Annotated in this window: 211 protein-coding genes, 1 tRNA gene and 1 riboswitch (2 of these 213 running past the window's edge); of the genes, 135 read left to right on the plus strand and 77 right to left on the minus strand. The window is 45.8% G+C overall.

Going from position 1 to position 230,686, the window contains the following annotated elements; genetic code table 11:
* Window positions 1-156: the final stretch of a hypothetical protein gene (locus ACLWBD_RS04195; protein WP_413569653.1), read on the plus strand. Its footprint begins 318 nt before the window's first position; 156 of the gene's 474 nt are visible here — the last part of the coding sequence; its start codon lies beyond the left edge, outside the window; it ends in the stop codon at window positions 154-156.
* 149 nt (window positions 157-305) lie between these two features.
* Window positions 306-1,085 carry a S1 family serine peptidase gene (locus ACLWBD_RS04200; protein WP_063209568.1) on the plus strand — a complete coding sequence of 260 codons (780 nt, stop codon included), beginning with the start codon at window positions 306-308 and terminating at the stop codon, window positions 1,083-1,085.
* Window positions 1,086-1,147: 62 nt separating this feature from the next.
* On the opposite strand, the gene ACLWBD_RS04205 is transcribed toward ACLWBD_RS04200, so the two are convergent.
* The gene (locus ACLWBD_RS04205; RefSeq protein ID WP_063208780.1) at window positions 1,148-1,516 is read right to left on the minus strand and encodes a fluoride efflux transporter FluC; all 369 of its coding nucleotides are present in this window, start codon (window positions 1,514-1,516) and stop codon (window positions 1,148-1,150) included.
* Window positions 1,517-1,958: 442 nt separating this feature from the next.
* Window positions 1,959-4,067 carry an elongation factor G gene (fusA, locus tag ACLWBD_RS04210; RefSeq protein ID WP_063208782.1) on the minus strand — a complete coding sequence of 703 codons (2,109 nt, stop codon included), beginning with the start codon at window positions 4,065-4,067 and terminating at the stop codon, window positions 1,959-1,961.
* A gap of 225 nt (window positions 4,068-4,292) precedes the next feature.
* Between fusA and ACLWBD_RS04215 the strand changes: the two genes are divergently transcribed.
* From ACLWBD_RS04215 to ACLWBD_RS04240, 6 genes are all read left to right on the plus strand, one after another.
* Complete coding sequence (locus ACLWBD_RS04215; RefSeq protein ID WP_413569655.1) at window positions 4,293-5,747, plus strand: RecQ family ATP-dependent DNA helicase; 1,455 nt, start codon at window positions 4,293-4,295, stop codon at window positions 5,745-5,747.
* 14 nt (window positions 5,748-5,761) lie between these two features.
* Complete coding sequence (locus ACLWBD_RS04220) at window positions 5,762-6,832, plus strand: PQQ-dependent sugar dehydrogenase (protein ID WP_413569656.1); 1,071 nt, start codon at window positions 5,762-5,764, stop codon at window positions 6,830-6,832.
* A gap of 6 nt (window positions 6,833-6,838) precedes the next feature.
* Window positions 6,839-7,498: a leucyl/phenylalanyl-tRNA--protein transferase gene (gene aat, locus ACLWBD_RS04225; protein WP_413569657.1), complete on the plus strand. Its 660-nt coding sequence runs from the start codon at window positions 6,839-6,841 to the stop codon at window positions 7,496-7,498.
* Window positions 7,499-7,667: 169 nt separating this feature from the next.
* Complete coding sequence (locus ACLWBD_RS04230; protein WP_413569659.1) at window positions 7,668-9,314, plus strand: hypothetical protein; 1,647 nt, start codon at window positions 7,668-7,670, stop codon at window positions 9,312-9,314.
* The gene (locus ACLWBD_RS04235) at window positions 9,314-10,174 is read left to right on the plus strand and encodes a trypsin-like serine peptidase (protein WP_413569661.1); all 861 of its coding nucleotides are present in this window, start codon (window positions 9,314-9,316) and stop codon (window positions 10,172-10,174) included. The genes ACLWBD_RS04230 and ACLWBD_RS04235 overlap by 1 nt, the downstream gene beginning before the upstream one ends.
* A gap of 15 nt (window positions 10,175-10,189) precedes the next feature.
* Window positions 10,190-12,004 (plus strand): ABC-F family ATP-binding cassette domain-containing protein, encoded by a 1,815-nt coding sequence (locus ACLWBD_RS04240; protein ID WP_063208792.1) that lies wholly within the window; start codon window positions 10,190-10,192, stop codon window positions 12,002-12,004.
* 34 nt (window positions 12,005-12,038) lie between these two features.
* On the opposite strand, the gene ACLWBD_RS04245 is transcribed toward ACLWBD_RS04240, so the two are convergent.
* The 3 genes from ACLWBD_RS04245 to ACLWBD_RS04255 are packed head-to-tail and all read right to left on the minus strand — an operon-like array spanning window position 12,039 to window position 15,172.
* A complete protein-coding gene (locus ACLWBD_RS04245) occupies window positions 12,039-12,929 on the minus strand; it encodes a hypothetical protein (protein ID WP_063208794.1) in 891 nt (296 codons plus the stop codon).
* A gap of 15 nt (window positions 12,930-12,944) precedes the next feature.
* Window positions 12,945-14,405 (minus strand): TolC family protein, encoded by a 1,461-nt coding sequence (locus ACLWBD_RS04250; RefSeq protein WP_063208795.1) that lies wholly within the window; start codon window positions 14,403-14,405, stop codon window positions 12,945-12,947.
* Window positions 14,399-15,172 carry a hypothetical protein gene (locus ACLWBD_RS04255; RefSeq protein ID WP_253696880.1) on the minus strand — a complete coding sequence of 258 codons (774 nt, stop codon included), beginning with the start codon at window positions 15,170-15,172 and terminating at the stop codon, window positions 14,399-14,401. The genes ACLWBD_RS04250 and ACLWBD_RS04255 overlap by 7 nt, the downstream gene beginning before the upstream one ends.
* Before the next feature lie 207 nt (window positions 15,173-15,379).
* On the opposite strand from ACLWBD_RS04255, the gene ACLWBD_RS04260 reads away from it, so the two are divergent.
* The gene (locus ACLWBD_RS04260; protein WP_063208797.1) at window positions 15,380-18,532 is read left to right on the plus strand and encodes an efflux RND transporter permease subunit; all 3,153 of its coding nucleotides are present in this window, start codon (window positions 15,380-15,382) and stop codon (window positions 18,530-18,532) included.
* Between the two features lie 68 nt (window positions 18,533-18,600).
* Here the strand turns inward: ACLWBD_RS04260 and ACLWBD_RS04265 are convergent, their stop codons facing one another.
* Window positions 18,601-19,200 (minus strand): YceI family protein, encoded by a 600-nt coding sequence (locus tag ACLWBD_RS04265; RefSeq protein WP_063208798.1) that lies wholly within the window; start codon window positions 19,198-19,200, stop codon window positions 18,601-18,603.
* 99 nt (window positions 19,201-19,299) lie between these two features.
* Between ACLWBD_RS04265 and ACLWBD_RS04270 the strand changes: the two genes are divergently transcribed.
* Window positions 19,300-20,202 (plus strand): LysR family transcriptional regulator, encoded by a 903-nt coding sequence (locus ACLWBD_RS04270; RefSeq protein ID WP_413569665.1) that lies wholly within the window; start codon window positions 19,300-19,302, stop codon window positions 20,200-20,202.
* On the opposite strand, the gene ACLWBD_RS04275 is transcribed toward ACLWBD_RS04270, so the two are convergent.
* Window positions 20,199-20,738 carry a PilZ domain-containing protein gene (locus ACLWBD_RS04275; protein WP_063208800.1) on the minus strand — a complete coding sequence of 180 codons (540 nt, stop codon included), beginning with the start codon at window positions 20,736-20,738 and terminating at the stop codon, window positions 20,199-20,201. The genes ACLWBD_RS04270 and ACLWBD_RS04275 overlap by 4 nt on opposite strands.
* Before the next feature lie 80 nt (window positions 20,739-20,818).
* Window positions 20,819-21,769, minus strand: a complete 951-nt coding sequence (gene thiL, locus ACLWBD_RS04280) for a thiamine-phosphate kinase (RefSeq protein WP_413569667.1) — start codon at window positions 21,767-21,769, stop codon at window positions 20,819-20,821.
* Between the two features lie 77 nt (window positions 21,770-21,846).
* On the opposite strand from thiL, the gene ppk1 reads away from it, so the two are divergent.
* Both ppk1 and sixA read left to right on the plus strand, forming a co-directional pair.
* Window positions 21,847-24,012 carry a polyphosphate kinase 1 gene (gene ppk1, locus ACLWBD_RS04285; RefSeq protein WP_413569669.1) on the plus strand — a complete coding sequence of 722 codons (2,166 nt, stop codon included), beginning with the start codon at window positions 21,847-21,849 and terminating at the stop codon, window positions 24,010-24,012.
* A gap of 1 nt (window position 24,013) precedes the next feature.
* Window positions 24,014-24,520, plus strand: coding sequence for a phosphohistidine phosphatase SixA (sixA, locus tag ACLWBD_RS04290; protein ID WP_063208803.1), 507 nt, complete (start codon window positions 24,014-24,016; stop codon window positions 24,518-24,520).
* Here the strand turns inward: sixA and ACLWBD_RS04295 are convergent.
* Window positions 24,517-25,437 carry a hypothetical protein gene (locus ACLWBD_RS04295; protein ID WP_063209575.1) on the minus strand — a complete coding sequence of 307 codons (921 nt, stop codon included), beginning with the start codon at window positions 25,435-25,437 and terminating at the stop codon, window positions 24,517-24,519. The two genes, sixA and ACLWBD_RS04295, sit on opposite strands and share 4 nt — an antisense overlap.
* A gap of 53 nt (window positions 25,438-25,490) precedes the next feature.
* On the opposite strand from ACLWBD_RS04295, the gene ACLWBD_RS04300 reads away from it, so the two are divergent.
* From ACLWBD_RS04300 to ACLWBD_RS04320, 5 genes are all read left to right on the plus strand, one after another.
* Entirely contained in the window at window positions 25,491-26,546 is a 1,056-nt protein-coding gene (locus tag ACLWBD_RS04300; protein WP_413569671.1) for a hypothetical protein, read from the plus strand.
* A 156-nt stretch (window positions 26,547-26,702) separates the two neighbouring features.
* Complete coding sequence (gene phoU, locus ACLWBD_RS04305) at window positions 26,703-27,386, plus strand: phosphate signaling complex protein PhoU (RefSeq protein WP_253696884.1); 684 nt, start codon at window positions 26,703-26,705, stop codon at window positions 27,384-27,386.
* The gene (locus ACLWBD_RS04310) at window positions 27,379-28,080 is read left to right on the plus strand and encodes a response regulator transcription factor (protein ID WP_253696886.1); all 702 of its coding nucleotides are present in this window, start codon (window positions 27,379-27,381) and stop codon (window positions 28,078-28,080) included. Before phoU ends, ACLWBD_RS04310 begins: the two co-directional genes overlap by 8 nt.
* The gene (locus ACLWBD_RS04315; RefSeq protein ID WP_063208807.1) at window positions 28,077-29,507 is read left to right on the plus strand and encodes a sensor histidine kinase; all 1,431 of its coding nucleotides are present in this window, start codon (window positions 28,077-28,079) and stop codon (window positions 29,505-29,507) included. The genes ACLWBD_RS04310 and ACLWBD_RS04315 overlap by 4 nt, the downstream gene beginning before the upstream one ends.
* 56 nt (window positions 29,508-29,563) lie before the next feature.
* On the plus strand, window positions 29,564-30,442 hold the full coding sequence (locus ACLWBD_RS04320; protein WP_413569673.1) for an RsmB/NOP family class I SAM-dependent RNA methyltransferase: 879 nt from the start codon (window positions 29,564-29,566) through the stop codon (window positions 30,440-30,442).
* Here the strand turns inward: ACLWBD_RS04320 and ACLWBD_RS04325 are convergent.
* Window positions 30,439-30,708, minus strand: a complete 270-nt coding sequence (locus ACLWBD_RS04325) for a DUF936 domain-containing protein (protein ID WP_253696888.1) — start codon at window positions 30,706-30,708, stop codon at window positions 30,439-30,441. The two genes, ACLWBD_RS04320 and ACLWBD_RS04325, sit on opposite strands and share 4 nt — an antisense overlap.
* Window positions 30,709-30,789: 81 nt before the next feature.
* Between ACLWBD_RS04325 and ACLWBD_RS04330 the strand changes: the two genes are divergently transcribed.
* The 10 genes from ACLWBD_RS04330 (at window position 30,790) to ACLWBD_RS04375 (ending at window position 41,905) form a co-directional block, all read left to right on the plus strand.
* Window positions 30,790-32,052, plus strand: coding sequence for a DUF814 domain-containing protein (locus ACLWBD_RS04330; protein ID WP_413569675.1), 1,263 nt, complete (start codon window positions 30,790-30,792; stop codon window positions 32,050-32,052).
* Between the two features lie 174 nt (window positions 32,053-32,226).
* Complete coding sequence (locus ACLWBD_RS04335; RefSeq protein WP_413569677.1) at window positions 32,227-33,168, plus strand: ABC transporter ATP-binding protein; 942 nt, start codon at window positions 32,227-32,229, stop codon at window positions 33,166-33,168.
* A complete protein-coding gene (locus tag ACLWBD_RS04340) occupies window positions 33,165-33,938 on the plus strand; it encodes an ABC transporter permease (protein WP_413569679.1) in 774 nt (257 codons plus the stop codon). The genes ACLWBD_RS04335 and ACLWBD_RS04340 overlap by 4 nt, the downstream gene beginning before the upstream one ends.
* A gap of 2 nt (window positions 33,939-33,940) precedes the next feature.
* The gene (locus tag ACLWBD_RS04345) at window positions 33,941-35,479 is read left to right on the plus strand and encodes a GldG family protein (RefSeq protein WP_413569681.1); all 1,539 of its coding nucleotides are present in this window, start codon (window positions 33,941-33,943) and stop codon (window positions 35,477-35,479) included.
* Window positions 35,479-36,471 carry a DUF4340 domain-containing protein gene (locus ACLWBD_RS04350; protein ID WP_413569683.1) on the plus strand — a complete coding sequence of 331 codons (993 nt, stop codon included), beginning with the start codon at window positions 35,479-35,481 and terminating at the stop codon, window positions 36,469-36,471. Before ACLWBD_RS04345 ends, ACLWBD_RS04350 begins: the two co-directional genes overlap by 1 nt.
* On the plus strand, window positions 36,471-37,463 hold the full coding sequence (locus ACLWBD_RS04355; protein WP_063208822.1) for a galactokinase: 993 nt from the start codon (window positions 36,471-36,473) through the stop codon (window positions 37,461-37,463). Before ACLWBD_RS04350 ends, ACLWBD_RS04355 begins: the two co-directional genes overlap by 1 nt.
* A complete protein-coding gene (locus ACLWBD_RS04360; RefSeq protein ID WP_413569685.1) occupies window positions 37,409-38,353 on the plus strand; it encodes a DUF429 domain-containing protein in 945 nt (314 codons plus the stop codon). The genes ACLWBD_RS04355 and ACLWBD_RS04360 overlap by 55 nt, the downstream gene beginning before the upstream one ends.
* Window positions 38,354-38,474: 121 nt before the next feature.
* Window positions 38,475-38,966: a DUF3015 family protein gene (locus tag ACLWBD_RS04365; protein ID WP_155722587.1), complete on the plus strand. Its 492-nt coding sequence runs from the start codon at window positions 38,475-38,477 to the stop codon at window positions 38,964-38,966.
* 153 nt (window positions 38,967-39,119) lie between these two features.
* Window positions 39,120-41,045, plus strand: coding sequence for a DUF4105 domain-containing protein (locus ACLWBD_RS04370; RefSeq protein ID WP_413569687.1), 1,926 nt, complete (start codon window positions 39,120-39,122; stop codon window positions 41,043-41,045).
* 38 nt (window positions 41,046-41,083) lie between these two features.
* Window positions 41,084-41,905 (plus strand): class I SAM-dependent methyltransferase, encoded by an 822-nt coding sequence (locus tag ACLWBD_RS04375; protein WP_063208828.1) that lies wholly within the window; start codon window positions 41,084-41,086, stop codon window positions 41,903-41,905.
* Here the strand turns inward: ACLWBD_RS04375 and ACLWBD_RS04380 are convergent.
* Window positions 41,902-42,828: a CorA family divalent cation transporter gene (locus ACLWBD_RS04380; protein WP_063208830.1), complete on the minus strand. Its 927-nt coding sequence runs from the start codon at window positions 42,826-42,828 to the stop codon at window positions 41,902-41,904. The two genes, ACLWBD_RS04375 and ACLWBD_RS04380, sit on opposite strands and share 4 nt — an antisense overlap.
* A gap of 9 nt (window positions 42,829-42,837) precedes the next feature.
* Here ACLWBD_RS04380 and ACLWBD_RS04385 point away from each other — a divergent pair, with 9 nt between their 5' ends.
* The 3 genes from ACLWBD_RS04385 to ACLWBD_RS04395 are packed head-to-tail and all read left to right on the plus strand — an operon-like array spanning window position 42,838 to window position 46,423.
* Window positions 42,838-43,695 carry an alpha/beta hydrolase gene (locus ACLWBD_RS04385; protein WP_063208832.1) on the plus strand — a complete coding sequence of 286 codons (858 nt, stop codon included), beginning with the start codon at window positions 42,838-42,840 and terminating at the stop codon, window positions 43,693-43,695.
* Window positions 43,696-43,751: 56 nt separating this feature from the next.
* Window positions 43,752-45,314 carry a penicillin-insensitive murein endopeptidase gene (locus ACLWBD_RS04390; RefSeq protein ID WP_413569689.1) on the plus strand — a complete coding sequence of 521 codons (1,563 nt, stop codon included), beginning with the start codon at window positions 43,752-43,754 and terminating at the stop codon, window positions 45,312-45,314.
* A 32-nt stretch (window positions 45,315-45,346) separates the two neighbouring features.
* Complete coding sequence (locus ACLWBD_RS04395; RefSeq protein WP_063208836.1) at window positions 45,347-46,423, plus strand: phosphatase domain-containing protein; 1,077 nt, start codon at window positions 45,347-45,349, stop codon at window positions 46,421-46,423.
* 275 nt (window positions 46,424-46,698) lie between these two features.
* On the opposite strand, the gene ACLWBD_RS04400 is transcribed toward ACLWBD_RS04395, so the two are convergent.
* Together ACLWBD_RS04400 and secG are read right to left on the minus strand one after the other, a co-directional pair.
* A complete protein-coding gene (locus ACLWBD_RS04400) occupies window positions 46,699-47,505 on the minus strand; it encodes a TonB family protein (RefSeq protein WP_063208838.1) in 807 nt (268 codons plus the stop codon).
* 41 nt (window positions 47,506-47,546) lie between these two features.
* The gene (gene secG / locus ACLWBD_RS04405) at window positions 47,547-47,942 is read right to left on the minus strand and encodes a preprotein translocase subunit SecG (protein WP_413569692.1); all 396 of its coding nucleotides are present in this window, start codon (window positions 47,940-47,942) and stop codon (window positions 47,547-47,549) included.
* A gap of 143 nt (window positions 47,943-48,085) precedes the next feature.
* On the opposite strand from secG, the gene ACLWBD_RS04410 reads away from it, so the two are divergent.
* Window positions 48,086-48,550, plus strand: coding sequence for a hypothetical protein (locus ACLWBD_RS04410; protein ID WP_063208842.1), 465 nt, complete (start codon window positions 48,086-48,088; stop codon window positions 48,548-48,550).
* On the opposite strand, the gene ACLWBD_RS04415 is transcribed toward ACLWBD_RS04410, so the two are convergent.
* From ACLWBD_RS04415 to ACLWBD_RS04425, 3 genes are all read right to left on the minus strand, one after another.
* Window positions 48,547-49,314, minus strand: a complete 768-nt coding sequence (locus tag ACLWBD_RS04415; RefSeq protein ID WP_413569694.1) for a hypothetical protein — start codon at window positions 49,312-49,314, stop codon at window positions 48,547-48,549. The genes ACLWBD_RS04410 and ACLWBD_RS04415 overlap by 4 nt on opposite strands.
* Before the next feature lie 65 nt (window positions 49,315-49,379).
* Complete coding sequence (locus ACLWBD_RS04420; RefSeq protein WP_063208846.1) at window positions 49,380-49,601, minus strand: hypothetical protein; 222 nt, start codon at window positions 49,599-49,601, stop codon at window positions 49,380-49,382.
* 97 nt (window positions 49,602-49,698) lie between these two features.
* Window positions 49,699-50,583 carry a diacylglycerol/lipid kinase family protein gene (locus tag ACLWBD_RS04425; protein WP_413569696.1) on the minus strand — a complete coding sequence of 295 codons (885 nt, stop codon included), beginning with the start codon at window positions 50,581-50,583 and terminating at the stop codon, window positions 49,699-49,701.
* Between the two features lie 9 nt (window positions 50,584-50,592).
* Between ACLWBD_RS04425 and ACLWBD_RS04430 the strand changes: the two genes are divergently transcribed.
* From ACLWBD_RS04430 to ACLWBD_RS04450, 5 genes are all read left to right on the plus strand, one after another.
* Window positions 50,593-51,384, plus strand: coding sequence for a metallophosphoesterase family protein (locus tag ACLWBD_RS04430; RefSeq protein ID WP_413569698.1), 792 nt, complete (start codon window positions 50,593-50,595; stop codon window positions 51,382-51,384).
* A gap of 123 nt (window positions 51,385-51,507) precedes the next feature.
* Window positions 51,508-52,671 (plus strand): hypothetical protein, encoded by a 1,164-nt coding sequence (locus ACLWBD_RS04435; RefSeq protein ID WP_063208852.1) that lies wholly within the window; start codon window positions 51,508-51,510, stop codon window positions 52,669-52,671.
* Between the two features lie 12 nt (window positions 52,672-52,683).
* Complete coding sequence (gene tmk / locus ACLWBD_RS04440; RefSeq protein WP_063208854.1) at window positions 52,684-53,319, plus strand: dTMP kinase; 636 nt, start codon at window positions 52,684-52,686, stop codon at window positions 53,317-53,319.
* Between the two features lie 7 nt (window positions 53,320-53,326).
* Window positions 53,327-54,271, plus strand: a complete 945-nt coding sequence (locus ACLWBD_RS04445) for an ATP-binding protein (protein ID WP_063209581.1) — start codon at window positions 53,327-53,329, stop codon at window positions 54,269-54,271.
* Window positions 54,272-54,285: 14 nt separating this feature from the next.
* Window positions 54,286-55,056: a TatD family hydrolase gene (locus tag ACLWBD_RS04450; protein WP_063208856.1), complete on the plus strand. Its 771-nt coding sequence runs from the start codon at window positions 54,286-54,288 to the stop codon at window positions 55,054-55,056.
* On the opposite strand, the gene ACLWBD_RS04455 is transcribed toward ACLWBD_RS04450, so the two are convergent.
* Window positions 55,057-55,911, minus strand: a complete 855-nt coding sequence (locus ACLWBD_RS04455; RefSeq protein ID WP_063208858.1) for a S1 family peptidase — start codon at window positions 55,909-55,911, stop codon at window positions 55,057-55,059.
* 344 nt (window positions 55,912-56,255) lie between these two features.
* On the opposite strand from ACLWBD_RS04455, the gene tpx reads away from it, so the two are divergent.
* From tpx to tpiA, 8 genes are all read left to right on the plus strand, one after another.
* Window positions 56,256-56,756, plus strand: a complete 501-nt coding sequence (gene tpx, locus ACLWBD_RS04460; RefSeq protein WP_063208860.1) for a thiol peroxidase — start codon at window positions 56,256-56,258, stop codon at window positions 56,754-56,756.
* Window positions 56,757-57,134: 378 nt separating this feature from the next.
* Complete coding sequence (locus ACLWBD_RS04465) at window positions 57,135-58,616, plus strand: beta-sandwich domain-containing protein (protein WP_413569700.1); 1,482 nt, start codon at window positions 57,135-57,137, stop codon at window positions 58,614-58,616.
* A gap of 235 nt (window positions 58,617-58,851) precedes the next feature.
* On the plus strand, window positions 58,852-60,279 hold the full coding sequence (locus ACLWBD_RS04470; RefSeq protein WP_063208864.1) for a beta-sandwich domain-containing protein: 1,428 nt from the start codon (window positions 58,852-58,854) through the stop codon (window positions 60,277-60,279).
* Between the two features lie 49 nt (window positions 60,280-60,328).
* Window positions 60,329-61,309, plus strand: a complete 981-nt coding sequence (locus ACLWBD_RS04475; protein WP_063208866.1) for a beta-sandwich domain-containing protein — start codon at window positions 60,329-60,331, stop codon at window positions 61,307-61,309.
* Between the two features lie 116 nt (window positions 61,310-61,425).
* The gene (gap, locus tag ACLWBD_RS04480) at window positions 61,426-62,433 is read left to right on the plus strand and encodes a type I glyceraldehyde-3-phosphate dehydrogenase (protein WP_063208868.1); all 1,008 of its coding nucleotides are present in this window, start codon (window positions 61,426-61,428) and stop codon (window positions 62,431-62,433) included.
* 110 nt (window positions 62,434-62,543) lie between these two features.
* Window positions 62,544-63,746, plus strand: coding sequence for a phosphoglycerate kinase (locus tag ACLWBD_RS04485; protein WP_063208870.1), 1,203 nt, complete (start codon window positions 62,544-62,546; stop codon window positions 63,744-63,746).
* Between the two features lie 2 nt (window positions 63,747-63,748).
* Complete coding sequence (locus ACLWBD_RS04490) at window positions 63,749-64,153, plus strand: MAPEG family protein (protein WP_413569702.1); 405 nt, start codon at window positions 63,749-63,751, stop codon at window positions 64,151-64,153.
* A gap of 9 nt (window positions 64,154-64,162) precedes the next feature.
* Window positions 64,163-64,888, plus strand: coding sequence for a triose-phosphate isomerase (tpiA, locus tag ACLWBD_RS04495; RefSeq protein ID WP_413569704.1), 726 nt, complete (start codon window positions 64,163-64,165; stop codon window positions 64,886-64,888).
* A gap of 2 nt (window positions 64,889-64,890) precedes the next feature.
* On the opposite strand, the gene ACLWBD_RS04500 is transcribed toward tpiA, so the two are convergent.
* The 3 genes from ACLWBD_RS04500 to asnS all read right to left on the minus strand — a co-directional run bounded on the left by ACLWBD_RS04500 (window position 64,891) and on the right by asnS (window position 67,941).
* Entirely contained in the window at window positions 64,891-65,316 is a 426-nt protein-coding gene (locus tag ACLWBD_RS04500; protein ID WP_413569706.1) for a hypothetical protein, read from the minus strand.
* Window positions 65,313-66,419, minus strand: a complete 1,107-nt coding sequence (locus ACLWBD_RS04505; protein ID WP_413569708.1) for a hypothetical protein — start codon at window positions 66,417-66,419, stop codon at window positions 65,313-65,315. The genes ACLWBD_RS04500 and ACLWBD_RS04505 overlap by 4 nt, the downstream gene beginning before the upstream one ends.
* A gap of 130 nt (window positions 66,420-66,549) precedes the next feature.
* Window positions 66,550-67,941, minus strand: coding sequence for an asparagine--tRNA ligase (asnS, locus tag ACLWBD_RS04510; RefSeq protein ID WP_413569710.1), 1,392 nt, complete (start codon window positions 67,939-67,941; stop codon window positions 66,550-66,552).
* Between the two features lie 491 nt (window positions 67,942-68,432).
* Here asnS and ilvA point away from each other — a divergent pair, with 491 nt between their 5' ends.
* Window positions 68,433-69,647, plus strand: a complete 1,215-nt coding sequence (gene ilvA, locus ACLWBD_RS04515; RefSeq protein ID WP_063208882.1) for a threonine ammonia-lyase — start codon at window positions 68,433-68,435, stop codon at window positions 69,645-69,647.
* On the opposite strand, the gene ACLWBD_RS04520 is transcribed toward ilvA, so the two are convergent.
* The 4 genes from ACLWBD_RS04520 to ACLWBD_RS04535 all read right to left on the minus strand — a co-directional run bounded on the left by ACLWBD_RS04520 (window position 69,564) and on the right by ACLWBD_RS04535 (window position 73,920).
* Window positions 69,564-70,430, minus strand: a complete 867-nt coding sequence (locus tag ACLWBD_RS04520) for a substrate-binding periplasmic protein (protein WP_413569712.1) — start codon at window positions 70,428-70,430, stop codon at window positions 69,564-69,566. The two genes, ilvA and ACLWBD_RS04520, sit on opposite strands and share 84 nt — an antisense overlap.
* A 96-nt stretch (window positions 70,431-70,526) precedes the next feature.
* Window positions 70,527-71,105, minus strand: a complete 579-nt coding sequence (msrA, locus tag ACLWBD_RS04525) for a peptide-methionine (S)-S-oxide reductase MsrA (RefSeq protein ID WP_413569714.1) — start codon at window positions 71,103-71,105, stop codon at window positions 70,527-70,529.
* 53 nt (window positions 71,106-71,158) lie between these two features.
* Window positions 71,159-72,556, minus strand: coding sequence for a hydantoinase B/oxoprolinase family protein (locus ACLWBD_RS04530; protein ID WP_063208886.1), 1,398 nt, complete (start codon window positions 72,554-72,556; stop codon window positions 71,159-71,161).
* On the minus strand, window positions 72,553-73,920 hold the full coding sequence (locus ACLWBD_RS04535; RefSeq protein ID WP_063208888.1) for a hydantoinase/oxoprolinase N-terminal domain-containing protein: 1,368 nt from the start codon (window positions 73,918-73,920) through the stop codon (window positions 72,553-72,555). The genes ACLWBD_RS04530 and ACLWBD_RS04535 overlap by 4 nt, the downstream gene beginning before the upstream one ends.
* Window positions 73,921-74,013: 93 nt before the next feature.
* On the opposite strand from ACLWBD_RS04535, the gene hisC reads away from it, so the two are divergent.
* Window positions 74,014-75,135: a histidinol-phosphate transaminase gene (gene hisC, locus ACLWBD_RS04540; RefSeq protein WP_413569716.1), complete on the plus strand. Its 1,122-nt coding sequence runs from the start codon at window positions 74,014-74,016 to the stop codon at window positions 75,133-75,135.
* Between the two features lie 24 nt (window positions 75,136-75,159).
* Window positions 75,160-75,813, plus strand: coding sequence for a (d)CMP kinase (gene cmk / locus ACLWBD_RS04545; RefSeq protein ID WP_413569717.1), 654 nt, complete (start codon window positions 75,160-75,162; stop codon window positions 75,811-75,813).
* Window positions 75,814-75,839: 26 nt separating this feature from the next.
* On the opposite strand, the gene ACLWBD_RS04550 is transcribed toward cmk, so the two are convergent.
* On the minus strand, window positions 75,840-76,211 hold the full coding sequence (locus ACLWBD_RS04550; RefSeq protein WP_413569719.1) for a hypothetical protein: 372 nt from the start codon (window positions 76,209-76,211) through the stop codon (window positions 75,840-75,842).
* Window positions 76,212-76,408: 197 nt separating this feature from the next.
* Between ACLWBD_RS04550 and ACLWBD_RS04555 the strand changes: the two genes are divergently transcribed.
* Window positions 76,409-77,095: an HAD family hydrolase gene (locus ACLWBD_RS04555; protein ID WP_413569721.1), complete on the plus strand. Its 687-nt coding sequence runs from the start codon at window positions 76,409-76,411 to the stop codon at window positions 77,093-77,095.
* Here ACLWBD_RS04555 and ACLWBD_RS04560 read toward each other — a convergent pair.
* Window positions 77,070-79,457, minus strand: a complete 2,388-nt coding sequence (locus ACLWBD_RS04560) for an MHYT domain-containing protein (protein WP_413569723.1) — start codon at window positions 79,455-79,457, stop codon at window positions 77,070-77,072. The genes ACLWBD_RS04555 and ACLWBD_RS04560 overlap by 26 nt on opposite strands.
* A gap of 188 nt (window positions 79,458-79,645) precedes the next feature.
* On the opposite strand from ACLWBD_RS04560, the gene nirK reads away from it, so the two are divergent.
* The 4 genes from nirK to ACLWBD_RS04580 all read left to right on the plus strand — a co-directional run bounded on the left by nirK (window position 79,646) and on the right by ACLWBD_RS04580 (window position 82,687).
* A complete protein-coding gene (nirK, locus tag ACLWBD_RS04565; RefSeq protein ID WP_413569724.1) occupies window positions 79,646-81,055 on the plus strand; it encodes a copper-containing nitrite reductase in 1,410 nt (469 codons plus the stop codon).
* A 7-nt stretch (window positions 81,056-81,062) separates the two neighbouring features.
* Entirely contained in the window at window positions 81,063-81,824 is a 762-nt protein-coding gene (locus tag ACLWBD_RS04570; protein WP_413569726.1) for a formylglycine-generating enzyme family protein, read from the plus strand.
* Entirely contained in the window at window positions 81,821-82,360 is a 540-nt protein-coding gene (locus ACLWBD_RS04575) for an SCO family protein (RefSeq protein ID WP_063208900.1), read from the plus strand. Before ACLWBD_RS04570 ends, ACLWBD_RS04575 begins: the two co-directional genes overlap by 4 nt.
* Before the next feature lie 66 nt (window positions 82,361-82,426).
* Entirely contained in the window at window positions 82,427-82,687 is a 261-nt protein-coding gene (locus tag ACLWBD_RS04580; RefSeq protein WP_063208902.1) for a DUF2249 domain-containing protein, read from the plus strand.
* Here the strand turns inward: ACLWBD_RS04580 and ACLWBD_RS04585 are convergent.
* Window positions 82,684-83,199: a hypothetical protein gene (locus ACLWBD_RS04585; protein WP_253696889.1), complete on the minus strand. Its 516-nt coding sequence runs from the start codon at window positions 83,197-83,199 to the stop codon at window positions 82,684-82,686. The genes ACLWBD_RS04580 and ACLWBD_RS04585 overlap by 4 nt on opposite strands.
* Window positions 83,138-83,872, minus strand: coding sequence for a Crp/Fnr family transcriptional regulator (locus tag ACLWBD_RS04590; RefSeq protein ID WP_413569729.1), 735 nt, complete (start codon window positions 83,870-83,872; stop codon window positions 83,138-83,140). Before ACLWBD_RS04590 ends, ACLWBD_RS04585 begins: the two co-directional genes overlap by 62 nt.
* Window positions 83,873-84,006: 134 nt before the next feature.
* On the opposite strand from ACLWBD_RS04590, the gene ACLWBD_RS04595 reads away from it, so the two are divergent.
* Window positions 84,007-85,158, plus strand: coding sequence for an NnrS family protein (locus ACLWBD_RS04595; protein WP_413569730.1), 1,152 nt, complete (start codon window positions 84,007-84,009; stop codon window positions 85,156-85,158).
* On the opposite strand, the gene nrdD is transcribed toward ACLWBD_RS04595, so the two are convergent.
* The 4 genes from nrdD to ACLWBD_RS04615 form a co-directional block, all read right to left on the minus strand.
* Window positions 85,070-86,908 (minus strand): anaerobic ribonucleoside-triphosphate reductase, encoded by a 1,839-nt coding sequence (gene nrdD, locus ACLWBD_RS04600; protein WP_413569732.1) that lies wholly within the window; start codon window positions 86,906-86,908, stop codon window positions 85,070-85,072. The genes ACLWBD_RS04595 and nrdD overlap by 89 nt on opposite strands.
* A gap of 16 nt (window positions 86,909-86,924) precedes the next feature.
* Entirely contained in the window at window positions 86,925-87,371 is a 447-nt protein-coding gene (gene nrdG, locus ACLWBD_RS04605) for an anaerobic ribonucleoside-triphosphate reductase activating protein (protein ID WP_063208912.1), read from the minus strand.
* 94 nt (window positions 87,372-87,465) lie between these two features.
* On the minus strand, window positions 87,466-88,101 hold the full coding sequence (locus tag ACLWBD_RS04610) for a Crp/Fnr family transcriptional regulator (protein ID WP_063208914.1): 636 nt from the start codon (window positions 88,099-88,101) through the stop codon (window positions 87,466-87,468).
* A 113-nt stretch (window positions 88,102-88,214) separates the two neighbouring features.
* On the minus strand, window positions 88,215-89,504 hold the full coding sequence (locus ACLWBD_RS04615; protein WP_413569733.1) for a prenyltransferase/squalene oxidase repeat-containing protein: 1,290 nt from the start codon (window positions 89,502-89,504) through the stop codon (window positions 88,215-88,217).
* 382 nt (window positions 89,505-89,886) lie between these two features.
* On the opposite strand from ACLWBD_RS04615, the gene ACLWBD_RS04620 reads away from it, so the two are divergent.
* From ACLWBD_RS04620 to ACLWBD_RS04640, 5 genes are all read left to right on the plus strand, one after another.
* The gene (locus tag ACLWBD_RS04620) at window positions 89,887-91,683 is read left to right on the plus strand and encodes a 30S ribosomal protein S1 (protein WP_172795317.1); all 1,797 of its coding nucleotides are present in this window, start codon (window positions 89,887-89,889) and stop codon (window positions 91,681-91,683) included.
* A 99-nt stretch (window positions 91,684-91,782) separates the two neighbouring features.
* Window positions 91,783-92,751, plus strand: a complete 969-nt coding sequence (gene sppA, locus ACLWBD_RS04625) for a signal peptide peptidase SppA (protein ID WP_413569735.1) — start codon at window positions 91,783-91,785, stop codon at window positions 92,749-92,751.
* A 3-nt stretch (window positions 92,752-92,754) separates the two neighbouring features.
* Window positions 92,755-93,354, plus strand: a complete 600-nt coding sequence (locus tag ACLWBD_RS04630; RefSeq protein WP_253696891.1) for an HIT family protein — start codon at window positions 92,755-92,757, stop codon at window positions 93,352-93,354.
* Window positions 93,347-94,093, plus strand: coding sequence for a rhomboid family intramembrane serine protease (locus ACLWBD_RS04635; RefSeq protein ID WP_253696892.1), 747 nt, complete (start codon window positions 93,347-93,349; stop codon window positions 94,091-94,093). The genes ACLWBD_RS04630 and ACLWBD_RS04635 overlap by 8 nt, the downstream gene beginning before the upstream one ends.
* Window positions 94,094-94,183: 90 nt before the next feature.
* On the plus strand, window positions 94,184-94,372 hold the full coding sequence (locus ACLWBD_RS04640) for a hypothetical protein (protein ID WP_063208920.1): 189 nt from the start codon (window positions 94,184-94,186) through the stop codon (window positions 94,370-94,372).
* A 56-nt stretch (window positions 94,373-94,428) separates the two neighbouring features.
* Here the strand turns inward: ACLWBD_RS04640 and ACLWBD_RS04645 are convergent, their stop codons facing one another.
* From ACLWBD_RS04645 to ACLWBD_RS04655, 3 genes are all read right to left on the minus strand, one after another.
* A complete protein-coding gene (locus ACLWBD_RS04645; protein WP_413569739.1) occupies window positions 94,429-95,394 on the minus strand; it encodes a hypothetical protein in 966 nt (321 codons plus the stop codon).
* A 7-nt stretch (window positions 95,395-95,401) separates the two neighbouring features.
* Window positions 95,402-96,196 (minus strand): hypothetical protein, encoded by a 795-nt coding sequence (locus ACLWBD_RS04650; protein WP_413569741.1) that lies wholly within the window; start codon window positions 96,194-96,196, stop codon window positions 95,402-95,404.
* Between the two features lie 140 nt (window positions 96,197-96,336).
* Window positions 96,337-97,338, minus strand: coding sequence for a L,D-transpeptidase family protein (locus ACLWBD_RS04655; protein WP_063243510.1), 1,002 nt, complete (start codon window positions 97,336-97,338; stop codon window positions 96,337-96,339).
* A gap of 168 nt (window positions 97,339-97,506) precedes the next feature.
* On the opposite strand from ACLWBD_RS04655, the gene fliL reads away from it, so the two are divergent.
* The 3 genes from fliL (at window position 97,507) to ACLWBD_RS04670 (ending at window position 100,961) form a co-directional block, all read left to right on the plus strand.
* Window positions 97,507-98,016 carry a flagellar basal body-associated protein FliL gene (gene fliL, locus ACLWBD_RS04660; RefSeq protein WP_413569742.1) on the plus strand — a complete coding sequence of 170 codons (510 nt, stop codon included), beginning with the start codon at window positions 97,507-97,509 and terminating at the stop codon, window positions 98,014-98,016.
* Between the two features lie 126 nt (window positions 98,017-98,142).
* Window positions 98,143-99,540, plus strand: a complete 1,398-nt coding sequence (locus ACLWBD_RS04665) for a M16 family metallopeptidase (protein WP_413569744.1) — start codon at window positions 98,143-98,145, stop codon at window positions 99,538-99,540.
* A gap of 2 nt (window positions 99,541-99,542) precedes the next feature.
* Window positions 99,543-100,961, plus strand: coding sequence for a M16 family metallopeptidase (locus ACLWBD_RS04670; protein ID WP_413569747.1), 1,419 nt, complete (start codon window positions 99,543-99,545; stop codon window positions 100,959-100,961).
* Between the two features lie 120 nt (window positions 100,962-101,081).
* Here ACLWBD_RS04670 and ACLWBD_RS04675 read toward each other — a convergent pair whose 3' ends face one another.
* Window positions 101,082-101,807, minus strand: coding sequence for a hypothetical protein (locus tag ACLWBD_RS04675; RefSeq protein ID WP_063243514.1), 726 nt, complete (start codon window positions 101,805-101,807; stop codon window positions 101,082-101,084).
* Window positions 101,808-101,883: 76 nt separating this feature from the next.
* On the opposite strand from ACLWBD_RS04675, the gene ACLWBD_RS04680 reads away from it, so the two are divergent.
* Complete coding sequence (locus ACLWBD_RS04680) at window positions 101,884-102,789, plus strand: LysR family transcriptional regulator (RefSeq protein ID WP_063209593.1); 906 nt, start codon at window positions 101,884-101,886, stop codon at window positions 102,787-102,789.
* A 109-nt stretch (window positions 102,790-102,898) separates the two neighbouring features.
* Window positions 102,899-104,785: a methyl-accepting chemotaxis protein gene (locus tag ACLWBD_RS04685; RefSeq protein WP_413569750.1), complete on the plus strand. Its 1,887-nt coding sequence runs from the start codon at window positions 102,899-102,901 to the stop codon at window positions 104,783-104,785.
* Between the two features lie 186 nt (window positions 104,786-104,971).
* On the opposite strand, the gene ACLWBD_RS04690 is transcribed toward ACLWBD_RS04685, so the two are convergent.
* Window positions 104,972-105,307, minus strand: a complete 336-nt coding sequence (locus tag ACLWBD_RS04690; protein ID WP_413569752.1) for a hypothetical protein — start codon at window positions 105,305-105,307, stop codon at window positions 104,972-104,974.
* A 288-nt stretch (window positions 105,308-105,595) separates the two neighbouring features.
* Between ACLWBD_RS04690 and ACLWBD_RS04695 the strand changes: the two genes are divergently transcribed.
* From ACLWBD_RS04695 to ACLWBD_RS04715, 5 genes are all read left to right on the plus strand, one after another.
* Window positions 105,596-106,366 (plus strand): DUF4423 domain-containing protein, encoded by a 771-nt coding sequence (locus ACLWBD_RS04695; RefSeq protein ID WP_413569754.1) that lies wholly within the window; start codon window positions 105,596-105,598, stop codon window positions 106,364-106,366.
* On the plus strand, window positions 106,359-107,039 hold the full coding sequence (locus tag ACLWBD_RS04700) for a hypothetical protein (protein ID WP_413569755.1): 681 nt from the start codon (window positions 106,359-106,361) through the stop codon (window positions 107,037-107,039). The genes ACLWBD_RS04695 and ACLWBD_RS04700 overlap by 8 nt, the downstream gene beginning before the upstream one ends.
* A 73-nt stretch (window positions 107,040-107,112) precedes the next feature.
* Window positions 107,113-107,535, plus strand: a complete 423-nt coding sequence (locus ACLWBD_RS04705) for a hypothetical protein (protein ID WP_413569756.1) — start codon at window positions 107,113-107,115, stop codon at window positions 107,533-107,535.
* A gap of 74 nt (window positions 107,536-107,609) precedes the next feature.
* Window positions 107,610-108,635, plus strand: coding sequence for a hypothetical protein (locus ACLWBD_RS04710; RefSeq protein ID WP_413569758.1), 1,026 nt, complete (start codon window positions 107,610-107,612; stop codon window positions 108,633-108,635).
* A complete protein-coding gene (locus ACLWBD_RS04715; RefSeq protein WP_413569759.1) occupies window positions 108,632-109,039 on the plus strand; it encodes a hypothetical protein in 408 nt (135 codons plus the stop codon). Before ACLWBD_RS04710 ends, ACLWBD_RS04715 begins: the two co-directional genes overlap by 4 nt.
* Here ACLWBD_RS04715 and ACLWBD_RS04720 read toward each other — a convergent pair whose 3' ends face one another.
* The 5 genes from ACLWBD_RS04720 to nrdR are packed head-to-tail and all read right to left on the minus strand — an operon-like array spanning window position 109,040 to window position 111,869.
* On the minus strand, window positions 109,040-109,888 hold the full coding sequence (locus tag ACLWBD_RS04720; protein WP_063208953.1) for a pyruvate, water dikinase regulatory protein: 849 nt from the start codon (window positions 109,886-109,888) through the stop codon (window positions 109,040-109,042).
* Window positions 109,888-110,445, minus strand: coding sequence for a GTP cyclohydrolase (locus ACLWBD_RS04725; RefSeq protein ID WP_413569761.1), 558 nt, complete (start codon window positions 110,443-110,445; stop codon window positions 109,888-109,890). The genes ACLWBD_RS04720 and ACLWBD_RS04725 overlap by 1 nt, the downstream gene beginning before the upstream one ends.
* A gap of 41 nt (window positions 110,446-110,486) precedes the next feature.
* Window positions 110,487-110,939: a hypothetical protein gene (locus ACLWBD_RS04730; RefSeq protein ID WP_413569762.1), complete on the minus strand. Its 453-nt coding sequence runs from the start codon at window positions 110,937-110,939 to the stop codon at window positions 110,487-110,489.
* Window positions 110,939-111,346: a transcription antitermination factor NusB gene (gene nusB, locus ACLWBD_RS04735; RefSeq protein ID WP_063208956.1), complete on the minus strand. Its 408-nt coding sequence runs from the start codon at window positions 111,344-111,346 to the stop codon at window positions 110,939-110,941. The genes ACLWBD_RS04730 and nusB overlap by 1 nt, the downstream gene beginning before the upstream one ends.
* Window positions 111,285-111,869, minus strand: coding sequence for a transcriptional regulator NrdR (nrdR, locus tag ACLWBD_RS04740; RefSeq protein WP_063208957.1), 585 nt, complete (start codon window positions 111,867-111,869; stop codon window positions 111,285-111,287). The genes nusB and nrdR overlap by 62 nt, the downstream gene beginning before the upstream one ends.
* Before the next feature lie 165 nt (window positions 111,870-112,034).
* Here nrdR and ACLWBD_RS04745 point away from each other — a divergent pair, with 165 nt between their 5' ends.
* From ACLWBD_RS04745 to ACLWBD_RS04760, 4 genes are all read left to right on the plus strand, one after another.
* The gene (locus ACLWBD_RS04745) at window positions 112,035-112,667 is read left to right on the plus strand and encodes a hypothetical protein (protein WP_413569763.1); all 633 of its coding nucleotides are present in this window, start codon (window positions 112,035-112,037) and stop codon (window positions 112,665-112,667) included.
* Complete coding sequence (locus ACLWBD_RS04750) at window positions 112,664-113,854, plus strand: RsmB/NOP family class I SAM-dependent RNA methyltransferase (protein WP_413569765.1); 1,191 nt, start codon at window positions 112,664-112,666, stop codon at window positions 113,852-113,854. Before ACLWBD_RS04745 ends, ACLWBD_RS04750 begins: the two co-directional genes overlap by 4 nt.
* Before the next feature lie 4 nt (window positions 113,855-113,858).
* Window positions 113,859-114,467: a porin family protein gene (locus tag ACLWBD_RS04755; RefSeq protein WP_253696899.1), complete on the plus strand. Its 609-nt coding sequence runs from the start codon at window positions 113,859-113,861 to the stop codon at window positions 114,465-114,467.
* A gap of 97 nt (window positions 114,468-114,564) precedes the next feature.
* On the plus strand, window positions 114,565-115,308 hold the full coding sequence (locus tag ACLWBD_RS04760) for a hypothetical protein (protein WP_413569768.1): 744 nt from the start codon (window positions 114,565-114,567) through the stop codon (window positions 115,306-115,308).
* 212 nt (window positions 115,309-115,520) lie between these two features.
* On the opposite strand, the gene ACLWBD_RS04765 is transcribed toward ACLWBD_RS04760, so the two are convergent.
* The gene (locus ACLWBD_RS04765; RefSeq protein WP_253696901.1) at window positions 115,521-116,276 is read right to left on the minus strand and encodes a hypothetical protein; all 756 of its coding nucleotides are present in this window, start codon (window positions 116,274-116,276) and stop codon (window positions 115,521-115,523) included.
* Between the two features lie 83 nt (window positions 116,277-116,359).
* Here ACLWBD_RS04765 and lgt point away from each other — a divergent pair, with 83 nt between their 5' ends.
* Window positions 116,360-117,418, plus strand: coding sequence for a prolipoprotein diacylglyceryl transferase (gene lgt / locus ACLWBD_RS04770; protein WP_063208963.1), 1,059 nt, complete (start codon window positions 116,360-116,362; stop codon window positions 117,416-117,418).
* Window positions 117,419-117,735: 317 nt separating this feature from the next.
* On the opposite strand, the gene ACLWBD_RS04775 is transcribed toward lgt, so the two are convergent.
* Together ACLWBD_RS04775 and hisS are read right to left on the minus strand one after the other, a co-directional pair.
* Window positions 117,736-119,595: a C1 family peptidase gene (locus ACLWBD_RS04775; RefSeq protein WP_413569770.1), complete on the minus strand. Its 1,860-nt coding sequence runs from the start codon at window positions 119,593-119,595 to the stop codon at window positions 117,736-117,738.
* Between the two features lie 241 nt (window positions 119,596-119,836).
* Window positions 119,837-121,084 carry a histidine--tRNA ligase gene (gene hisS, locus ACLWBD_RS04780; RefSeq protein WP_063208967.1) on the minus strand — a complete coding sequence of 416 codons (1,248 nt, stop codon included), beginning with the start codon at window positions 121,082-121,084 and terminating at the stop codon, window positions 119,837-119,839.
* A gap of 103 nt (window positions 121,085-121,187) precedes the next feature.
* Between hisS and ACLWBD_RS04785 the strand changes: the two genes are divergently transcribed.
* From ACLWBD_RS04785 to ACLWBD_RS04800, 4 genes are read left to right on the plus strand one after another with little or no spacing between them, the layout of a single operon-like run.
* Entirely contained in the window at window positions 121,188-121,655 is a 468-nt protein-coding gene (locus ACLWBD_RS04785) for a DUF3299 domain-containing protein (RefSeq protein ID WP_413569771.1), read from the plus strand.
* An 18-nt stretch (window positions 121,656-121,673) separates the two neighbouring features.
* On the plus strand, window positions 121,674-122,156 hold the full coding sequence (locus ACLWBD_RS04790; RefSeq protein ID WP_063208969.1) for a ZrgA family zinc uptake protein: 483 nt from the start codon (window positions 121,674-121,676) through the stop codon (window positions 122,154-122,156).
* Window positions 122,143-122,835 (plus strand): ABC transporter ATP-binding protein, encoded by a 693-nt coding sequence (locus ACLWBD_RS04795; protein WP_413569773.1) that lies wholly within the window; start codon window positions 122,143-122,145, stop codon window positions 122,833-122,835. Before ACLWBD_RS04790 ends, ACLWBD_RS04795 begins: the two co-directional genes overlap by 14 nt.
* Window positions 122,835-124,100, plus strand: a complete 1,266-nt coding sequence (locus tag ACLWBD_RS04800; protein ID WP_413569775.1) for an ABC transporter permease — start codon at window positions 122,835-122,837, stop codon at window positions 124,098-124,100. Before ACLWBD_RS04795 ends, ACLWBD_RS04800 begins: the two co-directional genes overlap by 1 nt.
* A 46-nt stretch (window positions 124,101-124,146) precedes the next feature.
* Here the strand turns inward: ACLWBD_RS04800 and ACLWBD_RS04805 are convergent, their stop codons facing one another.
* Genes ACLWBD_RS04805 through ACLWBD_RS04815 form a run of 3 tightly spaced genes read right to left on the minus strand, consistent with a single transcriptional unit; the run spans window position 124,147 to window position 129,413 of the window.
* Window positions 124,147-125,973, minus strand: a complete 1,827-nt coding sequence (locus tag ACLWBD_RS04805; RefSeq protein WP_413569777.1) for an adenylate/guanylate cyclase domain-containing protein — start codon at window positions 125,971-125,973, stop codon at window positions 124,147-124,149.
* Window positions 125,974-125,988: 15 nt separating this feature from the next.
* The gene (locus ACLWBD_RS04810; protein ID WP_413569779.1) at window positions 125,989-127,602 is read right to left on the minus strand and encodes a hypothetical protein; all 1,614 of its coding nucleotides are present in this window, start codon (window positions 127,600-127,602) and stop codon (window positions 125,989-125,991) included.
* Complete coding sequence (locus ACLWBD_RS04815; protein WP_413569782.1) at window positions 127,602-129,413, minus strand: hypothetical protein; 1,812 nt, start codon at window positions 129,411-129,413, stop codon at window positions 127,602-127,604. Before ACLWBD_RS04815 ends, ACLWBD_RS04810 begins: the two co-directional genes overlap by 1 nt.
* 92 nt (window positions 129,414-129,505) lie before the next feature.
* On the opposite strand from ACLWBD_RS04815, the gene greB reads away from it, so the two are divergent.
* The 3 genes from greB to ACLWBD_RS04830 all read left to right on the plus strand — a co-directional run bounded on the left by greB (window position 129,506) and on the right by ACLWBD_RS04830 (window position 131,606).
* Window positions 129,506-130,036, plus strand: a complete 531-nt coding sequence (greB, locus tag ACLWBD_RS04820; RefSeq protein WP_413569784.1) for a transcription elongation factor GreB — start codon at window positions 129,506-129,508, stop codon at window positions 130,034-130,036.
* A 113-nt stretch (window positions 130,037-130,149) separates the two neighbouring features.
* Window positions 130,150-130,641 carry a DUF3465 domain-containing protein gene (locus ACLWBD_RS04825; RefSeq protein WP_155722590.1) on the plus strand — a complete coding sequence of 164 codons (492 nt, stop codon included), beginning with the start codon at window positions 130,150-130,152 and terminating at the stop codon, window positions 130,639-130,641.
* Window positions 130,629-131,606 carry a YheT family hydrolase gene (locus ACLWBD_RS04830; RefSeq protein WP_413569786.1) on the plus strand — a complete coding sequence of 326 codons (978 nt, stop codon included), beginning with the start codon at window positions 130,629-130,631 and terminating at the stop codon, window positions 131,604-131,606. The genes ACLWBD_RS04825 and ACLWBD_RS04830 overlap by 13 nt, the downstream gene beginning before the upstream one ends.
* Here the strand turns inward: ACLWBD_RS04830 and ACLWBD_RS04835 are convergent.
* Window positions 131,603-132,334, minus strand: coding sequence for a glycosyltransferase (locus tag ACLWBD_RS04835; RefSeq protein WP_155722591.1), 732 nt, complete (start codon window positions 132,332-132,334; stop codon window positions 131,603-131,605). The genes ACLWBD_RS04830 and ACLWBD_RS04835 overlap by 4 nt on opposite strands.
* 17 nt (window positions 132,335-132,351) lie before the next feature.
* On the opposite strand from ACLWBD_RS04835, the gene ACLWBD_RS04840 reads away from it, so the two are divergent.
* The 3 genes from ACLWBD_RS04840 (at window position 132,352) to ACLWBD_RS04850 (ending at window position 137,728) form a co-directional block, all read left to right on the plus strand.
* Window positions 132,352-133,857 carry a flippase activity-associated protein Agl23 gene (locus ACLWBD_RS04840; protein WP_413569788.1) on the plus strand — a complete coding sequence of 502 codons (1,506 nt, stop codon included), beginning with the start codon at window positions 132,352-132,354 and terminating at the stop codon, window positions 133,855-133,857.
* 2 nt (window positions 133,858-133,859) lie between these two features.
* Window positions 133,860-136,079 (plus strand): transglycosylase SLT domain-containing protein, encoded by a 2,220-nt coding sequence (locus tag ACLWBD_RS04845; protein ID WP_413569790.1) that lies wholly within the window; start codon window positions 133,860-133,862, stop codon window positions 136,077-136,079.
* Between the two features lie 71 nt (window positions 136,080-136,150).
* Complete coding sequence (locus tag ACLWBD_RS04850) at window positions 136,151-137,728, plus strand: LysM peptidoglycan-binding domain-containing protein (RefSeq protein WP_063243539.1); 1,578 nt, start codon at window positions 136,151-136,153, stop codon at window positions 137,726-137,728.
* Between the two features lie 48 nt (window positions 137,729-137,776).
* On the opposite strand, the gene ACLWBD_RS04855 is transcribed toward ACLWBD_RS04850, so the two are convergent.
* A complete protein-coding gene (locus tag ACLWBD_RS04855; protein ID WP_413569793.1) occupies window positions 137,777-138,826 on the minus strand; it encodes a hypothetical protein in 1,050 nt (349 codons plus the stop codon).
* A gap of 251 nt (window positions 138,827-139,077) precedes the next feature.
* Here ACLWBD_RS04855 and ACLWBD_RS04860 point away from each other — a divergent pair, with 251 nt between their 5' ends.
* Window positions 139,078-139,812, plus strand: coding sequence for a DUF5020 family protein (locus tag ACLWBD_RS04860; RefSeq protein WP_413569795.1), 735 nt, complete (start codon window positions 139,078-139,080; stop codon window positions 139,810-139,812).
* Between the two features lie 156 nt (window positions 139,813-139,968).
* Window positions 139,969-140,050: riboswitch (cyclic di-GMP riboswitch) on the minus strand.
* Between the two features lie 427 nt (window positions 140,051-140,477).
* On the opposite strand, the gene ACLWBD_RS04865 is transcribed toward ACLWBD_RS04860, so the two are convergent.
* The gene (locus tag ACLWBD_RS04865) at window positions 140,478-141,272 is read right to left on the minus strand and encodes an Mrp/NBP35 family ATP-binding protein (RefSeq protein WP_063209000.1); all 795 of its coding nucleotides are present in this window, start codon (window positions 141,270-141,272) and stop codon (window positions 140,478-140,480) included.
* A 50-nt stretch (window positions 141,273-141,322) separates the two neighbouring features.
* Between ACLWBD_RS04865 and ACLWBD_RS04870 the strand changes: the two genes are divergently transcribed.
* Window positions 141,323-141,718 carry a hypothetical protein gene (locus ACLWBD_RS04870; protein ID WP_063209002.1) on the plus strand — a complete coding sequence of 132 codons (396 nt, stop codon included), beginning with the start codon at window positions 141,323-141,325 and terminating at the stop codon, window positions 141,716-141,718.
* 2 nt (window positions 141,719-141,720) lie between these two features.
* Here ACLWBD_RS04870 and ACLWBD_RS04875 read toward each other — a convergent pair whose 3' ends face one another.
* The 4 genes from ACLWBD_RS04875 to ACLWBD_RS04890 form a co-directional block, all read right to left on the minus strand.
* Window positions 141,721-142,203 carry a hypothetical protein gene (locus tag ACLWBD_RS04875; RefSeq protein WP_413569797.1) on the minus strand — a complete coding sequence of 161 codons (483 nt, stop codon included), beginning with the start codon at window positions 142,201-142,203 and terminating at the stop codon, window positions 141,721-141,723.
* A 118-nt stretch (window positions 142,204-142,321) separates the two neighbouring features.
* Entirely contained in the window at window positions 142,322-142,705 is a 384-nt protein-coding gene (locus ACLWBD_RS04880) for a YbaN family protein (RefSeq protein WP_063209006.1), read from the minus strand.
* Window positions 142,702-145,803, minus strand: coding sequence for an efflux RND transporter permease subunit (locus ACLWBD_RS04885; RefSeq protein ID WP_413569799.1), 3,102 nt, complete (start codon window positions 145,801-145,803; stop codon window positions 142,702-142,704). Before ACLWBD_RS04885 ends, ACLWBD_RS04880 begins: the two co-directional genes overlap by 4 nt.
* Window positions 145,804-145,944: 141 nt before the next feature.
* Complete coding sequence (locus ACLWBD_RS04890) at window positions 145,945-146,256, minus strand: hypothetical protein (protein ID WP_155722593.1); 312 nt, start codon at window positions 146,254-146,256, stop codon at window positions 145,945-145,947.
* Between the two features lie 161 nt (window positions 146,257-146,417).
* Between ACLWBD_RS04890 and ACLWBD_RS04895 the strand changes: the two genes are divergently transcribed.
* The 11 genes from ACLWBD_RS04895 to ACLWBD_RS04945 all read left to right on the plus strand — a co-directional run bounded on the left by ACLWBD_RS04895 (window position 146,418) and on the right by ACLWBD_RS04945 (window position 158,549).
* Entirely contained in the window at window positions 146,418-147,758 is a 1,341-nt protein-coding gene (locus tag ACLWBD_RS04895) for a glycine--tRNA ligase (RefSeq protein ID WP_063209012.1), read from the plus strand.
* 236 nt (window positions 147,759-147,994) lie between these two features.
* The gene (locus ACLWBD_RS04900) at window positions 147,995-148,699 is read left to right on the plus strand and encodes a MotA/TolQ/ExbB proton channel family protein (protein WP_063209014.1); all 705 of its coding nucleotides are present in this window, start codon (window positions 147,995-147,997) and stop codon (window positions 148,697-148,699) included.
* A gap of 14 nt (window positions 148,700-148,713) precedes the next feature.
* Window positions 148,714-149,169, plus strand: coding sequence for an ExbD/TolR family protein (locus tag ACLWBD_RS04905; protein ID WP_063209015.1), 456 nt, complete (start codon window positions 148,714-148,716; stop codon window positions 149,167-149,169).
* 10 nt (window positions 149,170-149,179) lie between these two features.
* Window positions 149,180-149,677: an ExbD/TolR family protein gene (locus ACLWBD_RS04910; protein WP_063209017.1), complete on the plus strand. Its 498-nt coding sequence runs from the start codon at window positions 149,180-149,182 to the stop codon at window positions 149,675-149,677.
* 23 nt (window positions 149,678-149,700) lie between these two features.
* Window positions 149,701-152,694 carry a tetratricopeptide repeat protein gene (locus ACLWBD_RS04915; RefSeq protein ID WP_413569801.1) on the plus strand — a complete coding sequence of 998 codons (2,994 nt, stop codon included), beginning with the start codon at window positions 149,701-149,703 and terminating at the stop codon, window positions 152,692-152,694.
* On the plus strand, window positions 152,691-152,945 hold the full coding sequence (locus tag ACLWBD_RS04920; protein ID WP_063209019.1) for a hypothetical protein: 255 nt from the start codon (window positions 152,691-152,693) through the stop codon (window positions 152,943-152,945). The genes ACLWBD_RS04915 and ACLWBD_RS04920 overlap by 4 nt, the downstream gene beginning before the upstream one ends.
* Entirely contained in the window at window positions 152,942-154,072 is a 1,131-nt protein-coding gene (locus ACLWBD_RS04925; protein ID WP_413569803.1) for an AgmX/PglI C-terminal domain-containing protein, read from the plus strand. Before ACLWBD_RS04920 ends, ACLWBD_RS04925 begins: the two co-directional genes overlap by 4 nt.
* A 3-nt stretch (window positions 154,073-154,075) precedes the next feature.
* Window positions 154,076-155,236 carry a hypothetical protein gene (locus ACLWBD_RS04930; protein WP_413569804.1) on the plus strand — a complete coding sequence of 387 codons (1,161 nt, stop codon included), beginning with the start codon at window positions 154,076-154,078 and terminating at the stop codon, window positions 155,234-155,236.
* Window positions 155,233-155,943 (plus strand): outer membrane beta-barrel domain-containing protein, encoded by a 711-nt coding sequence (locus ACLWBD_RS04935; protein WP_063209025.1) that lies wholly within the window; start codon window positions 155,233-155,235, stop codon window positions 155,941-155,943. Before ACLWBD_RS04930 ends, ACLWBD_RS04935 begins: the two co-directional genes overlap by 4 nt.
* Window positions 155,940-157,535: a tetratricopeptide repeat protein gene (locus ACLWBD_RS04940; RefSeq protein ID WP_063209027.1), complete on the plus strand. Its 1,596-nt coding sequence runs from the start codon at window positions 155,940-155,942 to the stop codon at window positions 157,533-157,535. Before ACLWBD_RS04935 ends, ACLWBD_RS04940 begins: the two co-directional genes overlap by 4 nt.
* Before the next feature lie 3 nt (window positions 157,536-157,538).
* Window positions 157,539-158,549 (plus strand): VWA domain-containing protein, encoded by a 1,011-nt coding sequence (locus ACLWBD_RS04945; RefSeq protein WP_413569807.1) that lies wholly within the window; start codon window positions 157,539-157,541, stop codon window positions 158,547-158,549.
* 65 nt (window positions 158,550-158,614) lie between these two features.
* Here ACLWBD_RS04945 and ACLWBD_RS04950 read toward each other — a convergent pair whose 3' ends face one another.
* Window positions 158,615-158,920, minus strand: coding sequence for a hypothetical protein (locus tag ACLWBD_RS04950; RefSeq protein ID WP_063209031.1), 306 nt, complete (start codon window positions 158,918-158,920; stop codon window positions 158,615-158,617).
* A 304-nt stretch (window positions 158,921-159,224) separates the two neighbouring features.
* On the opposite strand from ACLWBD_RS04950, the gene ppdK reads away from it, so the two are divergent.
* The 3 genes from ppdK (at window position 159,225) to smc (ending at window position 166,855) form a co-directional block, all read left to right on the plus strand.
* Complete coding sequence (ppdK, locus tag ACLWBD_RS04955; protein ID WP_413569808.1) at window positions 159,225-161,939, plus strand: pyruvate, phosphate dikinase; 2,715 nt, start codon at window positions 159,225-159,227, stop codon at window positions 161,937-161,939.
* A gap of 556 nt (window positions 161,940-162,495) precedes the next feature.
* Complete coding sequence (locus ACLWBD_RS04960) at window positions 162,496-163,017, plus strand: hypothetical protein (protein WP_063209035.1); 522 nt, start codon at window positions 162,496-162,498, stop codon at window positions 163,015-163,017.
* A 250-nt stretch (window positions 163,018-163,267) separates the two neighbouring features.
* Window positions 163,268-166,855 (plus strand): chromosome segregation protein SMC, encoded by a 3,588-nt coding sequence (gene smc, locus ACLWBD_RS04965; RefSeq protein WP_413569809.1) that lies wholly within the window; start codon window positions 163,268-163,270, stop codon window positions 166,853-166,855.
* Window positions 166,856-166,940: 85 nt separating this feature from the next.
* Here the strand turns inward: smc and dbpA are convergent, their stop codons facing one another.
* Entirely contained in the window at window positions 166,941-168,326 is a 1,386-nt protein-coding gene (dbpA, locus tag ACLWBD_RS04970) for an ATP-dependent RNA helicase DbpA (RefSeq protein ID WP_413569811.1), read from the minus strand.
* Between the two features lie 111 nt (window positions 168,327-168,437).
* Here dbpA and ACLWBD_RS04975 point away from each other — a divergent pair, with 111 nt between their 5' ends.
* Both ACLWBD_RS04975 and ACLWBD_RS04980 read left to right on the plus strand, forming a co-directional pair.
* Window positions 168,438-169,094 (plus strand): hypothetical protein, encoded by a 657-nt coding sequence (locus ACLWBD_RS04975; protein WP_413569813.1) that lies wholly within the window; start codon window positions 168,438-168,440, stop codon window positions 169,092-169,094.
* Window positions 169,095-169,225: 131 nt separating this feature from the next.
* Window positions 169,226-170,581, plus strand: a complete 1,356-nt coding sequence (locus ACLWBD_RS04980; protein WP_413569815.1) for a hypothetical protein — start codon at window positions 169,226-169,228, stop codon at window positions 170,579-170,581.
* 55 nt (window positions 170,582-170,636) lie between these two features.
* Here the strand turns inward: ACLWBD_RS04980 and ACLWBD_RS04985 are convergent, their stop codons facing one another.
* The 3 genes from ACLWBD_RS04985 to ACLWBD_RS04995 all read right to left on the minus strand — a co-directional run bounded on the left by ACLWBD_RS04985 (window position 170,637) and on the right by ACLWBD_RS04995 (window position 178,675).
* Window positions 170,637-173,984 carry a 6-bladed beta-propeller gene (locus ACLWBD_RS04985; RefSeq protein WP_413569817.1) on the minus strand — a complete coding sequence of 1,116 codons (3,348 nt, stop codon included), beginning with the start codon at window positions 173,982-173,984 and terminating at the stop codon, window positions 170,637-170,639.
* A gap of 116 nt (window positions 173,985-174,100) precedes the next feature.
* Entirely contained in the window at window positions 174,101-177,820 is a 3,720-nt protein-coding gene (locus ACLWBD_RS04990) for a TolB protein (protein ID WP_413569819.1), read from the minus strand.
* A gap of 213 nt (window positions 177,821-178,033) precedes the next feature.
* Window positions 178,034-178,675: an NAD(P)H-dependent oxidoreductase gene (locus ACLWBD_RS04995; protein WP_063209051.1), complete on the minus strand. Its 642-nt coding sequence runs from the start codon at window positions 178,673-178,675 to the stop codon at window positions 178,034-178,036.
* 172 nt (window positions 178,676-178,847) lie between these two features.
* Between ACLWBD_RS04995 and ACLWBD_RS05000 the strand changes: the two genes are divergently transcribed.
* The 6 genes from ACLWBD_RS05000 (at window position 178,848) to ACLWBD_RS05025 (ending at window position 185,138) form a co-directional block, all read left to right on the plus strand.
* The gene (locus tag ACLWBD_RS05000; RefSeq protein ID WP_063209053.1) at window positions 178,848-179,258 is read left to right on the plus strand and encodes an RrF2 family transcriptional regulator; all 411 of its coding nucleotides are present in this window, start codon (window positions 178,848-178,850) and stop codon (window positions 179,256-179,258) included.
* Between the two features lie 17 nt (window positions 179,259-179,275).
* Window positions 179,276-179,830, plus strand: a complete 555-nt coding sequence (locus ACLWBD_RS05005; protein ID WP_063209055.1) for a GNAT family N-acetyltransferase — start codon at window positions 179,276-179,278, stop codon at window positions 179,828-179,830.
* Complete coding sequence (locus ACLWBD_RS05010) at window positions 179,820-180,002, plus strand: DUF5522 domain-containing protein (protein WP_413569823.1); 183 nt, start codon at window positions 179,820-179,822, stop codon at window positions 180,000-180,002. The genes ACLWBD_RS05005 and ACLWBD_RS05010 overlap by 11 nt, the downstream gene beginning before the upstream one ends.
* A 252-nt stretch (window positions 180,003-180,254) precedes the next feature.
* Entirely contained in the window at window positions 180,255-181,901 is a 1,647-nt protein-coding gene (locus tag ACLWBD_RS05015; protein ID WP_063209059.1) for a microtubule-binding protein, read from the plus strand.
* Between the two features lie 9 nt (window positions 181,902-181,910).
* Complete coding sequence (locus ACLWBD_RS05020; RefSeq protein ID WP_253696905.1) at window positions 181,911-182,813, plus strand: hypothetical protein; 903 nt, start codon at window positions 181,911-181,913, stop codon at window positions 182,811-182,813.
* Between the two features lie 39 nt (window positions 182,814-182,852).
* Window positions 182,853-185,138: an FHA domain-containing protein gene (locus ACLWBD_RS05025; protein ID WP_413569826.1), complete on the plus strand. Its 2,286-nt coding sequence runs from the start codon at window positions 182,853-182,855 to the stop codon at window positions 185,136-185,138.
* On the opposite strand, the gene ACLWBD_RS05030 is transcribed toward ACLWBD_RS05025, so the two are convergent.
* On the minus strand, window positions 185,135-185,425 hold the full coding sequence (locus tag ACLWBD_RS05030; RefSeq protein ID WP_063209063.1) for a KH domain-containing protein: 291 nt from the start codon (window positions 185,423-185,425) through the stop codon (window positions 185,135-185,137). The genes ACLWBD_RS05025 and ACLWBD_RS05030 overlap by 4 nt on opposite strands.
* Window positions 185,426-185,636: 211 nt before the next feature.
* Here ACLWBD_RS05030 and ACLWBD_RS05035 point away from each other — a divergent pair, with 211 nt between their 5' ends.
* The 3 genes from ACLWBD_RS05035 (at window position 185,637) to ftsY (ending at window position 188,846) form a co-directional block, all read left to right on the plus strand.
* Window positions 185,637-185,828 (plus strand): helix-turn-helix domain-containing protein, encoded by a 192-nt coding sequence (locus ACLWBD_RS05035; RefSeq protein ID WP_063209065.1) that lies wholly within the window; start codon window positions 185,637-185,639, stop codon window positions 185,826-185,828.
* A 129-nt stretch (window positions 185,829-185,957) separates the two neighbouring features.
* On the plus strand, window positions 185,958-187,544 hold the full coding sequence (locus ACLWBD_RS05040; protein WP_413569828.1) for a methyl-accepting chemotaxis protein: 1,587 nt from the start codon (window positions 185,958-185,960) through the stop codon (window positions 187,542-187,544).
* A gap of 135 nt (window positions 187,545-187,679) precedes the next feature.
* Entirely contained in the window at window positions 187,680-188,846 is a 1,167-nt protein-coding gene (gene ftsY, locus ACLWBD_RS05045; protein WP_063209069.1) for a signal recognition particle-docking protein FtsY, read from the plus strand.
* A gap of 24 nt (window positions 188,847-188,870) precedes the next feature.
* Here the strand turns inward: ftsY and ACLWBD_RS05050 are convergent, their stop codons facing one another.
* Both ACLWBD_RS05050 and ACLWBD_RS05055 read right to left on the minus strand, forming a co-directional pair.
* Window positions 188,871-189,542, minus strand: coding sequence for an NAD(P)H-binding protein (locus ACLWBD_RS05050; RefSeq protein ID WP_413569830.1), 672 nt, complete (start codon window positions 189,540-189,542; stop codon window positions 188,871-188,873).
* A complete protein-coding gene (locus ACLWBD_RS05055) occupies window positions 189,542-191,089 on the minus strand; it encodes a L,D-transpeptidase (protein ID WP_413569832.1) in 1,548 nt (515 codons plus the stop codon). The genes ACLWBD_RS05050 and ACLWBD_RS05055 overlap by 1 nt, the downstream gene beginning before the upstream one ends.
* Before the next feature lie 162 nt (window positions 191,090-191,251).
* On the opposite strand from ACLWBD_RS05055, the gene ACLWBD_RS05060 reads away from it, so the two are divergent.
* The 11 genes from ACLWBD_RS05060 to ACLWBD_RS05110 all read left to right on the plus strand — a co-directional run bounded on the left by ACLWBD_RS05060 (window position 191,252) and on the right by ACLWBD_RS05110 (window position 201,698).
* The gene (locus tag ACLWBD_RS05060; RefSeq protein WP_413569834.1) at window positions 191,252-192,880 is read left to right on the plus strand and encodes a hypothetical protein; all 1,629 of its coding nucleotides are present in this window, start codon (window positions 191,252-191,254) and stop codon (window positions 192,878-192,880) included.
* A 136-nt stretch (window positions 192,881-193,016) separates the two neighbouring features.
* Window positions 193,017-194,705 (plus strand): L,D-transpeptidase family protein, encoded by a 1,689-nt coding sequence (locus ACLWBD_RS05065; protein WP_413569835.1) that lies wholly within the window; start codon window positions 193,017-193,019, stop codon window positions 194,703-194,705.
* A gap of 12 nt (window positions 194,706-194,717) precedes the next feature.
* On the plus strand, window positions 194,718-195,689 hold the full coding sequence (locus ACLWBD_RS05070) for a hypothetical protein (protein WP_413569838.1): 972 nt from the start codon (window positions 194,718-194,720) through the stop codon (window positions 195,687-195,689).
* A 15-nt stretch (window positions 195,690-195,704) separates the two neighbouring features.
* The gene (locus ACLWBD_RS05075; RefSeq protein ID WP_413569839.1) at window positions 195,705-196,292 is read left to right on the plus strand and encodes a hypothetical protein; all 588 of its coding nucleotides are present in this window, start codon (window positions 195,705-195,707) and stop codon (window positions 196,290-196,292) included.
* Between the two features lie 120 nt (window positions 196,293-196,412).
* Complete coding sequence (locus ACLWBD_RS05080) at window positions 196,413-196,721, plus strand: cell division protein ZapA (protein ID WP_063209078.1); 309 nt, start codon at window positions 196,413-196,415, stop codon at window positions 196,719-196,721.
* Between the two features lie 26 nt (window positions 196,722-196,747).
* Window positions 196,748-197,311 carry a 5-formyltetrahydrofolate cyclo-ligase gene (locus tag ACLWBD_RS05085; RefSeq protein ID WP_413569841.1) on the plus strand — a complete coding sequence of 188 codons (564 nt, stop codon included), beginning with the start codon at window positions 196,748-196,750 and terminating at the stop codon, window positions 197,309-197,311.
* 6 nt (window positions 197,312-197,317) lie between these two features.
* Window positions 197,318-198,883, plus strand: a complete 1,566-nt coding sequence (gene rny / locus ACLWBD_RS05090) for a ribonuclease Y (RefSeq protein WP_413569843.1) — start codon at window positions 197,318-197,320, stop codon at window positions 198,881-198,883.
* An 18-nt stretch (window positions 198,884-198,901) separates the two neighbouring features.
* Window positions 198,902-200,110, plus strand: coding sequence for a tyrosine--tRNA ligase (gene tyrS, locus ACLWBD_RS05095; RefSeq protein ID WP_063209084.1), 1,209 nt, complete (start codon window positions 198,902-198,904; stop codon window positions 200,108-200,110).
* Between the two features lie 11 nt (window positions 200,111-200,121).
* On the plus strand, window positions 200,122-200,529 hold the full coding sequence (locus ACLWBD_RS05100) for a 2Fe-2S iron-sulfur cluster-binding protein (RefSeq protein ID WP_413569844.1): 408 nt from the start codon (window positions 200,122-200,124) through the stop codon (window positions 200,527-200,529).
* Window positions 200,530-200,580: 51 nt separating this feature from the next.
* Entirely contained in the window at window positions 200,581-201,390 is an 810-nt protein-coding gene (locus ACLWBD_RS05105) for an alpha/beta fold hydrolase (RefSeq protein ID WP_063209086.1), read from the plus strand.
* 131 nt (window positions 201,391-201,521) lie between these two features.
* Window positions 201,522-201,698: a hypothetical protein gene (locus ACLWBD_RS05110; RefSeq protein ID WP_155722596.1), complete on the plus strand. Its 177-nt coding sequence runs from the start codon at window positions 201,522-201,524 to the stop codon at window positions 201,696-201,698.
* Between the two features lie 72 nt (window positions 201,699-201,770).
* Here the strand turns inward: ACLWBD_RS05110 and ACLWBD_RS05115 are convergent, their stop codons facing one another.
* From ACLWBD_RS05115 to ACLWBD_RS05125, 3 genes are all read right to left on the minus strand, one after another.
* Window positions 201,771-202,097, minus strand: coding sequence for a HesB/IscA family protein (locus tag ACLWBD_RS05115; protein ID WP_063209088.1), 327 nt, complete (start codon window positions 202,095-202,097; stop codon window positions 201,771-201,773).
* A 117-nt stretch (window positions 202,098-202,214) separates the two neighbouring features.
* Entirely contained in the window at window positions 202,215-203,405 is a 1,191-nt protein-coding gene (locus ACLWBD_RS05120) for a cysteine desulfurase family protein (protein WP_413569845.1), read from the minus strand.
* Window positions 203,406-203,436: 31 nt separating this feature from the next.
* Window positions 203,437-204,867, minus strand: coding sequence for a hypothetical protein (locus ACLWBD_RS05125; protein WP_413569846.1), 1,431 nt, complete (start codon window positions 204,865-204,867; stop codon window positions 203,437-203,439).
* A gap of 172 nt (window positions 204,868-205,039) precedes the next feature.
* Between ACLWBD_RS05125 and ACLWBD_RS05130 the strand changes: the two genes are divergently transcribed.
* The 3 genes from ACLWBD_RS05130 (at window position 205,040) to ACLWBD_RS05140 (ending at window position 209,468) form a co-directional block, all read left to right on the plus strand.
* A complete protein-coding gene (locus ACLWBD_RS05130) occupies window positions 205,040-207,334 on the plus strand; it encodes a vitamin B12-dependent ribonucleotide reductase (RefSeq protein WP_413569847.1) in 2,295 nt (764 codons plus the stop codon).
* Window positions 207,335-207,569: 235 nt separating this feature from the next.
* Window positions 207,570-208,763 carry a S1 RNA-binding domain-containing protein gene (locus ACLWBD_RS05135; RefSeq protein WP_413569849.1) on the plus strand — a complete coding sequence of 398 codons (1,194 nt, stop codon included), beginning with the start codon at window positions 207,570-207,572 and terminating at the stop codon, window positions 208,761-208,763.
* A 90-nt stretch (window positions 208,764-208,853) separates the two neighbouring features.
* Entirely contained in the window at window positions 208,854-209,468 is a 615-nt protein-coding gene (locus tag ACLWBD_RS05140) for a DUF4337 domain-containing protein (protein ID WP_253696926.1), read from the plus strand.
* On the opposite strand, the gene ACLWBD_RS05145 is transcribed toward ACLWBD_RS05140, so the two are convergent.
* Both ACLWBD_RS05145 and ACLWBD_RS05150 read right to left on the minus strand, forming a co-directional pair.
* Window positions 209,465-210,568: a competence/damage-inducible protein A gene (locus ACLWBD_RS05145; protein WP_413569850.1), complete on the minus strand. Its 1,104-nt coding sequence runs from the start codon at window positions 210,566-210,568 to the stop codon at window positions 209,465-209,467. The genes ACLWBD_RS05140 and ACLWBD_RS05145 overlap by 4 nt on opposite strands.
* 13 nt (window positions 210,569-210,581) lie before the next feature.
* Window positions 210,582-211,694 (minus strand): calcium:proton antiporter, encoded by a 1,113-nt coding sequence (locus tag ACLWBD_RS05150; protein ID WP_063209098.1) that lies wholly within the window; start codon window positions 211,692-211,694, stop codon window positions 210,582-210,584.
* A gap of 166 nt (window positions 211,695-211,860) precedes the next feature.
* On the opposite strand from ACLWBD_RS05150, the gene ACLWBD_RS05155 reads away from it, so the two are divergent.
* Window positions 211,861-213,069: an acyl-CoA dehydrogenase family protein gene (locus ACLWBD_RS05155; RefSeq protein WP_063209100.1), complete on the plus strand. Its 1,209-nt coding sequence runs from the start codon at window positions 211,861-211,863 to the stop codon at window positions 213,067-213,069.
* Between the two features lie 5 nt (window positions 213,070-213,074).
* Entirely contained in the window at window positions 213,075-213,791 is a 717-nt protein-coding gene (locus ACLWBD_RS05160; protein WP_413569852.1) for a TrmH family RNA methyltransferase, read from the plus strand.
* A gap of 32 nt (window positions 213,792-213,823) precedes the next feature.
* On the opposite strand, the gene ACLWBD_RS05165 is transcribed toward ACLWBD_RS05160, so the two are convergent.
* From ACLWBD_RS05165 to ACLWBD_RS05175, 3 genes are all read right to left on the minus strand, one after another.
* Window positions 213,824-215,653, minus strand: coding sequence for a DUF4105 domain-containing protein (locus ACLWBD_RS05165; RefSeq protein ID WP_413569853.1), 1,830 nt, complete (start codon window positions 215,651-215,653; stop codon window positions 213,824-213,826).
* A gap of 22 nt (window positions 215,654-215,675) precedes the next feature.
* Window positions 215,676-216,029: a hypothetical protein gene (locus tag ACLWBD_RS05170; RefSeq protein ID WP_413569854.1), complete on the minus strand. Its 354-nt coding sequence runs from the start codon at window positions 216,027-216,029 to the stop codon at window positions 215,676-215,678.
* A gap of 225 nt (window positions 216,030-216,254) precedes the next feature.
* Entirely contained in the window at window positions 216,255-216,875 is a 621-nt protein-coding gene (locus tag ACLWBD_RS05175) for a hypothetical protein (RefSeq protein WP_413569855.1), read from the minus strand.
* A gap of 103 nt (window positions 216,876-216,978) precedes the next feature.
* Here ACLWBD_RS05175 and ACLWBD_RS05180 point away from each other — a divergent pair, with 103 nt between their 5' ends.
* Both ACLWBD_RS05180 and ACLWBD_RS05185 read left to right on the plus strand, forming a co-directional pair.
* Window positions 216,979-217,863, plus strand: a complete 885-nt coding sequence (locus ACLWBD_RS05180; protein WP_063209106.1) for a tyrosine-protein phosphatase — start codon at window positions 216,979-216,981, stop codon at window positions 217,861-217,863.
* Entirely contained in the window at window positions 217,863-218,285 is a 423-nt protein-coding gene (locus ACLWBD_RS05185; RefSeq protein WP_063209108.1) for a hypothetical protein, read from the plus strand. The genes ACLWBD_RS05180 and ACLWBD_RS05185 overlap by 1 nt, the downstream gene beginning before the upstream one ends.
* Here ACLWBD_RS05185 and ACLWBD_RS05190 read toward each other — a convergent pair.
* Window positions 218,282-219,850 carry a class I SAM-dependent methyltransferase gene (locus tag ACLWBD_RS05190; RefSeq protein ID WP_413569856.1) on the minus strand — a complete coding sequence of 523 codons (1,569 nt, stop codon included), beginning with the start codon at window positions 219,848-219,850 and terminating at the stop codon, window positions 218,282-218,284. The genes ACLWBD_RS05185 and ACLWBD_RS05190 overlap by 4 nt on opposite strands.
* Window positions 219,851-220,037: 187 nt before the next feature.
* On the opposite strand from ACLWBD_RS05190, the gene ACLWBD_RS05195 reads away from it, so the two are divergent.
* From ACLWBD_RS05195 to ACLWBD_RS05210, 4 genes are all read left to right on the plus strand, one after another.
* Window positions 220,038-220,625, plus strand: a complete 588-nt coding sequence (locus ACLWBD_RS05195; protein ID WP_063209111.1) for a LemA family protein — start codon at window positions 220,038-220,040, stop codon at window positions 220,623-220,625.
* A gap of 3 nt (window positions 220,626-220,628) precedes the next feature.
* Entirely contained in the window at window positions 220,629-221,369 is a 741-nt protein-coding gene (locus tag ACLWBD_RS05200; RefSeq protein ID WP_063209114.1) for a TPM domain-containing protein, read from the plus strand.
* Entirely contained in the window at window positions 221,369-222,040 is a 672-nt protein-coding gene (locus tag ACLWBD_RS05205) for a TPM domain-containing protein (protein ID WP_413569858.1), read from the plus strand. Before ACLWBD_RS05200 ends, ACLWBD_RS05205 begins: the two co-directional genes overlap by 1 nt.
* A gap of 193 nt (window positions 222,041-222,233) precedes the next feature.
* Window positions 222,234-222,527, plus strand: a complete 294-nt coding sequence (locus ACLWBD_RS05210) for a hypothetical protein (RefSeq protein WP_413569859.1) — start codon at window positions 222,234-222,236, stop codon at window positions 222,525-222,527.
* A 197-nt stretch (window positions 222,528-222,724) separates the two neighbouring features.
* On the opposite strand, the gene ACLWBD_RS05215 is transcribed toward ACLWBD_RS05210, so the two are convergent.
* Window positions 222,725-223,645 carry a S1 family peptidase gene (locus tag ACLWBD_RS05215; RefSeq protein WP_413569861.1) on the minus strand — a complete coding sequence of 307 codons (921 nt, stop codon included), beginning with the start codon at window positions 223,643-223,645 and terminating at the stop codon, window positions 222,725-222,727.
* 317 nt (window positions 223,646-223,962) lie between these two features.
* Window positions 223,963-224,038 (minus strand) — tRNA-Arg (locus tag ACLWBD_RS05220).
* A gap of 113 nt (window positions 224,039-224,151) precedes the next feature.
* On the opposite strand from ACLWBD_RS05220, the gene ACLWBD_RS05225 reads away from it, so the two are divergent.
* On the plus strand, window positions 224,152-224,607 hold the full coding sequence (locus ACLWBD_RS05225; protein WP_413569862.1) for a GNAT family N-acetyltransferase: 456 nt from the start codon (window positions 224,152-224,154) through the stop codon (window positions 224,605-224,607).
* A 148-nt stretch (window positions 224,608-224,755) separates the two neighbouring features.
* Window positions 224,756-227,971, plus strand: coding sequence for a hypothetical protein (locus ACLWBD_RS05230; RefSeq protein ID WP_413569863.1), 3,216 nt, complete (start codon window positions 224,756-224,758; stop codon window positions 227,969-227,971).
* 62 nt (window positions 227,972-228,033) lie between these two features.
* Here the strand turns inward: ACLWBD_RS05230 and ACLWBD_RS05235 are convergent, their stop codons facing one another.
* Window positions 228,034-228,807, minus strand: a complete 774-nt coding sequence (locus ACLWBD_RS05235; protein ID WP_413569864.1) for a hypothetical protein — start codon at window positions 228,805-228,807, stop codon at window positions 228,034-228,036.
* Between the two features lie 116 nt (window positions 228,808-228,923).
* Between ACLWBD_RS05235 and ACLWBD_RS05240 the strand changes: the two genes are divergently transcribed.
* A complete protein-coding gene (locus ACLWBD_RS05240; protein WP_063209124.1) occupies window positions 228,924-229,508 on the plus strand; it encodes a hypothetical protein in 585 nt (194 codons plus the stop codon).
* A 4-nt stretch (window positions 229,509-229,512) separates the two neighbouring features.
* On the opposite strand, the gene ACLWBD_RS05245 is transcribed toward ACLWBD_RS05240, so the two are convergent.
* Complete coding sequence (locus tag ACLWBD_RS05245) at window positions 229,513-229,926, minus strand: hypothetical protein (protein ID WP_063209126.1); 414 nt, start codon at window positions 229,924-229,926, stop codon at window positions 229,513-229,515.
* Window positions 229,914-230,686, minus strand: the 3' portion of a protein-coding gene (locus tag ACLWBD_RS05250; protein ID WP_063209128.1) for a hypothetical protein. It continues 391 nt past the right edge of the window; only the last 773 of its 1,164 coding nucleotides appear in the window; its start codon lies beyond the right edge, outside the window; the stop codon is at window positions 229,914-229,916. Before ACLWBD_RS05250 ends, ACLWBD_RS05245 begins: the two co-directional genes overlap by 13 nt.

Genomic DNA, 230,686 nt, shown 5'->3' on the forward strand with positions numbered 1-230,686 from the left:
ACGGTAACCCAAACTAAACTTGCTTACCCGGATTGGGAAAACACAAAATGTATAGTTCATTTGCAAGAAAAGGTATCTGCGAAGATCCGCGGTTATAACTTTGTGCATTCAGCCAGCACACCACTTCAAGAACGTCATATTGACGATTGTAAATAAACATGTCGGCGGGCTTTGATAAGAAGCTCGCCAAGGCTGTGCTTTTGAACCTCTACCTAGGTCTGGTATTGCCTCAAACCTTTGTCGTAAGACAAGCAAACTGCAAAACTGAGAAAAGTCTTAATACTCATTACCAAGAGGGGAACGTAATGAAGTTTTTGAATCATCTTGTTTTAGCAGTACTTATTCTGACAACGGGCACTTCATGGGCCGTTGACGACGTTCAATCAAAAATCGTAGGCGGAGTCGAAGCCACTCCCGGTGAATTTCCATTCATCGTATCTTTGCAGGGTTCAACAGGCCACTTTTGCGGCGGATCGTTGATTCGCAAAAACTGGGTGCTGACGGCTGCTCACTGTGTAAAAGGTTCTACCGTAAGAAGTGTAGCCATCGGATTGCACGACCAAAAACAAATCTCTAAAGCCGAAGTGATTAAAACAAAGCGCGTGATTCCGCATCCACAATACGATGATAACAATGCCGACTTCGACTACGCCTTGATCGAGCTGCAAAAAGATTCTACGTATGAGCCCATCGCGATCAACACAACCGAAATCGAAGTTCCTGAAACGGCTGATGGCGAAATCGTAGCGACAGTAGCAGGGTGGGGCGCAACGAGAGAGAACTCTTACAGCTTGCCATCACGTCTGCAAAAAGTAGATGTGCCTTTAGTACCGCACGAACTTTGCAATAAGAACTACAAAAACAACATCACAAGCCGCATGCTTTGCGCAGGTTATGCACGTGGTGGAAAAGACTCATGCCAAGGCGATAGCGGAGGCCCCTTGATCGCAAGAGGCGGCATGATGGGACAAAGTGTTCTTATCGGAGTCGTCAGCTGGGGTGAAGGCTGCGCTCGAGCAAACCTTCCAGGCGTTTACGCGAAAGTCAGCGAAGCAACAACATGGATTGAGCAAACAGCTCGCTAAAAAATAAAAAGGGAAAGGATCAAACCTTTCCCTTTTTTCTTTTCAAATTAAGAAACAAAAAATCAAATCATTCGACGAGTTACAAGAACGGCCACAAAAGCCGAAAGCAATCCCAACAAGGGACTAGCAATCAAATAACTAAGACTCAAAAAAGCCTTCCCTTTAAAAAGTAAATCCAAAGACTGAACCGAATAAGCCGAAAAAGTAGTGAACCCACCACAAAAGCCAACCATCAATCCCGTCAACAAAGCTTGCGACATGATCCCACGCTCCCCCAGAGCATAAATAACACCCGCAACAAAACATCCCAGAATATTGATTGTAAAAGTGCTTAGAGGAAATCCCGCCGAAGAAGGCGCAATCAAACGATCAACTCCATAGCGACTCAAAACTCCCAGGACACCAAAAGAAATAACAAAAAGAATTTGCATGTCCCTATGAAAGCAAAACCAAAACCTTAATGTCAAAACATACAAAAAGGACATTCCTAAATAATGGAATGAATCAATCACCACACATCGCGTGTCGGTAAAAAACAGAATCTGTTCCGCTAGACAAACACAGGCTGAATTTACAGAAGTAATTCCAAAAAATTGAACTCAAAACACTCAACACCAGGGACTTTTATTTTGCCTACCCGGACTTCGTCGAGATTGGAAGAGGGTTTAAGGGTTAACACGTAGAGCGGCCTTCGGCGGGGCCTGGACGGCCCGAACCAACGGCAAAGCCGTTGGCGCCGACTGAGCCACGAAGGCGTGCCGCACGAAGTGCTAACCCTTAAACCCTCTTTCAATCTCGCAACGACAGCCCGAAAAAGGCAAAAAAAAGCCCCGTGTCTCCACGGGGCTTTGTGATTCAAAAAAGAACCAAGAATTACTTCTGCTCAGCTGCGCGCTTCGCTTGGTATTTCTTAACAAGTTCCTCTTGGATATTACGAGGTACAGCAGCGTACTTCGCGAATTCCATAGAGAACTCACCTTTACCTTTAGTCGCAGAACGAAGATCCGTAGAGTAACCGAACATTTCTGTTAGTGGTACTTCGGCTTCGATCACACAGTTACCTTCGAAAGCTGTAGTAGCTACGATAGTACCGCGGCGTTGGTTGATTTGACCAACAGCTGCACCTTGGTATTCGTCTGGAACTGTTGTCTCAAGCTTCATGATAGGCTCAAGAACAGTTGGTTTTGCTTGAGGGTACACTTCACGAAGAGCCGCCATACCAGCGATTTTGAACGCCATGTATGAAGAGTCGACGTCATGGTAGGCACCGTCATCCAAGTGAACTTCAACACCCACGATTGGGAAGCCGATAAGAGGACCTTTAACAGTTTGCTCTTTGAAACCTTCTTCAACAGCTGGGATGAATTCTTTAGGGATACGACCACCGACAACGTTGTTAACGAATTTAAACGTTGAACCGTCTTCTTGTGGTGCAAGTGGAAGGATTTTACCCACACACTTCGCGTATTGACCCGAACCACCCGTTTGTTTTTTGTGAGTGTAATCGTAAGCAGCCTCTTGAGAGATTGTCTCACGGTAAGCAACCTGTGGTTGACCCACGATCACTTCACAGTTGAACTCACGTTTCATACGTTCGATGTAGATCTCTAAGTGCAACTCACCCATACCAGAGATGATAGTCTCGTTGGATTCCTCGTCACGGTGAACGCGGAAAGTAGGGTCTTCCTTACGGAATTTTTGCAACGCTTTAGAGAAGTTATTAGCACCGGCTTTGTCTTTTGGAGCAACAGCCAAGCTGATAACTGAATCAGGAACGTGCATTGATTGCATAGAAGCTTCAATTTTGTCGTCACAGAAAGTGTCACCAGACGCACAGTCGATACCGAACAATGCAACGATGTCACCAGCGTAAGCTGTGTCGATGTCTTCCATTTTATCAGAGTGCATACGAACCAAACGAGGAATCTTAACAGATTTCTTGTTAGATTGGTTGATGATGAAATCACCTTTGCCCATTTTACCTTGGTAAATGCGCATGTAAGTCAACTGACCAAATGGAGTTTCTTGAAGTTTGAACGCCAAAGAAACCAATGGTTTTGTGCTGTCTGGGAATAGGTCAAACTTTTCTTCGTTCTTAGTAAGATCAAGAGCTTGCTCTTTTTTCTCAGCAGGAGAAGGAAGGTAGTAAGTAACCGCGTCCATCAAACGTTGAACACCTTTGTTCTTAAACGCTGAACCGCAAAGAACTGGAACGAACTTCAAGCTGATAGTTCCTTTACGGATAGCCGCACGGATTTCTTCAGTTGTTGGTTCTTCTTCCATCAAGAATTTTTCTTCGATAGCAGAGTCAACGTCAGCCAATTTACCGATCATGATTTGACGGTATTTTTTAGCTGTTTCAACTAGGTCTGCAGGGATGTCCTGAACAGAAACGGTTTCACCGTTTTCACCTTCGTTGATGTAAGCTTTCATGTCAGTCAAATCAACGTGACCACGATGTTGATCTTCCAAACCGATTGGGATTTGGATCATAACTGCGTTCAAACGCAATTTTTCGATCAAAGCATCAGTAACACGGTAAGGGTTCGCACCTTGGCGGTCCAATTTGTTAACAAAAGCCAAACGAGGTACGTTGTAACGTTTCATCTGACGGTCAACAGTGATGGATTGAGATTGAACGCCGGCAACACCGCAAAGAAGCAAGATCGCACCGTCAAGAACGCGAAGAGAACGTTCAACTTCAACTGTGAAGTCCACGTGCCCCGGTGTATCGATCAAGTTAATTGTATAATCCTTCCACTGAACCTGAGTCGCAGCAGATTGGATTGTGATACCTTTTTCTCTCTCTAGATCCATGGAGTCCATTGTTGCACCAACGCCGTCTTTTCCACGAACTTCGTGGATAGCGTGGATTCTTCCTCCATAGAACAAAATACGCTCAGAAGTCGTCGTCTTACCCGAGTCGATGTGAGCCGAGATACCGATGTTTCTGACCATATCAATATTCCACTTTTTGGACATATCTTTACCCTTCGTATTTGGTCGTTAAGTGATTTATCCAAACTCCGTTTCGGAGTCGATTTTAGCCACTGATTTTGTTAACTTTTATGAAAGTATTCGAAGTACCATCAATTACAAATAAGTGCAAAAGAAGATTCTACGCCACCCTTACGACGCAATGCCACAAAATTCTTTTGGCAGGGGGTAAAACCTTCTCCTAAAAGCCCCCTATGATAACCTCAAAACATGACCGATTTAAAAAGCCTTTTGAAAACCGCCTTCCCCTTTGATTCATTCCGGGGCGAGCAAGAGCACATCCTGCAAAAAGTCTGGGCAAACGAAGACTTACTCGCATTAATGCCCACGGGAATGGGAAAAAGTCTCTGCTTTCAGTTCCCGGCAAAACTCCGCGAAGGCCTGGTGGTGGTCATTTCCCCGTTGATCGCCCTGATGCAGGATCAGGTTTTTAAGGCCGAAAAATTCGGAATTCCGGCGACCTTTTTAAGCTCCACTTTGGGGAAAGATGAAAGGGAGGCGCGTCAGGCGCGATTGGGCAAAGGGGATTACAAGCTTCTTTACGTGACCCCGGAACGATTTCGCAAACCCGAATTTTTAAAGGCTATTGAGGGTCGCAAGATCCAATTGCTGGCAGTGGATGAAGCGCACTGTATTTCTCAGTGGGGGCATGACTTCCGGCCCGATTACTCTCGCGTGGGAGAGTTTCGTAAAATTCTGGGAAATCCTCCCACCTTGGCGCTGACGGCAACGGCCACACCCGAGGTTCAAAAAGACATTCTGTCTAAACTTTTTATTCCCGAGGCACCGATTATTTCAGCGGGAATTGAAAGGCCGAATTTAAGTCTAAATGTTCATGATATCTACGGCATCGATGAAAAGATCCGCGGCATCGTGGGACTTCGTCATCAAAATCCCGGAGCAGCCATTATCTATTGTTCGCTGATCCAGACCTTGAAAAAGGTGTCTTCGGCATTACACCGAATGAACATTCCGCACCTGGTTTATCACGGCGACCTTTCACCTCAAGATCGCAAGCGCAATCAAACTCGTTTTATCAGTGAAGAAAATCCTTTGATGATTGCAACGCCAGCGTTCGGTTTGGGAATTGACAAAGAAAATGTCAGACTTCTGGTGCACATGGAAACTCCAAGTGCTTTAGAGTCCTATTTTCAAGAGGTGGGGCGTGCAGGCAGAGATGGCAAAGAGGCCTCTTGCCATTTGCTCTATGACCAGGATGATGTCACCATTCAGATGGAGTTCTTGAAGTGGTCTCATCCAGAGCCGGATTTCATTCGCAAAATCTATCAGTTGATCGAAGAAAAGCGCATGCAGGTCGATCAAGGTGGTTTTGATTTTCTGCGCGAGCAGATGAATTTCCGAAACCGTCGCGACTTCCGCTCTGAAGCAGCAGTGAGTATTCTGGAGCGCTGGGGATGTTTGGAAAAATCGGACGATCCATTTCCATACATTTGTGTGCACGCGCCCACGGATGAGCAGTTTCAGACGGAAAATGGCGTGGAGATTTTGAAAGCACAGAATACAAAGCTTTTGAAAATGGTGCAGTGGGCGTCGCAGGATTCCACGTGCCGCATGAATCTGATTTACGCTTACTTCGGACATATCCACGATGAGCCTTGCGGAAAGTGTGACGTCTGCAAAGCGTCAGTTGAAAACCAAAGATGAGATTTGGAGGAGTGATGGGACGTTTGATTTTTGGAATTATAATTTTTATTTCTTTGAACTCACTTGCTGCGAAATTGCCCCTCGAAAAATTGAAAATGCCGAAGGGTTTTAAGGTGTCGGTGTGGGCCACGGTTCCTGGAGCTCGCTCGTTGGCGCAGACTGAAGATGGTCGTGTCTTTGTCGGTTCGCGCACCGGTGACAAAGTCTATGTCGTGCAAAATGGAAAAACTTCCGTTGTCGCAGAAGGCTTGGATTCTCCCAATGGAGTGGCCTATCGCGATGGTAAACTCTATGTCGCAGAAATCAGCAAGATCTCTGAATACGATGTCTCAAAGCCTATCACGAAGCCGTTGAAGCCTCTTCGTACTTTGGCGCAAAAGTTTCCTAGCGACACTCATCATGGCTGGAAGTTCATTCGTTTTGGTCCCGATGGAAAGCTGTATGTTCCTGTCGGTGCGAACTGCAATATCTGTGATCCGCAAAAGGATTACGCACGTATTTATCGCATCGACGTGAATGGAGATAGCAAAGAGGAAGTCGCACAAGGAGTTCGTAACACCGTCGGATTTGATTTTCATCCCACGACAAAAGAACTTTGGTTTACCGACAACGGCCGTGACTGGATGGGAGATGACCGTCCGCCTTGCGAGGTCAATCGTTTGACGAAAGTGGGTGAAAACTTTGGTTTTCCTTTCTGTCATGGAAAAGACACTTTAGATCCTGAATTTGGTAAGGGTAAAAAATGTGCAGACTATATGGCGCCCGTTGTTGAGTTGCGTGCTCACGTCGCTCCTTTGGGGATGCGCTTTTACACGGGGAAGATGTTTCCCGCAGAATATCAGAACAGCATTCTGTTGGCTGAACACGGATCATGGAACCGCTCGACTCCGCAGGGCTATCGTTTGACGTTTGTGAAGTTAGATGGTTCTAAGGCGCAAAAAACAGAGACCTTTGCTGATGGCTGGTTGCAAGGGGATTCCGCGTGGGGACGCCCGGTCGATATTGAAGTTTTAAAAGACGGTTCGATCTTGGTTTCTGACGACAAAGCGGGTGTGATTTATCAAATCACTTATCAAGGAAATTAATTTTTCATGCACATGCGTTCTTCCGTAGAGTTTCCAGATCCCCGTGACACCCTGGCAGAAGGAATCATCGCTGTCGGCGGGCGGCTTGATGTTGGCACTTTGTTTGCCGCATATTCACGCGGGATTTTTCCTTGGCCTCAACCGGGACTACCGATGCTTTGGTTCTCTCCTGAAAAGCGCGGCGTTTTAGAGTTTAAAGATTTCAAAGTCCCCGAGAGTTTGCGCCGTTTTCGTCGCAAAAATCCGCAGATTCAAATTTCGGTGAATACCGCCTTTCACCAGGTGATTGAAGAGTGTTCCAAGCAGCCTCGCCCAGGACAAGAGGGAACCTGGATCACTCCCGCCATGCGCCGAGCTTACTTGGATTTTTATAAAGAGGGTTTCTGTCTTTGTGTTGAAGTGCGCGAAGACAACATTATGATCGGCGGCATTTATGGTGTTCTCGTTCAAGGTGTGTTCAGCGGCGAAAGTATGTTCTATAAAAAACCAAATGCCTCGAAGATCGCGTTGTGGGCCTTGATTGAGCTGCTTGAAGGGCAAGGTCACAAATGGATTGATGTACAGATGGTTACGCCTGTCGTAGAAAGTATGGGAGGTAAGTATGTGGATCGTGAGACCTATTTGGAAATGTTAGAAGAACGCCATCGGGAACTCGGACTTGCCTAGCGACCTGACGACCTTCAGACCTCGCGTCTCATTCTGAGACGTGTGAACCGTTAATTGTTCCTTGATTAAAATCTCGACATCTTGAAAGCCTCCCAAAGCAGGTTTTTAGCGGCACACCCGTTGCAAAAGTACTCACGAGTGTATGAAAGATACGGCGGGAGGTTCTGAAATGTCGAAAAAATGGATTACTAAAGGTTTGATGGCTTTAGGTATGCTGACTCAAGAGGTGGCGATGGCCCAGTCATCTTCAAGCACTCAAAGACCTCCTCAATTCGTTTTATTGGCATTTGATGGTTCTTATAACAACGATGTATGGCAGTATTCTCGTGATTTCACGAAGCTTAAGAAAAGCCACGGCGTCGACAGTCGTTTTACTTACTTTATCAATCCGGTTTACTTCTTAACACCAGACTCTAAAGGCAATTATCAACCTCCGGGAAGTCGTCTTGAATCTCGCAATGGTCAGACGGTGGCCGTGAAAAATCGTGGATCTGCGATTGGCTGGGGTGATGACAATGCCGACGTATCTATACGCATTGATCATATGAACGATGCGTATCTTGAAGGGCACGAAATTGGTTCGCATGCGGTGGGACACTTTGATGCGGGATACGCACAATGCAGTATGAATAAGCTGACACGCAAATGTGATCGCGATGAAAATAACAAAATTATTTGGAAATGGGATCTGCGTTGGTCTGAAGCGGACTGGAGATCTGAGTTCGAGCAATTTTATACCATTTTAGATAACGTGTTCAGATTTAACGGTCTTCGCCCCACGGCGAAACAATCGCGTGGCCTTTTATTCCGCGATGAAATCAAAGGCTTTCGAGCTCCTGTTCTGGGGATCAGTGATGGTCTGTGGCCGAATCTTCCTAAGTACGGTATTCAATATGACACTTCCAAAACGAATTATGAAAACTATTGGCCTCAACGCAATGAATACGGCACTTGGAACTTCCCGTTGGCGGAAATCTTAGAGCCAGGTGGCGCTCGCCGCTGGATCTCGATGGATTACAACTTCTGTGTGCGTGATTCTGCTCGCGTTTTGACGGAAGAGCCAGAAACGATGAGTCTTATGAAACGCGATGCCAATGGCCAACAAGTCAAAGCCAACAAAGCTCGTGATTGCTTGAATATGGTTTCGGCTAAACAAAAAGCCAAAGCAAAAGCGAATATGATGAATCTTTACCGCGCTTACTTTGATCGCAACTACTACGGAAATCGTGCGCCGATTCACATTGGTCATCATTTTTCGCAGTGGATGGGTGGCGCTTACTTTGAGACTTTCTTTGAGTTCGCAAATGAAGTCTGCGGTAAGCCTGAAGTGAAATGTGTGACTTATGCAGAGCTTATGAATTTCATGAACAATAAATCTTCATCTGAAATTGAAGCTTATAAAAAAGGAAACTTTGCTAAACTTCCTCGTCCTAAATCAGTCACTTTGGCTCGCCACTGGGATTTGGATGTGGATATGAAGGCGGATGAAAACGTGATGAAGTTCGCTCTTTCGGGTCGCGATGCTTCACGCCGTGGACTGACACAATTAGTGACGGTCAATGGAACGGTGGTTTCTGAAGGTTTAGAAACGAAACTTTCAGAAGTTCGCCGAATCACGCCTGCGGGTGAAACCGCTGATGTTCGTATGGCAATCTTTGACTTTAACGGCAAAGAAGTCGCGACAGCGACTTACAAAGTGATGAATGTGGGAACTGAAGACGAAGTGGTCAGCGAAGATAATATTGAAGAGCGTTGGACACAGGGGCACTTGCCTGAAGCTCACCAAGGCGAGATGGATTTTACAAGAGGACACTAATGCGCAATTGGGCGAAGGCCTTTTTAGGAATCATTTTTATTCAGATGGCAGGGTGCGGGTTTGATGCCGCACCCACATCTCTTTTAGACTCTGGGAAAGCGTCTCGGGCGCATGTAATTTATGGTGCTGATTCCATCAAAGATGTTTCGTTGGAAACTAAAAATTCCGACACCAGCGTGGCTTTGATGACGAAGGCTATGGCTGCAAGCCTTTTAAAACACGATAAAGTTCAGACAGTCCAAGATGTTTTTGGATTTTTGGGATTAACTTGGGTTGAGCAACCCTCATTGGCTTTTTGCTCAGGCGTTTTGGTGGCTCCGGATCTGGTTTTGACCGCAGGCCACTGTGTTCAACGCATAAAATGTGAAAACATCGCGCTGGTATTTAATTACCAAAAAGAATCTCTGGATCTTGCTGCGATGGTGGAATGCAAAGAAGTGATTGCTAAGAAAGACTCTTTAGAAATCGGTTTGGATTACGCACTTATTCGCCTTAATAAAAAAGTGGAGTCTTCCGTTGCGAAGCTTTCAAAAAAACAGGTGAAGGGCGACGATAAAATTTATTCCTTGGGTTATCCCTTGGGAAGTCTTAAGAAATATGCGGAAGGCACCGTTCGCGAGCTTTGGAGCGATCCGACTTTGATAATTTCCAACTTGGATGTTTTTGAAGGGAACTCTGGTTCACCTGTGTTCAATGCTGAAACGCACGAGCTTATCGGTCTTCTTTCATCCGGAGAACGTGATTTTGAAACAGATAGCAATGACCCTTCCCAGGACAATCTTAAAATCTGTGAAGAAAAAGGCTGTACGGGCGAATTTATTGTTCCTATCGAAAAAATCCTAGCGGACCTGCCTAAATAGACGTACTTTAGGTCCATGCTTCTTATTAGTACCTATAAATTAGAAAAAGCTTTTGCCGGGAAAACCCTTTTTAAAAATGTCAGTCTGGGCATTGAAGAAGGGGAGCGTGTAGGACTTGTCGGACCTAACGGCGCTGGTAAATCGACTCTTTTGCGTATTCTTGCAGGAAAAATGGAAGCAGACTCAGGCGATGTGACGGCGAAAAAAGGTCTGCGCATGGGATTCCTTGAACAGACTCCGCTTTTTAAAGACGACGAAACAATTCTGGATGCCATCTTAAGCAAGTGTGCGGACTATCATGAATCTTTGGCGGATGGTTACGAATGGATGGCTCGTTTAGAGCTTTCTCAGTTTGGCGAAAACTTTTTGGTGAAGGATCTTTCTGGGGGATGGCGTAAACGCGTTGCCCTGGCTCGAGAGCTTGTCCTTGAACCTGAACTTTTGATGCTTGATGAACCGACGAATCACCTGGACGTCACAAGTATTCTTTGGTTGGAAGAATTTCTTTCGCGTGCGCCTTTTGCAACTTTGATCATCACGCATGATCGTTTGTTCCTACAAAGAGCGACGAATAAAATTTTCGATTTAGATCCGAAGAATCCCAACTATCTTTTGTCTGTAAAGGGCGGGTACCTAGAATATCTTGAAGCCAAAGATCAATTGCTTCAGGCCCAAGAGCAGCGAGAAGTTGTTCTTAAGAACACTCTCCGTCGCGAGACGGAATGGCTTCGTCGTGGGGCAAAAGCTCGTCAAACCAAACAAAAAGCACGCATCGAAAGAGCGGGCGATTTGAAAGAGGACGTTCAAGAGCTGGCTGCTAAAAATGCGGCACGCGTGGCAAAGATTGAATTCAAAGACGCTGAAAGAAATCCCCAGAAGCTCATGGAAGTCGATCACATTACGAAGGCCTACAATGGTCGTGTGCTCTTTAAAGATTTCTCTTACTTGGTAAATCCAAAAACACGCTTGGCTCTTTTAGGAGACAACGGTTCGGGTAAGTCGACGTTGATTCGCATCCTTTTAGGTGAAGAGCAGCCCGATACCGGACGGGTGGCTCGCGCCGACAAACTGAAAGTGGCGTACTTCGAGCAGAATCGTGAAACCTTGAAGCCGAAAGAGTCTGTTTTAAAAAATATCTGCCCTGAAGGTGATTACGTTCATTATCAAGGTCAGTACGTTTTTGCGCGCAGTTATTTGGAAAGATTCCTCTTCAATCGTCAGCAAATGGATCTTCCTGTAGAAAAACTTTCGGGCGGGGAGCAGAGCCGACTGCGTTTAGCGCAATTGATGTTGAATGAAGCCCAAGTTTTGATTCTGGATGAGCCGACGAATGATTTAGATGTCGGTACATTGACGGTGTTAGAAGACTCGCTGAAGGATTTTAACGGCGCTGTCATTTTAGTGACGCATGATCGTTACTTCATGGATCAGGTGGCTTCAACCATCCTTGCCTTTCATAAAAAGCCTGACGGAACGACCAGCTTAGAAAATTTCGCCGGTTATCTGCAATGGGAAGAGTGGTACGAGGAACAAAAAGAGCTGGAGGCTTTAGAACAAAAGAAAGCCAAAGCCGAAGCTGAAACTAAGGCGGCCGCGAAACCGGGAAAGCTGTCTTTCAAAGAAAAGTTCGAGCTTGAAAACATGGAGGCCACGATTCTGGGTTTGGAAGAAAAGCTCAGTGGGCTGCAAATTGAATCTGGGAAACCTGAAGTCGTCAGTCAAGCGTCGAAGGTTCAGGAGCTTTACGTTGAGATTTCAAAGGTTCAAGCTGAGCTGGAAAAGCTCTACGCTCGATGGGCAGAACTTGAAAAGAAAAGTGCCGGTGGATAAAAAAAGGGAGCTTCAAAGCTCCCTTTTTAATTTCTTATTTGATTTTGTTTAAGACAAATTCGCCTTCAAAACCGTTTACATTGGAAACCCAAGTTCCCTTATAAGTGTCGCCATCAAGGACACCGTCAATCGTCGCTTTATAAGGCGAAGAAGGGAACAAACGAGGAATGCCCGTCAATACCAGGCTAGGTGGAGTTGTTTCACCACGGTACAGGCCTGTGAGCGTCAATGTTGCCGTGTTTTTCGGATCGTCAGAGCGAGTCAGCTCGCCGATGATTTTCGGAACGATACCTTCTTTAACCACTTGCAAACGGATCTGGAATTGGAAAGCGGCTTTGCCATCCTTCACGTTGTTGCCAACATAAGTTCCCGCAAAAGATTCATACTGACGACGAAGTCTTTCATAGAACTCATTTTCCTCGGTGTTACCTGGAGCTGAAGATTGATTTGAAGCCAGTGTCAAATCAAGGACGCCGATTACGCCTGAAACAGATTTCACTTCGCCGACGATTTTTTGACCAACTACTTTTGCATTGATCGTGTGAACATCGTCGATACCAGGGCTTGCAGCTTCATTTCTCAGAATCAGTTCTGAAGTTTCCGGGATGAAACGAGCTTTCATGTTTACCAATTGCAGCTTGTTGCTGTTGAACTGGAATTTGCCACGCAAAACAATGCGGTAGCGTTCTTCACCGTTGGCATTTGTGCCGGACTCATCTTCCAAAGTGAAAAGACGAAGTTCAACGTCCTGCTGAGTTGCCGTTGTTGTTAGTTTGCCGGTATAGAAACCCGTCACACGGTTGTACGTGTTTAATTGCTTCTGTCTGTCGGACACTTCTGTGGCATTGTTGTTTGGATTGTCTTTGTTAAAAGCACAACCTACCACTCCTAGAAGCGCTGTTGCTAGGATCAGTTTTTTCAACATAATTCCCCCAAGTATTTACTTCCCCGAAGCCGTTTCGTCAGGGATGAGTTCGTCTCTGGCGGCGGCCCATTCGTTCAAGGCGATCGCGTAATCACCCAAAGAACGGAAGTACTGCACTTCAGAATCGAAGTAATTGTTCATAGCTGTAATTAAAATTTGAATATCGGTACGACCTTGATTGTAAGAGCGGTTCAGCTCTTGTGATGCACGCTCGCGGAATTCACGTTGTTTTTTCGTGCTGATCGCGATCGCATAAGCCGCATGTACCTTACGTTCTGCTTGGAACTCAAGATCTTGCGCTTCAAGAAGTGCACGGTGTAAACGCGTCTCTTCAAGATCTTTTGTCATCTTACGATTGATAACTGTTTCATTTTGTAAATCAGATCCGAAGTAGTAACGGAAACGAAGTCCCATGTAGTATTTGGGTTGAGTTCCGGAAACCACTTCTGAATAAGAGTCTCCCGCGTCTTCATCCACGCCGGTTGTGTAAACGCGACCTACGAAATCCAAATCCGGGTAAGACAAAGATTCTGCGGCTACTAAAGATTCTTTAGCAGCATCGACTCTGAGTTTTTGTGCGCGGATCAAGCGAAGTTCTTCGACTTTCTTTTCAACAAGCTTTGGAACTGCGGGGATGTCGTTTGGAATTTCAAACTTCACATTCGTGCCGGGGTCCAAATTCAGAAGCGTCAAAAGATTTTCAACGGCGTTCAGATAATCGCGAGACGTTGTTTTTACACGTTGCTCACGCGTTTCGAATTCGGCTTGCACTTGCGGTAAGTCCCCGGGGTTAGAATAACCCAAAGATGTTTTTCTTTTTACCGCATCAACCAACTTCTTATAACGATCGCGAGAATTCACTGCTTCTTTGAAGCTTTCTTGCGCAACATAAGAGTTCCAGAATTGGCGAATGGCCTCAAGAACCACGTCTTCCAATTCATTAGCGCGAGCCACGGTTTGAGCTTCGTAAGTTAATTCCGCCGCATTCACTGTGCCACGGTCCGCAACCCCGAAGAAGTTTCCAAGAAGGGCTTGCTCAAGAATAAGTCCTGCGCTGTCTAAAGTTTGTTGTGCGGGTGGAGGATTGGAAGCAAAACCTTCTGTATCCACTTTTTGTGAAAGACGGCTTAGCTCCACACCTAAAAGAGTTCCTGAGGTGAAGTTCTTTTGTACACTCGCTGTTGTTTTATAGCGTTCATACTTAGAGTTCACGGGATCTGAAGTTTGCAGAAGGCCGACAGATTTATCGTATTCAAAACCACTTTCAATCGCCAAGTTCCAGTCATACGCTGAAAGCGCTTGAACCGGAGTTAAACGCAGAGTTTGGTAGCGAAGATTTACTTCTTTCGTCTTCGGTCCTTGCTTCAAAACAAGTTCCGCCACCGATTTTTGAGATAAAGTGATTTCCTTAGGAGCTTGGGCATAAGCTCCTTGCATTGCCGTCGTACTGAGAAGTGCAAGAAATGTTTTTACCATGTGACTTTTGTTCCTAACTCAAAGTTGTCGCGTTGAAGCGCGATTTCATTGCTGCCTTTAAGACTTTTTTGAGAATACTCTGTAAACACGGACCATTTTTTTGAAAGCGCCACATCCAGTCCGTAACCCCAAGACTCAAAGCTTGCCTGCTTCGAGAAAGCCGCAAAATCGTTAGAGCTTGATTGAGTGTAGATCACAGTTCCAAATTGCGGAGACACCGTCAAAGACAACCAGTCAAAGCGATCCCAAGACATGGCAACCACAGGGCCACCGCTGAAAACTGTTGTGTTTAAACGAGCGTCGTTGATTTCGTAACCTGATTCCAACTTCACATCCGTTTCTTGAGAAGTGAATCCTGCTTTTGCACGAACACCGAATTTCCAAAGAAGAGCTTTTGTTTGTAACGGCGTACTGATCACACCCAACTCAAGGCCGGGCATGAAGGTTTGACTGTTGTTTCCCAAATTGAAAACGCCCGAACCTTCTTTAGAGACGGTGCCTTCTGCTTGGAAAGCTTGACCCGTGAAAGCCGCGAAGTAAGACCATGAACGAGTCACAACTTCAGGGCGTGGATCTTTCAGTGTTAACATTCCTGAAACTTGAGCGTCGCTGGCAGAAACTTGTTTTTTACTTTCCGATTGAGATTCGGCGATGGCTTTTTCACGCATTGTCAGTTCTGGAGCAGCAGGAACTTGCGCTTTAGATTTGCCTTGAGCCGCACAAATGCTTGCGGAAAGTGAAAGAGCTAAAAGAAGCGATAGTTTCATATCCCACCCCTGAAAAACCAACTGGCCTTAGAATTAAATGCGGCGTCAGGAATAGCCCTCCATAGTGGCGGTGTCAACACTTCGATTAGCCTCCTAAGGGGCCCAAATTTTTATTTGATTTCAATGCCTTGCAGGGGCGTGCCATTGCTAATTTCGTAATGACTATTTTACAGGATTTACCTAGATTTCTTTCTATGAGGGGTCCGAATGAAACTTTCTGATATTTCGATTAAAAATCCCGTTTTTGCTTGGATGTTAATGTTTGGTCTGATGATGTTCGGACTGATCTCGTTCTCAAGAATGGGCGTGAGTCAAATGCCTGACGTCGATTTCCCGACAGTGAACGTCAGTGTTACATTGGACGGTGCAGCACCTGAGGTCATGGAGACACAAGTCGTGGATCCCATCGAAAGTGCCCTCATGACAGTTGAAGGCATTCAATCGATCAAATCCAGCAGTAAAACGGGAAATGCGTCGATCACCGTCGAGTTTGATCTTGATCGCAATATCGACGTGGCTTTGCAAGATGTGCAAGCGAAGGTCGCAGCGACGCAGCGTCTTTTGCCGGATGATGTGGATCCTCCAACACTTTCAAAAACGAATCCGGATGATCAACCGATTTTATGGTTGGCTCTGACTTACGATAAAAACGATCCTGAATTTTTGATGAGTTATGCCCGCGATTACCTGCGCGATCGTTTTACAACGGTTGAAGGTGTCGGTGATATTTTCCTAGGTGGTTATACAGATCCTGTGATGCGCGTGCATGTGCGCCCGAAAGATCTTCTTCGCTACAATATTTCTGTCAATGACGTGATGGATGCGGTTCGCAATGAGCACTCGGAACTTCCAGGTGGCTATATTGAGACCGACAAAAAAACTTTCAATGTCCGTACGATGGGTGAGGCAAAAACCGAAGAAGAATTCCGCTCTATCGTGATCAGTCGTCGTGCCGGAGTGACGGTGGCTGATCCGACGAACATGGTGAAAATCAATCAGGTCGCTGATGCCAGCATGGGGCTTGATAAAATCACCAGAATGTCGCGCTTCAACGGACAACCTGCATTGGGTGTGGGTATTCGTAAACAACGTGGCACTAATGCCGTGGCCGTTGCCAGTGCCGTGAAAGAAAAGATTGAAGAGATTCAACCGCAGCTTCCTGAAGGTATGAAAATCCACGTGAACTTTGACAGTACTAAGTTCATTGAACAATCTGTGCATGAATTGAATAAGCACTTGATGTTAGCGGTCGTGCTGACATCTTTGGTGTGCTGGCTTTTCTTAGGCAGTTGGTCTGCGACTTTCAACGTTCTTCTTTCGATTCCAACGTCACTTTTAGGTGCGTTTATTGGTTTGTATTTCCTTGGGTACACGCTAAATACGTTCACTCTATTAGGTCTTACACTTGCGATTGGTATCGTCGTCGATGACGCGATCATGGTTCTAGAGAATATCTTCCGGTATAATGAAAATGGACGGGGACGTATCGAATCGGCAATTCTCGGCGCCCGCGAAATTTCGTTTGCGGCGATGGCCGCGACGGCAGCGGTTATTGCGATCTTCCTTCCAGTGGCTTTCATGAAAGGTATTATCGGAAAGTTCTTCATGCAGTTCGGGGTGACGATCTCGATCGCGGTTTTCCTTTCTTTGGTTGAATCATTAACGATCACGCCAATGCGTTGTGCAGGCTTTGTTCACCATGGTGAAAGAACGACAAAGATCGGTCGTGCTTTCGAAGCCTTTATGGAGGGATTGAAGGTTTCTTACGACAAGTGGTTGCGCATCTGCCTTCAACATCGTTGGAAGGTCCTAGTGGGATCTTTGGTGTTCGTGGCGGTGTCGTTTGTTTCGATCAAGTTCTTAAATAAAGAAATGTCACCAGCCCAAGATCAAAGTATTTTTATTGCTCGTCTGGTTTTGCCGGTGGGTACTTCCTTGGCTTACACGAACGCGCAGACTTTGAAGGCAGAGCAGTGGCTGATGGCACGCCCTGAAGTGGAAAAAGTATACGCAGCCATCGGTGGATTCGGTGGTGGTATTTCCGATGCGAATACGACGATGATGTTTGTGACCTTGAAAGAAAAGCCACAGCGTGGAAAAGATCCGGCGTCAGGCAAGGTTCTGTCTCAGCAAGAATTCATGCAGATTGCGCGTAAAGAGCTTGCGAAGATTCCTGATGTGCGACCGGTTCTGATGGACTTATCACAACAGGGCTTCTCGGGTGGCCGTGGTTATCCGATCGAGTTTACGCTTTTAGGCTCGGATTGGGATAAGCTTGCGAAATACACAGAGCAAATGATGAAAGAGATGGAAAACAGCGGTCTGATGGTCGACGTGGATTCTAACTATCTTTTGGGTATGCCTGAAATCCAGGTGCAACCGGATCGCGTCGCCGCAGCTCAACACGGTGTGAGTATCAACTCCATCGGTTCAACAGTGAATGCGTTGATTGGTGGGGTGAAGGTTGGGGAGTATCCTCAAGGCGGTCACCGTTACGACATCAAGGTGAAGCTATTAGATCAAGGTAAACCAATGGATGAAATCAAAACTTTGTTCGTTGGTAACAGCCGAGGAAACTTGATTCCGCTTCCACGGGTAACCAAAGAGGTGGAAGGTTCAAGCTTGCAATCCATTTCGCGTTCAAACCGTCAACGTGCGATCACCATCACAGCAAATATGAAGCCGGGCGTGTCTCAGCAGGCCGCGATGAATTTTGTCGAGGCTACGGCGAAGAAAATGTTAGAGCCGGGTTATATGATCGATCAGGGTGGAAGTTCTAAGACCTTTAAAGAGTCCTTTGAAAGTTTGATCTTTGCTTTGGTATTAGGTCTGATCATTGCCTACATGGTGTTAGCAAGTCAGTTCAACTCGTTCATTGATCCAGTGACGATTCTGATGGCATTGCCGTTTAGCTTTAGTGGAGCTTTCTTTGCCCTTCTGATCACAGGGCAATCTTTGAACATGTTCTCGATGATCGGTTTGCTTCTTTTGATGGGTATTGTGAAAAAGAATTCGATTCTTCTTATCGAATTTACGAACACAGTTCGTGACCGCGGAACAAGCGAAGCTAATGCGGCACTGATTGAAGCCTGTCCGATTCGCCTTCGTCCGATTCTGATGACGTCGATTGCCACGATTGCTGCCGCGATCCCTTCTGCCACGGCGACGGGAGCCGGTTCAGAGACGATGCGACCAATGGCGATCTGTTTGATTGGGGGCGTTTTTGTTTCAACAGCTTTGACACTGTTTGTGGTTCCTGTGGTTTATTCGTTGATGGATAAATTCAAAACCCGCGATGAGGTCCGAGAGAAAACTAAACAGGCCTTTGCCGCTGTAGGGAACGAGGCTTTAGACGCTTAAGTCTTTAAGGCACAATAAAAAAGGGAAGCAAAAGCTTCCCTTTTTTATTTGTCGATATCAAAAAGCTCTTAGCCTTTTTTCTCAACAGGTTTATTGGCTTCAATTTTGATGATCAAAGTCACTTCGTCGCCGACAACAGGGCCTGCTTCGACGGCTTTACTCCAAGTTAAACCGAAGTCCTTGCGATTAATAAGACCGCTTGCTGAAAAAGCCACTTTGTGATTTCCAAACGGATCATTCACATCACCCAAATACTTCACATCCAAAGTCACTTCTTTAGTTTTACCTTTCAAAGTCAGGTCGCCCACAAGTTTCAACTTGTCAGCTGTACCAATGACCTTCTTTGTAACAAACGTCATTTTAGGATTTTTAGCGACGTCAAAGAAGTCGGGGCTTTTTAGATGGTCATCGCGGTCTTTGTTGTCTGTATTAATGGTCGCAACATCGACGTTCAAATTTGCTTTTGATTTTTCAAGCTTCGGATCAATCACAATCGCGCCATCAAAACCTGTAAAGCGGCCTTCGACGGTTGCAATCACCAGGTGGGGGATCTCAAAGCCGACTTTCGAGTGGGCTGTATCAATTGTATAAGTTCCTGCTGGGATGCTCTTTGCGAACGCGGAAGCACTGATCACTGTCATCAACGCACTTAATACTAGCTTTTTCATTTGTAGTTCTCCTTGTTTTAAAGTCTTAACGACCTGCTTAGTATCGTGTGATTTTGATTATTGCGTAAGGTGACAGTATTGCGATAGACTGTTGCGTATATGGAACAATTAGACCTCAATCAAATACGTACCTTTGTGAGACTGGTGAAGACCGGAAGCTTCACTAAAACCGCGCAGTTAATGCATCAGCCTAAATCACGCATCAGCCGAAAGCTTGCGGCGTTGGAAAAGGACTTGGGTGTGCAGTTGATCTATCGAACGACGCGGCAATTTCAACTGACTGAAACCGGCCGTCAGTTTTACGAGCGGGCACAGGGCCTGATTGAAGGCTTGGAAAATCTGTCAAACGAAGTTAGCGAGGCGACAGCTGAGGTGTCAGGTTTGATCAAGGTTACGGCTCCCGACGATATGGGTGTAAAGAACTTGCCACCGCTCTTAGACGAGTTTTCAAAAATCTATCCTCTTGTCTTCTTCGAGCTGCAATTAAGCCAGGCGTATATCGATCTGGTAAAGGAATCTGTCGACGTGGCGATTCGTGTCGGCACTTTGAAGGACAGTTCTTTAAGGGCTCGTAAAGTGGGGTCGGTCAAAAATATTTTTGTCGCCACTCCGGGATTTTTAGAGCGCTATCGCAGTTGGGAAGAGGTTTCGCAACTAAGCCATCTGCCCTTTGTTGGAATGTCGGGCAAAGGCATTGAGGTCGTACGCGCGTCTGATTCGAAGAAGCTCGACATCAAGCCGAATTATGTATTTCGTGCGAACAATCCGGGAGCTCTGGTGGAGTTTGCTCTTTTAGGGAAGGGACTGGCTTTTGTTCCAGAGTTTCTGTGTGTAGATCATTTGCGATCGGGAAGGCTGGTTCACGTGCATAAGAATTTGCGCGGACCTGAAGTGCCGATCAATATCGTGACACCGGATCAAAAAGAAGTGCCCCTGAAGATCAAGAAATTCACCGAGTTTATTGCAAAAAGATTGAAGGAAACTTTGGCGTCGCAGTCTTAGAAAAGACCCAGAAGTTTTTTGTAAAGACCTGCATATTCAAAACGCAGCAAACTCCAAATGGCCCCGCACCACAAAGTCGCTAAAAGCCCCATCATCACCAGTTGGGGCAAGTTGGCTAAACTGACTTTGGGACGCGTGCGATTTAAAAGACCATCGATTTCGCTGCGCTCTTGGTTTTCTTTGAATTTGCGAGCCAAGCCTTGGGCTAAAACAATTCTTTGTGACATCTCGAGTTTGTAGAAGTGAACTCCTACAAGCGTGCGAGATTCCGAAATGTTTTCTAAGCGAGTGACGATGCCATAACAAGCCATTTGTTTTGCGCCTGGTGGAACAAACTGAATCTTCACGACCTCACCTAACAGCGGGCAAAGATCGTCGGGAGCGGTGAACGCCAAACCCGTTAAAGAAACATTTTTAATTTCAGTGCCTTCTTCCCAAGGAACCTGCTTGGGACCCGCGACGCGAATAAGACTTTCGTCCTCAGTATCGAGGATGTATCGCGGGGATCGGCCATGATAGCGTGCAAGACTCGTCATACTGAACTTTTCGGAAAAAGAGCCCGACGTCTGAAGAAGCTTTCCGACTTTCCCGGCGATTCTCACTCTGAGACGCTCAATTAAAAGTGTTTCCAGCCTTTAAACTCTAGAATTTCTTCTTTCGAGTTTTTGTCACTTAAAAACACACCTTTTTCAGACGTAAATTGACCGACCATATGCCATTTAGAAAAGTGCCCGTAGCAGTCGGCGGGAATAGCGATCAAAAGTTCGTAGTCTTCACCGCCCCAAAGAGCGAAGTCGGTGGCGGGGATGTTCAGCTTTTTGGCGAGCTCTAAAGTCTCTTCATGTAGAGGCAGACTCTCTTTGAAGAATGTGATGCCGGAATTTTCAGGAAGCAGACGAAGGGCGTCGTTCACTAAACCATCACTGCAATCCATCACAGCGTGAATTTCAAATCGGCGCTGAATCATGTCTGCGACTAAATCCAGTCGAGGGGTTGGGCGCCGGTGTTTTGTCTTTGCGGTTGCACAACCCTCCAGATTTTTTTGCAGAGCCAGCAAACCGGTATGCGAAAGTCCCAAGGGGCCACTGCTTAAAAGAAGATCACCCACGCAAGCCCCTTTCCGTGTCAGTGGTTTTTCGCAAGAGCCGTGGACGCTGACATCAATCACCAATTTGTCATCTGAAAAAGCGAGATCGCCGCCGACAATTTCGCATTCAAACTTATCAGCTAAATCGCTCATGCTTTTGTAAAATGCGTCAAGCCAAGATTCCGTTATATTTTTTGGCAGGGCTAGCGAGATTTGCGCGAAGTGAGGTCGAGCTCCCATCGCGGCAATATCGCTTAAATTCACGGCCAAAGCTTTGTGACCTAAGTCTTCCGCAGAGCAGTAGTCGAGTCGAAAGTGCACGTTTTCGACCATCATGTCCTGACAGATCACTGAATAGCCCGGAAAATTTTTGAAAACAAACGCATCGTCGCCTAGAGGGACGACAGTGTGTTCATTTAGACGCTGGACCCTCTGTCGAATCTTATCTATGAGAGACCATTCTTTAGGTGTATTGCGCATGCCGTTTTCCTGGGAAGACATTGCCAAAAAATTGGCTTTATTGTGAAATATACGAAGCAAGAGTCAAGGAGGATTCTTTGAACACGCCAAAAGTGGCTTCGCCGAAAAGAACATCTAAAAAACAGTCCACGCGTAAGCCGAAGGTTGTTGAACATCCTCTGTCATCTGAAAGTCTTTTTTCCAGTCGTGAAATCGGATGGCTTAATTTCAATCGACGTGTCTTGGCTGAAGCTGAAGACGTGCGCAACCCGCTTTTAGAGCGTGTGCGATTCTTAAGTATTTCTGGTTCAAATTTAGATGAATTTTTTATGAAGCGCGTGGGTGGATTAAAGCGTCACGTGGCGTATGGTATTTCACCGAAATCAGCGGATGGTAAAACGCCGCTGCATCAGTTGCAGGAGATTCGTTCTTTTGTAAACCCCATGCTGCAGGATCAAGCCCATTGTTTCAGTAAGAGTCTGAAACCTGCTTTGGAAAAAGAAGAAATTTTTCTTCTTTCATGGAATGAGCTTTCTGATAAAGAAAAAGAACAGGTTAAAAAGTACTATCACAAAAATGTGTTCCCAGTGCTGACGCCTTTATCGGTAGATCCAGGACATCCATTCCCATTCATCTCAAATCTTTCTATTTCATTGGGTGTCACGCTCAAGCATCCGCACAACGAAGATAAACTTTTTGCGCGTGTGAAAATTCCTAAGGTGTTGCCACAATGGATCCGGGTAGATCCGGAATCTTCGGTCTATCGCTTTGTCAGCTTGTTGGAAGTTATTAAAGAGAATCTGGCGGATCTATTTCCCTCAATGCAAGTCTTAGACATCATGCCGTTTCGTCTGACCCGGAATGCGGACTCGGACCAGGATCAAGAAGATGCGGAAGATTTATTGGAAGCGATTGAAGAAGAACTTCGTCAGCGTCGGTTTGCGGAGGTCGTGCGTTTAGAGCATGGACCAAAACCGGATCCATGGATGCTGAAGTTTTTAATGGAAGAGTTGGAGCTGACGGAAGATGATATTTATGAACTTCCCAGTATGCTCGACTTTACGGATTTGGGTATTATCGCGGATTTAAATCTTCCTAAGTTGAAGTTTGAGCCCTACACTCCGGTTGTATCTCCGGCCTTTGCTGATGACGGGGCGGGGATTTTTAACGCCATCAAAATGTCGGATCAGCTGGTGCACAACCCTTACGAAAGTTTCAAAGCTTCCGTAGAAAATTTTATTCGTGTTGCTTCAGAAGACCCGAAGGTTTTGGCGATCAAAATGACTTTGTACCGCACAGGTGACAACAGTCCATTCATCAAAGCGTTGATTCGTGCAGCCGAGCAAGGAAAGCAAGTCGTCTGCTTGGTGGAGTTGAAAGCCCGCTTCGATGAAGAAAGAAATATCTATTGGGCAACCGAGCTTGAAAATGCCGGTGTTCACGTTGTGTACGGTGTCGTGGGTTTGAAAACACACGCGAAGACCGCGCTCGTGGTCCGACAGGAACAAGAAGGCCTTAAGTGTTATGCGCATATCGGGACGGGGAACTATAACGTTGCTACTTCTCGCTTTTATACGGACTTGGGACTTCTGACGGCACGTGAAGAGATCACGGGCGACATCGTTGAGTTCTTTCACTATCTGACGGGAAGATCCTTAAAAAGCAATTATCAGAATTTGTTAATTGCGCCGGTGAACATGTTTACACGCTTTAAGGCGATGATTGAGCGTGAAGCCGAACATGCAAAACAGGGAAAGCCTGCTCAGATCATCGCGAAGTTTAATAACTTTGAAGAAAATGATATTGCCGTCGCTCTTTATGCGGCTTCGCAAAAAGGTGTCGATATCGATATGATTGTTCGGGGTTTTTGTTGTTTACGTCCCGGCGTCCCCGGAATGAGCGAGCGCATCCGTGTCAGTTCCATCATCGGCAGATTCTTAGAACATTCTCGGCTTTTCTATTTCCGCAATGGCGCCAAAGACCCTGTGGATGGAGAGTTTTATCTGGGTTCGGCGGATTGGATGTATCGCAATCTGCATGCTCGTGTGGAAGCCATCGTGCCGATTTTAGACCGAAACTTGAAAGAGAAATGCTGGGAGATTTTAAATCTCTGTGTAAAAGAGCAGCGTCAGTCATGGCACATGAATTCTGACGGAACTTATACACGCCGCAACTCTACGGATATCGGAATTCACCAAACTTTGATGCAAATGGCGAAAGCTCGCGTTACATTGGTGGAGGATAGTCACTCAGGGGCCGATTAACGTGGAACTTATCATCATTCGACATGCAGTTGCGGAAGAGCGCGAAGAATTTAAGAAAAAAGGCTTGGAAGATCATTTTCGTCCTTTGACTTTAAAAGGACGAAAAAAGATGCAAAAAGTTTGCGTCGAACTTCGAGACCACGTGAAAGAATTGGATTTGATTGTTTCCAGTCCTCTGACTCGTGCAAGGCAAACCGCCGAAATTATCTCACAAATTTATTTCGAAACTAAAGTTGTTGAAGCTCCCGAGTTGGTCCCGCACAGTCCGCCTCAGGCTTTTTTGAAATGGATGCGCACCCAAGTCCGTCATGCCAAGCGCATCGCTATCGTCGGCCATGAGCCTCATTTAAGTTCTTTTGCTAGTTATATGTTAACCGGGAAGACTGAAAGCTTTATTGATCTTAAAAAAAGCGGAATCATCGCTTTGGAACTTGAGTCTTTTACTCATGCCGAAGCGGGTGGGGCACAATTGCTGTATTCAATTCCGCCGAAGTTCTTAGTCGATTAGCGGGATTTTGCCATATCCCAGATCAAACCATCGCGAAGTCCCACGCTGGGAATTAAGATCTTTTGCGTCTCTGCTTGGCGCATAATGGTTTCCACTAACATCGCTGCGGGTACAATCACATCGGCGCGGTCCGGGCGAAGCTTTAATTTTTCGATGCGCTCTTTCACTTTAAGTGCTCGCAGTTTGGCGATAATTTCTGAAAGTTCGGGCAAGGTTAAAAAGGTGTGCGGTGTTTTCTTGAGCAGATCGACTTTGAGTTTACCCAAGCACTCCAGATTTCCACCGGTGCCGATAGCAAAATCAACCGGGTCGTGATCGCAGTTCTTATAAATATGTTCACCTAAGTCTGCCAAAAACTCGCCGAGCACGATATTAAGATGGCTTTCATCCAGCTTTCTTTTAGTCAGGTTCTCTAGGATGCGAACGGTTCCCATGGGGAAAGATTTTGTTGCAATCATTTTGTCGCCTTTCGAAAAGGTGACTTCAACACTGCCTCCGCCAATATCAATCAACATGCTTTTTTTGCCGTCTAATTCGATTTCGTTGCGAACGGCTTGGTGAATCAGGCGGCCCTCTTCGGTGCCATCAATGATTTCAATCTTAATTCCTGAACTTTTGAAGATTTCGTCCACGAAGTGCTGACGGTTTTTAGCTTCGCGACAAGCACTTGTGGCGACGGCCCGGCAGCGTACGACGTGTTCTTTTTTATTGGTCTCTGCATATTGGCGAAAGGCGGCTTGGGCACTTTCAATCGTTGTCGGAGTTATAAGACCCTCGGTGAAGACGTCATGGCCTAGGCGCACAGCCGCACGAAACTTTTTTACCACATGCAAAGTCGGAGAGTTTTCAGACACATCGGCAATCATCATACGAATTGCGTTAGAACCAATATCGATAGCAGACAAACGACGTGACACGATAAACTTCTCCATCCTTGGCAATAGTATATAAAACTGGCAGCATAAGAGGCATGAAAAAATACAGTTTTGCCTTTTTATTTTTGCTTTTTGCCTCCTCGCAGGCAAACGCTTTGTCGGACTTAGAAATCTCAGGTGAGGTGGATATTTCTGCCACTGTCTGGAATCTTCCGACGGGTGAGCGCGGCAACAGTGCGTTTAATATTCCCAGTTTGTTTTTAAACTTCGATGCTCCCTTGAAGGACGATAATTTGTTGGTATTGAAGCTAGAGGGTTCAGAGCAACAGATTAACTCTGACGAGCGTTTTGAGGTTCGTGTTCGTGAAGCTTATCTGGATTTAGTCAGTGTTTTTTCTGGTATGCACGCTCTCCGCGTGGGTTTGATTCCTCAGACTTGGCAAGAAGCCCAGTATGAGCAGTATGGTTACCGTTTTTTGGGAACCGATGCCTGGGCGATCACCGAAAAATGGAAGTATCTGAATTATTCTGATTTAGGTATCTCGTTCATGTCCCAGCTTCCCGCAGATTTGGGAGAGTGGGCGTTCACCTTGGCCAATGGTGAAGGTGCGAACGAAAAAGAAGAAGGTTCTCAGAAAGAAGCGGCTTTGTTTGCACGCTTCACATTGTGGTCGCCTTTGAGTGTGTCTTTCAATTATGTTCGCGGAAGTTACGACAAGTACTCAGGCAGTGCTGCGGTGAAAGAGCGTATTCAGGCTTTGGTTGAATATGACAAGGAAGACAGTTTCGTAGCCGGTCTTGAACTTTTGGTGACCAAAGACCCTGCCGACGCCATCAGTGATTTAAAAATGGCCGAGGCGGTGGACGTGACAGACTTCTTGGGTCAGTCGGTAGAAGGACGTGCGGCGAGTTTTTACACCGTGATCAGCACCGGGCCAAAAGCCGAAGTTCTTCTACGTTATGATTATTTGGATGCTTTAGCCAATGAAGACGGCAAGGACCTGCAAACGGTTCTGGCGTCATTAGGGTATCAGGTGAGCGAGGATATTAAGGCCGCTTTTGCGGTCGACTACACTCGATATGCTGAAAACTATGCTCCGGGAGTGAGAGATCGCTCTAAAGTCGAGTTGGCAGCGCAAGTTCTGTTTTAGAGGGGTCTTTAAAATCCCGCCTCTCATGCTTGAGCGTTACAGAGGCGTCGAGGATTATGAAATGACTTCTTAACTGTGTTAGGATTCTGTTAGAATCCCTAGAGATGCCGTGTTAAGCGGTGCTTTTCTTTCGTAAATAATTATAACCAAAGCCAAGTGCTGGAATGGAATGCCATGGAAAGAGCGATTGATACTCTCATTGAAGACCTAAAAAAGATGATTCTTCTTATGGGTGGTCACGTCGAAAAATCCCTAGCGCAAGCGACAGCGGCCTTATTGTCGAAAGACCTTTCATTGTTTGAAAGTGTTCACGCAATTGAGAAGTTGATCAATGAAGATCATATCAAAGTCGATAATGCGTGCATGCAGCTTTTGGCGAAGCAAGGGCCGGTTGCAAAGGATCTTCGTTTGATCCTTTCGGTTATTAAAATTAATAACGACCTTGAACGTATGGGTGACCAGGCCGTGAACATTTCTCACACTGGAAAAGACTATCTAGGTCGCAGACCCATTCCGGCGCAACTGGGTGACATCCAAAAGATGTCTGAGATTGCGGGAAGAATGGTGAAGGGCTCCTTGGACTGTTTTGTTCGCGGAGATGTGGAGCAGGCTAAAAAAATTCTGATGATGGACGATGAAGTCGACCACTTGAAGAATAAAGTTTTCAAAGACTGCATGGCCCACATGAAATCGCACTCGGAAGATATCGAGGCGGGTTTGGATTTGATTTTAATCGCAAGAAATCTAGAGCGTTTAGGTGATCATGCTACAAATATCGCCGAAGACGTGATTTTTGCGTTTACAGGTAAAGATGTGCGACACGGGGGCAAGTTTGGCTGACAATTCGATTCAAGTGCTAGTGGTGGAAGATGAGCAAGAAATCCGCGAGCTCATGGCCTTGCATCTTTTAAGACAAGGCTATCGCGTGACCGAATGCTCTTCGGCTGAAGAAGCACTGAACGAAATGAATCGCCAAAGTTTTCATGTCTATGTTCTTGATTGGATGCTGCCGGGTCTGAGCGGTGTTGAAATCGTCGAAAAAATTAAAGCTAAAAATCCGCAGGCCTCGGTTTTGATGGTGACGGCAAAAGCTGAACCTAATGACATCGTGTCCGGTCTTGAAAAAGGGGCCGATGATTATTTGACCAAGCCATTTAATCCTTCGGTTTTCTTAGCTCGCATCAAAGCTCTTCTTCGTCGCACTCAAGTGACGGCTTCTCCTCCAGCGGACCAGAACGATGTGGTGCTTTCTGGTTTGCGTATTAATTTTAAAACTTACGAGATTTCCTATAACGGGGAAGCTCTTCATTTAACTCCCTCTGAATTCAAGCTTTTGGGGACTTTGGTGCAAAACCAAGGTGTTGTTTTGACCCGCGAGCAACTGATTGAAAATATCCAGGGCGAAGGCATCAATGTCGTTGGACGCACTATTGATACCCACGTCTTTGGATTACGCAAGAAGTTAGGAGAATGGGGAGACCGCATTGAGACTATCCGAGGCGTTGGATATAGGGTTAAAGTAGATATCGCATGAAGCGATTTGTAAGATTCCCTTGGCGCGTATATTGGAAATTCTTTTTTACTCAATTGGTGGCTTTCAACATTCTGTTTATCGCCATCATCTCAATCATTGATGTTCGCTATCGCGTTCGTCCCTTTGTTTACAACGAAGCCCTGCTGAACTTCTTTCTTTTCAGTCTTATCGTTGCGGCCTTAACGTCTTATCGGTTCGCGCGCCCTATTCATCGCATGATCTTGAAAGCCCTTCGCATTTCAAGTAAGCGCACCTACGGAAGTTTGGTGGACCCGCAAGAAGACGACCTTTTGGATGACGAGGTCGACGACATCTCGGAGTTGGATGTAGCTCTTAATCACATTCACCGTAAGATGAAAAAGCGCAAAGCCCAGTACCTTCAGGCGCAAGAGGAGTCTCAAGCTTTTATGAGCGCGGTGGCCGAAGGTTTGGTCAGTGTCAGTCTGGATGAAAAAATTCTTTATTTTAATTCTCAGTTTGCGGCGCAATTTATTTCTCCGAACTTGGTGAATTCGACAGTTCTGCGGTTGAAAGACGCCATTCGTTCTTCGGATGTTTTGGAAGGTTTTAGTAAGACGATTCAAGAAGGAAAAGTGCAGCGCTTTACCGTGAAACTTCCGACCCTGGTAGATAATCAGCCACGTTACTTTGCGGTCTCTGTGAATCCGATTCGTAATGAAAAAACAAAAAATATTTATGGCGTCGTGGGTATTTTCCATGACATCACCGAGTTAAAAAAGGTGGAGCAGATCCGCATTGATTTCGTAGGCAATGCGTCTCATGAGCTGCGCACTCCGCTGACATCCATCAAAGGATATGTCGACACTTTGAAAGAGGATGTAAAGACCGGACAGATTCAGCAAGCTGGAAAATTCTTGGATATTGTTTCTCGAAATATCGATCGTTTGATGGACTTGGTGAACGACCTTTTAAGCTTGAGCACCTTGGAATCTCACGCCGAGCTGAAATTAGAAATGATTCATCCACTTCAGGTTTCTGAGCATATTCTTGCCGAAATGGCAGTGCTCGCCGCTGAAAAGAATATAGCGATTCGCGTGATTGGTGAAGTTCCACCATTCATGGCAGATGCTCACAAGGTAGAGCAAGTTCTAAGAAATCTTGTGTCCAACGCGATTAAATTCATTCCCTCTGGTAAAACTGTGCAAATTCGTTGGGAAGCAGCAGGGAAAGACGCCGTCATTTTAAGAGTGATAGATGATGGTCAGGGCATTCCCGAAGAACACTTGGATCGTTTATTTGAGCGCTTCTATCGCGTGGATAAAGGGCGGACTCGCGACGCTGGTGGAACGGGCCTGGGCTTAGCTATTGTGAAGCACATTATGCAAAGCCATGGTGGGACGGTGTCTGTGAAAAGTGGGCGCGACAAGGGTTGCGAGTTTATCTGTACTTTCCCTCTTAAAACTTAGTATTTGTCTGGCTCTGGTGTCTTGCCTTCAGCATCGACGCGCTTTATAATGCGTCGATGCAGTCTTTTTTCGATCACTTTAAGAAAATCTACGGGGAACGTTGGCCAGCGCTTTATGAAGCCTTGGTGAAGGGCGAACAGCAAGTCGCTCGAAAAAATAATTTAAGCCTAGTAGATGACCTTAGTACGAAAAAATGGAGTTCCTTTGCCGAAAAGCCTGAGCTCCCTGGCTGCTATTGGATTCCATCTGGTCAACATGTGCAGCCCGAGCGCAATGCCGACGAGCTTTTAGATATTTACATTATGGACCCCGCCAGCGTTATGGTGGCGCGAGCCTTGGATGTGCAATCAGGCGATCGTGTTTTGGATATGTGTGCGGCCCCTGGCGGTAAAAGTTTAGTGCTTATTGAATCCTTGAAGGAAGAGGGCGAAATCTTTTGCAATGATCTTTCACCAGAGCGTCGTGAGCGTCTTAAGAAAGTCATTCAACAATACGTCCCACGCCATGTGCGAGACCGCGTATGGGTGACGGGTAAAGACGGTGTGCAATTTGGTCTCAAAGAGCCTGAAAGCTTCGACCGTATCTTGCTGGATGCACCTTGTTCTGGCGAACGCCACATCTTGGAAAACAAAGCGGCGCAAGATGAGTGGAGTCCTCGACGAACAGAACATTTGGCTTCGCGCCAGTATTCTTTATTGGCGGCAGCGCTCTTGGCGGTGAAGTCGGGCGGACGTATCGTCTATTCGACCTGCTCTATCAGTCCGGCAGAAAATGACGAGGTGATTAGGAAGCTTCTTAAAAAGAAAAAAGACGCCGTAAGATTGGTTGAGGCGTCTTTGGGAGTCGGCGGGGAGCGCACTGAATTTGGCGTTGTCTACTTGCCGGATCAATGCGGTTTTGGCCCGCTTTATTTTTCAATCATAGAAAAAACTTAGTTGTCGTTTTTTTGACGAAACTTGTGGCGACGATAGTCCTCTAAAGTCAGGTAGCCATAAGTTTTCTTGCGATAAATTTCGATGGTTTCAGCTTCCACGTCAGCAAGAACATCTTCCATGAAGTCCAAAGGAATGTTCCCTTGTTTCATCAGTTGGAGGGTGTAAAGATGCACGATCTTGTTGATAAAGTCGGGCGTCTTTTCACGCATATTCTTGGTTTCTTGAAGCTGCGTTTCGATCATTTTTAATAACAAATCTGTGTTCATACAAATCAACTATCGGATTTCCGCTTACGAACCTGAGCATCACCCGTAGAAATTTGGTCCAAAGGATGTTTCAATGGGCTGATGAAAGCCCTGACTCAGCAAGAATTGCAGCAATTTGTTCACTACTTCGCACCAATTTTAGACGGTGCCCAGTTGCAGGATATCCTAGTTAATGACCGAGGTCTGGCTTTGGGTTTTCGTAAAGACGTGCATTTTTGGATGATCCTGGACCTTGTTCCCAATGCGCCGATGCTATTGCTTTTTGAAGAGGAATGCCCCTTTAAAAAAGGGCCCAAGGCGAAGCCTGTCGGGCTTTTCCTGAACTCCCACGCAAAGAATCTTTATCTGACCAGCATGAGTGTTCAAGAGGAATTTGGTCGCGTGGTGAAGCTTGAACTTAGGAATTCTTCTACTGATTGTGAATTGGAAATTCGCATGATTCCGAAGCAGTGCAACCTGATCGTGAAAGCCCAGGGAAAGCAGATTGCTTGGGAAAGGCCTTTGGAGTTGACACCTCCACCGGTTGTTGAAAACCCTCCGTCACCACGCACGATTGAAGCTATTCATGAAGAGTGGTTGCAGGAGCAGGGGACGCAGAAAAAATCTTCATTGGATCCTGTCTCCCAATGGGAGAAACAAAAAGAAAAGGACCTGATCAAGAAGCGTAAGGCCCTTTCAGAAATTCAAAAGCAAATTGAAAGCGATAAAGAAGATCTTTGGTACGAGGCGGGACTTTATCTAAAAACTCACGGGACGCTGTTAGTGCCTGAGCATCTTAAGCCTTGTATCAATGACAAAGAATCTTTGAGTTGGAATATTGAACATTGCTTTGCAAAAGCGAAGCAGTTGGCCGGAAAAAAGGACGGAGCCAAAGAGCGGTACGACGAATTGGTCATTGAAATTGCAAAACTTGAAAAGTCTCGATACCAGGAAAAAGAAAAAAAGCCTGCTTTGGTCGATCTTATGCACAAAGCAGAGGCTCGAGGTCGAAAACTTCATTTGGACAATGGTGCTTTAGCTTATTGTGGGAAGTCGGCTGCGGACAATCTAGCGCTGCTTCGCCAGGCGAAGGCTTGGGATTATTGGCTGCATTTGCGCGATTATCCCGGGGCTCATGCCATCATTCACCGTCAGCGCGATCAAATGATTTCAGAAAACGACATTCAAGAAGTCGCCGAATGGGTCGCGAAAGAGTCTTTGTCGGCTAAGTCCTTGTTGGTGGGGCAAAAAGTCGCTGTCGTTATCGTGGAATGTCGCTTCGTCCGTCCCATCAAGGGAGATAAATTAGGTCGCGTTACCTATCATTCAGAGAGAACTCTGAGTTTTACCTTGCGTCATGCTTAAGGGGTCTTGACTGACACCAGAGTGAGTCTAAAATTTTCTGTTAGAGTCCCGTCAGGAAAGTTTTCTCTGCGTTGCCGCGTCGTCGTTGTACGGTGTACAGCTTCCTCCTTGCGCCTTGATAAAACTTTCCTGACGGAACTCTAAGTTTTATTTTTGCAGCAGAGGAGATTCACCATGATTGAAGTCAGAGATCTCACGAAAGATTACGGACCAAGACGTGCCATCAATAAGCTCAACTTTTCCATTTCAAAAGGGGATGTTGTTGGTTTCTTAGGACCGAACGGAGCGGGGAAATCCACGACGATGAAAATCATCACCGGATTCATGGCTCCGAGTCACGGGACGGCCTCGGTCGCGGGTTTCGATGTTTTCGAAAATCCCTTGGAAGTAAAAAAGCGCATTGGCTACTTGCCTGAAACGCCGCCGGTCTATGGCGATATGTATGTGCGGGATTATTTGCGTTACGTTGCGGCCCTTAAACAGGTTCCCAAAGACAAGATTGAAAAAGCTGTTGATATGGCGATTGAAAAAACAAATTTGAAAGAAGTGCAGAAGCGTTTGATTCAGCATCTTTCAAAAGGTTTCAAACAACGTGTCGGTATTGCTCAAGCCATCGTCTCCGACCCTGAAGTTCTTATTCTGGATGAGCCTACTGTCGGACTTGATCCCAAACAGGTGGCGGAAATTCGTGATCTGATCAAAGCCCTTAAAGGACAGCACACAATCATTCTTTCGACACACATTCTTCCTGAAGTGGAAGCGACATGCGAAAAAGTCATCATTATCAATAAAGGCCAAATCGTTGCGGAAGACAGCATTCATAACTTGGCGACGATGGATAAAGGCCAAAGCCGTTTGCACATCCGCTTGCGTAAAGATGTTGAAGATATGAGAGCCGTGATTGGCGATATCCAGCAAGTGGTCGCATGCAATTCCGGAACCTCTCAAAGGGAATGGAATATTGACGTGAAAGGCGGAGAAGACGTGGTTGAAGCAATTTCTTCTCGCTTAGTCACGAAAGGTTACGGCTTGCTAGAGCTCAGCCCTTCCAAAGTGGACTTGGAAGATGTCTTCTTGAAATTGACTTACGGTAAAGAGCAAGGAAGTGAAGTATGAATGGAACTTTGACAATCCTTAAAAAAGAACTCAAAGGCTTTTACGCCAATCCTACTTTCTGGGTGATCTGTTTTCTTGTCAGCGTGATCTTTAGCTGGGTTTATCCGATTCAGCTGAATTTGTTCGCGCAGCTTTTAACAAACTACGTAATGCAACAGGGTGTTCCGACAAATCAATTGAACATCCATTACGGTGTTTTCTTAAGACAGCTTTCTTATCTGAATTTACTTTTGATTTTCGTAGTGCCGGCACTGACGATGAAGCTTTTTGCCGAAGAAAAGAAACTTCGCACTTTCGATTTGCTTTTGACGTCCCCTGTGACTTCTTTGCAAATCGTTCTGGGTAAATATTTCGCCGCACTAGGAGCGGTATTGGGTATAGTGTTCCTGGCTGTCCTTTATCCATTGGCGACATCGACATTGGCGAGCATTAACTGGATGCCATTGGTTATTGCTTTCTTTGGAATTTTCTTGGTGGGTGGCGTTTACGCTGCGATGGATTTGTTTTCGTCCTCTTTAACTGAGAATAGCATTGTGGCTTATGTCACTTCCGTTATTTTCAATGTGTCGATTTGGTTTATCGGAATTGGCGCTGAAGTGGTGGATGGCGAAACCGCTCGTAAAGTTTTCGAACACGTTTCGTTAAGCAGCCATCTCTCAAGCTTGGTAGAAGGCACAGTTCGCACCAATGGTTTGGTGTTTTTCTTAAGCATCATCGTTTTGTTCTGCTTCCTTGCAGAGCGCGTTGTTGAATCATCACGTTGGAGATAAACATGAGCAAACTTGGTAAAATCGCATTTCTTTTTGCTGGTATTTCCTTAGTGTCTATGTCGATCACTCGTTACCTGATTGGTGATTGGGTGCCATTTTGTTGGTTGGCGTTGGGCTTGGCGGTGTTTTTCCTAGGACTGGGCTTAGCGAAGGATCGCGCTTTCTTTAAAGAGTTCTTCGTTATGAAGACGACAAAAGAAGGCATGAGCATGGGTGTCTTGATTGTGCTTATGCTGGCAGTGTTGGCATTGGTGAACTACCTAGGCGTGAAGCACTATAAAACGTGGGACTTTTCATCCGCTCAATCTAACACTTTGTCAGAACAGTCGGTAAAGCTGATCAAATCTTTGGATTCTGATTTGAAAGTTCTCTTTTTTTACAAAAAAGGTGTGGAAGGAAATGAAGAAAACCGTCGCATGTTCCGCGAACTGATCAAGAAGTACCAGGATCAAAGTTCCAAAGTTCAATTGGACTTTGTTGAAGTGAATGAACGACCGGACCTGGCTCAAGAGTATGGCGTGGATAAAGGAAGCGGTGTCGTCTTTTTGGATTACAAAGGTCGTCGCAACCGTGTTGAGCGTATTGATGAGCAAGAATTTACGAGTGCTCTTGTAAAAGTAACTCGCGAAAAAACAAAGACGATTTACTTCACTGTCGGCCACGGCGAAAAAGATTTGAATGACAGCAAAGAAGGTCTGGGACTTGGCTCTTTAAAACTAATGCTTGAAAACAATCGGTACGTGGTGAAAGAGCTGCCACTGATTCAGAATCCAAAGATTCCGGATGATGCCGACGTGATCGTGATTGCTGGTCCTATCCAAGGCTTTCAAGCTTTTGAAATCACCGCTTTGGAAGAGTATCTAAAAAAAGGTGGCAGCCTTTTCTTAGCGTTAGAATCCCAGAACTCGGCAGGACTTGATGGACTTGTTGGTAAACTGGGAGTGCAACTTGAGAACAACTACGTGATGACGATTGTAGATACGGTCATGGGTCGTGGTATCAATCAAGGTCCTACAGTCGGTGGGGTGTTCTCGCAAACAAATCAAATCACGAAAAGTTTTGCTCGTAGTGAGGTGACTTTGTTCCGCTATCCACAGTCTTTGAAAAAAGGCAAAGTGCCTGAAACCATGATTGTCGAAGAGATCGTAAAAACTCCCGCAAACAGCATGGCTTTCCAAAGCATGAAAATTTCAGGCGATGGGCCTGAAGGCAGCTTTGCTTTGGTTGACGAGGTCGTTGGACGCTTTCCAGGAACTCCTGAAGATGCGAAACAGTTTTCGGCGATCATCGCCGGGGACGTTGATTTCATGTCGAATCAGATGCTTTATCAAAACCTGAACCGCGACTTGGTTTTGAATTCCATTGCGGCGTTGGCTAAAGAAGAAAATCTGATCAGCATTACTCCGAAGGACCCGGCGGCGACGCAAATGTTGCTTACCGAAACGAAGTTCGGCGTCTTCTTGTTTGCCTTTATTATTCCATTGCCATTGCTACTACTAGGAACCAGCGTAGGTCTTTATCTTAGAAGGAGAAATGCCTAATGAAACTCAAAGGTCGTACGATTCTTGTTCTGTGTCTTTTGATTTTGGGTGGTTACGCTTACTGGGACTATCTTCGTGATAAAAAAACCGAAGATACGAATATGGAGCAAGCCCGTCTTATGACTCTGAATTTCGAGCATGTCGACTCTTTTGAAATTCTGAAAGGCGAACAAAAAATCGTTCTGAAACGCAGTGTGGATGGATGGGAATTGATCGAACCTCTTAAAGACTTCGCAGACAATGCCGTCGCGGATGATTTTGTTAAAAACGTCTTCCCGGAAAGAGTGATCGAAGTGGCGCGCGAGGGGGGAGAGATTGACTGGGCCATGTACGGTCTGGATAAGCCCTTAGCGCAAATCACCTTCAAAACCTCTGATGGAAAAGAAAATGTATTTCAGATTTCCAATAAAAGAAATTTTGAAGAAAATGTTTTTGCCCGCCGCGGAAATGAAAATCGTGTGCTGATTGTGAATTCGGTATGGCAGAACCGCGCAAATAAAACGGCTTCGGATTTCAGGGACCGTCGCTTTCTTCGTCACAAAATTGCAAGCGTCGATGTTCTAAAACTTAAAAATTCCAAAGGCACGATGGAACTTAAAAGGGTCGATGGTGTTTGGCAGCTTGTCGGTGCGAAGAAAGATTATAAGCTTGATCAAAACAAGGTGCGTGAAGTCCTGAGCGCGATCGCTGAAGCCAAAGCGGCAGAGATTCTTGCTAACAAAGAGAAAATTCCTGCGGGAAAGTCCTTGTTCACTATGGATTTACAAATCGCGGATAAATCCTGGAAGGCAGAAGTGACTCAGGCTCCTGATCTGCTGATTTATGCAAAGGTCAGTGATCCGGCTTTCCAGATGAAGATGGAAGCCGGGGCTTTGGATAGATTTATTAAAATGTCACCGGATGACTTAAAAGAGACTCCACCTTCAAAACCGGAAACCAAAGAAGGTGAAGATCAGCAACAAGCCATGGCTGGCCAGAAAGAAAAGAAGTAATGCAAAAGATTGTTGTCAAATCACCAACACGCGTGGATCTAGCAGGGGGCACACTGGATTTGTGGCCTCTGTATCTGTTTATCAATGGAGCTTCCACGGTGAATGTCGCCATTGACGTTTATACGACGGCGGAACTGACTCCTCATGATGATTCGACGATTGTACTTGAATCCGTCGATTTGAAATTGAAAAAAGCTTATACGAATTTGGTCGATGCTCTTTCCGACACCGATCCCAGAATGATTTTGTTGCAGACGCAGCTTCGTTACTGGATGCCGACAAAAGGTTTTACTTTGAAAACTTCTTCGGACAGTCCAGTTGGGGGTGGCTTGGGCGGAAGTTCTAGCTTGACGATCAGTTTGATGAAAGCGTTTTCTCTGTTTTGTGGAAGGCCCTTCAAAGACATTCATCAAATGGTGCATGCTGCTCACAATATTGAAGCTGAAATTTTAAATACTCCGACAGGGACTCAAGATTATTACCCGGCGGCTTCCGGTGGTCTTAATGTTCTTCGTTACAGCTATGATGGCGTTGAACAAGATGTCATGAAAGTCAGTCATTCGCCGCTGGCTGAAAAGTTCATGCTGGTCTATACGGGAAAAGCGCATCATTCGGGTCTTAACAACTTTGAAGTGATGAAAGACTCGGTGGCCAAAGACGCGACCACCTTACAAGCATTGCGTGACCTCAAGGTTGTCGCTATTGAGACAGAGCATGCGGTGCGAGCTGGCAACTGGAATGAACTTGGCACACTTTTTAAACGGGAATTTGATGCGCGCGTGCGTTTAGCTCCCGAGTTTTCGAGTCCTGAGATCTATAAGCTTGCGGAAGTCTCTTTGCGAAATGGGGCTGAGGCTGTTAAAATTTGTGGAGCAGGAGGCGGTGGCTGTGTTCTAGTCTGGTGTCCTCCTGACAAACGCAAAGGGGTCGCTCAAGCATGCCAAGAAGCCGGCTTTCAGGTGATGGACGCAAAACCCGTCGATCCTCTGTAAAAAAGAAAACGACGAAGAAGTCTGCTGTTAAAAAAACGGCAGCTTCTTCCACGGCATCTCACGCCGGTGAGGTGCACCGCTTTATTGGAGTCTCCCTTAGCGGTGGCAAATCCGACAAAGCCTGTGTTTCAGTTCTTGAATACTATCCCAAGCACAAAAAAGTCTTTCTTTCCCGGCTCGTTGAAAAAATCAAAAGCGATGAAGTGCATTCGGCAGATTTTAAAATCCTGGAGATCATCCAGCAGTATCACCAAGAAATAGAGAGCGTCGCTTTTGATGTGCCTTTCAATCCGCCATTCTGTTTGCGCTGTGTTCCTCACTGTCCTGGCATTGAGGGATGTCCGGAAGAACATGTGAAGTGGATGTGGGATTACACCCGCAAGCAGCATAAAAAAAAGAAACCGCGCAAGCTCTTTACTCCGTACACCCAACGCTGCGTTGAGCTTTATCTTTCAACGGAGCTTGAAGAGCCTTTCAATCTTCAACACGCAATGGGGGCGAACACCGCTCCTCTGTTGGCTCGCGCCATGTTTATCAAACGGCGTTTGGTCATGCCATGTATTGAGGTATTTCCGAAGTTATCGGTCTGGAGAGTCGGGCGTTCTTTGAACGTGATGAAAAGCCACTTGCGCTTTCATAAGCACTCCATCGGCGGCGACGAAAGCCGTCGTGAGATCTTAAATGCCCTGAGCTCCCACAACGTGGCTTTCGTCTATGATCAAGACGTGAAATTGATGATCGAAAATAATCATGCCTTTGAATCCTTTATATGTGCGCTCACGGCGTTCTTGCAGTTTAAAGGATTAACGGAAGCTCGACCTGAGGGATTCCCGCGTCGCGAAGACTGGATTGAGTTCCCGAAGCCTTCGATCAAGTGGGATTCTTTTTGAAACATAATTCTTAAGTTTTTTTGGGGCTCGTTTTTTAAACTAGCCCTGTTTTTGTTTGCCTCCGCATCAAAGTCATTTCACAATTTTGGATGTCTAACCAAATCACACACGGAGGTTTTCAGTGAAATTGGTAAATGTAGTTCTTGTAGCATTGTTGGTATCTGGTGTTGCTCACGCTCAAAAGAAAAGCGGTCTTTTGTCACAAGTTTCTGGCCAAGGTTATGGTTCAGCAGGTTGTGGTTTCGGTTCTATCGTTATGGGTTCTGATGGCAACCAAGTTCTTGCGGCAACTACTAACGGAACTTCTGGTTCTCAAACTTTCGGTATCTCTACTGGTACATTGAACTGTCAACAAGACGGTATCTTCAAATCAGGTCGCGAAGTTCCTGCTTTCATCGAAGTGAACAAATTGGCTTTGGCTAACGACGCAGCTCGTGGACAAGGTGAAACTTTGGCAGGTCTTGCTAACTTGATGGGTTGCAACTCTTCAGCGTTTGCTCCTGTAATGAAGAAGAACTACAATAAAATCTTCGTTGAGACAAACATGCAACCTGCAGCTATCGAAGCTAACATCAACGCAGTTGTTGCTCAAAACAACGTTTGCGGCGCTTAATATTTAGCTTCCTTTAGTGAGGAAATTTGAAACGCAGTGGCTTTGGTCACTGCGTTTTTTATTTCTCTGTTACTGATTTTTATATATAGCTTAAAAAGAACTCCCTGAAGGATAGTTCTTGTCAAATTTGTACAGAGCCAGAAAGATGGTTCTATGCTTTTGTCGTTACTTCCTCTTCTTTTTGTACATTCTTGGTCAGCCTCGCCAATCCCAGATTCATCATTAGCGGCGAAAGTGCTGCAAATCTCTCAAGCTAAAAAACTTTCAGAGGACCGCCAGTGGAAAAAGCTTCTTCACTTTGAACGTGACACGTTCTTTGTTACAGAAAGTCAGATCGATAGCCCGAATTTCTTCTTGTCAGCCAATGGAAAAAAAGATCCTCATGCCGAACTGGAAGCAACAATTCAGGCCTTCTTTCAAGAGCCTTCTGCGGACGTGAACGAACATGCGCAATGCAAGTTTCCCGCACGCTATCAGTGGCTGAAAGATCATCTTAAAAATGAAAGCATTGCTTGGAAGGATTTGAAGTGTGATCGCTATCTTTCTTTTGCAAAAGGTATGCAGGGTGAGTCGGTTTCATTGGTTTTTTCAAGTTACTACCTAAATAACCCGTCATCTGCCTTCGGCCACACGTTTTTGCGAGTGAATAAAGCGGCAGGACAAGATGGTCAACGGCACGAGCTCTTGGATTACGGCCTTAATTATGCGGCAGAAGCCGACACGAATAACGCCTTCCTTTATGGCTTTAAGGGACTCTTCGGTCTTTTCCCCGGGCAGTTTCGCGCCATTCCTTATTATTATAAGGTTCGCGAGTATAATAATGCCGAGTCTCGTGATTTGTGGGAGTACGAACTGGATATCAAGCCTCGCGCGGTTTCGATGTTGGTCGCTCACGTGTGGGAATTGGGTCCGGCCCAGATTGATTACTGGTATCTGACTGAAAACTGCTCATACCACATGCTTTCTATTTTGGAAGCTGCTGATCCGAAGGTAGATATTTTAGCTCACTTGGACCACTATGTGATCCCGGCAGACACGATCCGTGTTCTTTGGACGAAGACTTCTTTAATTAAGAGTTATAAATACCGTCCTTCCATTCGTCAGGTTTACTTTGAGCGCGGAAAAATTCTGAATAAAGAAGAGCAGCAAGAATTTGCCGAACTTGTTCACCAAATCCGCACGCAAGACGAAATTATTTATGGAAAGTCTTTTCAAGACAGAACGCCCGAATCGCAAGCTAAAATCTTAGATGCGTTTATCGACTTCATTGATTTTCAATACTCAAAAGAGGTGCAAGAGGCGGGGCGAGAAGCGCAGCTGAAGATGCGGGTTTTAGGAAAGCGCAGCGAAATTTCCGTAGAACCTCAAATTATTAGAATCGACCCGGCGCCCGAGGAGCGTCCGCACTTGGCGCATCCTTCAGGTCGTTGGGGTGTTGGGTATCTGCACGACACTGCAGATAAGGATCTCGCACTTCTGACTCATCGCTTTGCTTTGCACGACCGTTTAGATCCGGCATGGGGATATCCAACTTATTCTCAAATCACTTTTTTTGATTTGGGTTTTTCTTATGGATCTTCTTACAACAATCCCGATGAAAAACGTTTTGAGCTTGAAAATTTCGCGGCTTTTGAACTTGTTTCTGCCAGTCCCTGGTCTTCTTTGATTCCAGACCACTCTTGGAGATTTAAGTTAGGCATCGAAAGAACTCGCAATGAAAACTTTCTGCCCACGCATGAAGGCGTTATGAAGTTGGGTGGTGGTTGGACATTTGACTATGGCACTTTTGACATCACGGCTCAGGTTCAAGGCGAAGTGCATTACGGGCCTTCTTTGGCAGATAACAATTTCTGGGTGGGTGCAGGGCCTCTTTTGGAAGTTCACTATAAAGTGAATGCGTGGTGGTTATGGCAGGGCGGCCTTTACTATCGTCGTGACTCGGCGTGGAACAAGCAGGATTACTTTAGAAGCCAAATAGAAACGCAATACAGTTTCACAAAATCCTTCGGTGTCCGAGCGTCTTATCGCAATGAGAGATTCCTTGAGGAAACGAGTCTTCAGCTGTTTAATTATTACTGACGATTCTCGATGTTCCACTGTTTCAGGGAGCTTTTTGTATGTCGCAGTCCACGGCGTTTCCTTACTTGCACGGATTTTCCAAAGACGAACAAGAGCGTTTGCGTAAGCAAGCCCGCTTTGGCGAATACACGGTTTATCAAAATATCAATCTGGCTTCCGTACAAAATCTTTTGGAAGTCGGCTGTGGTGTCGGTGCACAAAGCGAAATTATTCTGCGCCGTTTTCCTGACTTGAATTTGACGGGTATTGATCGCAGTACCAAACAATTGGAAGCGGCTCAATATCATCTATCACAAATGCCTTTTGCGAATGGCCGCTTTCAGTTGCAAGAGATGGATGCGACTTCGATGAAATTTTCTGCGAACGCGTTTGACGGCGCATTTTTGTGTTGGATCCTAGAACATGTTCCTGATCCGATACGAGTGCTTTCGGAAGTTCGCCGCGTTCTTCGTCCCGGCTCGGTGATTTATATCACCGAGGTGATGAATGCTTCTTTCTTCTTGGACCCTTATTCTCCGAATGTTTCCAAATATTGGATGGCATTTAACGAGTATCAGCTGACTCAAAAAGGGGATCCTTTTGTGGGAGCGAAGCTGGGGAATTTTTTGATGCAACTAGGATATAAAGACATTCAAACCGAGGTGAAGACTTGGTACTTGGACAATCGCTCTCCGCAAGCACGTAAGGATTGTATTGAGTACTGGACGGAACTTCTTTTAAGTGCCAGTGACCAGTTGGTGGAAGCAGAGTATGTTTCGGACGAGATCGTTCAGGGAATGAAAGATGAGATGGCAAAGGTCGCCAGTGATCCCAATGCCGTATTTTATTATTCTTTCGTACAGGCCAAGGCGTACACTTAAAGGTTGTCTTTTTTAAGCCAACCTTTTTTGAAAATCCAATAAGTAATTACGATCACCACCAGTAGCATCACGCTTAAAATGATGTAGTAACCGTTTTGGGTATGCAGCTCAGGCATATTGTCGAAGTTCATTCCGTAAATACCGGCGATAAAATTCAAAGGCAAAAAGAAGATCGAAAAAACGGTCAGTACACGCATGACTTCGTTCGTTCGATAAGAGGCTTCATTGGTTTTCTGTGACATCAACGACAGATGAAGATTTAATAGGCCAGTGATTTCTTCATGGATCCCGTCCGCATAGAAAATTAACTTTTCTAAGGGTTCGCGCACGTGATTTAAATCGCGTAAGGGGATGGTCACTTCATTGCTAACTTTGTTCAGAATATCGGCGGTGAACTTAAAAACTTTGCGATACGAGGACACTTTGCGTTTGATTGTATAACCTTCGCGTAGGATGTTTCTGCGCTTTAACGCAAAGACGCGTTCTTCAATAATATCCGTCTTCGAATCCAAATGGTCTAAAGGGATATCGAAACTCTTAATGGTCTGAAGAACTAGATTTTTTACTAAAGAATTGAGCGTGTGCTTTTCAAAAGCGGCTTTGTCTTTTTTCTCGGATGTACATGGAAGGGCCGAGCGGTGAACGGAAAGCACGAAGTCTTTCCCGATAAAGAGAACCAGCTTTGTTGTCAGCTCTTGCATCGTGGCGGCTTTCGGCTTGGCCTGTAAATCCTGATGACGCAAAATAATCATTAAGCATTTTTCATAGAACTCGGCTGTCGGTAAGTGCTCCGGATCTAAACAACTGGAAAGCACCTGGAGCGGAATGGGAAACTCTTCTGCAAGTTGAACGAAATTTTCCTGCGAAGGAGCTTCGCAGTCGACCCACTTAAAATCTTGCCATTGGTGCTCAAACCGTTTCATGATCCCAGTATGACAAAGTTTTTTAAGCTTCGCCGTACCTTTTTGAAATGCATTGCGTTGCTGTCTCTGACAGGCTGCCAGTCGTATTTCTATTTTCCTATGAAGGAAAAACTTTTTGATCCGGCGAAGATTAAAATGCAGCCTGAAGATGTGTTTTTGAAAACGCAAAGCGGAAACACAATTCATGGGTGGTATTTCCCCGCAACGACCGTGACAGAAAGCAAAGGAACTTTGCTCTTCTTTCATGGCAATGCCGAAAACTTAACGTCGCACTTTTTGATGTTCCACTGGCTGCCGGCCAAGGGATATAACTACTTTATTTTTGATTATCCAGGTTACGGTCTGTCTACGGGAAAACCTTCGCCAGAAAGCACCGTTGAAGCGGGAATGGCTGCTGCCGAATGGTTGCATCTAAAAAAAGATTCTCGTCCTTTGATCATCTATGGTCATAGCTTGGGTGGGATTGTCGCCTTACGAACCGTAGAAGAAATTAAAAATGAAGTTCCCATTCGAAACGTGATTATCGAAGCGAGCTTTTCTTCCTACCAGCAAATGGCACGCAATGTTTTAAGCCGTCGCTGGTTCACCTGGCCCCTTCAACCTATCAGCTACTTTGTGATCAGTGACAACTATGCACCGAAGTCTTTAGCAGACATTTCTCCGTTACCGCTTCTTTTTATTCATGGAGCTGACGACTACGCGGTAGAGCTTAAGAACTCCGAGAAGATGTTTGCGGCAGCTCGCAGTCCCAAAGAATTTTGGGTGATTCCGGGCGGACATCATGGAGACCTTTATGAGCTTCGTAATGGCGAGCTTCGGGATCAATTATTGGCTTACCTATCTAAAACTTTGACAGTGTCTAAGTAGTCAAAGCTCTTTTATTGCATCTTAGAAAGCATGCTTCCTGCAAGTGAGAGCGCAGGATGAAGAGCCGTCTTTTTACTCTTATTTTTACGCTTCCTTTAATAATCACAGCCTGTGCTCCCGATCAGCGCGACCAGGGTTCAACGCCGGTTACGACCTATGAACCGCCGCGCCCTACGGTGGTCGAACAAGACGGTTATAAAATTGCTCGCGGGGCGACTCGTTTGGTGGACACCAATGTTATTTTTGATCCGACAACGAAGGCCATGACTCTCAAAGGTAAAATTGAATATCTGCCCGTTCAAGGACAGTCGTTGCAAATGATTGATGTGGATCTAGCAGGGTTGGTGGATCAAGAGGGCTTCATTAATCTGCGCAGTGCCCGTAAAGAGGTGTCTTTGCCTCAAGGTGTGAAGTTAGCAGCTAAAGCGACCTGCTTAAGCGAGGAAGGCACCTGTCATTCTTCATTTATCGATATTTACTTGTATGCCGATGGTTTGATCTATCATCACCAAATTGAGTCTCATCAAGAAGCACCTAAGAAAGATTCTGGGGAAGAGAAAAAAGAAGAGCCGACTACGCCTGAACAGACCGAAGAGGAATTGGAATCCGAGGGTGGTGCCGATGAGGTCGATGGCGATCTGGGTTCGTACGTCGGCAGTGTCAAAGAAGATATCGAAAATCTTTTGGATGTAAAGCCAGAGCCCAAAAAAGAAGAACCAAAAAAGGAAGAGCCCAAGAAAGAGGAGCCACCGAAAACGGAGACTCCGAAAGCGCCAGTTCCTGCTCCTCGTCCGGAAACTCCAAAGAAGGATGAGCCTAAGAAGGAAGAACCTAAAAAAGAAGAACCGCCTAAAACGGAGACTCCAAAGGTTCCAGTTCCTATTCCTCGCCCAGAGACTCCCAAGAAGGATGATCCGAAAAAAGAGGACCCTAAAAAAGAAGAACCAGCTGCGGATGCAAAACCTGAGATTAAAAAAGTCAGTCAGGCCATTGGGCCTGTGAATCAAGGTCGTCTCGAGAACGCGATGAACATGTTGCGCTATCAAGAGACTCATGAGCCTGCGGGTTTTAAAGTCATGCGTCCGGCGCGTTTGACTCACTTTGCAACAAATGAGTTGGGTTACATCGTGGCGCAGATGGGTCTTTTCACAAAAAAAGAAATTCCCGGTTACGTGATGTCGATCGGGGATTTGTCTCGTGAAAAAGGTGGAAAGCTTGGATCCCACAAATCACATCAAAATGGTTTGGATGCGGACGTAGCCCTTTTCTTTAACAATAAGTCTTTTCAAGGCTTCTTTGCTTCGGCAGTGGCGGTTGATAAACCTCATGCAAATTGGATGGAAGAAGAACAGTGGAAGCTCTTTAAGCATGTGGTAAAGACCAACCTTATTGACCGAATCTTTATTCATAAGGTTTTAAAGAAATCGCTATGCAATATAGCTATCAAAAATGGTGAGCTGCAAAAGGGTAAAAACGAAGGTCTGGCTTACGAAACCTTGCGCCGTTTGATCGCCGACACCGACCATCACAATCACTTCCATTTACGAGTGAAGTGTTCGAGCGCCCAGGTTCGTTGCCGCCAAATGGCAGAGCCCTCTCACGGTTCGGGTTGTTTTTGACGAATCCCTTTTAGACTGACACACTTTAGATTATGGCTGATTGGCGTGATCGAAGTGAAATGAATGGGGACGTGGTTTTCTTCCGGTATGTATCGGAAGGAATGGAAAAGAGTCACGAAGAAGTCTTTATCTGGGATTTGGATAAAACTTATCTCGACACGACCATTGATTCGCTTTCGGGTCTGATGACCACAATTCTGGAGCGCGCCTTAAATAAGAAAAACATTCCTGGCACCAACGTGCTGATGCAGTCTTTGTCGGAGTACCGTAAGCAACAAAAAGGCTATATGTACTTTCCGATTTATTTCATCACGGCCTCACCTCCGCAAATGGAAGAGCGCATCTCTGAAAAATTCTCTTTAGATAATATTCGACCGTTTGGTTGTTTTTATAAAGACAACTTGGCGAATCTTCGTCCGGGCCGCTTCTGGCGTTTGACGAAACAAGTGGGATACAAACTTCAAGCCTTGATGCAACTGAGAACCAGACTTGCCGATAACGTTCGTCAAATCTGTTGGGGAGATGATAGCGAAACGGATGCGATCATCTATAATCTTTATTCCGATATCTGTTCGCGACGTTTGGGGGCTCACGACATTCGCACGACATTAGAAGGTTTGAATGTCACCGGTGAACAAGTAAATACCATCTTAGATTTGCAAGCGAATATTCCAGAGCAAGATCCGGTCGAAAAAATCTACATCAATCTTGCGACCGATACAGACCCTGATTACTATTTGAAGTTCGGGCGTCGCACGTTAGCGACCTACAATACTTTTCAAGTGGCGTTGGATCTTTACCAAGATCATCGTTTAGGCCTTGATGGAATTTACGGCGTCATTCAAGACATGATTTACAATTACGGTTACACACCTGAAGAACTCATGAAAAGCTTCGACGAATTCATCCGTCGCGGTGTCTTAGGCGAAAGAGCCTATCAAGAGGTGAAACCTTTCTTCAACGAAAAGGGATTGCTGCACAACTCTTACGAACCTTCTGTTAGCCCGCTGAAAGAAAAAACTGTTGAGGATGGAAGAGTGTACGAAATGGAAGGAGTCCACGAGCCTTGGATTCCTGAGCGGATTGATTATCTTCACGACTATCGTTAGTCGCTTGCACGAGGGATTTTTATAGCTAAGAGTTTTTTATAGCTCATAGCTGCGGTCGGCACGCCGTCCGGGCTCAATCAGCGCCGGCTTCGCCGGTTCGGGCCATCCAGGCCCCGCTGAAGGCCGTCCTTCGTATGAACTATAAAAAACTCTTAGCTATAAAAATCTTCGTTAAGGTCTAACGTTATCGGAAATAACTGCGACAGGAATCCATTTTTGGGCTTCGTGCGTTTTGGGGCCTGGTTCCCTTTGTGTTGAAAAGGAACCAGGTGCCTTTATTCGAAGCGCAGAGGGAAGACTGTGGAAATGGGGTCGCCGTTGAAGGATTTGAATTCGACTCGGCGGGTGGCTTCTAGCAGGCATTTTTTGAAACCGGCGTCGTTGATGCTTGAGGATGCTATTTCGGCTTGGTTGACTTTTCCGGTGCGTTCGATGGTGAAGGTGATGGAGGCTTGTCCTGTGACTCCGGGAGTTTTTTGTAGGAGTTGGGTGTAGCATTTGAAGAATGAGCCGCGGTGAGTTTTCAAGGTGTCTTGAATGAACTCAGAAGTCAGGCCTTCTTGAATGTTGGGTGTGGGTTGTGTCGGACTTGTTTCTGCAGGGGCTAGGTCTGGCAAAGTTTCTGCCGGAGCTTGTTTTTTGTAGTTCATTTCGTAGTCGGTGGCGCTCCAGCGGATGCCATCTTTAGAGATGTACACGCTGCCTTCGCGGCCGAAGTTTTCTACTTGCAGGTCGCCTCTTTTTAAAATCAAAACGATGCGATCGCTTTCTTCATCAATTGTGATCAGTGAATTTTCAGGAATGCGGATGCGGTAGGCGGAATCAAATTCCATGGTCGCGTCGCCATCCACGCCGGTTTCGACTGAATCCAACGCGAAGAGTGTCGACTTGCGCGTGAGAGTTTCTTTTTGCGTGAGGTTCTTGCGTAAGACGAAGACTTTGCCAAGATTGAGTTCAATACGCGCTAAGGGGCGAGAGCCAGGCTTTTGCTTTTCGGTTTGTGTTGCTACGAAAAGAGAAAGACCTACGCTTACAAGACCTAAAATAATCAGAGTGGAAATCAACCAGTTGTTCTTCGCCATAGAGAAACTATAGCGAAGAACTTTTTGAAGATGTACTAAAATTACTGAGCAGGAGAAGCAGCCGGTGTAGCGGCTGGAGAAGCTGCAGGAGTTGCTGTTGCTGCTGGAGTTTCCGCAGGAACCGCGGCTGCACCGTTAGCTTCTGTTGTTGCAGGAGCCGCAGCTGGAGCTGTTGGCAAAGGCAAAGAATCCACAACAGATTTAGTTTTAGAAGAAGTCAAAATAGACAACGTCAAACAGCTAACCGCGAAAAGGATTGCTGCCCAAACTGTCATTTTACCAGCCAAAGATTGTGCGCCCGTTGCACCCAACAAAGAGTTTGAACCGCTAGCGCCACCCATACCAAGAGCGCCATCACTTTTAGAATCTTGAATCAAAACAAGAACGATCAAGACCAAAGCAACGATGATATGAAGAATTCCAATGAAAGTAGTCATTTTCTAGTATCTCCCAAAGATCCCTGAATATAGGGACAAACAGGGGTCTTCGTCCACCCCAAAGTGCCCTAAATCCAAGACATTGATGCTCTATGTCATGAGCTGGTCTTTTCAAATTTAAGCCACGCTATAGACTAAGGCTTATGAAAAAAACTCTGATCGTCCTTCTGTTTTTAAGTTTCCAATTCCTTACGGCCTGCACCTCAGATGAAAAAGTGCTTAAAACAAAGGCACTAGAGCTCGCTGAAAAGAAATTTTCTGAGCAAATTAAGCAAGAGGCCGACGACAGCCTTTCTCAATCCCAATGGCTGCATCAAGCCTATACACAGTTCATTCAAGACAATTCCAAGGTTTCTGTGGAAGAGGTGAAGATGCAAAGTGAGACCCTGGCCACGGTGTCGGTGGTGGTCGAGACTTATCCCCTGAAGTTTCGTCGCACACTTTTAGGAATTGCCTCTCGGGTGGATGCCAGCAAAAGCCGTCGCTTTAATTTTAGCGAGGCCCGCGGATTGATTGTTCAACAAGGCATGGATAAGGGCGAAGTGGAATCTCAACCCTTAGGCGTTTTCAAGTTTCACAAATCAGATAAAAACTGGATTCTGGATTAGAACATCCACCCCAGCTGAATTTTCGCGAGCGTAAAGCGGGGAAAGTAAGAGGCGATATCCAATGTGGTATTGACCTCGTCCTTGTACTCGTTGTTAGTCGCATAGTTGATATAGTCGTCATCGCGTTTTGATACGTGGATGGGTTGCGCCCAAGAAAACCAGTCCACACCAATCGTAAAGTTCTTTTTGATGGTCCATCGATTGCCAAAAGCGAGATTGAATCCCCAGGCTTCGATACCCACAACTTCGGCGTCAGGATAAGAGCCGCTGATGGCGTCAATAAATTCATTTCCCAATTGCGCATTGAAAGAGAAGTAAGTGATGCCGTAACTCCAGTGAAAACTGTTGTTGTTACCATAACTGCGACGAATCAGAGAAATACGTCGCTCTGTCATCTTTCCCAAATCATCAACGAAAAAAGGCAGTGCTAAAGAGCCTTGCATGAACTCGAGCTCCCAGGATTTCTGCGCACCTTGATTGATTCCCGCCGTCACGCCCCATTTGCTTGGAATTAAAAGATCAAACGGCGCATAGTCGCCGATCACGAAATATTTATTTTCTTGGCGGTTGACTCGAGACTCATCCAGGATTCCCAGTGTCGACGAGGCGATCTTTTCAAGTTGGCTTCTTTCTGCCTCTTTTTCTTCTTGCGCCGAAGGAGTTACCGATTCTGTTTGTGTTTCTGCAACCGGTTCAGAGACCGGAGTCTGTGCCGGAGCGATGAGAGGAAATAGAAGAAAAAATATAAAATATAAAATACGCATACGAATTTGTATGCTGCTGATAAATTGAAAGCAAATAAAAAAGGCGCACTCACTGTGCGCCTTTTTTAATGAGAGAAGTTGTCTTTGTCTTCGTTTTTTAAGTTCTCTCCGGGCGGGGAGGATGAGGACTTGCTCTCTTCAGGTGTTGGCACTTTGCCCTTGCCATCATACTCGTTGATGTATTCTTCAGGTGGTCCTTCCATTGTGTGAAGTTGTTTGGGCCTGTCGATAGGCTTTTGAGGTGTGGTGAAGACCGGTTGAATATTATTGATATACTTATCAGCCATAGGAACCTCCTCAAATGACATTTCTTATTCTAACAAATGCCTCCGGCGAAATCAGAAAAGGTCCTGTTTATTATGCAATTGAAACTAAAAATAAGAGTTAGGTCTGATTTGATTCCACGGGAATAAAAATACGGAGTGACCGAGGTAGCACGCGGATTTTAAGAGGTGTGGTTGTGCGCACATCACCATCTACGTCCACGTGCATGGTGCGTTTGGTGCGAAGTTGAATTGTCTGACCTGAAAAACTTGTTACATCATTCTCGTGCTTGAACTTCCCGGTGATCAAAGCGGGAATTAAAATAAAGGAATGCCACCATTTTTTTGTTTCGGTGCTAAGACCGTGTAAAGTGGCGTCTTCTAAAGAAGCGTCTTTGTGAATGACCAGGCCGTTTCCGTAATTTCTTCCGTTGCAAATACTGACTTGCCATGAAAAAGCATTGTGGGTTTTTCCATCGAACTCCAATTGAACCCAAAAGGGTGTCATTCGTAATAATACTTTGATAGCAGTGAGTATAAATGCAAAAACACCCAACCAGCGCTTGAGGTCTGCTTGCACGACTCGATTGACTTGAGTACTTAAACCTAATCCAACTACGTTCATAAATGGAATGCCATTCACGATGCCGGTATCAACGATGTGGATCTGTCCGGTTTTTAAAAGTTCCAAAGCGTCTTTGGTGTTTGTTGGAATATTCAAAGTTCGAGCTAAGTTATTGGCGGTTCCTGAGGGAATTAAAAGCAATGGAAGGTTGTGGCGTATCAGAGCCGGCAAGGCTTCGCGCACGGAACCATCGCCACCCGAGACAAGCACGATAGGACTTTCTTTTGCGAAGTCATCAATAACTTCTGTCATCGGACGTTTCGGTGTGCTCTTGTGATCCAACACCTCATAGCCGTTTTCTTTCAGCCACGCCGTGATTTCCTCCTCGACCAAGTGGCCTTGACGAGCCTTGGGGTTGACCAACACGAGGATCTTTTTCATAGTATTTCGATGAAGAGAGTTCTGCATATTTCTGATCTCCACTTCGGGCGCATTCATCCTCCGGCCATTGAGGCGCTTGAAAATTTTTTGGCGGCTCAACAACAAAAGTTGGATTTGATCGTCATGACGGGGGATTGGACCCAACGGGCTCGCAAAGGCCAATATCAGGCCGCGGCCGAGTTCATCAAACGGTCTCCCTTTCCAGTATTAACGATTCCGGGGAATCACGATATTCCTTTGTACAATTTCGTCGCGCGTCTGGTGCAGCCTTTGAGAAACTACAATCGTTTTATCCGCAGTGTGACGACTGACACTTTTGAAGATCCCGAAATGGTGATCGTGGGATTTCGTACGGCCAGCGTTTTTCGTCCCGTGGAAGGGAGAATTTTAAAAAAAGATATCGAACGTGCGGAAAAGGCTTTTTCAAATGCTCCCGACTCGGCCCTGCGGGTGATTGCATGCCATCATCCTTTGTTTCAACCTAAAGACCTGGCTCGCATCCAGCCTGAATATCTGGCGAATCGAGTCTTGGCTCTGAAGCCGCATTTGGTTTTAAGTGGGCATTCGCACTTAAATTGGGTGGCCACCGTCAAAGATGAAGAGGGCCATCAGATTTTGCACATATCTGCAGGAAGCGCGACATCAGATCGCTTGCGCGGAGAGGTTAATAGCTTTCATATTATCACCACTGAAAATGCGGGTGTGAATATTGAAACGTATTTTCTTTCCGAGGAAGGTTTTGTGATCCCGAAGGGCGAAGTGCACAAGTCCGTCAGATGGGAGCCATTTATAAACCTGTAAGGCCTCGGCTTTCAGTGCCCTGGGAAGGTTCGATGTCGAAGGCTTAGACATACGAGCTCTCGTCCAATCAAATACTTAGTACTCGAAAAACCCGGTCTTGGCTTTGCACCAAGTCCCATCAGTATGAAAACACAGTGGCGCTTCTTATTGGTGGCTTTGCTTTTCCTTTTGCCTTCAGCACATTCATGGGCTGAAGACCCGTCTCGTATTGAGACGGAAGTTGAAGAAAAACTTCTAGATAAGGTTCAGATCGCCGACCAAGAGCGGACGCTTATCAAAATTGCCGAAGACAAGATCTTCGAGTTTGACAAGTACCCTGACCGCGAAGAGATGAAAGCAGCTTTAGGCTTAAAGCTTCCTGAAAAAGTAAAACAGCAGATTTTAGCTCGAGGCGGATCTATCGAAGAAGCCGACCCAATGCAGGCTTATGAAAGTCTTCCTGAAGATAGAAAACAAAAGTTTCAAGAAATGCGTTTGATGTTCTTGGCTAATGCGGCTCGTATTATGAATTCAACAAAGTTTGTATTCGGCGCGGGCAGTGTGGTCGGAGATGCCTTTAGTTTTGTGAAGGTAAAAACCAAGCAAGCCTTCGGAAAAACAGTCGAGCAAACACCGACAGAAAAAAGAACTTTTTCAGTGCGCAGCCATCAAGCAGTTCAAGCTGTGTTAAAAGGTATTGATTATAAATTATGGTCCCAAGCTCCTCTGGTGATTGACTCGAATGAGTTCGGATTGAGTGTTTCTGTAGGAGCGTTAGCTGAAACCGGCGTTTTGCGTAAGGGCGGCGGTGGTGCCGAAGAAGTGGGTTTAAGTTTCGCGTTTAATAAATCAAAGCGTGCCTTCGTTTTTGAGATTTTCCATAATTCAGAAAGTTTTGATAATACCAAAGCAGCAGTTTCGGTCTTGGGTATTGTGGGTAAAGCGGGCATCACTTTGGGCCGACGAAATGGGGCTGAGACTTTAAAAGGAAGTTCGTTTTATCCACCGGCAGTGCCTGGTTATAGTGTGTCATCACCTGAGTATTTCTCAGCTGGATTGAGTTCGAGTTTAGGTTTTCCTCCGCCTCCGTTGGCGGATCTATTGACGTTCACCAACCGCTTTGAACGCCATCATCTTATTCGTGTCACGGTGTCCCCATTGGTTAAGGGCTTCGTCAGACTCGAATTTGGCGACGTTCGCGGTTCAATGCGCCTTGTCGGAATGCGTTTTGTTGACGTCTATCGCGCTATATCTGACAAAGTTCTATCGTACGGCCGTGGCCGTAGCTGCAGTGTAGTCTTTAATTAGAAGTTGGCCTTAATGAAATTTTTGGTTTTTGAAGGATTGGATGGCTCTGGGAAGAGCTCCTTGATGCGGGCCCTTGAAGGGGAACTGGCGCGTCGTGGGGTGGCTTTTCAGCGCACTCGTGAACCGGGAGGAACACCTCTTGGGGATGAAATTCGCAATATGATTCTTCGTACGGAAGGGCCTTCGCCACTTCCCCGCACTGAACTTCTTTTGTATGAAGCAAGCCGCGCTCAACACGTCGAACAAGTGATTCGTCCGGCTTTGGCCAAAGGGACGTGGGTTCTTTGTGATCGCTTCACCGCAAGTTCAGTGGCCTTTCAAGGCGGCGGTCGTGATATTTCTGAAAAAGATGTGATGTCTTTAAATGACTTCGCTACGGGTGGTTTGAAACCCGATCTAACAATTCTTTTAGATCTTTCTGTCGAAGAATCTCGCTCACGTCGTCAAGGGCGTGGGGCCGCTAACGGAGAAAGTGAAGATCGCATCGAGTCTGAAGCGGATTCCTTTCACGAAAAAGTGCGTCAGTCTTTTTTAAAGCAAGCTCGCGCTGAAGCGTCTTCATGGCTTGTGCTCAATGCGCAAGAAACTCCCGAAGTTCTTTTCCAACAACTTCTGAAGGCTTTGGCCGAAAAGAATATTTTGAAATAGGTTGTTGATGGCTCGCTTGCTCGATTTCGTCTTAGGACATCAAGATATTATCGCAAAGCTGGTGGCTTCCTTTGAACAGGGAAAGCCCGGGCAGACGTATCTTTTTGTCGGACCTGCGGGCATTGGAAAAAAGCTCACCGCCAAAGGCTTGGCACAAGCACTGGCGTGCCCCCAAAGTCCTCGCGGTTGTGGCAAATGTCCATCCTGTTTCCGTATGGCGCAAGGGACGCATGAAGGTCTTAAGATCATTGAGCCTTCCGGCGCGCAAATCAAGATGGAACAAGCTCGCGAGGTGATTGAGTTCCTCAGTCTTAAAAGTCTTTCCGGAAATCGCGTGATCATCATCGATCAAGCGCAAAATTTAAATCCGCAGGCCGCAAACTCCTTGTTAAAAACTTTGGAAGAGCCTCCTGAAGGAACCTTCTTCTTTTTGATTGCTCCGAGTGTCGCGGGCTTGATGCAAACGATTCGTTCGCGTTCCCGGATTGTGCAGTTCAAACCTTTGACTTCCGAAGATCTTCAGAAAAAAGTGAAAGCACCTGCTTGGGCTTTGCGCGCGGCTCGTGGAAGTTTTGAGAAGCTCGCGCAGTTGCAAGAGGGCCCTGAGTTAGAGCTTCGTCAAAAATCCGTTGAGATGCTGAACTTGTTTTTGACGGACGCGGATTTTCTTTTGAATGAAACTTGGCGCACGGAATTCAAAGATCGTGCGCAAGGGCAGCGTCTGATTTCTTATTGGGTCAGCTTTATGAAGGACGCGATCTATCTTCAAGAAGGTGCTAAAACTCAGATCACGAATTTGGATCAGGCTCCCATTATTAAGACCTTGGCCGAATACAACCGCGAGTTCTTATTGGCTTTAATGCAGAAGTCCCTGCAGGTAGAGCAGTCCTTTGGCGCAAACCGTGATCCTCAGTTGGTCATGGAAGAGTTCTTTATTACCCATCGTCCCTAGGGTATACTGACCCTATGGAATGGATTGATATTCACGCTCATTTAAACATGCTCGAAGAGGGCGTCGAAGCTGCAATTGCCAATGCAAAAGCTGCCGGCGTTCGTAAAATCATCACTATTGGTACCGAGCCTGGTGATCATCCCATCGTTTTGGATATCGCCCGCAAATATTATCCTGATGTGTATTGCACATTGGGAGTTCATCCCCACGACGGGAAAGTTTATACCGAAGAAGCGGGTCGCTTTATCGAAGAACATTCCAGTGAACCTTGTGTGGTGGCGATTGGGGAAATCGGTTTAGATTACTACTATGATCAGTCCCCTCGTGAACAGCAGAAAGAAGCTTTCCGTGCGCAGTTGGAAATCGCGAAACGCACGAAACTTCCGATTGAAATTCACACGCGCGATGCGGAAGAAGACACGATTGAGATCTTGAAGGAATTTAAAGGCGAAGTCACAGGACTTGTTCACTGCTTCACGGGAACAGAGTGGTTGGCAAAACAAGCTTTGGACGTGGGTTTGAATATTTCCATCAGTGGAGTTGTCACTTTCAAAAATGCCGACAGTCTTCGTGCGACGGTGAAGATGTTGCCACTGGATCGCATTCACGTTGAAACCGATGCTCCTTTCTTAGCGCCTATTCCAATGCGCGGAAAAAAGAATACGCCAGCCTACGTGGTTCACACGGCAAAATTTGTGGCGGAACTCAAAGGCATTTCAGAAGAACAGCTTTGCGAGCAAACGCGTATCAATGCTCTGAAGATGTTCCCCAAAATAAAATGGTAGTTAGTTCATTTTGTCGATGGCTTCGATGATCCAATCTGAAGCCGCGCCGACTTTCGTGGCTTGAGTTACACCCATACAGCTATACTGTCCGTTGGCGAGCTTGGGACCAAGTACGGCCGAGTTCACGCCGATAACTTTTAGCACGCCCTCTTTATGATAAAACTGCGGACCGCCGGAATCTCCTTGGCAGATAGAGGTGTCGGCACCGCTGACAGTCCAATAGCGATCGTCAGAGCGATGGTATGAAGAATCAATCGTCAAGATGCCACGATGAAGCTGACCAAGATAAGCATAGATGTCTTGGTTTTTTCTTCCCGTATAATCTTTCGAGCGTCCGTAACCATACACATAGACTTCTTCATTAGAATAATCGGTGCGTCTGTCGGTATCGAAATCCACCGGCTGAAATCCGTCGGGTATCGAGCCTTCAAAGCGAACCACGGCAATGTCATGGTCATATAATTTTTTAGTGCTGTTATAGTCGGGATGAATTTCCCAGTCGCTAGCTTTGCGAGTGGTTGGGGAGCGTTGATACATTGAATATTTTTTCGTCGTGAAAATGATGTTCACGCCGGATAGGGACGGCAGGCGCTGTTTGTCGAAACAATGCCCTGCCGTCAAGACTGTGTGCGAGCCAATCAATGTGCCCGTACAAAAACCTAAGCCTTGGCCAAAGCGATTTGTCATCTCAACAAGAATCACACTGCGCGAAGCTTCGGTTGTTCTTTCCATGATGGGCTGGCCACCAATGACGGATGTGCCTGGCGCTGATGTCAGAGCGTCGTGGGAACTGATATCAGGGGAGCAGGCGATCAGCATCGTGGATGCTGTGAATAGAATCAGTGACTTTTTCAAAATCATCTCCTTGCATGGGGGGCCAAGAAATATCTGAGGTAGAGTATGAACTCAGGTGACGAAGTGGTAAGGTGTTTAAAGACAAGTGAAACTATTCAGCCGAATTGGGATGCGTCTTTAGAGGACAAATCTACTGCCACGGCGGCAGTAAGCAAATGCGTCAAGATTTAGTCTCCACCTGGTATCTTATTTTCGATAGTTGCTGTTCGATTCTGAAAAAATCAAGGAGGGCTCAGCCCGTCAAACGTACCTATGTAAGACAGCGCGAGGCATTCTTCTTGCGTGATAATAGACGCAGGATTAACGTGATTATGTCATTTTTCAATCTAACTTAAGGAGCTAATATGGCGAGCATCACTCTTAAAGGAAACCCAGTGAAAACAACTGGAGAACTTCCGGCAAAAGGCACAACAGTAAAAGATTTCAAACTTGTGAAAAACGATCTTTCAGAAGTATCCCTGGCAAATTTCGCAGGCAAAAAGAAAGTTCTTAATATTTTTCCAAGCGTAGACACAGGCACATGTGCGGCGTCTGTTAGAAAATTCAATCAAGAAGCGGCGAAATTAAACAACACGGTTGTTTTGAATATCTCTGCCGATCTTCCATTTGCTCAGGCGCGTTTCTGTGGCGCTGAAGGCATCAAGAACTGTGAAACCGTATCGTCATTCCGCAGCGGTTTTGGTAAAGAGTGGGGATTGCAAATCGAAGATTCTCCATTGGCGGGGCTTCTTTCTAGAGCCGTCGTAGTTCTATCCGAGGACAACAAAGTTCTTCACTGCGAACAGGTATCTGAAATCGTGAATGAACCGAACTACGAAGCGGCTTTGGCAGCAGTGGTTTCTTAGGTCGGTCACCCTTTAAGCCGCTGGCGTAAAATATGGCCACGAACCATCAAGAACGAACGGGACTTGTTATTCGTGGTTCTGATAAAAATTGTATTACAAGCATGTTTGCAGGCCGACGACAAATCGGCCTTTTCTTTTTGCCTCTCATTTATCCCTCTGCTCTCTTAGGGAGCACCAGCGCCGCCACGAATTGTCTGCTGTCGAAGTTTTAAACGACCCAGGGGGTTTCTAAACAAATCTGCCTCACTTTCGGAACTTCCCGTAACGGCATGATCTTTGGAATATTCGGCTTCGGAATTTGGGCTGGCTGTAATTTCTTGGGGCAACTGGTCCGACTCTAAAAATTAGTACGTTTAAAAAAACAAGTCGGAGAACACTATGAAAGCGTTTACAAAAACGTTAATGGCGATGTCTTTGCTGACATCTCACTTAGCACAAGCCTCAGGTATTGAAGATCTTCCCGGTTTCGATGAAGAAACTACACAGACAACGGCCCCCGTGGTGACCCCGGCAGTGCCCACTCAGAATACGCAAGCATCAAATCTTCTTGCGGGTTCGGTTTCCATCAACGCGATTTCTAGAAAGTCGAATGGAACGCTTTATACAGTGGACTTGAAACAGGCGCTGTCTTTAGTGCGTATCGATTTACGAGTGACAGCTCAGAAACTGAAATTGCATCGAGTGACGTTAGTGACCGACACAGGCGCACGCGTGAATGCAAGACAATTGGAAAACTCTGCCGTTCTTGAAGCGGGGAATGTGGTTTCTTCTGAAAACTTAAATCAAAGTGATCGTATTTCTTCTATCGAAGTCGTTGCAGAATCCTATGGTGCCGAGGCCAGTATTCTTCTAACGGCGATTGCCGATAGAGATGTACCGGTATTAAGACTGCGAGCAATCACGACGCCGGTACAGCCCACGCGTCCCACGCCTCCAGCGCCACCAGTTCCGTCGACGCCGCCCGTTCACGGCAATGTCCCCTTGCGCTCAGGAATGGACGTGCTGTCGGGGCCGATGAACGACGGCAAGTACTACGCAGGTACTGTTGTTGAGGTCTATAACAATAGCCAAGTTTTAGTGCGAGATTATGACGATAGTAAAACCTATGTGCGTCCTCTTTCTTCAGTTTCTCGACGAGTTCAGTGCGACCCAACGGGAGTCATCTGCCAACGCTCGCAAGTTTTATCCGGCCCTTACAGCGGGAAGTACTATACCGGCGTGGTGCGCTCTATTTACGCCAACGGACTTTATTTCGTAACAGATGATGATGATGGGAAAAACTATACTCGCAAAATCAGTGAAATCGCGTTGCGTTCTCAATGCGCTCCCTCGAAGCATTGCGCTGGCGATAACGTCCTTTCGGGTCCTTTTAATGACGGCAAATACTATAACGGAGTCGTAGTCGCGGGTTACTCAAACGGATTGATTGCAGTTCGTGATTCTGACGACGGCAAAGTGTATTATCGCAATCCGGCGGTTGTTTTGAAATCCGTGCGCTGTGACGAAAAATCAGGTCTTTGTATAGGCAATGAAGTCCTTTCGGGACCTTACAGTAACAATAGATATTACTCAGGAGTTGTTACCGGCATCTACTCCAACGGCGTGATCTATATTCGGGACCATGATGATGGTAAGAGCTATGCCCGCAAGGCTTCTCAAGTAACAAAACGAATTCGTTGCGAGCAAAAAAAGGGACTCTGTGAAGGTGCACGCGTTGTTTCTGGTCCCTACCAGGGAGGCAAGTACTATGCGGGAACTATCGTCCGTGTCTATGCAAACGGAATTATCCAAGTGCGTGATGACGACGATGGCAAAACCTACGAGCGCAAAGCCCATGAGCTGACGGGCCTCAGAAATTAGTCAAAAATTGTTTTTCACAGGGAATTCATACATCTTTGGAAATCGCAAAAGGGCTTCGCAGAACGAAGCCTTTTGTTTTTGAAGATTGCAAATCAGAGAGGCGCCCAAAAACGGTCCCTGTCTAAATTTGAGACAGCTGTCGAAACTTTAGCTGCAATATATGACAGCTTACGTACGCAACCGCAGGCACGTTCCTTGGAAATATCCGTTCGGATTAGAAAACTAGGAGCGTTATATGAACCGTCGTCTGATTGTAACAATGCTTGCGGCATTAAGTGTGGTGCAGAACTCTGCTTATGCTCAAACTATTGATGATCTTCCGGGCTTTGATGATGTGGATATCACTCCCACAACCCCTGTCGATCAGGCTCCGGTTGTTACGACGCCTGTTGAACAAAAGCCTGTCGATACAGCGCCAGTACAAACCCAGTATGCGGGTTCGGCTTCGTTGAATTCAATTCCGCGTAAGTCAGGCGGCACACTTCACACTTTAAAACTTTCTCAAGCTTTGACTTTGCTTCGTCTTGATTTGCGAGTCACGAACAGCAAGGTGAAAGTTCATAAAACTTCTTTGGTGACTGAGCAAGGTCAAAAGATTGACGTACGCCAGCTTTCACAAACCGACGTTTTGACGACAGGATCTTTATCCTCTTCAGAAAATTTGACGGCAAACTCGCGCATCGCAGCCATTGAAATCTTGGCAGAGTCTTATTCCGCTGAAGCCGACGTAATGATCACAGCCATCGCGAGTGATGCGGTTCCAAAAATGACAGTGTCTGTAGAGCAGATAGCACAACCTGTTGAGCCGGCACGTCCTTCGACGCCTTCCGTGCCGCCTCCTCCGCCACCTCCTGGAGCGACTCGTCCCGATCCATATCGTCCACCGGTTTATGAAGACAATGTTATTCGCGTGGGCGACGAAATTCTTTATGCGCGATCTTATACGGGCGTTGTGACGGCGATTTATGGTTCTCAAGCACGTGTACGTCTGAATAGTTATGGTGAAACCCAAGTTTCCGTCAACGATTTGGCTAAAGCTTTGCGTTGCTTGAAAGGAATCTGCTCTGGAGACGAGGGCCTTTATGCTCGCAGTTACAAAGGAACTGTTATCAAAGCGTACTCTAATGCTTTGCTCGCAGTTCGTTTGAATGGCTATGGTGAGTCGGTCATCAGTATGACAGATTTCGCAAAAGCGCAACCTTGCTTAGGTACGATCTGCCAAGGCGATAGCGGTCTTTATGCGCAATCTTACCGCGCAAGTGTTGTCGGTGCTTTTGATAACGGCATGCTTGAGATCAAAATGAGCGGTTATGGAAACAGCTTCGTACAGTCTCGAGATTTTGCAAAAGCGTCTTCTTGCAACCGAGAGCGCACAATGTGTGCGGGTGCTGATATCCTGTACGCCCGCAGCTATCCCGGTCGTGCTTTAGAGTTCTATGACAACGGCATGGTGTCTTTCCAAATGGATGGGTACAGTGGATCGAGTTTCAGCCGGTCATCAGATATTGCGTATTCAGTTCGCGATAGCCGCGTGGGCAGAACATATATCTACGCCGGCTCGTATCGCGCGACGGTTATGGCGGTGTACTCAAATGGAATGGCGCGAGTGAACCTCAGTGGTTATTCCGGTTCGAGCATCGTGAACTTACATGATTTAAGATAATAAAATTAAGAGTTAACAGAAAACATATTTATAACCCGAAGGAGACTTCATGAAAAAGAAACTGGTTCTTGGTTCGTTGGTAGTCGTATCCGTAGTGCAATACGCTAGCCCCGCGTTTGCGAATAAAGAAATCATCGGCAATATCATCGGTGGTGTGATCGGTGGTGGTATTGGTACGCAAATCGGCAAAGGCAATGGAAATAAAGCGGCCATCATCATCGGCGCCATCGCTGGTACGATGATTGGTGGTAAATTGGGTCGTGACATGGACGAAGCCGACCGTCGTGCTTGTGAAGAAGCGCAACGCCGTGCTCTTCGTAACCGTTTAGGTGAGCGTGAAGATTGGGATGGTCGTCGTCACGGCGGTCGTTCAGGTGCGCGTGGCTCTTTCACAACAACGCGTGAAGGTTACAACAACCGCACGGGCGAGTATTGCCGTGAATATACATCTGTTATTTATTTGAACAACCGCACAGAAGAAACTCGCGGTGTAGCATGTTCTCGTCCTGATGGTTCGTGGTATGAAGTGCGTGAAACTGAAGTTCGCTTCGGTGGTCGCGGCGGTGGTTATGGTCCTGGCCCTGGACGCCAAGAGCCTTCCAGACCTCCTCGTCACCCTGAGGTTCCTTCACGTCCAATGCCACCACCTCCTCCATCTTCATACCAAGCTCGTTATGAAGGTTCGACTCGCATCGTGAATGTGACTCGTCGTTCGGGCGGTGAATGGGTACGTGTGACTTTAAGACAACCATTGACACTTGAGCAGGTGGAAGTTCACGCCTTGGCTGCTGGCGTAAGAATCCACGAAGCGGTTCTTTACACTGACAGAAACGACCGTATCCAGATCCGTCAGTTGACTCAAACGGGCACGATCTATTCTGGTGGAGCTGTCATTTCTGAAAGATTGAACCTGAATGACCGCGTCCAAGTGATCGATATTCGCGCCGAGTCTATGGGCGGAAGTGCTGATATCATCGTAAAAGCCATTTCGAATGAGGCTTATCCGTCACTGAGCGGTTCTCGCTACTAGTGCCAATTCGGAGCTACTAGCTTCCTCGACGCCAGTCTATGACCAAGAGTGTCTAGACTGGCTTTTTTGTCTCTAAAAGTCGATAGTGAGTGGGTTTAAAAATAAGGAGCTCACTCATGTCTAAATTGCGTGTTGGTATCAACGGTTTTGGTCGTATCGGTCGCGTTCTTTTCCGTGCAGGTTATGAACAATTTGAAGTAGTCGGAATTAACTCTTTGGATAGCATTGAAGGCAATGCGCATCTTTTGAAGTACGACTCTGCTCACGGTATTTTCCCGGGCGACGTTTCTGTTTCTGGCCATGACCTTGTGGTGAACGGCAAAAAAATCCACGTTTCTAAAACACGCAACCCCGCAGAGATTCCTTGGAAAGACTGGGGAGTAGACTTGGTTCTTGAGTGCACAGGCGCATTCAAAGACAAACCTGAGTTCATGCAACACATCACGGCGGGTGCAAAACGCGTGTTGGTTTCCGGTCCTGCAGAAAAAGGCGCGGATCTAACAATGGTTTACGGTATCAACCACGAATCTTACGATCCTTCCAAGCACCACGTAGTTTCTAATGCCTCTTGCACAACCAACTGCTTGGCTCCTTTGGCAAAAGTATTGAATGAGTCTTTCGGTATTGAGCACGGCACAATGATGACGGTTCACTCTTACACGAACGATCAAAAAATTTTGGATGCTCCTCACAAAGATCTTCGTCGTGCGCGTGCCGCAGCTGTCAGCATGATTCCGACAACAACGGGTGCTGCGAAAAACGTGGGCTTGGTATTGCCAGAATTGAAAGGTCGTATCGACGGTATTTCTATTCGTGTTCCAACTCCGAACGTTTCTTTGGTGGATTTCACATTCACTGCTAAAAAAGACGTCACAAAAGAATCTGTCAACGAAGCTTTGATTGCAGCTTCTCAAGGCGCTTTGAAAGGCATCTTGGCTGTCGAGCACAATGAGCTTGTCAGCGTAGATTTCAACGGCAACAAACATTCTTCTATCGTCGACCTTGCTTCAACAATGGTTGTAGGCCCACGCATGGTGAAAGTTCTTTCTTGGTATGACAACGAAACAGGCTTCTCAAACCGCATGGTAGACGTTGCGCACTACATGGCGAAAAAGGGTCTATAGGGCGGGGCCCACAGAGTGGAGGCGCTGCCAGCGCCGTAACTGAAGGGGCGGGGCCCACAGAGTGGAGGCGCTGCCAGCGCCGTAACTGAAGTAGTAAAGGAATTTTTTGAATGGCTAACGGTCTTAAAGGTATTAAAACAGTTCGTGATTTTGAACTTGAAGGAAAAGTTGTTTTCCTTCGCTTGGATTTGAACGTTCCAATGGAGAATGGAAAAATCACGGATGAAAATCGTATCACGGCGTCTTTGCCGACGATTCAGTATTGCATGGAAAAAGGGGCGAAGCTTGTTATGGCTTCCCACTTAGGCCGTCCAAAAACAAAAGATGACAAAGAGTTCTCTTTAGAGCCGGTAGCAAAACGTTTGCAAGAGCTTTTGAGTGCTGAAGTGATCTTGGTGGAAGATCCAGATTCAGATGCGCCAAAACATCTTTTGCAATCTTTGAAAAAGAATCAGTTGATCCTTCTTGAAAACGTGCGTTTTGAAGAAGGGGAGACGAAAGACTCTGTCGAATTCGCACAAAAAATCGCCAACTACAGTGATATCTATATCAACGATGCGTTTGGTGCTTCTCACCGTGCACACGCGACAATCCATGCTCTTCCATCCGTAATGAAAGACAAAGGCATTGGCTTCTTGATTGAAAAAGAAATCACGATGCTGGATTCATTGTTGCAAAATCCGAAGCGTCCTTACTTGGCGTTGATGGGTGGTTCTAAAGTTTCTGATAAGATCGCTGTGATCGAAAGATTGATGGACGTGGTTGACGGTTTCATCATCGGTGGAGCGATGGCTTACACATTCTTGAAAGCGCAAGGCATTTCTGTCGGTAAATCTTTGGTCGAAAACGACAAGTTGAAATACGCGAAAGAAATGATCGAGCGTATTGAAGCTCGTAATAAGACGATTCTTCTTCCGGTAGATCACGTGACAACAAAATCTTTCGGCGACACGGCGAGTGCGCGTACGACGAAAGACGTTGTGATTGCAGATGATGAGTTGGCAGTAGATATCGGTCCTAAGACAATTCAAAACTACTCAACGGCTCTTCGCGAAGCAGGAACTATTTTCTGGAATGGCCCTATGGGTGTTTTTGAAACTCCAGCTTTTGCTAAAGGAACTTTCGGTGTGGCTCAAGCCATCGCTGAAAGCAACGCGATTAAAATCGTCGGTGGCGGTGACTCGGCAGCGGCAGCGGAAGCTTCAGGTTTTGCTGACAAGATGACTCATATCTCTACAGGCGGAGGGGCTTCTCTTGAATATCTTCAAGGCGACAAGCTTCCAGGTCTTGAGATCCTAAGAGCGAAAAGATAGTTATGAATTTATTTTCTTCTCAGATCCATCTTGCACTTCCTTATTTGGGCATTTTGGTTCTGATGTATTTTGCCCTGACCGTGAACGTAATCCGCAATCGTTGGAAACACCGTGTGGGCTTAGGGGCAGGGCAAAATTCAATTATGGAACAGGTAATACGTATTCACGGAAACTTCGGTGAATACGTGCCCTTTCTGTCATTGATTCTGATTGTTCTAGAAATCAACAAAGCAACACCAGTCTTTCTTCACACTTACTGGATTCTTTTGATCCTTTCACGGGTAGCACATGCGTGGGGACTTTGGGGTTCACGTTCAGTCAGTCGCGGTCGCACTTTAGGCATGACCCTGACAGGAGTCGTGATGCTGGGTTCTTCGTTGATGTTGTTCGTTCAATTTTTTAAATAGAGGTCCGCGATGAAAAAAATCTTTGCTGCCAATTGGAAGCTTTTTAAATCTCCCAAAGAAACGCGTGAATTTTTCACGCAGTTTAAAGAATTGAGCAGCAAAGCCACGGGCGAAGTGGTGTTTTTTCCTTCAGCAATCTCTTTAGAAGCCACAAGCACAAGCTTGCAAGGAACCAACATTAAGTGGGGCGTGCAGAATGCCTACTTCCAGGCTCAAGGAGCGTTCACAGGTGAAAACTCAGCTCAAGTGGTGAAGGAATTAGGCGGGACTTACGTTCTTATCGGGCACAGTGAGCGTCGTAAGATCTTTGGCGAAAGCGATGCCTTGATTGCTGATAAAGTCGCTTTCACGCAAAGCCTAGGACTGATTCCAATGCTTTGTATTGGTGAAACTTTGGAGGAGCGTGAGGCTAAGCACACCTTCCGTGTCTGTGAAACGCAATTGCTTCAAGGCTTATCGAAAGCCGACAAATCAAAACCGGTGGTGATTGCTTATGAACCTGTTTGGGCGATTGGTACAGGCAAAGTGGCAACACCTGAACAAGTGGCGGAAACACACACCGACGTTTTCAGCATTTTGCAAAAGTTAGGATTTGAACAAAGCCCGATTCTTTATGGTGGCAGCGTGAAGCCTGACAATGCCGCAGGCTTGATTAAGCAACCTCATGTGAATGGATTCTTAGTTGGTGGAGCTTCGCTAGAGGCGAAGTCCTTCATCGATATCGCAACGGTTTAAAATCAACCGTTGCCTTCGTCGTCTTCACGAGACGCGTTCTTCAAAGATTCTTCCAATTCCTTGGCATCTTTTTTAGGTAGGGATTTAAGGGCTTTTTCGAAAGCCTTTTTTTCTTTCTTATACAGCGGCAGTAATATCTCGGACGCCGCCTCTGAGGGGTCGTGCTCGAAAGTCAGAACAGACACACGAACAAGTTCCTTAAGGACGTCTGAAGAAACTTTTTCTTTTGAAGCTACGGCCGTATCAACTGTTTGCTCCACAGCTTTTAACATTTCTTGAGTCTTTTCACCCACAGCTGTTTCATCTTTAGCCGCTTCAAAGTCTTTTGCTGAATAGGATTGAAGTTTCTTTAAAGAATCTTCAAGTGTGGAAGCATGAACGGTTAAGCAGAGCAGGGAAGAAAGCAGAATAGCTACTAGAGTCCTCATTTGCTCTCCTTAATCATCACACCGATCAATTCACGGTTGTGAAGAGGCTGACTTGTCGAACGATAGAAGTCACTCACGTAACCACCATTTCGGCCCCAGTCTGTTTTAATTTCGGCATGTCCCGCGTGATTGCGATCACGAGTGTTTCGGTAGACCAGGATCGCACCCTTTGGCGCATCGGCAGGGCTCTTGATTAAGTTTTTAAAGCGAGAATCTTCCAGCATGTTCGTGAATCCACGACGTTTCAGATCTCCGACCGCATAACGAGCTTTCGATCCCGGAAGATAGTCTCCCACCAAGTCGCCGCCTAAAAGGGCGCGCTTCACATAGCGGTAGCAAAGCTTTTTCGAACGACGCTCTTTATTGCGCATGCCGTACTTAATAGAAGCTTCTACTTCTTTGCTTGTAGAGTATCTAGCTACTGACGGATAGTTGCTCCATTTAGAGTCTGGCACTTCGGGTTTCGTCGAGACTTTAGCTTTACCGACTTTATTCAAATCTTCGCGATTTTTTTCAGCCGGTGTTTTTTGTTGCGAAGTGCAAGTCGCACAGAAATCGCCTTCGGTTTTTTGGGGATCCGTGTTCTTTGCTAAATTAGGATCTTCTGCCTTTTCAGGTTTCTGTTCACGTAAGACTTCTTCTTTAGTCGGAAGATGTGGAACCGCTTGCGTTCCCTCAATAGGAAGACCGGCGCCATCTTTGATCGCGCGTGAAGTTAACGCCAACTCAGGGTCTTGCACTTCAGATCCTTGACGGTCTTTAAACGTCAACCATGGATCTTTTTGCGAGAAATAAACCCACGTCTCGTCGCCGACTTTAGGAACATTTTTACCGCCGTTACCGCCGACCTTTGTAACCTTAACTTTGATACCATAAGAGCCCGTGCGGCTCAGCTTGCGAGTTTCAACAACAGTTCCTTCCGTTCCTTCAGGAACTAAGAATTGAACGTTGCGGGCTTTTTTTCGGAAATCCACAGAGGAGCGGCCATAAAGATCACCTGTTAAGACAAGCTCTTGCAGCTCTTCAGGTCTAAACGCGAACGAAGACGACGCGAAAAGCGTGAACGACAATAGAATGTGCAACAATCGTTTAGATAATCTCAAATTGACTCCTAAAACTCTTTTCGGTGAACAGACGATCAACGAAAGGCTAGGAGGCGGTAAACTGGACTTAAGGGAAATAAAAAAGGCCTCTTGCGAGGCCTTTTGGAATCAAAAAAAGGAAAATGCCAGATTAGAACAAAGCATTTTTCGGAGTGCGCGGGAACGGAATCACGTCACGAATGTTCCCCATGCCCGTGAGGTACATCATCATGCGCTCAAAGCCCAAGCCGAAGCCGGCGTGCGGGAAGCTTCCGTAGCGGCGTAGATCCGTATAGAAAGAATATTCTTCCGGATGCAAACCCACCTGTTTCATGCGCTGTTCAAGAAGCTCTAAGTTGTCTTCACGTTGAGATCCACCAATAATTTCACCAATACCGGGTGCCAATAAATCCATCGCGCGAACAGTTTTACCGTCGGCATTCAGCTTCATGTAAAAAGCTTTGATGTCTTTTGGATAGTCCGTCACGAAAACAGGTTTTTTGAAGTGTTCTTCAGCCAAATATCTTTCGTGTTCAGACTGCATGTCGATACCCCATTGAACAGGGAACTCGAATTTTTTTCCTGACTTCTGTAAAATCTCAATCGCTTCCGTGTAAGTCACGCGACCAAAATCATTGTTCAGAACGTTGTTCAACTTATCGAACAAACCTTTTTCAACAAATTGGTTGAAGAACTCCATCTCTTCCGGACATTGCTCCATCACGTAGCGGATGATGTATTTGATCATCGCTTCACCCAATTCCATATCCGCACTTAAATCGGCAAATGCAATTTCAGGTTCAATCATCCAGAATTCAGCAGCATGACGAGATGTATTTGAATTTTCCGCACGGAAAGTTGGACCGAAAGTGTAGATGTTACGGAAAGCCGCACAGAAAGTTTCACCATTCAGCTGACCGCTGACTGTCAGGTTCGTCTCTTTACCAAAGAAGTCTTGGCTCGCATCAATCGTGCCGTCTTCTTTTCTTGGAGGTTTATCCAATTTCAAAGTCGTTACACGGAACATTTCACCCGCACCTTCAGCATCAGAGCCTGTGATGATCGGAGTATGAACATAGACGAAACCTTGTTCGTTAAAGAACTTGTGAATCGCGTACGCCAATACCGAACGGACACGGAACACCGCAGAGAATGTGTTTGTGCGCGCGCGAAGATGTGCGATCTCGCGCAAGAATTCAAAGCTGTGACGTTTGTTTTGCAAAGGATAATCGAGGTCGGCTTTTTGTACGACTTCCACTTTGCTGGCCATCACTTCAAAAGTTTGACCCGCGCCTTGAGATTTTACGACTTTACCCGTGACCAAGATCGAAGAAGAGATAGAAAGTTTGGCAACGTCGTCAAAGTTAGACAGATTTGTATCAAAAACGACCTGAACACCTTTAAAGAAGGTGCCATCATTAAGCTCGATAAATCCAAAGTTCTTCTGGTCGCGAATTTTGCGAACCCATCCCGTCAGATGGACTTCTTTATCAATGTATTTTTCAGTGTCTCTAAATAGCGATTTTACGAGAGTCGTTTCCATGGATGCCCTTTCACAGTGTTTCATAAAATACCGTTCTTTCGGGGGCTTGTCTAACGCCTCTTCATGCTTCGCGAGGTCTTCTTCGGGTTTCTGCGAAAGGGACTCTTATTGTCATGACGCGAAAAGTTAATTTACAGAAATGTGACGTAATTTCAATAGCTTAAATTGAGACCTCATATTGCTATGCAGAATGGGCAAACGTATCCTTAAGACAGGATCTATCAAGGAGTTGTACGTTGGCGCAGAGAATCCATTATCGACTTTGTCATTGTTGTGGCGGGGTGAACTCCGCCGAAGACGAACTTGTGACGACCTGTGAGTCATGCGGAAAGCATCTTGCACCGTTTTACTTTTTCGACGAGAGTAGGGCCATGGGCCTTAACCAGTCGAATTTTTACTCCAGTGTGCGTGGAGATGGTGAATCCATTCTGCCACACAAAGAGTATCCACCGATCTGGGGGTTAACGGCATATTGGGAGTCGTAGTTCACAATGAAAGTCACTTTTGCAGATATTCAAAAAGCGCGCGAACTGATTAAAGATGTTATTTGTTCTACTGAACTCAGTCATTCCGTGAGCGCCAGCAAATTGCTGAACTCAGAAGTGTACTTCAAATTCGAGAACACCCAACGCACGGGAAGTTTCAAATTCCGGGGCGCCTATAATAAGATTTCAAATCTAACGGCGGACGAAAAAGCCCGCGGTGTTGTCGCTAGCTCTGCCGGCAATCACGCGCAAGGCGTGGCTTACTCTGCGACATTGGCGGGAGTGAAGGCCACTATCGTCATGCCGGAAAACGCATCGATCAGCAAAGCCTCGGCGACACGCGCTTACGGGGCCAATGTTGTTCTTAAAGGCGAAATCTATGACGAAGCCTTCGAGCATGCGCAAAAGCTTGAAAAAGAGAATGGCTACACGTTCGTACATCCTTACCAAGACCCCTTCGTGATTGCGGGCCAAGGAACAATTGGTATTGAAATCCTAGAGCGGATTCCTGACTTAGACACCATCATTGTTCCTATCGGCGGTGGTGGTTTGATCAGCGGTATTTCTTTGGCGGTTAAATCCATCAATCCAAAAATCCGCGTTATTGGTGTGCAGAGCGATCGTTCGCCGGGCATGGCAAACATGTTCAGAAAAGAGCCACCATTGTCTCCGCAAAAAAGAGCGGCGACTATCGCGGATGGTATTGCGATTAAAAACCCTTCTCAGGTCATGTACGACAACTTCATCTCCAAATACGTTGATGAAGTCGTTACTGTGAGCGATGACGAAATTGCCGAAGCTATCGTGTTTCTGATGGAGCGTGCGAAGACTGTGGCCGAAGGTTCTGGCGCAGCGGCTATGGCAGCGGCGATGTCGCGTTCTTTGAATTTAGGTAAGAAATGTTGTGTGATTATCAGTGGTGGAAATATTGATTTGAATATCGTTTCCAAAATCATCGACCGCGGGCAAATCCTGCGCGGGCGTCTTTGTGAATTGTCGGTGATCGTCGATGACTTGCCAGGCAATTTAAGTCGTCTGACTCAAGCTATTGCCGCGCAAAAGGCCAACATCTTAGAAGTGCGCCACGACCGTGTTTCTCAAGGTCTTTCACTGCGTGAAACGCGCATCGATTTCGTTTTAGAGACTTCGAGCATTGAACATGTCGAGAAGATCAAACGAGCTCTTGAGGACACGGGGGCTAAAATCATCAAGGGCTCCTAAAGAGATCTTGGATTTTTCCCAGTCTTCCACATGATATTTATCTAAAATTCGTTGTAGTTCTCCACTGCGACGAAGTTCTTCCACTCCGCGGTTTAAAATCGCGGCGTATTCGCGCGATCGCGGATGATTGGGAGAAAAACCTATGTACAAATAGGGATCTTGCGACGCCACCCAACCAGCAACTTTCAAACTCTCTGCAGCAACGCCAAATTTTTTAAGAGCTTGGTGCAAAGCCACTGGATTTTCGATGAAGGCGTCCAGACGGTTTGTTTGAATCATACGGATCATTTGCTCTAAAGGTTTTTCACCTGAAAAGGGGATGAAAGACTTATGACGATTGCGAATCATCTGATCAATGCTATCTCCATAAGTGTAACCATTGATCACGCCGATGCGCATGTTCTGTAAAGAGTTGCGACCTGTGAACTTCCACTGTGAATCTTTTTTTGTGAAGTAGGCATTTTTCATAATGCCCATTGTGTTATGGGTAAAAATAAAATCCGGGGCATCCATGCGGCTTGCACCGACAAGAACTTGAGCTTTATTGGCACGTACGTCTTTCACCGCGCGCACCCAATTAGTTAAACGCATGTCCACCGTGTGACCTTTTTTTTCAAAGATCTGTTGAGCAATTTCAACCATGTAGCCAGGTTTTTCAGAACGAGAATCGCAAACGTAAGGGCACCAATAGTCTGAGCGCATAGAAATCACGTCAGCAAATGACAAAGACTTAAATAGCAAGATTGTCGTGATGATAAAAAACTTAGCAATCGTGATGTTCATAAGGGTCCCCCTCCTTACTTACTCTTCAGCAATACTTTGCCTATTCGCAAGTTGCATCAGGAAAAGGGGAGCCTTTCGGAATTGTAACCTATATTACTAGAACTGGATTTTGCGTTCGAAATGGCAAGTGTAGCCAGCGGGGTTCTTTTCGAGGTAATCCTGATGATATTCCTCAGCTTTCCAGAACTCACCGGCCTTCACGATTTGGGTTGCCAAAGATTGTCCCCAAGCTGCAGATTTTTCCACGCGGACTTTGATGCGCTCGGCATCTTCCCGCTGCGTCTCTGAAGTATAAAAAATTGCACTACGATATTGGGTTCCAATATCGTTGCCTTGACGATTCACCGTGGTTGGGTCGTGAATTTTAAAGAAGAACAGAAGAAGATCTTCGTACTTTAATTTTTTTGGATCAAAAACGACTTTAACCGTTTCTGCGTGGTTTGTCGTGCCGGTTTTCACAATATTATAAGTGGCGTTTTTAGTATCGCCACCCATATATCCCACTTCCGTTTCTACAACTCCAGGAAGTTTGCGAATCAAATCTTCCATGCCCCAGAAACAGCCGCCTGCAAGATAGGAAATTTCAGTTGTTGCCATAGGAGTGCCTTTCTTCTGCGTTTTCGCTAAAGATGTACTAAGACCTAAGAATAATAAAAATGCTATTAAGTATTTCATTCTTCTATCTTAGCACTTAACACAAGGGGCTTACTAGCCCCTGTAAATTGACACTATTCTTTTCCGAAACCGCCGCCAGAACCAGAACATAATGTGAGGACGTCTCCGGCCTGGAACTTTTGCTGTCCCAATACGGGAAGTGCTGTGTGTTCTCCGGCGCGTTCCAAAGACATTTCGCTGGCATCGCCGTGACTGCAATTCTTAGGGATGCGCGGGCGGTGCAACGTGAGATCCGTCAGCCAAGCGGCTTCAACTTCATCACGCACTTCCAACTTAACGATTATGCCACGCCCGCCGTTGTGTTTTCCTTTTCCGCCGGCAGAGTGACGTGAGTCCACGCGCTGAACTTTCACTGGAAAATCGCGTTCCATTTGTTCAATTGAAAATGGTTTTATGAGTGCAGCTTCACCTTCTTGATCAGAACGAGCTCCTTTACCTCCGGGCAAAGTCAAAAGCGCGTGCTGTTCTTTGTGCTGAAGATCGAAGTGCAGAGGACAATGACTAGATAAAGCCTTTTCATTTTTATGATGGATCTGAGACAGCGTTAGTTCCATCGCTGTTTTTATCGCCGCTACACCACAAGTCATACCTTTGTATGTCGGTGCCGGGTATTTTCCCACAAGCCAGCAACCTGTAGGCTTCGTGATTTGCAAAATTGAAAACGATCCGCTATTGGCAAATTGATCAAAGCCATAGAAACGGCTTAAAGCGTGGAAGCAAGCTCCATAAGTCGCTGACTCCGTTAACGACACGGTTTTTGCCGCTGTTGTGCCGCTGAAATCCAACGAGATTTTTCCATCGTGGATTTCCATATTCATACGCAATAGCTCACCGCTGTCTAAAACGATATCGACACGGGCTTCCCCAGACGCTCGTTCGCTGATTCTTTGAACTGCGGCATGTTTGGAAAGCTCTAAATATTCTTCGATCAACTCGCCAGTGATCGTGAAGCCCGTCAGCTCAATGGCTTCATGTAATTTTTTAGCTTTTACCGTCAAAGTTTTAATTTGTTCTTTAATCCATTCGACAAACTGAGGCGGGCAGGCGGGATGCGCTTGCATCGCCGACAGAATCATTTCATTGATCTGATTTTTTTGGCGAAGGGGAGTTGGCGGAATACGCAATCCTTCTTCCTCAACCGATTTCGTGATGCGCACAGATTTATTGATGGACTGACGAGTCACCCACAAGAGGTCCTCAGACACAGCCATCACAAAAGTCATATCGCAAAGAACACTGCCGCCACTATAAGGGTCATTCAGAAGAGCAATGTCGCCTTCTTCCAATTTGAGGTATTTGCTGGCCGTGTTCGCGGCCGTCGTCAAAGTTCCATAAGTGACAGGATCTTGACCTTTGACTGCCAAAACATCGCCTTCAATAGTCAAAAGTGCCGCTTCACCTTGCAAGAAGTCGTTTAAAAGAGAGTGAAGAAGTTCAATTTGATAACTCATAATGACTCCTGCAAGGCTTTGTGACCGCAAAGAGCTGTTGCGTAGGACTCGCTGAACTCTTCTGTTTCAATCAACGTGTGAGAATCTTTTTTGAATGCATTTGCAAACACTGTTGCCAAAGGCCCGGTCACAACCAATTTTTCGCTTTGGCGGTTCAAGTAGGCTTCCATCGCAAGTCTTTGCAAGGTCAGACTTTGCATTTCTTTTGTCAGATGTGAAATATCGCTGTCGCGTGTTTGGCTGATTTTAGAAAGAGCGAAGAAAGAATTTTTAAAGCGCTGAATGCCTTGCGGGGAAAAGCGATCTTCCAATCCTGGAAGCTTCGTTAGCTTCGCATTTTCAGCCCATAAGTCTAAAAGCGCAGGTTTTTGCCCGCGCCCCAAGAACATCGGACCAGGCTCCCAGCCTTCTTGAGTTTTACTAAAATCAAATCGACCAAAGGTGTTTAAAGCGATGCCCAAGGTCGGCTGCACGCCCAGCTCAATGGTTTTTAAGTGAGGCACTTCGACGGCGCCCCAAGGGCTTTCCCAAGAAGAACTCCAGGAAGAACCTGAAATCAGCAAGAAGCTTTCAAGACCCAAGTACAAGACATCGGCTTTTTTTAAAGCGCCAAAGTAATGACCTAAAGCCGTCCCTGCAGAAAATAAACTGTTCACATTTTGCGAAGAATCTTCCTGGAACAGCTTCCCGGAAGAATTCAGGAAGTAAATTTCTTCTTTTGATAGAACGCCCTCTAATGCGGCGACGATTTCTGCTTTGCGATCAGTAAAGACGCTGGAGATCGTCGCATTCAGCGCGTTTTTGTTCCAACGACTGACCTCATGAGGGTTGTCATTATTTTCGGGAGTGAAGACTTCCAAACCTTTTTCTTGCAGATAGTTTTTGGCCACCTGAAGATTCGCGGGATGAGTGGCTGAGTGTAAGAAGTGCAAGCACACTTTCTTACAGTCCATCATCTGCAGTTTTGCAACAACGGGTTCAAGGTCATTTATATCTAACGGAATTTCAACGGTGCCATTGGCCAGAACACGCTCTTTCACAGAGAACAGCAAATCTTTGCTTGTCAGGGTCTGTTCGGGCGATTTCGCGCAAAGGTGCAACCAGTGTTCGAATCCTTCGGTCGTGATATGTGCCACCGCTCCACTGAGCTCGTAGCTCAAAAGTTTTTTTGGCAGGCGCAAGCTCACAAAAGCTTGAGTGGGTTTTTGTCCGGCGTTGTCGTTAACGAATTGGGACAGGCTTTGTTTAAGACTTTCGCGCGCAAGATAAACTCTTTTTTGCGCTACTGGTTTTGTATCTGACAGAAGCGAGTACTCAGCGAAGGACTCACCAACGCTCACCCCTAACAAGAAACGGTTTTGCATTTTTAAACGCTCTCTATTGAAAATACTCTGGAATATGTTAAAGCTAGACGCACAGGTATACCAAAATAAAGTCTGTAAGCAAAGGATTCTAAAGTGAAGATTTCTCCCGAAATTCTAAACCTGGTTCCCTATAAACCTGGCAAGCCGATTTCAGAAACGCAACGCGAATACGGTTTAACGACAGTTTATAAACTGGCAAGTAACGAAAATCCCCTGGGTCCCAGCCCTAAAGCCATGGAAGCGGTTAAAAGAGCTCTGGATCATCAAAATCTTTACCCAGATCCTTCTCACTATGAGCTATTGCAAACGCTTTCTAAAGAGTGGGGAGTTCCAACCAAACAATTGGCGATTGGCAACGGAAGTGATGAACTCATTGATCTATTAACTCGCATTTACTGTGAGCCCCAGGATGGCGTTTTGACGTCCGTAGCGGCTTTTAATGCTTACGAAGTCAGTGCTCCTGCCAACCGAGCGGTGATTCGTAAAGTTCCAATGAAAGAGGGCTATCGCTTTGATTTAGCAGCGATTGCTGAATATTTCTTCGCTCACCCTGAGCAAAATATTCGCCTTATCTTCGTTTCAAATCCGAACAATCCCACGGGAACTTATGCGCCCAAACAAGAGGTCGAAGCTTTCCTGGAAAAGCTGGGCAATCGCGATGATGTGATGATTATTTTTGACGAGGCTTATAACGAGTTTGTTCGTGCCTCTGATTATGTGTCTGCTCAAAAATACATCAGCACATATAAAAACCTGATCGTGCTACGTACTTTCTCTAAAATCTATGGTTTGGCGGGATTCCGCATTGGCGCCATGGTGGCTCCGCCGGAGGTTGTGGAGGTCTTTAACCGTGTGCGCAAACCGTTTAATGTCAACGATTTAGCGCAGGTCGCGGCAAATGCGGCTCTGCAAGATAAAGAATTTATTGAGCGTTCGCAGCAGATTTGCTGGAAAGGGCTTGATTACTTCTATAAGAAGTTAGAAGAATTAGGCCTGCCTTACATTCCATCTCAAGGGAACTTTGTCATGTTTGACACCCTTCGCGACGCCGCCAAGGTGAATGAAGCCTTGTTACGTCGTGGAATTATTATGAGACCGCTATTGAACTACGGGTTCAAGACGCATCTGCGTTTGAGTGTAGGCCTTGATCATGAAAACCAAGCGGCGATTGCAGCCTTGGCAGAAGTGCTCAAAGAAATACCGGCGCTGTCGTAAGACAACGCCCTAGTTGGAGAGTAAATGGGAATGGTTATTACGATTGATGGCCCTGCGGCCTCTGGGAAATCTTCTGTGAGTAGAGAACTTGCTCGTCGTTTGGGCTGGCAATGGGTTTCTACCGGAGCTTTCTATCGTGGTTTGGCCTTCGCCGCTCTTCAATTGCAAATCGATCTTGATGACGTGAAGTCATTAACAGACCTTACGCACAATCCGGTATGGAGCGTGCGTATGGAGCATGATCGCACGAAAGTTTTTTTCAAAGACCAAGATGTCACTGATTTGATTGCTCACGAAGACGTGGGTAATTTCGCTAGTAAAGTCAGTCACTATCCCGAAGTGCGCAAAGCTCTTTTGGAAGCACAAAGAAACTGCAGCAGTGGTCCCCAAGGTTTGGTGGCTGAAGGCCGTGATTGCGGAACTGTTGTTTTTCCTGAAGCGGAAGCCAAAGTTTATCTTACAGCGAACAGTGAACACCGCGCCGCTCGTCGTGCGGCTGAGTTGGGCCTTGCTCAAGACGATATGGTTAAAGCGCAGCAACAGCGTGACCATCAAGACTCTACTCGCAAAGTAGCTCCTATGACTGTTCCTGATGATGCGTTGGTGGTGGATACAACAGCTCTCAATCTTGAACAAGTCGTCGACAAAGTCGTCGAATACGTCAAAAATAAAATTTAACCAAAAGGTGCCAGGGGATTTCTGGCTTAGCGACGGCAGGATTCCAAAAGGATTTTTTTGCCGTTAGCGGGACCTTGCATAACAGTGTAATCCGTGAAGATGCCACGGCCTGTTTTATAATTCACTTCCAGCGATTGTTTCGCTGTGATCATACCCATTCTTTTTTTACTGCCTATGATGTGAAGACCGTCGCCATCATTTTTAAGCAATTGATTTTCGTGGTGAATGGCAATGACGGTGGGGCTTTCAGTTTTTTGCGCAGGTTCAACCGCGATATCACCAAAATCAGTTAAAGAAATATTGTAATCGCGACAGCTGACGACAACTTCGTTTGTTGCAGAGGCCGCACCGGCAAATGACATTGTCAGAAGGAATAAGCTTAAAGATTTGCGTGTCATAGAGGCCTCCGAAAAAACTGTACTTATCCACTATACAAGCTCTGTGCCCTGTCAGCTGACGTATAACGGGGGAAGGTTCCCGAAGTGACGCCCAAGGCCTGCACAGGCATGAAAAAAACTCAAAAACCCGCTCTGTTTTTAGTCAGTGCCCAGTTAAGAGTTTTGGAATTTAAACGGCCTTCTTTTTTAATAGTTCTATGAAAACACTTCGCGGAATTATTTTAGATGTGGATGGAACTTTGATTGATAGCAATCATGCTCACGCCGAATCCTGGGTTCGCGCCTTAGGGGAGTATGGCATTGTCACCACCTATGCCGAAGTCCGCGAAAAAATTGGAATGGGTGGAGACAACCTCTTGCCTGCGGTCAGTGATATCGAAGAAGACAGTAAAAAAGGAAAAAAGATTTCCCGTCGAAGATCCGAAATTTTTCAGATCGAGTATTTGCCTTATTTGAAACCCTTTAAAAAAACTCGTCAGTTGATTCAGTTCTTCCAGCAAGAAGGTGTGAAGATGGTCGTGGCAAGCTCATCTTCAAAGGAAGATTTGCAAGGCTTGCTTAAGATGGCTCACGTGGATGATCTTTTGCCACAAAGAACTTCAAAAGATGATGTCGAAGTTTCTAAGCCCGCACCTGATATTATCCAGGCCGCTTTAAAAAAACTGCAGATCCCGGCTTCCAATGCCGTGATGTTGGGCGATACGCCTTATGATATTATCGCCGCCAAAAAAGCGGGCGTCGAAACCATCGCGTTGACCTGTGGCGGCTGGAGCGCCAAAGATTTATCCGGAGCCGTGGCTATTTATCGCGACCCCGAAGACTTTTTGTGGCACTTGGAGAAAAACGGCCGTCCTGAAATCAGTGGTGATTCAAAACATCGTTGATCTTGTGCAGCAGGGCCGCACGATTTACGGGCTTGGTTAAATGCGCGTCGCAACCAGCGGCGATGGAATTGTCGATTTCTTCGGGCAGAGCGTGTGCCGTCAAAGCAATGATCGGCTTCTTGTAACCTTGCGCACGCAGACGTCGCGTGGCCTCAAGGCCGTCAAGACCCGGCATCTGCACGTCCATTAAAATCACGTCGAAGTTGTCTTGGAATGCCTTATCAATGACTTCATAACCGTTGACGGCGGATTCGACACGGAAGTGACTGTTTTTAAGGAAATGTCGGATCAAGAGTTCGTTGTCAGGCATGTCCTCTGCCAGCAGAATACTTTTTTCATGACCATCGACGACGATGGCGGGGTCAGGACTAGCTGCGTTTTTCTTCTCGGCTTCCTTAATTCCCTGCAAGTGATCTTCATCTTCGGAGGTGATGCTCAGAAGGAATGTGCTTCCTTTACCCAGTTCGCTCTTTTCTAGAATCAGATCTCCGCCTAACGATTTCGCGATATGGCGAGAAAGGATCAGACCCAGTCCCGTGCCACCGAACTTTCTGGCGATAGAGCTATCGGCCTGACTGAAGGGTTGAAAGAGTTTTTTCTGACCGTCGGTCGAAATGCCGACCCCAGTGTCTTCGACTTCGACGTAAAGAACGTTTTTGTCATAGATGTGCTCGGCTTTCAGGCGCAAGGTGATAACTCCTTTTTCGGAAAACTTAATGGAGTTCCCAATCAGATTCACTAAGATCTGTCTTAAGCGCAGTTGATCAGAACAAATTTTTTTCGGTAAAGAACTTTGTTTGATCACGTGGATTTGAATTTTCTTTTGCTCGGCTAACAGCCGCAAAGAACTGACAACTTCATCAATAAGTTCCGTAAAGCTGAATGCGGATTTTTCTATGGGGACTTTGCCGGCTTCAAATTTTGAAAGATCCAGAATATCATCAATCAGACGTAAAAGCTGACTGCCATTGGCTTGAATGCGCGACAAGTGTTCTTTCTGTTCGGCATTTAATGGTTCTGTGGAAAGAAGATCGGCAAATCCCAATATCGCATTCATAGGCGTGCGAATTTCGTGACTCATATTTGCTAAAAATTGCATCTTGGCTTGAGTTGCTGCTTGCGCCACTTCTTTCGCCTTTTTTTCTCGTTCAAAGGATTTATTTAATTCTGCGGTGCGATCTTCCACGCGCCGTTCAAGCTCGACCTGAGCTTGAATCAGCTTTTCTTCAATGGCTTTGCGATCGGTAATATCCTGAGTGGTACCCAGCATGCGTACGACATTACCCTCATTGTCTAAAAGAACACGTCCCCGACTTTGCACGAAGCGAGAAATCGTTTTTGCTGGAAGAATCTTATAGTCAATATCCAGATAGGATTTATGAATTAAACATTCTTTAAAGGCCACTTCGACTCGATGACGGTCTTCGGGGCTGACTAATCGAAAAATATCGTGAATGTTCACTATTGAGCCGATTTTTTCCATCGACAAAATGGCGTACATTTCATCTGATAGTGAAACCGAATTATCAATGGTATTCCAATCCCAACTTCCGACATGAGCAATGGCCTGAGCTTCTCGCAGCTGGGCTTCCCGAGTGCGGATCACTTCATCAGCTTCTTGTTCACGGCGAACTAAAATACGATCAAAGATAGAACCAGTCAGTGCGATGATTAATATCATGCAAGTCAGCCCACCCACCACATATGCCAATGTGTTAGTGCCTAAGACGGCCCCTGCAAAAGAGGGATAGTCGTGAAGATGTTCAAAAGTGGCGGCCTCCATACCTACATAGTGCATTCCAGAAACAGCGGCTCCCATCAACAAGCTTGCGAAGACGTGAAGGATGAAAGGGCTTTTTGAAGTTCTAAATTTTAAAGAAACTCCTAAAGCAGCGAAAGAAGCAATCGCCGCAATCACCACTGATAACGCCACCAAAGAATAATCCCAAATGATTCTTGCAGGCATGCGCATAGAGGCCATGCCAATGTAGTGCATACCCGCAATGGCCACCGCCATTACCAAGCCGCCAAGAATGATGGAATAAAGAGGAACTTTTTTTCGACTGATGATGAAGAATGCTAAGCCCGATGCACTGATCGCAACGACAATGGAAAGTATCGAAAGCCAGACGTCATAGGCCATCTCCATTCCCGGCATTTTCAAAGCTAACATGCCGATGAAATGCATGCTCCAAATGCCGATACCCATGACGATGGCACCGATCGAAAGCCAGTAAAGACTTGAGCGCCCCAAGGTTTGCTGTATGCGAAGAATAATATCCAGCGCGACGTAAGAAGCCATCGTGGCAACGACAATCGATAGGGCAATAAGTCCTGGACTCCAAACAGTTTGCATCTCCATATCCCCATACTAGCACTGGTACAAAAACGGGTTAGTGTTTTGTCTAATCACGGGTGTGTTTGTGTTAAAGTGCAATTCGTGACGACAGCCCTATTTTGATACAGGGAGGAGGGTGGATTTTTTGAAAAATGACCCGGATCATTTTCTTAGCAGATGACATAGCTGATCCTTCAGACAAGGAGTTATGTATGTCATCACTGAAGACGTTCACAATTGGAACACTGGCGATTCTAAGCCTCGCCGCTCAGGGGGCTTGGGCATCTGAAAACATCAAAGGGGAAGAAGTGGCCGTATTGACGGATGCGCCGGCTGTGCCACCTCCCATTCAAAGGAAGCACGCGACAAAAGTTATTGTTAATCTAGAAACTAAAGAAATTAAAATGAGACTGGCCGACGGAGTGGATTACACATTCTGGACATTCGGAGGCAAAGTTCCCGGTAAGTTCATTCGCATTCGCGAAGGGGACCATGTGGAGTTTCACCTGCACAATCATCCTTCCAGTAAATTACCCCATAATATCGATTTGCATGCGGTGACAGGGCAAGGTGGTGGAGCAGAGGGAAGTTTCACGGCTCCCGGTCACAGCTCGACTTTCAGCTTTAAGGCCTTGAATCCGGGCCTCTATGTTTATCACTGTGCGACAGCGCCAGTGGGTATGCATATCGCTAACGGAATGTATGGATTGATCTTGGTAGAACCCAAAGAGGGTTTACCCAAAGTGGATCGCGAGTTTTACGTCATGCAAAGTGAGTTCTACACTAAAGGCAAATATGGATCACCAGGCTTGCAGCCTTTCAGCATGGCCAAAGCCGTGGAAGAAAAAGCCGACTACGTGGTCTTTAACGGCAGTGTGGGCGCACTTGCCGGGGACAATGCGATGAAAGCTAAAACAGGCGAGACTGTACGCCTGTTTGTCGGTAATGGCGGTCCGAATCTGGTGTCTTCTTTCCACGTCATCGGCGAAATCTTCGACAAGGTTTATGTCGAAGGAGGTAAGCTGATTAATGAGAACGTGCAGACAACTTTGATTCCCGCTGGTGGTTCGGCCATCGTTGACTTTAAGATTCAAACTACAGGCACTTACATCCTCGTCGATCACTCGATTTTCAGAGCTTTCAACAAAGGAGCGTTGGGAATGTTGAAGGTCGAAGGGGATGCTGACAAAGACGTCTATTCTGGAAAAACTAAAGACGGAATTTACCTGCCTGAAGGCGGCGTCATCCAAGAGATCAGCACAAAAGAACCTAAGTTGATTCCCGCGAAAACTTTGGAAGACCGTATTGCTGCCGGCAAACGAATCTATGAGTCTTCATGCTTCGCCTGTCACCAAACGAATGGACAAGGTTTGCCAGGCGCATTCCCTCCATTGGCAAAATCGGACTACCTCAATAACAACAAAGAAAAGGCGATCTCGGCTGTAGTGAACGGACTTGAAGGAGAAATCAAGGTGAACGGCAAAGACTACAACTCTGTGATGCCAGCTCAGTTGTTGAGTGATGAAGAAGCAGCCAATGTTTTGACTTACGTCTATAGCGTCTGGGGAAATTCGAAAAAATCGGTTTCTCCTCAAGAAGTGAAAGCCGCAAGAAAGAAATAGGTGTCTTATGAAGCATTATCAAAGATGGATCCTTGCTGGAATGATGATAGTGCTTCCTTGTCTAGCGAAAGCTACGGACAGAGTTCTTATACCCGCCGGCGAATTCAAAATGCCGGCGGTCTTAAGCAAAAAAAGTATTCCGGTAAAAGCGTTTTATCTAGATCGCGATCCCGTCACGAATAAAGAATTTCTGGAATTTATAAAACTGAATCCTGAATGGGCTAAATCAAAAACTAAAAGAATTTTTGCCGACAAAAACTATCTGAATCATTGGAGCCATGATTTTTCTTACGAGGATTCTCGTTATGACAAGATGCCGGTGGTTCAAGTGAGTTGGTACGCAGCCCGCAGTTATTGCTTTTGGAAGGGCGGAAGGCTGCCAACGATTGCAGAGTGGGAATATGTCGCTCTTTTTCCTTTTCCAGGTGGTCCTCCACTTCAAAGCTTAATTTTAGAGTGGTATGGCAAGTCGTCAGAGTGGCCACTTCCTGCTGTTATGAGCGGGCGTGCGAACTCAGCAGGTATTTATGATTTACATGGACTTATCTGGGAGTGGGTCGAAGACTTTAACTCATCCCTTGTCACCGGTGAGTCCCGCGCGGATTCCGCTTTAGATAAGAATTTATTTTGTGGTGCCGGCAGTGCGGGCGCCGCAGATCCCTCAGACTATGCGGCCTTTATGCGCTATGCATTTCGCAGCAGCCTCAAGGCGGCCTATACAGTGCAGAACCTGGGATTTCGTTGTGCCCAGGATAAGGAGCCATTATGAAAAAATATATTTTACCTTTGCTACTCTTAGGGCTGTTGTCGGGAGCAGGTTTTCCCGATGATTCCATCTACAACTTAAATTCCGCATTTCTCAATGAACAAGGCAAAAGTGTCTCGCTCACGGACTTGCAGGGAAGTCCGGTTGTGATCTCGATGGCCTATACAGGGTGTGTCTACACCTGTCCGCTGATACTGGCACAAATGCAGAACATCGAGAAAGAAATGGATAAGCAAGGGCGCCCAGATGTTCGTTACCTGCTGATCAGTTTCGACCATGAACGCGATACGCCCGCGGTTCTGCAGAAATATCTAGCTGATAAAAAACTCAGTAAGAAATGGTCTTTATGGACAGCGAAGACAGATAAAGCCCCTCGTGAAGTCGCGAACGTCTTAGGCATTAAGTATAAAAAAATGGATGGAGGGGATTACGACCACTCATTCATTATTTCTGTATTGGATGACAAAGGCAGAATTAAATTTCAACAAACAGGCGCTGACGGTAAACCTGAAGAAATGGTGCTGGCTCTGAAAAAGTAAAGAGTTTTGATCGTGATCAAGGAAAGCAAGCTGTAAATGGGTTTAACTTAGAATCAAGGAGACATCATGAAAGAGTTTGTAATTGAAGCCCAAAAAATTCCACCGCAACAACGTCACAGTCACATCTTTGAGACCTTTGATAATTTGGAGGCGGGTGAAAGTATACTGATCGTCAACAATCACGATCCCGTCCCTCTGTTACGTCAATTCGAAGAAAACCGCAAAGAACAGTTTCAACCTGAGTACTTAGAAAAAGGACCTGAGACATGGAAACTGCGTCTGACGAAACTTAAAAAAGAAGGCTGTTGCGGTTTCTGTGGCGGCTAAGACAAAAGTTTTTCACACAAAATAAAAAGGCATCCGTCTTCTTTAGCGATATGCAGCTTCAATAGACGGATGTACTCGTTTTTTAAAGAAGCGAAAAAATCTTGATACAGCTTTTCTTCGGGGCGGTTCTTCAAAAAAAGAAGGGCTTGCGCCAGTTCATCACTTAAAACATGTTCACCCATGGGCATGCTTAAAGGATTGTGCTCATTCAACCAATCAAACTGCGGATAGGCATGGGGACGAGGTAAACCCTGACTATAAGCCTGCTTCAAGAGTTCTTGCGCCGCAGACTTCGGATTTAAGTCCAACTCCATGCCGCGAAAGTATGTGCACAAAGGACCGCCCTCTTGAAGGAGGGGATGGCTCGCAATCAAAGGAAAGAGCGCTTGTTCTTCTAAAGGGTGATGGATGTTTTCGACCAGTTTGATGATATCAAAAATATCTCTATCTTCAGAGATCATGTCCAGAAGCGTTTGATGCTGCTGACGAAGCTCTTCTAATATTTTTGCCATGGCGAATGTCCTCCAGAATCTGCGGATTCAATATTTCAATGTGTCTATCATCAGTGCGGATCCAACCGTGTTTTGTCCACTGGCTAAGGATACGAATCACCGTCTCGCTTTGAGCTCCGATGCGTTCGGCGATATCTAAGCGGGTTAATGGAATTTGCAGACGATAGCTGCCTAAAAGATCTTGTTTCTTTAAAAGTCGTATTAAAAGGTCCGCAACTCGAGTGGGAGTCAATTGATGAGAGATACAAATGTCGTTTTGTAATTCCAAAAATCTTTCAGAAATCTGTCGGTTTACCACACCCCGAATTTCGGGCATTTTCTTTAGCAAATCGTTATATACTGAAAGTGGCATGCTTATAAAAGTGCAGTCTTCAATGCATTGAACAGTTGCTGGATGCTGTGGAGTCGGCAAGCCCGCCATCGCTATTCCCAAATATTCTCCACGAGCTAGAAAATTAAAAATCTTTCGTTCCGAAGTGGAAACTGCATCATATACTCGCACCGAGCCGCACAGAAGAATGAAGATGTCGTTGATCTTGTCATTTTTGCGGTAAAGCACTTCGCGAGCAGAGTGGCGGACACATCTCATGAACGAAGCCCATTGCTTCAATTCAAGTTCTGAGGCTTTATTGAATCCATCCAATGATTTTAAACGTCGGACTATCTCATCCATAGTGTCTCCCTGTATTAAGGCTGACATTGATGTCCTGCTAACAACATGATCGGGATCAATATTTCTCAATTTTGATCTGGATCATGTTCTTTTTCTGCGAAGACATCCAATCTAGGAGGAGTCAGGAGTTCATTATGGAACAAAATCAACTAGATGCTTACCGAATTTTCTTTCCCGCGGGCTGGCTTTTATCAATCTGGGGTGTAGTTTTATGGGTTCTATTTCCTTGGAAGCTGGTCAACTATCCAGGTTTTAGTCATCCTGAGATTATGATGGGAGGATTCTTTCTGTGCTTTGTTTGCGGTTTTCTGATGACGGCCGTTCCTCGTTTCACAAATACTTTTGGTCCTACTCGGAGCGAACAAAATTTTTCACTTCTGGCAATCGCCGGACTATTTGCAAGCTTACTGATTCCTCAGAAAGCGGCTTTTTATGGGGCCGTCCTCTTCTGCCTTTTCTTTTTAGTTTTTTACAGCGCGCGCAGATTTCTTCAAAGAAAAAGCAATCCACCGGATTCTTTCATTTTCGTTGCTGCCGGTTTGCTTTCAGCCATCGCGGGAACTTTCATTCTATTTCTTGGAGAGTTCTTTAACGTTCCTTCAGAGTTGTATTTTTTGGGAAGAAGTCTTTTTCTGCAATGTTATATTATGTGTTTGATTTTGGGAGTTGGCTCAAGACTGATTCCAGCTTTACTCGGTTGGGCTCCACTCCCTACAGAGATGCATAAAACTTCGCGTCAGGGTTGGCTGTTTGTGGTACTTTCTTGCTTTTTTGTCCTGAGCTATTTTTGTGAAAGCCAGGGGCACATTTTAGGGGCAGCCCTTCTGAGAGCAGCGATCGTGACGCTGATTTGTTTTAAATTCTGGAAACTGCATAAGTTCCCACAAAGACAAGGCGTGCAGACTTGGGGATTGTGGATCTCTGGCTGGTCCTTGTTAGTGGCGTTTTGGGCCTTGGCCTTTTTACCGTCATTCCGCATTCATATTTTGCATATTGTTTATGTTTCTGGAATGGGGCTTATGACATTTATGATCGCGGTGCGTGTGATTCTTTCTCACGGTAAGCACGATATGATTTTAGAAAAAAGCTCCAAGCTTTTGGGGCTCGGAGCTTTCTTGCTTTTCTTTGCGGGGCTGACTCGTTTTTCTGCGGGACTGGCTCCGCATATTTACCAGTCCCATCTTTTGTACGCGGCGGTTACGTGGATTGCTGGAGCTCTGGTTTGGGGCTGGATGTTCCTGCCCAAGATTTATCATGTTGGGCCTTCACATGATAAAAGCGTTTAGCCGCTTCTTTCTGCCGAGCGGAACTAAACGAGGAGATCCTTTTCAAATACCCAATGACCCGTGTGGCATGATCGACGTTTTCGCTGCCACACTGAGAACAGTGATGCAGAGTGCGTTTGTCGATGGCTTCACACTCATTGCAAATCGTGATTTTCACATTCACGCACCAGTAATTGCATCCCGTTAAGGCCGCAGCATGGATCAATTTGTAAAATCCTTGAGCGGTTAGTTTTTCTTCAAGATTGAGATGCAAAGCGGATCCACCGTCAAGATACTCCATCATTTCTGCCCCATGCAGAATCATTTTATCAACAGCATTGACGTCGTCGTTTTCAACGACATAGAAATAAGAATTGTAGCATTCTCTGGAAGCGGCTAACCCGTCGGCGCGATCCCAGGCCGAATTTTTGACTCCTAGATTTTCTGCCGGAACAAACTCGGTATTGAACATATATCCATAAGTTTCACGCGCGGCACGGTTGGCATCAAAAATCGTTTTCAGCTGCTGTTTCAAGAAAGCTTTGTAACGAGCATTGTTAGAAACTTGATAGCCTAGATATTCTGCCGCTTCGACCATGCCATTAATACCGATTGTCAGAAATTGTTTATCGAGAGTGATAAATCCCGCAGAGTACGCCGTTAAAAGGCCGTGATCGAAATAGTCCTGCATTAATTTGCGATAAGCGACTTGGTACTTCTGAATTTTTTGAACCGCTTCAAGCAAATCCAAATTTTTTTGGACCAGACGATTCATATTCAAAGTGATCACATTGATAGAGCCTGTAGCAACGCCACCTGCTCCTAAAGAATAGCTAAAGGTGCGATCCGAGATCTCATTGCGCAAGCGACAGCAGCTGGCCAAGCTGTCGGCGGAGTCGCTCATGTACATAAAGAAACTATTGCCTTCGCTAAGCTCTTTGGCGCACATGTGGGCGAAGCTGGGATTCAAAGGTCCTTGTTCGCCGGTCAGCATCGCGGCGGTCACGACTGGAAAAGTTAATAGCGCCTTGGTTCTTTCTTGATTGAACCAACTCATGAAATGCGCTTGGAGTTTTTCCACCGTTTTCCAGCAAGGTCTGTCGCCGTCAGGGAATACGAAATCTTCGAAAAGAGATTTAAAGTAGGACTCATCATAAAGCGAGATATTCCAAAACACGGATTGGTAACCGCGCGCAGCTGCGGGTTGGTTTAAGGCATACACCACATGTTGCAGATGATTGTTAATAAGACGCGTGTGAGTTTCCAAATATTTGTCACCATAGTCTTTGCGCGCAAAATGGTCGAAATACATCAGCCACTCTACGGTCGCGACGGCTCCAGCAAATTGTGACGAGATGGCAAAGACCAGATTCACAAAACAGCCGCAGAAACTTTCCAGGTGTTGAGGGGCTTGGGATTCTCCTCCCAATTTCTTTAATCCATCCAGCAAGAGGGGGTACATAGAGATGGAGGCGCAATAGGGTTTCAGTGAGGTTTCGTCATGCACGTAAATTTCATGGGCTTCGATTTGACGGATGTATTCATCGGCAAGTTCCTTGCCGAAAAGAGCCTCAATTTTTTTGCGAACCAAGGCGCGATTGACTTGGATATTAATATCCTTATTCAGTTCTGATTCCATCGTCGCAATATTTTTATGAGTGACATTGGCATTGGCATCAAACTTTGATCCTTCGGCGGCGTTGGCGGCGCGAATGTAGTTTTCGATAAATTGAATTTTTGTGTTGAGCTGTTGCTCGTTCAGGCGAAGCATGTTGTCTCCTTGGTTGTTATCTTTGAAAAAGATGATTGAGTGTCTGTTGGGTTTTTAAATCGATAAATTTTTGATTGGTCGTCGGCGAGTTCAGCCCGCCCAGCTCGGCACGCCACGGACCGATTTTGAGGAAGTCCAAATGATCTTTAATAGATGAAGGAATGTCGTCTAATCCCGTATAAAGAGCTGTGAGCAATCCCTGCTGCTGACAATGAGTGAGCAACGAAATAAGGTCTTTCGCGTGCCATTCACCACCTAAGAAAAGAACGCAGGTGATTTTGTTTTTATAATCCGCCAAAAGCTGGTGCAGCAGGTCCATCGTGAGTGGAGAGCCTGTTTTTTCTGTCCAGAGTTCTGGAGAATGGCAGCCGGGGCATTTCAGGGGGCAGCCGCAAACGTAGAAGGCGAGGCTGATTTGATCGGGTACTTCTTGAAAGACGATGTCGTACTTGTAGATGTTCATGGTCACCTTCCGTAAAGAAAGGATAGGCCTTAGAATTTTACGATCACTGCATATTGTTCAAAAATATGATTAACATCACTGTATCTAGTGATGCTTATGACAACAGTTGGATTTGCTTGTGGTTCATCTTAATTTTTCCTTCGCTTTCAAGTTCGGCCAAAGCGCGGGAAAAAGTTTCCGGACGAAGTCCCAACATCAAAGCCACATCGTGTTTCTTACCGTCTAGCTTTATGACGGGTGTCTTTTGTTGCTCTTGCAGACGTCCTAAATGAAGCCACACGCGATCCTTCGCAGACGGGGTGTTGATGTTTTCAATAACCACATCCAGATTGTTCATCCATTTAATCAGTGAACCTACGACGGCTTGATACAAAGACAGATTGGACTGAATGATATTTTGAAATTCTTTTTTAGGAAGGAACATGACTTCGGTATTTTCATTTGCGACAAAAGTGTCACCGTGGCGGTCTTGACCCAAGACACTGCCTTCACCAAAAGTTTTTCCTTCTCCGAGAATTTGTAAGACGATTTCTTTTCCTGAAGGAGAAAGCTTAGAAATTTTCACAGACCCGCTAGTTATAAGATAAAGACCATTGATCTCTTCACCGGCTTCAAAGACGAGCGAATTTTTCGCGAACTTTTTTTTCTTCATAAAAGAAAGTAAATCCGAGATCACTTTTTCTTCCTGCGAAGAACAGATGGGGCAATTCAGTTTATTTGCTTCACTCATAAAAGTCTCCTTCACGGGTGCCGGACCCCTACCTTATCAATTTCTATTGTGAATAGAAATTGATAAGAAGGGCCTGATAACTAATTGAGTGAATCTACCAACCTGGGTGGAGGTCATCTCAAATAAGGTTCAGATAAAAGTAAAGCTTTCGCTGATAAAGCCGTGGTGTAAGCTGAAGACCGCCAAACGACGGGGTAGCGTGCGATAAAAGTGGCGGCATAAAATACTTGTCCAGCCCAATAAGTTCGTCCTCCGGAATCTTTCTGTGCTTGAGAAAGTAAAAAGCGAACGCCTCTGTTTACGCGTGCGCGATGCAGTTCATTTTCGGAGTCACCCAGAAGGATGAGTGTATTAAGAGCCCACGCCGTTGAGTGAATATAATCCGGTCGTGCTAAAAAGCTGTTGCGCCAAGAGCCGTCTTTGCGCTGTTTGCTGATAATATAATTAATCAACCTCTCTTTTGATGGTTCTAGGCAAGACACTCCCGATTGAAGAGCCGTTGCCATGGTGTAGGGCAGAGCATAGTAGCTGGGATAGTACATTCCACAGAAGTAAAATTGCTTGTTCCTGACAACACGATTCAGATGATCGCAACTAGCCCGGTATCCCGGGCCTGAAGTTTTTTGTGCGAGATTCAGAAGTTTTAAAACATTGCCGTTCACCACGCAGTCCACGTCATTAAAGTTAAACGGAATTCGGGTCCCGCGGTGAGGAGCTGCAAAAATATTTCGAGGCATCTCGGGATTTTTCTCATCCCACAACCAAGTTAAAAACGCGCCGGTTTTAAACTGTCCCTGAGCTGCGTTGTAAGCATGAGGCACACGGTTTAAATCGCGCGCGTAAGAAAAAGCATTTATCACTTGCGATGGAAGATCGGGGGAGGCGCGATTTTCGATCATGTCCCGATAGCGCATCAATGTGTAGGACACGGAAGTCGTATCTGCATCGGGCGGAATGTTCGCAAAACCTTTCCACTGCGGCGCCAAATACATATATCGCGGTTGCCGAACTCGGACGCCCTTGAAAGTCGCCGGAGGATAAAAGTTGAACAAAGATCCCCAATAATATTTTTGAAAGCCGTCGATGGTTTTATCGATCATCGGTGGAATCAATGTGTAGCGTGAGTCGTGCAGATAAATTTCTGCCAACACGTTGGCGACGGAAGAGGCGACAAAGGCTGTAGGCTCTTCAAACGGGACATTGAACTTACCGACACCGATCGCGCTAGGTACATAGGACGTCACACGCGCTCGCCACTGTCCTAAATCGTAACCATCGTTCCCGGTTGTCTGATAGTGCTCGATAAACTCCAAAGCAGATGAAATCTGTTTGTCAAAATAAGGACGAGCGTGCGCGCTCAGTGAAACGAATAATAACAAGATTCCAATTAAGCTTCCCTGCACAAGGCCTCCTGATTTGAAATATGCTTTTCAAAAACAGAGGCTTTGTCAGGAAAAAGAGCTTCTTCTTGCTGGCAAACAACCGCGGAATCGGGACATTCTAAAAGGACTCACTCGCCGGAAGTGGCGCATGGGTAGCGGATTTTTCGGGAAATTTAGGCGGGGGATTCAAATTTGCGAACGGCGGAAGCTGCTTCAAATGCAATACATTCGTTTTAAGCCCCCTCTCGACAGGACCCCATTTGCCGCCCTTAACAGAGTGCGCAAAACCTTTGACTTTCGCCCCCTTAGCTCGCTAAACCATTGATTCGCCCAAAAGAGGTGAAGAAAGGTTACGGGTAGGATCCCAGAGGTTCTACTACGTGGGAGGTTTACAAAAACTAATATGACAAAACAATTAAACAAAGCCGAGCTTGAAAAACAGAAAGTTCTAGCTTTCTTGGATGCTGAAGACGCTAAGGTTCCAGCAAATCCTGGTATCTTGAATGCGAAAGCAGATAAAGGTGACTTCGAAAATCTATTTGAAGCATCTATGAAAGAGCAAGACTTCAAAGTCGGCGACGTTGTTACTGGTACAGTAGTCGAAGTTCAGTCTGACTACGTTCTAGTTGACATCAACTACAAGTCTGAAGGTTTGATCGCTATCAATGAATTCCGTATTGTTGACGGTGTTCGTGAAGTGAAAGCTGGAGACAAAGTAGAAGTTTTGATCGACCGTATCGAAAACGAAAACGGCATGATCGTTCTTTCTAAAGACAAAGCTGACATGCTTCGCGCATGGACTGATATCTCTAAAGCAGCTGAGAACGAAGAAGTTATCGAAGGTACTGTTGTTGCTAAAGTTAAAGGCGGCTTGAGCGTTGATATCGGCGTTAAAGCATTCTTGCCTGGATCTCAAATCGATCTACGCCCTGTTCGCAACATGGACGTTTACCTTGGTAAGAAATTTAAATTCAAAGTTATCAAATTCAATAAGAAACGTGGCAACATCGTTCTTTCTCGCCGCGCTCTTCTTGAAGAAGAACGTGACAGTCTCCGTTCACAAACTCTTGATACTATGGCGGAAGGTTCTATCGTTACTGGTGTTGTTAAAAACATCACTGACTACGGAGCATTCATCGACCTTGGTGGCATGGACGGATTGTTGCACATCACAGACATGTCTTGGGGCCGCGTAAAACATCCTTCAGAAATGTTGAATGTTGGCGACGAAATCCAAGTTAAAGTTCTTAAATACGACAAAGAAAAAGAACGCGTTTCTTTGGGCATGAAGCAATTGACTTCTGATCCTTGGGAATCTGTTAAAGCTTCTTATCCTCCAGGCACTAAGCTTAAAGGAAAAGTTGTATCTTTGGCTGAATACGGTGCATTCGTTGAACTTGGCGAAGGTATCGAAGGTTTGATCCACGTTTCTGAAATGTCTTGGACTAAACGTGTGAAACATCCTTCTCAAATCGTAAACGTTGGTGACGAAGTTGAAGTTGTTGTACTTGAAGTAGACACTGAAAACCGTCGCATCAGCTTGGGTATGAAACAGCTTCAAACAAATCCTTGGGTTGAAATGAAGGAATCTTATCCTCCAGGAACAATCATTGAGGGTGAAGTTAAGTCTGTAACTGACTTCGGTATCTTCATCGGTATTGAAGAAGGTATTGACGGTCTAGTTCATATCTCTGACTTCTCTTGGACTAAACGCGTAAATCACCCAAGTGAGATGTTCACTAAAGGTCAAAAAGTACGCGCGGTTGTTCTAGGTGTAGACATCGAGAACGAAAGATTCTCTTTGGGTATCAAACAACTTGAGTCTGATCCTTGGTCTAACATCGAGAACAAATACGCTATCGGTACACAACACGACGTTAAAGTAACTAAAACAGCTGATTTTGGTGCTTTCGTTGAGCTTGAGTCTGATATCGAAGGTTTGATCCACATTTCTGAACTTACAACTGACAAAATCAACTCAGTTGAAGACTTCATTAAGCCAGGTCAAACTGTAAAAGCTGAAGTGATCTCTATCGACAAAGATGCTCGTAAGATCGGTTTGTCAGCTAAGCTTGTTAAACTTCGCGAAGCAAAAGCGGACGTTGACGATTACGTTAAAAAAGCGACTGCAACATCTAAGTCTACTTTCGGTGACTTGTTTGCTGACCAGTTGAAAAACGTAAAAACTGACAAGCAATAGTCTGGGCGCATACCGCCGAGGCGTTGACTAAAAAGTCATAAAGAGGGACCCTAAACAGGTCCCTCTTTCTTTTTCGGGACGTCGGAACGGGAGCGCATCATGAAGGGCAGTTTCTTTAAAAAGCTTGTTATCATTTTTCTAGTTTTTGTCGGTATCGGAGCTCTACTAAAAATGAGCATGGATTCTTTCGGAGAATCCGAAAAGAAAGTCCTTTCCCAAAACTCCATTCTTCACCTTGAAATGAACGGTGTGATTCTGAATGGGAAAAAGTTCCTTAAAAATCTTAAGAAATACAAAGACGACGACAAAGTTAAAGCGATCCTGATCTCTATCAATTCTCCGGGTGGATCTGTGGGTCCTTCTCAAGAAATCTTTGCCGAGATCAAACGCGCGCGTGAAGAACTTAAAAAACCGGTGATCTGCGTGACGACGGGAGTGATGGCCAGCGGAGCTTATTACTCAGCGGTCGCTTGCGACAAAATCGTTGTGGCCCCAGGGGCCTTGATCGGTTCCATCGGTGTGATCATGGAATTTGCAAACATCGAAAAGCTTTACGACTGGGCGAAGATTTCTCGTTACTCTATCACTTCGGGAAAGTTCAAAGACTCCGGCGCTGAGTACAGAGCGATGCGTGAAGACGAAAGAGCTCTTTTCCAAAGCATGATTGATGAAGTCTATGGTCAGTTCAAAGCGACGGTGGCTAAAGAGCGCAATCTTAAAGAAGACGTCGTCAGTGAATATGCAGATGGTCGGGTGTTCACCGGTGCCACTGCTGTGAAAATGGGTTTTGCCGATCAAGTAGGTTTCTTTGAAGATGCCGTTAAATTGGCGGCGGAAACAGCGAAGCTAGGTGATGACTTTGATGTTTTCGAAATTCCCAAAAAACGTATGAGCATTTTTGATCTTGGTGGCGGTGACTCTGAAGATGACTTAAACAGTCTTTCTGAATACGCCGACCTTCTTAAAGGAAAATCCTTCGGCCCAGATATGGAAGGCGCAATGAAATACATCCTGCGCGCGAAATATCTGAATCAGCCGTTGTTATTGATGCCTGGTTACTGGGAGTAATCGGTGGCTAAAAAGGCAAAAAAGAAAGCATCAGCAAAACCCAAGGTCGGTAAGAAGACTGCAAAGGCAGCGACCGGTAAAATGCAGATCGGAAAAGACGTTTGGCCTTTAGAGCGCGACGTTCTTTTTCGTCCTGACCGCATGAAGTACGTGCGTAAGCTGATCAAGCCGGAAGGTTGTGTTTTCTGTAAAGCCGCAAAAGACGACCCCTCTTTTGACACTCTTTGTGTTTATCAAACAGAGCATTCCATGGTGGTGCTTAACAAATTCCCCTACAACAGTGGGCATCTTTTAGTTCTGCCTCGCCGTCATTGCGGGGATCTTCTGCAATTGTCAGAAGAAGAGTTTCGCGATTTGCAAGACACCATTCGTTTGGCCATGAAAGCTCTGAATGATGCTTACGAACCGGGTGGAATAAACTTGGGTTTGAATCACGGGGCTGTGGCCGGCGCGGGAATTCCTGAACATCTTCATTATCATTTGATCCCGCGTTGGGCCGGGGATCTTAATTTCTTTCCGCTCATCGCAGAGACCAAAGTCTTGGTTGAAAGTCTGGAGCAGACCTACGATAAGCTTTCGGGTATTTTAAGAAAATATGAATAGAGGCGTGACCTTCCAAACAGCTCCCCTCACTCCTGCAGTGAAGTGGTTGCTGATCATCAATGTGGCTATCTGGTTTGTTTTCCAAGTGATTATGGAAGGCTTCTTGCGCGTTCCATTCACTTCTTTGTTCGGTCTTTTCCCGGGCAAGGTTCTTTTCGAATTCCAGATCTGGCAATTAGGTACCTACATGTTCCTGCACTCTTTGCAGGTGACGCACATCCTTTTCAATATGCTGATGCTTTGGTTCTTCGGAGCCGAGCTTGAACAGCGCTGGGGCACAAAGTTCTTCCTGATCTATTACTTCACTTCGGGTATCGGGGCCGCCATTCTTTATTGCTTAGGCATCTGGATCTACGCTTTGACGACAGGGTCCCAAACGGGCTTGATCGTTCCGGTTGTGGGAGCTTCGGGCGCCGTCTTCGGTCTTTTGTTAGCTCAAGGGATCATCTTCGGCGAGCGCATTGTTTACTTCTTTATGCTTTTCCCGATGAAGACTCGCTACTTCGTGGCTTTGATGGGTCTTGTTCAATTAGCCTCCATGATGACTTCAAGTGTCAGCGGGGGAGAGGTCGCTTACCTGGCTCACTTGGGTGGTTTGGTTTCGGGTTATCTGTGCCTTAAATTCAAGGGCTGGTTTGACCGTAATGAGTGGAAAAAGAAGTCCAAAGCCAAAGGCCGCAACCTGCGCCTGGTGGTTGATAACGAAAAGAACGATAAGCCGCCCAAATACTGGAATTAACGGGAAAAAGGTACTTGGTGCCTTTTTCCGAGGCTGGACTCGTCGCGCGAAGTGCGCTATAAAAGGTTTTCGCACAAAAAGGGGTACGCAATGTCATTGGCTCAAGCTAATAAAAATTTGAAGTTCGACAAACGATTGACTGAGAGAAACTTGAACGTTGGTGAAATGTCGAAAGAAGAATTGCAAAAGCACCTAGAGTCTCTTCCTGATCTTGCACACAACGTAGAAAAATTCACGATCGACGGTAAGAACACATCGTCTTCTGACGAATCTCACTAAGATCTTTTAAAGACTTAGACTTAAAAAGCCTCGCGAAATGCGGGGCTTTTTTTATTTTAAGGGGCCGTCATATTCAAAGCAGCGGCGATCTTGTTTCGTAAGATTTCTTTTTCAGCCGGCGTAGGTTCTTCACCCCATTTTTTAATAAAGTCGGCTTCGGCACTTTTATATGCTTGATCGAATTGCTCACGCTTGATTTGAGTCACGGCATTTTCTGCCTGTCGACCGATTTCTTGAATTTGTTGAATCGTCTGATCGACGTGACGATTGTGATAGTCTTGAATTTGTTCGTAGCCATTATGTACGTTGAGAGCAAAGAGGACGCCGAAGATCACGCGGCCGTAAACCTTTTTAAAAGTATTATAAGCGTCGATGTGACTTTGTGAGCGTAAAGCGACGCGGGCTTCTTCGGCATGAGTCTTAAAACCGTCACGGATGATTTTGTACATCAGCTCAGGTGGAACTTCCGCATTCTTCAGTGAAGGCAGAGCTAGGGGAATACGCAGCCATTCAAAGGTGCGATGCTGAAGCAAAGTCCAAAGTTTATCTAAGCTTTTGCGGGCGATACCGACGTCACGCGGATCGCGAACTTCAAGCCAGGTCTTTAATAAGCCCTCTTGCAAAAGTTTTTCTTTGATCAGCATGACGGTAGACTCTTCTAAGCGCTGATCTTTGTTTTGACGAATCCAACGATCGACGACATCTTTTTTTCCGAAAAGGACAGTGCCCAGTTCGATCGCATATCTTTCCAAAGCTTTGTCTGAAGCAAAGTTTTGCAGATCCGTATTGTTAACGAGTTTGCGCAATTTGCGACGACGAAACCACGAGAAATCTTTTCCGATTTCTTCAACGGAGTGAGAGCCTTTCGTTAGGAATTTATTATTAGCTAAGTCAATCTGCTGAATAACTTCTAAGACGGTCGGAAGAAACACAGACTCGCAACGAGGAGCAGCCTGGGCCAGGTTGCCCCAGCTCAGGCCTAGAAAAATCACCACGCTTAAGAAGCGAGTCATCAAAAGCATTTTTGAACTACTCCAAGTTAACAGCCGCTGCCATCAAAGAAAGGCGAGTGGCTTTGATTTCCGCAATGACTTTTTCAGCATCTGAATCTGAAAGACCGCCCAGAACTTGACCCAAGTTACCCGCGCTCATCACAAGAGGTCCGACTAAAAGAGCTTTCGATTCTCTTTGGGTCATACCGTAAACTGTGATTGCGACACCCGCGGCCTGCGCGATTTGTGAAATCAATTTGTTTTGAGAAATGGAATCTTCGCTATTCGTGTATTCATTCAATGACTGACGAACCGTTGTTAAAGAAGAGTTGAGTTGTTTAAGAACGGCTGAAGTTTGTTTGTCAGCCACAGTGATCGCAGATTGAACTTGAGTCTCTGCTAGCTTCAATTGTTCTTCTAAAGCTTTGGTGTCTACGTCTGTTTTGCGCGCTTGACCGATCACACCCAATCCTGCGGAAGATAAAGAGATCACTGCTGACAAGGCTCCCGTAAGGTAACCATTAATCGCCTGACCACCCGTACCTTTTTTAATTGTCAAAGCAGCAATAGCTGACAAGCCCAAACCAACAGCGGCCCCAGCGATAGCGGTGCCATTAGCGAAAGTGCCACGTGATTCACGTTTTTCAATCGCCGCTTGCGCTTCGCCTAAAGCTTTATCCAAGCTCTGGATCTCCGCTTTCAAGGCTCTTACGTTTTCTTGAGCAATACGGATTTGTTCATCACCAATACCTGCCGTGCGATCTTGCGCCATAGCCGCGCTTTGCAGGCCGATAATACCAGCAACAGTTAACGAAATAATTTTAGATGACATGGGTTCTCTCCTTTTGGGTTCCTAAGGAGCAAGGGGTGTACCGAATTAATTGAGATATATTTGAATTCGCCGTTTCAGACTGAGACAGCATCTAGGATTGAAACAAAGAGCGGCAGGGGATTTTAAAAAGTTCGACAGGTTTACTGCTGAACTTGGTTGGCTTGAGCTGTCATCGAGTTGTCGCGAGCAATCGCTGCAGCGACTTTCTCTTGGCTGAACGGCGCCCACTCTTCACGGATGATTTTGTAAGAGTCGCCAGATTTCAACGCGTAAATAGTTTTTACACCGTAATCGACGTGTTTGTCAGATTCATAGCGCTGCAAAGTCTTCACTAACAACTGATCGTTGTGCTGGACGATGTAGGGTTGTGAAAGATGAACTTTGATGTATTCGTACTTCGATTTCAAGTTGGCTTTATGGTTTTTCCAAGTGTTGAAGTTAAAACCCGGAGCTTTAAAGTCTTGATCATAAAAGCTCATGTATTTTTCAATGTCTTGGTTTTCCCAAGACTTGCGCCACTCTTCCACGAATGCGCTCAACTCAGTACGACGTTTTTCGTGTTCACTTTTTGGAAGGTAGTTGACGTGATCAAAAATCAAGATAGGTGTTTCGCGAAGTTTAACGTAATCGGCAAGTTTCTTGATAACGTCATTACGAACCACCACGCAACCACGAGAACCGCGAGTCAAAGGAACTGAATCGGGGATAGCATGAAGCCAAATGCCAGATCCAGTTTTCTTTTGTCGTTGGTCAAAAAGATTTGGATAGTTCGTGGTGAAAGCCAAGCCGCCGTAAAGACTGAAAGGGATTTGAGGTTGAGTCAAACGCTGCTCAAGAAAGTAAATACCTTCGGGAGTTTTGTGATCGTCGCGTTTGGTTTTATTTCCACCCATTTTTCCGATGTCTGCAGGGAACTCTTCAACTTTTTTGATTTCAGCGCCGTTACGCTCGAAGACTGAAAGCTTGCGCTTTTCTTTGTCGACCAGAAATACATAGCGTGAAAATGCCTCTGTCTCTGAAATTTGCAGCAAAGAAGCTGGGAAAAGATCCGCCTCGTTTTGAGAAGACGGCGCGACAGATTGGCCCGCCATCACTGGCAGACTGAAAAAAGATAATGCGCATCCCGCGAGAAAAAGTCTCATAGTTCCATTATGAGTGAACTAGACGTGTTCTTGTCAAGTGTAGGTCCACATATGTCCAAAGCTTAGACGTTTTCCCTGAAATTTTCTTACAAGAATTAAGGTCTTGCTCGTTAAGACCTTGGCCTGTTTCACCGATAAACTAAATGTAATTATTCATGAGGGTTTTAAATGGCAGAAGCACAAGCACAGGCTGCGGCTCCTAAGAAGAATGTCGGCAAACTACTACAGATAGTGTTTGCGGTGGTGAATCTGGGAGTGATGGGTGGAGGCGCCTACATGGTGTACGCCTCGACTATGGGATGGGAAAGTCCTTCTATTTCAGAAGAACAAGCTGAACGCGAATTGGCTTCCATTCATGATTCTGGCGATACAACTCCGCTTGTGTACACGATGGATAAGTTCACTGTGAATTTGGGTGGCGAACCCAAACGCACGATTCGCTTAGAAGTGAATTTGCAAATGTTAGGTAAAGAAGGTTTCGAAGAAGTGATGGAGCCGGAAAACCGCGCCAAAGCTCGTGACCGCATTGTTCGCTTGTTGAATGATAACAGCTTCAGTGACCTGGATAGCATTCAAGGGAAGTTGTTTTTGAAAGACAAAATCGCCGGCGAGGTGAATGGCATTCTTCATCGCGGTGTTGTTAAAGACGTTTTCTTTTCTGATTTCGTTGTGCAATAAAGCACAGCTTTCTTTCACCGGGCTCGTCGCCCGGAACAAAGTCTAAATAGTCCTGAAAGATCGTTGAATTCAAAGCCCTCCAGTTTCAAACTAGGGCTTATTGTACATTCAACGAAAGAAGCAATTATGACACGTTTTACGACCTTGCTTTTCGGACTTCTGATGTCCGCGTCTGCCTTTGCCGTGGACCCCATGCCAAATCAAAAACCAGAGATCAAAGAGCCGTTGGGCACCATCAAGGGATGGGCAACACAGAATGATCTGAAGATCTCTTTGCCCGTCACAAAATTTGTTTTGGAAAACGGCCTGACGGTTTTGCTTCTTGAGGATCATGCAGTTCCGATGGTCAGCTATCACACATGGTATCGTGTGGGCTCTCGCGATGAGTATCCAGGTGTGACAGGCGCGGCGCACATGCTTGAGCACATGATGTTTAAGGGGGCTAAGAAATACGATGGCAAATCTTTTGATCGTATTTTCCACGAAAACGGCATCACCAACAATGCCTTCACCACAAATGATTACACGGGTTTTTACGAAAATCTTCCCAGCTCGAAATTAGAGTTGGTAATGGATATGGAAGTGGACCGTATGAGTTCCCTTCTTATCAGTCCCGACGATTTAAAAAGTGAAAAAGAAGTCGTTGCCGAAGAGCGCCGTTGGAGAGTGGACAACAATCCTATGGGCCTTCTTCGCGAATTGATGATGGGCACGCTTTTCAAAGTCCATCCTTATAAATGGCCCGTGATTGGATATATGAAAGACATCGCTGCTTATGATTCTGATAAGCTGCGCTTCTTTTATAACACTTACTATGTTCCAAACAACGCAGTCCTAGTGATCGTGGGTGATTTCAAAACTTCCAAAGTAAAAAGCTTGATCGAAAAATATTATGGCAAGCTTCCAAAGCGCGATCTTCCTGAAACAAAAAAAGTGGAAGAACCTCCACAAAAAGTTCAGCAGAATGCGACTTTAAGAAAGGACGTACAGAACAGTTCTTTTGTGGTCGCTTATCGCAGCCCTCGTCAAGGCGAGGCGGACATGTATGCCTTGGATTTAGCAGCAAACATTTTGGGTTACGGAACTTCCAGCCGTCTTCATAAAAGATTGGTCTATCAAAAACAAATCGCTACATCGGCCTACGCATACAACTATGCGATGAAAGATGCCGGGATTATGGGGTTTGGCGTCAGCTTGAAACCGGGCCAGGGAACGCAAGAGGCTTTAGATATTGTCTATAACGAAATTTGGAAACTGAGAAATCAAAAAGTTTCTGACAAAGAACTCGAAAAAGCTAAAACCCAAGTTATGAAAGACCTTGTTGACGGTTTGAAAACTATGGACGGGAAAGCTCGTTCATTAGCTGTGAACGAAATCGTGACGGGATCCTATGAAAGTCTTTTCACGGATCTTGAGAAATACCAAGCCGTGACTACAGACGATATTCAAAAAGCCGCAGAAAAATACACGCAGCAAACTCAGCGTTCGATCATCACTTTAGAACCTAAGGCAAAAAAGGAATAAGTATGAAAAGACTTTCACTCGTAATCACTCTTCCTCTTATTTGTTCCGCAATGGTGGCTTGCTCCAGCTCTTCTAAAAAGGACGCCGCAAAACCAGGTCAAGGTTATGTACAAAAAGGCAGTGGCTCTTTCAAGCTACAACCGTATAAGGAAGTGGTTTTAGAAAACGGACTTAAAATTATTTATATTCGTGACGCCTCTTTGCCACGTGTCAGCTTCACGCTTTTGATGAAGACCGGAAATGTCCAAGAGCCTGCAGGTAAAGCGGGGCTCAATGCCTTGACGTCTTACATGTTAGAGCAGGGCACTCAATCCCGTGATGCGCTAAAAATCGCTGATGAGTTCGGCCAACTTGGAGCGAGCGTTGATATTTCTCCTGGTTATGATGTCACGACACTTTACTCGGACTCTTTGATCACAGGTTCGGGCACTTTGTTAGATCTCTTTGCCGACGTCACGATGAATCCCGCTTTTAAAGACGCTGAGATCAGTCGTATTCGTTCGCAAATGCTCGCAAATTTGCAAAAGAAGGTGGACAATCCGTCGGCCTACGCAGACGACAAAATGGATCAATTCCTTTATGGAAATCATCCTTACTCGCGCGACGTGAATGGAACGCCTGAGGCTCTTCGCAGCATTACGAAGCAAGACATCATCAAGCACTATTTGACATTCTTCCGTCCTAACAACGCTTCGTTAGCGGTGGTTGGAAGCTTTAACGATGAGTTTGAAAAAACTGTTCAAGACGTGTTTTCAAAGTGGACGAAAAGAACTATTCCTGCGGTTACTACCGAAGCTCCTCCAGCGATTGATGCTTTGAAAGTTAAACTGATCGTGAAGAAGGGCTTGCAGCAAACGCAGATCCGCGTGGCTCAATTAGGCATTGCCCGCAAAAACGATGACTATCTTCGTTTGCGCTTGGGAAATGAAGCCTTAGGAGGAAGTTTCGCTAGCCGCTTGAATCAAAAAGTGCGTGATGATTTAGGTCTGACATATTCCATTTATTCCTTCTTTGACGTGCGTAAAGATCGTGGAAGCTTCGAAGTTTCTACTTTCACTAAGAATGAAACAGCCGGAAGGACTTTGGAAGAGACTTTGAAAGTAGTGACGGAATACGTGACTTCGGGAGCGCAAGATCCCGAAGTTGCGGCAGCTCGCAGCCAGCTAGTAGGGCAGTTCCCAAGAGCCATCGAAACCGCAGACCGCTTGGCCTACAATCTTCTTTCATTGGACTTTTATGGAATCCCGGTCGATTATCTGACGGACTTTAATAAAAACGTCGGTAAAATCAACGCCAAGGATGCCAACGCTTCAATTCAAAGAGCTCTAAATCCGAACAACTTCAAAGTTCTGGTGTACGGAGATGAAAAAATCATCTCTCAATTTGAAAAATACAAACCAGAAATCGAAAGAGTAAAATAACCAAAAAGGTGCCAGGGGACTTTTCCTAACCCTGGCGCATCTAATGCGGGCCAGTTGGAAAAAGTCCCCTGGCACCTTTTCTCTTGGCGCTCTTTTTATTTTCTGAATTTCTTTTTTTACTTATCTTTTCTTCTTTTTCTTCTTAGCGCGAAGATAGATCAAAGCCCCGAGGGCCGCGAGAAGAAGGGCTCCACCTAGAAGCATTGCTTTGTTGCTGCCTTTACCTTCCGTGCCGTCGCCTTGAATCATATCGGCTGGCATCGCAGAGCTGATCGGTGCACCCAAGGTTTCAGAACCCGGGCGAATAGGACCAAGGTCTGGTTTCGCCAAAAGATTTTTTGAAGCGATCACGCGCAAACTCATCACGGCTTTAAAGAAGTCTTGGCTGTACTTTGTGTAGTACTGTTTGTGGGCACTAAAAGTAACAAGAATCGCGATCTTGTCTTTGATTGTCGCTAAATAACGAGTGAAGTAGTTTGGTACTTCTGAACCCAAGTGAAGAGAGTCGATCCATGTTTGATCGTTGATCTGCACGCTTTTCGCTTTATAAACGATTTTAGACTCCGCCGTACCTCCGCCACGAAGATTCACCGCAATCGGAGTGTTCAAGTGCGACTCATACAACGCGAAAGTGTCCGTCGGGCCGACTTCTTTAGCGGTCAAAATGATAATGGCTTCTTTAGATTCTTTCGTCTGTTCGCTACGGCAGACCCATTCGGTTTGCTCTAAGTTACACTTCCAAGTCTCAGGCATTTCAAATGCGATGTAAGCATTACGAAAGACTTTTGCATGGGCGCTAAAACTGAGTAGAATAACGGCGAGTGATGTGAACAAGCTATACTTCATGCTGACCTCGAGTTGGTTATGTTTGCAGTATAATAACAAAATTCCTTCGGATCAAAGCGCAAAGGAGAAAAATCCTGTGAAGAACCTTTATCAGCTAACCACTTTCGTAACGGTTATCAGCGAAGGAAGTATGACTGCAGCGGCAGACAAGCTGTATTTGACTCAGCCCGCGGTGTCGCAACAGATTCGAAATCTAGAGGAAGATCTAGGAGTGGAGCTGCTTGTTCGCGGTGTTCGCCAAATCAAGGCCACGCCTCAGGGCGAAGTTCTTTATGAATACGCGAAGAAGATCATCAATCTGACTCAACAGGCCGAAATTGCGATTAAGTCCATCGGTGCCCACATGAAAGGGCAATTGCGCATTGGAACTTTGAATTCTTTGGGCCTGCATTTGATGAGCCCGATCGTCGGCCGTTTGATGCGTCACAATCCTGACCTGATGTTGAAAGTGGATTACGACCGTGGTGAAGAGCTTATTAAGAGTTATAAAAAAGGTCTGTACGACATCCTGATTCTGCCCGACGTGAAAACAGAATTTAGTTCCGAGCTTGAAAATAGCGAGCAAAAGTTTGTGGCCAAAGAAGAAATGTGGCTAGTGGGTTCAAGCAAAGATGAAAAAATGCCCCAACAAATTAGCTTTAAAGACATTGGCGCATTTCCGTTAGTGAATTTTACTGAAGAGTTTCCCGGATTCAACAACACCGTGAACTCTAAAATGCAAAGTGCGGGCTTAAACCTTTCATCTATTTTTGAATCGGCCAACGTTGGAACTTTAAAGCGCGTGATCGAAGCGGGTTTGGGCTGGGGATTTTTGCCGGCGCACTCGATTAAAAAACAAGTGCGCTCGGGGCGATTGAATCGCGTTTACGTAAAAGACCTTCATTACGAAATCGATCTGATGTTCTATTATAAGAAGAACTCCGAGAATAAGGCTTTGGTCGAGGTCTTTTATCAAACGATGTCACAACAAGAAAAAGGCTAGCATAAGGCTGGCCTTCGGTCTCAAAACAGTTATGGGATCTTAATATTTACAACTTTTTTTCCGATACCAATTCTGATCTTTCGGGATTTTCGGAAAAGAAGGAATGTAAATGAAGAAGCACTATTCTATTCGTCTTAAGCTTGCGGTTCCAATCATACTTATTGCTTTGTTCGTATTAGGAACGATGACGTTCTTGATGGCAAAAAATGGGCATGAAACGGCAAAGAAAGCGGCGACAGAAAAAACTGTTGAGACGGCTCACGCATATGCGACGGAAATGCGACTTGAGGTTGAAAGAGGTTTGGACGTCGCTCGTACCATGGCCCACTTTTTTGAATCTTACAAAAAAAACGGACACATTCAGCGTGACCCAGTCACTTTGTCTTTAAAAGAAGTTTTAGAAAAAAATAAATTTCTTATCGGCGCATGGACGGGATGGGAACCCAACGCGTGGGACGGTCGCGACTCTGAGTTCGTAAACTCAAAAGGTCACGATGCTTCAGGCCGGTTTATTCCTTATTTGAATTGGGAAGGTGGCAAAGCCAGCTTAACTCCGCTTGTAGGTTATGCGAATGCGGGCGAAGGTGACTACTACTTAGTGCCGAAACAACGTCTTAAAGAGACGATGGTTGAACCTTACTTGTACCCCATTGATGGAGTACAAGTTCTTATGACTTCTGCTGTGGTACCTATTGTTATCGACGGAAAATTCGTGGGCGCTTCGGGTGTAGATCTTCCGTTAAAAGACCTGCAAAAGAAAACGGCGACAATCAAACCGTTTGAAACTTCAGAGGCCTACTTGGTGACGGCTCACGGGAACTATGTGTCGCATCCAGATGATAAGCTTATTACAAAACCAGTTATTTATCCTTTTGAGGAAGCAAAATTCAAAGAAGCCATTCAACAAGGTAAGGAGCTTGTCTTAACGGGAATAGATGCTAAAGATAATCAAGAATATCTTTATGTCGTCACTCCGATGAGCATTGGAAACACGGAAGAGCCTTGGGCGTTGATCGTAAGAACTCCAACCAAAACAGTTTTAGCAGCGGCGAACTCGATGGTGTGGACTCAAGTTCTGATTGCTTTGACAGGCTTGCTCTTCTTACTGGCGGCAGTTGTTCTTATTGCGCAATACATCTCTAAGACGGTGAGCGATCTCTCTTCGAAACTGCAAAGCTCCGGAGATCAAGTTTCCAGTGCTATCGGACAGCTTTCGATTGCTGGTCAATCTTTGTCTCAATCTTCCAGTGAGTCAGCAGCATCCTTAGAAGAAACTGTTGCCGCCTTAGAAGAGATGACGTCGATGGTGAAAATGAACTCCGACAACGCGAAGCAAGCCGCTTCGTTGTCTTCCGCATCTTCTGAGTTTGCCGTTCAGGGTGAAAAAGAGATGGGAGAATTGCTCGTCTCGATGAAAGAGATCTCGGAGTCTTCAAAACAAATTGAAGAGATCATCAATGTGATCGACGATATCGCGTTCCAAACAAACCTTTTGGCACTCAATGCTTCCGTGGAAGCGGCACGTGCCGGTGAACATGGAAAAGGTTTTGCGGTCGTAGCTGAAGCCGTTCGTTCTTTAGCGCAAAGATCAGCATCAGCGGCAAAAGATATCACAGGTCTTATCAAAGAATCCGTGGATAAAATCGAACGTGGTACTGTGAAGTCTGCAAAATCAGGTGAGATGCTTAAGAACATCGTTCAATCTGTAAAGAAAGTTTCAGACTTGAACAACGAAATCTCTGCTGCAAGTGAAGAGCAGTCCACGGGCATCGCGCAAATCAGCAAAGCCATGAACCAGTTGGATCAATCGGTTCAGTCCAATGCGGCTTCTTCAGAAGAGATCGCAGGGACAGCTGACGAAATTAACTCTCAAGCGCAAATTATGAAGGCGGTGGTTGATGAGCTGAAGCTGGTGGTTTACGGATCAAGTGAATCGACAGCGACAGTCCATACATTGCAACCGCCAGAAGAAAAAACGCACATCAAAGCGGCTTAATCAACGATACGATGAAGATATTGCAAGGAAGAGCCTCAGGCTCTTCCTTTTTTTGTTCTCTATCATGAGCCTTCACCATGTTACTTATCCTTCCTTGGGTAGCGAACGAAGTTTTGAAAACGGAGAACTCAGCGGTTAAGGCCTATTTATGTCAAAGGGATGCCGAGGCTCCGTTCTGCGAGTAAATCACTTCTTTCGGACACAGATCATATCGATCTTTGAAAGCTCGCGCGCATCGGGATCATTCAGATCCAAGATACCGGTCATTCTTTTTTCTCTCAGGTCGTCAATTGTGATTTCCAAGTTGGTGGGTGCGTGAAGAGCGTGAAGACCGTGGCCTTGGGATGTGACTTCGACGGCTTCCTTGATCGCAGCTTTGCCTTGCGCATCGAAAAAGGTCAGAACGACGTCTGCATTTTTTTGTTCAAGAGAAAGGCGATACTTTCCCGCCTGACATTGGATTTTTGCCGCCCAACTTAAGGAAGGCAAAAGAAGTAATGTTAATAAAGCCCAGCTTTTCATTTTCATCTCCTAGTAATTTTCGAATTTGATCTGCGAAGACCGTACCGCTTCCGGTGTTGTTTAAAATTCCAAACAGTTTGTTTATCATGTTTAAGAAGTTTTCGCCTGACAAACCTGGTTCCTGGCGCTCCCTAAGCGGTGACAAAGAAGCAAAAGGGACGTGCGAGACAGAATGTAAGTTTCGAATTACCGGTAATTGTCCCAATCGATACTCCTTTTTTATTTTTAGGGAGCAACATTGCGATTTCTGTCTTTATACAAAAATAAACCTTTGATAAGGCTCACAGCATGAACCAAAAGCAGCTTTATCCCGAAGTGGCCTCTTTTCTAAAAACGAAAGTCGAAGAGCTTCGCAGTCAACGCAAGCGACCGCTCAGTCTTCGTGCCCTCAGCGTAAAATGCGGAATTCCGTCGGGAAGATTCACGGATCTTCTTCACGGCCGTCGTCCATTGAGTGAATTCTATGCAGAGAAGCTTTGCGTGGGATTAAAGCTGAATCCGCCCGAGCAACAAAAGCTCAACTCTTTGGTCACCACGGCTTCGCGCAAAGAAACTCGACGCACTCTTGATGAGCATGAGTTGGCGGTCATGTCAGGTTGGGAGAATTTCGCGATTTTAAGTCTGCTTAAAACCAAAGATGTTTTTGTGCGATCTGAACAAATCGCAGAAAGACTGGGCATAACCGAAGAGCGCGCCAAGGAATGTCTGGAAGTTCTAAAAAGTCTGAATATGATTTCCGATCACGCGGGCTTTTATGAAAGAACAGCGTCGCACTTAACTACGACATTTGGCATTCCCAGTGAGGCGATTAAAAATGCACACGAAGCCGTGCTTACAAAATCTGCGCAGGTTTTGCGAGCCACCACGCCCGAGCAGAGGTACTACTCTTCAATCACGTTTCCTTTTGATATGAAAAATCTGGGTGAAGCAAAAAAGATGATCGATGAATTTCGAAAAAAGTTCTCACGTCGCATGGAGCTGGGAACACGCAAAGAGGTATTTAATCTCAGTATTCAGTTTTTTCCCTACACCGAATTGAAAGGGCCTTCTCATGAATAAGTTTCTATTTCTATTGGCCATGTGTGCATCCGTTTCTGTTGCCGCCCGCGGGGGAGATGTTTTGGGAAATGGCGGAGATGCTGTTGTGTGCCCGGCAGAAGATGGCAAGAAGACGGTCGAAGCTTTGGATTTGCATGAAAGCCGCGAGTTGCGCAAATATTCTTACATTGCCGTGAACAACTCGGCCGAGGCCTTAAAAACCGTATTTGAAAATCTGCAAGAGAAAGACCCCGCACGTGCGTGTCTTTTCGGGACGTGGATGGAAGAGTTTACGACCGAGTCAAAATTCATCTTCGGCAAGATGCCTAAAATTTTTGATGAAGGACCCGTTTATGTTCGTCCTCGCTGCTTCGTTTATCAAGCCGTCGTCCGCTACGATCACGCCGATGCAGATGGAAAGCGGTACTTTATCAACGGAGATCTTTTTATCAATATGGATGCTTTGAATCAGATTGCCATGGTCATGCATGAATTGGTCTATCGTGAAGCAAAATTTGCCAACGGCCCCCTTAAATCCACATTCCGAATTCGGCGTTATACCGCTTATATCTTTTCGACGCGCTTAAAAAACGACAGTCCCGAGGCCTACCAACAGTTCTTAAAGGAATCGGGACTTGGTTCTGGCGAAGATTATTGCGACGCAAATCACCGTATTTATCAAAAAACACACTAAACAAGCTTTCGGTCAGCTTTGGAATTGACATGATTTCCAGGCGAGAATAGCAAAAAGGGGGTTGGAGGTCTTTATGAAATCCCTGGTTATTCTATTGAGCCTGATCACGGTCAACGCCTTTGCTGCAGCGGATTCTGTGGGTGTTTTTCATCGCCCGGAAAAAGTAATTATCTTGGTGAACGAACACGGCAGCCACGGTCGCTTGCAGGGCTTTATGGAAGCAATTCAAGCTCAAGACCAACTGGTTTGGTTGTCAGAAGATGAAAGCATCAAAATCCAGTGCGGTCGTAATTCCACTGATGCCAGCTGTACTTTCCGTTTCTTTCCTTCAGATAGTGTGAGTGTTGAATCCCGCTCGGTGAACGCATTTTCAGAAGGCAAGGGCCTAGCTAAAACTCCCTACGAAATGCACTTTGAAAGCTCGAACGGCGATAAGTTCACTTTAAAGGTGGAAGAAAAAGGTCTTTCCTTCTGGGGCAGTAAGAAGCCTTTGTAAAGTCCAGTCCATAAATCAAAGTGCGTCTTAAAACGGGCTTTGAAAAACTGAAAAGGCCAAGAGACAATGTCTTTATGGCCTTGTTCTTTTTACTGACATTCTCTTTTTTGACTGGTGCCGCAGAACCCGATAATTTTTCGGCCCGTCATGCCCCTAACAGCGTCATCGCTAATTCTGAAATCAACCGGGTGGTGAATTCGGTGCTTTCTATGGCGACAGATCAGTTTCAGGCCCGCAATCGCTGCGACCGTGAAAAGTTCCTGCAGTTTCTAGAGGACGATTTAGACCGTAACTTTCCCAAAGTAGACAATTACGTGTATTTGAATGCGCCTTTTGCAGGGCCGAAATCCCATGAAGAAACTCCGCTGAATAAGTTCCGGGGTTATGGAAAAGTGTTCTTCTCTCCGACAGTAAAACTGGAATCTAAAGGTAAAACTTTTTTCGTGGGCTTAGATAAGATTGATCACTTTTTTTCGCATGGTTATTTGTACTGGCAGATGACTGGAAAAAAAGGAACGCTAGACAAAGAAAAAGTCCAAAATGCGTTGCAGGTGGGGATCGAACAGGAAAATGGGCCCTGGGGATTGAAAAGCTCGGGTGTGAAATCCTATGCGGATTTAGCCGCGAATTATGCGGGCTTAAGTTTTTGGAGTCAGCTTCTTGACGGACCTTCGCCGATGATCGCCTGTGAAAAGGGACGCTTTGTTCAAAAACGTTCTTTTGATATCGCGAACTACTTCAACGAAGCTATGGATGAAACAATCAACTGCAATAGTTACGCAACAAAAGAAATGCTTTCCGCTGTTTATAAAATGACGGCACCTTGGAATATGGAGTGCCCCGTTAAAGCAAATGCGTGTGCGGAGCTGAAAAAGAATTATCCAGCAGAAATCGCTAACAAAATTCTGCATCCTCGTTGCCTGGGGACGGGTGATTCACAGTTAGAAGAGGCTTCTGCAAAAACCACGAAAGACATTATCGATATGGCGGGCGCCGCGGTTTCCGGTGGTCCTCAGTACTTGCTTTTTAAGATGTTTGGTCAAAACAAAAAGCACCAGGCGCAACCTCAGGGTGAAAACGCGGGTGGAGGCCAACGATGAATAAATCGCAGATACTGGCTTTTGCCTTCTTAGTATCAATGAGTGCGACAGCGGTTTCTCAAGGCGATTTAGGGACGGCACAGAAAACCTGGGATCAGTATAAGAATTGTCATGCCTTCAAAGACGATGATGCCAAACTTATTAACTGCACTGAACCAGCCATTGAAAGCAAGCTGTCTCGTCCTGAAAAATTAAAGCTGCTGGAGTTCTTGATATTAGGCTACGACTTTGGCGAACTTAGAAAGTGTCGCACAGAAGACCGCGTGCAACCGACGCGACCCTTAGCGACGTCGCAATACTTTTGCATGGACGTCAAAGGAAGCGAAAAATCCATGCAAGGGTATGTCGAGTTTGTAAAAGAAAAAGGCTCTGCAAAAATCAGAGCCCTTAAGTTTTCATTTTAATTAAAAGATCACACTGTCAGGAAGGCCCAGGCGGGCGGCGATAATGCGAACGATCTCGGAGGCGTTTTCTTCCAGCGCTCGCTCCGTCACATTGAAGACGGGCCAGCGGCGGTTTTGTTTAAAGATCTTTTCGGCGTATTCGATCTCTTTAGCGATGTGGGACATCGAAGCGTATTCGCCTCCGGGATCTTGACCAAATTTTTCCAAACGGCTTTTGCGGATTCTTTGTAGTGATTCCATATCGATGATCAAACCCACGATGCGGCGTTGATCGATTTTAAAAAGCTCTTCGGGCAAAGGTGTATCTAGGACCATCGGAACATTGGCCACTTTCCAACCTTTGTGACTTAGAAAGATCGACAAAGGCGTTTTGCTGGTGCGAGAGATCCCGACAAGAACGATATCGGCTTTGTCCAGTTCAGCAAAAGTTTTACCGTCATCATGTTTTACCGTGTATTCGATAGCTTCGATGCGCTTAAAGTAGCGTTCATCCACGGCTCGTAAAGCGCCGACGTGTGATTCCGAATGTTCACCGAAGAAAGTATCCAAAGTTCCTAATAGCGGTCCTAAAAGATCGAAGTAAGGTATGCCTTTCCCAGAAGCGATTTCGCGGATTTTATTTCTAAGCTGTTGGCTGGCCACAGTATAAGCAAGCATTCCACGGCGTTCGAAGCACTCTTCGATCACGGCTTCGGCTTGAGTTTCTGTGCGCACGTTTTTACAACGAATGATGTTGATGTCTTTCGTAGAATATTGCACCAAAGCCGCGCGAATCATCGTGGCCGCGGTTTCGCCCGTCGAATCGGAAAGAATGTAGATGGTGTAGGTTTTATTATCCGCGTCGGTCATTAGTCAGCAAATCCATTGATCAGTGCACGACGTACGTTTTCGATATGATCCTTCAACCACAGGTCAGCAAAGCTAGAGAATAAAATAAACGCAAAGTCCGGACTGGCTTTAATCAAAAGACACGTCGTTTTATTTTCGGGATCCAAGTGTTGCAGTTGAAGTTTTTCCAGCATTGCGCGCGAATCTGTTTTGAGAACAGAGAGTAAAGTCATATCCGGAATTTTCACGATAGCTTTGCCATTGTTTTTTAAAAGCTGCGTGCTGCCTTTATGAAAAGAAGCTTGAGCTTTCCATTGGCCATCATGATTTTCTAAAAGGACGCCTGAATCAAAAAGCATCGCCAAACGAGAAAACACCACGATCGCGCGGTCGATATGATCTTCAGGAAGACCTTGGGAAATTCCGCGCACTAAAGATAGATCGCGAGACGCTTCGAAAAGAACCGCGTTGTTTTCGCTCTCTTCCACTTTGTTTTCAAAATCATTGTCCAAGAAAGACTCTAAACGTCTTTGCACCATTGAAATTTTTGAAACCAGTGTCTGAGATAATTTTTCCATGAACAACGCTCCTCACTTTCATTGTGAGAAAGAAAAGGACGTTAATCAAGCACGACGGTGAAATCTTCGAAGCTGTGGTGAGCTTGCCATTCTTGTTGAACTTTCCCGGCACTTTGTCCAGGTGGCAGGAAAATGCGCAAAGAAGGTTCTTTGAGTTTATGCCAAACTTCAAAAACCTGGGCGATCCAAGGCGCTAAGTTATCCTGCCAAGGAACGATGACAACCCATTTGTTCGGTAAAAGCTCTTCCGACGCAATCATCAAGGGATGAGAGGTTTTCACGGCGAACTGCACTTTAGGAAGTTCGGTCTCTGACAGAACTTCTTGCAGAAAGTTAGGAATGGAAGGGGATACGTGGCGCGAAGCCTTGCACAATTGGAAATTCAAATACCAATCAAGGCGTGCGGTCCACTGTGATTTCTCAAGATCCGGTACGATCCACAGCTCTGAGCCGGGATTAAAGGCACTGGCTTGAGAAAGCACGCTTAAAGCCATTAGTGGGCCTTACCCACTTGATCCAGCAAACCATTGACGAAGCTTGCGGATTCCGTGGTTCCGAATTTTTTGGCGATTTCAACGGCTTCGTTGATCGCGATGTTTTCTTTGATGGGATCTGCCGCAAACTTCATTTCATAGACCGCGACACGCAAGATATTGCGATCAATCGTCGCCATGCGCTCGACTTTCCAATGAGCGCTGGAAGCCTGAATTTTAGAGTCAATCGCGGCTTTGTTGGATTGAACACCGGTGACCAAAAGATCGGCGTAAGAAATCACTTCAGGGTCGACAGATTGTTCGAAGACATCAAGAAATGTTTGGTAGCTGATCTGAGGAGCGAACTCAGTTTGAAATAGGATTTGGAGTGCGAGTTCGCGGGCTTGTCGTCTTGCTGTCAGTTTCATTATTCGGCTTCTTTTCGTTTTCTACAAAGTTCATCGCTGTCAGGCTTAATTGTGGATTATTTGCATCGACAAAATCAAGCAGTTCAGCATCTTCCAAAGTCTCGACAAATTCTTGAACGTCTTTGAAAGTTCGGTACACGCTCGCGAAGCGGATGTAAGCCACGTCGTCGAGTTGTTTAAGTTCCGCCATGACCTTTTTCCCGATCAAGCGTGAAGAGATTTCGGATTCCCCACGATTCACAACCCAGGAAGAGATTCTTTCCACCACGGCATCAATTTGCGCTAAACCCACAGGGCGTTTTTGGCAGGCCGCTTGAAGACCTTTTAAGATTTTCTCTTTGCTGAAAGGTTCACGGCGTCCATCTTTCTTAATGATGAACGGAAAGGCGAGCATGATAGTTTCTACGGTTGAAAAACGAGCCTTACACTCAAGGCATTCACGACGGCGGCGGATGCTACCATCTTTTTGCACTCTCGTGTCTAGTACTCTGTCATCAGCATGTCCACAGAAGGGGCATTTCATAGTCTTTGGTCCCGCCTTAAACTCGCCTGGAGATTAGGGAGCCGCCGCTAGAGAGTCAATCATCAATTCACCGCGCTTGGGCCAGTCTTATATGTCTACGTGCGTCATGCGCTTAACACCATTGGTAAAAGTTAGTTACACTGAAGACTCAGAATTGAGGTGCGTGTGAAGACTTTTCTCATCATGATTTTGCCCTTGTTAGTCAGCTCTGTTGCTATGGCCCAAGAGTCTCAGCCCGTGGTGGGGCGTGATGCCGCCGCTAAATACTTCCAAAAAAGAGAACCCTCTCAAAATTATGGTGGCGGCTACGGTGGTGGTCCTCAGGATCATTATCTTGCATTACACATTGGTCGTTACATGGGCTCTCAGTCTTACGATTGGGGTAAGAACGGACAGGAAGACGACGTTGGCAAAATGAACTTTGGTGTCACTTACCGCGTGGGGGAGTGGCAGAACTCGATGGATTTGAATCTGCGCTTGGACTACACGGAGTTTGATGTGGGTGGTGAAACGCCTTCCAAATTGTCCTTCTTGCCGCTTTTGACTTTTCCTGACGCCTCTTCACGTTTTCCACTTTATTTCGGAGCGGGTGTGGGACTGGGAGTTTTTTTCAAACAAGCTTCCAGCAAATCCGCCCTCTCTTTGGATTACCAGCTCGTAGCGGGGGCTCGTTTCTTTGATATTTTTGAAAACACTGGCTTCTTCATCGAAGCTGGATTAAAAAACCACATCCTTTTGCTCTCTTCAGGCCAGTTTAACGGAACCTTCCTCGCTGGCGGATTGGTATTTACGTTTTGAAAATTCATAAGCACTTAGTTGGAACTATTATTGACGCCCTTGATGAAGTCTTTGAACAAGGGCAGTACGCAGACAAAGTTATTCAGCGCAATCTGAAAGCTCAAAAACAATGGGGCTCTCGTGATCGCCGTTTTTTCGCTGAAAGCATTTATGAAATCGTTCGTTGGGAACGTCTTTTGGCGTATCTTGTGGACGACAATGATTTTTGGAAAATCTGGGCCGCTTACTGGATTCGTCAGGGGAATGAACTTCCTGATTGGGATGAAGTTTCTGACGTTGATGTGAAAGCCGTTCAAGCTCGTCTTAAAGACATGCCTTCCTTCGCGATCGCTCAGTCCATTCCTGATTGGATGGCAGCTCGATTAGAAAAAGAGTTGGGACCTGGTTATAAAGAAACCGTGCGTGCATTGAATCAACCGGCTGAAGTTTTCTTGCGCACGAACACTTTGAAAACGGACCCTGACACTCTCTTAAAAACTCTTTCCGAAGCAGGGATTTCGGCGACGAAAGTGTCTCCGGATTTGCCGCATGCTTTGAAGTTAACCGAAAGAAAAAACGTCTTTATCACGCAACCATTTAAAGATGGATTGTTTGAAGTTCAAGACGCCGCTTCACAAATGGTCGTTCCTTTATTGGACGTGCAACCAGGTCACCGTGTGGTTGATGCGTGCGCGGGAGCCGGTGGAAAAAGTCTGCACATGGCTTCGCTTATGAAGAACAAAGGGAAGATTATTTCCTTAGATATTCACGAGTGGAAGTTGCAGGAACTGAAAGTGCGTGCGCGCCGTGATGGTGTTGACGTGATTGAAACACGTTTGATTGATTCAACAAAAGTTATTAAGCGCATGTACGAATCGGCGGATCGTCTTTTGTTAGACGTGCCATGCTCGGGAATGGGTGTTTTGCGCCGCAATCCTGATACGAAGTGGAAACTGACGAACGAAGAAATTGATCGTCTGCATGCCCTTCAGTATGAAATCTTGACGAGCTATTCACCGATGGCAAAGAAGGGCGGCAAGATGGTTTATGCCACTTGCAGTTTGCTTCCCAGTGAGAATGAAAAACAGATCGAAAGATTCTTGGCCGAGCGCGGGGACGACTGGACTTTGATTAAGCAAATGCACTTACGTCCAGAAGTCGAGGGCTATGATGGCTTCTATGCGGCTCTGTTAGAACGTCGTAAGTAAAAAAATGATTCACAATGCGAAGGATGTAATTGATCCTTCGCGAAGTTCTTCCGATAAAGATTCTGTGAAGAAAATCGTTCTGCTTCTAATATTTCTAGTTTCTACATCCGCTTCCGCGGGCACCCTGGTTGAATTGGGTGGCACTTATATGTCTGACAATCTCTCTACCAGTGAAGCGAAAAAATCTTCGAAGTATTTCTATAACGTCGGCGTTCTTTTTAGTCTTAAAAAACACATCTGGGGCGGGTGGAATTACTCGGGCATCTCTCACACGGACAGTGGCGATGAGGAATTGAGTTTCGCCTCTCAGGATACGGGTCCTTATTTGAAGTGGCAGTTTGGTCGTAACGAACTTTACAGTTTGGGTGCCGCTTATAATATTTTAAGCCGAGCTTCTTACAAAAGTGGCAGTGACACCGAGACCTGGCAGGGAACCAGCTTCTGGCTTCAATTTGCCGTGGCCCCAGAGGTTCGTGAAGGCTTCCATATCGGCGCTTCATTAAATTATTATCTGGCAAGCTACACAAAGAAGACTGTGGACAATGTTGAATCCAGCACGTCGAACTCAAAATCCTGGATATTTCCAATGCTTATGCTAACTAAAGAGTGGTAACGCGACGCGCGCTCTTTTCGTTGGCACACTTCTTTTTCATTTGAAAGCTCGTATTCAGCTTGATAGAACCCTCGGCAACAATTTAAGGGGGTCCACAATGATTCGTTCTCTAGTAGCAATGGCTTTGACTTTGGGAATGGCTACTTCTGCTTTCGCAGCAGACAATGCTTATTTCGAAATCAAAAAAGTAAAAGTTACTGACGTCACTGAGCAATACGCTCCACAAATGCATTTGTTCGCGAAAAAAGCGAATGGTTTGAATGCAGACTGCAACTCTTCTCAAATGCCTTTGGCGCCAAAATTCACTGGCGACAGAACATTGGGTTCTGTGAATCCTCTAGACGCTGTTGAATTGATCGTAGATCAAATCATCAACATCGGTAAAAAAATCTTCAACGTGATCAATGCAGGTCGCCCGGTTGTAAACATCAACTTGGACACTGCAAATGCTCTTCCAAAAGGTTTGTCTTGCTGGTCAGATCTTTCTGGCTGGAACATCCCTCAATCTAAAGTTTACAACGTTCAATACGAAAATGGTTTCGGTATGACAGTTGTAGATTTCACTTACCGTGTGACTTACACTGCCGGTGGTTCTGCTGACGGTATCGGTAAATACATCACAAACGCGACTTTCCAACCTGCGAACGTATCTGTAGGTTGGGGCTTCCAATTGGATGCTACGGCGGTGATCCCTTCTGTATTCAACACTGGAACAAAACGTGATCCAGTTGCAGGAATGCAAATGAACATGGAATGGAAAGTGACTTCAGCAATGGCTCACGAACAGTCTACAGAGACATACTTCGTAAGCGGCGAAAACAAACTAGTCCACATGGACTAGTTTTAGCCATCGGTAAACGCGCAAGCGAAGCTGCTCAGAGATAAATCCTCAGACAGTCCTCGCTCGTGTGTTTTGGTGGTATTGAATGCGTGCAGTGGCTCGCTGCGGAACTCGGATTTATCTCTGAGCAGCTTCGCTTACGCATTTATCAATGCTCATACTTTCATAAATAAAAAAGGGCCCATCAGGGCCCTTTTGTTTTTTTGCGGAATCTAGAAGTAGATTTTCAAACCTGACCTAATCCCTTGGCGATCGGTGACCGTGTCATCCGTCGCCGCAGGGATTTTTGTTTTCTGGTTCTCCTTATACCAGGCACCGAATATGCGCACGGCTTTAAAGTCTATAAAAAGCCCGGCCTCGGTGTAACTTCCTTCCACATCTCCTAATTCATCCGTGGAAGTGGGAAGGAAATAACGATATTTCCCGTCTAATCCAAAGTACTTGGTTAAATAAACTTGCAACGATGCTTGACCGAATTGCTGTGAAAGCCGCGAATCACTGCTTTCACGCGTGCGTTGGCCATAATGAATAGTGAATGACGTGTTTTGAATGGAGTTCCCTAAAAGGCGGATGTTCAGCATTCCGGCCAGATCGTTGAAACTCTCTTCGGTGTTGTTTTCATATTCCGCGGTGAGCCCCACGAATTGCGCGTAGGCCGAAGCTTCTCCAGCGAAGCTTGTGTACGAGTTTTCAACGCCAGAATCTTGAACTTCGGTTTTGAAAGAGTTGTAAGAGCCTCCGATCATGAACTCAAAAGGTGAGGGAGAGTTCATGGAAAGCCACATATCCATCATGCGATTGCGATTCTTCATTTCCAGCCACTCCGTCAAAGACCAGCGGCTTTTTTCGCGATTAGCAGCCCGTTGAGTGAAGTCGATACCACTTCCCCAGCGAGATCTGGACTGTGCCTCGGAGATGCCTGAAAAGGCCATAATGCAGAGTAGAAGCAGAGATGAAAATCTAGACATACCCCTATTTTCCCGCTTTTATAGGGCTACGTCTAAATATTCCCACGTTGATACAGTTTTAACGTCTCAGAAAAGGATACGTTGTGGTTCATGATTTCGACCCGTTTGCACTAAGAATTTCCGGAGATTTTGGCGTCCGTTGGTACGGGCTTTCTTACATGATGGGGTTCATTTGTGCTTACTTGCTGATTCGTTGGTTGGCGCAAAGACAGCGTTCCGGCTTGGCACCAAACATGGTGGGCGATTTTATCACGTATGCTGCGATCGGAACTTTGGTGGGCGGTCGTTTAGGATATGTATTCTTCTATGGCATTGATCTTCTGTGGAAGTTCAAACCCGAATTCCCATTCTGGGGAGTTCTAGCTGTCAACGAAGGTGGGATGGCAAGCCACGGTGGTATCATCGGTATCGTGATCGCGTGTATGTTGTATGCCAGAAAGTATGGCGTCAACACTCTTTATCTTTTTGACCTTGTCGCGGTGACAGGTCCTTTGGGTGTTTTCTTTGGGCGCATCGCGAATTTCATCAACGGAGAATTGGTGGGACGCGAATGTGATCCGTCTTACCCACTGGCAGTGAAATTCCCTCAAGATATTTACACTTGGCCAAATCAAAACTTTGCGAAGTTGGGTGAGTTGACTCCGGTGATGGAAAAAGTCGGTGTGGCTCGCGAGCAATGGTTAGAACTTGTTGATAAATACCGTTTCGATGGTTCAGCTCGTGAACAAGTATACTCGTTGATGACGAAAGCCATCGATGCGATTCAAAACGGCAACGAAGCAGCGAAAGAGGCGATTGCGCCTTTATTGACGCCACGTTATCCGTCGCAGTTATTTGCCGCTTTTGGTGAAGGCTTGTTGCTTTTCATTCTTCTTTTCTTCCTTTGGAGAAAACCACGTAAACCAGGCTTCATCGCCGCGTGCTTTATCATCTTCTACGCGATTGTCCGTATTGCTGATGAACAATTCCGTATGCCTGATGCTCATATCGGCTTTCAATGGATGGGCCTGACTCGCGGTCAGCTTCTCAGTATCGGAATGTTAATCTTGGGCTTTGTTATGATGTTCGTATGGACTCGCGCAAGTTCATTGAAGATTCCTGGCTGGGGTCGCGGTCAATCGATCAAGTTGAATCGTAAGTAGGATTTTTCTGAAAAATAAATTCTGAATAAAAAAGCCGCTTTTCAGCGGCTTTTTGTTTTTGAGTTATCGTATCGTCGCGTCTTGCAGGGACAAATTCACTTCCACGGTGGAAGTAAGAAATTTCACTGCCATCGTGGCAGTAAACAGCCGTGCCATGTTTCAGCGGTCAGCGTATTCTACCGCCACGGTGGCGGTAAGCGTGTGCGTTATAAGTTCTGAGTTAAGTGAAATGAAGATAGATGAACTTGTTGGCAGTAAGAATTTCTGTTGGATGAACATAAAAAAACTCCCCAAGGAATCCCTGGGGAGTTCTGTTGTTATCGCCACAAAGCAACGATGGTGCCGGATTTCGCGGATTGGTTTCCTGCGGCGTCGACGGCTGTGAACTGATAGTTATAGTACACGTTCTTTTTGATGTTGCTGTCGCCGTAGCTCAGTGAAGTCGTTTCAGTGATTTTTACCCCGTTACGATAGATGAAGTATTTTACTACTTTCACGTTATCCGTCGAAGCAGTCCAACCCAAGTTGAATCTTGCAGTTCTGTTGCGATTGAATGTCGTTAGGGACAATGTCAATCCAGTCGGGGCAGACGGTGCAATAGTATCAACTACCGGTGTAGGCGTGGGGGTCGGAGTTGGAGTCGGTGTCGGTGCTGGCGTTGTTCCCGCAACCAACATACTTGAATTTCCATCTACAGTCAGTGGTACATTCGCTGCTGACAGCAAAGTATTTCCCACACTTGGATTTACGATGTTGAATGCCGATGTCGTCAAAGCACTTCCGGCAGTTGAGTCTTTCATAGTCAGATAAAACTTCTGCGTATTGATGTCAGATGCAGCTAACGAAGAAATATCAAAGTAAAAGCTTCCAAGTTTCTCTGCCGTTGTTCCGTCAAATGCATAGTTACCACCGCGATTTGCGAAAGCGAACGGTGACCACGTCGCCGAAGGACTGCTTGACGTATTTGCCGAAGAGCCGAACTGCAATGACATCTGTGTGCGCATTGCGTGCGACATTTTGACTTCCGCTAACAAGCGAGGAGCGTACGACGTGTAAGTCGAATAAAATACCATTCCACTTTGCGTAAGCTGAATTCTGCCAGCGGGTGCAAAGTTTGGAACCGTTGAGGTTGCGCGGAAGGCATCATAAGAAGCCCAGGCGTAACCCTGGTTTTTCCAAGACGCACCAAAAGAGTTGGCAATTTTAAATGCGCCCACTTCAGAAGCTTCAACCGCACCATTGCCATTGATATCTGTCCAAATCGTGTCGTCGTAACCGACGATCACCATGGCATGACCAGAAACCGTGCCGTTGATGTGTGTTGCGATGGCTTGGCCCACAAAAGGATTTGAAGCCGCTTGTGGATTTGCTTGCACTGTACGGTACACCCAGCTGTTGATATAGGTACCAAAAGACACCACGTGACCATTGGCTAAGATTTGTTTTACGTTCGCCATATCCGCATCAGTGTTAATGCGGGAATAGCTAAAAGGTTTCATGCGTGAATTGATCGCGCGTTTCCAATGATCCGAGTTCATACTCCAGGCGCGGTAGTCGCTGTCATAGGGGAATTCTGCCGATGTGGCAGCGCCATGCTTTTCCATCACCGCAAAAGCATCCGACAAAGAGGAACCGTTGTCGACGCCGCCGTTGATCATATTATAAGTCCATTTGGGAGAATAAATGCGAGCAGCGGATGTTTTGTTATTACAACCCAATGTTAAGCACACCTCGTGGCTCATCAGATAATAGGTCGTAGCAAAAGCCACACACGAGCCCAAGGTTCCTTGGCTGACAATAGGGGGGAACGAAGGTAAAGCCGAGTTGTCAACTTGCGCGGGCGCTGATCCTAGAGTCGCCATTGCGGCACTCTCCGCCGTTTGCGAAGACGAAGGAGCTTGCAAGCTGTCTTCTACTTCAACTTCTGGTTTTGTCGTATCGATTTGAACTGGTGCTTGGCCACGACGAGTTCTTTCTTTATTAACGCGCTCTAAGCCCAAATGATTCGGACGAACTTTTTTGATTTTACGGCGTTGCAGTTTTTGCTGCTCTTCCTGAGTCATCTCTTTCAGGCCGGGACGGAAGCCTTGATTGTTAGCAAGAGCGGTGGACGGAGAAACGTGCAGACTTAATGTCAGCGCAATCATTCCGCCGACAGGTTTCAAAAAGTTTTTCATTTCTTTTTCTCCAGAGGTTTTTAGTTCCGCACCCGCCAGCAAGTCCGGCAGTGCGACTTGGTCACAATGTTAAGTAGCAAAGCTCTAAAATCCCTAAAGAAATGATCCATTCAAATGCGAATGCGAGGTTATAAACTCGAGATTTGTCGATAATTTCGGCGAGAATAAAAAAGAAAACGGCGAAAGGAAAACCTTTCGCCGTTTGAAGATAAGTCTTTAGTCGAAGTCTTTTACAGGACCTCTATTTAAAATCAAAAGCGGCAAGCTCGGTGCGAGAGATTTCTTTTTGTTCTCCGGTTCCGAAGTTTTTCACGGTGACCGTCTTATTGGTTACTTCATTACCACCTAGGATCAATGCGTAATGCGCGCCAATCTTGTTGGCTTTTTGCATTTTCTTTTGCATTTTTCCAGAAAGAAAATTTTCTGTCTTGAAGCCGCGAGAACGAATTTCATGCGCCACTTTGACGCTTTCTTCTTCGCCTTGATCATCCGCCCCGACAACGGCGATGATAACTTCTTTTTTCGTCGCCAATTCTTTCGGAGTCAGATCCGCTAAACGATCAATGCCCGCGGCCCAGCCTACGCCTGGAGTTTTTGGACCGCCCATAGTTTCAATCAAACCATCGTAGCGTCCGCCGGCAAGGACTGTTCCTTGAGCGCCGAGCTTCGTTGTCGTGAATTCAAAAACAGTGTGACAGTAATAATCTAAACCGCGCACGAGGTGCGAGTTCACGTTGTAAGGGATTCCTAATTTTTCAATACCCGCCAAAACTTTTTTGAAGAAGGTTTGAGATGTTTCGTTCAAGTATTGCTCAAGCTTTGGTGCTCCGGCATTCAGCTTTTTATCGCCTTCGTCTTTTGAATCTAAAATGCGCAACGGGTTTTTTTCTAAACGCATTTTGCTGTCAGCAGAAAGCTGATCCTGGTGTTCGGTGAAATATTTCACCAAAGCATCGCGATAGGCAGCGCGGCTTTCACTGTCACCCAAGGTATTGATCTCGAGTGTGCACTCCGCGGAAATGCCGATTTTCTTTAAGATGTCCCACGCCATTGCAATGCATTCCACGTCAGCTAGCGGACTGTCATAACCTAAACACTCTGCGCCCAATTGGTAAAATTGACGATAACGTCCTTTTTGTGGTCGTTCATATCGGAACATGGGGCCAGAATAATAAAATTTCAAAGGAAGGTTCTGCATCATGCCTTCAGAGATAAAAGCGCGTGCAACTCCGGCCGTTCCCTCAGGTCTTAATGTGAGACTTTCTCCTCCACGATCTGTAAAGTCGTAAGTCTCTTTATTCACAACATCGGAAGTTTCACCAAGCGTGCGATGAAAAACGTCAGAAAATTCAAAAATAGGGGTTTCGATTTCTCCATATCCGTACAAAAGAGCCTTTTCATAGGCTGATTCTTCGACAAAACGGAAAAGAAGACTGTCCTCGGGAAGCAGATCGCGGGTGCCACGAACTCTCTGAATTTTGTTGCTCATATTACGTCCTCAATACTAACAGGGAAATTAGGTTATATCAGAGGCTCGGGCAGTGCGCAAAGCTATTGCATTTAAGTGGGTCCGCGTTTTTAATAGAAATGACATGGAATCAGCACAGAAAATGAAAAAATGGGTTATCGCAGGAGCTGCCGTTTTGATCGTCGTTATCGGCGCGGTGGTCTATCAATCAATGTTCAGCAAAGGTGCCGCTTTAACGGGAGTTGAAGTGGATTGGCGTCTTTTGGGTGAGATGGACTACATTACGGGCAAATCTTCTTCGGAACTCCAGGCTTTGAACGGCAAGGGTGTGAAAATCCCTGGTTTCATGGTGCCGCTTGAAGACGACCAAAGAGACGTGGTGGAGTTTTTATTAGTACCAAGCCCTCAGGCTTGTATCCACGTGCCGCCACCGCCACCGAATCAGATGGTTTACGTAAAAATGAAAAAAGGAACCGAAGTGGCTGTAGGCCCTATCTGGGTTTATGGCACTTTGAATCTCGTAACGAAAAAATCCATGTACGGAGATGCATCGTTTGAGCTCGTAGGTGAAGCTGTAGAGCCGTACAAATAACTTTGTGAGGAGGTCTCTATGATGAAGGTTCTTCTATTATCAGCCATGGTCTTTGCTGCGCGTGAACACGGGTCCCATGTACACGGCTCGGGCAAAGCCAGTGTGGCTTTTGATGGTAAAAGCGGAAAAATTGAATTGCATGTCCCTGCTGAATCCATCATTGGATTCGAACATCAAGCCAAGAGCAAAGCCGACAAACAGAAAAAAGACAAAGCTTTAGCGAAACTCGAAGAAAAAATCGGCGAAATGATTGTCTTGGATCCAGCACTTAAATGCGAAATTAAAAAAGACATCTTTGAAGTGAACCAACATGATTCGCATGCGGAAGTCGAAGCTGAATTCAATGTAACTTGTGAAGCTCCGGCTGCGGGTAGTACGATCACATTTAATTTTTCAAAACAATTTCCGCGTTTAAAGAAAGTGCAAGTGGATATTCTTGCCGATGGCGTGCAAAAATCCACGCAAGTTTTGAAGAACGGAGACACTGTTGAGCTCAAGTAACATCCTGATTGAAGTACGTGATCTGCAGTACACTTACCCCGGCGCAACTCAACCCACTTTGAAAATCCCTGAATTTTCAGTGTTGCGCGGGGAGGAGCTCTTTCTTTATGGCCCGAGCGGAACAGGCAAGACGACATTGTTGGAAATGTTTTCAGGTGTCCTGAAGCCAACCCAAGGCAGTCTTAAAATTTTAGGTTTTGATTTCGTGAAAATGAGTGACGCCGATCGCGATGCGTTTCGTGCTGAGCACATGGGATACGTTTTTCAAAACTTCAATTTGATCCCCTACCTGAGCGTGCAAGAAAACATCGAATTGCCTTTGCATTTGAGCCCTGCACGCAAGGCCCGTTTGGGTAGTGTGGATACCGAAATGGTGATTCGCGCCCTGTGCGGAAACTTGGGTATTGGCGATCTTCTAAGTAAAAAAGTCGCGGAGTTGAGTGTCGGGCAACAACAGCGTGTGGCGGTAGCACGAGCCCTTTTAGGAAAGCCTGATCTGATTCTGGCCGACGAGCCGACATCGGCCTTAGATACAGATCATCGTGAAAAATTCCTGAAGCTGATGTTTGAGCTCGCCGACCTGTACGGCACAACCGTAGTCTTTGTATCTCACGATCGCAGCATGGAAAAACTTTTTAGTCGCAGCATCTCGTTGGACTCCATCAATAGGGTTGGATAATGGTCTTTCTTAAACTTGCTATCAAATCTTTGAAGAACCGCGCTTTTGCTACAACGCTGACCGTACTTTCCATCGCTTTGAGCGTGACGCTTCTTTTATCAGTTGAAAGAGCCAAAAGAGCGGCGGAAGAGGGCTTTACCCAAACTATCAGTAAGACGGACCTGATTGTCGGAGCTCGCAGTGGATCTTTGCAGCTTATCCTGTACACGGTCTTTAATATGGGAAATGCCACTCATAATATTTCCTATGAGACTTACGAGGATATTAAAAAGAATCCGGCCATTGAATGGACTATCCCATACTCATTAGGCGATGGTCACCGCGGGTTTCGTGTCGTGGGTACGAATGAAGATTTTTTTAAGCACTACCACTTTCGTGGCAGCGAAAAGATCCAATTAAGCCAAGGCCAGGTCTTTAAAGACTTATGGGATGTGGTTATTGGTGCCGAAGTTGCGCACAAACTGAAGTATCGTTTGGGTGACCGTATTGTGGTCGCGCATGGAGTGACAAAAGGAGAGGGGATTCAAAATCACGCCGACAAACCTTTTGTTGTCACCGGTATCATGGAAGCCACGGGTACTCCGTTAGACCGCGCGGTTTATATGTCCTTGGAAGGAATGGAAGCATTGCATGTAGATTGGGCAGACGGTGCGGCTCCCACCGCAGAAAAGGCGGTTCCTCGTGAACAGCTTTCTCGCGCAGGAATGAAAATTCACACGATCACAGCTTTTTTTGTTGGTGCGAAATCCCGTATTGAAACTTTAAAACTTCAGCGTGACATCAATACGTATAAAGAAGAGCCGTTACTAGCGATCATTCCCGGTGTAGCGTTGAGTGAGCTTTGGAATGGTCTTTCTTACGTCGAAGGCGTACTAAGAATCATTTCGTGGATGGTGGTTTTAGTCGGACTTGTTTCGATGTTGATTGCCTTAACGACAACTTTGAATGAACGTCGTCGTGAAATGGCGATTCTAAGAGCGGTGGGCGCAAAGTCATCGCAGATCGTCGGTCTTTTGGTATTTGAATCAGCGCTACTGACGGTTGTGGGTATTGCATTAGGAACGCTTCTGTCCTGGACGCTGATCGCGATTCTTCGCCCGTGGATCGCAAGTGAGTTCGGCCTTTATCTTGTTGGCCCTTGGGTCACTAAAATCGAGCTTCTGTATATTGGCATCACCTTCATTGGTGGTACGCTGATGGGATTGATCCCGGCATTGCGAGCGCAGAACTTAGCCTTGAAAGATGGATTGAGCGTAAAGCTTTAAAGAGAAAAACCCCGGTGAACCCGGGGTTTTTATTTTAAGAATCTTTTTAAGCTGCTTTGACTTTCACTTTATCGGCCGCTTCGGCCTCGTAATCAGAGTAAGGTGTTTTTACTTCCACCATGCTGCCGTCTTCGGCACGATAGCCGCGAACTTTGAACATTTTCAATGCTTCGGAACGGCCTTTCACTTCAGCCGCACCCGCAAGTTCCGTTTTGAAATCTTCTCCGATTTTTTCAATGACCGTATCCGAAATCAAAAGATCGGCGCCGAAAGCTTTTGTAGAAGCCTCAATACGGGAAGCCGTATTCACCGTATTGCCGATAACGGTATACTCCATACGTTCATCTGAACCAATCGTTCCAGAGATCGCAAGACCTGCATGCAAGCCCATACCAATATTGATCGGAGGTTGACCACGAGCAACACGTGTTTCATTGAGTGTTTCAAGAGCACGACGCATTTCTAAACAAGCACGAACGGCATTGTGAGCATCACGATCCGTGGTTTTTGGAGCACCCCAAACCGCCATGATCGCATCCCCGATAAACTTATCAACAACACCACCGTGAGAGTTGATAATCTTAACCATCACACCGAAATATTCATTCAGCATTTCAACGACTTCCTCGGGAGAACGCTTTTCCGAAAATGCGGTAAAACCGCGGATGTCTGAGAAGAAGACCACCACGTCTTTGGATTGACCACCAACGCCGATGTCTTTACCGATCAAATCTTCGGCAACCGAAGAGCCGTGGAACTTTGAAAAAAGGCTTTTCACCTTATCACGCTCCTTAAGACCTTCAGTCATGTGATCAAAAGCTTCTGCCAAGTCTCCCACTTCGTCATGGGATTTCACTTGCGCGCGCGCCTTCACATCAAAGTTACCTCGAGACACCAAGTTGATCATATCCGCCAACTTTTCAATCGGGGAGGTGAGTGTCATTGAGAATAAGAAGATAAAGAAGATGGCCATGGAAATAGCAGAGCCTGCCACAAAGATAGCTCGGCGGCGGACCTCGCGTGACACTTCAAGAATGGTTTCTTCCGAAGTTTGCGAAATGACTGTTGCACCAAATGAAGTTTTTACGGAAGCACCGAAATAATTTTTGTCAAAATCCGGATCCACGAATTTAGTTTGATACTGCGGAGATTTTTGCGTCAGAGCCTTTTTTACAAAAGGGTTCTTACTTACATTCAACCGGGCCATGGCTTTTTGTTCGTCTTTATGCGCCAACAACTCGCCATAGCGGTCGACTAAGTACTGTGTTCTCTCTGAGGGATCAGTAAAGGGTTTTTCTAACGGCGCCAACGTCACATCCGCTAAAGCGACGTGCGTGATTTTACCTTGAGCATCGCGAACCAATGGAATGCCGATTGTAATCAGTGCCGGCGCCTTAGGGTAAGACGCATTTTTTAGTTCGATATTTCCCTGAGCCACATTGCGGATAGGGAACTTCTGCCAAGAGCGAACATTGATAATATAGTTGCTAGCCAAATTGTAAGGACGAAGAACATCTTCCTTTACTTTGCGAGCCACGGTGTGAACCGATGTGCCGTCTAGTCTTAAAATTTCCAAAGAAACAAAGTTTTTATCTTTTGTGAAGTTGAAATCAAAATCATCACTGGCCGCTGTCTGATCCGAAGTGTCCTTCATCAACAAAGAGGCCGTCACACGGGTTTTATCCACCAACGAGCTTACGATATTTTCCACTTCTTTGGCTTTCGCCGCCGCAGACTCAAGATTCGCGATATCGACTTGTTCAGAAGCTTTCTTTTCGAAATAGTCTGAAGAGATCCATGTGATCGTGCCCGTCGCTGCTACCAGGATCAGGATGGTCACCGTAATGAGTTTTGTCGAAATAGGTATTCTCATATCATCTCCAAGAGCTTAGAAAGCCCACTCCGCGAAAATATTTAGATAGTTCCCGACGATGGTGGATTCATTCGTATCTCCGTCCACGGCAAAGTTATCTGATGCAGGGACTGCTTTATAAGACATTTTATCTTCACGACGGGCGTAACCCACCAGGCCCGTGAATGTCGGAGTGAAGCGATAGCTTCCCAGGAAACCATACTGTGTCGACATGGACGGTGTCAGGGGAGCCCCATTGGGTGTGCTGATTTTCAAAAGTGACATATACATATGAGCATTCACTTGAATGCCTAATTTCGGTGTCAAAGAAAACCAATATTCCGCACCAAAGTGCGGACCCGCCGAAGTGATTTTTAAATCTTCCGAACTGCCAGAGAAAGGATCACCCACAGTTTCTGGAAGTTCTTTGTAGTAAGGGCCGACTTGGAAGCGCAACTCTCCACGGTCACCCATGGTTTTGCGATAGACCGCATTGGCTTCCGCAGAGGCAAAAGTCTGTGTCTTACCATTGAAAGTAAAGCCACTCATATCGATGATACCTAAAAATCCCCAAGGAGTTCTGTCGCCAAACCAACCCAATCCCATACGACCGGTACCACCCAAGGCACTGTAAGCCACGGCCGAATTTTTTTCGGGGTTCTTTCCGCTAAATTGCATTTCTGTTACTAGGTAACTGGCAATCGCATACCATCCCGTCACACGGTCAATGGATTTACGAACAAGTGCTGTGTACTCGGCTGCTGGAGAACGATCTCCGTGACGAACTGAGAAGCTTTGTTTAGCTAGAGGAGAGCTGGGACGTAAATTCGATTTTGCACGTACCGCCACTTGATAGCGGCCACCGGGCCATGTTTCGTCAAAGGGCAAGGACTCTTCCTGCGTGTTTTCGATGACTTTGAACTTTTCCCATTTTTTGTCTTTTTCATTCAACTTCAGTACAAAAACGTCAAAAGAAGAGACATTGTCGGGACGATTCCATTTTACTTCGCGCACGAACTCACTTTCAGGTTTGCTGATCTTTGGATTTTCCAAAGCCTTCCCTAAAACAGAGAATTGTGACACGGAAGTCGCATCACTGCGAATGCCTTCATTCGTGGCGGCTAGAACCTTCCAAGTGTAGTTGTTCGCCACTGGAAGGGACAATTTCAGTTTCGTATCGCGAATGACTTCACTGACTTGAGTTTTGCCATCCTCCGAAGTTAGAACGAATTGGTACATGTCTGCGCCGCCCACAGGATTCCATTGGAATTCCATCTTAACACTGTCTTCTTCTTTGCTGGCGATTCTGGCGCGAGAAGCGGGGGATTTTAAAATAGCGGCCTCTAAGCCCACATTGAAATCACTCTCTGGAGACCAATCACCCGGAACACCCCGATAGTCACGCGCACGCAACTTCATGAGGTACTTGCCGGGAGTCAAACGTCCATTCCATGCAGCTTCTTTCACTTTGAAAGTAAAAGTTTTTGCATCTTTGGGATCTTCTTTCACTTGGCGTAGTTCAATGTCGTAGCTTTTCGCACCTTCGATCGCATCCCACTCAAAGTTCACCAAACGGCGATAAGGCGCCGCCCAGACCGCTGCGGTCCAGAATGTGAAAATGAGAATAAGAAACGCGGTCGTCAAACGCATCAATTCACCTTAATCTTCTTCAAGGTCGGCGCACGCAGATTGGATTTATCTGGCACCAGAAGTTTTCTTGCCGGAGCCACTTCGCTCGGTCGGCCATAGTTATCCATCGCCGAAAGCTCGATTTCGTATTCTCCAGGAAGAAGATTTTTAAGAGCTGTCATATTGTTTGTGTATTTCGAACGTTTTAGTTCTTTGCCGTCTTTGCGAATGGTCAGCCAATATTCTTTGGCTCCGTCAAGTTTCGTCCACTCAAGCTGTGTGCGGCCATCGAAAGAGGCTTGCAGCGGTCCTTCAGTAGGAACGAACAGCGGAGCTTGCAACAAGGGAAGAGGTGACACCGTCAAAGGCTGAGACACCTTCGTGCCAAGAATTTGACCGTCTTTATTCACAGCTTCAATCGAGGCGATATAGCGACCCGGTTTAGGAACCGTGGTTGAAAATTTTGTATCTTTCACTTCCAGCGAAGAAGCTGATCTTGGATCCGCATTTTCTTCCAGAAGCTTCACACGATAAAGAGCGACGTCATCCGTTTTATCAGCTTTCCATGTCAAACCCACTTGGGGTTTTTCGACGTAATACTGAGTCAGTTGCGTTTCTGGCATCGTGAAGTCCACGTTCACTGGAACTATCGGGGCACGCTCCACTTTGGCCTGGACTTGCTCTGCCGGCTTCACGGTGAACTTTTGGACTTTTCCTAAAACGGGTTTGTCGGACTCAATGTAATAGGAACTCATGCGCCAATAATACGTACCGGCTTTCAATGAAGGCAGAGTGTAACTTTCTTCATTTGAAAAAGACTGAGTGGCGATTTTCTTTTGCAAATTTTGATCGGACCAAACTTCTAAAGTCATTTGGCGAGTGTCATCACCTTTTTGCCATTTAAATGTCATATCAAACGGAGTTTTCGCCGCTGGGATATCCGCGTCCGCAGTAGGAAACACCACTGTCGGCGCGTAGCGAGCTAAAACTTCTGTTTTATAAATTGGGCTTTCTGCAATCACATTCCCCAGGGATGATGTCCCGACAAGTTTCCAGTAGTGACGCCCAAAGGGAAGTGAAGCATTAACTTGGTTTTGATTTAAAGCGGCTTGAACAAATGGTTTTAACTGCTTTCGACTTGGGCCCACCCACAAGGAAACTTGTGTGCCTTGCGGAAAGCCTGTCCATTGAAACGGTACGGGCTGTGGTGATTCCGCATCCATCGCGATAGGTTTTTGCGGAAGGGGAGTCAAAACTTTGATGACGGTCGTTGAAGTCAAATCTTTGCTTCGACCATCGTCACCTTTTACCGAGGCTTTACCCTCTAAGACTTGAACGTCGACGGAGTTGTCGCGGCCTTTGGATAATGAAGCTGAAGCTTGAGAAAGATCCACTTTTCCATTTGCTGAATTCAACACAAGGCCCGGGGCGTTGGCTTCGGCTCCACCAGCTTTGGCGTTAACGAACAAACTACCTTCCATCAAATCAAGGGCGATCTCGCCCTCTGATTTTTTGATGACGATCAACGACTCGGGCTCGAGATCCAAATAGCGATCTGAATCAACGAACTGAATGCGCACTTCACCGCGTTCGCTGGTGCGAATCGCTTCTCCGTTATAGAGAGGTTCCCCTGTGTTCACGAGTTGCCATAGCAGGCGCGAAGCGGGACGACGTTGAATGTCTTCAACAACTTTCCCAACGTAGGCCAATGGTTTTTCATTTCCATAAGAGGAATTACGGTCTTCGGTGGATTGATACCAATACCAAGTCACAGCGAAAACTGATGATGAACTAAGTGCTGCGACAAGCAGCCGTTTCCACTGTTTTTTCATGCAATCCTCCTTCTTAGTTTTTCGGAGAATTTTTCTCGGTATTTAATAGCGCTTAAGTCTAGGACCGAAGGCTTAGTCAAAAAAAATTAACGATGAGTCCGAAAACAGGCTGGAGAGTTTCTGTCGAATGGTCTAGAGTCTTGCCTATGGATAATAATAAGAACTACATTACGCCCCAAGGTCTAGCCAAACTCAAAGCCGAGTATCATGAGCTCATGCATGTGGAGCGCCCGAAGCTTGTTGAAGTGGTGGCTTGGGCCGCCAGCAATGGAGATCGTTCTGAAAACGCCGATTATCAATATGGAAAACGTCGCTTGCGTGAAATTGATAAGCGCGTTCATTTTCTGACAAAAAGAATTGAAGACGCCGAAGTCGTGGACCCAAAAGCGATGAAAGGCACGACGGTTCTTTTTAGTGCGACTGTCACACTGGCGGATGAAGAAGGTGAAGAAGTCGTCTATCAAATCGTGGGCGAAGACGAGTTTGATCCTAAGAACCGGAAGATCTCTTGGAAATCTCCGGTGGCCAAAGCACTTCTAGGAAAAAAGGTTGGCGACGAGGTTCGTATCGTAAAACCTGCGGGCGAAGAGTACGTCACGATTGAGAGCGTCGAATACAAGTAAAAATTACAGCTGCGTGTTAGTAATAGGGCCTTTATGTGGGCCCTTTTTATTTTTAAAATTGTCTTTGCTTCCATAACCGGACACACTCGCTTCGCACATCCGGGGGGATATTCATGAATATGAAATGGGCTTTTGTTCTAACTTGTGTCTTCGTACTTTCATCTTACGAAACAGTTGAAGCTAAACGCAAAAATCGCCAAGAAGTAAATCCCGTTTTCGAAAAAATTGAGCAGCCTTCTGAATCCTTTCTTATCGACGAAAATTCCAGCGATGCTGACATTGTACGTGCCGTGAATGATCAACGTCGCGTTGATTTCGTTGAGGGTGGCAGCATGGTTGTGGTGAAAGTCCTGCCTGATGACAACCAAGGTTTGGCTCATCAAAAATGGACGGTGCGCCTTTCCAATGGAAAGAACATGCAAGCTGTGTATAATTCAGATATGTGCCCACGTGTTCCTATTAAAGTCGGCGACGTGATCGCGATGGGTGGACAGTTTATTTGGACAAACAAAGGTGGCCTCCTCCATTGGCTGCATCATGACCCGCGCGGCAAACGCCAAGATGGTTATGTTTATGTAAACGGGAAGTTCTATTGCAAAGACTAGATTTGATTCCATGTAAAGCTCCGTTTTGGGCCGACAGCGGTCACGGGCAAACTTTGTGGTCTCACTTTCTTAAGTCTCCCGAACTCGAAAATTTTGGAACTCAATTTGAAGTCGATCTTCCTGATGGAGATCGACTTTTTTGTTTTCATATTCCAGGTGCAAGTGACACGGTCGTAAGTGTCTATCATGGTCTTTCCGGAGATGTGACTTCGGACTACATGCAAAGAACCGCCTTGGTGTGCCAGAAGCTGGGGCACTCTGTGGTCCTCGTCAATCACCGTGGAGCAGGGATTGGAGCCGCTTACGCTCGCAATCCGTATCACTCGGGTCGTGCCGAAGATATGTCGGCGGTGTTAAAAAAACTGCGCGAGATGTTTCCGGCAAAAAAGCAAATCGCCGTGGGTTTTTCGATGAGTGCCAACATCCTGCTTTGTTTGTTAGGTGGATTTCGTGGCGAAGTAAAGCCCGATGCCGCCATCACGGTGAACGCCCCGATTGATCTTATGCAGGGCTCACAGTTACTAAAAACAGGCTTCAATCGTATTTATGATTTGCGTTTTGTTCTGCGTTTAAGAAAAAACGTTGAAGAAAAATTTCGTCAGGGATTGATCACTCAGAAATACGACATTCCCGCTTGGTCGACAATTTGGGATATGGATCAGATTTACACAGCGCCCGCAGCCGGATTTAAAGATCGTTCTGATTATTACCAAAATTGCTCGGCGATTCATTATCTTTCAAAAATCCAGACGCCCACTTATGTTTTAACCGCACAAGATGATCCTTTTGTGTCCGTGGAAAATTATATGAAGGCGTCTTTTTCTAAGAGTACCATGCTGCACGTAGAAGCTCGTGGTGGACATATGGGGTATTTGGCAAAACAAAATACGCCATTAGGTTCTGTGCGCTGGCTAGATTATTACGTCCACGAGGCTTTGCAGTCTTTGAAACAGGTGTTGGCTTAAAGAACACTTTTCTTCAACAAATCCCAACGCGCGCTCCAGTACCCATAGGATAAAGACGTTGCGCCAGAATCCCAGATAGGAACTTCCAGAATCTTACGGGCATGTTGCGCATAAGCGTGATGTAAATCCGGGTGTAAGTACCAACCGGAAAGCTTGGCCGGCAGTGATTTGTCGATGGCTAACCAAGACTCCTTCGTGAATCCTCCGATTTCGCAGAAAGGGTCCAGTGAGCTGAAGCTTTTGTTCTTCTCTTTAAAAATTCCGGTGAATAAGTGTTCGATAGAATGTCGGGGACCCGTGCGACGGTGGAACAGACTGTCCTTTTTCGATATGCGTTCACCCCAACATAAAGCCACAGTCGGGTCTGTCATCAGGTTCTGCAAGACTTTGAAAAGATCGCCAAAGGGCGTGGAAAGCAAAGGATCTGCAACCAGAACATAAGGCGCTTGGGCTTTTGAAAAAGCTCGGCGTAAACTTTCTGCACGCCCCAGATATTTCTCGTTAAAAAGAGTTTGAATGTCTTCACGTTGTGGAGATTCTGTTTGAGCGGCTTTAACCTGAGCCAGCGCGTCTTCTGCATCTTTTTCGATAACCGCGAGGAGTTCATAGTTCAGTGGGAACTTCTGAAAAAAACCGCGCAGATCCTTCATGAAAGAAGGAATAAACGCTGCATCTTTATGCAGATAAATAACGAATGAGCAATGCAGGGTTGACTCTGAAGATTCCATCTTTACGATAGTTAACAATGAAATCAGCAAAGGTCACGCAATACTATGGGACTCTGTTTTGGCTAGCACTGCTGCTTTTGACAGTTGTCACACGATTTTATGACTTAGATAACAAGCCCATTCACTTTGATGAAAGCATTAATGGCTGGTTCGTGATCCAAATGAAGTCTTGGGGTTACTACAAGTATGACCCTAATAACTATCACGGACCTTTACTTTTCTATCTGATTCAGGTCTTCGAGTATCTTTGGGGGAAAAGTCTTGAAACACTGCGCGCTGTACCTGCAGTCTTCAGTGTCTTTAGTATCATGTTGTTTGCCTTTCCGGTTTTACAAAATCGTTTTGTCCTGACAGCGACCTCTCTATTTCTTTTACTTAGTCCGGCGTTTTTATTTTTTGGACGTTCAGGAATTCACGAATCGCCCTTTGTGTTCTTTCAGTTGTTGTTTGCCATGGGATTTTTGCGCTGGTTTGAAAAGCCAGATGGCAAAGTGTGGGCCCTGGTGTTAACCGGCGTGGTCGGCATGATGACGTTGAAAGAGACATTTACAATCACAGGTTTTTGCTGGCTTCTGGGGCTTCTTGCTCTGGGCCCCAAAAATTTTCAACAGATATTTTCGTGGACCCAGTTAAAGCAAACATGGTCTAAGAAGACAACAGTTCTTGCCTTTGTGCTTTTGATCCTTTTCGTGCAATTGTTTACGGGTTTTTTCCAAAACATGGCCGGCCTTGCGGATTTTGTGAAAGCGATTGTGCCATGGTTGAAAACGGGCGTGCATGGAAAGGGACATGAAAAGGAATTTCTATATTGGGTGAAAGTCATGTGGCAGGCCGAACCGCTGGCGTTGTTGGGCGTGCTTCTTTCTTTTGCCGGGATGTTTTCAAAACAAAAAAGTCTTCGTGTCCTGAGTGTGTTTTCGTTGTCGCAGCTTTTGATTTACTCTTTAATTCCGTACAAAACGGTTTGGTGTATTCTGTCCTTGGTGTGGGGTTTTTATCTAGTGCTGGCTTTTTATCTCCAACTATTTTTTACCAATGTGAAGATGAGGGCCGTGTCTTTAGCGGTCGTGACAGCGTTGTCTTTCTTGAATGTGCGAAGTCTTTACGCTTCTTCTTACGCGGATCCCTTGGATTTTGATCATCCGTATATTTACGTGAATTCCACCTATGATCTTGAGAATCTGCAAAGATTTATTTTGGAAGAAGCTCGTAAGCGTCCCGAATTATTTTTGCAGCCCGTCCAAATCGGCATGAAAGAGCAGTGGCCGTGGCCTTGGATTTTGCGTTCGTTTCAGAATTTAGATTATAATTTGTGTGAAAAAAATCTGATTGAAGACGCGTCCGTTTACTTTTGTGATCTTACGGAGTCTTTGGATGTGGATCGGGTCTTGAATGAGCCATATTGGAAATTGCAGATCGTGCTTCGACAGTCGAGAGAGCCTTCAATCGTATACTTGAAACAATCCTTCTTCCCGAAGATTCCGTTTCAAAATAATGTCGACGTTGTCGGGGGTGAGGAGTGAGTATGAAAAAAGCGACTTTCTTATGTGTCCTTCTTTGCAGCAGTTCTGTTTTTGCGCAGGTGCAAAAAGTCGATGTTTTAAAGGATCTCAGCGCCAAAAAAAGTGTGGACCTGTATCAATCCTCGGATAGGAAGCAAAAACTTTCTCCATTATCACAATTGAAAGATTATGAAATTCATTTGAAATGGTCTGAATGTTCAAGGCTGGCACCCTCGGTTTTTTCCGCCCAAAAAGAATTGCGCGGGTGGGTGGCGCAAAGCTGGTTGCATTGTTTGACTCAAGAACAAAAAAAGAAACCGAATTTCGCGACAGTCGAAAAAGCTTTAACTGCTATCTCTGCGCATAAGAATCTTTTTCAAGAGGGCCCCTGGGCCGATCAAGTGGCGGAAAATTGGGTGAGTCTGCGTCTTTCCTATCTTACGGATCAAGTGGAAAAGAAAAATCAAAAGGCGGGTCCGCAGCTAGAAGATCTTCTAGGAGGCGGGCTTAAACTCAATAAAGAACAAAAATCCCTGATCTTTCAATTGTTGGCCGACCTGGCGATGTTGAAAGTGAATTACACCGAAGCCCAGTTTTTATATGAAGAGGCGCAAGACCAGAAGGATTCCAAATACCTTCAAGAGAAAATCGAATTCTTATTAAAGGCCAAAGGGGATCTAACAGAAAAGGCACCGACGCTGGCTGGCAGCGAAGTGCTGACGGAAGAAGTAAAAATTGAAGAGCGTTTGCGCCAATCACTCAAACAGAATGATTCGATTTCCGCTTTAAAAGATGCCGTGCTCATTCTTAATCAGTATCCAGGCAGTCGTTCGGCGAAAAGACTGAAAGACAAGCCTTTGGAGATCTATAACTCTCTTTCTGAAAAGCTCGCGAAGATCAAGGCGCTAGATGAAATGGAAGAGGCCGACGGAACGCGATTGATTGAATGGGCGCAGTTCCTACACCGTCGTGGCGATTTCAGCGGCTCTATGTCGCTTGCGCAAAAAGCCTTGCAGAAAAATCCTGGGGCCGCTCAATCTACAAGCGCTCTTTGGATTGTCGGAAGATCCGCCCATTTCTTGGGACAGTATGATCGCGCCCTTGAAACTTATAATTCCTTGATGTCTTACCACAATGGATCTGATGAAGCTGCCGAAGCCATGTTCCGGTCTGCGTTGATTCATTTCCGTCGCAAAGATTATTCTTCAGCCAGCGCTCTTTTAGAGAAACTTCTTTTACAAAATCGCGATCGCTACGATCTGAATGCGCAACACTGGTTGGTGCGCAGCCTTCAGGAAACAAATCCAGAACGGGCAAAGCAAGCCGCGGCGGAGCTTATCGAAAAATATCCTTTTTCATACTATGGCCTTCGTTTGAAAGCGGAGGCGCATAATGGAAAGCTCACTTGGCCTGAGTTCAAGGACAAAGCTCCGAAGCTGCAAAGTGAATTATTCTTGGCGGGTCCACAAAGAAAAATGTGGCAGCGGTTTAAAACTCTGTCCGATGCCGGCTGGTTGATTGAAGCGCAAACCGAGTTGGAAGGTTTACCATTTATCAAAGATCCCACTCTTAAAATGGCGTTGGCAGAAAAGCTCTCGGAGCGACGGCAGTACATGACAGCGATTCGCTTCGTTGGCTCCGCGATGGATGCAGATCCTAGATTGCGTCGCGAGCAATTTGTGAAGCTGGGGTATCCGCAAGTGTATGCATCCCTGTATCAAGCTGAAGCAGAACGCTATGGTATCCACATCAATTTGTTGCGCAGTCTGACTCGCCAAGAGAGTGCTTTTAATCTTCAAGCGGTATCAACATCGAACGCTCTGGGGTTGATGCAGATGATTCCACCGACGGCTCAGGAAGTTTCAAAAAAACTCGGGATGAAAGTCGAGCTTCCAGAGGATATGTTCCGCCCCGAAGTGAATATACCGATGGGATCTTTCTATATTTCCCAGATGTTGGACCAGTTTGAGAGAAACGTGCCCTTCGCCTTAGCTGCGTATAATGCGGGACCCCACCGTTTGAAGACGTGGATGGAGGGCCGCACAGAGATCACGGAGCTTGTTTCTCAGAGTGCAGGCAGTGTTCGTGACGAGATTTGGTTTGATGAGCTTCCATGGACGGAAACAAGCTTCTACGTGAAAGCCATTCTGCGTAATATTTTGCTCTATAGTCTCGTCGAGGACGGCAGTTTCACTCTGAAACCAGTACTATGGCAGGATATGCTGAATAAAAAGGCAAAATAAGGGAGATACTTTATTGAAAAAAGGCTCTGAGTTTTGTAGCCTGAAATCTGTGTGTCGATAGGAGAGGACTCATGAGGAGACTTTTAACATTGAGTTTGGTTCTGGCCTTTGTGGCGGGATGTGCGCATAAGGGCAGCAACACTGGAAACGGTGGAGCCGCAGGAACCCAGTCTGGTGACGGTGAGATTAAAGATATCGGTTCATTCCGTCTATCCGATCCCGAAGGCCCTAAAGTGGTCGACCAAGAGTTGGAATCTATTCCGACAGAAGTCAATCCGCTGGTTGAAAAATGGATTGCTTACTTCCAGGGACGTGGACGTCCTCACATGGAAAGATATTTAGCCCGTTCTACTCGCTACGAAAAACTCATGAAAAAAGTTTTGCGCGATAACGGTCTTCCTGAAGATCTTTTCTATATCGCTTTGATCGAATCCGGTTTTAGTTCCAAAGCCACTTCTCATGCTTCTGCTGTTGGTTACTGGCAGTTCATTCGTGGAACAGGGAAGCGCTACGGTCTTGATATCAACGCGTTTGTTGATGAAAGACGTGACCCTGTCTTCGCCACTCAAGCCGCGGCAGAATACTTCAAAGGTCTTTATAGTGTATTCGGTTCTTGGTACTTGGCGATGGCTTCGTACAACGTCGGTGAAAACCGCGTAAAACGTGAAGTGATGAATCACTACACGCGTGACTTCTGGGAACTGGCTCGCAAAAAAAGACTTCCTAAAGAAACAATCAACTATGTTCCAAAATTCATCGCGGCGAAGTTGATCGCAAAAGAACCAGATAAATATGGTTTCGGCGAGATCGACTATCTTCCGCCTATCGAGTTCGATCACATCACAGTGAATAAACCTATCAACCTTCGTGCGATGGCTGACAAGTTGAACTTGAACTACGAAGACTTTAAAGCTTTGAATCCAAAATACAAAGGTGAAGTGGCTCCGGTAAAAGGATCTGAACTTGTTCTGCGCATTCCTCCTGGAACTTCCGAGCAAGCCTTGATCGCAGCAAATGAAAGCGTTGTTTCTAGCGTTCAGTTCGTCGCAGATTCTGGCGATACTCAAGTTTACCGTATTCGTCGTGGTGATACATTGAGCACGGTGGCTCGTCGTTACCGTACGACAGTGGCTTATCTTCGTGATTTGAACGATCTTCCTCGTCGTAAACCATTACGCGTAGGTATGAGAATCCAAGTTCCAGACCGTACGCCACTGAGAGATCGTTCAACTTCAACAATGTTGGCGAAAAAATCTAAAACCGAAACTCGCAGCGTGAGTGTCAGCACCGATGGACGTTACTACATCGTTCAGCAAGGGGACTCTTTGTTCACGATTGCGCGTAAATACTCAACAAGCGTGTCTGAACTTCAGCGTTTAAATCAAATCAAACGCGGTCGTACTTTGAAGGTCGGCATGAAGTTGCGTGTGCCGACTCCTGACAGCTCTTCGGCTCGTGAAACAACGAAGTCGGTTGCAAAAGCGAAGTCAAAAGTTCACGTTGTTAGAAGAGGCGAAAACCTAGTGGGTATTGCGGAACGCTACAATGTTTCTATGACCGATATTAAAGAAAAAAATAAAATCCGCAATCCATCGTCTTTGATGGTGGGTGCAAGAATTCTGATTCCGGTAGCGGAAGCAAATCAATAGAATTGAAAAACAGAATAAAACGAAAAGGCGATCTTAAGATCGCCTTTTTTATTTCTGATATTCGAAAGTCAGATGCGTGATCGCCTCTTTGATCTTACGAATAGAGATATTTTGATCAGGCGTCGCCGTTCCCTGAATAATGGACTGGTGACGGCCCTGGTAAAGGTAATACAGATAGTCTTGCAAAGTCTCTTCGCGGATACCTTCATGTTGAGGAGCACGATTGCGAAGCTCTTTTAATAGCTCAGCGGCAAAAGCCAAAGTCGCTACCGCGGCATTTTCTGGGTATTTCAGAGTGGACTTCGTTAACCGATACTTTTCTTCCACAGAGTCTGGAATGTCTTTGATCTGCGTAGGGCCGCGGCTGTTTTCATCCGTATCAAGCCCATTTCCTTTAGCGATAGAGACCACAACAGGAATGGATTGTTTCAGACGGTACTTCATGCTTTTTCCATAGTCGGTCTCTGGCGAAAGAACGCCAAAAGCAAACTCGGCCAGCATATTGTATTCATCGTCTTCTAGTTTAAGAAGCTCCATCAAAGCTTCTTTTTCTTTCTCTAAAGTTTCCACGTAAGTGCGTTTGAAAGTGTCGTTGTCGTCTACGCTGAAACGAACTTTCACACTTTGTTCATTGAACGGAGAGTAGTTAAAACTAGGGCGGTTGCGCAAGACGCGAGCGGCGTTGAACGTCAGAACGTGATTGCGAATGCGGAACTTATGATCTTCTGACACAGGTAAAACGTAAACGAAAGTTCCTTCAGGGATTTGCAAAGAGCCTTGAAACACACTGCGAACTTGCGCATCTTTTTGCGCTTTCAAAAAATGAGTTCCTGCGCGTTGGCCGGCGTGAACGTAAATTCCTGCGCCACCTTGATCCAACTCATCACCATTTTTAACTTTGATTTGTGATGATGAAATCACATTACCTTGTGCAGAAAAGTAAGTGGCTAGTTGTTTGGTCTTGTTCACCACAACGTACGGAGCATGGTGAAACTTTTCGTGCGCCAGGCGAATGACGGTTTGATTATCCTGAGAATTAATCTTGTTTCGCTCTTCAAAATAAGACCGAAAGTTTTCTGCATGGGCCGAGAAGGCCATGGCGAAAGTGAGGACCAAAAAAGCGGGAAGGGGTAAAAACGTGGTTTTCATCATGTCCCAAAACCGTGCAAATATGCGACCTTCCAAGGCTTAATGTATTGATTGTCATAGGGAAAACCTGACGGGGGATTTGTCAGTATGACGATTCTGGGCACTAGCATTTCCGCCTCTGAAATAAGCATTTCCCCTCTTACGACTAGATCTTCAAACCCGAGTGCAAAGCCTTCGGCAGATTGCATAGCCTTAAAAGCATGAAAAAATGGCGCTTCGTATTCGCATCTGTTCTTATTCTTACAACTCAAAATTCTGTCGCCGCCGACTGGCAAGAGACGAACATTCAATTTCTGCACGGGGATTCTTATAAGACACCGACAGGAAAAGAATTTTCTCAAGATGTGATTACTTTAGAGCACGCGAGCACCTGGGCCTACGGAAGCAATTTCTTTTTCATCGATATTTCAAATCCTACTACGGAAGACGAAACGAGTTTTTACGGAGAAATCTCTCCGGGATTTAGTTTAAAAAAAATGGGCCTCGTAGAGCTAAATGAAGAACGAGGGCCTTCGGATATGCTCTTGCAGCTCAACTACGAATTCCCTCAAGGACCGGCGAAAAGAGCCGCACTCGCGGGCGTGAATTTCGTGTGGAAAAATCTAGGTTTTGATTTTCTTTCAACTCAATTTTTATTTCGCGACACTCTGGGGCTGGACGGTCACACCGGGCAACTTACTTTGGCGTGGCTGAAGCGTTTTGGCAGCGAAGCTTGGCCTTTCGAGTTTAGTGGCTTCATAGACTGGGCTGGCGCCGAGGCGACGTCGCACGAAAACATTCATATGCAACCGAATCTGCTCTTAGATTTCTCGCGCAAGACGGCGCGCAAGGTGCCTTTAAAGCTTGGGATAGAGTGGAAGTACTGGAAAAATAAATACGGTATTGACGGCCTTGAAGAAAGCGTACCTCAGGCGAAGCTCGTCTGGATTTTTTAATTCGGAATTTTTAAGAAAAAAAAGTGAAGTCCCCAAAAACAAAAGTGCCTGCGAGGAATCTTCAGTGATAACTCACAGGCTAAGGGGAATGAAACCAATCCTTGTATGTATTGATACCTTCCATATGCACACCTCTGATTCCTCAGGTGACTCACCTTTGGCAGCTGGCTGGCGTGGACGAACCGACACCCCTCTAGCTTTGCGTCCCGCCGTTTCCGACGGTTTGCCTTGAGGCAAAGGAAGGATCTAAATCCTAACGAGTATAACCCTAGGAACCTCCTTATGAGTTATTCGATAGATCCAACCAGTTCATCGTTTTTTATAGAGGCCTGAACCCGGAACCTCTGCGTAGTAATCCTGGTGACGCCTCGTCACTTCGGTGGTTCATCATGATGATCGTGAATACGATTTTTCATCTGTGTCCTCCTTAGCTGGCCCTAAAGCATTCACTTACTCAGAGGTAAGTCTCACGAGCCATCTGGTTTCAACTCTTTTAGGATAGCTCGACCAAAGTTTTATTTTCAAGGGGACCACTTTCGATTCTCAAAATACGTCGAAATCTCGTTTCCGTCTGAGAAACAAGGTGTGATTCTGTTTTAGGATGAAACAAATTTAAGAAGAAAAAGAAGATGAAGAGGCTCGAAAAACCTCTTCATCAGAAATTTTTAAGGCAGGATTTCGCGGATGTTGTTCGCGATGGACATGAATTCTTGAGCTTCCGCACCGTTGCTGTTGGCTTCAACGATAGGGATGCCAGCTTCACACGCAAGACCTACTGAAGGATTGAAGGGAACAGCTCCCAATTTTTTCATTCCTTTGGCGTGGGCGTAAGTGTCCATCTCTCCCTTAGGGAATAATTGGATTTTTTCACCATTTGCCGGGTTGATCATGTAAGCCATGTTTTCAACCATGCCTAGCAAAGGCACGCCTACACGCTCAAACATATCGACGGCTTTTTTCACATCGAGCAAGGCCACATTTTGCGGAGTCGAAACAACGACGGCGCCACTGACCGGAACTTTTTGTGCTAATGTTAGTTGGATATCGCCAGTGCCCGGAGGAAGATCCACGACCAGGTAATCAAGTTCGCCCCAGTTCACATCGCGAAGGAATTGATCCATGGCTTTAAAGAGCATGGGACCACGCCATACGACAGCCGCATTTTCATCAACTAAAAAGCCGATGCTCATAAGTTTGATGCCATAACGAGTGATTGGCTCAAGTTGATTCGTTTCAGGATTAATTTGTGGTTTTTGTCCTAAGCTACCTAACATGCGAGGAATACTTGGACCGTAGATATCGGCATCCAAAAGACCGACACGGCTCTTTTTACCCAAGGCCATAGCCAAGTTAGTGGCGACGGTGCTCTTACCAACTCCACCCTTGCCTGAAGATACGGCAATAATATGTTTCACTCCGGGAATGGGGGTCTGTTTCTCGAACGGATTTGGTGCAGCCATGAAGGTGACTCCTTGATAAATTTAAGCTCCCAACGAATAATAGAAAGTGGATGAATAGCCAAGACTTTTTGACATTGAATTTAGTGGGAGCGGGAGCTTTCATCTTCTGGTACTTACTCTCGCGAGGAGGATCGCGTCGTCCAACGCAGCTCAATATGGGTGCAAAGGACAGCGCTCCGCCTTTAATCACAGCTGAAGAGCCTCCACCGGCTCTCGAACCCTCGCGTCGTCACCCTGATCTGACCCAAGCCAAAGTAAAATCCTTAAATGTGATGTTTAATTACAATGGTCACACCTGGGATGCTTATGAAGTCCTCGGAGTTCCGGCGGGGGCGTCGATCAAACTTGTCACCGAGGCCTACCATGTGGCCTTGCGACGCTGTGATAAGGAATCGATGGAGTTTATCGAAACGGCCTATCGGGCCATTCTGAATAAAGGCGCTTAGTTTTATTGCTCGCGGGTGAAGAGACAGCTAAAGCCACGTCCGTTCTGACTGTGTTCCCAAAGAAACTTTCCTGTTTCATCCACAATCACCGTGTCTTCTTCGGAAAGACTGGCAGAGCTGTTGTTGTTAATGAAGATCACTGTTTGGTTCTTGCTAATCAAGTTTTCTGACTTCGTCACTTCCGACAGAATTCTTTTATGACCGCGCTCTAACTTTTCAAGCTCTGTCTGCGGGCCTTTGTTAGCGTGACAGAATTTTTGGACAAGGGGAGCTTTCGCGGAAAGAGAATTCAGAGTGAAGCCTTGGCATTCGGCAATCCATTCGATCTGCTTAGGGCAGTCATCGGTGCCGCTTACGAGTGAATAAACCGCTCTTGCCGAGGGCACCACGCTTTGGGGGGCGCGCATCGTGGTCTCGACAGAAGTAAAATTCTTTCCGACCCAGATCAGTCCCAAAATGAGAAATAATGCGATATTGCCCAGCATGCGGCTCCTTTGCTTAGGAATTTCTAAAGCAAGGCTCGTGCTTTGTGAGCTGAACCAAATTTGAGTACAAGGGGACGTTCTCAAATTGAAATGTTGAACTTCAACGGAAGTGACAAAATTAGTTCGCGGGCTTGCGCGAAGGACGCGTCCAAATAAAAACTAAAACGCAGGTGCAGATAATGCCCGCACACCACTTGGCATAAACGGGGACCGTGGGTTTTAGCAATGAGAAAGTCACCAGCGGCACCATTAAAGCAGTCGCAAGAATTTTAGCGCGGGGGCGAATCACGCCGTGCAGTTGCCAGTCTAGAATAAAAGGTCCTAGATGCGGTTGATTGATCAACCAACGATGCCATTTTTCAGAGCTTCGTGAAAAACAAAACGCCGTCAGTAATAAAAACGGCGTCGTAGGCAAAAGGGGAAGAAAGATGCCTATCACCCCCAGGCCTAAAAAGATCCAGCCGAATACAAAATAAATCGTGCGCTTTGTCTGTTGAATCATTTCGCTGGGGCCACCGAAGTAGGAAGTTCATCATCAAGTTTATGAGTCTTCTTACTTTCAAGTGGCGAAAGCATCAAGTACAAAGCGGGTACAACGAACAATGTTAAAAGCGTCGAAACAATCGTTCCCCCGATGATGGATAAACCCATCGGAATACGTGTTTCCGCCCCAATGCCAGATCCAATCACCAAAGGAGTTGCCGCCGCCACAGTTGCGACTGAAGTCATCAGGATCGGGCGAAGGCGCACGGGGCAGGCCTCTAAAAGTGCTTTGGAAATATCTTTTTCCCCGTGATGTCGCACTTGGTTTGTGAACTCCACCAAAAGAATTGAGTTCTTCTTCGCGATACCCATCAGAACGATTAAGCCGATAAAGCTAAACAGATTCAAAGAAACATCAAACATCCAAAGGGCAATCAAGGCCCCGGTCACACTGAATGGAAGAGCAACAAGAACCGAGATCGGATGAATGAACGAGTTGAATTGCACTGCTAAGATTAAGTACGCGACTAAAATACCGACCATCATCGCTGAATAGAGACTTTTAAACGAGTCGGCAAAACCGGCAGAAGCACCTTCCAGCGCGAATGAATAGCCCGCGGGAAGAATTTCTTTGGCGATGGAGCTGGCACGCTCTAAGACTTTTGCTTGAGATTCTCCCGGAGCCAAGTTTCCGAACACAGAAATCGCTCTTTGACGATTCACGCGCGAAATTCCCTGGATGGCTTTTTCTTCCTTAATATCTACCAACTGAGATAGAGGAATAAGATTTCCGAAGTTGTTACGTACGTAAAGACGTTTAAAATCTTCAGGTTTTTGAATCTGATCTTCTAAAAATTTAAAACGGATGTCGTAACGACGTCCATCGGCCGTGTAACGCCCTTCGCGAAGGCCTCCTACACCGGCAGAAAGAATTTGCCCGACGTCTTCAACTGAAACTCCTCGCGCCGCCATGGCGCCGCGCTTAGGAAACAAAACCAATTCCGGAATCCCCATACGGAAATCCGTATCAAGATCTACCGCCAGTTTTTCTTTTTCTAGACGGTCCATCAGTTCGTTGGATTTATCAAAAAGGACTTTCAAATCCGGTCCACGCAAGTTGATGGCCAAAGGATTTTGGCGTCCTGTCGAAAGATTTCGTGCGGAAATATCACGCATGGAAATACGCATACCTTTAAGTTCTTTGAATTTTTGGCGCCAGATATTCATGATCTGTGTGTGACCCAATTGACGATCCGCGCGGGGCTTTAAGGCCACCGGAAGGAAGAATTGATTCACGTTTGCGGAACCGCCACCTCCACCGACAGAGATAACGAAGCCTTCGACGTTAGCGTCCGCCTTAATGATAGCTTCGACTTTTGCGGCTTCCGCACTGGTTTTTTCCAGAGAAGTGCCCGGAGGCATCTGGCCATTGATGATGATGAAGTTTTGATCTTGCGCCGGTACGAACTCTTGACGGACTTTGCTGACTAAAACCAACGAAACGACGAAGAACACCAAAGATCCGCCGACAACTAAATATTTAAATCTTAAAGTGCCGTGCAAAACTTTTTGGTAAGAGTGAGAGAACTTTTCAAAAAGAACATCCAAGAAATGCTCAAGCTTTGAAACTTTTGGTTCTGTACTTAAAAGAGCTGCGGCCCGCATCGGTGTGATGGTGACGGCTTCAAGAAGTGAAAGCGATACCGCCGCACTCATCGTAACGCCGAACTGGAAGAAGAACTTACCGATAATACCGTCCATAAAGACGACGGGTAAGAAGACCGCGATAACGGCCAATGTGGCTGCTGTAGCTGCCGGCAAAACTTCTTTGGAACCATCAGAGGCGGCCCGGGCAGAGCCTTTACCCATGCGATAGTGACGGACGATGTTTTCTAAAAGCATGATGGCATCATCGACGACGATCGAAATGGAAAGCGTCAGTGCCAAAAGCGTAAATAGATTCAGCGTAAAGCCCGAGAAGTAAAGAATGATGAAAGTTCCGACAATAGAAGTCGGAATTGAGAAAAGAATGTTTACTGCTGCCTGAATACTTCCTAGGAACAAGAAACAAACCAGGATGGTGATTAGGGCTGCCACCCAAAGTTTCTCAATCGTTAAGTGAACAGTGGCATCTGTAGGAAGTGTGAAGTCCACATTCACGCGGAAATTAAAACCTTCAGGAAAACTGCCTTTGATGGAATCTAATTTTTGACGAACTTCCTGTGCCACGGTCACTTCGTTCGTGCCGCGCTGTTTTTTCACGGAAATAGAAATTGCCTGACGACCATCGACACGCGCTACACGGCGGACATCAGAAAGGCCATCTTCTACGCGAGCCACGTCGCGAATATAGATGTTGCGGTCATGAATACGCTGCCCTCCGCGACGAAGAATTTGGATGTTCGCCACTTCGTCAACATTAGTTGCTTCGCCCAACCAGCGAACACGCAGTTCACGTTCTTTTTCGGTAAATTGTCCTGCGGCACTTTCCACGTGCTGCGTGCTGATGGCTTCAATCACATCGGACAAAGTAAGATAAAGAGCTTCTAGTTTTTTAGTATCCACCCAAATACGTAAGTTTCTTTGACTGAAGCCTTGAATGCTGACTTCGCCCACGCCCGGAAGGAAACGGATCTGATCCAACAAGTAGTTCTCAGTCCAGTTAATCATCTCGCGCAAGTCAGACTCGCCATAGATGGAAAGAATGATAATGGGGTCTTCTTCAGGGTTTTGTTTACGAACGGTCGCAGGATCGACACCGGGAGGCCAGCGCATACGGCTTAAGGCTGTTTGCACCTCTTGCAACACGACGTCGACATTGCGATTGATGTCGAACTCTAAAGTCACCGAACCTGAACCTTGGCGCGCACTCGAGCGCATCTCTTTGATACCTTCGATCGCCAAAAGTCTTTCCTCGATGGGATCGATCAACTCGGCCTCGACAATTTCTGGCGCAGCCCCTTCATAATCCACCGAAACGCTGATGACTGGGAAGTCGACGTCGGGCAACTGGCTGATCCCCATGCGGTTCATACAGATGGCACCAAAGACGATAAGAGCAAACATCAGAACCCAGGCAAAGACGGGGCGGCGAATCGAGAGATCGATCAAATTCATGGGTGTTCCTTTCGCGCACAGATATTTTTACCCATTAAAACAGGGTGTCAACAAAGCGGGCTTTCGGCCGACTGAATTTAGACGGAATGCAGAGGCATTTAGTTCGAATTATTTTCGAAAAAAATGGGAGCTAATTTTTAATTACTGAGCTTTGGCAGAAAGAGGCTCTTTATAATCGGGCATCAATTTCCCACGATGACACATGTAACACGTGGCCATGGGGCCTTTTTTCCCATCGAAACCGTTTTCTTTCAACATTTGAGTCAGCTTCATATGGTCTTTGCCGACTTTGAAAGATTTCTTCGAATCGTCGCGGAAATTTTGAACATTGTGGCACTCAGCGCAGGTGACTCCCAGCTCGCGAGAGATAACGATCATCTGTTCGCGAATTTTTTCTTCTTTGGTGACAAACTTAGTGACGGATTCTGAGTGCGCCTTTGGTAAAAGGAGCACGAGGCCTAGTAAAAAGAGGGCGTGGCTTTTTCGGATGCGCTGCATGAGATTAGCTTCGCTGACGTCAGGTCCTTTAGGCAAGCAGACCCTGACTTCTTGACTGCTTCTGGACCAAATGTAAAAGTACACGTGGTATTGTCTTACCTATTTTGGAGCCCAGCATGAAAATTAAGCACTGTGAAGACCTCAATACTCTTGTAAGTCTTAGCAAACGTCGTGGTTTTGTCTTTCAATCGAGTGAAATCTACGGAGGTCTAGCTAGCTGCTGGGACTACGGTCCTTTGGGCTCTTTGATGAAGTTGAACGTGAAGCGCGCATGGTGGAATGCTATGACCCGCAGATCGGATATCGTGGGTTTGGATGCGGCTATCTTGATGCACCCAACTGTTTGGAAAGCTTCGGGCCACGTCGATGGTTTTAGTGATCCTTTGGTTGACTGTAAAGAATGTAAGACACGTTTCCGTGCCGATAACACAGAATCTTATCTTAAAGATAAAAAGTGCCCGAACTGTGGCAGCAAGAATCTTTCTGAAGAAAGAAACTTCAACTTGATGTTCAAAACTCACATGGGTCCTTTGGAGGATTCTGCGAGCGTAATCTACTTGCGTCCAGAAACGGCTCAAGGTCACTTCGTGAACTTCCAAAACTGCCAACAATCATCTCGTTATAAAATTCCATTTGGTATCGCGGCGATTGGAAAGTCTTTCCGTAACGAAATCACTCCAGGAAACTTCATTTTCCGTACGCGTGAGTTTGAACAAATGGAGATGCAATATTTCGTAAAACCAGGCACCGACGAAAAATACTTCGCGGACTGGAAAGAAACGCGCTGGAACTTCTATATTAAGTACGGCATCCGTCCTGAAAACTTGAAATTCAAAGACCATGATAAGCTTGCGCACTATGCTCGTGCCGCCGTGGACGTGGAATACAAATTCCCAATGGGCTTTTCAGAGCTTGAAGGTATCCACAACCGTTCGGACTTTGATTTGACCCAACATTCGAAATTCTCTGGCAAAAACTTGGAATACTTCGACGAAGCCAACAAAGAGAAATACATCCCTTACGTTATTGAAACAGCCGTGGGTTGTGACCGCCTGTTCTTGGCTTTCTTATGTGATGCTTACCGTGAAGAGATCACGACAGATGAGGCGGGTAAAGAGGACACACGCGTTGTTCTAGGACTTCATCCTGACATTGCGCCATTTAAAGTCGCTGTTCTTCCGTTATCTAAAAAAGAAGAGCTGACTTCGATTGCTGAAAAGTTGCGCGATCAATTGGCGGAAGACTTTGATGTGACTTACGACGAAACGGCTTCCATTGGTAAGCGCTACCGTCGTCAAGACGAAGTGGGGACACCTTATTGTGTGACCGTGGACTTTGATACTATCAACGACCAAGCTGTAACAGTGCGCCATCGCGATAAAATGACTCAAGAGCGTGTGCCTATGAGTCAATTAAATGCGTACGTGGCCGCAAAGTTGAAAACATTTAATCAGTAGCGCAATTCAATTTTGGGAGCCTGAAACAGGCTCCCAGTCTTCCTGTCGTTCCGCCAACATACCATTTAAGATCTGCGGACATTTTTTAGAATTCTGACAATTAAAAGTTAAGTTTTTGTAGTTAATAGGCCGTGTCAATGTGCATTTCGCTTTGCAAACCCCTGGACCATGGTCTGTAATCTTTCGCGAATAGGTGGGTAATTCGTTTTTATCCACAAACATATTGGAGGGGAAATATGGAATTCCTAACGAAAGTTGCTCAAGCATTTCAACACGGTGGATTTTGGATGTGGCCTATCATGTTCATTCAAATTACATCAATCGCGATCATCATCGAAAGAACTTACGCGCTTTTCGTGCGTCGCAAGTTGAATCAAACTGCTTACGCATTGGGCTTTGAAGAGTCTATTCGTCGTGGCGAAATGGATGCGGTTATCACAAAAGCACAATCAGGTGCGACTGAAAACCCAGTAGCTCGCGCGATTGCAGCCGGTGCAATGGCGGCTCGTAATATGGGTGGTAAAGAAGAGATCCAAGGTAAAATGGATGAAGTTCTTCTAGAAGAGAACGGTCACCTTGATTACCGCACAGGTTTCCTAACTATGCTTGGTAACGTGGCGACGTTGACAGGTCTTCTTGGAACTATCAGCGGTATGATCAGCTCGTTCGCAGCGGTGGCTTTCGCGAATCCAGCAGAAAAAGCTTCTTTGCTTTCTGCAGGTATCTCTGAAGCGATGAATGCGACAGCTTACGGTTTGATCGCAGCGATCCCAGCTCTAGTAGCTTACGCTATCTTGCAAAACAGAGCGAATCGCTTGGCTGAAGATTTGAATCAAGGTGGTTTGAAAGTTTACAACTGGTTGAGCTACTCTTACGATCCAATCACATCTTACCAAATCAAAACGAACAAATCTGAGCGCCACACTGAAGTGAATGCGTAAGCTTAAGAGGGTTTATGAAACACTCTAAAAAGCATTTGGATTTTGAAGTTAACCTTATTCCGTTCATTGACTTGTTGTCAGTGTCGATCTGCTTTCTTTTGATCACAGCAGTGTGGTTGAACGTGGGATCGATGGACGTGAAGCAAGCCGTTGGCGGTCAAGCACAAGAGGATACTAAGAAGAGTCCTCTTGTGTGGATCCGTATGACTCCGGCTGGGGACTTGGACCTTGAAGTGCAGCAAAGCTCTTTGGTTCCAGCAGGTCTTCGTAAGTTTCGCGTTTCTCAGGTCGATAAAAAAGTGAATTACGAAGGTTTGGAAAAAGCTCTAACGAACTTAAAAGCAGTGGAGCCTTCTTTGAACACGGGTCTAATTCAACCGACAGCGGCAACATCCTACGAAGAGATCATCGACGTGATGGATAAGTTGAAGAAAAGCGGAATGAACGATTTGGGCGTTTCTCCTTTATAATGGGGGTTTTGTGATTTCTGATGGCATTTTAAAGACATCAGTTTTAACGGGGACTTTAGAGGGTCACTCTATTATCAGTCCTCGTGGAGCTAAAGGAAAACGCAACATCGCGGCCGATCTTCTTTTGACGGCTCTGATTGATGCGTTCTCTATTCTTGTGATCTTCCTTCTTATGAATTTTTCCAGCACGGGTGAAATCCTGATGATTGGTAAAAACCAGGAACTTCCTAAAGCCCACCTTGCGGCGGTTTTAGAAAGAAATCCGGTGATCAAAATCGATGATAACAAGATTTACGTTGAAGATAAGTTAGTCACTGCAGACACCATCACTGCGGAACTTTTGGAGCTTCGTAAAAAGCACCAAGAGCTTCACCCGAACGTCGAATTCCAAGGAGTGGCGACGATTCAGGCGGACCGCCGAGTGAAGTATGAGTTCTTAAACCAGATCATACTCGGAATGAATCAAGCAGGATACAGCGACATTAAATTTGCAGTAGTACTGAAGTAGTTTTAGGGACGGAGGGGGTCTCGATGATGAAAAAAGGACTTTTAATATTCTCTTTGTCAGTGGGTGTGGCTGCGTCAGCTCAAGCATCTGCGACTCAAGCAGGGTCGACTCAAGACCTCCTAATTCAAAAACTCACACAAGTGCAATTGGGCTTGGCTCCGGCAGATCCTGCCAGAGCCGGAGTTCTTTTACGTTTGGCGGATCTACATGCAGAACGTGCCCGTCAACTTTCAATGAAAGAGTTGAATGACGGTTGCGTGGTTTGTAAAGCGGGTGAAAAAGACCGTGAAAAAGCGCTTTCATACTATACAGAGGCTTTGACGAAAGTTCCGGCAAACTCTGTGGCGAAAGTGCATTTGCAAATGGGTCATCTTTATGAACTACAAGGTCGCAATGAATTAGCTGAAAAAAGCTATCAAGCGATGTTGAGTTCTTCTTCATCTCCGATTGAGATGGCCGAAGCCAATCTGTCACTGGCAGAAATGGCCTTTAGAAAATCTGATTTCAAAAAAGCCCAAGAACTTTATGGAAAAGTTTTGGCAACAGAAGGAGCGAGCTCTCAAGGTCTTGCGGCTTACCGCAATGCTTGGTGTTCGTTCCGTATGGGTGATCTTGAAGGTTCTATCGTGAAACTTCAGGACATTCTTAAAAATCCAAAATTGCAGTCTCGCATGGCGGCTTCCCGCGGTGTTGCAGACGTTCAATTCTTGGAAGAGGTTTCCCGTGATCTGGCGACCTTCATGGCCGCACGTGGAATCAAAGACGGTGATGCGGAAACTTTATTCGCGCTATCTCCTGAACAATTCAAACTTCAACAAGTGACGATGCTGGCTCGCGAAGGTCTTCGCTTGGGTCAAAAAGAACCGTCATTGAAAGTTTGGGATTTCGTTTACCAAAAACAAGCAGATCCAAAAATGCGTCTTGAAGCTCAAGTGCGCATGGCTCAATTAAACTTCGATCTTAAAAACGTTCCTGCCGCTTTCAAAGCTTACCAAATGGGTTTGAACCTTTGGGGAGCGACTGACTGCACAGCGACGACTTGCGAAGAATCTGCAAAAGGTCTTCGTCAATTTGTTGTAGGCTGGAATCGTATTGAAAACAGCAAGCCAAGTGCCGAGCTTTTGGGTGCTTACGACGAATACTTCAAAGTCTTCCCTGAAGATGAAGATATGTGCGTATGGGGTTCTCAAGCGGCAGCAACAGCAGGCCAGTATGCGCAAGCGGCTCAATGGACGGCGTCTGCGAATAAAATGATTCTTGCGAAGTACTCTGTAGAAAAAGATTCGGCTCAACAAAAAGTTCAAGCTGAAAAGCTAGAGAAGAATTTGCTTTTGGGTATCGAGAACGCAGAAAAATCAAAAGACGAAAAGCTTTTGGTCGCGGCTCAAGACGACTACCTAACGAAATCTGTATTGAAACAAAAATCTTTCGATGTTCAATACCAAAAAGCTTATGCGATTTACCAAAAGGGTGATTATGCAGCGGCGGCGACTCAGTTGAATGATCTCGCGATCAATGGCAAAGGTTCAAGCCAGATCAAGGTTCAAGCAGCCGAGTTGTCTTTAGATGCTTTAGCGCTTCTTAAAGACGACGCTCGCATTCAACAATGGTCTGCACTTTATGCTTCCAAATTCGCGGATAAAAAAGGCGAGTTCCAACAGATTCACGAAAAGTCTGTGTTGACTCAATCTGCGAAACTAGCAGAAGCGCAACCAGATCAAGCTCTGACTGTATTGGCGAGCTTCAATATGGCGGCGGCGACTCCTGAAGACAGAAAGATCTATCTTAAAAATAAAATCTTATTGAACGAGAAACTGAATAAGATCACGGAAGCTCGTGTGGCGACCGAAGACCTTCTTCGCGAAAAAACTTTGACGACAGAAGAACGTGAGTTCGCTTTGGGTCGTAAGGTTTGGTTCGCAGAATTGGAATTGGACTTCGCGACGGCTTTGGCGGCCGCAGAACAAATGCAATTCAGCTCTTTGTCTCAAGAAGAAAAAGTTCTTAAATTGGCTTTGTACTCGGAACTTGCTGATAAGAGTCCGGCGACTTATTACTCTCAATACTTGAAACAATCTAAAGACGACGAAAAGAAAGCTTTGATTGCGACTCAATTGATCCGTTTGTCGAAAGCTCCGGCGAAAGACTTCGATGCTTATAAACCTTACTTCAAAAACAACGCCGGCCTTTACGCTCGTGCGGCTCTTGAAGTTTATGGCATGACAAAAGACCGCAAGGTTCTTGAGAAAGCGTTGAAAGAAAAAGGCAGCTCCAAACAAGATGCTTTCGTGATGATCGAAAAAATCCTGGTTTTGGCTGATCTTAAAGATCTAGGCAAACAAGCTGCGGCTCACAACATCGATACTAAGAACCAGAATACAATCGCGATGGGCCTTAAAGCTCGCGTGAAACTTTTGGAAAAAATCGATTCCCTTGCAAATCGTGCTATTGCGACGGGCGACTGGTCGTCTCAATTGTTGGCTTTGGATCTTGTGGCGAAGGAAAACTCTCGCTTCTACAACGAAGCTTTGGCGTTGCCGATGCCAACGGGTTTAACTCCTGAACAAGAGAACGAGTACCTAACTATTCTTTCTCAGCAAGTGGCGCCAAACCAAAACACAGCGATGATGGCAGAAACGAAAGTGAAAGAATTCTGGAGCCAAAAAACCGCTTTGGATTCATACAAAACTTTCGCGCACCAAAACTACAACTGGGCGAATTACATCGTCGAAGAAGTTGAAACTGTAGCGGCGATTGCTCCAGAAGATCAAAAGATCGCTTGGACGGGTGCAGTTTCTGAAATCAAAGCTTCGGTGACGGCTCAGCAAAAGCCTTCTTTGGCTGAAATGGAAAAAGCACGTACAAACTTGAAACAGAATCCATTTACAGTGAGCGCGATCGAAGAAGCGATTGCCGTAGAAAAGAAAGCTCAACGTAAGAGCATGGTCGAGTACCTACAGGGACGTTTAGCAACACTGGCTAAAAAAGACGGTGAAGTGAAAGGGGACAAACAATGATGAAATACGCATTGATGATGGTTTTGGTTGTAACATCCACAGTGGCTTTTGCCGCTCCGGACGCAAAACCGGCAAAAAAGACTGACATGAACTTCGAAGACCTTTTGGTCAGCGGTCAGTACCACTTTTCTGACGAAGCCGTGACAACAGTGGAAGAAGATAAAGTATTAAACAGCTTGATTGGCGTTAGAGCAGACTTCAAAGACCGCATGAAACAATCGGCGACTTTGGGTGAGGTGAAGGGCAAATGAATCTTAGACTCATTTTAGAAGACAATGCAGGTAATGTGACTCGTCAGATTCCGGTTACGGAAAAAAAGGCGCAGTTGATTCAACGTTCAGATACGAAACGTTTGGAAGTTGTGATTGACACTGCGGCTTTGACGAAAGAAAAAATCAAATTCTCAAAACTAGCTGATCTAGATTTTGACGAAATGAAGAACAAGAAATTCCCATTGGGTAATTTCGGATCTCTTCGTCTGGTCGAAGCGATCGAAACTGTTCCTGTGGACGGTTCTGTTCGTGCGGATGAAAAGAAAGATCTAAAAGCTTCTATGCTTTTGGCTTTCGCGATCCTTCTTCTTTTGATCTCCATCATTAAATTCGCGCCAAAAGAAAACGCGAAAGTGACTGAAGAATTGAAACAACAAGTTGTTAAAATTGTTCAGACAAAAGAAATGAAGCGTAAGACGGTGGCTCCGACAAACAATATGGCCGCAGATCCTACCGCGACAAAAATGCCAACGAAACGTGCGGAACTTGTAAAGCGTTCGGGAGCTCTTTCCGCTCTAGGAAGCCTTCGTTCTGGTAAACAACGTGGTGGCTTGAACTTGGGTGCCGTGAATACAACTGCGGGCATCGGTTTGGGTGGCACAGGTGGCAGCGGTGGTGTGCAAACATCACTATACGGTAAAGGTATTACTTCAGCGCCTCTAGGTACGGGTGGAAACATCCAAGGTGGCGGCGGCTACGGAACTAAAGGGAAGGGCGGCGGCCAAGCTGGTTACGGCAGTCTTTCTTTGGTGGGTTCTGCGGGCGGCGCGCCAGTTCCATTGGGTGCAGAAGCGGAAGTTGCACAAGGTTTGGACCGTTCAGCGATCGACGAAGTCATTCGTCGTAACTTGGGTCAAGTGCGTTTCTGTTACGAGCAAGCGTTGCAAGGCACACCGAATTTGAGCGGTCGTGTGGCGATGGGTTTCACTATCGGCGGCAACGGTCTTGTAAAATCAGCATCGGTTGAAAACTCTTCGATGGCGAATAAAGGTGTCGAGGATTGTATTACAATGCGTTTGAAAACGTGGAAGTTCCCAGTGCCTCAAGGAGGCGTGGATGTAAAAGTAACTTATCCGTTCGTATTACGCAGACAAGGGCAGGGGTAGACAATGAAATTAGTATTGGCTTTATTAACAGGCTTGATGTTTTTAACTGCCTGCGAAATGCAGCAGGATCCTTTGAAGGATGCTCCCGAAGCGGTTCGTGAGGGACGTGCTCCTGAAGCGGAAAAACCCGTTCAAGAAAAACCATTCTCTAAAGATGCGATGTTCATTGATGCTCCAACGGTGGTTAACGGCCGTGTGGGCAGCCCGATGGAATTTAAAATCAATGGCCGCGTGATGGTTGAAGGTGTGACATATAAGTTGAGCATCGACAACTTGGCGGACTTTGAAGGAGCGACATTTGATGCGGCGACTGGCGAATTCAAATGGATTCCAACAAGAGCGGTTGTAGCAGGACTTCCAAGCATTGAGCTTCCTCTTCGTATCACTCTAGCAACAGATTCTTCGGCGAAATACCCGTTGATCTCTGTTGAAAAGAAAACTCTTTCTTTGATGGTTGTGAATGTGTACTCAAAACCTATCGTGCAAACGATCACAGGCAATGGAACACTAACGACAGGAACGACTCACTATCTAGACTACACGATGGAAGACATTGATGCTTTCAGTGAAGCGGATGTGACTTTGGATGTTCGTGACTGCGGTATCGCAAGCTATCGTGATTCTATCGCTCACTTGGTCAGCGTTCGTAATGTCACGAAGTCAACAACGACTCCGAATAAATACGAAGGTCGTATCGAGATCGACTTGAGAAATGCCGATCACTTGGCAAGCACGTACTACTGCTTTGCTTTGCAGGCGATTTCAAAACACGGTGTGAAGTCTGAAATCTATAAACGCGATATCACTATCAACACACGTCCTAAATCAACTCGTATCACGATGGAATCAGCTCCGACGTTGCTTGTAGGTCAATCTGCGCAAATCGCGTTCACGATCTATGACACGACGGCGAACGGAAGCCTAAGAATGGTGTCTATGGATGACATCGCAAAGGTTCTTCCGGGCAGTACTTTGACTTGTAAATCAAACTACACAAGCAAGTTCCAAATGGATTGCTCAGGTTATATCACAACGACAGGTTTGACAGCTCCAACAGCAGACGCCGTTTACAACATCAAAATGGAAGTTGAAAATACAGTTGGCAGCGTGTCCGTGAACACTACTCACACTCTTCGCATTAATGTTAAGGCGGTGACTCTATGAAATCTTTAAGCTTTATTTGTGCTCTTTTCATTTCTTCTATGGCTTTTGCTCAATCTGTTGAGCATGAAGTGGATTCTTTCGGTGGTAACGAGGCGCTTTACCTTAAAGCGAAAGCTTTGAACCCTGAAGTGGAAAACGAAGTGGTTCAAAACCGTTTCATGGAAAGATCCAATCGTTTTGAAGTGGCCCCTGAGTTTTCAGGTGTTTTCAATGGCGATTCTTACAACCGCACGACAAATGCAGGTTTGAATGTTCACTACCACATCAATCCAAGTTGGAGTGTGGGTGTGAAGTACAACTACTCTTTCAACACTTTGACTCCAGAAGGAAAATCTGCGGTTGATAAAGCCAGCCAAAACGCGGCTCAAAACCCAAAAGAGCCTAGCTATCTTTTCCCGCAAGTGATTTATCCTAAATCAGAAACTTTGGGACTCGTGAACTGGTATCCAATCGTGGGTAAATTGAGCTTCGGTAAATATGGCGTAGCACACTTCGACACTTACCTGACAGCGGGTTACGGCCAAATGGAACTATCTAATGGCACAAGTCCTGCGGCGACATTGGGTGTGGGTTTTGGTTTCTGGGTGAATTCAAACCTGACAACTCGCTTGGAATACCGCGCTCAACAATACAAAGCGGAATACTACAACAAAACTGAGAACATGTTAACAAACGTGGCCTCTGTACAAATGGGTTGGATGCTATGATGTTAGTTAAATCTTTAACTGTTGCTTCTTTAGTTCTTGGAGCTCACACAGTCGCTTTCGCAGAAGACGACTTGATGAGCATCCTTGAAGGAAAGACCAGCCAAGCGGCGGCTCAGTTCGTAGAAAGCGAAGAAGTAGCCAAGCTAAAAAAAGCGGTGAATCCTTCAACGGCGGAACAAAATATCTTCTTCCAATTCTTGGTTGAAAAGAATTATGAAAAAGCTTTGTTCCAATGGGCAACAGCTTTCAATGGTTCATCATTTCAACAAACTGAAACGGGCAAGGCTCTTGAAGCTTTCTTGAACTATAAAAACGGTTTGAAGCTGACGGGTGTTGAAGCGCTTTTGAACATTTCGGCTCCAGAGAAAATCGACAGCACAGTGATCAGTCTTTGGAAAGAAAACTTGAATGACAAAGACCCTGTGTGGGGAATGGCGCAAGTCACTTGGAAACCTTATTGGACTCAAGTGTTCGGCGTGGGTGCTGAGATGGCGGTTCTTCTTCAGAAGAACTACGTCAACGAAGATATCGCCGCTTTGACTGAGCTTATTAAAAAGACACCGGTAGATTCAGTTGAAAGAAACCTTTTGCAATGGCAATTGGTTTTGAATCTAGGAATCCGTGGTGAAGCGGGTAAAGCAGCGCAAGTTCTAGCCCACTTGATGAAAGCTAAGAACAATCCGATTGATAAAGATCTTATGACGATCACTGCGGGTCGTTTGCTTTACCAAAACGGTTTCTTGGATGCTTCTATCCAGTACTATAAAAAGATCGGTAAAAAATCAGACTACTGGTTCCAAGCGCAAGAAGAGATGGCTTGGGCTTTCATGAGAAAAGGTGAGCCGCAAAATGCGATCGCGATCACGAAAACTCTGACTTACCCGCACTTTAAAGGTTGGGTGGGTATTGAGTCTTATCTTTTAAGCTCGTTCAGCAGCTTGAAAGTGTGTGATTACCCTCACGTTCTTCAGACAATGAAAGCGATCAAGCCACAATTCGGCGAGCACTTGGTGGCTCTAGAAAAATTGACGGTAGATCCAAATCAGCCTGCAGTGACAAACTTGATGAAAGCTTTGTCTGTAGGACCTGTGAGCCCTGAAAAATTGGGTAAAGATGCTCACCTGATCCCAGCGCACGCATCTCGTGACGAAGTTTTGACGTTGCTCGTGAAAAGACATGCTTACCTGACGAAAGAATCTGAATTGGCTGAACAGCTTTACGCTCGTTCTTTGACATTCGGGAACTTGCAAGGTCAGTTTGAAACTTTGAAGAACCAAGTTCAAACGCGCGCGCAAATGACTCAAGGTGCGGGTCTGCAACGTGTTCAAGAGTTGGCGAAGTCTGAACTGGAAGATTCAAAACAAGTCATGCAACGTCTTCGTATCGTGGAAGTAGAAATGATCCAACAAGTGGACTCTGCTTCGAAGTTCATCAAGAACGTAGGAACGACGGAATCCAAAATGGGTTCGACGGGTTCAACGAACAAATATGCGATGAGCTTTGCAAATGACAAAGAAATCTGGTTCGACGAACTTTCTAACTTCAAAGTAGACGTTAAAAAGGGCTGCGCGAAAGCCAGCGTGAAGGAGTAAAGAATGAAGTTCGTATCTAAAGCTCTTTGCTTCGTCGTTGCTTTTGGTGCTTTGGCGGGATGTGGAAGTGATTCTCCAGATCTTATCGGTAAAGCCATCCTTAAAAACGAAGAGTTCCAAGAAAAACCAAAAGACTTTACGGTGTTCAATCCGAAGGTCGACATCCTTTTCGTGATCGATAGCTCAGGAAGTATGGCCGATGCCCAAGCGAACTTAAGCCGCAATGCTTATGCTTTTGCTGATGCGATCTCGAAAGTATCTATCTTGGATTATCACATTGGTGTGATCACAACTGACATGGACGACTGCCGCAACCATTGCGGTAAGTTGGTAGGCCTTCCGACCTTCGTTGAAAAAACAACGCCGAATCTAGTGACATCTTTGGCTCGTCGTATGGAAGTAGGTACAAACGGAAGTGCGTCTGAAGAGATGTTCGGCCCGGTTGTAGAAGCGCTTTCTCCTTCTTTGGAAGTAGGCGCGAATATGGGCTTCTATCGTCAAGATGCGTTCTTGGCGGTGATCTTCATCACAGATGCGAAAGACCAATCTCGTTTTGCGCCTCAGGATTTCTTGCAAATTTTGACGACGAAAAAAGGGGATGCATCTCGTGTCTTGGGTTACGGAGTTATCCGTACGTTGGCGCAAGAAAAAGTCTGCGTAGCCTCCGAAGACCTGGATGAAAAATTGGAAGTTTTCCTAGAGTCCGTGGTGAATGGTGATAAAGCTCAGAAAAACATCTTGAGCCTTTGTTCTCCAGACTACGGTGTGAAACTTGCGGAGTTCGCGAAAGACATCGTAAAAAGAACGGCGGGGACAGTAAAACTAAGCCGTACCCCTGATGTGAAAACGATCAAGGTTTCTTACGGTACCCAAGTGATCCCGAACAGTTTGACTGAAGGTTGGGTTTACGAGCCTTCGACAAATTCTATTCTGTTGTCAGAAGGAATTGTGTGGAATGTGCAAGGCCCTGGCGTAGGTCTGACGATCGACTTTGAAGCCATTGATATGGAATAGTCGAAAATTCAAATTTCTCTAAAGAAAAAGGGCTTCGTCAGAAGCCCTTTTTTATTTTCAAATTCTTAGTACAAATAAATCTCTGTCGGAGAAGCGTTGATATCGCGGTAGACGATACCCGTCACTGTATCGCCCTCTTTCACATTGCAAGATGTGATCACGCCAAAAGAGCTGACTTCATCGATATCCAAGGGGCATTGAAAGCTCGGGTTGAGCTGCCAGTTGCCAGTCCAAGACAGTTTCACACGGCATTGACCGTTATTTGCGGGTTCAACGGATGCTGCTTTTGCGATCAATTGCGCTTCTAGTTGGTTGCAGGCAAAGGCGGGAGTTGCTGCAAAAATTGACAAAATAATCAGAGCTTTTTTCAAGGGGATCTCCTTCTTTTGTGGGGTGTCGTGGGTTTACCACAAGGTCGGCGCGATTTTCTTTAAGATTGTGTCAGGCTCGATGTCTGTTTTAAAAACGTCTAAGTCCTTCATTTTTTAAGGGAATTCCTAAAGCATTTTCAACGACTTGTGATTGAGCACTGGCTCTATAACTCAACGCGAAGTCTGACTAATATATTTCATTGATATTAAGGACTTAGAAGTGTTTTATACCTTAATATAGCTAGCTCAAAATATAAGTAGTTAGCCATAGATATTACTTCGTTACTTTTCTGGAGGGAGACTTATGCACCAGAATGTAAACACGGCTGAAAAAGCCTCTTCGACATCTACGATTCCGCAGAAGTTCGTGTACTTCTTTGCTGCCGGCGAAGCCGAGGGCAATGCGGGAATGAAAAACATCTTGGGCGGTAAAGGGGCCAATCTTGCAGAGATGACGTCTTTGGGAATTCCTGTTCCTCCAGGCTTTACAATCTCGACAGAGATTTGCGCGCACTTCTATGAAGCGGGCGGCAAACTTCCCGAGTGGGTTCGTCCTGCAGTGACGACAGCCATGGCCAAAGTGGAAGCGAAGATCGGTAAAAAATTTGGTGATGTGAACAATCCACTTCTAGTCTCTGTTCGTTCAGGTGCTCGAGCCTCTATGCCAGGGATGATGGATACAATTTTGAATTTGGGATTGAATGACCAAACTGTGGAAGGCTTAGCGAAGTCTTCAAACAATCCACGTTTTGCTTGGGACTCTTACCGTCGCTTTATCCAAATGTACTCGGACGTTGTGATGGGTATGAACTCCTCTCTTCTTGAAGTGACTTTGGAAGACATGAAAGAAGACAAGCACTACAAGGCAGACACAGAGCTGACTGTTGATGACTTGAAACTTCTTGTAAAAAAATTCAAAGAGCTTGTTCACCAAATGACAGGTCAGTCTTTCCCAACAGATCCTTGGGAACAGTTGTGGGGCGCAGTTTCTGCGGTATTCCACTCTTGGAATACTCCACGCGCGATTACTTACCGTGAACTTCATAGCATCCCAGCTTCCTGGGGTACAGCCGTGAATGTTCAATCCATGGTCTTCGGGAACATGGGTGATGATTCTGCAACGGGCGTGGCGTTCACGCGCAATCCTTCTACGGGTGAAAAAGCTTTCTACGGTGAATTCTTGATCAATGCCCAGGGTGAAGACGTCGTTGCGGGAATCCGCACTCCGCAGCCTATCACTAAGATTGCGGCTCAAGGCTCAGGCATGAAGTCTTTGGAAGAAGCTCTTCCTCAAGCTTACAGCCAGCTTGTCGACATTTACAAAAAACTAGAAGCTCACTATCGCGATATGCAAGATATTGAGTTCACAATCGAGCGTGGTGTTCTTTGGATGCTGCAAACTCGTAACGGAAAGCGTACGGCGGCGGCGGCTTTGAAAATCGCTTGCGATATGATCGATGAAAAGTTGATCAATCAAGATGAAGCTTTGTTGCGCCTAGATCCAGGTGCTTTGGATCAACTTCTGCATCCAACTCTAGACCCTAAAGCTCAGAAAACTCTTTTGGCGAAAGGTTTGCCAGCGTCTCCAGGGGGCGTGAACGGCCAAATCGTATTTACTTCTGAAGAAGCTGTTGAATGGAAAGAGCAAGGCAAGAAAGTCATCCTTGTTCGCGTTGAGACGTCTCCAGAAGACATTGCTGGTATGGTTGCCGCGCAAGGTATCTTCACGACTCGTGGGGGTATGACATCTCACGCGGCGGTTGTCGCTCGTGGTATGGGTAAATGCTGCGTGGCAGGTTGTGGTGAAGTGGAAGTCGACTACCGCACGGAAACTATGAAGGTGAAAGGCTACGTTCTTAAAAAGGGCGATGTGATCACTTTGGATGGTTCTACGGGTGAAGTGTACTTGGGTGAAGTAAAAACTATCGAGCCAAAACTTGATGGCAACTTCGAGCGCATCATGAAAATCGCTGACCAAGTTCGTAAATTGAAAGTTCGCACGAACGCGGATACTCCGAAAGACGCTCAAACAGCGCGTAACTTCGGTGCCGAAGGTATCGGTCTTTGCCGTACAGAGCACATGTTCTTCGGTGCGGACCGTATCGATGCCGTTCGTGAAATGATTATCGCGGATAATAAATCAGACCGTGAAAAAGCCTTGGTTAAACTTCTGCCCATGCAACGTGATGACTTCTATCAGTTGTTTAAGATCATGGACGGTTTGCCAGTGACGATTCGTTTGTTGGATCCACCTCTTCATGAGTTCGTGCCTCACACAGACGAAGAAACTAAAGAATTGGCAAAACGTTTGGGCACGGACTACGAACGTCTTCGCGCGAAAGTAAAATCTTTGCACGAGTTCAATCCGATGTTGGGTCACCGTGGTTGCCGCTTGGCGATCACGTTCCCAGAGATTTATCAAATGCAAGTGCGCGCGATTGCGGAAGCGGCTTGTATGTTGATTGGTGAAGGTAAAAAACTTGTTCCTGAAATCATGATCCCCCTTGTGGCGACGGATAAGGAATTGGACATCCTTCGTGTATCGGCGATCAACGAAGTGAAGAAAGTACAGCAAGAAAAGGGTGTGAAGTTCGACTATCTAGTAGGAACTATGATCGAGCTTCCACGTGCCGCTATCACAGCAGATGCGATCGCTGAATACGCGGACTTCTTCAGTTTTGGTACGAATGACTTAACTCAAACGACATTGGGTCTTTCTCGCGATGACTCCGGTCGCTTCTTGGGTTCATATGTTTCTTCCGGCATCTTGCCTAAAGATCCATTCATGTCGATCGATCAAACGGGCGTAGGTTCGTTGGTGAAGATGGGAACAGAGTTGGGCCGTCGTACGAAGCCAGACTTGAAAGTCGGCGTGTGCGGTGAGCATGGTGGTGATCCAGAATCTATCGAGTTCTTCCACAAGGTCGGACTTGATTACGTCTCTTGCTCTCCATTCCGTGTCCCTATCGCGCGCCTAGCCGCAGCTCGCGCCGCCCTCCTAGGCAAGAAACTCCATTAAGGTGCCTGCTTCTTTTTTGGGTCTACGCTGCAGCATTGTTGCGGGGCCCTTAAGAAGTACGGAAAGTTTTTAAATAAGAAAAAGCCGCTTTCAACGAGCGGCTTTTTTATTTGATGGCTCAGAGATCTTGAGCTCTGAGGATTTCATTTACTTTGTGAAGTAAGTGACTAGGATCGCAAAGATCATCGTTGAGAAAAGAATCTTGAACGCGATTTCGCCATTAGATATGCGAGGGCGATAGTCTGTTTCATTTTTCTTGTACTGCATAAAGTCCTCCTGAAAAAGAACGTACTATTTCCGATCTTAAGGCCGAGTTAAAACAACGATCTCTTCTATAAATATATAGTAAAAACCTTGTTTCACTCTGAGACGGCTGTTCCGTCAGTGACACTTTAGGGGATGCCCATTGTCGGCACTGTCAAAGCTGCAGACAGATTTCGCGTGTCTCACATTGATTCCACACTTAGTTAAGCCCATAGAATCAGGAGAGAAGTCGCCGTGCCAGCCTTCTTGGCAGACCCCTTGCTCTTACCTTAGTCATCAAGGAAAAAAATATATGAAAACAAACAATATCTTTTCGAAAATTTTTAAAGCCCTGGCTCTTGTTTCTTTGTCAGTGTTCCTAGTGAACTGTAGCAAGGACAACAAAAGCTCTACGACAAACACTGGTTACGTTATGCAAAATGGTATTTGCTATCAAAACGTAAACGGACAGCTGATTCAGCAAGCAAACACTTCTCTTTGCTATAACAGCGGAAACGGCTACGTGATGCAAAATGGTCTTTGCTACCAAAACATCAACGGACAGTTGATCCAACAAGCGAATACGTCTTTGTGCTACACAAACACAGGAAGCTACGTTTATCAAAACGGCATGTGCTACCAATACGTAAATGGCCAATACATCCAGCAAGCAAACACGTCGCTTTGCTCTGGCTACAATACAGGTGGTTATACAACTCAAGTTTGTAACGGGTACCACACTGATGGTTACCAATGGGTGAACTGTGGTGTTCAATTTAACTGCTCTGGTTACACTTTGATGAACCAGTCTGGTCAAATCACTCGCTGCCAATAGATCCTTGAATCCGAAAAGATATGCGGCGCACCACTCATGGTGCGCCATTGTCTGTTTTGATATGCGTAAGAGCTAAGCAGATCTGATCCTCAAAGATATTGCGACGCGAAAAATACGCTCCCAACTCTGCCTAAGTTTTCAGCTTCCCTTCCTGTTTTGTAAGCCTGTTGTTGACATAGTTTCTAACTCTCGCGAGATTGAAATGGTCTTTGGTCTAGCTAGACCAAGGGCGGTATGAGGGGAATGTTTCGTGAGAATCAAAAAAATTGAACTGATTGGTTTTAAGTCATTTAAAGATCGCACCGTCATTCACTTTGATGCTGGTATCACTGGTATCGTAGGTCCGAATGGTTGCGGTAAATCCAATATCGTCGATGCCCTCATGTGGGTTATGGGTGAAATGTCTGCGAAAGATCTTCGTGGATCGCAAATGACTGACGTTATCTTCGGTGGTGCCGAAGGTTATGCTCCACTAGGTATGTGTGAAGTGTCTTTGACGCTTGAAAATGACGGTGGCGCTTTCCCAGCAAAATACATCAAACACACTGAGATCATGGTGACTCGTCGTCTTCACCGAAATGGTGAAGGGGAGTACTTCATCAATAAAGAACCTGCACGTTTGAAAGACGTGCAAGAGATCTTTATGGATACGGGTGCGGGCTCTAAAGGTTTCTCTATCATCGCTCAAGGTATGATCGGTAAGATCATCACCGCGAAACCTGAAGACCGTCGTATGCTTATCGAAGAAGCGGCCGGTATCACGAAGTTCAAAGCTCGTAAGAAAGAATCTCAACGTAAACTTCAGGCAACAGACCAAAACTTGGTGCGTTTGCAAGACATCATCGGAGAGTTGAAACGCCAAATCGATTCTTTGCAAAGACAAGCACAGCGTGCTGAGCGCTATCGCAACATCAAAAACCAAATCGAGGATTTGGATCTTTGGTTGTCTTCAGCTCAATACATCGAGTTGAAACGTGCGGCAGATGAAGCTCAAGCGATCTTCAATGAAGCGCAAAGCATGGAAGTCGAAGGTGAAACAAACCTTTCAACTCTTCAAGGTCAGTTGGAAGTTCTAAAATTGCAAATTCTTGAAAAAGAAAAAGCAGTGGAAGAGCAACAAAACGAATTCTACACAAAACAATCCTCTGTTCAGAAAAAAGAGATGGAGATCCAAGAGCTTCGTTTCGAAATCGAACAGGCTCGCCGTAACGAACAAATGACAGGTACGATCTTGCAAGAACAGCAAGCTCGCCAGGAGCTTTTGGCTCGTGATAAAGCGCAACTTGAAGCGCAAGTGGCAGAACTGAAAGAAGAGTCGGAGTCTTTGACGGCGGCCTTCACTGAAAAAAATGACATCTACCAAAACTTCAACTCTCGCATTGCGGAAGTCGATGAAGAGTTGACGACGAAACGTCGCGAATTGTTCGCGGTCGGGCAGTCAGAGTCTTCTTTGGATGCGCGCGTGAATTCATTGTCAGCACAAATCGCTGATTTGACAGAGCGCCAAGATAACGAACAACAAGTCGTGAATGAACTTCGCGAAAAACAAGTTGAGTTCGAAGCTCGTCGTAAAAAAGTATTCGGTGAACTTGAAAAAGAACGCCAAATGCAATTGGACTTGGCTTCGGACGTAGATTCATTTGAAGCGAACAAAAAGATCCTGACAGAATCTGTGGCCGAGAAAAAAGCAGAAGTGGAGTCCTTCAAAGATTCTTTGAATGAAGTGGCTTCTCGTTTGTACGGTCTAGAGAACTTGCAAAACAACTTCGAGGGTTTCCAAGAAGGTGTGAAACAAGTCATGCTATGGCAGAAAACTCGCACTCAAGAGTTGATGGCCGATGGTTCTGTAGTCACTCACTTCCAACCGGTTTCTGAGGTTGTTGAAGTTCCTGCAGAATACGAAGTGGCGATGGAAGCAGCATTGGGTTCACGCCTGCAAATGCTTCTTTCTTCAGATGCGAATATCGCAGTAGACGCGGTTACACATCTTAAAGAACAAAAATCAGGTCGCTCTAGCTTCCTATCTGCTAACGACAAAGGTTTGACGTTCAACCGTTCTGAAGCCCCTGTTGGTGAAGACGGTGTTCAAGCCATCCTTAAAGATGTTGTTCAAGCCGCTGATAAATTTAAAAACACAGTGACTTATATGTTGGACGGAGTTGCGATTGTTGACTCTATCCGCACGGCTTTGAATCTTCGTGCAAAATACGAAGGCTGGACATTCGTGACTCTTGACGGGGACACGTTGACAGCGGACGGAGTTTTGACGGGTGGTTCTTCTGAATCTGCGGATTCAGGTGTTTTGAAACGCCGTCGTGAAATCAAAGAATTGTCAGAGAAAAAAGACGAATTCGCCGGCAAGTTGCAATTGGCTCAAATGGTTTTGAAAAAGACTGAAGAGCAATTGGCAAATGTCCTGAATGATTTCGAAGGCGCACAAAAACGTAAGATCGATCAAGAGATCAAAGTTACGGAGCTAAGAAAAGACCTCGAGCGCGCCGAAAACGAATTGGTAAACGCCCAAACAGCGGTAGAACGCCAAGAGCGCGAGCTTAAGAAAATCACAGAGCAAGTGGAACTTCAGGAACAAAAACTTGAAGAGTTGAACGAAGCTTTGATTGAAGCTCGTGAGAAGAAAGTTCTTCTTGAAGGTGAAGTTGAGTCTTTGAATACAGAGTTGAACTCAACTCGTACGGGCTTTGATGGCTTGCAAGCAGAAGTGACAGATCTTCAAGTGAAGTCGGCTTCTAAAACGCAAGAATACACAGGCGTTCTAAGACAGCTTGAGATGGTTTCTAAATCTTTGAGCGATCTGGATACTCAGCTAGCTCGCATGAGCGAAGAAGCTGAAGGTTACAACTCTCAGATGACTGAGAGCCAAGTGACTTTGGAAGAAAAGAAAATCGAATTTGAACGTCTTTTGACAGAAGTAGAGACTTTGAAACTTCAAGTGTCTCGCACAAAAGATGAATACGAAGTGATGTCTGAATCTGCACGCACGATCGAAGAAGAAGCAATGTCTTCTCAACGTGCGCGTAACGAAAGACAGCACAAAATGAACGACTCTCAACTAAAACTTGAGCAGGCGAAGATGAAAGAGCAGTACCTCATTGATTCTATTCGTGAGCGCTACATGCTAAATCTTCCGGAGGTTGTTGAAAAATACGCAGATCGTGAAGGCGACTTCTCGACGGCAGATGCGGAATTGAAAGAGCTTCGTGAAAAACTCGCTAAGATCGGTGAGGTTAATCTTTCGGCGATCGAAGAGTACGAAGAAACAGCACAACGTTACGAGTTCTTGACGAAACAACACGCCGATTTGACCGAAGCGAAAGAACAGCTTCGCAAAGTGATCGACCGTATCAATAGAATCTGCTCGAAACGTTTCAAAGAGACGTTCGACCTTGTGAACGACAGATTCACTCGCGTATTCCCAGTGCTTTTCGGCGGTGGCGAAGCGAAGTTGGAATTGATCGAAAACGAAGAAAAAGGCGAGATGGGTATCGAGATCATCGCTCGTCCTCCGGGCAAAAAGATGCAAAACGTGTCTTTGATGTCAGGTGGAGAGAAAGCTTTGACTGCGGTCGCGCTGGTCTTCTCGATCTTCCTAGTAAAACCTTCTCCATACTGCTTGCTGGATGAGGTTGATGCTCCACTTGATGATGCGAACGTATTCCGTTTCAACGACCTTGTTCGTGAGATGGCAAAACGCTCTCAAATCATCGTAGTTACGCATAATAAACACACGATGGAAGTGGCTAAGAAACTTTACGGTGTGACGATGCAAGAGCGCGGTGTTTCGACAATGGTTTCTGTTTCTTTGCAGGACATCCACTAGTTCGAAATATAAATCAGATCAAAAAAAGAAAACCCCAAAGGAAACTTTGGGGTTTTTTATGCTTTCAATCAGCTCGCAAATCTTATCAGTGCTTTCGAACGGGATACTTCGTTCCTTTGATCTTCCCATTGCGAAGGCGGTCCATGGCTTGATTCACAGTCTTTCTGGAAATTGCGACATACGTGACTTTATCAAGCACTTCGATTTTACCTACGTCAGCCGCTTTAAGTCCCGCCGTTCCGGTTAAAGCACCCAAGATATCGCCAGGTCGCAATTTATCTTTGCGCCCTCCAGAGATAGAAAGAGTCTGCATGTTTGGCAGAGTCATTCCAGTTAAGCCATGCTGATTTTTATAACCTAACGAAGGGCGAAGAAGCTTTCCTCCGGTGAGTTTTTCAAGCTCCAAAAGTTTCAACGTGTCTTTGGGATTGGCTAAAGTGATGGAAATTCCTGAACGACCGGCTCTTCCAGTGCGACCAATGCGATGAACGTAAGTTTCAGATTGTACGGGAAGGTCATAGTTTACGACCATCTCCAGGGCATCGATATCTAACCCACGAGCCGCCACATCGGTTGCGACTAGCAAAGTGATACTGCCATTACGGAACATGGCCATCACTTGATCACGCTCGCGCTGATCAAGGTCCCCGTGCAACCCACCACAAGGAACATCATTCTTTTCGATAGCAGCGACAACTTCGTTAACGGTCGCCTTCATATTGCAGAAGATGATTGTCGATTTTGAAGGATGCTGTTGCAACACGCGCATCAGAACGTTCAGCTTTTCATCCTCACGAGCGTCGTAAACGATCTGCTCGATGGAAGAACTTTCTCCCTCGGGATCGGTGATTTGAACACTGACAGGATTGCGCTGATAACTTTTGCTTAACGCTTGAATGGATTCAGGAAAAGTCGCTGAAAACAAAGCGGTTTGGCGTTTTGATGGAAGCACTTTCATGATCGCACGGATTTCTTTTTCAAAACCCATTTCCAGCATTTTATCGGCTTCGTCAAAAACCACTGTAGCCACATCATTCAGATCAATACGATCTCGCGTGATATGGTCTAAGATTCTTCCCGGAGTTCCTACGGCAATGTGAACTCCGTTTTCCAAAGATTGCGCTTGGTCCCGGCCGGTCTGACCGCCGATGAGAGGAAGAACTTTAAGGCCTACAAACTTGCGACCCCATTTGCGGATTTCCGTAACAACTTGGGTGGCAAGTTCACGAGTCGGGCAGATGATCAATGCCTGAATGTTCTGATTTTCAAGATTCACTTTATTCAAGATCGGTAGTGAAAACGCCGCGGTTTTTCCGCTGCCAGTTTTAGCTTGGCCCAGGACATCTTTTCCTTCCAGAAGAAGAGGGATGCTGGCCTGCTGAATGGGCGTCATTTTCTCGTAGCCTAATTCCTGAACGACGGAAAGCAGTTCAGTGCAGAGTTTTAGGGAACGGAAGTCAGTTGAATCCAAAGGAACCTCGAGATCGATTATTTGTCTTTGGTGTACCAGAATGCGGCCTTATTGCCTAGGTTCGCCCAAGTTTAAGTTGCTTTTCCTGCATGAATTTCACATTGTAGGGCCATGAAAAACGCCACAATCGGTCTGATCATTGGAGTCGTGCTTGTCGGGGGCCTTACCCTCTATTTCCTTACGGACAGTCAGCCCGGCTCCGACTCGTTTTTACGTAAAGCGTTTGTAGCATCGACGTTTCAAAAAGAAGAACCAAAACAAAATGCAGTTAACGGCGACGAGCCTCCCAATACCGAAATCCACGTGTCGACGGAGTTTCGGGATTGGGTGAAAAATTCTTCCGAAAGCCTTCACGAATCGGTCGAGTCCCAAGAGCAGACGGAAGCTCTGCTAAGAACGAAGTCGTTGGCGTTGTCCCTTCAAGAAAGCCAGTATCTGGCGCAAATGGCCTTGCAAGCCTCGGCCCCGGCGAATACGCGCATTTTTTCGGTATATCTTTTAGGGCTTCAGGCCCCTCATAATCTTTCGGCGATCAGTGCGGTTCTAGAAGCTCCGTTAAGCTTTCAGGAAAAGCCGGCGACCCATTCTCCAGAAGAGACTTTGGCCATGCAGGAAAAGTCTTTGCGTCGTATGGCCATTGAAGATCTTTTAAAGAGCTTTCAAAAAGGGGAGCTTCCCCGCGAACAGATCGTTCAGACCTTTGATAAGATTCCCGACGCGCAGTTGAAGAAATACGCCCATACTCGTCTGCAGGAACTGACGAAGTAATTGGCAGGCCACATGTTCCGCGAAAAGTATGTGTTTTTTGTAATAGGCCGCATTAATCCTGCGTTTTTTTGGTGATATTGTTCTTGAGGCGAATACACTCTCCGCCAAGTTCATTAAATGGAGGGGATTTTATGAACAAACTTTTCATCGCGTTAGTACTCACGCTTTTGGGTTCTACAAGCTTGGCTGCGGACTGTATTTCAAAAAGTGAAATGCAGACAATTGCTTCACACTTTTCTCAGTTCAGACAATTAGCGAATAAAGATTACTGCTACGACGGCTCGCAAACAGCGAACCTTCTTCAGGCGATCATGTTCATGCGTAAAACGGCGTTTGAACCGAACATGCAAAAAAGCCAGGACGAGTTATTCTCAGGCCGTTTTTCTTCCAGCTGGTATGACTACTTCATCGGTCGCATCGAGGACATTGATGTTCAAGCAAACTGCCCGAAAGGTGTAGGCGCTTACGTTTATGGATTCGGCAACACGATGTACGTGTGCCCGATGATGTTGACAGAAAGTTTTTCGGCATTAGATCGCGCGAGCGTTTTCATGCACGAAGCTCGTCACATTGACGGTTATCCTCATACAACTTGTTCTCGTGGAGCGCGCAAAGGTCTTTCTGGCGCTTGCGACACGCGCATTTCTGATGGCGGTTCCTATGCTGTCAGTGTCGAAACTTACGCGCAACTCGCGAAGTACGCGACAGACATTCACCCAGCGTTAAAAGCTTACGCAATGTCTTCCGCAGTGACTTACGCGGATGAAGCTTTCGAAGTTCCAGTGAAAATTGATCGTGAGCAAAAACTTTTGTTGATGGCGGAATCCACGCAGCTTTACTCCATGGATCTTTCTGGCAACAACAAGCTGACGGCTTTAGGAAACGCTCCATTCTTGGGTAAGATCGTTCCTCGTGCCCAGCACATGATTTTGATTCCAACAGATCGCACTCAAAATGCGCGCTACATGTTCGCTAATAACGAAGGTGAAATCGTGCAGTCTGCGGGTGACTCCATTGTTGAATACAATACGCAAGCTCCGGCACAACGTGCGGAACTTGCCGATCTTCACTTGGGCGCGCAATGGACAGCGAAGGTTTATACCTCAAAAATCACTTTTGCCTGTGACCCACGTTCACCATCAGCAAAAGACGTAAAGATCCCGCAAGGGGAGGCTGTCAGCATTCTTTACACGAACGGTTATTCTCGCGCGGCTCGTTCGAACTATCTTCTAGCTTCTAACGGCCAAGTGTATGAGTTCGGTTGTAACGAAAGAGGCCTAAGCCCCTTCATCAATCCAGTGAATACACCGATGGCTTCAGGACTTGTAAGAGCTTACAAAGTGAATGGCCAAGTGATTGGTTTGACGGATACAGGTTCACTGGTTGCTGTGAACGGCACACAAACAACCCCGCTGAATACGGGGCTTGATGGACAGATCTACGAGATCGCACCTCGTGAATCGTTTAGCTTCATGGATGCACAATAAAGAAAAAATCAAACCCCGAGAGAGATCTCGGGGTTTTTTGTTTCTGAGGCTCTCATTAATCAAAAAGCTGAACACCCGCTGGTGAAAACTTCAGGACCTGGTTTCTCGTGCTATCGCTGATATAAATATTTCCTGCGCTATCAACGGCGATACCTCGGGGAGAATTAACTTTTCTGCCAAGGCCGGACGAGCTAATGGTTGCTTTGAATGCTCCTGTACTACTGAATATGTGCGCAACTCCAACTTGGTCAGCCGCGATAATGTCGCCATTCGGTGAAACAGCCGCATCGCCTAAAACTTGACTAAATTTGCCACTTGTAGACCCCCATCCACCCGACGAAAACAAAAATGTTCCCGTGGGACTGAACTTCAGCACGTGGTAGTCAGATGCGATATAAAAATTGTTAGAGCTGTCGATACTTATTCCAGCGGGAGAAAAAAATCCACTATCCGGTGTGCCCGCAGTGTCGAAGGCTTCAGTGACAACGCCCGTATCTGGATTAAGACGTCTGATTTTTGAACCCGTCGAGGTGAAATAAAGCTGACCGGCAGAATCCAAAGCCAAGGCGGTAGCTTTCATTCCGATAGGATAGGTCCTTTGCCAATTTCCCGCAGCATCGAACTTTTGAATTCGGTTGCCGTTATCAGCAACAAAGAAACTGCCGTCATTCATGACTGCGATAGCCCCAGGATATTGAAACTGGCCGTCTCCGTTACCGTTTGAGCCCACTTTCATCAAAAAATCACCGTTATTATCAAACTTTTGAATTCGGTGATTGTGGCTCTCTGCGACCCAGATATTTTGAGAGGCATCGACTGAAATTTTTTGAAGAATGTAGAAATGTCCATCATCGTTGGAAAATCTTCGCACCAAAGGCGTTGGGTTTAAAGCGCCATCAAATTTTACGATGCCCATCAAATTGGAATCGGCGACAACAAGAGTGCCTTCCGAGTCGATCGTAAAACTTGAAACATAGTCCGGAAAGCTTGTCGGTGACGTTAATAAAACCTGTTTAGATAGCCAGGTGCCCGTGCTGCTAAACCTTTGAAGACCACTTTGGTCTAAAACCAAAATGTCCCCTGAGGAATCGAGAAAAAGATCTTTGAGGCCATTGAACTGCCCATTTCCAGTTCCGTTGCTGCCGAACTTCATGAGGAATGTGCCGCTGGGACTGATTTTTTGAATACGATGATTTCCAGTATCAGCAACAAAGATATTGCCGACAGAATCAATTTTTATGTCTTCAATGTTTATGAATTGGCCATCACCAGTTCCCGAGGAACCGATATTAGCCTGCCACTCTCCAACGCTATTAAATTTTTGAATTATGTGGCGACCGTCGGCCACATAGACATTTCCTGCTGAGTCTACGGCGACTTCTCTCATGTCGTTAAAATATCCGTTTTCTGTCGAACCTACCGGGGTCGCTGGTATTTGCATCAGCCATTCACCGGTTGGGCTGAATTTTTGAACCCGTCGATTCACGTTGTCACCGACATACAAATTGCCTGCAGAGTCTGAAGCAAGACCTTTAAGTGGATTGATCATCCCTTTGAAGGATCCGAATTCACCAATGGTAAAAAGAACATTCCCGTGTTTATCGAATTTGCGAACAGACGGTGTCGCTGCATCATACACCCAAAGGTCGGTGCCATGGGCGAAGACATATTTTGGATCAAACGCGGCCCAAGGACTTCCTAACGGAAATTTGCTGTTAAAGATTTTGTGATCCGAGGCGGCGGCAATGCTGTTGCCCCGTTTTAAAAAGGCATAATACGATTTGGGATCTTTATATAATTTTTGTGGGCGAGTAATGTCCAACGAAGTGGGAAGAGGCCCTGTTTGCCAAGTACAACCGTCCGTAGAATTCACATTCAAGCGAAGGCACCAGGAGTCATAATTCGCACCCACCATAGTGACACTGACATTGGCGCTTGTGAAAGGACTGTTGACTGAAAAACTTGTGAACGAAGGCGGGGGAGTGATGGTCGCAATAGTATCAGCCACATTTCCATCGGAGTCCGTCAAACGTAAAGTCGTCGTACCGGCTGTGCCTGGAGCGGTGAATGTCAATCCACTGACCGAGCCTGCGCCACTGAGTATGGATGCGCTGACCGGAGGAACCCCACCGGTGTACGTCACGGTGGCGGTGTCGCCAATGCCGACGGCAAATGCATTTCCCGCTAAAGGTTCATAAACGGTGATGGTCATTTGTGAAGTCATGCTTAAGCTGTCAGTAACGGCGATTGTTTTACTTCCCGAAGTTGAAGCAGAGTAAACACCCGAGATGGCATCAATGCTTCCGCCACCAGAAACAATCGAATATGTATAAGGTGGAAAACCATTTGATGCCGTAAATGCCACGGCAACTCCCGGTGGCATTGAAGAACGATTGACGGCCAGTGAAACAGAAGTAACGACATCAACCAGCGATGTGGCTGTGTTCCCCAAAGAGTCCGTTATTATCACGGTGTCGGCGGAAGCCGTGTTGGGTGCCGTATAGGAGCCTGTCATAAGACTGATTGTTCCTGTGCTGCCAACACCCATCGTGTAGGTGTAAGGTGGAACCCCACCTGTCGCTGAAAAAGAGCTTAAAGTCGAAGTCAATAATCGAGCGCTCGCTGGAGAGGCCGCCAACACTGGATTCACCGTGAGTGTACGATCGAAAGTATTTCCTAAGGAATCTGTCACTCGTAAAGTCACAGTACCCGTGCCTCCTGCGGAAGTGTAGGTGCCCGTGCTAGCACCAATAGATCCTGGTCCCGATACAAGCGAATAACTGTAGCCAGGCACGCCACCGCTTCCTGTCAGTGTGGCGGTGTTGTTGGCGGCAATAACACCGCGATTCAGCGAAGAGCTCAATGCCGGATTGATGGTGATATTTATAGAAACTGAATTTGCAAGACTGTCCGTAATTGTGACGGTCGCGGGATTTAAAGATCCATCGGGAGTGAACACTCCGCCTGTCGTGATAGTTCCACCGGTCGCAGAAAATGTATAGGGTGGCACGCCATGATTTGCCGTATAGGTATAAGAACTATTTGTGCTTAAGGTCAGTTGTTTCGGAGAAACATCAAGTGAAGCCGTCACCGGAATTTTTATGAAAGTCTCTGTGCCGTCACCGTCGGTAATTTTAACAAGAACATCTCCGGGAGTTGTTCCCGGAGTTAACGTGCTTCCAGAAATAGTGGCATCACCGTTAACAACTTCGAAAGTGAAAGGAGATTTTCCTGTGGCAGGAGTTAGGGCTGATAAATCAAGAGTGTTATCGACACTCACGGTGGGTCCGGGAGAAACTGTGGCTAGGGGCATTTTTCCAAGAAGGCTTGCGATATTCGCAGTAACACCGCAACCAGTAATTAGCATCAGACTTATGAGACTGACCCAAAAGCGAAGTGACATTTTTATCCCCAAAACACAAAAAAATGAAAACGAACCCGACAGAAGTGTTTCCCTACTCTTCGTCATATTATAGGTGGGTACTGAGCTAAATGTACGCGATTCGTGAAGGGAGTGTTTTAAAGTGAGTCAACGAACAGCTCTAAGAGCTGATTTTGATAAGCATCACTTAGGAAAAACACATGCGATGTACTAATGACAGGGGAGTACCAAACGCCGGTGTTTCCTGAAAGTCCAGGCATATGATTTTTTAAACCCGTTCCATCGGCGTTTACGGAATAAAGACTTAACATTCCATCTGCGTCGGCATCTGCACGATAGAACACGCGCGTGTTTCCCGAATACACGAAGAAATCATAGATATCGGCATAAGCAGGCAAGGTGACGAGTTTGCGTTGTAAAGTCCCGTCCCACTTCACGGCGTAAAGATCCCATTTTCCTAAGGTGTCGATAAGACCTGAATAAACAATCGTGCGATCCGCATCGTCTAAAATGCGCACGGCTTGCAAAGTATTGGCATTCACCTGACCGCCGGCGTAGGGAGCTTTACTAATCTTTTTTGAATCAGTTCCATCAAAATTAGAACTGTAGATTTCATAAATTTCCGGCGCCGACTCGCTAAGCGTGATTAAGCGCTTGTTGCTTCCTTCGATGAGGGCTTCAGACCAACTGGTGTTGGCGGTGGCATCCAACGAAGCGTTGATAGGATATAAAGTTTGGGTGCTGATATTGAAAGTTTTAAGGGCGGTCTTTCCGTCTGTCGCCCAATCGCCTTTGATAATAGCGTAAGAAGAATCCGGACTGAAATTACAGTCTGTCGCCATTCGTGCTGTATCGATGCCTACGTCCACCAGATAATTTGTTGCTGGTGTGGCTACATTCACCAGGCGCACATCGTTTCGGCGGGCTACCGTGAGGTAACCCCAGTAACAAACCCAAGCAGAGTCTTTCGAAATTGAAAACCCGTTGACATCGAAAGCGGATCCAATCGCGGCATTCAGGGCGACAGGTGCTCCGCCGGAAAGGGGAATCATATCCACTTCAATTTTTGTAGCCACTCGATAGTCCCATCGCACGACAATGGCAGAACCATCGGGTGTGACATCCCACTGATTGATCGTCGTGGTATGCGAGTAAGCCGGTGTAAGTTTCGTGTTGCCTGTGCCATCAAAATTGACGACGTAAATATCCATCACGGAATCCGCGGCAAGATCACCCATGTAAAGGATTTTGTTCACGGACTCGATGACTTTATACTGAGTGATGTTTCCGCCAGACGCTGTGATGGCCGCGTTCAATTTTAAAGGTGTGCTGGCTGAAGACGTGTCCGAAATATAAAGCTCTTCCTTGCCAGCTGTATCCTGATCCGCGATGTAGATCACCTTTGCTCCATCCGCTGTGACGGAAAAGCTGCGTATTGTTCCACCACCTGTAGGAAAATTTTTGGTCATTCGCAACACGTTGGAACCGTCAGCATCCGCAACATAAATGTGCATTTCTGCGTCCAGAGTGGGATTCTGACGGAAAACGATTTTGGATCCATCCGCCGCAGCAAGTGGGGCAGGAACGTCGCCAGAAATAATTTGTGGCATCGTAATGCTAGTTAAAGAAGGAGACGAAAGACTGAGAGAGGCTAAGTAAACTCCATAGACATTATCCGTGATAGTGTCGGACTGAAACACGGCCAGGTTGCGTGTCCAATCGATAAAATAATTCTGATTAGCAAACATCACACCGCCAGTAGCAATGGAAATTGCGGGACTGATTTTTCGAATAGAGCTGCCATCGACTGATGCCAAAAACATCTCGTAGCGCGCATCGACCAAAAGATCCGAAACAAAAACGACTCGGTCACTGGCAGGGCTTACTTTTATGACCGGATAGTCGTGCGCGAAAGTGGCGATCGAGTTTGTCGTCAATTTTACGGGAGGTTCTGATCCATCCACCTTGGCGCTGTAAAGGTCAAACTTCATATCGTTGGTAGAGGCATAGCTGACCCCTGATAAGTCCGCAATGAATAGCACTCGCGTATTGTCCGGCGTAAATACAATCGAGTCTTCTTTGTAGCCTCCATTAACTCCGTTACGGGTTGCCGTGACAGTCGTGATCTGGTGAGAGTCTGTGCCGTCAAGGTTTGCCACGAAAAGATCATAGTAGTTCGCAGTCGTGACCATGCCGAATCCCAGTTTCAGGGAATCTTGCGACCACGCGTAACTAAGGAGGTCATTCGTGGTACTTGAACAGGCCGGAGAGGCTTGGGTCTCTGCTTTTGTCTCTAGATTTAAAACTAAGAGTGAGTAACAACCCACAAAAGGTCGATCAATACGATAAGCAAGATATTTAGAATTAGGACTGAAGGCACCGATCTCGACGAAACCTTGAGTTCCTGTTGCGGAAATATTCGTGATTTCTCCGCTGACCAAAGAAACCACGGATAAGGCGGTATTGGACCCGCTCAAGAAGGTTTGGTTTTCACGGAAAGTCACCCACTTGCTATCAGGACTGATGCGATACCCGGCATACACACTTTTTCCGGCAGCCATGGTGGGACTGATCTTGCGCAGATTTGTACCATCTAGTTTCACGGCATACAGGTCAATGCCTTCATCAGTATCCTTGTCGGCGCGGAAAATCACTTCTTCGCCGTTGGGTGTGATTAAGAAATCTCGCACATCACCACCGCTCACTAACGAACCGTTCAGTTTAACTTTGGCTCCAGAAAGCACGCTGATGGCGTAAAGATTAAATTCATTGTCGGTGGATTCAATGTCACCCAAAGCGACAACAATATCCTGATTGGGAGCTAATAAGTAGTTAGTGACGCCCCCCACGGGATTTGCAGTTGTCGGTCCCATCAACACCTTATCGTCGGTGCCGTCGATTTTGACAGAATGAAGTTCGCGCAGTTGAGTGCGACCAATGGTAGAGCGCACGTACAGTGCACGTCCGTGTTTGGGCACCGCTGCCAGAAATTTCGAGGTATCAAGACCCCATTGGCCAGAAAGAGGGTTGATGCGAGTAAGACCTGTGTTGTTGAAATTCACGATGCCTAGATCCACCAGGTCGTCGTTGCGAAGGGGACTCGCCATCAGAATGCGACCGCTGTCTCCGTATTGCGTGATGATCCGCACAGACGGAACTCCTGTTGCCGTAATATCGGGGCTGATTTTTTGCCAGCGCGGATAGGCGATGTTCGCCGTCACTGCCGTCGAAATATTTCCTACGGAGTCGAAGTGTTGAATATAAAAATCGATGGAGCTGGCTGTCTCAGAGGAGAGATTGAGTTTGATTTCCCACTTCTGCGATGCTGAACACACGGCCAGATACTCCTGAGAAAGCGACGTCGAGACTTTAACCACATTGAAGGGTTCAGAGCAATCACCGCCGACGGGATAGTTTGCTTTTAGTGACGACAAAGAATAATTCTGTCTGTTATCCAAGGGGCTCACGGTGACAAGAGGTGGAGTCAGATCCACTGTCACCGTTTCAGTATCTTCCGATGTTTTTTTCGCTTCGGTTTCTTCTTGGCGAGCTGTCAAGGCGTACTCGCCCTCAGTAATTCCCTCTAGATCCAGAGGCACCACGAAAGTTTTGTCAGGCAGGCAGGTAGTATTGCCTGAAAAGGAACCCAGTTGAACCTGGACTTCTTTCCCAACGTGGATGCATGAGCCCATCACTGAATAAGAGCGATAATTTGAGGATGAAACAGCTTTATTGTTTTCGTCAAAATTTAAGTGCAAGCGATTAATGCTACGGAAGTCTTCAAGCGATGCATCTAAAGAGCAGGCTGAAGTAAAAAAGCAAATGAGCAGAACGTACCGGTAGATATTTGCACCCATACAAAACTTTTCGGCCTAAAAAGCAAAAACGTTGAGTTTCAAAATGAGATTTTCAGAATGAAAAATTCGAAAAAATGAACGCGAGTTTGCGACAGGGATTTTTAGTGGCTTTGAAGCTGGAAGGCCATCTGGATTGCGAGATTTTCCTCGAGGAAACAGAAAAGAAAAACCCCAGCGTCGGAGGGATGAACACTGGGGTTTTTGCGGCGGGATCTACTTCACGTACTGAATAATCGAGTCTTCTGCGAAGCGGACTTTTTTGAGATTTTGAAATGAGTCTTCAGGATGTCTATATCCCAAAGCAACTGTAGCAACGGATTTCCAGCCTGTTCCTTGCAAACCTAAGATTTCGTCGTAGGCAGCAGGATCAAAGCCCTCCATCGGAGTCGCATCAATCTTTAACATCGCCGCAGTTTCTAATAAGAAGCCCATGGCAATGTAAGCTTGACGTTGCGACCATACACGAATTTTTTCATCTGGAGCTTTAACTAAATTTTCAATCATCATACTTTTGAAGCCATCCAGGGAGGAGTGGGGGATAGAGCGAACTTCAGAAATACGATCGATATATTTTTGTATGAAAGCCTCGTCCATTTCTTCTTTATATAAGAAGACGACATAGTGGCTGGCATCAGTCACTTGGGTTTGATTCCAAGAAACAGTCTTTAATTTTTCACGCAGAGCAGGATTTTCAATGACTAAGAACTTCCACGGCTGAATTCCGTAAGAAGAAGGAGCGAGTTGCAAAGAGTCCTTTAATACTTCCCAATCTTTTTCTGAGATCTTTTTTGTAGCGTCGTAGCGCTTTGTTGCATAACGCCAGTCTAGAGCTTCTTTAATACTTGTATGAGTCATATATTCTCCATGATCTGCATAAATGTAACAGACATGAGCACAATATAATGGGATCTGAGTTTAAATGCAACAGTAAAACGCACATTTAAAAGTCCTATAAACCGCTTAAATTGATTTAGGGCCCTAAGTCCTTAAGATTGTTTATTTTTAGGGATTGAGGTAAGATCTCATTATGGTCGATCAAAGATTTTCTGTCTCAGTTCATATCATGACGGTCCTTGCTTATCACAAGGGCGAGTTGCTGACGTCAGATCAGTTAGCCAACAGCATTCGCACGAATCCAACAGTGATTCGTCGCTTGGTTTCTCGTCTTGTCGACGCGGGCCTTTTGGAATCCTTCAAAGGAAAATCAGGCGGAGTCAAAATCTTAAAATCACCCAAAGAAATTTCCTTGAAGGAAATCTACACCGCGGTTTGCGATAAAAAATTGATCGCAACACCAGATAAAGAGCCAATGAAACAATGCCTTGTCAGCTGCAACATGGGAAAACTCATGGATGAAGTGGCCAACGGGATTGAAAAGAACTCCATGGAGTATCTGTCAGGAATTCGCCTTTCTGATCTTTGCGGAAAAATCAAATAACAATTAAAGAGGTTGTTGTGACTCCTCATCATCTCCCCGAAACGATCGCGGCCTCGCGTGTGACTCTGAAAAAGCACCGTATTGAGCTTGCGACCGAAATGTTTCGTCGTGTGGATGAAGATCGTGAGCGCTTAGGAAAATTTCTTCCCTGGGTGGCTTGGACAAAAGGTATTCACGACGAGCGCGAATACATCGAGATGACTCACAAGCAGTGGGCCGACTTTAAGATGTTCGATTACGGCGTCTTTCTTAATGACGGCGATATCTATCTTGGAAATGTCGGTGTTCACACCATTGCCTGGGAGCACAACCGCTGCGAACTGGGTTATTGGATCGTGGGTGGGTACGAAGGCCAAGGCTATATTAGTGAAGCCGTAAGAGCCTTGGAAAACGTCCTTTTTGACGAAGGTTTTTTTCGCATTGAAATTCGTTGCTCGGGTGCGAATGCGCGCTCTGCGTCCGTGGCCCTTCGTTGTGGATATATGTTGGAAGGACGGTTGCGCAAACACTGTATCGAAAACGGGCAAAGACGCGACACTCTTATTTACGCGAAACTAAAAAATGGAAATTAAGAAAACCGACGAACTTCATCGCAAAGCCTGCGAGGAAGGGAAAGACAGCTATATAGATCCTGAAACTGGCTATCTGGTTTTCACCGAACTTTTTCACAAACGTCGCGGTCACTGTTGCAACTCAGGCTGCCGTCACTGTCCCTATAAGAAAAAAGAAAAAACGCCAAATTAGAAAACACGTTTTAAGTATTGGCAAAAACAGCGTGGGTTTTAGGTAACATAAAACTTGTGAAACTTCCTTTGACAGAATCTCAACAGAGGCTGAAAAAAAAGTTTTCATAATTATTTGGAATCGTGTCTCGACACCCGGGACATGTTTAACTGTTCGACATTTCTAAGAAAACAAAAACACAAGATTCTGTTTTTGAGGCATAGGACTTCTGTAAACCCCTGTTATCCTTGGTTGCAGGTGGGGTGCGTCTGTATGTCTTTTAATTATAACAAGAATAAAGACCATAATTCGCAAGACAGTTTCTGGACGTCGTATTCGGACTTGTTCTTGGGTTTAAGCACGATCTTTCTGTTGCTTTACGTAACGGCAAGTTTACGTACGGGAACCGAAGGATTGCGAAATCAAATTGAAAATCAAAAGCTTTCCATGAAAGTGGAAGAGCTGGAGCATCAATTGAAGATGTATGAATCAGTCAAGAATGACTATCTGGCAAACCAGGCCACGAAGGACGAAGCGCAAGAGTATCAGGAGCTTATGGATAAGCTCACTCTCTTGCAAGAAGATGCTAAGTCGGAGAAAGACCGCTTAGTGCAAGAAGCTTTGGAAAATGAAAAGAAAGTCAAAGCTCTTAATAAGTACCAGCAAATGGTGCGCAACGTTCTTAACGCCAATAAAATGGCAAAATCTAAGATCATCAACCGTGATGACCTTATTAAAGAACAAGACGTGGAAATCGAAACTCAAGAAACAGAAATCGCTGACCTTAATCAGGATATTCAAGAAAAGAAGCAGCTTATTGCTCAGGGCGAACTTAAAATCCGCCAGACTCAAGCTGTGTTGCAAAAGCGTGTGAACGACCTTCGTGCCGCTTATAAACTGAACAAGATCACGAAGAACTTATTCGAGCAAAAAATGGCGCAGGCTCGTGCGGAAAGCCAACAAAAAGTTCAGCAACTTTCGCAAGTCAATGCTCAATATCAATCTCAGCTTCAAGAAGCGACAACTCAGTTAGGACAAGCTCAAGGAGAGCTTGCAAAAACTCAAGGATTGTTGGCGAAGAAAGAAGGCGAAGTCGTGGGCTTGAGCGGTCAGTTGGCTGAAACAAAAGCCCAAGCGCAAGCGCGTATGGCAGCGATGCAGGCAGGCTTTGCGAATGAAAAAGCTGGTCTCGCGGCAGGATTTGCCAACGAAAAGGCGCGTTTGCAAGCTGGGGTGGCTGCGGCGGAAGCTCGTGCTCAGGCCGAGCGATTGGCCGGAGCGCAAAGAGCAGCCGCACTTCAAGGTCAGTTATCTGATACTCAAGGGCAATTAGCTAAAGCCAAAGCCGAAATCGAAGCGCGAAAAATGGTGGCCGGAGAAATTCAAAGAGGTTTTGCTAAAGCCGGTGTAAAAGCTGATATCGACATGCAAACCGGCGATGTGGTTTTGGATTTCGGTCAAGCGTACTTTGATAGCGACTCCGACCGCTTGAAAGCCGAGATGAAAGGTGTCCTTGAAAAAGCGATGCCAATTTATTCGAAATCTCTTTTTGGCAATCCGCGAGTTTCAGACAAAATTTCAGCCGTCGAAGTGATCGGTTTTGCGTCGCCTACTTATCAAGGACGTTTTATCGATCCGCAAAGTAGCAAGCCTGAAGACAAAGCGGCGATCAAGTACAACATGGACTTGAGTTATCGTCGTGCGAATTCCATTTTTAGTTACATGTTGGATCAACAGAATGTGTCCTTTGATCACCAAAAAGAACTTCTGGGCTTGATGAAAGTCTCTGGTCGAAGTTTCTTGGAAGTGATGAAGGTGCAAAATAGAAATGTCGCTTCAGCAGCCGAATTCTGTAAGCAGAATGACTGCAAAAAAGCGCAGCGTGTGATTATTCGTTTTAGCATGGATCAAAAGAAATAGGGGTGGGTTGTGACTTCAAAAGCTTTAGCAGAATATTTTATTATATTTCTACCTTACGCGATGGGCGCGGTGTTCATGGTTGGCTTCTTCTTCAGAGCCATGATCTATTACACGGTTCGCCGTCATGAGTGGTTTGCCAAAGAATTCGAAAAACGCGTGAATCGTTTTATCGAAGGCGAAGTGCCAGGTAAAGCGCAGAATGTTTCTTTCTATGTTCTTTCGAAAAAACTTTTGGAAAGAACTTATTATGAAGTCTTTGAAATCCGTGATCGTATGAAACGCCGTAAGCCGGATTCCATTATGGCAACAAGTGACCGTGTGTTTTTGGTCCGCCAAGGCTGTGCTTGGTTGGTGAAAGACATTCTTAAACAATTGAAGTTCTTAAAGTGGAGCGAGGGAAATCCTAAGCTCTTGAATATCACAAAGGCGACTTTGCAACATAATCCTTGTTTCAATCGTGTGTTTGGTGTGATCCCGATGGTAGGACTGAATGACTTGATTTCTATCTTACCAGGTCTTTTCGTTGTCGGTGGTATTTTAGGTACCTTCATTGGTATTGCCGGCGGTCTTCAAGAGTTGGGAACTATGAATCTTCAGGATCTAGAAAGTACGAAGAATATCATGGACCGCTTCCTTCATGAAATCTCATTTGCGATGAAGACGTCCATCGTGGGTATTATCTTCTCGCTTTTATCGCACGTGACGAACGTGATTCTTTCTCCGGAAAGATCTTATGTGTCGATGGTCGACCGTTTTGAAAGTGCTTTGGATTTGTTGTGGTACCGCAGTGACAACAACAACTACCCAGAACACGAAAGACCTTTTGATGAACATCGTGATGCCGTTGAAGCTTTGGCCGAGGATGCTTTGAATAAAGAGATAGGAAAGGCAGCCATTGCCCGAGGTGCGTAATTGAATAAGTTTACTGTCACAATCCAAAGGAAGGATCAGGTGCTCAGCCGAGAGGTGAACAAAGACTCGTTCACCATCGGCCGTTCTGTCGATTGTGATATCGCTTTAAACGATAATCACATCAGCCGTGTGCATCTTGTCGTCAATCGTCGTTGGAACCAGATTTGGATCGAAGATAAAAATTCGTCCAATGGGACGTTTATTAACGGAACGAAGATTGTGCAAGGCACACCTGTCAATGTCGTTGTGACTGATAAGGTCCAACTGGGCCGCTCGGAGTACGTTCTGACTTTTGATCTTAAGACGGATGAAGTGGAAGAGCCACTGCCTCAGGAAGAGCCTGTTCCCGAAGAGGAACCGGTTCTTCCGGATACAGTGGCAATGCCGCCACCAAATACTCCGCATTTCCAAGCGGAAAAAATCCTGCATGAAGCAAAACGCAAAGCCGCGCAGATTATTTTAGAAGGCGAAACCCAAGCCGAAAAAAGGGTTCAAGCCATTTATCAAAAGGCGCGTGAAGCCCAATCTCAGGCAGAATACTTTTATCAAACGCGCATGGCGGAGGCTCATAAAGAAGCGGATGCCATTCTTTCTGATTTCCAATCTCAAGGACGTCAACTGCTGACCGAAGCTCGAAAAATGGCTCAAGAGCTGCGAGAAGAAGTTGATATGTACGTGCAGTCTTTAAAAGACAAAGCGAAGGTCGATTCTGAAGACATAGTCTCGGAAGCGACGCTCGCGGCAGAGAAAATGAAAAGCGAAGCTTTAGAAAGTGGTCGCTTAGCAGCGCAGACCGAAGCGGACAGCATGCTGCGTGGGGCCCGTGAAGAGGCGCAACGCATATTGGAATTTTCTCAACTGCAAACGGCAGAAGCGCAGGAAAAATTGCGTTTAGATAAAGAAGCCTTGGAAGTTCTTGCTAAAAACCTGCAAGAAACGGAAGAAAAGCTCCGGTCAGCGCAGTCTACGTTGACAGAAACGGATCAGCGCAACGCCGAGCTGATAGAAAAGAATCAACTGGAAGAAGAACGCGCTGAAGCTCTTTTGAAGAGCGAAGCTTTGCGTTTAAAAGAACTGCACGACAGTGAAGAACTGCGTCTTAAGAATTTGCTTGAAAGTGAAACAGCGCGATTAACGAACTTGCGCGAAACCGAAGACGCGCGGCTAAAAGAAATCGTCAGTAAAGAAGATCAGCGCATTAAAGAGCTTCTATTAAAAGAAGAAACTCGCGTGAAAGAGCTTCTGACTTTGGAGGACTCAAAGCTCAAAGAGCTTCGTTTAGCGCAAGAGATGTTCACCCAACAAAACACGAAGCTTGAAGAATCCATCAAAAACCTTCAAGAAAAGCAGGCTCATCTCAGCATGGATGTCCGTGACATCGAAGCTAAAAAAGCCCACTTGTTTAAGGAATACGACGCGCAGAAGATCTTCCTGAATGAAAAACTAGAAAAAGAAAAATCGCAGATGGTAAAAACGGAAGAAGAGCGTCTTGAAGAAATGCGCCTAGAGATGTCGAAACGCCTTCAAAGAATGGAACAAGATCTTCTGACCGACGTGATTCAGAAAAAATCTTCTTTAATTAAAGAAATCCACGCGGCCGTTGAAAAAGAGATTGTAATGCTTATGGAGCCATCACAATGGCGTAATATCTCTCAATCCGTCGAAAACCACATCAAAGAAGCCATCGAAGGCAAAGTGGCCTCGCTGGCCCAATCAACGACCGCATCTTCATCTAAACCGGTTGATTTGATGAAGAAACGTAAGTCAGAGAAAGTTCGCTGGGCGTCCGTGGGGCTTGCCATGGGGGCGTTGGTGTACTTCGTAAGCCAGGTTGTGGTCGAAAAAGTTTCTTCAGATCAAGCACCGATGCAAAGTCTTGTGGCTCAAGAAGCGAAAAAACGACAAGAGGATTTGGAAAAACGTAAGTTCAATCCTCCGCAAGCGGAAGAAGTGAAGGATTCATACACAGACGCGGTTATTTATACGAGAAATTTTCCGGAAATTTACACCGACGAACAATTTCAGCAGAAGTTTTATAAGTCGGCTGCTCAATATTTGTTAAAGACCTGGCGTGTAGATGAAGATAAATCCATCCAGGTGATTTCGACTGCGAATGCCCTGGTGAAAGAGCTAAATGATAAGCGCGCAAAAATTCATCCGGACTTTATTAAAGAAGGTATCGAAAAAATGCGTCAGCTAGAAAAAGACAGCTTGGTGCGCATGAAGGATATTCTTGGTTCAGAAGTGCGTGTGGAATCCTTCCGTCGTTTTGAACGCAACTTCTATAAAGAAGAAGTTCAGCGTCGTCGCATGGCGCAGCACTAATCGTTAAAAGATTCATCTTTTGGAATGTCTGGAAGCTCAATAACACCGCGGCTACCAAAACGTGTGGTCATTGCCATTGTTACTCGGCGCAGCCCCTCAATATTGCGGCCATTTTTTCCTAACAGCACTCCATAGTCATCCGGATGACACTCCACCTTATAAACAGTGGTTCTGCTTCCCGCTGTATATGTGACGTTTACATCGTCTTCGTTCGTGAGCATGGTTCTTAAGATCGAAAGAATGATGTCTTTGACTTCGTCGCGGAAAGGGCGCATTGGTTGATCCATTTTTACTTACCTGCCGTACTATTATTGCTTCCTAAAAATCGGGAAGCGCAATGAAAAAACAAAGGCTAGTTTTGTGGGATCCTTCTATCAACATGTGTTTTGGCAGAAACATGACTCGACCAATGACGGTATAAGAACACCACTGGTAGAATTATACCGTATATATAAACTTGATTAGGTGGCATCCATAGAGACAAAATATGAGAAGCTGATGGTTCGAATTGCGGTGAATATAAAAAGGATCCGCAAGAATAAGGGCCTATCCCAGCGAAACATGGAGGATTTCGGCTTCGATCTCCGCAACTATCAAAGGTTGGAGGCGGGGAATCACTCGCCGAGTCTCTACACACTTCATAAACTCTCCTTAGCATTTAGGGTCGAGATCTCAGAATTTTTTGAGTAAATTTTTAATTAGCCTCTTTAGAACTTGAGGAACACTCCGATAACCCCAGCATGTTTACGGTATAAAAACACCACTAGGTGAACTTTGACCGTCTTCGGAAAACAATCAAACACATGCAGGGGATGAAGTATGTTTGCGCGCTTTAGCTTGAAAGCCAAGATGATATTGGCTTTTGTCGGAATTTCGATGTTGTTATTATTGGTCGGCGGTATTGGGTGGCAATCCAATCGCACTGTTGTTGGCGTTTATAGCGTGATTGCCAACCAAAATTTGCCTAATGTGAACAGCATTGGTCGCATTCGTTATCGTGCCCAAGAATTAAATCGTACGATCTTACGCGCGTCCTTGGCGAAAAACCCGCAAGAGGTTTCCAAGTGGCACGAGGAATTCAAAGAATCCATCGTTCGCAATGACGAATTGACGAAAAAGTATTTAGAGGTTCCTTTCCTGCCGAATGAAGAAGCCATCTTCGCGAAGGTCGATGCGGGCTGGAAAAAGTTCGTTGAAGGCGGCGAAAAGTTGATGGAAGCCGCCCTTAAAGGTGATCAGGCTTTAGTTGATAAAATCCTGGATGAAGAAATTCCACAATTGCGTCGCTCTCACGACGATGCCTTATCAGAACTTCTCGTTTTCCACGAGGAAGCCGTAAAACAGGCCAAGATCAAGGCTGCTGAAGCCACATCACGCGGTGAAACGTTTGTCGTTATTATTATCGCTGTCGGATTTTTGGCGGCGACGTCCGTCGGTTATATTTTCGCGACATCTTTGGCCAAATCATTGACTCGTATCAGTGGTGAAATTTCAAATTCCGCAGACCAAACTTCGGCTTCAGGTACTCAGCTGTCAGCGGCCAGTCAGCAGTTGTCATCAGGTTCCTCGGAAGCGGCAGCATCGCTGGAAGAAACAGTGGCCTCGATCGAAGAACTTTCCAGCATGGTAAAACTAAATGCGGATCATGCAAAAGAAGCCAATGCGTTGTCACAGAAGTCGAAAGACTCGGCGGAACATGGGGAAAGTGAAATCACGAAATTGATTGGCGCGATGGAAGAAATCGCCAAAGGCTCTAAACAGATCGAAGAAATCATCACCGTTATTGATGACATCGCCTTCCAGACAAATCTTCTGGCGCTGAATGCAGCCGTGGAAGCGGCTCGTGCGGGAGAGCAAGGTAAAGGTTTTGCTGTGGTGGCCGAGGCCGTCAGAAATCTGGCGCAGCGAAGTGCCGTGGCCGCAAAAGACATTACGACGTTGATTCAAGAAAATGTCGCGAAAAGTGAAAACGGCGCTCGCGTGGCTAGTCAAAGCGGATCGGTTCTTAAAGACATCGTAAACTCCGTGAAGAAAGTCGCGGATCTTAATAATGAAATCTCTGTGGCGAGCCAGGAACAGGCCAGTGGTTTAGAGCAAATTTCAAAAGCGATGAATCAATTAGATCAAGCAACTCAAGGAAACGCAGCGTCCTCTGAAGAAGTGGCTGCTTCTTCTGAAGAAATGTCGGCGCAAGCGGTGGCTTTGGCTGACCTTGTGGTGGATCTTCGTACGCTCGTTCAAGGTGTGGGCACCGCTCAACGTGCAGCTTCTGCAACACATGCGAAAGCGCCTTTAGCGTTTAAAACTCCAATGAAGGCCGCTATGGTGAAACGCAAAGCGGAAATGGAAAACGTACTTCCTTTGGAAGACGGTGACCGTAAAGTTGGAAATGTAGCAGGTTTCTAAGTTTCAAGTCCTTTTAAAGCTGGGCCGCAACCGAAAGACGCGGCCTAGCTTTTAGATTCATCTAGTCTCTAAGGCGAAAGTGCGCTAAATAAGATGGTTTTAGGACTATCTGTGACGCACGCTGTTGGAGGTTTTATGATGTCAGCCGGACATGCTCAACAAATCGAAATTCTGTTTTACGTCGTAGGACTTCTTCTTTTTGTTATCTTTGGTGTCATCATCCTAAGCTACTTGCGCCGCACGCGCCAGCCTTCGCAACAACTTCCTCATGAGGCAAAACGTGAAATGCCAACAACGGCCGAGCCCGCAGAAGAAAAAGAAGCGGTCTTAGCGCACGTGGATTCCACGGGTCAAATTGTCTCTGATATTGAAGCACCTGCGGTCGATCTTAAAGAAGCTTTAAAGAAAACAGAAGAAAACCTTTTCGGCCGTATTCGTAATCTATTTAAAAGTGATTCCGGAAGTGCCCATTTAGATGAAATTGAAGAGATTCTTTACACGAGCGATTTGGGTCCAACGACCGTGCAAAGATTGATGGCCGCTTTGGAAGAAAAGCTTTCGAAGAAAGAGCGTGCCGATTACGACACGGTTCGCTCGGCATTAAAAGAAGAGATCAAAAATATTTTTGCCGGTTCTCATTCTTCAACTCCAGAGCAAGGCATTCTTTCTAAAATCCAGTTTGCAGCACACGGGCCGACAGTCCTGATGATCGTAGGTGTGAATGGCGCCGGAAAAACGACTTCTATTGGAAAAATTTCCTCTCAGCTTGCTAGCCAAGGTAAAAAAGTTTTGGTGGCAGCTGGTGATACGTTCCGCGCGGCGGCTGGGGGACAATTAAAAGTTTGGACTGATCGTGCGCAAGTTGAAATCTTCTCTCCTGAAGGTGTGACAGATCCAAGTGCGGTGGCTTTTGATGCTGTCGCAAAAGGAAAAGCGCAGAACTATGATGTCGTGATCGTCGATACGGCGGGGAGACTGCATACACAAGCCAACTTGATGGAAGAGATTAAGAAAATGAAGCGTGTGATGGCAAAAGTCATCCCGGAAGCTCCTCACGAAACCTTGATCGTGCTTGACGCAAATTCGGGTCAAAACGCCTTGATGCAAGCCAAAGAATTCCACAATGCTCTGACTTTAACAGGCGCGGTTTTAACCAAGATGGATGGCACTGCAAAAGGTGGCGTGGCGGTGGGACTTGCCCAAGAGTTGCAAATTCCAATTAAACTCATTGGTGTCGGTGAAAGAATCCAAGATCTTCGCACTTTCTCTTCACAAGAATTCGTCGATTCTCTTTTTCAGTAATTTAAAGGCAAGATCGCTGACCGTTTATTTTTGGTCAGCGATATCCTGAATTTTATTTGACGGGTAGACATGAAATCCCGGATGAAAATTCAAAATGGCAATCGCCATGGCCTTGGCAATATCGCTGGCTTTGATCGCGCGGTATTTTTTCAGCGGTCCGACCAAAAGTGGATTCAGGTAAGGACTTAATTTTTGCGCGATGTCTTCTCCCGCACGATGCTCTTTTCGATCACCTAAAATCAATGAGGGTCTGAACACCTCGGTCTGCGGAATTTTAAGCTTACGCAGATCATTTTCCATTTCGCCTTTCACGCGATTGTAAAAAACCGACGAATTTGCATCCGCGCCCATGGCAGAAACGACTAAGAACTTCTGCGCTCCGACTCTTTCTGCGACCTTCGCGAATTCAACGACGTAATCGTGATCCACTTTGCGAAAAGCCTCTTGGCTGCCGGCTTTTTTGATCGTGCTTCCCAAGCAGCAGACAAAGATATCGGCTTTTAAAACCGAGTCATAATCTTTCAATTTATTAAAATCTAAAAGAATGTTTTCGATACCGGCAGGAAGCCGACCCAGAGGCGAGCGAGTGACCGCTTTCACAGAAGAGATTTCATCAAGAAGCCCTAAAAGCACAAGGAGCTCGTGTCCCACGAGCCCCGATGCGCCAACCATACATACACTGGCAGGATAATTCATTAGTTCCCTCTAGGTCCTCCGTTGTCCTGTTCAGCTTGGTATTGGATCTCTGGAGGATTGTGTGCTCCAGTTGTTGCTAAGAACTCTGGAACTGTCGTTCTAAAATCAGCAAGACCACTAACTTTGATCACGCCTTTTGTAAGACGAGAATCAGGGTGAGCGTAATCTACAAAACGACCTTCGTCCACTAGGAAGTAACCACGGAAGTTTGTTTTGTAAGCGTCCTCTTTTTTACCAGAGTCGATTCTGTAGCGGTCACCACTCTTACCAGAAGCTGCACCACGACCGTAGTTCAAGCCCATTGCGTTCGGGTATTGGTCAATTGCGTATTGACCTGCTTCAATCAAGTTGTGGTCAGGAATAACCTGAATAGCTTTTTCGATGATCGTTTTTGCGTCCGCAGTCAAACCGCCGCTTTGTTGAGCGCCATTCGTCAACAAGATGTAATCCCAATTGCCTGGTCTTTCATACTTATCAGCGTAACGTGAAAGCGGAGTGACCTTCTTTTTAAAGAAGCCAGATACGATTTCTTTTTCACGAGTCGACTCACGAGCATAAACACGATAGATGTCCGTACCCACTGGCAACAAGCTGCGCAGGTAGGCAATCGCACGGTTTTCAAGACGAGTACAACCAGAAGAGCCAGGGTTTGAGAATAAGTTCATGAAGAATCCACGAGTCAACTCGATAGTTTCAGAACCGTCTTTACCCCAACCAATAGTTCCATGCATCCATTGGTAGTTCATACCATTTGTTTCATCTGCCGGAGTCACCTTTGCTGCATACCAACCGAAAGCACCATAGATGGTTTTTTCGCCACGAGCATCGTCTACCATCCACTTGCGTGAATTGACGATTTTAGAAACGCCATCGGTGATGGGTTTTGGAATTGTTTTTAAGTCCTGACCAGCACGATACCAGTGAGGATAGTGAGCCATACCGTCTTGATAGAATTTAATCCATTCAGAGATGCGTGAATGTCCTAGCCAGGTTTTAAAAGCATGGGGATCTTCTTTTGTTCCTTCTTCAGGACGGCCGACGACCATCTCTGTTTCCATTACAAGTTTGTGCGGGCAGTTCGGAGTTTCCGTGCAGCGCTCGTAAACACGCGTGATTTCCGTTGCTACGTTTTGAATAACAAAATATTTGGAGGCGGCTGTTAGCAACTGCTTTTCTGAAAGATAGTCTTTAGAAACAAAAAGTTCGGGAGCGATATCTGCTTTAACAGAGGCCGACTTGATGATCTTGATTTGCACCAAAGGTGTTGCTTCATTTAATAGATCATAAATTTCCACTTCATCATTAATGGAAAGTTTGCCGACGATATTGTTGCCAGATGTCGCATTGCTACTGCGGACATTCAGGCTGTCAGCGGAAATGAAGTAACGTTGACCCACTCTGAGTTTGGATTTTTCAATTCCAACTGCGGCGGCATTGGCAGACTGAGTTTGCTCTGTTAATGCTTGCGCCTGACTGATCATCGGCGAAGTGGCAATTAACACGCTTAAAACTGCTGAGCACAATCTGCGAGTCGTGGATTTTGTCATGATACGTCCTCCGTACACTTTTCAATTAAACCTTTGTCATTGACTCAAACAGTTTTAGCAAGAAGCGTGACAGGCTCTAGGCCTCCGGTATTTTTTAATGTGCTTAAAATCAGCGTCGATGTTTTTTGCACAGTGCCCAAAGTGGGCACGCAGGGAGGCTTCATGACCAAGATATTCTTACTTCTTCTATTAATATGTTCAGGCACTGCTTATGCCCAATACGATACAAAGTGGAGGATCACCAAACCATACTGGACGACGCAAGATGAAGAAAGATTCGGAGAATTCATTTCCTATATAGGGGCTGCTGTGAATCGACGTGAGTGTGGAACCGTCGATTCCTGCTTAAAAAATCCGCTAGCAAATCCCTATGCCGGCACCGACCCTGAAGAGTTGAAACTCTTCGCAGATTGTGCCGATCTGCCTTACTATTTGCGCGCTTATTTCGCTTGGAAAAACGGTTTACCGATGTCCGTTCAGGATGACATGGCTCCGCGGGAACCAAATGATAAAAAAGATGTTCGCTACACCAAATTTGGCAACTACGTAAAGTCACGTTATGACATTGTCGCTGGAAGATGGCGCGGTATTAATGCGGTGGATGTATTAAATGAGGCGATCATCGATAAAACCTACACAGCCTCTTTCCGAGTCATGGGTACGGAGGACCGCGGTCTCTTCACAGATTTTTATCCTGTCAAATTAGGCCGGGATAGCATTCGTCCCGGGACGGTGATCTACGATCCCAACGGACATGTCGCCATCATTTATCGTGTCAGTGATGATGGCCGTATTTATTATATCGATTCGCATCCGGACAACACTTTGACTTCAGGCATGTACACGCCCAAGTTTGTACGAAGCACTCCGTTTCAGGGGGCCGGGTTTAAAAATTTCAGGCCCCTCGCGCTTGTTGATGCTAAGTTAAATTCAAGTGGTGAATATATTGGTGGCAGAATCGTCGGCGCACCGAATAGCTCCTTGCCTCTTTTTAGTGTTGAGCAGTTTTATGGAAATCAGCCGGATCCCGCGGGTGATTGGCAGAAAGGGCAGTTTTTATTTCACGGAATGGCCTTTCCTTATTACGACTATCTCCGGTTAGTGATGGCGCGTGGTGATCTAAAAATTGATCCTCTGGTCGACATGCAACAGAACCTTGTCGATATCTGCACAACACTGAAGGATCGAGTGACCGCGGTTGCCACCGCGATCAAAGCGGGCATTGATATGAAGGAGCACCCGGAACGTCTTCCCCAGAATATCTACGGCACCGACGGAGAATGGGAAACTTATGCAACGCCCGCGCGTGATGCACGCTTAAAGGTGGCGTTTATGGATTTACTTCTGCAAACAAAGCAGCTGATTGCAAGGCAAAGAAGTGGCGACCCGATGATAGTTTATTCGGGAACAAATCTTCCCGCAGATATGCTTCAAGTTTATTATCGAGAGGCGGGAGCTTGTCAGTTCTCTTATGCAAACTCAGCTGGAACACAGATTCCTCTGAATTTAGAAGTCGCACGACATCGTCTTTTTGATTTAAGTTTTGACCCATATCACTGTGTCGAGCTTCGCTGGGGCGCTGCCAGCCCCCAAGAACTCGCCAGTTGCCTAGATACACCCGTGAAAAGAGAGTGGTACAGCCGTGAAAGATGGCTTCGCTATCAGTGGGAACGCCGCTATGATGCACGCATGGATTATTCATTGGAAGAATTGGATGGCCCTAAACCCGGTGCTGGAATCGCGGCTCCGCCTGACGTGGATGTGGTACGGTTTTTAACTTATGGCCGCTAAATATCCTTCGTCTCATATTGAGACATCGGTGACGCTTTAGGGGTGCTGTCAAAAATTTATGCGTTCCACACGTCCCCAGAACCTTCTTCGATCTGGCATCTTACTTGTAAGTAAGGCTTTATCGAAGAGGGTTTATATGAAGATGATGAGAATACTTCCGAAGTCTTTTGTTTTGGGCATGAGTCTAATCGCCATTGCACCGCAATTGACGTGGGCGCAAAGCCAGACGGCTTATATTCAAGATCAAGTAACCCGCGCTCGTACCAATCCAATTATCAATCCTAAATGGGGAAGCTTTCTTCTTCGCACAGATCGTTTAGATAAACTTTATTCTTTACGTGGTTATCAATCTATTTGGGTCGACTCTACGGGAACGCCTAATGCGATGGTAAACACTTTAAAAAATATTCTTTTGAGCGCCGACCGACACGGTTTGAATCCCGCTGACTATTGGGATGCGCAAATCGAAAAAGGTTATCAAGCGACGATGAAAAATCCTGGCGTGCAGTGGATTACGTTTGAGCTTTTGGCCTCCGAGGCTTTGGTTCGTTACGTGACTCATCTTTCAACAGGTCGTTTTGATCCTGAACTTATTGATACAGACATTAAATTTAAGAAAAAAGAGTTCACAGAGTTTCAAGAATTGAATGCGGCGATCTCTTATGGACCGGCTTCTTTGGCGGCGAACTTAGAAAACTTCGCGCCCACACATCCTCGCTATAAAGATTTGCTTTCGATTTTATCGGCTTTGAAAACGCAGAAAAACAGTGGTGGGTGGGCGACGATCAATTCACCGGGCTTTGCCTTAAAGCTGGGTGTCACTGATCCAGTGATCAGCCAATTGCGCGCGCGTTTAAATCAATTGGGGTATTCTATCTCCAATAATGGTGGCAACACATTCGATAGCGAATTTGATACAGTTCTTAGAAAGTTTCAAGCGGCGAACGGTTTAACTTCGGATGGGATTATCGGGACGCGCTCGGAAGTATTAAGAGCGTTGAACTTCACACCATCGCAAAGAATAGCGCAAGTGGAAGCGAATATGGAAAAGCTTCGTTGGCTGCCTAAAAACTTGGAAACGCGCCATATCTTTGTCAACTTGGCGACAGCAGAGTTCCGTCTTTTTGATGATACAGGAAGAGTCTTTTATTTTAACACCGTGAATGGCCAAGCCTTCCGTCGCACGCCTTCGATGCGGGACCAAATCACTTTCGTGAACTTAAATCCTTATTGGACGGTTCCCCGCAGTATCGCCATTCGCGACAAACTGCCATTGCTGAAGCAGGACCGCAATTATTTGCAAAAGCACAATATGATTCTGATCGAAGAGGCGACCGACGAAGAAGTGGATCCTTCAACGATCGACTGGAAAAACATGACGGCTCGTAATTTCGTCTATTACATCCGTCAATTACCGGGACCGGAGAATGCGTTGGGTGTTGTGAAATTCCCATTGCAAAATCCTTGGGCTATTTACATGCATGATACGAACGAAAAAAATCTTTTCGCGGAAAGCAAACGTCATCGCAGCTCGGGTTGTGTGCGTTTAGAGCAACCGTTAGAGCTGGCGGCGTACCTTCTGCAAGATCAACCTGGCTGGAGTCTTTATGACATCCAAAACTATGTACCGTTGAACGACAATTACATCCCAGGCGAGATCGACAAGAAAGTGACTTTGAAAAAGCCGATGCCCGTTTACTTCATGTACCTGACGGTTGAAAAAGGTGAAGACGGTTCAATGCGCTTTATCGACGATGTCTACGGACAGGACACACGCGTTAGTAAAGCTATTTCCAACAAACGTTCTGGCGATGAGCTGTTCTAAGAGGAGAGAGTTATGAAAAAGTGGTGGATCGCAGTTTCGACATTGTTATTCGCAGGACTGGCTCAAGCTCAATCTATGGGTGCGATGCAGGTGAATGGTCAAGCGGGCAGTCAGCAGCTCTTTCAAAAAGTAAAAGCTGTGCGTTGTCAGGTTGGACAACGAGGTGCTTGTGATGCGGCGGTATTTTTTGATTTGAATAAGCAGCAAGCTTTGAATCCCGGAACTTATGTTGTTGGCTTTGAAAACTCCATTTATCCAGAACTTGTGACCGTAAATGCGGGACAAGTGACCAATCTCTATTTGGAACGTATCAATGTTCCGTCGCAAGTGAAGGGCGCAAAAATCCGTGTGTATCGTGATTTCACTTCACTGGTCGAACAAAAGAAGATTTATCTCACGATGTTTACGATGAACCGTCACTTTTTCCGCTTGGATAAAGACAATTTCGGTGATCTTTATTTAGCGGGCCTTTGGGAGCGTGACTTCGTTCAACGTTTCACTTACGAGGTGTGCCCGAAGATTGATGCCTATGGTGAAGTGGCGAGCAGCGCTCGTGCGATCTGTAAAGCATGGAATTCAGCAAAAACTTCGAATGATTTGCGAGACCTCTATAACTTTGCAAACGATGGCACATTTCAAGAAATGTGGGTCACATTTCCAGGCGACGTGATCGCTTCGAAACACCCTCGTTATCTGGTCTCTGCGCCGATCACGGCAGGTGATTTTGTTGCTGTTTTCCCGGGTGTTTACAAGGTCCAGGCAGAAGGAAAAAATCAGGCGGCGGTGACAGTGAAAACTGGTCAACTGTCCCAGAATGCCTCAAACTTTGGATTTTCATTGAACGCGGTTCGTTCTTTCATTAGCCTAGACGGTGAAGACTGTTCAACGGCGCGTACTTGGAAGACAGATTCTCGCTCTTATTGCACCAGCGATTCGGCTGAGGGTTGTGATCGTTCTTCTGCGGAGAGCTGCGAACCCATGTAATGGAAAAAGGTTTCAATGCGATTTGTAGTAAGTTTTATTATTGCTCTTGGGCCTCAGGTTTTGTGGGCCCAAGGTATTAAGCCCGTTTCTGTTTCCTACGAAAATCTGATGCGTTGTTTTCCTGAGCTTCAGGATGAACAGCTTTCCTTTAAAGTCGATCTCAATCGTCTAAAAGACATCTCTGACGAAAAATTCGTGACCTCACAATCGCAACTGCGTCAAAGAAAGATTCATTACCTGGATGCCGAGAAGCAGGCCATGAACTTGATTTTGCGCACCAAGTTCTCTGGCGCGAAGAAAATGGATACCGAACTCACTTTGCAGCAAGTCGATGAAAAAGGTGTGGTGACCAATGTAGGTTTGACGGCGAATCAGCGCATCAACCCCAAACAGGACATCATCAACAACTTTTTGCTCAATGCGACGATCAAATCTGATGAGTATTCGTACAATGACACAAAGCTTAATGGAGTTGTTGCCACTTATAAGCGCAACTTCAAAGAAGTGGAGGAGTATGAACTCCACGATAAACCCAACAAGCGCTCTGTGAGCTGCGAGAAGCAAAAAGACTTAGGCATTATTTGCACTTGTTCCAAAAAATAATCTGTTGAATATCGGACCGATAGAGATATACTTTTTCTTGTGTTGATCTAGGATTTTTCTAGAAATTTAAAAGGTTTAGAACATCGGTACTAACAAGATTCTGCAGCTATTGAGGTGCTAGTGACATCTGATAAAAAAACCTACAATTTTCTAATTGCGGGTGTCCCTTACAAATTAAAAACCTCTCATGACGACGCCACAGTCGAAGAGCTCGTCACATTTGTAAACACTAAAATGAATCAGGCCATGTCAGTTACTAAAAACGGTTCTTACCAAAACGCCGCTGTTTTGACAGCGATGAACTTGGCAGAAGAACTGATCCTTTTGAAAAGAAAAGCGCATCGTGAACTTGAAAAGTTGGAAGAAAAAGCGATGCAACTTTCCGTTGAACTAGAAAATTCCAAGAACAACAAGGTTTTGAACAACTAACTTTGTTTTGATCTCTTGGAGTGTCCATGTCGTTTCCTTGGAGCTCTAAAAAGGAATGTCGTTCCTTCTTTAAATCTCTTTGCGCTCGAGAGTTCGCGCAAGGTCTTGTTCAAAATCAGCAGCAGCTTAATTCTGTTTTGCAGAATTTTTTAAATTCGCAAAGCGGGGTGTGGGGAGCTTACAGAGCTCTGCCAGAAGAAGCACAGGTGGAAGAGGTCTTTCGTATCTCTCACCTGAAGTGGGCTTTTCCGCGGATGCGGGAAGGTCATCTGGAATTCTTTGATGCACACAAGTTTGTGCTGGGACCTTACGGTGTCCTGGAGCCAGCTCCAGATTCGCCCGCACGAGATCTCAAAGATATTCAAGGCCTGCTGATTCCCGGTTTAGTTTTTAATAAGAATGGCAATCGTCTGGGAAAGGGAAAGGGTTTTTATGACAAAACACTTTCTGCTTACCAGGGGATCAAAGTGGGCGTCTGTTTTAACTTTCAAGTGACAGTAGACCCGATCCCGACCGAAGCCCACGATGTGATCATGGATTATTTGATCACAGAGACTGGTGTGGTCGATTGCAGGAAGTATCAGGAGTAAAGGATCATGGAGTTAGTAATCACCGCTATCGTCGCGTTGTTGTTGGGTGGAGCCATTGTTTTCATCATCAAACGTGTTCAAGACGAAAATAAAAAGAAGTCAGCACGTGTAGAAGCCGAGCGCATCGTTAACAAGGCAAAATCGGAAGCCGCGAAAATAAAAAAGGATTCAGAGACCAAAGCCAAAGACTTTGAAGCCCGTGCCCGCAAAAATGTCGAAGCCGACATTCACAAACAAAAATCCACTTTGAAAAACAAAGAATCTCAATTGGACCGTCGCTTGAAAGAAATCGACGATCAGTTCAAAAGTAAAATGGAAGAAAACGAGCGTTATCTGAACACGCTGAAAGACCGTGAAGAAAAAATCGCGATCTCTGAAAACCGTATCAAGGATTTAGAGAAAAAAGGCGAAACACACATTGGCGAATTGAAACAAAAGCTAGAGTCTGTGGCAGCAATGAGCCAAGACGAAGCTCGTCGCCAACTTTTGAACGCTCTTGAAGATGAAGCAAAACAAGAAGCGTCTAAAAAAATCGCGCAGATCGAGGAAGAAGCTAGCAAAGAAGCCGACAAAAAAGCCAAACGCATTTTGGCAACAGCGCTTTCTCGTTTCGCTTCTGAGTACACATCCGAGCGCACAGTGAGTGTGTTGGCTCTTCCGAATGATGAAATGAAGGGCAAGATCATCGGTCGTGAAGGTCGTAACATTCGTACCCTGGAAGCACTTTGTGGTGTGGACTTGATCGTCGATGACACTCCGGAAGCCGTGGTTATTTCTGGTTTCGATCCGGTTCGCCGTGAGTTGGCTCGTCGTACGATTGAAAAACTGATGGAAGACGGTCGTGTGCATCCAGCACGTATCGAAGAGGTCGTTGAAAAACAACGCTCGGAGCTTATGAAGTCCATCAAAGAAGAGGGCGAGCGCCATGTAATGGAATTAGGTATTCCAAACATGCACCCGGAACTTATTAAGATCATCGGTGGTTTGAAATACCGTTCTTATCAAGGTCAAAACGCTTTGAACCAAGCATTGGAAGTGGCGAACATTGCCGGTCTTCTGGCTGGTGAGATGGGTGTGAACGTGAAGATCGCACGTCGTGCGGGTCTTCTGCATAACATCGGTAAAGCCATTGATCATACGGCGGAAGGCAGTTACGCATTCGTCGGTGCTGATTTCGCGAAAAAATACAATGAATCTGAAGACGTCTGCCACGCGATCCGTGCGCATGATGAAGAAGAAAAGCCGCACTCGATCCTTGCTTGGATTGTGCACGCGGCATTCATCCTTTCGAGCTCTCGTCCAGGAGCACGTCGTCCACAAATGGATTCTTTCATCCACCGTTTGGAAGATCTTGAAAGCATCGGTAACAGCTTCGATGGCGTTCTTAAAACTTTGGCTTTGCAAGCCGGTAAAGACGTTCGCGTGCTTGTAGAAAGCAGCAAAGTGACTGATGACCAAGCTGTGATGTTGTCTCGTGATATCGCTCGTAAAATTGAGCGCGAGATGCCACAGGCGGGTGCAGTGAAGGTGACAGTGGTTCGTGAAACTAGAAGCGTTGAACACGCTCGCTAGGAAAAGGATTTTAGGTATATGAGTTTTTTAGATCCTCGTGAGCAGCTTGAAAGAATCAAATTCGGCGTCGCTGAGTTCATCAACGACGAAGACATGCTCAAAAAACTTAAAAAAGGAAAGCCTCTTAATATTAAATTAGGGGCCGACCCGACTCGTCCTGACATCCATATCGGGCACACGGTTGTTATCAATAAACTTCGTACCTTCCAAGAATTGGGTCACAAAGTTTATTTCTTGATCGGGGATTTTACCGCAATGATCGGGGATCCATCAGGAAAAAATACAACTCGTCCGATGTTGACTCGTGAAGAGATCGAAGAGAACGGTCGTACTTACGCAAAACAAATTTTTAAAATCTTAGATCCGGAAAAGACAGAGATTGTTTACAACTCGTCTTGGATTGGCAAGATGACTCCGCAGGAATTCATTAAGATGTCTGCGCAATACACAGTGGCGCGCATGCTCGAGCGTGAGGACTTTACGAAGCGTTATCGTTCCGGTACGCCCATCGGTATTCACGAATTCCTGTACCCTTTAACTCAAGGCTATGACTCTGTGGCTTTAAAAGCCGATGTCGAGCTGGGTGGTACGGATCAGAAGTTCAATCTTTTGGTAGGTCGTGACATGCAAGGCTCTTACGGCCAGGAAGCTCAGTGTATTCTGACGATGCCGATCCTTGAGGGTATCGATGGCGTGAATAAGATGTCGAAGTCTTTAGATAACTACATCTCTGTGATCGATACGCCGAAGGATATGTTCGGTAAGACGATGAGGATTTCTGACGATTTGATGTATCGTTGGTACGAACTTTTGACAGACATCACGGCCCATCAGCTTTCGCAGCTGAAAACCGATGTGGCGGAAAAACGCAAACATCCAAGAGAAGTGAAAGTGAATCTGGCGAAGTTTCTAATTAAACGTTTCCACTCGGAAGCAGCGGCACAGGCGGCGGAAGATGAATTCAACCGTATCTTTGTCGATAAAGGGCTTCCAGATGATGTTCCTGAGTTTACTACAGATGCGGAAGAAATTGGTCTTCCAGCGTTGATGGTGAAAGCAGGTCTTGTGGCCTCTAACGGTGAAGGCTCGCGCCTGATCCAAGGGGGCGGTGTGCAAATTGACAGCGAGAAGATTTCCGATCCTAAGCTTAAAATGAATTTGAAATCGGGCGAAAGCTTCGTGATCAAAGCAGGTAAGAAGAAGTTCGCGAAGATCATTGTTCGCTAAGCAGGTTTATTATGAAGATTAAGTTTCTACCGCAAAATATTGAAGTCGAGGGAACTCCGGATAAGAGTCTCTTGCAAATTGCGACGGAAAATCACCTCGAGATCCGCTCTATCTGTAAAGGCGTTCCGTCTTGTGCGGAATGCCGTATCCGTATCCAGGAAGGGGAGGCCAATATTTTGCCTCCGAATAAAGCAGAACTCAGTCTGATCGGAACAAGCCACTTTATTGATGGCCGCCGTTTGAGCTGCCAAGTGCGCTGTTTTGGTGACGTGACTGTGGATATGACGGAACAAGTTGAAAAGGCCGAAAATCAAACGAAGAAAATTCGTGGTTTCCGAACTAATAAGCAGATCGAATCTAAAGCCGTAAACGACACGATGCTTTTAAGTGATAAGCCTGAAGAAAAAGAGAAGAAGTAAGTCTTTGGTCCAGTGAGTCTTATCGGTTTTTTAACCGATAAGTAATCTGGGATGTCTCATAAAATTACTTTCCGAGAACGCGGGCAAGGGCCCATTTTAATTCTTCTTCATGGTTATGGAGGAAGCGTTCATCATTGGGAAGCCGTTGCCGAAAATCTTTCGTCACAATATCGTGTTGTAGTTCCCAATCTCACCCATGTCTACCTCAGCTCAGATAAATTATTCTTTACTGTGCAGGTGGAAGTGTTGGCGAAATTTATCAAAGAACATTTTCCAGAAGAAAAAGTGTCTGTCGCAGGATTAAGCTATGGCGGTGCTTTGGCTTGGGGTTTGGCAACTCAACATCCGCATCTTGTACAGAAAACGGTGCTGATCAATCCGATGGTGACGGATCCGGTAAAACACTTTTTGCCGAAAGAGCTGCGTTTCTTTTTCTCTGTGCCATTAAATTTAAAAAGCATTTATGTGATGCTTTCAACGCCGATGGGACGGTTGTTTTTAAAAAGAGCCGCGCAAATCTTCCGTGACGAGCGCTCTGAAGGTGTGACGGCGATTGAGAACCTGAAAGGCCGGAAGCTGCAATTTGTAGCGCATATGATCCACCACTTTTCCTGGATTCTTCGCTCTGAAGATTGGAATTTCTGGCATCAGCGTCTTTACACGTATCGCGGTGACTGCCGTTTGATTTTTGATACGGAAGATCTCTTATTTGATCAGGCGGCGTATCGCAAGTTTGCTCATCACATCGGTTGTGAAGATGTCATCGCTTTGACGGGGGCGGGACACCTGGCCATTAAGACACGTCCAGAAACTGTCGCTCAACTCATCTTAGAATTTTTAGAAAACAAGGTCGCGGCTTAACTGTTATTTGTTAGGCCGATGCCTCTACCTTGCTCCTATTTCTTACACATTTTATCTGCAGATCCTTACTTTCGCTCGGTGGGGAGATGAGTCCATTTCTGATATTCTGTTATCAACACAGGAGGTCCGCGATGTCTCATCGTCATCTTAAAGGAAAAGGTTTTAGTCAAACCACGAAGAAGTATGATGGAGAAATTAAAGCTCAAAAGCAGGCCAGTCGAAACACACAAATGAGTCACTCTCGCCACGAAGAGGAAACTGAACCTCAGCACGAGAGAGTCCCTGGAGGAGCCGCTTCGCGGAAATAACTTGAGGGGTGATAAATAAAAAAGGCGCAAGAATTCTTGCGCCTTTTTATTTATCTTTATTGAAGAAAAAAACTAAACGTTGAAGCTAGAACCGCAACCGCAGTGCTTCGACGCATTGGGATTGTTGAAGACAAAACCTTTGCCATTCAAGCCACCGGAATACTCTAAAGTCATACCCAAAATGTACAACATGCTTTGAGGATCTACGGCGACTTTTTGGCCGTGAGATTCAAAAACTTTATCACCTTCACGAGGGTCAGATTCAAAGTGCATCTTGTACGACAGACCTGAGCACCCACCTTTTTTCACCTCAACGCGTAGAAAAGCAGAGTCGTCTTTTCCTTCTTCTTTTTTTAGGGAAGCCAGTTTTGTAGCGGCTTCTGGTGAAATTTGGATCATGGAAACTCCTTATAACTAAATACTACCCTGGAAGTATACCACAGCTGTCAAGAGTTGAGGAGAATAGAAAAAGGCCCGCGGGACGAGCCTTTAAGTGTATGTTTTTCCTATGATTTTTTAATGAAGAGCGTTCTTTAGGATCTCTGCTGCGCGAAGAATTTCCTCTTCATTGCTCCAGCGTCCCAGGCTCAAGCGAATCGAGCACTGAACTTCGTCCACCGAAAGACCGATACCGCGAAGGACGTGGCTGACAACCATCGCACCCGTGCCGCAGGCAGATCCGGTGCTGACACCCAGCTTCTGCAAACGAGGTAAAAGACCTTCAGTTTTATATCCCGGCAAAGTGATATTTAATACGTTCGAAGCGCGCTCTGTAGGATGTCCATTCATGCGGATGCCCGGGATTTTTTCTTGCAGTGTTTGCCAGAAAAGATCACGAAGTTGGCGCAAGCGTTTGCACTCATCTCCCATCGTCGCCTGGCAGATTTCGGCCGCGACACCCATGCCGACAATGCCTGGAACATTCAGTGAGCCCGAGCGAAGTCCACGCTCTTGGCCACCACCATGAAGAAGTGGATTTAATTGTACTTTAGGATCTTTACCACGAATGTAAAGAGCACCAACGCCTTTAGGTCCATAGATTTTGTGTCCCGAAAATGACATCAAATCCACACCCATGTCTGTCACATTCATCGGAATTTTACCCGCCGCTTGAGTGGCATCGGTGTGCAGATAAATTTTATTCTCTTTCGCGATTTTTGCGATTTCTGGAATCGGATTGATCGTGCCGATTTCGTTATTCACCCAGATAAAGCTCATCAATTTTGTATGTGGCTTGATGGCTCTGCGAATTGTTTCTAATTCCACTTGTCCGTAAGAATTCACAGGAAGGAAGTCGACTTCAACTCCCATTTTTTCTGCGGCCGCCATCGCCTTCATGATGGAGCTATGTTCAATAGTGCTGGTGATAAAGTGAATAGGTTCCGACGGATTTTCTTCGCGAATTTTCGTCAAAAGACCAAAGATCGCCCAGTTGTTCGCTTCGGTCGCGCCACTAGTAAAGAAAACTTCCATGGATTTGGCGCCGATCAACGAAGCCACTTGGCCACGCGCTTTCGTCACCGCATTTTCAGCGATCCAACCCCATTGGTGAGCCGCACTTGCGGGATTTCCAAAGTACTCTTTAAAGTAAGGTTCCATCGCGTGATAGACTTGAGGATCCACCGGAGTGGTTGCATTGTAATCAAGATAGATCGGTTTGTCGTGTTGCAAACTAGTTCCCATCGGACGTTCAGAGCTTAATTCCATGGGAAGAGCTAATCCTGCTCGAAGGGGCGCGTCAAGCCGTTTCTTTGGCGCTTACTTTTTCCTCAAATTCCTGGATTTTTTCATTCAGGAAATTCTGTGCTTTGTATCTATCCAGATCTTCCAAATCGCCTTTAAGAATGTGCAGTTGCGAGATTCCCTGGTTTTTTAAGCGCTCTTTTTGCACATTGTAAAACACACCGCCGCGGGGAGTGTAGAGGACGTATTTATTGTTTCTGGGCAGATAGATATAAACATTGAATTCCACGGCGACGTTGCCAGCCATTTCTTCCAGTTTGATTGAGGCCATTTCTTCTGCCGGAGAATCGCCGTAACGTGTTTGTACGTTGTCGCAAGGAAAGAAGGCCATGGCGACTTCATTGCCTTCATGCAAAGACTTTCGAAGAAATTCTGCGCAATCCAAGGCCCAGTCTTCAAAAGGCACTTGCTTGATTTGCAAATCCATTCGTTCGCTTTCTTTGATGTCTTCGCCATTTTCTTTTAAGAAACGAAAAAGACGGGTTTGCACTTTCTCCATAAACACACTGTCGATGTGTTTATTTTTGGCCATAGCCGTGATGAGGTAACCTGAAAAGCGCGAAGACTCTATGACAATGCAAGCCACGTTGGTGGTTTGTTGAAGCGGCGCGGACTCTTGAAAAGAAGTGATATTGCACGCGCTTTCTAAAGCCTGTTTTGTACCGCGCAGAATGACCGAATCATTTTTCGTCGCACGAGGATCGGCTTCAATTTCTTCTGGTGTTCGACGAGGATGATGTGGAAAAGAATTCCCTGTTGGAACCCAAGTACCATACGGGTTTTTTGCCAAAGGAGCATACAGACCGCCATGAGCAGATTTTGGGTGAGGTGTGAACATGCTTCCATGCAATGGAGTTTGTCCCATACCTTGCGTCGCAAAGCCTGACTTTTGGGAGCCTGGGCCGCTCATCATCGCCGAGGATTCATCTCCGGCCAGCATTTGCGCAAGAATATTTTGTGCGTTAGTTGGATTAAAAGAACCATCTCCTTTAATAGCGATAACGCCGTCTTGAGTGCCATCATCTGCAGATCTTACCTGGTGAGGTGTCAGTCCGCGCGTCTGCATGTCTTTATAGTATTTATTCACCGTTCTTTCTACAGCCGGGCCAGTGACGGGAGGATATAAAATGTATTCTGTCGGACAGGCATTTAAAAGTCCGTAGGTTGCCGCCGAAGTGTCTTCAGAAAAAGCGATCACACAAACGGGGAAAGCTTGTGCAAGAATCTTCGGAAGATTGCGCACTTTTTTATTGGGATGATCAATGCTGATCATAACGAAAGCCGGTTGTTGTTGAACTAAAAATATCAATGCTTCTTTAAGATTTGTCGTCGACTTGATCACCCAGTCACGATTGCGCAGAAAACCTTCAACATTTCCTAGACCACCTGGCGACGACTTTATAATCAACAATGATTTCTTAACCAAAACGTGCTCCTGGGTTTTCTTTCTTAACGGAGCTTTAAAGTAAAAAAAGAATGGTTTACTCATGTTCTTAACCTACATTACCGAAGCTTAACCCCGACTGGCCGAATGTCTTAGAACACCCGTGCTAAGTCCTCAACTTGGCGTGTTCACGAAGAAGCGTTACGATAATGGAATGAAAAAAGCCCCACTGCATAGTGCCTCTTATTTTGTTGCACCCGGAAAAAATCCTGAATCCATGTTCGCTTGGAAGAAGGTCGACTCACAAATTCGCAATCGTCAGGGAGAAGTGTTTTTCGAAATGAAAAATGTGGAAGCTCCCGAGGCTTGGTCACAGCTTGCGATCGACATTGGTGCTAGCAAATACTTCCGCAAAATGGGCGTGCCTAAGACGAAGCATGAAAACTCTGTTCGCCAACTTGTGAATCGGGTTGTAAAGGCCATCGCGGCTTCGGCGTTGAAACAAGGCGGATATTTCAAAAGCAAAAAAGACGCGGATATTTTTGCCAATGAATTGAAATACATTTTGTTATCACAGCGAGGAGCTTTCAATAGCCCCGTATGGTTTAATGCTGGTTTGTGGGAGTCGTACAAAATCAATTCACCCAGTGAACACTTCGCCTGGGATGAAAAGAAAAAGAAGATTCAATCGACGCACAACGCGTATGAGCGTCCTCAGTGTTCGGCGTGCTTTATTCAAAGTGTGGATGATTCCATCGAAGGAATTTTTGAGTTGGCAAAAACTGAAGCCAAACTTTTTAAGTACGGTTCCGGTACAGGCAGTAACTTCTCAAAAATTCGCAGTCGTTATGAATTGACGAGTGCCGGGGGCATGAGCTCCGGTCTTCTGTCATTTTTGGATGTCTTAGATAAAGGCGCGGGCGCAATTAAATCCGGCGGTACGACAAGACGTGCGGCAAAGATGGTCGTGGTTGATATCGATCATCCTGAGGTGTTGGATTTTATCGAATGGAAAATGCGTGAAGAGCGAAAAGCTCACATGCTGATTGCCGCAGGTTTAAGTGCAGAGTTTGAAGGTGAAGCTTATCGCACGGTTTCGGGACAGAATGCGAATAACTCCGTGCGTGTGACCGATGCTTTTATGAAAGCTGTTGAACAGGAAAAGCCTTGGAAGCTTAAAGCCCGTGTCACGGGGAAAGCTTTGCGCGAAATGCCGGCTCCGGAAGTGTGGAATAAAATCACGCATGCAACGTGGGTGTGTGCAGATCCGGGAATTCAGTTTCACGATACTATTAACAAGTGGCACACGTGTCCGAACATGGATGAGATTCATTCCAGCAATCCATGTTCTGAATATATGTTCCTGGATGACTCCGCTTGCAACTTGGCTTCTATCAATTTGGTGAACTTTTTAGATAACGAAGGGCATTTCGATTTTGAGTCTTTCATTCACACGGCTCGAACCTTGTTCGTGGCGCAAGAAATTTTAGTGGATTACTCTAGCTACCCCACAGAAAGAATTGCGCAAAATTCTCATGACTATCGTCCTTTAGGATTGGGGTTTGCAAACCTGGGAAGTCTTTTGATGAGAAAGGGCATTCCGTACGATAGCGATGAAGGGCGTGCATGGGCTGGGGCGATCACGGCTTTGATGAGCGGGGTCGCTTATTTGACCAGCGCGGAAATGGCGCGCGCGAAGGGGCCATTTGCAGGTTTTAAAAAGAATCGCATTTCAATGCTGAAGGTGATGAAGATGCACGAATCTTCATTGAAGGGTGTTAACTGGTCCTACTTACCTGAGGGCCTTGATAAAGCCGTTAAAAATCTATGGAAGAGCGTTATCTATAACGGCACAAAGCATGGTTTCAGAAATGCGCAAGCAACCGTCATCGCGCCGACTGGAACCATCGGTCTTTTGATGGACTGTGATACCACGGGCATTGAACCCGATTTTTCCTTGATCAAATTTAAAAAACTTTCTGGCGGCGGAGAAGTGCAAATCGTGAATCAATCTGTCGAACAGGCTTTGCAAGTGCTGCAGTATCCGGCTGATGCGATCAAGAAGATCTTGCAATACGTGCAAGATCACAACACCGTCGTCGGTTGTCCTGAAATTCGCAGTGAAGACATCGCGGTTTTTGATTGCGCGACGGGAGTCGTCGGTCAACGCGTTCTTTCACCGGAAAGCCATGTGCAGATGATGGCGGCTGTGCAGCCGTTTATCAGTGGCGCCATTTCCAAAACGGTGAATCTTCCTAACACGGCGACGGAAGGCGATATCAGTCGCATTTATTTCTTAGCTTGGAAACTGGGAGTGAAAGCGGTAGCGATCTATCGTGACGGCAGTAAACAAAGCCAACCCCTGAATGTTCATAAGGTTAAGAAAGAGGAAGCGGAGGAAGTTCAACCCGATTTCACCATGAAATGCCCCGAATGCGGAAGCGACACCGTCCTCACAAGTGGCTGCTATCGATGCCCCAACTGTGGCACGACTGTCGGCTGCTCGTAAAGCCTTCTCCAAATTCCAAATTACGTCTTCGAAGGGGTCAATAATACCAAATCCTGCTGGCTGCGACCCTTGGTATAAGCATTTTTGGGGCTTCGCTTCAGGTTTTTATTCGGTCTGTTAAAGTCGTGGTGCGTTTTATGTGTATTGGGATTTGAGTTGTATTTGGCCGTTGGTTTTTTGTGGGTTCAAGGGTAAGCTTTCGGACTCTCGGTTATGAGTTAAAAAGGACGATTTTATGTCTAAGAAAAAAGATATTTTTGGTGATGATATTGAAGAGTCGAAGGACTTTGCGAGTTTTGAAGAGTTGTTTGCACAATCTGAAAAAGGTTTGGATCGCAAACTTCGTGTAGGTGATGAGGTTCGTGGAGAAATTCTTTCTATTGGTAAAGAAGAGGCCTTTGTTTCTACAGGGACTCCGGTGGATGGATTGATTTTAACAAAGGATCTTTTGGACGAAAATAAGGAAGTTAAATACAAAGTCGGTGATGTGATCGACTGTGTGGTGACGGCTTTTAAAAATGGCGAGATTCGTCTTTCTAAGCGTGGTTCCAAGAATGCGACGACGGATTCTTTGGAAGATGCTTTTGATATGGAGCTTCCGGTTGAAGGGCGTGTGACTGAGACTTGCAACGGTGGATTCCGTGTCAGTGTTCAAGGTAAAACAGCTTTCTGTCCGATCAGTCAGATTGATTTGAAGTTTGCTACCGATGCTAACGAATACGTAGGTAAGAAGTTTGAGTTTTTGATCACGCAAATGGATAAGCGCAACATGGTTGTGTCTCGTCGTCGTTTGTTAGAGCTTCAACGTGCGGAAAACGAAGGGACCTTCATGTTGAAGCACCAGCCGGGTGCTCTTCTTGACGGTAAGATTGTTCGTATCGAACGCTTTGGTGCTTTTGTTGAGCTTGAAGCGGGAATTGAAGGTTTGATCCACGTTTCTGAATTGGGCTGGTCTCGTATTCATGATCCGCATGAAGTGGTTTCTATCGGTCAATCAGTGACGGTGAAACTTCTGAAGACGGAAGAACTTGATGGCAAGTTGAAAATTTCTTTGTCCTTGAAGCAAGCTGACGGCGAAGGCAATCCTTGGTTGCAAGTGCCTCAGAAATTCCCGGTGGGAGCTGTGGTCAAAGGCAAAGTCGAGAAGAAAGAAGTGTACGGTCTTTTTGTGAACATAGCTCCGGGTGTCACGGGTCTTTTGCCAAAATCAAAATGGCGTGACTCCGTGGACGCCAGCCAGTTTGAAAATAAAAAACGTGGCGATGAAGTGACAGTTCAAGTAGATCAAATTCTTTTTGAAGAAAAGAAGATCTCTTTAGGTCTGCCAGGTGAGGTGGAAGACACAAGTTGGAAACAACACACGGCCGCTAATTCTGGTTTTGGTTCTTTGGGTGATGCGTTTAAGAATTTGAACATCAAGCCAAAATAATCAGACGGCATTGACGAAAAAAATCAAAGTCATTATAACTAATGCACTTAACAAATAGGGGACCGCAAGGTCCCTTATTTTATTTGCATCATGGTTATGACAGAAGTAAAGAATTCAAATTTTGAAATGCGTTGTGGGGTTGTGATCGCGGTTTTTGCGGCGGTCATGGCGGTGAGTGACCTTATAGCAGGCAAGTACGGTGACGATGAAATCATCGGGACCAATGAAAAAGCCGCCGCTTATATGTGGTACCAATCTAAAAGTATCAAAGAAACTCTGGTTGAAGGCGAAAAATCCTTATTGATGAGTTTGAAAGAGGCCGGCGCTATCCAGGCACGCGCCAGTGAGGGGATCGACAACCATATTGCCAATCTGAACAAGAAAATCCTGCGCTATAAAAAAGAAAAAAATGAAATCCTGAAAGGTTCAGAATCCGTTGGAAAAGAAAACTGGGTTCAGGACGTGAACGGTGAACTAGGTAAAATCATCGGTGCCCAAGAGATGGAAGTCCATCTGGCGGCATTGGGAAAAGCCGGGGACCGCTTTGATATGGCTAGCCTGTTCTTTCAGATTTGTCTGGTTTTAGGGGCGTTGAGCTTGGTTCTAAAAAAAGAAAAGCTGCAAATGCTCTTCTTCACCGGCATGTGCAGCTTGGGGCTTCTTGGCACCAGCATTTCGCTCTGGGCTTTTTTGTCGTTATCTTAATTTAAATTTTTCATCCAGAAGATCAACGCCATCTCTGCAAAATACTGATGGCGTCTTTCACGCATGTTCGCAGTCTTATATGGACTGCTGATCACGTCTTTTAACTTCTTGCCGCGGAACTCAAGGCTCACTTCACAGGTGTGCTCGTCTTTAGGTAAGACATGCAAATGCAGGTCAGCGGGACTTTTCACTGCGCGAGATTTTGAAAAGCTCCACGATTTATCTGTCATATACTCACGGAGGACCGGCATCAAACGATTCATTAAGAATTGCCCGGTCACTTCGTCGATAAGGCAAATTGAATTAATCTCTTTTAGTTTTTGCGCAAAGACCTCAGCCACATCCTCGGCGTCGCGAGTGATGGTGCAAAAGTGAAGGGCCTCTGTCAGATTGCTAATAGCCCTTTCCATTTCCTTTTCTTGCGATTTGAAATAAGAAAGCTTCACCTCGACATAAGGAAGATGAACTCGATAACCCTTTTCGACAGTCACATTCTTTAAAACATCTTCAACGATCACGGCGACGTCGGATTCACCAACGCCGATCGTGTCCCACATGCGAGTGACAAAAGGATCTAAATGTTTTGTGTTCTCGTTCAGCCAGTCCGTGATGTAATCATCCCACACCGATTCGATTTCACGAGGAGGTCCCGGAAGTACGAAAACTTTTTTACCGTGAGCCTCTAAGTAAAAGGCATTGGCCGTGCCTTGCATGTTTTTTAGAACTTTACTTCCCTCAGGAAAGTAGCACTGCTGTCTTTGAATTTCTTTAACGACGTAACCACGCGAAGTCAGGCGGTCGTTGACGTGTTGCCAAGAAGCTTCGTCAAATTTCAACGGCACTCCCGCCCACTCGGTCACGATATCGCGAGTGAAGTCGTCGGATGTCGGGCCCAAACCTCCGGTGATGAAAATCAGGTCGGCTTTGCTAGCGCAGAACTCCAAACCTTCGCGCATCAGTTTGCCTTCGTCAGGGACTACCAGGTGAGCATTTGTCGTTAGGCCGCGTGCTTTAAGTTTCTTAGAAATCCACGAAGCGTTTTTGTTAACGATCTGTCCATCAGTAAGTTCTGTGCCGATGCCGAAGATGGCTGCTTTCATTTTCTAAAACTCCCTAAGGGCTGAATACCAAAGTGATGTAAACGAAGAATACCGTGAGATGCACAGCACCCTCAAGCAACGTCGTTCTTTTATTAGAAAATGTGAGTGTGCTTAGCAGCAATGTGATCGCAAGCAAAGTCATCTCGGTGGGCTTAAGGCCTAAAACCACGGGCTGCCCCGTGATGAGTCCGATAATCAGGACAGCAGGGACAGTTAAGCCTACTGTGGAAGCTGCGGAGCCTAAGCAAAGATTGATGGCTCTTTGCAAATCATTGCGCGCGACAGCTTTTAATGAACTGATGGCTTCTGACGTGAACACGATAGCGGCAACAACCACACCACCCAGTGCCGCAGGAAGCTGTAAATAATTGATCCCATGATCCAGGATTTTCGCAAGGCTTTTTGAAAGAAGAACGATAGGAAGAATATTAAGTATCAAAAGAATTGTGTGTTTAAAAACGGTGTGTTTGGCAATCTCCACCGCATCTTCACCGCTGTGATCTGCTTTGGTAGCTTCAAGAGCATCGGGGTGAACGTAAAAAGCGCGGTGACGACCCGTTTGCGTGATCAGAAAAATTCCGTATAGCGCTATCGTAAAACCGGCGACGGCCACCGACTGGAAGGTCGTCAAAGTTCCGCCTTCTGTGGAAGTTGTAAAGTTCGGCAGAATCAAAGGTACAGTCGTCAGGGGAATAAGAACTGAAAGATAAGAGGCGGAACCCTGAAGGTTATAGGATTGTTCTCTGAATTTATAGCCGCCAATCAGAAGCCCTAAACCAACAACGCCATTTAATATAATCATTAAGACCGCAAACATGGTGTCACGACCTAGTGTCGGAGCTTCCTTAGCTCCCAACATAACTGCCGCAACCAAGGCCACTTCAATGATGACGATGGAAAGAGTCAGAATCAAAGTGCCGTGGGGCTCGCCCAGAAGTGCCGCCAGTTCTTCGGCTTCATGCACGACGCCAAAGGCTGACCAAAGAATCACGGCAAAGAGCCACAGAAATAAACCCGTTAAGATCACCGGAGATCCCAAATCGCTCAACCAGGAAGAACCGAAAACTAAGAAGCAAAGAACGGTCACCCAGGCGACGATAAGGCGGGTTAAACTGACTTTCTGCATGGCGACCTCCTAGGCTGAAGCGGATTAAAGTTATTTACTTATGACTTCTATGCGTTCATCGGTCCAGACACAATGCATTAAGAGGGCCAAAACCTTGCTCATCTGGGCGTCTCTCAATAGATTCCTGCGTTGAATAATCATTCTACTGAGCTCAAGGAGTTTACTCATGTCTTTCAATTGGAAAGAGTTTGATCTTTATAATCCGACACCAGAACACGCGATGTTGCGCGAAACTGTGAAGGCTTTCACGGAAGCCGAAGTTGAACCTCAAGCTCATGAGTACGATCGCAGTGAAAAATTCAATCTTCCTCTTTTCAAAAAAATCGGCGAGTTGGGACTTTTGGGTATCACAGTTCCAGAAGAGTTTGGTGGAGCAGGCATGGATGCAACGGCGGCCGTGATCGTGCACGAAGAACTTTCAGCTTCCGATCCAGGTTTCTGTTTGGCTTACCTTGCGCACTCGATGCTTTGTGTGAACAACATTGCCGTGAACGGCAGTGATGAGCAACGTCACCGCGTTTTGCCAAAACTTTGCTCTGGAGAGTGGGTGGGCTCTATGTCGATGTCAGAACCTGCTGTCGGTACGGATGTTTTAGGCATGCAAACGCGCGCTGAAAAAACAGCGAATGGTTATGTTTTGAACGGTCGCAAAATGTGGATCACCAATGGCACGATTGATGAAAACAACACGCCTTGTGATCTGACTCTGGTCTATGCGAAAACGGGCGAAAAAAATGGCCGTGCGCAAGTTTCCACATTCTTGGTTGAAAAAGATCATCCTGGATTCCAAGTTGGTCAAAAGATCAAAGACAAATTGGGTATGCGTGGTTCTAATACCGCAGAACTTGTTTTCCAAGACTGCCAAGTTCCTGCGTCGGCGCTTGTGGGTCACGAAGGTGATTCGATGTTGCACATGATGAGAAATCTTGAGCTTGAGCGCTTAACACTCGCGGCGATGAGCTTAGGTATCGCTCGTCGTTCGATTGAAATTATGAACCGTTACGCGACAGAGCGTGAAGCTTTCGGTAAATCTTTGAATTTCTTTGGTCAAGTTCAGCGTTACGTGGCGGACAGCTATGCAGAATACAAATCAGCTCGTGCTTATGTTTACGAAACAGCTCGTCGCATGGATTTGAATAAAGAAGGCAACCGTTTGGATTCAGACGGCGTAAAACTTGTTGCGACAACAATGGGTAAAAACGTGGCCGACCGCGCGATCCAAGTTTTGGGTGGTTACGGTTACGTGGGTGAGTACGTGGTTGAAAGACTTTGGAGAGATGCAAAGCTTCTTGAAATCGGCGGCGGTACTATTGAAGCTCACCAAAAAAATATCACTCGCGATTTGGCTAAAAATCCTGAGTTCTTGTACAAGTAGGTCAAATGTTTCCTTACGGGCCCGAGCTTGAAATCAATGCTCATTTGAAAGTTCATTATCAATTAGTACTTGAGAAAATCGGGCCTTTGTTGACCGACGATCGCCGCCAAAAAATTGAGCGCGTGGTCTCTTTAAGAAACTTCGATACCGCAGTGGTGTTAGAAGGTATTTACGACCGTGGTAATATCTCTGCGGTCATGAGAAGTGCCGAAGGCTTAGGTTTTGGCAACTTCCACGTCATTGAAACCCAGGAAAAATTCAAAGAAGCCAATCGTGTCACGCAAGGTGCGGATAAGTGGGTCGAAGTTCAGAAGTGGAAGAAAACTTCGGACTGCGTGAAGTCACTAAAGCAACAAGGTTATAAAATCTGCGTGACTCATTTGGATGCGAAATCCAAACCTCTTCATGAAATCGATTTTTCTGGAAAAGTGGCGTTGGTCTTAGGAAATGAAAAAGATGGTGTGTCGCCCGAGATGATTGCGGCGGCAGATGAAACCATCATCATTCCTATGACAGGCTTTGTGCAAAGTTTTAATATCTCTGTGGCCGGCGCGTTGAGTCTTTACCATATCTCTCAAGACCGTATGAAGCGTTTAGGTTCCAATGCTTCATTGACGGAAGAAGAACAGGCGATTTTACGCGCGCACTACTACATGCGCACTCAAGACTCCGCCACTCAATATCTCGAAGAGATGTTTGCCCGCGGGCTTTTGAAAGCTTAAAGCTGAATGCGGCTGTCAGGTTCCTTTTTTCTTTACTTGATCGTCTCTGCCAAAAGCTCTCGGTAGTAGTCATTGGAATTCTGAAGCTCATTAAGAATTTTCTCATGACGTTTCTTGAACTCAGCCACTAAATCGGCGTTGTTGGCGCGAAACTCTTCCAGCGAATCACGTTTATTCACAAGAGTTTGAACTTGGCTGGCTTCTGGGATGCCATAGCTCAGACGATTCTCAAGATTTGAGGTCGCATCTGAAGATTTTTTAACCAAGTTTTTGATCTCAGCATCTTGCATTTTCTTTTTCTCAATCATGAAGATAGAGAGTTTCATCCCAATCAGATCTTGTTGCGCTTGATAGATCATATATTGTACTTGTGCGGCACCAGCCCAAGTGGTTTTTCCAGCGGCCACGATTTTGCTAAAAAGGGCTTTTCTTTTTTCATTCGACATTGCAACCAACTCGTCCCAGGGAACTGCCGCTGCTGCCAAGACACTGTCTTTGATTTTTTTACGAGTTCTATTCGCAGCGAACACCGTTTTTGGAGTGACATCGATCAAGCCTTTTTTAATCAAAGTGTCGCGCAAATCCAAAGGAGAGAAACTACTGCCAGTGATCACATTCATGTTAAAGACGGAGTTGATCACGTTCGCCACACTGTGCGCGCAGTTATTGGATAGAAAGTAATACTTGCCTGAAAAATTCCAAATGAAATCGGCGAGAGTAGCCGCGATTTCTTGGTTATTGACCTTCAATGGGTAGACTTCAAGATCACGAAGTTCTTTTGTTGTGTAATCTTGAATCGCTGTTGGTACAGGTACAACAAAGAGTGTGAGATCATATTTTCCGAAAAGACCATCTGTTAGAGACAATCCTCTATAAACCAACGCCGCGGGAGAAATCACCAAGTGGTCATTAATATCATTTTCGCAGCTGACTTTTTTGGGATCCTTACCGGGAGGGCATATTGTGAGATAGATCATCGCGTGACCATATTTCGAGGGGGCGCTGTCCCCCTTGGATGCAAAGAAATAGCTGACGGATTGAACTTGAGATAAGTTCACCATCCTTGTCACGCCTCCAGGCGTCGTATAGACAAAGCCCGCATATTCAGCACAGTCCTTTTTCTGTTTTAGCGGCGCGCCGAACATTTTTGTCAGAGCTGTATTGATTGCCGGCTTTTTGCAGCCGTAAGTTTCATCTAAAATGAAATGTTCCATGTGGACGGCGAAAGATTCGCGCAGGCTGGTGAACTCGTAAGGGTCAGGACTACCCTGGTTTCTGAAGTTGAGTCTTTCAAAGTTCATCGCATTTTGCCAACCTGCTGCGGACACAAAACTCGGGTAGTGCGAGAACTGACCTTTTTTTTGTTCCAACATGATGCAGGCTTGATTTGTCTGTATGTCCCGAGGCATGTCGTTGTTTCTATCGCAATTTGCATTGAAATACTGTTCTTCCTCCGCGGTGCGATTTTTTTTATCGATGACGTGAGCGATCTCATGCACGAGTGTCGCGGAAATAAATGTTTTTAGATCGCTGTAATTCGTTTTGGTTTTGATATTTTTATCAAAATAGGACGAGCTGAACGCGTCGGGATGAATAAAGATCGTCGAACCAAGGGCGCTCGCGATCCCTTTGTCTTGAGACAGACCTTCTTGAATCTCAAGACTGATTTTTTGCTTTCGAAGGAAGTCAGAGAATTTGGCAGGAGCTAACTCTTCTATCTGACGCAGAGATTCTTGAATCTGTCGTTTTTGTTCGGGACGAAATTTTTCCGAGATCGCGACCTCAGCCGAAGCCGAGGTGCCTCCGATAAAAAGAAGAAGCGCGGATACAATCGAATAAAAATGCAGTTTAGAATGTCTCACGTCCGCACCTCTTTGACGAAAATTATTTAATGTCGTTGATTTTAAAGTTAATCGCTTCTTGAACTAATCTCTTAGAAATCGTTTTATCATCGACGTTTGCCAGTTCAGTGTGCTTTGCTTTTAGGTCTGCGATAACCGCATTAAGTAGAGCTGTTTTTTCGCCGGTTTCAATGTTCAAAAGAGCATCATTGGCAATGCGCTCAATAATGATTTTGCGATCCGCCGCTAACCCAGAAGTCGTTTGTAAACTCATTGTAGGAGATAAAGTGACGCCAGTCGAAGTGAAGAGGTACCATCCTTGAGCCTCGGTTATCGCGTGAGAAACGTTCGAGAAAGTCATTGCGGCGGCCAAAGCGATCAGAGTTAACTTTTTCATAGTTATGTCCTTTGTTTTATAATGGTTATGAGGTCCGATCTTCGGGGCGCATCACCCCGGATTGAACTCCCTTCCTTTTGGGAGTTCTATTTCACGAATTGTTCCACTTCAGTTTGATTTAAAAGGGGGGACTGTCAGTATTTTCTGTTTAGAGATTAGACAGGAAGCCAGGAAGGTCTTTTATATGTGGAATCCCTTAGTATGTGGAATCCTTGATGGGAGCTTTTATTTGGTGCCAGAGGTCTTATTTTCATAGGAACGGGCTGGCTTTTTCTTACGGACGAGTTTCTCGTAAAAAGCCAGGTTTTTATCAAGACTTTTTTGCAACTCAGAAGAGTAGACTTCTCGGCATTTTAAAAGCGCATCCATCGTGTCTTGAGGATCGTATTTGTTTTGGTATTCCCCAGTGACGCTATTCATTCGGCGCACAAGATCTTTTTTAAAAATCGTTAAAGTCGCATCGTCGAGTTTTGCTTTAGGCGTTTCGGCCTTTTGTTTTTCTTCTTTGCTCACTTCTGCATAAGAAATTCCACCGATCTCACCATTGGCTTGGAAACTCATTTTCACGTAAGGCATTTTACTGTCTTCAAGATGAAAGACCGCATCCTTGCCCGCGAACTTATTGTCGATCACGTAGGAAGAAGAGTCGGTGATAAAGTACAGGTGCTTGCCCCAAGGAAGAACGATGGGTGTGGCAGTTTCAAGTCCCAGCTTGTGGCTTCGGCCCTCTGACTTATCGTTCAAAGCTTCATGGCAGCGTACGACGTTTTTTAAATCCTGAGAGGCCAGGGCGGAAGTAGAGATCAAAAGACTGAGGGCAACAAGGTGAACAGAAAGCTGTTTCATATGTTTTCAGATTAAAGAAGCTTTGATGTGGACGCGAGTCCAGTTTGACGGTTGTTTCAGAAAGTAAATGCCTTTAGGCTAAACATTAACAGGTAGGGTAGCTATGAAACTTACATCCTTGATGCTGGCATTGTTTTTATTGGCTTCGTGTGCAGAAAAAGGCGTGCAAAGCGATGGCTCAGAGAGCGTGATAAAAGAATCTCCGAAGTCGTCGTTCTTTATGACGAAGCCCCAACCCACAGAACCCGTTGAATTGGTCTTCGATAAGAAATACGCAGGCCAACAAGCCGTGAACTATCGCAAGAATGATAACTTAAGAATTTCAGGAAGCGCGACTTTAGGCCCGAAAGCCCTTAAGCAAGTCTCTAAGGTCGTCAAAAAAGATAAGGCGGCCTTATATGTTTTTGATCTAAGGCAGGAGTCTCATGGTTTGATCAACGATGTCCCCGTGACCTGGCAAGCGGATCGCGATTGGGCTAACGCTGATTTAAATCATGACGAAGCCGTTCGCCGTGAGCGCCGTCTTTTGGGTGATCTTCGTGTAGGTGAGAAAATCGCCGGAACTGAAATCAAAAGCATCGAAACTGAAGAGAGCATGGTTCGAAGTGCCGGTCATCAGTACGTGCGCTTAACGGTGACAGATCATGTGCGCCCGGTGGATTCTGAAGTCGATCGTTTTATTGAAGCGTTCAGAGCTTTGCCAGAAAATTCGTGGGTGCATTTTCATTGCCGCGCAGGTAAGGGCCGCACCACCACGTTCATGGTTCTTTATGACATGCTTATTAATGCCAAGTATGTTTCTTTCGATGAAATCATCGATAGGAATACGAAACTGAGCAATGACTACGATGTCTTAACCGTTGGCGATCCCAAAGATTGGAAGTATCCTTATCAGAAAGAGCGCGCGGATTTTGTTCGCCAGTTTTATCAGTATGCAAAAGAAAATCCTCGCGGTGAAAAGCAGCTTTGGTCGGAATGGGTGAAGTAATGAAAAAGTTTTTAGTTTTAACAGCTTTGATCTTCGTCTGTGGTTGTGCCACTCAAAAAAAGGAAACTGCGAACTGGGACGAGTTTAATGATTTAAAATCGTCCTCGACAGAAAAGTCCAAGAAGTCCGAGAAGCCTGCGCCAGAAACTTCGTCAAAGCCCAGCGCCATCGTAGTTGATGGCAGCGATGTTCAAACCCTTGAGAAAATGACAAAGGCCGTTGAAGCTTACGTTCTGAAAAATCAAAAAGATGATTTCACAAAGCTTTGCAAAGACAAGCGCTTTGATTGTTTTGTCGATAGCAAAGCCTTTCCCAAAGGAAAGAAAACTGTGAAGCGCACAGTGCCACCTTATGCGAGCGGTTCGAAGATGGGCCTGCAAGGTGAAACACGCGTGCAGGTGAAGTACGACTTTTATCCTTAGTTCTTTCTTAAGATGATGGATTTCATCAGGGGCTCCTGATCGGGGAGCTCAAAGTCCACACCTTGGGAGGGTGCTGGTAAAATCTTGAAAGAAAAATCCTTTTTCAACTTGTTCAGTTTCAGATGCAGATCACCGGTGGTCCACTTTTCGTAGTTCGTACAGAAAAGCAGAAGACCGTTTTTTTCTAAGCAATACATCGCATTGATAAGAAGCTCATCAAAGTTTTTGCTGATTGAAAAAACGCCGTTTTTCGAGCGGCCAAAAGACGGGGGATCACAGATGATCAGATTGAATTTTCTTTTACGACGGATCGTTCCTTTTAAGAACAAGATGCAATCTTGAACCCAGAATTCGTATTTATCGTCTTCTGGATTTAACCCGTTGATCTCGAAATTCTTTTTGCTCCAGTCGATGAAGTTTTGTGAAACATCGACGGTGCAGACTTCTTGGGCTCCCGCAAGTGCCGATACCAAGCTAAAACCGCTTGTATAAGAAAAAAGGTTCAGAACACGGCGGTCTTGTGCGTGCTCTTGCACCCACAGACGATTTTCACGCTGATCTAAGAAAAGACCTGGCGACAATCCCGTATTGTTGCGAAGTTCGTACTTCACACCATTTTCTTTGGCTATCCATACCGGGGAGGTATTACCAATATTCCAAAGAATCTCGGCGTTAGGGTCTTCACCGCGATTCAGCATCTTACGAATAAAGATTTTCTTGTGATGTTTCTTCGCCAACTTTTCAAAGCGCAAGAGATCTTGAACCGTAGGATCAGACTCTTTGTACCAATAGACCCAAAGATGATCGCCGTACTGATCCACACGGTAAGAGTCAATTTCACGATGACTTAGACGTAAACACTCTTCCGGAAGTTCAGAAAATTTATACATGCGCTCGCGGCGCTCGAAAGCTTCGGCAAGAGTCAGGGCTTCGATGTCAGTAAGCAAATCACCCGCCGTTGCCCACACAGGCAACGCCGTTTCGTAGTGAACCTTTTGCCCGCGCAATTCAAAACTCAAAGAGTGGGAATGCAGGCACAAGCGATTGAAGTGAGTACCGCCATGTTCTTCGTCACCTAGAATAGCAACGCCATTGGCCTCGGCGTGCAGACGAATTTGATGGGGCTTTCCAGTGTGAGGAATCGCTTCCCAAAGTTCGTAAGGTCCTACGGACTCAAGCCACTTGAATGTTGTTTTAGAATTCGGCTCTTTGCTAGGGGAGCTTACGAAAGAGTTTTTCTCTTTTGTAATCAAAGACTCGTACGTGAATTCCTTTTGCTCGATCTTTTTATCTGTCAGGAAAAGATAGCGTTTAGCGACCTTGTGCTGCTCAAAAAGTTGAGTCAGTTCGGCCGCTACTTCCGAAGAGGTTGGAAACACCAAGGCGCCCGAAGTCGCCTTATCCAGGCGGTGCACGGGATAGAGTTTTCTATCAAGCTCTTCTTCATAGATTTCGACGCAACCGCGCTGGCCATACTCTGGCGTATGCGTGTTAAGCCCTGCGATCTTGTCAACAAAGATGCAGCCGGCAAATTCGGTGTATTTGAGCTTAATAACTCGTGTCATCAGTCTACTATAGTTCGGTTTTCATTGAGGGTCATCGGTATATTCGCTAGAAAGTATAGCTGGACCCTGCCGCTTCAAACAGTCCTCGTTCGTGAGGTTTTGTTAGGCTCCGCATTAGCTTGTGTGCTCACTGCGGAACTTGCGTCAGAATCCAGCTATACTTTCTAGCGAATAAACGGAGAAACGAATGAAAAACCTAATGATAGTTGTGCTTTTTGTAATGCCATTCTTGGTGGGATGCGGGATCCAATCTTTGCCGCAAGGTAAGAATGCGACAGAGGCGGCGTTGGCAGAAGTGAATAACCAATACAAACGTCGGGCTGATTTGATTCCGAATTTAGTGAATGTGGTTAAAGGTTATGCCAAGCATGAGCAAGAGACTTTGACTCAGGTGACTGAGGCGCGTGCGGCAGCGACTTCGAATCAGATCGACCCTTCAAAGGTGACACCAGAGCAGTTATTGAAATTCCAACAAGCTCAACAAGGTTTGTCGCAAGCCTTAGGCCGTTTGATGGTGGTTGTTGAAAAATATCCTGACTTGAAAGCGGATCAGAATTTCCGTGATCTTCAAGCGCAATTGGAAGGCACTGAAAATCGTATCACTGTGGCTCGTCAGCGTTACATTGAGTCGATCAATTCGTTCAACAATCTCGTGACAGTTCCTCCGACAAGTTGGACGAACTCGATCATGTATCACTTCGAAAAAATGCCTCAGTGGGATATGACCGCAGAAGAAAAAGCGACGGCGGAAAAAGCTCCAGAAGTGAAATTCTAATAAATGCGCTTTTTTGTTCTTCCTTTCTTTTTTCTTTTTCTTAGTCTGGGTGTGGCTCAGGCGAAGTTCAATCCACCGGCTTTAACGGGGCCGGTGATTGACGAGGTTGGATTTCTGACTCGTGGAGATCGTCAGGAGCTGATGCAGCTTCTTTACGATTTCAATCGTCGCGGCGTCGCTCAAGTGCAAGTTTTGATTGTTCCGGATTTGCAAGGTCTTCCGATCGAGCAAGCTTCTATCGAAATCACGGATCAATGGAAATTGGGTGATGCAAAAAAAGACAATGGCGTTTTATTTCTAATTTCTGCGCAAGAACGCGCGATGCGCATTGAAGTGGGTCAGGGATTGGAAGGCGCGATTCCGGATATCTATGCAAAAAGAATTATCGCCGATCAGGTGCTTCCTCTTTTCCGTTCAAAAAGATATTCGGCGGGTATCGTCGTCGGTGTTCACGAAATTCTTCGTCTTGCAGATAAAGAATTTGCCGAACAAAACGGAATCACGGAACAAGCTTCCACCGAAAAAAGCAAAGGTGGCGGAGATATTCCGATCTTTGTCATTATCATCATCCTTATCATTATCTCCTTCTTAGGTCGCTTCGGCGGCGGTCGCGGTCGTTACTATCGTGGTGGCGGCGGAGGCTTCGGCGGATTTGGTGGTGGTGGTTTTGGCGGCGGCGGTGGAGGCGGCTGGTCCGGTGGCGGCGGCGGCTTTTCTGGCGGCGGCGCTTCGGGGAACTGGTAATGGAGTCTAAAAAAGTGGAGAGCTCAATGGCTTGGATTCATCGTTATCTTTCTTCTTCTGAATTGACGGAGATTGAAGCTGCTATTCAGAAAGCAGAAGAGCACACCAATGGAGAAATCGTGCCTGTTATCGTGCGCCGATCTTCTGCTGTGGGGCATGTGCCTTTGAGCCTGACTCTTTTAATTACATTATTCATTGTTATTTTGGAAATCCCTTACAGCGAATGGCTGTGGGTGAAGCCCTGGGTTTGGGCATGGCCCTTTCTAATCGTTGCCATTTACTATGGCTCGACTCTGTTAGCCCAAAGCAAATTCATTCAAAAAATCTTTGTTCCCGAAAAAGATGAAGTGGATCAAGTGCATCGCCGTGCTCAGTTGGAGTTTTACCTGAATCGCATCAACCGCACAAAAGGCGGGATGGGTATCTTGATTTTCGTTTCGGTCATGGAAAAGAAAGCTGTGATTTTGGCGGATGAAGGTATTGCTAAAAAACTTCCTAGCAACACCTGGGATGAGATCTTAGCTGAAATGCGCGCGCACTTTCATGATGGAAAATGGTCGCACGGATATCAAAAAGCTATCGAACGCTGTGGCGATCTTTTAAAGCAGCATTTTCCTATTTCAGGAAACCTTGAAAACGAACTGACGAATCATTTGATTATCAAAGATTAGAAAGTGCGTGTTGAATTCATTAATACAGCGCTATCAACTTCCAACGACTCTATTACCAATGGGGGGCGGTTTCGACTGTCCATTTAGAATACAGTCCTGATAGGTTTTTCATCTTTTGGCAAAATTTAACACGGATCTGTCAGGCTAAAGTATATACGTCTTGTTTGAATAATTAAAGCCTTCAGGAGTTTCAATGAAATCCGTATTTGCATCCATTATTTTCGTTTTAGCTTCAAACTCGGCATTCGCTGCGAACAAGTATTGTACTGTATCGAAGAAAACCGTAAGCAAAATTGAACAACTCAGAATTATTGATCTGCCTTATAAAACGATCGAAGTACAAACAGTAGAAGCATTAGTGACCGACAAATGCGTAAAATCACGTTTAAGCAACGAAGAAATTTACACGTTATCTCAGATGCTTTTGTCACATGAATATTCGCAAAACTCCGCAGATCAGATTATCAACGAGTTTCTTGCTCAGTAATACGGTACGCGTTAACTAAAAGAACAATGTTTCGAAAAGATTTTTAATTGGTGCAGTCGGCAGTTGTGCCCGCACTAAAAAGCGCCACTGGCGCTTTTCCGCGTCTTGAAGTAGCGAACAACAAAGATCAGAAACGGTATTTCCAACACGAAGTATATTTGAACAAGACCTCGTTAAAGATTAACGAGTCTAAATTTTCAGAGCGCTTGGGGCAAGCTTTGAATAAATTTTTGCCAAGAGTTTTTCGCAAAATCCTTGGAGGCTTGGCAGCCAACAATATAACTATGAGGCTTTAGACTTTGAGTCACCTCTTGTCCATAGTACTTGTAATCGTCATCAATCAGACTTCCGCTAGAAATACCGACGACCTCACCCTCTTTATTAATGGCGGGTCCACCACTGTTACCGGGAAGACTATCAACGGTCGTTCCATATGACACACCAGTCACACCCTCAATTTGACCAGATTCCCCCTCAAAGAATCCGGTAGAAACTCTTTTGACTACTAGAGAATGCTGATCAATTGGGATACGTTGAACCATCGTGCTTCTAAAGTAAGCCGATGGATATCCGATAAGTGCTATAGGGTCTCCCTTTTTTAAGTTGCAATTTCGAACTAGTTTTGCTGCACTCGCTTGAAGTCCTTCATTGCTAGAAACTTTTATGACAACGAAGGCCAAATCTGCTTTTGGGGCAATTGTCTGAGATATAATATTCGCCCCATCGAACTGCTTTATTGTAAGTATATTTTCTTTTTGAAGATCGGAAGCAAATTCCTTGAATGGAACCACCGTGACGGGAACGTCCGGATGTATATTTTCTGGCCTCGTTCTAAGAACGTGTGCCGCAGTTAAAATTCCTAAATAGGCGAAGTTTTTCTCTTGTCTTTTAAAAACTATAACCCCGCTAGCGGCCGAAAGACCAACACCGTAACCATTCGCAGCTTTCGTAAAAAACAAAAAAGGAACTGTACTAGCCCAAGCATTCTTAAAGTTAACAACTGTACTTGTAGTGGAAAACCCTTCTTTTGTATTGATGAATTCTCCATCCCAAATTTCGCCCTTGCTGCCTGTTGCTAAAAGAAGTAAAGCTAGTATAGTCACAACGCCTTTTTTCATAGCGGACCTCCTAATTTGGGGCACACAGGTAACGCAAGATTTTCAAAGAATTCAGTCACATGAGTGGATTCATCCTTTTACTGCAAATCTTAAGCTCCATTTAGGGCTCATAGGATCTAAATAGGGTGTTTAACTGTTTTGCAGAAACAAAAATAGGCTCTTTCATCCAATAGTTTTGGCTCCCTTGTGGCATTCTTGGCTCAGACTTGTTAATCGAGGCAAAATACATGAGGCCATCTATGCACTTATTAAACTAAGTACTGGCGATGTTCAAAGTAGTCCTCGTGCGCGCGAAGTGGTTCGAAACGATTGACAATTGGTGCAGTCGGCAGGACTCGAACCTGCAACCCCTTGGTTCGAAGCCAAGTGCTCTATCCATTGAACTACGACTGCACAATAGAGCTCCTAGACTATCGCTTCCCTCTGCCAGTGGCAAGAATCCCTCCCTGTGCTGCACATGGCTAGCGCCTGTGTACAGAGGGTTTCGACCGAATTACAATCGGTCTATGACTATTCGACGTTTAAATAGCACGGACCTGCAGTCGCTGAAAGACCTTAACGTGGTATTTTCGGAAGCCTTTGCCGATCCAGAAACTCATCTATCTAAAAAGCCCAGCGATCCCTATCTTTTAAAGCTTCTGTCAAAGCCCCATGTGATTGTCTTAGCCGCCTTCGATGGTGCCACAGTGGTCGGTGGCTTGGTGGCCTACGTGATGGAAAAGTACGAACAAGAGCGCAGCGAAATTTATATTTATGATCTTGCTGTAGCCGAAACTCATCGTCGTCGGGGTATCGCAAGAAATTTGATTTTGAATCTTAAATTTATCGGAAAAGACATCGGCGCCTGGGTTATTTTGGTTCAAGCAGATAAGCCAGACACTCCAGCAATTCGACTTTATGAATCTTTGGGGACCAAGGAAGAGCCTTTGCACTTTGATATTCTCATCGAACAAAACAACTAGAACATACGTCCTGATAGAGCAGCGAGAATGTGATTGGCGTTTTGGTTTTCGTAGGAAGTTGAGAATTTCCGGACGAATTGTGTTTTTTCGATGATCTTTTTCTTAGAGATGTTCAGTTGTTACGTCCCTGAACCGATACATTACATGTATGAAATACCTTGTCTGGTTCGTTGTCGGATTATCTCTAGTTGGTTGCAGTCTGGATGCTCAGTTGATGGGCGGCGGATCTCACTCTTCTCTTCCTTCGAATAACAATATCGAAAAAGCGTCCGCACCTACCTATTGCGTGAATGGTGATTATGCTAGTCCTGTTGATGTGGGGGATGGCTGGAGCTTTCTTTATGGTCAATTTACGCAGATTGGAAATTGTGGATTTGGAATTTATGGGAGCAATCTGAACGAGTCCAAGGCACTCGTGAATGTGTCGGGTGGAGAACTCATCAGAACTGTCTCAGATAAAGACGGTGGTTTCTATATATCTGGTAGCTTCACCGAAGTTGGGGGAGTGGGACGCGCTGGTTTGGCTCGTGTCAACTCTGATGGATCTTTGAATAAAGATTTTGTGGCCTTTGGAAATCTTCCGCAGGGTGTGAGTGCGACAGATGAAGTTTTTATGGCTGTAGGAGCCGGCAAAGTCTTTGTAAGCGGTCGCTTCACCAGTATCAGCAATCCCTATGGATCCATCGTGGACACAACGACGGGCCTTGCTAAGTGGTCAGCCTCAGACATTCATTTTACAGACGGGGTTGAAGCTTCGGTCGGTGATGGCCAGGGGGGGCTTTACGTCGGCTTAAGTAATTCTGAATATAAAGGAGCGTATGTCGGTGAAGTCATTCATTTGCACGCAAATGGGGAGTTGGACACCTCTTTTAATGCTCAAATTTTTGGAAATGTTAAAGTCTTAGAGTTCGACTCATCTACAAATACACTTTACGTGGGTGGTTCGAATTTAAATTCACCCACTCTTGCATCGACTCCTGTTGTCGCGTTACGAGGCGATACTGGCGCTATTGTTTCTTCATGGACTCCTTCTATCACTCCAGCTTATACGGCGGTGACTGACATTGTTGTGACTTCAACAAAAGTTTTTGTTTCGCGCATCAACTCCTATAACAGTGCCCTTCCCAGCTTGTTTGCATTGGATAAAACATCGGGTGCCTTGTTATGGCAAAAGTCAGCGTCCTCAATTTCGGGTTTCACGGGCTTAGCTTACGACGGATCTAAACTTTATGCCGTGGGTGGGTTCTTCAAAGTAAATGGTGTGAATCGCTCGACTCTTGCGATCTTTGATGAAAATGGAAATATGCTTGCGAATCCCACAGCGACGCCAACTTCAGAAATTAGCAGCGTGTTGTATGCTGACGGATATCTTTATATTGGTGGTTGGTTTACCAATATCGGCGGAACGCCTTATCATGGTTTGGCCCGGTACCATACCAGCGATTTAACTTTAGATACTTGGAACCCCAATCCAACTCAGACGGCAGATTTTAACACTATCAGAGGCATGGTGTACGACGGAGCCGGAACTCTTTATGTAAATGGCGATTTCAGTATTATCGGTGGCAAACACGCCTCGGGAGTCGCGGCCGTTTCAACGACCGGCGCTGGAGCCGTGAAAGACTTTAATGTCAATGCGGCTGGTGGAGATGGAGTGTCGACGGTGGCCCTAGGGGCTGGAGGCCTTTTTGTCGGTGGTACCTTTCAAAGTATCGGCGCACCTGTGATCAGTGATTTTGCCGTGCTCGATGCGGAAACCGGGGACGCTGAAATCTTCGACGCCCAAGTTCAGGGAGGCGATGTTCTGGGAATGACAGTCTCCCAAGATGGTCAAACCCTTTATTTGAGTGGTGATTTTGATTACATCTTGGGACAGCGAAGAAATGGTTTAGCGGCCCTGAATATCGCGAACCTCAGTTTAAAATCTTGGGCACCCATCACGACTGCGGGTACCTTTGATAAAGTTAAATTCGTTCAAGAATTTAATAACACTGTCTACATTCATGGTTTTTTCACTCAGCCCGTGGGGATCAATCTTCAGACTCGCGAGTATTTCGCAGCGATTGATCAGAGTGGCAATGTCCTGCCATGGCAACCAACGATTACGGATATCAATGACGTCTTTGATTTCCAGATTAACGAGGGTGTGCTTTATATCGTGGGTCGTTTCAATGACGTTCAAAATCCAAATGTGGCCGCTTACGATCTAAAATCCGGCGGATCACTCATGGTAACAGGACAAGGATTTGATGGGGACCGACCTGACGCATTGGTCGTGCGCAACGGTCAAGTCTATGTGGCCGATGGTTTAGATTTGATTCGTCTTCGCACTGATCTTTCAGAGTCTTCGATCTCGACACTTGTGCGCTCCTACTCAACGCCTATCAAAGGCTTGGCGCTCAGTGATGATGAAATCTTTGTTGGCGCCGCTGATCTTGGTGGACCCGCACGCTATGGTGCAGTTCTTGTGAATCTGAATGAGGCAGAAATTTTAGATTGGATTCCTTCTCCAAATATGACTCAAGAACTTCAATCCGTAGCAGTCGTGCGCAAGGTCGGAGACCTTCTCTACATTGCTGGCGAGGGACCTGACGAAAACTGGAATCCTATTGGAAAACTTATCGTGGCGGACTTAAACTCTAGTACATATCAAGTTCACGCGACTGATGGGCCCATTAAAACCATGGAGGTTGTTGGTGACGTCGTCTTTCTTTCTGGTGGATTCGGTAATATTGATGGAAACGCACGAACTGGCTTAGCTTCTTTTAAAGCGGGCAGTTTAACTACTTGGCAGCCTTCGCTAGACGGTTCCGCGATGTTTATGAAAGCTTATCAGGGCGTCCTTTATATGGGTGGAGAATTTACTTCGGCCAATGGTGAGGCCCGCACTGGATTGGCTGCTTTTGATATGGCAACGGGTAACATCTTGCCTTGGAATCCGTTAAGTACTGCCGGTTATGATTTTGCAGCGGGCGTCCGTGTGCAGACTCTTGGCGACAAGCTGTATATCCAGTATGGCTACATGCTCAACGACGATTACGGACAAGGGGTCGCCACGGTCGATGCTTCTAATTCTTGGGGCTCATGGCAACCACCAGCTGACTTTGATCAACAATCGTCGTGGTTTATTAAGGATGGAAAAATATATTACTTTTCTACAGATGTCGGTGAAATCGTCGTGGCGGATGCAGTCACACTACAGCCCGTCGCTGTGTCATGGGAGCTTCCTGCTTGGGAGCTAAGTATCGATGATCAGGGCACAGGTTTGTTTTGGGGAAACCTGAACTCCCGAGTTCCTGTGGATGAAGTCACAGGAAAACCAAAAATTTCTTTGCAGAAATTAGAAGGCGGCATTCCAGAGTAAGGTCGCTTCTGAAGCTTCTGTTTCCTTGGAGCTGACGCCCACAGGACTTTGTGGCGGATGAGCTAGAACGTCATTTGAAAGCCTAAACCACCACCGCCAGCCATGGGGATGAAGCCAGGTTGGAAAGTGATCTCTGAACCGGGATACATGGATTTAAGCTGTTGATAGCGACGATTGTGTTCTGGAGGTGCGGCCCAGACGTCGATGATTTCCCAGATACGGAAACCCACATAGCCAAAAACGCCCAAGAAAATCAGTCCGCCGCTGTTTTCACAGTTGTCGTTGTCATAGGAAGACCATGTGCAGTTTCCTAGTCCCGCTGCCAGGGCTGCGATAGAGGCTAACTCTCCAACAGTGAAGATCCATCCTTTTTCGGTGTAGCGACCTTGCACGGCGTGACCGATTCCCAATCCTAAAGGATAAGTACCTAAAATACCGCCAACGACATAGCGAGTTCTTGAGATTTCACCGCGTGCTAAAATGTCTTTGTCTTTATCACTTAAAGCCGCATAGGAAATACTTGGAGCCGGAGCCGAAGTTGTTGCATCTGTGTTTGCCTGACTTGGCGCTGGCACTTTTTCCAAAGTCATTCCAGGTTGAACTTTTCCAGCTTGGATCTTGATAAGCGCTTTTTTTCCGCCATTTGAAATTTTGATAACTTCGCCGTGACCCACTATTTCCAGTTCATGATTGAGAAATTGGACGGAGGTTCCTTTTTGCAAACCTTCGTTGCCTTCCAGAGTCACCATGGCCTGGCTGTTTTTAATACCGGTTACAGTCTGAGCGTAAGAGAAAAGACCGCAGAAAAGTGCAGCGGTAAAAATTAAATATTTCATAAATAAATCCCCTCAAGGAAGTCGTAGCACGGGCTTTTAAGACGGTAAAGCAAAGAATTTTGGCTCCCAAAGAAATAGCATTTGGTAAAACAGGTTTTCTTGTTTAACTTTCAAGGATGAATTCGATCTTCACGCCGTCATTTAAGAACCCTCAAAATCTTCAAACAAAAGAATTTTTGCTATTTCCAACGAACACGGATTTTTATCAGTCCGACTATGAAGCGGTTATGAAAAGCAAAAATATTCTAAGAGTGTGGAGTCAGTCCACTTGGCCCGAAGATGAATTCACTGCGCTTCAAAACAAAGAGGATTTGGCAAGTCACCTTCAGGACAATATCGATCACTCTGCTTACGGTTACATGATTTATTCCCTGGATCAGAAGACCTGTTACGGAAGTTTGTACGTAAACCCGCTCAGCTCGGTCTTAGAAAACTACGTCTTAGATTCGGAACAAGAAAAGCTTATCCAAACCCACGACGCCCGCATTGACTTCTGGGTTGTGGAAGGGGAGCGAGAACTGGAAAAAGACATCACGCGGGCTATTCAAGATTGGCTTTTGAATAAGTGGAAAATCAGGCCCCTTTTCAGTGCTCGTGAAGGGATGCTCTTGCGCGAAGCCATTTATTCAGAACTTGGATTTAAAAAGGTTTTGCATTCGCAAAGTAAAGAGCCTGGAATGAACCTGATTCTTTATAAATAGATCGCTATATCTTTAGAAGTTCTTCAGCAATCAACGTAGGGGTGGTCTTAATGGGCTCGGTGCAATGGCCGCTCGCAGTGCACACGCGGGTCTTTTCACGAAGTATAATGCGACTCCATGTTCCTTCAGCCCCTTCAACTTTCACTTGATAATAGCGACGGTGCGGATGCAGGTAGTCGCCGATGCTTTTAGGTTCTTTTAAATATTTCAAAAGATTTTGAGTTGTTTTTTTGCAATCTGACGGCGAAATTTTTTTGGGGAGTCCTGCTTTCTTAAGATGGCATTCCTTTCCATCAAAAGAAAATTCCAGATAAGGTTCTGCTTTTTTACTGGGTTCGATCTTGCGGACTTCAATCTGAAAAGGAGATTGGGCAAATGAAAGCAATGAAGAGAATAACGCAGCTATTACTGTGTGCATGAAAGTCCCCTCGAAAGCTTTGCCGCATATCCTGGCGTATGGATGAGTACACAATCCAATGTCGAGTGGCCCGCCGAATGAATAGCGGAAGGGGAGTTAAAGCACAGTTGCATTGTTAAGTTGGGCATCTCACTTTCTTTGACAGTCAGCGCGGAAAAAACATCGGCCAGAGCTTCCTCGGTTTTAGAGCCAAAGCAGCTGTCTTTAATGAAGGCATAATCATTGGCATCAAAAGTTTCTTTTTCCACTTTATTACGCATGCATTGTTTTAATGCCGACGCATCTTTTCCAGCCAACAAGTTATCAATCACCGTGTAATTATAGTGTTCAGCCGGGTCGTGACCACAGAAGCCTTCGTAGGCTCCGTTCGCCGTGGAAAGATTCGTTCCACTTCTTTCGCCAATTTGCAAGCGAACATAGTTGCAGGCGTGTCCCAGTTCGTGGCGGATTGTGTAGTCTAATTCTTGAGTTTCGCCGCGTTTGTATTTCCCGAGGCTGATATAACCTGAATATATTTTTCCAGGATTGAAATCGGAATAAGTGGTACGAACTTGTTTTAGAAATTCTGTCTTTTCAGATGCAGGTGTGTTTGCAAAGACTCCGGCATAATAGCTTTTCGTATAGTTATCTTCATCCACACTGAAATAGGCTTCCGCGGTGCCTGCACACGGATCGGGAACATTATGGTCTTTCTCTGCGACAGGATCGCTGCAGAATTGAAGAGTCGTGGCTTTAAAGGCGTCAAGACAGTTCTTATCGC

Source organism: Bdellovibrio sp. HCB117, assembly GCF_047305915.1.
Lineage (GTDB): Bacteria > Bdellovibrionota > Bdellovibrionia > Bdellovibrionales > Bdellovibrionaceae > Bdellovibrio > Bdellovibrio bacteriovorus_B.

Excerpts from the sequence above, each read along its gene's own strand:
- ACLWBD_RS04590 (WP_413569729.1), bottom strand. The coding sequence starts at position 83,872 with ATGGATGAGATAGTCCGACGTTTAAAATCATTGGATGGATTCAATAAA.
- ACLWBD_RS04765 (WP_253696901.1), bottom strand. The coding sequence starts at position 116,276 with ATGTCTAGATTTTCATCTCTGCTTCTACTCTGCATTATGGCCTTTTCA.
- ilvA (WP_063208882.1), top strand. The coding sequence starts at position 68,433 with ATGAAAGTCACTTTTGCAGATATTCAAAAAGCGCGCGAACTGATTAAA.
- ACLWBD_RS04635 (WP_253696892.1), top strand. The coding sequence starts at position 93,347 with ATGAATAGAGGCGTGACCTTCCAAACAGCTCCCCTCACTCCTGCAGTG.
- ACLWBD_RS04775 (WP_413569770.1), bottom strand. The coding sequence starts at position 119,595 with ATGAAAAACTTTTTGAAACCTGTCGGCGGAATGATTGCGCTGACATTA.
- ACLWBD_RS04585 (WP_253696889.1), bottom strand. The coding sequence starts at position 83,199 with ATGGCAAAAATATTAGAAGAGCTTCGTCAGCAGCATCAAACGCTTCTG.
- ACLWBD_RS04850 (WP_063243539.1), top strand. The coding sequence starts at position 136,151 with ATGAGGAGACTTTTAACATTGAGTTTGGTTCTGGCCTTTGTGGCGGGA.
- ACLWBD_RS05190 (WP_413569856.1), bottom strand. The coding sequence starts at position 219,850 with ATGACACGAGTTATTAAGCTCAAATACACCGAATTTGCCGGCTGCATC.
- ACLWBD_RS04980 (WP_413569815.1), top strand. The coding sequence starts at position 169,226 with ATGAACAAACTTTTCATCGCGTTAGTACTCACGCTTTTGGGTTCTACA.
- ACLWBD_RS04840 (WP_413569788.1), top strand. The coding sequence starts at position 132,352 with ATGAAATCAGCAAAGGTCACGCAATACTATGGGACTCTGTTTTGGCTA.
- fusA (WP_063208782.1), bottom strand. The coding sequence starts at position 4,067 with ATGTCCAAAAAGTGGAATATTGATATGGTCAGAAACATCGGTATCTCG.
- ACLWBD_RS05195 (WP_063209111.1), top strand. The coding sequence starts at position 220,038 with ATGAAAAACCTAATGATAGTTGTGCTTTTTGTAATGCCATTCTTGGTG.
- ACLWBD_RS05100 (WP_413569844.1), top strand. The coding sequence starts at position 200,122 with ATGAAGATTAAGTTTCTACCGCAAAATATTGAAGTCGAGGGAACTCCG.
- ACLWBD_RS05170 (WP_413569854.1), bottom strand. The coding sequence starts at position 216,029 with ATGAAAAAGTTAACTCTGATCGCTTTGGCCGCCGCAATGACTTTCTCG.
- ACLWBD_RS04360 (WP_413569685.1), top strand. The coding sequence starts at position 37,409 with ATGCCAAGAAGCCGGCTTTCAGGTGATGGACGCAAAACCCGTCGATCC.
- nrdR (WP_063208957.1), bottom strand. The coding sequence starts at position 111,869 with ATGAAATGCCCCTTCTGTGGACATGCTGATGACAGAGTACTAGACACG.
- ACLWBD_RS05015 (WP_063209059.1), top strand. The coding sequence starts at position 180,255 with ATGTCTTTTAATTATAACAAGAATAAAGACCATAATTCGCAAGACAGT.
- ACLWBD_RS04845 (WP_413569790.1), top strand. The coding sequence starts at position 133,860 with ATGAAAAAAGCGACTTTCTTATGTGTCCTTCTTTGCAGCAGTTCTGTT.
- ACLWBD_RS04670 (WP_413569747.1), top strand. The coding sequence starts at position 99,543 with ATGAAAAGACTTTCACTCGTAATCACTCTTCCTCTTATTTGTTCCGCA.
- nirK (WP_413569724.1), top strand. The coding sequence starts at position 79,646 with ATGTCATCACTGAAGACGTTCACAATTGGAACACTGGCGATTCTAAGC.
- ACLWBD_RS04885 (WP_413569799.1), bottom strand. The coding sequence starts at position 145,803 with ATGAATTTGATCGATCTCTCGATTCGCCGCCCCGTCTTTGCCTGGGTT.
- ACLWBD_RS04865 (WP_063209000.1), bottom strand. The coding sequence starts at position 141,272 with ATGGCTGCACCAAATCCGTTCGAGAAACAGACCCCCATTCCCGGAGTG.
- ACLWBD_RS05240 (WP_063209124.1), top strand. The coding sequence starts at position 228,924 with ATGAATTCGATCTTCACGCCGTCATTTAAGAACCCTCAAAATCTTCAA.
- ACLWBD_RS04500 (WP_413569706.1), bottom strand. The coding sequence starts at position 65,316 with ATGAGGACTCTAGTAGCTATTCTGCTTTCTTCCCTGCTCTGCTTAACC.
- ACLWBD_RS04235 (WP_413569661.1), top strand. The coding sequence starts at position 9,314 with ATGCGCAATTGGGCGAAGGCCTTTTTAGGAATCATTTTTATTCAGATG.
- ACLWBD_RS04875 (WP_413569797.1), bottom strand. The coding sequence starts at position 142,203 with ATGCTGGGCAATATCGCATTATTTCTCATTTTGGGACTGATCTGGGTC.
- ACLWBD_RS04580 (WP_063208902.1), top strand. The coding sequence starts at position 82,427 with ATGAAAGAGTTTGTAATTGAAGCCCAAAAAATTCCACCGCAACAACGT.
- tyrS (WP_063209084.1), top strand. The coding sequence starts at position 198,902 with ATGAGTTTTTTAGATCCTCGTGAGCAGCTTGAAAGAATCAAATTCGGC.
- ACLWBD_RS04880 (WP_063209006.1), bottom strand. The coding sequence starts at position 142,705 with ATGATTCAACAGACAAAGCGCACGATTTATTTTGTATTCGGCTGGATC.
- ACLWBD_RS04905 (WP_063209015.1), top strand. The coding sequence starts at position 148,714 with ATGAAACACTCTAAAAAGCATTTGGATTTTGAAGTTAACCTTATTCCG.
- ACLWBD_RS04340 (WP_413569679.1), top strand. The coding sequence starts at position 33,165 with ATGAATGGAACTTTGACAATCCTTAAAAAAGAACTCAAAGGCTTTTAC.
- ACLWBD_RS05070 (WP_413569838.1), top strand. The coding sequence starts at position 194,718 with ATGAAAAAGTGGTGGATCGCAGTTTCGACATTGTTATTCGCAGGACTG.
- ftsY (WP_063209069.1), top strand. The coding sequence starts at position 187,680 with ATGATGTCAGCCGGACATGCTCAACAAATCGAAATTCTGTTTTACGTC.
- ACLWBD_RS04275 (WP_063208800.1), bottom strand. The coding sequence starts at position 20,738 with ATGACGAGTCTTGCACGCTATCATGGCCGATCCCCGCGATACATCCTC.
- ACLWBD_RS04900 (WP_063209014.1), top strand. The coding sequence starts at position 147,995 with ATGGAATTCCTAACGAAAGTTGCTCAAGCATTTCAACACGGTGGATTT.
- secG (WP_413569692.1), bottom strand. The coding sequence starts at position 47,942 with ATGACTACTTTCATTGGAATTCTTCATATCATCGTTGCTTTGGTCTTG.
- ACLWBD_RS04895 (WP_063209012.1), top strand. The coding sequence starts at position 146,418 with ATGAAAATTAAGCACTGTGAAGACCTCAATACTCTTGTAAGTCTTAGC.
- ACLWBD_RS04490 (WP_413569702.1), top strand. The coding sequence starts at position 63,749 with ATGAATTTATTTTCTTCTCAGATCCATCTTGCACTTCCTTATTTGGGC.
- ACLWBD_RS04700 (WP_413569755.1), top strand. The coding sequence starts at position 106,359 with ATGAATAAGTTTCTATTTCTATTGGCCATGTGTGCATCCGTTTCTGTT.
- ACLWBD_RS04665 (WP_413569744.1), top strand. The coding sequence starts at position 98,143 with ATGACACGTTTTACGACCTTGCTTTTCGGACTTCTGATGTCCGCGTCT.
- ACLWBD_RS04975 (WP_413569813.1), top strand. The coding sequence starts at position 168,438 with ATGAAAAACGCCACAATCGGTCTGATCATTGGAGTCGTGCTTGTCGGG.
- ACLWBD_RS04375 (WP_063208828.1), top strand. The coding sequence starts at position 41,084 with ATGTCGCAGTCCACGGCGTTTCCTTACTTGCACGGATTTTCCAAAGAC.
- ACLWBD_RS05120 (WP_413569845.1), bottom strand. The coding sequence starts at position 203,405 with ATGGAATTAAGCTCTGAACGTCCGATGGGAACTAGTTTGCAACACGAC.
- ACLWBD_RS04760 (WP_413569768.1), top strand. The coding sequence starts at position 114,565 with ATGATTCGTTCTCTAGTAGCAATGGCTTTGACTTTGGGAATGGCTACT.
- ACLWBD_RS04960 (WP_063209035.1), top strand. The coding sequence starts at position 162,496 with ATGAAAACAAACAATATCTTTTCGAAAATTTTTAAAGCCCTGGCTCTT.
- ACLWBD_RS05050 (WP_413569830.1), bottom strand. The coding sequence starts at position 189,542 with ATGAATTATCCTGCCAGTGTATGTATGGTTGGCGCATCGGGGCTCGTG.
- ACLWBD_RS04575 (WP_063208900.1), top strand. The coding sequence starts at position 81,821 with ATGAAAAAATATATTTTACCTTTGCTACTCTTAGGGCTGTTGTCGGGA.
- ACLWBD_RS04940 (WP_063209027.1), top strand. The coding sequence starts at position 155,940 with ATGATGTTAGTTAAATCTTTAACTGTTGCTTCTTTAGTTCTTGGAGCT.
- ACLWBD_RS04855 (WP_413569793.1), bottom strand. The coding sequence starts at position 138,826 with ATGGCCTTCTCGGCCCATGCAGAAAACTTTCGGTCTTATTTTGAAGAG.
- ACLWBD_RS05150 (WP_063209098.1), bottom strand. The coding sequence starts at position 211,694 with ATGCAGAAAGTCAGTTTAACCCGCCTTATCGTCGCCTGGGTGACCGTT.
- aat (WP_413569657.1), top strand. The coding sequence starts at position 6,839 with ATGCACATGCGTTCTTCCGTAGAGTTTCCAGATCCCCGTGACACCCTG.
- ACLWBD_RS05060 (WP_413569834.1), top strand. The coding sequence starts at position 191,252 with ATGACCAAGATATTCTTACTTCTTCTATTAATATGTTCAGGCACTGCT.
- ACLWBD_RS04610 (WP_063208914.1), bottom strand. The coding sequence starts at position 88,101 with ATGAGTGAAGCAAATAAACTGAATTGCCCCATCTGTTCTTCGCAGGAA.
- ACLWBD_RS05175 (WP_413569855.1), bottom strand. The coding sequence starts at position 216,875 with ATGAAACAGCTTTCTGTTCACCTTGTTGCCCTCAGTCTTTTGATCTCT.
- ACLWBD_RS05105 (WP_063209086.1), top strand. The coding sequence starts at position 200,581 with ATGTCTCATAAAATTACTTTCCGAGAACGCGGGCAAGGGCCCATTTTA.
- tpiA (WP_413569704.1), top strand. The coding sequence starts at position 64,163 with ATGAAAAAAATCTTTGCTGCCAATTGGAAGCTTTTTAAATCTCCCAAA.
- ACLWBD_RS04355 (WP_063208822.1), top strand. The coding sequence starts at position 36,471 with ATGCAAAAGATTGTTGTCAAATCACCAACACGCGTGGATCTAGCAGGG.
- nusB (WP_063208956.1), bottom strand. The coding sequence starts at position 111,346 with ATGAAACTGACAGCAAGACGACAAGCCCGCGAACTCGCACTCCAAATC.
- ACLWBD_RS04935 (WP_063209025.1), top strand. The coding sequence starts at position 155,233 with ATGAAATCTTTAAGCTTTATTTGTGCTCTTTTCATTTCTTCTATGGCT.
- ACLWBD_RS04445 (WP_063209581.1), top strand. The coding sequence starts at position 53,327 with ATGGCTCGCTTGCTCGATTTCGTCTTAGGACATCAAGATATTATCGCA.
- ACLWBD_RS05110 (WP_155722596.1), top strand. The coding sequence starts at position 201,522 with ATGTCTCATCGTCATCTTAAAGGAAAAGGTTTTAGTCAAACCACGAAG.
- ACLWBD_RS04825 (WP_155722590.1), top strand. The coding sequence starts at position 130,150 with ATGAATATGAAATGGGCTTTTGTTCTAACTTGTGTCTTCGTACTTTCA.
- ACLWBD_RS04570 (WP_413569726.1), top strand. The coding sequence starts at position 81,063 with ATGAAGCATTATCAAAGATGGATCCTTGCTGGAATGATGATAGTGCTT.
- ACLWBD_RS04425 (WP_413569696.1), bottom strand. The coding sequence starts at position 50,583 with ATGAAAAAGATCCTCGTGTTGGTCAACCCCAAGGCTCGTCAAGGCCAC.
- ACLWBD_RS04390 (WP_413569689.1), top strand. The coding sequence starts at position 43,752 with ATGAAGAGCCGTCTTTTTACTCTTATTTTTACGCTTCCTTTAATAATC.
- ACLWBD_RS04385 (WP_063208832.1), top strand. The coding sequence starts at position 42,838 with ATGACAAAGTTTTTTAAGCTTCGCCGTACCTTTTTGAAATGCATTGCG.
- ACLWBD_RS04465 (WP_413569700.1), top strand. The coding sequence starts at position 57,135 with ATGAAAGCGTTTACAAAAACGTTAATGGCGATGTCTTTGCTGACATCT.
- ACLWBD_RS05040 (WP_413569828.1), top strand. The coding sequence starts at position 185,958 with ATGTTTGCGCGCTTTAGCTTGAAAGCCAAGATGATATTGGCTTTTGTC.
- ACLWBD_RS04475 (WP_063208866.1), top strand. The coding sequence starts at position 60,329 with ATGAAAAAGAAACTGGTTCTTGGTTCGTTGGTAGTCGTATCCGTAGTG.
- ACLWBD_RS04335 (WP_413569677.1), top strand. The coding sequence starts at position 32,227 with ATGATTGAAGTCAGAGATCTCACGAAAGATTACGGACCAAGACGTGCC.
- ACLWBD_RS04270 (WP_413569665.1), top strand. The coding sequence starts at position 19,300 with ATGGAACAATTAGACCTCAATCAAATACGTACCTTTGTGAGACTGGTG.
- ACLWBD_RS04260 (WP_063208797.1), top strand. The coding sequence starts at position 15,380 with ATGAAACTTTCTGATATTTCGATTAAAAATCCCGTTTTTGCTTGGATG.
- ACLWBD_RS04380 (WP_063208830.1), bottom strand. The coding sequence starts at position 42,828 with ATGAAACGGTTTGAGCACCAATGGCAAGATTTTAAGTGGGTCGACTGC.
- ACLWBD_RS04650 (WP_413569741.1), bottom strand. The coding sequence starts at position 96,196 with ATGTCATCTAAAATTATTTCGTTAACTGTTGCTGGTATTATCGGCCTG.
- ACLWBD_RS04245 (WP_063208794.1), bottom strand. The coding sequence starts at position 12,929 with ATGTTGAAAAAACTGATCCTAGCAACAGCGCTTCTAGGAGTGGTAGGT.
- ppdK (WP_413569808.1), top strand. The coding sequence starts at position 159,225 with ATGCACCAGAATGTAAACACGGCTGAAAAAGCCTCTTCGACATCTACG.
- ACLWBD_RS04920 (WP_063209019.1), top strand. The coding sequence starts at position 152,691 with ATGATGAAATACGCATTGATGATGGTTTTGGTTGTAACATCCACAGTG.
- ACLWBD_RS05230 (WP_413569863.1), top strand. The coding sequence starts at position 224,756 with ATGAAATACCTTGTCTGGTTCGTTGTCGGATTATCTCTAGTTGGTTGC.
- ACLWBD_RS04985 (WP_413569817.1), bottom strand. The coding sequence starts at position 173,984 with ATGTCACTTCGCTTTTGGGTCAGTCTCATAAGTCTGATGCTAATTACT.
- sppA (WP_413569735.1), top strand. The coding sequence starts at position 91,783 with ATGAAGGGCAGTTTCTTTAAAAAGCTTGTTATCATTTTTCTAGTTTTT.
- ACLWBD_RS05210 (WP_413569859.1), top strand. The coding sequence starts at position 222,234 with ATGAAATCCGTATTTGCATCCATTATTTTCGTTTTAGCTTCAAACTCG.
- ACLWBD_RS04450 (WP_063208856.1), top strand. The coding sequence starts at position 54,286 with ATGGAATGGATTGATATTCACGCTCATTTAAACATGCTCGAAGAGGGC.
- ACLWBD_RS04655 (WP_063243510.1), bottom strand. The coding sequence starts at position 97,338 with ATGAGACTTTTTCTCGCGGGATGCGCATTATCTTTTTTCAGTCTGCCA.
- ACLWBD_RS04395 (WP_063208836.1), top strand. The coding sequence starts at position 45,347 with ATGGCTGATTGGCGTGATCGAAGTGAAATGAATGGGGACGTGGTTTTC.
- ACLWBD_RS04835 (WP_155722591.1), bottom strand. The coding sequence starts at position 132,334 with ATGGAATCTTCAGAGTCAACCCTGCATTGCTCATTCGTTATTTATCTG.
- ACLWBD_RS04255 (WP_253696880.1), bottom strand. The coding sequence starts at position 15,172 with ATGAAACTATCGCTTCTTTTAGCTCTTTCACTTTCCGCAAGCATTTGT.
- ACLWBD_RS04815 (WP_413569782.1), bottom strand. The coding sequence starts at position 129,413 with ATGAAAAAACAGTGGAAACGGCTGCTTGTCGCAGCACTTAGTTCATCA.
- cmk (WP_413569717.1), top strand. The coding sequence starts at position 75,160 with ATGGGAATGGTTATTACGATTGATGGCCCTGCGGCCTCTGGGAAATCT.
- ACLWBD_RS04715 (WP_413569759.1), top strand. The coding sequence starts at position 108,632 with ATGAATAAATCGCAGATACTGGCTTTTGCCTTCTTAGTATCAATGAGT.
- ACLWBD_RS05205 (WP_413569858.1), top strand. The coding sequence starts at position 221,369 with ATGGAGTCTAAAAAAGTGGAGAGCTCAATGGCTTGGATTCATCGTTAT.
- ACLWBD_RS04725 (WP_413569761.1), bottom strand. The coding sequence starts at position 110,445 with ATGGAAAAATTATCTCAGACACTGGTTTCAAAAATTTCAATGGTGCAA.
- ACLWBD_RS04410 (WP_063208842.1), top strand. The coding sequence starts at position 48,086 with ATGAAAAAAACTCTGATCGTCCTTCTGTTTTTAAGTTTCCAATTCCTT.
- ACLWBD_RS04645 (WP_413569739.1), bottom strand. The coding sequence starts at position 95,394 with ATGCTTTTGATGACTCGCTTCTTAAGCGTGGTGATTTTTCTAGGCCTG.
- ACLWBD_RS05180 (WP_063209106.1), top strand. The coding sequence starts at position 216,979 with ATGAAACTTACATCCTTGATGCTGGCATTGTTTTTATTGGCTTCGTGT.
- thiL (WP_413569667.1), bottom strand. The coding sequence starts at position 21,769 with ATGCGCAATACACCTAAAGAATGGTCTCTCATAGATAAGATTCGACAG.
- ACLWBD_RS04710 (WP_413569758.1), top strand. The coding sequence starts at position 107,610 with ATGGCCTTGTTCTTTTTACTGACATTCTCTTTTTTGACTGGTGCCGCA.
- ACLWBD_RS04370 (WP_413569687.1), top strand. The coding sequence starts at position 39,120 with ATGCTTTTGTCGTTACTTCCTCTTCTTTTTGTACATTCTTGGTCAGCC.
- ACLWBD_RS05030 (WP_063209063.1), bottom strand. The coding sequence starts at position 185,425 with ATGGATCAACCAATGCGCCCTTTCCGCGACGAAGTCAAAGACATCATT.
- greB (WP_413569784.1), top strand. The coding sequence starts at position 129,506 with ATGAGTCCGAAAACAGGCTGGAGAGTTTCTGTCGAATGGTCTAGAGTC.
- ACLWBD_RS04520 (WP_413569712.1), bottom strand. The coding sequence starts at position 70,430 with ATGAACATCACGATTGCTAAGTTTTTTATCATCACGACAATCTTGCTA.
- msrA (WP_413569714.1), bottom strand. The coding sequence starts at position 71,105 with ATGAAATACTTAATAGCATTTTTATTATTCTTAGGTCTTAGTACATCT.
- ACLWBD_RS04230 (WP_413569659.1), top strand. The coding sequence starts at position 7,668 with ATGTCGAAAAAATGGATTACTAAAGGTTTGATGGCTTTAGGTATGCTG.
- ACLWBD_RS05145 (WP_413569850.1), bottom strand. The coding sequence starts at position 210,568 with ATGAAAGCAGCCATCTTCGGCATCGGCACAGAACTTACTGATGGACAG.
- ACLWBD_RS05225 (WP_413569862.1), top strand. The coding sequence starts at position 224,152 with ATGACTATTCGACGTTTAAATAGCACGGACCTGCAGTCGCTGAAAGAC.
- ACLWBD_RS05200 (WP_063209114.1), top strand. The coding sequence starts at position 220,629 with ATGCGCTTTTTTGTTCTTCCTTTCTTTTTTCTTTTTCTTAGTCTGGGT.
- rny (WP_413569843.1), top strand. The coding sequence starts at position 197,318 with ATGGAGTTAGTAATCACCGCTATCGTCGCGTTGTTGTTGGGTGGAGCC.
- ACLWBD_RS04720 (WP_063208953.1), bottom strand. The coding sequence starts at position 109,888 with ATGACCGACGCGGATAATAAAACCTACACCATCTACATTCTTTCCGAT.
- ACLWBD_RS04690 (WP_413569752.1), bottom strand. The coding sequence starts at position 105,307 with ATGAAAAGCTGGGCTTTATTAACATTACTTCTTTTGCCTTCCTTAAGT.
- ACLWBD_RS04705 (WP_413569756.1), top strand. The coding sequence starts at position 107,113 with ATGAAATCCCTGGTTATTCTATTGAGCCTGATCACGGTCAACGCCTTT.
- ACLWBD_RS05035 (WP_063209065.1), top strand. The coding sequence starts at position 185,637 with ATGGTTCGAATTGCGGTGAATATAAAAAGGATCCGCAAGAATAAGGGC.
- ACLWBD_RS04990 (WP_413569819.1), bottom strand. The coding sequence starts at position 177,820 with ATGGGTGCAAATATCTACCGGTACGTTCTGCTCATTTGCTTTTTTACT.
- ACLWBD_RS04550 (WP_413569719.1), bottom strand. The coding sequence starts at position 76,211 with ATGACACGCAAATCTTTAAGCTTATTCCTTCTGACAATGTCATTTGCC.
- ACLWBD_RS04695 (WP_413569754.1), top strand. The coding sequence starts at position 105,596 with ATGAACCAAAAGCAGCTTTATCCCGAAGTGGCCTCTTTTCTAAAAACG.
- ACLWBD_RS04995 (WP_063209051.1), bottom strand. The coding sequence starts at position 178,675 with ATGACTCATACAAGTATTAAAGAAGCTCTAGACTGGCGTTATGCAACA.
- ACLWBD_RS04350 (WP_413569683.1), top strand. The coding sequence starts at position 35,479 with ATGAAACTCAAAGGTCGTACGATTCTTGTTCTGTGTCTTTTGATTTTG.
- ACLWBD_RS05160 (WP_413569852.1), top strand. The coding sequence starts at position 213,075 with ATGTTTCCTTACGGGCCCGAGCTTGAAATCAATGCTCATTTGAAAGTT.
- ACLWBD_RS04595 (WP_413569730.1), top strand. The coding sequence starts at position 84,007 with ATGGAACAAAATCAACTAGATGCTTACCGAATTTTCTTTCCCGCGGGC.
- ACLWBD_RS04205 (WP_063208780.1), bottom strand. The coding sequence starts at position 1,516 with ATGCAAATTCTTTTTGTTATTTCTTTTGGTGTCCTGGGAGTTTTGAGT.
- ACLWBD_RS04325 (WP_253696888.1), bottom strand. The coding sequence starts at position 30,708 with ATGAACACAGATTTGTTATTAAAAATGATCGAAACGCAGCTTCAAGAA.
- ACLWBD_RS04870 (WP_063209002.1), top strand. The coding sequence starts at position 141,323 with ATGAATAGCCAAGACTTTTTGACATTGAATTTAGTGGGAGCGGGAGCT.
- ACLWBD_RS04265 (WP_063208798.1), bottom strand. The coding sequence starts at position 19,200 with ATGAAAAAGCTAGTATTAAGTGCGTTGATGACAGTGATCAGTGCTTCC.
- ACLWBD_RS04300 (WP_413569671.1), top strand. The coding sequence starts at position 25,491 with ATGAAAAAATACAGTTTTGCCTTTTTATTTTTGCTTTTTGCCTCCTCG.
- ACLWBD_RS04685 (WP_413569750.1), top strand. The coding sequence starts at position 102,899 with ATGAAGAAGCACTATTCTATTCGTCTTAAGCTTGCGGTTCCAATCATA.
- ACLWBD_RS05000 (WP_063209053.1), top strand. The coding sequence starts at position 178,848 with ATGGTCGATCAAAGATTTTCTGTCTCAGTTCATATCATGACGGTCCTT.
- tpx (WP_063208860.1), top strand. The coding sequence starts at position 56,256 with ATGGCGAGCATCACTCTTAAAGGAAACCCAGTGAAAACAACTGGAGAA.
- ACLWBD_RS04420 (WP_063208846.1), bottom strand. The coding sequence starts at position 49,601 with ATGGCTGATAAGTATATCAATAATATTCAACCGGTCTTCACCACACCT.
- ACLWBD_RS04730 (WP_413569762.1), bottom strand. The coding sequence starts at position 110,939 with ATGGCTTTAAGCGTGCTTTCTCAAGCCAGTGCCTTTAATCCCGGCTCA.
- ACLWBD_RS05185 (WP_063209108.1), top strand. The coding sequence starts at position 217,863 with ATGAAAAAGTTTTTAGTTTTAACAGCTTTGATCTTCGTCTGTGGTTGT.
- ACLWBD_RS04345 (WP_413569681.1), top strand. The coding sequence starts at position 33,941 with ATGAGCAAACTTGGTAAAATCGCATTTCTTTTTGCTGGTATTTCCTTA.
- ACLWBD_RS04805 (WP_413569777.1), bottom strand. The coding sequence starts at position 125,973 with ATGAGAATACCTATTTCGACAAAACTCATTACGGTGACCATCCTGATC.
- ACLWBD_RS04530 (WP_063208886.1), bottom strand. The coding sequence starts at position 72,556 with ATGAGTTATCAAATTGAACTTCTTCACTCTCTTTTAAACGACTTCTTG.
- ACLWBD_RS04435 (WP_063208852.1), top strand. The coding sequence starts at position 51,508 with ATGAAAACACAGTGGCGCTTCTTATTGGTGGCTTTGCTTTTCCTTTTG.
- ACLWBD_RS04220 (WP_413569656.1), top strand. The coding sequence starts at position 5,762 with ATGGGACGTTTGATTTTTGGAATTATAATTTTTATTTCTTTGAACTCA.
- ACLWBD_RS04470 (WP_063208864.1), top strand. The coding sequence starts at position 58,852 with ATGAACCGTCGTCTGATTGTAACAATGCTTGCGGCATTAAGTGTGGTG.
- ACLWBD_RS04945 (WP_413569807.1), top strand. The coding sequence starts at position 157,539 with ATGAAGTTCGTATCTAAAGCTCTTTGCTTCGTCGTTGCTTTTGGTGCT.
- ACLWBD_RS05245 (WP_063209126.1), bottom strand. The coding sequence starts at position 229,926 with ATGCACACAGTAATAGCTGCGTTATTCTCTTCATTGCTTTCATTTGCC.
- asnS (WP_413569710.1), bottom strand. The coding sequence starts at position 67,941 with ATGGAAACGACTCTCGTAAAATCGCTATTTAGAGACACTGAAAAATAC.
- ACLWBD_RS05235 (WP_413569864.1), bottom strand. The coding sequence starts at position 228,807 with ATGAAATATTTAATTTTTACCGCTGCACTTTTCTGCGGTCTTTTCTCT.
- ACLWBD_RS05055 (WP_413569832.1), bottom strand. The coding sequence starts at position 191,089 with ATGACAAAATCCACGACTCGCAGATTGTGCTCAGCAGTTTTAAGCGTG.
- ACLWBD_RS05155 (WP_063209100.1), top strand. The coding sequence starts at position 211,861 with ATGTCTTTCAATTGGAAAGAGTTTGATCTTTATAATCCGACACCAGAA.
- ACLWBD_RS05085 (WP_413569841.1), top strand. The coding sequence starts at position 196,748 with ATGTCGTTTCCTTGGAGCTCTAAAAAGGAATGTCGTTCCTTCTTTAAA.
- ACLWBD_RS04810 (WP_413569779.1), bottom strand. The coding sequence starts at position 127,602 with ATGCGTTTGACGACCGCGTTTCTTATTCTCATTTTCACATTCTGGACC.
- ACLWBD_RS04800 (WP_413569775.1), top strand. The coding sequence starts at position 122,835 with ATGGTCTTTCTTAAACTTGCTATCAAATCTTTGAAGAACCGCGCTTTT.
- gap (WP_063208868.1), top strand. The coding sequence starts at position 61,426 with ATGTCTAAATTGCGTGTTGGTATCAACGGTTTTGGTCGTATCGGTCGC.
- hisS (WP_063208967.1), bottom strand. The coding sequence starts at position 121,084 with ATGAGCAACAAAATTCAGAGAGTTCGTGGCACCCGCGATCTGCTTCCC.
- ACLWBD_RS04400 (WP_063208838.1), bottom strand. The coding sequence starts at position 47,505 with ATGGCGAAGAACAACTGGTTGATTTCCACTCTGATTATTTTAGGTCTT.
- ACLWBD_RS05140 (WP_253696926.1), top strand. The coding sequence starts at position 208,854 with ATGGTTATGACAGAAGTAAAGAATTCAAATTTTGAAATGCGTTGTGGG.
- ACLWBD_RS04755 (WP_253696899.1), top strand. The coding sequence starts at position 113,859 with ATGATTCACAATGCGAAGGATGTAATTGATCCTTCGCGAAGTTCTTCC.
- ACLWBD_RS04330 (WP_413569675.1), top strand. The coding sequence starts at position 30,790 with ATGAAAGCCCTGACTCAGCAAGAATTGCAGCAATTTGTTCACTACTTC.
- ACLWBD_RS05135 (WP_413569849.1), top strand. The coding sequence starts at position 207,570 with ATGTCTAAGAAAAAAGATATTTTTGGTGATGATATTGAAGAGTCGAAG.
- ACLWBD_RS04790 (WP_063208969.1), top strand. The coding sequence starts at position 121,674 with ATGATGAAGGTTCTTCTATTATCAGCCATGGTCTTTGCTGCGCGTGAA.
- ACLWBD_RS04560 (WP_413569723.1), bottom strand. The coding sequence starts at position 79,457 with ATGGAGATGCAAACTGTTTGGAGTCCAGGACTTATTGCCCTATCGATT.
- tmk (WP_063208854.1), top strand. The coding sequence starts at position 52,684 with ATGAAATTTTTGGTTTTTGAAGGATTGGATGGCTCTGGGAAGAGCTCC.
- nrdD (WP_413569732.1), bottom strand. The coding sequence starts at position 86,908 with ATGCTTCGCCTGAACGAGCAACAGCTCAACACAAAAATTCAATTTATC.
- ACLWBD_RS05065 (WP_413569835.1), top strand. The coding sequence starts at position 193,017 with ATGAAGATGATGAGAATACTTCCGAAGTCTTTTGTTTTGGGCATGAGT.
- ACLWBD_RS04555 (WP_413569721.1), top strand. The coding sequence starts at position 76,409 with ATGAAAACACTTCGCGGAATTATTTTAGATGTGGATGGAACTTTGATT.
- ACLWBD_RS04315 (WP_063208807.1), top strand. The coding sequence starts at position 28,077 with ATGAAGCGATTTGTAAGATTCCCTTGGCGCGTATATTGGAAATTCTTT.
- ACLWBD_RS04320 (WP_413569673.1), top strand. The coding sequence starts at position 29,564 with ATGCAGTCTTTTTTCGATCACTTTAAGAAAATCTACGGGGAACGTTGG.
- nrdG (WP_063208912.1), bottom strand. The coding sequence starts at position 87,371 with ATGAACATCTACAAGTACGACATCGTCTTTCAAGAAGTACCCGATCAA.
- ACLWBD_RS04535 (WP_063208888.1), bottom strand. The coding sequence starts at position 73,920 with ATGCAAAACCGTTTCTTGTTAGGGGTGAGCGTTGGTGAGTCCTTCGCT.
- ACLWBD_RS05115 (WP_063209088.1), bottom strand. The coding sequence starts at position 202,097 with ATGATCCAAATTTCACCAGAAGCCGCTACAAAACTGGCTTCCCTAAAA.
- ACLWBD_RS04640 (WP_063208920.1), top strand. The coding sequence starts at position 94,184 with ATGTCATTGGCTCAAGCTAATAAAAATTTGAAGTTCGACAAACGATTG.
- ACLWBD_RS04915 (WP_413569801.1), top strand. The coding sequence starts at position 149,701 with ATGATGAAAAAAGGACTTTTAATATTCTCTTTGTCAGTGGGTGTGGCT.
- ACLWBD_RS04215 (WP_413569655.1), top strand. The coding sequence starts at position 4,293 with ATGACCGATTTAAAAAGCCTTTTGAAAACCGCCTTCCCCTTTGATTCA.
- ACLWBD_RS04925 (WP_413569803.1), top strand. The coding sequence starts at position 152,942 with ATGAATCTTAGACTCATTTTAGAAGACAATGCAGGTAATGTGACTCGT.
- ACLWBD_RS04485 (WP_063208870.1), top strand. The coding sequence starts at position 62,544 with ATGGCTAACGGTCTTAAAGGTATTAAAACAGTTCGTGATTTTGAACTT.
- ACLWBD_RS04675 (WP_063243514.1), bottom strand. The coding sequence starts at position 101,807 with ATGAAGTATAGCTTGTTCACATCACTCGCCGTTATTCTACTCAGTTTT.
- ACLWBD_RS04785 (WP_413569771.1), top strand. The coding sequence starts at position 121,188 with ATGGAATCAGCACAGAAAATGAAAAAATGGGTTATCGCAGGAGCTGCC.
- ACLWBD_RS04430 (WP_413569698.1), top strand. The coding sequence starts at position 50,593 with ATGAAGAGAGTTCTGCATATTTCTGATCTCCACTTCGGGCGCATTCAT.
- ACLWBD_RS04620 (WP_172795317.1), top strand. The coding sequence starts at position 89,887 with ATGACAAAACAATTAAACAAAGCCGAGCTTGAAAAACAGAAAGTTCTA.
- ACLWBD_RS05130 (WP_413569847.1), top strand. The coding sequence starts at position 205,040 with ATGAAAAAAGCCCCACTGCATAGTGCCTCTTATTTTGTTGCACCCGGA.
- ACLWBD_RS04415 (WP_413569694.1), bottom strand. The coding sequence starts at position 49,314 with ATGCGTATTTTATATTTTATATTTTTTCTTCTATTTCCTCTCATCGCT.
- fliL (WP_413569742.1), top strand. The coding sequence starts at position 97,507 with ATGGCAGAAGCACAAGCACAGGCTGCGGCTCCTAAGAAGAATGTCGGC.
- ACLWBD_RS04200 (WP_063209568.1), top strand. The coding sequence starts at position 306 with ATGAAGTTTTTGAATCATCTTGTTTTAGCAGTACTTATTCTGACAACG.
- ACLWBD_RS04250 (WP_063208795.1), bottom strand. The coding sequence starts at position 14,405 with ATGGTAAAAACATTTCTTGCACTTCTCAGTACGACGGCAATGCAAGGA.
- ACLWBD_RS04860 (WP_413569795.1), top strand. The coding sequence starts at position 139,078 with ATGAAAAAATGGCGCTTCGTATTCGCATCTGTTCTTATTCTTACAACT.
- ACLWBD_RS05215 (WP_413569861.1), bottom strand. The coding sequence starts at position 223,645 with ATGAAAAAAGGCGTTGTGACTATACTAGCTTTACTTCTTTTAGCAACA.
- ACLWBD_RS04930 (WP_413569804.1), top strand. The coding sequence starts at position 154,076 with ATGAAATTAGTATTGGCTTTATTAACAGGCTTGATGTTTTTAACTGCC.
- ACLWBD_RS04240 (WP_063208792.1), top strand. The coding sequence starts at position 10,190 with ATGCTTCTTATTAGTACCTATAAATTAGAAAAAGCTTTTGCCGGGAAA.
- ACLWBD_RS05010 (WP_413569823.1), top strand. The coding sequence starts at position 179,820 with ATGGAAATTAAGAAAACCGACGAACTTCATCGCAAAGCCTGCGAGGAA.
- ACLWBD_RS05075 (WP_413569839.1), top strand. The coding sequence starts at position 195,705 with ATGCGATTTGTAGTAAGTTTTATTATTGCTCTTGGGCCTCAGGTTTTG.